This window comes from Labrenzia sp. OB1, assembly GCF_001624695.1.
Taxonomy (GTDB): Bacteria; Pseudomonadota; Alphaproteobacteria; order Rhizobiales; family Stappiaceae; genus Roseibium.
The window spans coordinates 1-230,686 of record NZ_JSEP01000006.1 but is presented as its reverse complement, the minus strand read 5'-3'; the positions used below and the strand labels follow the sequence as shown (position 1 = coordinate 230,686).

At 59.9% G+C, this 230,686-nt stretch carries 191 protein-coding genes; 91 read left to right on the top strand and 100 right to left on the bottom strand.

Going from position 1 to position 230,686, the window contains the following annotated elements:
• Positions 1-132: 132 nt before the first annotated feature.
• From OA90_RS10500 to OA90_RS10490, 3 genes are all read left to right on the top strand, one after another.
• The gene (locus OA90_RS10500) at positions 133-579 is read left to right on the top strand and encodes an EF-hand domain-containing protein (RefSeq protein ID WP_068410715.1); all 447 of its coding nucleotides are present in this window, start codon (positions 133-135) and stop codon (positions 577-579) included.
• Positions 580-701: 122 nt separating this feature from the next.
• A complete protein-coding gene (locus OA90_RS10495) occupies positions 702-2,798 on the top strand; it encodes a molybdopterin oxidoreductase family protein (RefSeq protein WP_068410409.1) in 2,097 nt (698 codons plus the stop codon).
• A gap of 191 nt (positions 2,799-2,989) precedes the next feature.
• A complete protein-coding gene (locus OA90_RS10490; protein WP_068410407.1) occupies positions 2,990-6,370 on the top strand; it encodes a hypothetical protein in 3,381 nt (1,126 codons plus the stop codon).
• A gap of 87 nt (positions 6,371-6,457) precedes the next feature.
• On the opposite strand, the gene OA90_RS10485 is transcribed toward OA90_RS10490, so the two are convergent.
• The gene (locus OA90_RS10485; RefSeq protein WP_208986073.1) at positions 6,458-6,745 is read right to left on the bottom strand and encodes a hypothetical protein; all 288 of its coding nucleotides are present in this window, start codon (positions 6,743-6,745) and stop codon (positions 6,458-6,460) included.
• A 135-nt stretch (positions 6,746-6,880) separates the two neighbouring features.
• Between OA90_RS10485 and OA90_RS10480 the strand changes: the two genes are divergently transcribed.
• A complete protein-coding gene (locus OA90_RS10480) occupies positions 6,881-7,519 on the top strand; it encodes a 5-formyltetrahydrofolate cyclo-ligase (RefSeq protein WP_068410713.1) in 639 nt (212 codons plus the stop codon).
• A gap of 59 nt (positions 7,520-7,578) precedes the next feature.
• Here the strand turns inward: OA90_RS10480 and OA90_RS10475 are convergent, their stop codons facing one another.
• Positions 7,579-8,652 (bottom strand): tartrate dehydrogenase, encoded by a 1,074-nt coding sequence (locus OA90_RS10475; protein ID WP_068410709.1) that lies wholly within the window; start codon positions 8,650-8,652, stop codon positions 7,579-7,581.
• A 317-nt stretch (positions 8,653-8,969) separates the two neighbouring features.
• Between OA90_RS10475 and OA90_RS28515 the strand changes: the two genes are divergently transcribed.
• The 9 genes from OA90_RS28515 to OA90_RS10435 all read left to right on the top strand — a co-directional run bounded on the left by OA90_RS28515 (position 8,970) and on the right by OA90_RS10435 (position 17,943).
• A complete protein-coding gene (locus OA90_RS28515) occupies positions 8,970-9,185 on the top strand; it encodes a hypothetical protein (protein WP_156510452.1) in 216 nt (71 codons plus the stop codon).
• 17 nt (positions 9,186-9,202) lie between these two features.
• On the top strand, positions 9,203-11,398 hold the full coding sequence (locus OA90_RS10470) for an ABC transporter ATP-binding protein/permease (protein ID WP_068410401.1): 2,196 nt from the start codon (positions 9,203-9,205) through the stop codon (positions 11,396-11,398).
• Positions 11,395-12,006, top strand: a complete 612-nt coding sequence (locus tag OA90_RS10465) for a histidine phosphatase family protein (RefSeq protein ID WP_082836964.1) — start codon at positions 11,395-11,397, stop codon at positions 12,004-12,006. The genes OA90_RS10470 and OA90_RS10465 overlap by 4 nt, the downstream gene beginning before the upstream one ends.
• Positions 12,007-12,131: 125 nt before the next feature.
• On the top strand, positions 12,132-12,917 hold the full coding sequence (locus OA90_RS10460) for a hypothetical protein (protein WP_068410395.1): 786 nt from the start codon (positions 12,132-12,134) through the stop codon (positions 12,915-12,917).
• A 195-nt stretch (positions 12,918-13,112) separates the two neighbouring features.
• Complete coding sequence (locus OA90_RS10455) at positions 13,113-14,285, top strand: radical SAM protein (RefSeq protein WP_068410392.1); 1,173 nt, start codon at positions 13,113-13,115, stop codon at positions 14,283-14,285.
• Entirely contained in the window at positions 14,285-15,286 is a 1,002-nt protein-coding gene (locus OA90_RS10450) for an agmatinase family protein (protein ID WP_068410389.1), read from the top strand. The genes OA90_RS10455 and OA90_RS10450 overlap by 1 nt, the downstream gene beginning before the upstream one ends.
• A complete protein-coding gene (locus tag OA90_RS10445) occupies positions 15,279-16,256 on the top strand; it encodes an aminoglycoside phosphotransferase family protein (RefSeq protein ID WP_068410386.1) in 978 nt (325 codons plus the stop codon). The genes OA90_RS10450 and OA90_RS10445 overlap by 8 nt, the downstream gene beginning before the upstream one ends.
• The gene (locus tag OA90_RS10440) at positions 16,253-17,356 is read left to right on the top strand and encodes a hypothetical protein (protein WP_068410383.1); all 1,104 of its coding nucleotides are present in this window, start codon (positions 16,253-16,255) and stop codon (positions 17,354-17,356) included. The genes OA90_RS10445 and OA90_RS10440 overlap by 4 nt, the downstream gene beginning before the upstream one ends.
• A gap of 188 nt (positions 17,357-17,544) precedes the next feature.
• A complete protein-coding gene (locus OA90_RS10435; RefSeq protein ID WP_199823662.1) occupies positions 17,545-17,943 on the top strand; it encodes a hypothetical protein in 399 nt (132 codons plus the stop codon).
• A gap of 123 nt (positions 17,944-18,066) precedes the next feature.
• On the opposite strand, the gene purN is transcribed toward OA90_RS10435, so the two are convergent.
• Both purN and purM read right to left on the bottom strand, forming a co-directional pair.
• Complete coding sequence (gene purN, locus OA90_RS10430) at positions 18,067-18,714, bottom strand: phosphoribosylglycinamide formyltransferase (RefSeq protein WP_068410377.1); 648 nt, start codon at positions 18,712-18,714, stop codon at positions 18,067-18,069.
• Positions 18,711-19,802 (bottom strand): phosphoribosylformylglycinamidine cyclo-ligase, encoded by a 1,092-nt coding sequence (purM, locus tag OA90_RS10425; protein ID WP_068410374.1) that lies wholly within the window; start codon positions 19,800-19,802, stop codon positions 18,711-18,713. Before purM ends, purN begins: the two co-directional genes overlap by 4 nt.
• A 221-nt stretch (positions 19,803-20,023) precedes the next feature.
• Between purM and OA90_RS10420 the strand changes: the two genes are divergently transcribed.
• The 4 genes from OA90_RS10420 (at position 20,024) to OA90_RS10405 (ending at position 25,655) form a co-directional block, all read left to right on the top strand.
• Complete coding sequence (locus tag OA90_RS10420) at positions 20,024-21,121, top strand: AI-2E family transporter (RefSeq protein WP_068410371.1); 1,098 nt, start codon at positions 20,024-20,026, stop codon at positions 21,119-21,121.
• An 11-nt stretch (positions 21,122-21,132) separates the two neighbouring features.
• Positions 21,133-21,813: a DnaA/Hda family protein gene (locus OA90_RS10415; RefSeq protein WP_068410368.1), complete on the top strand. Its 681-nt coding sequence runs from the start codon at positions 21,133-21,135 to the stop codon at positions 21,811-21,813.
• Between the two features lie 85 nt (positions 21,814-21,898).
• Positions 21,899-24,133 carry an RNA degradosome polyphosphate kinase gene (locus tag OA90_RS10410; protein ID WP_082836962.1) on the top strand — a complete coding sequence of 745 codons (2,235 nt, stop codon included), beginning with the start codon at positions 21,899-21,901 and terminating at the stop codon, positions 24,131-24,133.
• Between the two features lies 1 nt (position 24,134).
• Complete coding sequence (locus tag OA90_RS10405) at positions 24,135-25,655, top strand: Ppx/GppA phosphatase family protein (RefSeq protein WP_068410365.1); 1,521 nt, start codon at positions 24,135-24,137, stop codon at positions 25,653-25,655.
• 189 nt (positions 25,656-25,844) lie between these two features.
• Here the strand turns inward: OA90_RS10405 and rnd are convergent, their stop codons facing one another.
• Positions 25,845-27,029, bottom strand: coding sequence for a ribonuclease D (gene rnd / locus OA90_RS10400; protein ID WP_068410362.1), 1,185 nt, complete (start codon positions 27,027-27,029; stop codon positions 25,845-25,847).
• Between the two features lie 146 nt (positions 27,030-27,175).
• On the opposite strand from rnd, the gene OA90_RS10395 reads away from it, so the two are divergent.
• The 3 genes from OA90_RS10395 to OA90_RS10385 all read left to right on the top strand — a co-directional run bounded on the left by OA90_RS10395 (position 27,176) and on the right by OA90_RS10385 (position 31,859).
• Positions 27,176-27,802: a ParA family protein gene (locus OA90_RS10395; RefSeq protein WP_068410359.1), complete on the top strand. Its 627-nt coding sequence runs from the start codon at positions 27,176-27,178 to the stop codon at positions 27,800-27,802.
• A gap of 211 nt (positions 27,803-28,013) precedes the next feature.
• Entirely contained in the window at positions 28,014-29,795 is a 1,782-nt protein-coding gene (gene aspS / locus OA90_RS10390) for an aspartate--tRNA ligase (protein WP_068410355.1), read from the top strand.
• Positions 29,796-30,071: 276 nt separating this feature from the next.
• Positions 30,072-31,859, top strand: coding sequence for an ABC transporter ATP-binding protein (locus OA90_RS10385; RefSeq protein ID WP_068410352.1), 1,788 nt, complete (start codon positions 30,072-30,074; stop codon positions 31,857-31,859).
• Between the two features lie 83 nt (positions 31,860-31,942).
• On the opposite strand, the gene OA90_RS10380 is transcribed toward OA90_RS10385, so the two are convergent.
• Positions 31,943-33,112 carry a hypothetical protein gene (locus OA90_RS10380; RefSeq protein WP_208986072.1) on the bottom strand — a complete coding sequence of 390 codons (1,170 nt, stop codon included), beginning with the start codon at positions 33,110-33,112 and terminating at the stop codon, positions 31,943-31,945.
• Between the two features lie 138 nt (positions 33,113-33,250).
• Entirely contained in the window at positions 33,251-34,150 is a 900-nt protein-coding gene (locus OA90_RS10375; protein ID WP_068410349.1) for a sugar kinase, read from the bottom strand.
• 233 nt (positions 34,151-34,383) lie between these two features.
• Between OA90_RS10375 and OA90_RS10370 the strand changes: the two genes are divergently transcribed.
• From OA90_RS10370 to OA90_RS10355, 4 genes are all read left to right on the top strand, one after another.
• The gene (locus tag OA90_RS10370) at positions 34,384-35,991 is read left to right on the top strand and encodes an EAL domain-containing protein (protein WP_208986071.1); all 1,608 of its coding nucleotides are present in this window, start codon (positions 34,384-34,386) and stop codon (positions 35,989-35,991) included.
• 164 nt (positions 35,992-36,155) lie between these two features.
• Positions 36,156-36,725, top strand: coding sequence for a TetR/AcrR family transcriptional regulator (locus OA90_RS10365; RefSeq protein ID WP_068410342.1), 570 nt, complete (start codon positions 36,156-36,158; stop codon positions 36,723-36,725).
• A 7-nt stretch (positions 36,726-36,732) separates the two neighbouring features.
• On the top strand, positions 36,733-37,827 hold the full coding sequence (locus tag OA90_RS10360; protein ID WP_068410339.1) for an efflux RND transporter periplasmic adaptor subunit: 1,095 nt from the start codon (positions 36,733-36,735) through the stop codon (positions 37,825-37,827).
• A gap of 33 nt (positions 37,828-37,860) precedes the next feature.
• Positions 37,861-40,974, top strand: coding sequence for an efflux RND transporter permease subunit (locus OA90_RS10355; protein ID WP_068410336.1), 3,114 nt, complete (start codon positions 37,861-37,863; stop codon positions 40,972-40,974).
• Positions 40,975-41,180: 206 nt separating this feature from the next.
• Here the strand turns inward: OA90_RS10355 and OA90_RS10350 are convergent, their stop codons facing one another.
• The 3 genes from OA90_RS10350 to OA90_RS10340 all read right to left on the bottom strand — a co-directional run bounded on the left by OA90_RS10350 (position 41,181) and on the right by OA90_RS10340 (position 43,949).
• Positions 41,181-41,678, bottom strand: a complete 498-nt coding sequence (locus tag OA90_RS10350) for an ureidoglycolate lyase (RefSeq protein WP_068410332.1) — start codon at positions 41,676-41,678, stop codon at positions 41,181-41,183.
• Positions 41,679-41,682: 4 nt separating this feature from the next.
• A complete protein-coding gene (locus tag OA90_RS10345; protein ID WP_068410329.1) occupies positions 41,683-42,504 on the bottom strand; it encodes a bifunctional allantoicase/(S)-ureidoglycine aminohydrolase in 822 nt (273 codons plus the stop codon).
• Between the two features lie 236 nt (positions 42,505-42,740).
• Complete coding sequence (locus OA90_RS10340; RefSeq protein WP_068410700.1) at positions 42,741-43,949, bottom strand: NADH:flavin oxidoreductase/NADH oxidase family protein; 1,209 nt, start codon at positions 43,947-43,949, stop codon at positions 42,741-42,743.
• Between the two features lie 146 nt (positions 43,950-44,095).
• Between OA90_RS10340 and denD the strand changes: the two genes are divergently transcribed.
• Both denD and OA90_RS10330 read left to right on the top strand, forming a co-directional pair.
• Complete coding sequence (gene denD / locus OA90_RS10335) at positions 44,096-45,082, top strand: D-erythronate dehydrogenase (protein WP_068410326.1); 987 nt, start codon at positions 44,096-44,098, stop codon at positions 45,080-45,082.
• Positions 45,079-45,855, top strand: a complete 777-nt coding sequence (locus OA90_RS10330; RefSeq protein ID WP_068410322.1) for an SDR family oxidoreductase — start codon at positions 45,079-45,081, stop codon at positions 45,853-45,855. Before denD ends, OA90_RS10330 begins: the two co-directional genes overlap by 4 nt.
• Positions 45,856-45,982: 127 nt before the next feature.
• Here the strand turns inward: OA90_RS10330 and OA90_RS10325 are convergent, their stop codons facing one another.
• A complete protein-coding gene (locus OA90_RS10325) occupies positions 45,983-46,444 on the bottom strand; it encodes a hypothetical protein (RefSeq protein WP_068410318.1) in 462 nt (153 codons plus the stop codon).
• A 76-nt stretch (positions 46,445-46,520) separates the two neighbouring features.
• The gene (locus OA90_RS27980) at positions 46,521-47,387 is read right to left on the bottom strand and encodes a tyrosinase family protein (RefSeq protein ID WP_082836960.1); all 867 of its coding nucleotides are present in this window, start codon (positions 47,385-47,387) and stop codon (positions 46,521-46,523) included.
• 364 nt (positions 47,388-47,751) lie between these two features.
• Between OA90_RS27980 and OA90_RS10315 the strand changes: the two genes are divergently transcribed.
• Together OA90_RS10315 and OA90_RS10310 are read left to right on the top strand one after the other, a co-directional pair.
• Positions 47,752-48,078 (top strand): antibiotic biosynthesis monooxygenase, encoded by a 327-nt coding sequence (locus OA90_RS10315; RefSeq protein WP_068410313.1) that lies wholly within the window; start codon positions 47,752-47,754, stop codon positions 48,076-48,078.
• Between the two features lie 313 nt (positions 48,079-48,391).
• Positions 48,392-49,285 (top strand): GNAT family N-acetyltransferase, encoded by an 894-nt coding sequence (locus tag OA90_RS10310; RefSeq protein WP_068410310.1) that lies wholly within the window; start codon positions 48,392-48,394, stop codon positions 49,283-49,285.
• Here the strand turns inward: OA90_RS10310 and OA90_RS10305 are convergent.
• The 3 genes from OA90_RS10305 to OA90_RS10295 all read right to left on the bottom strand — a co-directional run bounded on the left by OA90_RS10305 (position 49,269) and on the right by OA90_RS10295 (position 51,964).
• A complete protein-coding gene (locus OA90_RS10305; protein WP_068410307.1) occupies positions 49,269-50,588 on the bottom strand; it encodes a GNAT family N-acetyltransferase in 1,320 nt (439 codons plus the stop codon). The genes OA90_RS10310 and OA90_RS10305 overlap by 17 nt on opposite strands.
• An 85-nt stretch (positions 50,589-50,673) precedes the next feature.
• Positions 50,674-51,447 (bottom strand): glycerophosphodiester phosphodiesterase family protein, encoded by a 774-nt coding sequence (locus tag OA90_RS10300; protein WP_068410303.1) that lies wholly within the window; start codon positions 51,445-51,447, stop codon positions 50,674-50,676.
• Positions 51,448-51,499: 52 nt separating this feature from the next.
• Positions 51,500-51,964, bottom strand: coding sequence for a RidA family protein (locus OA90_RS10295; protein ID WP_068410300.1), 465 nt, complete (start codon positions 51,962-51,964; stop codon positions 51,500-51,502).
• Positions 51,965-52,280: 316 nt separating this feature from the next.
• Here OA90_RS10295 and OA90_RS10290 point away from each other — a divergent pair, with 316 nt between their 5' ends.
• On the top strand, positions 52,281-53,159 hold the full coding sequence (locus tag OA90_RS10290; RefSeq protein ID WP_068410298.1) for a cell envelope integrity EipB family protein: 879 nt from the start codon (positions 52,281-52,283) through the stop codon (positions 53,157-53,159).
• A gap of 47 nt (positions 53,160-53,206) precedes the next feature.
• Here the strand turns inward: OA90_RS10290 and OA90_RS10285 are convergent, their stop codons facing one another.
• From OA90_RS10285 to OA90_RS10275, 3 genes are read right to left on the bottom strand one after another with little or no spacing between them, the layout of a single operon-like run.
• Positions 53,207-54,553, bottom strand: a complete 1,347-nt coding sequence (locus OA90_RS10285; RefSeq protein ID WP_208986069.1) for a DNA polymerase IV — start codon at positions 54,551-54,553, stop codon at positions 53,207-53,209.
• Positions 54,553-55,221, bottom strand: coding sequence for a hypothetical protein (locus OA90_RS10280; RefSeq protein ID WP_068410295.1), 669 nt, complete (start codon positions 55,219-55,221; stop codon positions 54,553-54,555). The genes OA90_RS10285 and OA90_RS10280 overlap by 1 nt, the downstream gene beginning before the upstream one ends.
• Positions 55,214-55,513 (bottom strand): DUF3572 domain-containing protein, encoded by a 300-nt coding sequence (locus tag OA90_RS10275; RefSeq protein ID WP_068410292.1) that lies wholly within the window; start codon positions 55,511-55,513, stop codon positions 55,214-55,216. Before OA90_RS10275 ends, OA90_RS10280 begins: the two co-directional genes overlap by 8 nt.
• Before the next feature lie 139 nt (positions 55,514-55,652).
• On the opposite strand from OA90_RS10275, the gene OA90_RS10270 reads away from it, so the two are divergent.
• A complete protein-coding gene (locus OA90_RS10270; protein ID WP_068410288.1) occupies positions 55,653-56,024 on the top strand; it encodes a response regulator in 372 nt (123 codons plus the stop codon).
• A 559-nt stretch (positions 56,025-56,583) separates the two neighbouring features.
• Here the strand turns inward: OA90_RS10270 and rpmG are convergent.
• The 13 genes from rpmG to OA90_RS10205 all read right to left on the bottom strand — a co-directional run bounded on the left by rpmG (position 56,584) and on the right by OA90_RS10205 (position 72,334).
• Entirely contained in the window at positions 56,584-56,751 is a 168-nt protein-coding gene (rpmG, locus tag OA90_RS10265; RefSeq protein ID WP_068410285.1) for a 50S ribosomal protein L33, read from the bottom strand.
• A 220-nt stretch (positions 56,752-56,971) separates the two neighbouring features.
• A complete protein-coding gene (locus tag OA90_RS10260) occupies positions 56,972-57,373 on the bottom strand; it encodes a RidA family protein (protein WP_068410282.1) in 402 nt (133 codons plus the stop codon).
• A 104-nt stretch (positions 57,374-57,477) separates the two neighbouring features.
• The gene (locus OA90_RS10255) at positions 57,478-58,224 is read right to left on the bottom strand and encodes an NUDIX domain-containing protein (protein WP_068410279.1); all 747 of its coding nucleotides are present in this window, start codon (positions 58,222-58,224) and stop codon (positions 57,478-57,480) included.
• The gene (locus tag OA90_RS10250; protein ID WP_279625810.1) at positions 58,221-58,658 is read right to left on the bottom strand and encodes a DUF983 domain-containing protein; all 438 of its coding nucleotides are present in this window, start codon (positions 58,656-58,658) and stop codon (positions 58,221-58,223) included. The genes OA90_RS10255 and OA90_RS10250 overlap by 4 nt, the downstream gene beginning before the upstream one ends.
• A gap of 41 nt (positions 58,659-58,699) precedes the next feature.
• Positions 58,700-60,952 carry a ribonuclease R gene (gene rnr / locus OA90_RS10245; protein WP_082836959.1) on the bottom strand — a complete coding sequence of 751 codons (2,253 nt, stop codon included), beginning with the start codon at positions 60,950-60,952 and terminating at the stop codon, positions 58,700-58,702.
• Between the two features lie 62 nt (positions 60,953-61,014).
• Positions 61,015-63,711 (bottom strand): type I DNA topoisomerase, encoded by a 2,697-nt coding sequence (gene topA / locus OA90_RS10240; RefSeq protein ID WP_068410273.1) that lies wholly within the window; start codon positions 63,709-63,711, stop codon positions 61,015-61,017.
• A gap of 176 nt (positions 63,712-63,887) precedes the next feature.
• Positions 63,888-65,024, bottom strand: coding sequence for a DNA-processing protein DprA (gene dprA, locus OA90_RS10235; protein ID WP_068410270.1), 1,137 nt, complete (start codon positions 65,022-65,024; stop codon positions 63,888-63,890).
• On the bottom strand, positions 65,021-65,686 hold the full coding sequence (gene plsY / locus OA90_RS10230; protein ID WP_068410267.1) for a glycerol-3-phosphate 1-O-acyltransferase PlsY: 666 nt from the start codon (positions 65,684-65,686) through the stop codon (positions 65,021-65,023). Before plsY ends, dprA begins: the two co-directional genes overlap by 4 nt.
• A gap of 159 nt (positions 65,687-65,845) precedes the next feature.
• A complete protein-coding gene (locus OA90_RS10225; RefSeq protein WP_068410264.1) occupies positions 65,846-67,150 on the bottom strand; it encodes a dihydroorotase in 1,305 nt (434 codons plus the stop codon).
• 12 nt (positions 67,151-67,162) lie between these two features.
• Positions 67,163-68,128 (bottom strand): aspartate carbamoyltransferase catalytic subunit, encoded by a 966-nt coding sequence (locus OA90_RS10220; RefSeq protein WP_199823661.1) that lies wholly within the window; start codon positions 68,126-68,128, stop codon positions 67,163-67,165.
• Between the two features lie 124 nt (positions 68,129-68,252).
• A complete protein-coding gene (locus OA90_RS10215; RefSeq protein ID WP_068410261.1) occupies positions 68,253-69,179 on the bottom strand; it encodes an AEC family transporter in 927 nt (308 codons plus the stop codon).
• A gap of 37 nt (positions 69,180-69,216) precedes the next feature.
• Positions 69,217-69,702 carry a Holliday junction resolvase RuvX gene (gene ruvX, locus OA90_RS10210; RefSeq protein WP_068410258.1) on the bottom strand — a complete coding sequence of 162 codons (486 nt, stop codon included), beginning with the start codon at positions 69,700-69,702 and terminating at the stop codon, positions 69,217-69,219.
• Positions 69,703-69,928: 226 nt separating this feature from the next.
• Positions 69,929-72,334 (bottom strand): EAL domain-containing protein, encoded by a 2,406-nt coding sequence (locus OA90_RS10205; protein ID WP_068410255.1) that lies wholly within the window; start codon positions 72,332-72,334, stop codon positions 69,929-69,931.
• Positions 72,335-72,575: 241 nt separating this feature from the next.
• Between OA90_RS10205 and OA90_RS10200 the strand changes: the two genes are divergently transcribed.
• Both OA90_RS10200 and OA90_RS10195 read left to right on the top strand, forming a co-directional pair.
• On the top strand, positions 72,576-73,280 hold the full coding sequence (locus OA90_RS10200; RefSeq protein ID WP_068410251.1) for a metal-dependent hydrolase: 705 nt from the start codon (positions 72,576-72,578) through the stop codon (positions 73,278-73,280).
• Positions 73,277-73,891, top strand: a complete 615-nt coding sequence (locus OA90_RS10195; protein ID WP_208986067.1) for a cupin domain-containing protein — start codon at positions 73,277-73,279, stop codon at positions 73,889-73,891. The genes OA90_RS10200 and OA90_RS10195 overlap by 4 nt, the downstream gene beginning before the upstream one ends.
• Positions 73,892-74,004: 113 nt before the next feature.
• Here the strand turns inward: OA90_RS10195 and OA90_RS10190 are convergent, their stop codons facing one another.
• Positions 74,005-75,201: a lytic murein transglycosylase gene (locus tag OA90_RS10190; protein ID WP_068410686.1), complete on the bottom strand. Its 1,197-nt coding sequence runs from the start codon at positions 75,199-75,201 to the stop codon at positions 74,005-74,007.
• Between the two features lie 229 nt (positions 75,202-75,430).
• On the opposite strand from OA90_RS10190, the gene OA90_RS10185 reads away from it, so the two are divergent.
• A complete protein-coding gene (locus OA90_RS10185) occupies positions 75,431-76,612 on the top strand; it encodes a phytanoyl-CoA dioxygenase family protein (protein WP_068410248.1) in 1,182 nt (393 codons plus the stop codon).
• A gap of 82 nt (positions 76,613-76,694) precedes the next feature.
• Here the strand turns inward: OA90_RS10185 and OA90_RS10180 are convergent, their stop codons facing one another.
• On the bottom strand, positions 76,695-77,174 hold the full coding sequence (locus OA90_RS10180) for a hypothetical protein (RefSeq protein ID WP_208986066.1): 480 nt from the start codon (positions 77,172-77,174) through the stop codon (positions 76,695-76,697).
• Positions 77,175-77,342: 168 nt separating this feature from the next.
• The gene (locus tag OA90_RS10175) at positions 77,343-78,551 is read right to left on the bottom strand and encodes an SH3 domain-containing protein (RefSeq protein ID WP_068410245.1); all 1,209 of its coding nucleotides are present in this window, start codon (positions 78,549-78,551) and stop codon (positions 77,343-77,345) included.
• Between the two features lie 332 nt (positions 78,552-78,883).
• Between OA90_RS10175 and OA90_RS10170 the strand changes: the two genes are divergently transcribed.
• The 6 genes from OA90_RS10170 (at position 78,884) to amt (ending at position 88,814) form a co-directional block, all read left to right on the top strand.
• On the top strand, positions 78,884-80,071 hold the full coding sequence (locus OA90_RS10170; protein WP_068410242.1) for an ABC transporter substrate-binding protein: 1,188 nt from the start codon (positions 78,884-78,886) through the stop codon (positions 80,069-80,071).
• 114 nt (positions 80,072-80,185) lie between these two features.
• Positions 80,186-80,773 carry a TetR/AcrR family transcriptional regulator gene (locus tag OA90_RS10165; protein WP_208986065.1) on the top strand — a complete coding sequence of 196 codons (588 nt, stop codon included), beginning with the start codon at positions 80,186-80,188 and terminating at the stop codon, positions 80,771-80,773.
• A 100-nt stretch (positions 80,774-80,873) separates the two neighbouring features.
• The gene (locus tag OA90_RS10160; RefSeq protein ID WP_068410236.1) at positions 80,874-81,980 is read left to right on the top strand and encodes an alkene reductase; all 1,107 of its coding nucleotides are present in this window, start codon (positions 80,874-80,876) and stop codon (positions 81,978-81,980) included.
• A 300-nt stretch (positions 81,981-82,280) separates the two neighbouring features.
• Positions 82,281-84,125 carry a dihydroxy-acid dehydratase gene (ilvD, locus tag OA90_RS10155; RefSeq protein WP_068410680.1) on the top strand — a complete coding sequence of 615 codons (1,845 nt, stop codon included), beginning with the start codon at positions 82,281-82,283 and terminating at the stop codon, positions 84,123-84,125.
• A 112-nt stretch (positions 84,126-84,237) separates the two neighbouring features.
• On the top strand, positions 84,238-85,338 hold the full coding sequence (locus tag OA90_RS10150) for a metal-dependent hydrolase (protein ID WP_068410232.1): 1,101 nt from the start codon (positions 84,238-84,240) through the stop codon (positions 85,336-85,338).
• A gap of 278 nt (positions 85,339-85,616) precedes the next feature.
• A complete protein-coding gene (amt, locus tag OA90_RS10145; protein WP_082836957.1) occupies positions 85,617-88,814 on the top strand; it encodes an ammonium transporter in 3,198 nt (1,065 codons plus the stop codon).
• A 55-nt stretch (positions 88,815-88,869) separates the two neighbouring features.
• Here the strand turns inward: amt and OA90_RS10140 are convergent, their stop codons facing one another.
• Together OA90_RS10140 and OA90_RS10135 are read right to left on the bottom strand one after the other, a co-directional pair.
• Positions 88,870-89,808, bottom strand: coding sequence for a hypothetical protein (locus tag OA90_RS10140; protein ID WP_208986064.1), 939 nt, complete (start codon positions 89,806-89,808; stop codon positions 88,870-88,872).
• Between the two features lie 549 nt (positions 89,809-90,357).
• Positions 90,358-92,538, bottom strand: a complete 2,181-nt coding sequence (locus OA90_RS10135) for an anthranilate synthase (RefSeq protein ID WP_068410229.1) — start codon at positions 92,536-92,538, stop codon at positions 90,358-90,360.
• Between the two features lie 425 nt (positions 92,539-92,963).
• On the opposite strand from OA90_RS10135, the gene sthA reads away from it, so the two are divergent.
• A complete protein-coding gene (sthA, locus tag OA90_RS10130) occupies positions 92,964-94,364 on the top strand; it encodes a Si-specific NAD(P)(+) transhydrogenase (protein ID WP_068410225.1) in 1,401 nt (466 codons plus the stop codon).
• 214 nt (positions 94,365-94,578) lie between these two features.
• Positions 94,579-96,000 carry an 8-oxoguanine deaminase gene (locus OA90_RS10125; RefSeq protein ID WP_068410222.1) on the top strand — a complete coding sequence of 474 codons (1,422 nt, stop codon included), beginning with the start codon at positions 94,579-94,581 and terminating at the stop codon, positions 95,998-96,000.
• 31 nt (positions 96,001-96,031) lie between these two features.
• On the opposite strand, the gene OA90_RS10120 is transcribed toward OA90_RS10125, so the two are convergent.
• Both OA90_RS10120 and OA90_RS10115 read right to left on the bottom strand, forming a co-directional pair.
• Positions 96,032-96,796 carry an FKBP-type peptidyl-prolyl cis-trans isomerase gene (locus OA90_RS10120; RefSeq protein WP_068410218.1) on the bottom strand — a complete coding sequence of 255 codons (765 nt, stop codon included), beginning with the start codon at positions 96,794-96,796 and terminating at the stop codon, positions 96,032-96,034.
• A gap of 88 nt (positions 96,797-96,884) precedes the next feature.
• Positions 96,885-97,460 (bottom strand): MarR family transcriptional regulator, encoded by a 576-nt coding sequence (locus OA90_RS10115; RefSeq protein WP_156510451.1) that lies wholly within the window; start codon positions 97,458-97,460, stop codon positions 96,885-96,887.
• 229 nt (positions 97,461-97,689) lie between these two features.
• On the opposite strand from OA90_RS10115, the gene OA90_RS10110 reads away from it, so the two are divergent.
• Positions 97,690-98,667 carry a DMT family transporter gene (locus OA90_RS10110; protein WP_082836956.1) on the top strand — a complete coding sequence of 326 codons (978 nt, stop codon included), beginning with the start codon at positions 97,690-97,692 and terminating at the stop codon, positions 98,665-98,667.
• A gap of 18 nt (positions 98,668-98,685) precedes the next feature.
• On the opposite strand, the gene OA90_RS10105 is transcribed toward OA90_RS10110, so the two are convergent.
• Positions 98,686-99,579 (bottom strand): ROK family protein, encoded by an 894-nt coding sequence (locus tag OA90_RS10105; protein WP_068410215.1) that lies wholly within the window; start codon positions 99,577-99,579, stop codon positions 98,686-98,688.
• Between the two features lie 162 nt (positions 99,580-99,741).
• Between OA90_RS10105 and OA90_RS10100 the strand changes: the two genes are divergently transcribed.
• The gene (locus OA90_RS10100; protein ID WP_068410212.1) at positions 99,742-100,698 is read left to right on the top strand and encodes a DUF6030 family protein; all 957 of its coding nucleotides are present in this window, start codon (positions 99,742-99,744) and stop codon (positions 100,696-100,698) included.
• The gene (locus OA90_RS10095) at positions 100,673-102,403 is read left to right on the top strand and encodes an alkaline phosphatase family protein (protein ID WP_156510450.1); all 1,731 of its coding nucleotides are present in this window, start codon (positions 100,673-100,675) and stop codon (positions 102,401-102,403) included. The genes OA90_RS10100 and OA90_RS10095 overlap by 26 nt, the downstream gene beginning before the upstream one ends.
• 72 nt (positions 102,404-102,475) lie before the next feature.
• Here OA90_RS10095 and OA90_RS10090 read toward each other — a convergent pair whose 3' ends face one another.
• Positions 102,476-103,402, bottom strand: coding sequence for a pirin family protein (locus tag OA90_RS10090; RefSeq protein WP_068410206.1), 927 nt, complete (start codon positions 103,400-103,402; stop codon positions 102,476-102,478).
• A 148-nt stretch (positions 103,403-103,550) separates the two neighbouring features.
• Here OA90_RS10090 and OA90_RS10085 point away from each other — a divergent pair, with 148 nt between their 5' ends.
• Both OA90_RS10085 and OA90_RS10080 read left to right on the top strand, forming a co-directional pair.
• Positions 103,551-104,093 (top strand): AAA family ATPase, encoded by a 543-nt coding sequence (locus OA90_RS10085; protein ID WP_068410204.1) that lies wholly within the window; start codon positions 103,551-103,553, stop codon positions 104,091-104,093.
• Between the two features lie 64 nt (positions 104,094-104,157).
• Entirely contained in the window at positions 104,158-104,763 is a 606-nt protein-coding gene (locus tag OA90_RS10080; RefSeq protein ID WP_068410201.1) for a thiamine phosphate synthase, read from the top strand.
• Between the two features lie 45 nt (positions 104,764-104,808).
• On the opposite strand, the gene OA90_RS10075 is transcribed toward OA90_RS10080, so the two are convergent.
• Positions 104,809-105,690, bottom strand: coding sequence for a LysR family transcriptional regulator (locus OA90_RS10075; RefSeq protein WP_068410666.1), 882 nt, complete (start codon positions 105,688-105,690; stop codon positions 104,809-104,811).
• 298 nt (positions 105,691-105,988) lie between these two features.
• Between OA90_RS10075 and OA90_RS10070 the strand changes: the two genes are divergently transcribed.
• The 6 genes from OA90_RS10070 (at position 105,989) to cydX (ending at position 114,359) form a co-directional block, all read left to right on the top strand.
• On the top strand, positions 105,989-107,488 hold the full coding sequence (locus tag OA90_RS10070) for a CoA-acylating methylmalonate-semialdehyde dehydrogenase (RefSeq protein WP_068410197.1): 1,500 nt from the start codon (positions 105,989-105,991) through the stop codon (positions 107,486-107,488).
• Between the two features lie 269 nt (positions 107,489-107,757).
• On the top strand, positions 107,758-109,527 hold the full coding sequence (cydD, locus tag OA90_RS10065) for a thiol reductant ABC exporter subunit CydD (RefSeq protein ID WP_068410194.1): 1,770 nt from the start codon (positions 107,758-107,760) through the stop codon (positions 109,525-109,527).
• Positions 109,524-111,194: an ATP-binding cassette domain-containing protein gene (locus OA90_RS10060; RefSeq protein WP_068410191.1), complete on the top strand. Its 1,671-nt coding sequence runs from the start codon at positions 109,524-109,526 to the stop codon at positions 111,192-111,194. The genes cydD and OA90_RS10060 overlap by 4 nt, the downstream gene beginning before the upstream one ends.
• A 265-nt stretch (positions 111,195-111,459) precedes the next feature.
• Entirely contained in the window at positions 111,460-113,064 is a 1,605-nt protein-coding gene (locus OA90_RS10055) for a cytochrome ubiquinol oxidase subunit I (protein WP_068410663.1), read from the top strand.
• Between the two features lie 5 nt (positions 113,065-113,069).
• Positions 113,070-114,227: a cytochrome d ubiquinol oxidase subunit II gene (cydB, locus tag OA90_RS10050; RefSeq protein ID WP_068410188.1), complete on the top strand. Its 1,158-nt coding sequence runs from the start codon at positions 113,070-113,072 to the stop codon at positions 114,225-114,227.
• 12 nt (positions 114,228-114,239) lie between these two features.
• Positions 114,240-114,359, top strand: coding sequence for a cytochrome bd-I oxidase subunit CydX (gene cydX / locus OA90_RS10045; protein ID WP_068410185.1), 120 nt, complete (start codon positions 114,240-114,242; stop codon positions 114,357-114,359).
• Between the two features lie 139 nt (positions 114,360-114,498).
• Here the strand turns inward: cydX and OA90_RS10040 are convergent, their stop codons facing one another.
• A complete protein-coding gene (locus OA90_RS10040) occupies positions 114,499-115,041 on the bottom strand; it encodes a peroxiredoxin (RefSeq protein WP_068410182.1) in 543 nt (180 codons plus the stop codon).
• A 437-nt stretch (positions 115,042-115,478) separates the two neighbouring features.
• Between OA90_RS10040 and OA90_RS10035 the strand changes: the two genes are divergently transcribed.
• The 3 genes from OA90_RS10035 to OA90_RS10025 are packed head-to-tail and all read left to right on the top strand — an operon-like array spanning position 115,479 to position 118,592.
• The gene (locus OA90_RS10035) at positions 115,479-115,955 is read left to right on the top strand and encodes a TRAP transporter small permease subunit (protein ID WP_208986063.1); all 477 of its coding nucleotides are present in this window, start codon (positions 115,479-115,481) and stop codon (positions 115,953-115,955) included.
• Entirely contained in the window at positions 115,952-117,508 is a 1,557-nt protein-coding gene (locus OA90_RS10030) for a TRAP transporter large permease subunit (protein WP_068410180.1), read from the top strand. The genes OA90_RS10035 and OA90_RS10030 overlap by 4 nt, the downstream gene beginning before the upstream one ends.
• Before the next feature lie 19 nt (positions 117,509-117,527).
• On the top strand, positions 117,528-118,592 hold the full coding sequence (locus OA90_RS10025; RefSeq protein WP_068410177.1) for a substrate-binding domain-containing protein: 1,065 nt from the start codon (positions 117,528-117,530) through the stop codon (positions 118,590-118,592).
• Positions 118,593-118,649: 57 nt separating this feature from the next.
• Here the strand turns inward: OA90_RS10025 and OA90_RS10020 are convergent, their stop codons facing one another.
• Complete coding sequence (locus OA90_RS10020; RefSeq protein WP_199823660.1) at positions 118,650-119,711, bottom strand: AbrB family transcriptional regulator; 1,062 nt, start codon at positions 119,709-119,711, stop codon at positions 118,650-118,652.
• 402 nt (positions 119,712-120,113) lie between these two features.
• Here OA90_RS10020 and OA90_RS10015 point away from each other — a divergent pair, with 402 nt between their 5' ends.
• The 9 genes from OA90_RS10015 (at position 120,114) to OA90_RS09975 (ending at position 129,849) form a co-directional block, all read left to right on the top strand.
• Positions 120,114-120,563, top strand: coding sequence for a tripartite tricarboxylate transporter TctB family protein (locus OA90_RS10015; RefSeq protein ID WP_068410175.1), 450 nt, complete (start codon positions 120,114-120,116; stop codon positions 120,561-120,563).
• Entirely contained in the window at positions 120,563-122,110 is a 1,548-nt protein-coding gene (locus tag OA90_RS10010) for a tripartite tricarboxylate transporter permease (protein ID WP_068410655.1), read from the top strand. Before OA90_RS10015 ends, OA90_RS10010 begins: the two co-directional genes overlap by 1 nt.
• 18 nt (positions 122,111-122,128) lie before the next feature.
• A complete protein-coding gene (locus OA90_RS10005; RefSeq protein WP_068410171.1) occupies positions 122,129-123,079 on the top strand; it encodes a tripartite tricarboxylate transporter substrate binding protein in 951 nt (316 codons plus the stop codon).
• Between the two features lie 54 nt (positions 123,080-123,133).
• Positions 123,134-124,096 carry a D-2-hydroxyacid dehydrogenase family protein gene (locus OA90_RS10000; RefSeq protein ID WP_068410168.1) on the top strand — a complete coding sequence of 321 codons (963 nt, stop codon included), beginning with the start codon at positions 123,134-123,136 and terminating at the stop codon, positions 124,094-124,096.
• Positions 124,097-124,185: 89 nt separating this feature from the next.
• Complete coding sequence (locus OA90_RS09995) at positions 124,186-125,001, top strand: alpha/beta hydrolase (RefSeq protein WP_199823659.1); 816 nt, start codon at positions 124,186-124,188, stop codon at positions 124,999-125,001.
• Positions 125,002-125,098: 97 nt separating this feature from the next.
• The gene (locus OA90_RS09990) at positions 125,099-127,129 is read left to right on the top strand and encodes a 3-hydroxyacyl-CoA dehydrogenase NAD-binding domain-containing protein (protein ID WP_068410652.1); all 2,031 of its coding nucleotides are present in this window, start codon (positions 125,099-125,101) and stop codon (positions 127,127-127,129) included.
• A 3-nt stretch (positions 127,130-127,132) separates the two neighbouring features.
• Positions 127,133-128,335, top strand: a complete 1,203-nt coding sequence (pcaF, locus tag OA90_RS09985; protein ID WP_068410161.1) for a 3-oxoadipyl-CoA thiolase — start codon at positions 127,133-127,135, stop codon at positions 128,333-128,335.
• A gap of 1 nt (position 128,336) precedes the next feature.
• Positions 128,337-128,996 (top strand): glutathione S-transferase N-terminal domain-containing protein, encoded by a 660-nt coding sequence (locus tag OA90_RS09980; RefSeq protein ID WP_244274585.1) that lies wholly within the window; start codon positions 128,337-128,339, stop codon positions 128,994-128,996.
• A 100-nt stretch (positions 128,997-129,096) separates the two neighbouring features.
• The gene (locus tag OA90_RS09975; RefSeq protein WP_068410157.1) at positions 129,097-129,849 is read left to right on the top strand and encodes a GntR family transcriptional regulator; all 753 of its coding nucleotides are present in this window, start codon (positions 129,097-129,099) and stop codon (positions 129,847-129,849) included.
• Between the two features lie 25 nt (positions 129,850-129,874).
• Here OA90_RS09975 and OA90_RS09970 read toward each other — a convergent pair whose 3' ends face one another.
• From OA90_RS09970 to OA90_RS09910, 13 genes are all read right to left on the bottom strand, one after another.
• On the bottom strand, positions 129,875-130,642 hold the full coding sequence (locus tag OA90_RS09970) for an enoyl-CoA hydratase/isomerase family protein (RefSeq protein WP_068410154.1): 768 nt from the start codon (positions 130,640-130,642) through the stop codon (positions 129,875-129,877).
• A 30-nt stretch (positions 130,643-130,672) separates the two neighbouring features.
• Complete coding sequence (locus OA90_RS09965; protein ID WP_068410150.1) at positions 130,673-131,284, bottom strand: flavin reductase family protein; 612 nt, start codon at positions 131,282-131,284, stop codon at positions 130,673-130,675.
• A gap of 22 nt (positions 131,285-131,306) precedes the next feature.
• Positions 131,307-131,930 (bottom strand): carboxymuconolactone decarboxylase family protein, encoded by a 624-nt coding sequence (locus OA90_RS09960; protein WP_068410147.1) that lies wholly within the window; start codon positions 131,928-131,930, stop codon positions 131,307-131,309.
• A complete protein-coding gene (locus OA90_RS09955; protein ID WP_068410143.1) occupies positions 131,930-133,120 on the bottom strand; it encodes a CaiB/BaiF CoA-transferase family protein in 1,191 nt (396 codons plus the stop codon). The genes OA90_RS09960 and OA90_RS09955 overlap by 1 nt, the downstream gene beginning before the upstream one ends.
• Positions 133,120-133,944 (bottom strand): alpha/beta hydrolase, encoded by an 825-nt coding sequence (locus tag OA90_RS09950; protein ID WP_068410140.1) that lies wholly within the window; start codon positions 133,942-133,944, stop codon positions 133,120-133,122. The genes OA90_RS09955 and OA90_RS09950 overlap by 1 nt, the downstream gene beginning before the upstream one ends.
• Positions 133,945-134,130: 186 nt before the next feature.
• Positions 134,131-135,285: an acyl-CoA dehydrogenase family protein gene (locus tag OA90_RS09945; RefSeq protein ID WP_156510449.1), complete on the bottom strand. Its 1,155-nt coding sequence runs from the start codon at positions 135,283-135,285 to the stop codon at positions 134,131-134,133.
• Positions 135,282-136,346 (bottom strand): acyl-CoA dehydrogenase family protein, encoded by a 1,065-nt coding sequence (locus tag OA90_RS09940; RefSeq protein ID WP_068410136.1) that lies wholly within the window; start codon positions 136,344-136,346, stop codon positions 135,282-135,284. The genes OA90_RS09945 and OA90_RS09940 overlap by 4 nt, the downstream gene beginning before the upstream one ends.
• An 8-nt stretch (positions 136,347-136,354) precedes the next feature.
• Complete coding sequence (locus tag OA90_RS09935; RefSeq protein ID WP_068410132.1) at positions 136,355-137,578, bottom strand: CaiB/BaiF CoA-transferase family protein; 1,224 nt, start codon at positions 137,576-137,578, stop codon at positions 136,355-136,357.
• A gap of 246 nt (positions 137,579-137,824) precedes the next feature.
• Positions 137,825-139,372, bottom strand: coding sequence for a tripartite tricarboxylate transporter permease (locus OA90_RS09930; RefSeq protein WP_068410128.1), 1,548 nt, complete (start codon positions 139,370-139,372; stop codon positions 137,825-137,827).
• Positions 139,373-139,377: 5 nt separating this feature from the next.
• Positions 139,378-139,830 carry a tripartite tricarboxylate transporter TctB family protein gene (locus OA90_RS09925; protein ID WP_068410124.1) on the bottom strand — a complete coding sequence of 151 codons (453 nt, stop codon included), beginning with the start codon at positions 139,828-139,830 and terminating at the stop codon, positions 139,378-139,380.
• Between the two features lie 63 nt (positions 139,831-139,893).
• Positions 139,894-140,889 carry a tripartite tricarboxylate transporter substrate binding protein gene (locus OA90_RS09920; RefSeq protein ID WP_068410112.1) on the bottom strand — a complete coding sequence of 332 codons (996 nt, stop codon included), beginning with the start codon at positions 140,887-140,889 and terminating at the stop codon, positions 139,894-139,896.
• 224 nt (positions 140,890-141,113) lie between these two features.
• Positions 141,114-141,746, bottom strand: a complete 633-nt coding sequence (locus OA90_RS09915; protein ID WP_068410109.1) for a fumarate hydratase C-terminal domain-containing protein — start codon at positions 141,744-141,746, stop codon at positions 141,114-141,116.
• The gene (locus OA90_RS09910) at positions 141,743-142,612 is read right to left on the bottom strand and encodes a fumarate hydratase (RefSeq protein ID WP_068410106.1); all 870 of its coding nucleotides are present in this window, start codon (positions 142,610-142,612) and stop codon (positions 141,743-141,745) included. The genes OA90_RS09915 and OA90_RS09910 overlap by 4 nt, the downstream gene beginning before the upstream one ends.
• A 305-nt stretch (positions 142,613-142,917) precedes the next feature.
• Between OA90_RS09910 and OA90_RS09905 the strand changes: the two genes are divergently transcribed.
• Positions 142,918-143,379 (top strand): MaoC family dehydratase, encoded by a 462-nt coding sequence (locus OA90_RS09905; protein WP_068410103.1) that lies wholly within the window; start codon positions 142,918-142,920, stop codon positions 143,377-143,379.
• A 264-nt stretch (positions 143,380-143,643) separates the two neighbouring features.
• On the opposite strand, the gene OA90_RS09900 is transcribed toward OA90_RS09905, so the two are convergent.
• From OA90_RS09900 to OA90_RS09875, 6 genes are all read right to left on the bottom strand, one after another.
• Positions 143,644-144,003 carry a RidA family protein gene (locus OA90_RS09900; protein WP_068410640.1) on the bottom strand — a complete coding sequence of 120 codons (360 nt, stop codon included), beginning with the start codon at positions 144,001-144,003 and terminating at the stop codon, positions 143,644-143,646.
• Between the two features lie 14 nt (positions 144,004-144,017).
• Complete coding sequence (locus tag OA90_RS09895; protein ID WP_082836951.1) at positions 144,018-144,737, bottom strand: DUF3726 domain-containing protein; 720 nt, start codon at positions 144,735-144,737, stop codon at positions 144,018-144,020.
• Positions 144,734-146,410, bottom strand: coding sequence for a hypothetical protein (locus tag OA90_RS09890; RefSeq protein ID WP_068410101.1), 1,677 nt, complete (start codon positions 146,408-146,410; stop codon positions 144,734-144,736). Before OA90_RS09890 ends, OA90_RS09895 begins: the two co-directional genes overlap by 4 nt.
• A 66-nt stretch (positions 146,411-146,476) precedes the next feature.
• Positions 146,477-148,036: a BCCT family transporter gene (locus OA90_RS09885; RefSeq protein ID WP_068410098.1), complete on the bottom strand. Its 1,560-nt coding sequence runs from the start codon at positions 148,034-148,036 to the stop codon at positions 146,477-146,479.
• A 34-nt stretch (positions 148,037-148,070) separates the two neighbouring features.
• Positions 148,071-149,084 carry a membrane dipeptidase gene (locus OA90_RS09880; RefSeq protein ID WP_068410094.1) on the bottom strand — a complete coding sequence of 338 codons (1,014 nt, stop codon included), beginning with the start codon at positions 149,082-149,084 and terminating at the stop codon, positions 148,071-148,073.
• On the bottom strand, positions 149,081-150,532 hold the full coding sequence (locus tag OA90_RS09875) for an aldehyde dehydrogenase family protein (RefSeq protein ID WP_068410091.1): 1,452 nt from the start codon (positions 150,530-150,532) through the stop codon (positions 149,081-149,083). The genes OA90_RS09880 and OA90_RS09875 overlap by 4 nt, the downstream gene beginning before the upstream one ends.
• Positions 150,533-150,622: 90 nt before the next feature.
• Between OA90_RS09875 and OA90_RS09870 the strand changes: the two genes are divergently transcribed.
• From OA90_RS09870 to dusA, 3 genes are all read left to right on the top strand, one after another.
• Positions 150,623-151,495: a LysR family transcriptional regulator gene (locus OA90_RS09870; protein WP_068410088.1), complete on the top strand. Its 873-nt coding sequence runs from the start codon at positions 150,623-150,625 to the stop codon at positions 151,493-151,495.
• A gap of 244 nt (positions 151,496-151,739) precedes the next feature.
• Complete coding sequence (locus tag OA90_RS09865) at positions 151,740-152,876, top strand: iron-containing alcohol dehydrogenase (protein WP_068410085.1); 1,137 nt, start codon at positions 151,740-151,742, stop codon at positions 152,874-152,876.
• A gap of 671 nt (positions 152,877-153,547) precedes the next feature.
• Positions 153,548-154,558: a tRNA dihydrouridine(20/20a) synthase DusA gene (gene dusA / locus OA90_RS09860; protein ID WP_068410082.1), complete on the top strand. Its 1,011-nt coding sequence runs from the start codon at positions 153,548-153,550 to the stop codon at positions 154,556-154,558.
• A gap of 26 nt (positions 154,559-154,584) precedes the next feature.
• On the opposite strand, the gene OA90_RS09855 is transcribed toward dusA, so the two are convergent.
• The 4 genes from OA90_RS09855 to OA90_RS09840 form a co-directional block, all read right to left on the bottom strand.
• Positions 154,585-155,298 (bottom strand): TIGR02281 family clan AA aspartic protease, encoded by a 714-nt coding sequence (locus OA90_RS09855; protein ID WP_068410079.1) that lies wholly within the window; start codon positions 155,296-155,298, stop codon positions 154,585-154,587.
• Complete coding sequence (locus OA90_RS09850) at positions 155,295-155,483, bottom strand: DUF1289 domain-containing protein (RefSeq protein ID WP_068410076.1); 189 nt, start codon at positions 155,481-155,483, stop codon at positions 155,295-155,297. Before OA90_RS09850 ends, OA90_RS09855 begins: the two co-directional genes overlap by 4 nt.
• 182 nt (positions 155,484-155,665) lie before the next feature.
• Complete coding sequence (locus OA90_RS09845) at positions 155,666-156,853, bottom strand: alpha/beta hydrolase (protein WP_068410073.1); 1,188 nt, start codon at positions 156,851-156,853, stop codon at positions 155,666-155,668.
• A 34-nt stretch (positions 156,854-156,887) separates the two neighbouring features.
• Positions 156,888-157,760 (bottom strand): adenosylcobinamide-GDP ribazoletransferase, encoded by an 873-nt coding sequence (locus OA90_RS09840; protein ID WP_082836950.1) that lies wholly within the window; start codon positions 157,758-157,760, stop codon positions 156,888-156,890.
• A gap of 132 nt (positions 157,761-157,892) precedes the next feature.
• Between OA90_RS09840 and cobT the strand changes: the two genes are divergently transcribed.
• Positions 157,893-158,918 (top strand): nicotinate-nucleotide--dimethylbenzimidazole phosphoribosyltransferase, encoded by a 1,026-nt coding sequence (gene cobT, locus OA90_RS09835; RefSeq protein WP_068410070.1) that lies wholly within the window; start codon positions 157,893-157,895, stop codon positions 158,916-158,918.
• Positions 158,919-158,974: 56 nt separating this feature from the next.
• On the opposite strand, the gene OA90_RS09830 is transcribed toward cobT, so the two are convergent.
• Positions 158,975-160,531, bottom strand: a complete 1,557-nt coding sequence (locus OA90_RS09830) for a HAMP domain-containing sensor histidine kinase (RefSeq protein WP_068410067.1) — start codon at positions 160,529-160,531, stop codon at positions 158,975-158,977.
• Positions 160,532-160,695: 164 nt separating this feature from the next.
• Here OA90_RS09830 and OA90_RS09825 point away from each other — a divergent pair, with 164 nt between their 5' ends.
• Both OA90_RS09825 and OA90_RS09820 read left to right on the top strand, forming a co-directional pair.
• Positions 160,696-161,301 (top strand): uracil-DNA glycosylase family protein, encoded by a 606-nt coding sequence (locus tag OA90_RS09825; RefSeq protein ID WP_244274591.1) that lies wholly within the window; start codon positions 160,696-160,698, stop codon positions 161,299-161,301.
• A 171-nt stretch (positions 161,302-161,472) separates the two neighbouring features.
• Positions 161,473-161,958 carry an Lrp/AsnC family transcriptional regulator gene (locus tag OA90_RS09820; protein WP_068410061.1) on the top strand — a complete coding sequence of 162 codons (486 nt, stop codon included), beginning with the start codon at positions 161,473-161,475 and terminating at the stop codon, positions 161,956-161,958.
• Between the two features lie 45 nt (positions 161,959-162,003).
• On the opposite strand, the gene OA90_RS09815 is transcribed toward OA90_RS09820, so the two are convergent.
• On the bottom strand, positions 162,004-162,672 hold the full coding sequence (locus OA90_RS09815; protein WP_068410634.1) for a TetR/AcrR family transcriptional regulator: 669 nt from the start codon (positions 162,670-162,672) through the stop codon (positions 162,004-162,006).
• A 170-nt stretch (positions 162,673-162,842) separates the two neighbouring features.
• On the opposite strand from OA90_RS09815, the gene OA90_RS09810 reads away from it, so the two are divergent.
• The 4 genes from OA90_RS09810 (at position 162,843) to OA90_RS09795 (ending at position 167,973) form a co-directional block, all read left to right on the top strand.
• Positions 162,843-164,879, top strand: a complete 2,037-nt coding sequence (locus tag OA90_RS09810; RefSeq protein ID WP_068410058.1) for an NADH:flavin oxidoreductase — start codon at positions 162,843-162,845, stop codon at positions 164,877-164,879.
• A gap of 145 nt (positions 164,880-165,024) precedes the next feature.
• A complete protein-coding gene (locus OA90_RS09805) occupies positions 165,025-166,260 on the top strand; it encodes an aromatic ring-hydroxylating dioxygenase subunit alpha (protein WP_068410055.1) in 1,236 nt (411 codons plus the stop codon).
• Positions 166,261-166,264: 4 nt separating this feature from the next.
• Entirely contained in the window at positions 166,265-167,338 is a 1,074-nt protein-coding gene (locus OA90_RS09800) for a hybrid-cluster NAD(P)-dependent oxidoreductase (protein ID WP_068410052.1), read from the top strand.
• Between the two features lie 134 nt (positions 167,339-167,472).
• The gene (locus OA90_RS09795) at positions 167,473-167,973 is read left to right on the top strand and encodes a DUF302 domain-containing protein (protein ID WP_082836949.1); all 501 of its coding nucleotides are present in this window, start codon (positions 167,473-167,475) and stop codon (positions 167,971-167,973) included.
• 39 nt (positions 167,974-168,012) lie between these two features.
• On the opposite strand, the gene OA90_RS09790 is transcribed toward OA90_RS09795, so the two are convergent.
• Positions 168,013-168,894: an NAD(P)-dependent oxidoreductase gene (locus OA90_RS09790; protein ID WP_068410049.1), complete on the bottom strand. Its 882-nt coding sequence runs from the start codon at positions 168,892-168,894 to the stop codon at positions 168,013-168,015.
• 116 nt (positions 168,895-169,010) lie between these two features.
• Complete coding sequence (locus OA90_RS28510; protein ID WP_156510447.1) at positions 169,011-169,178, bottom strand: hypothetical protein; 168 nt, start codon at positions 169,176-169,178, stop codon at positions 169,011-169,013.
• Positions 169,179-169,277: 99 nt separating this feature from the next.
• On the opposite strand from OA90_RS28510, the gene OA90_RS09785 reads away from it, so the two are divergent.
• Positions 169,278-170,168 (top strand): LysR substrate-binding domain-containing protein, encoded by an 891-nt coding sequence (locus OA90_RS09785; protein ID WP_068410046.1) that lies wholly within the window; start codon positions 169,278-169,280, stop codon positions 170,166-170,168.
• A gap of 7 nt (positions 170,169-170,175) precedes the next feature.
• Here the strand turns inward: OA90_RS09785 and OA90_RS09780 are convergent, their stop codons facing one another.
• The 4 genes from OA90_RS09780 to OA90_RS09765 all read right to left on the bottom strand — a co-directional run bounded on the left by OA90_RS09780 (position 170,176) and on the right by OA90_RS09765 (position 173,839).
• Positions 170,176-171,342 carry an aminotransferase class V-fold PLP-dependent enzyme gene (locus OA90_RS09780; protein ID WP_068410043.1) on the bottom strand — a complete coding sequence of 389 codons (1,167 nt, stop codon included), beginning with the start codon at positions 171,340-171,342 and terminating at the stop codon, positions 170,176-170,178.
• A gap of 49 nt (positions 171,343-171,391) precedes the next feature.
• A complete protein-coding gene (locus tag OA90_RS09775) occupies positions 171,392-172,219 on the bottom strand; it encodes an ABC transporter permease (RefSeq protein ID WP_068410040.1) in 828 nt (275 codons plus the stop codon).
• Complete coding sequence (locus OA90_RS09770) at positions 172,216-172,929, bottom strand: ABC transporter permease (RefSeq protein ID WP_068410037.1); 714 nt, start codon at positions 172,927-172,929, stop codon at positions 172,216-172,218. The genes OA90_RS09775 and OA90_RS09770 overlap by 4 nt, the downstream gene beginning before the upstream one ends.
• Positions 172,930-173,062: 133 nt before the next feature.
• Positions 173,063-173,839: an ABC transporter substrate-binding protein gene (locus OA90_RS09765; protein WP_068410033.1), complete on the bottom strand. Its 777-nt coding sequence runs from the start codon at positions 173,837-173,839 to the stop codon at positions 173,063-173,065.
• A 478-nt stretch (positions 173,840-174,317) separates the two neighbouring features.
• Here OA90_RS09765 and OA90_RS09760 point away from each other — a divergent pair, with 478 nt between their 5' ends.
• On the top strand, positions 174,318-174,965 hold the full coding sequence (locus OA90_RS09760; protein WP_068410030.1) for a glutathione S-transferase family protein: 648 nt from the start codon (positions 174,318-174,320) through the stop codon (positions 174,963-174,965).
• A gap of 38 nt (positions 174,966-175,003) precedes the next feature.
• On the opposite strand, the gene glp is transcribed toward OA90_RS09760, so the two are convergent.
• From glp to OA90_RS09725, 7 genes are all read right to left on the bottom strand, one after another.
• On the bottom strand, positions 175,004-176,281 hold the full coding sequence (glp, locus tag OA90_RS09755) for a gephyrin-like molybdotransferase Glp (protein WP_068410027.1): 1,278 nt from the start codon (positions 176,279-176,281) through the stop codon (positions 175,004-175,006).
• Positions 176,278-176,799: a molybdopterin-guanine dinucleotide biosynthesis protein B gene (gene mobB / locus OA90_RS09750; protein ID WP_068410024.1), complete on the bottom strand. Its 522-nt coding sequence runs from the start codon at positions 176,797-176,799 to the stop codon at positions 176,278-176,280. The genes glp and mobB overlap by 4 nt, the downstream gene beginning before the upstream one ends.
• Positions 176,800-176,801: 2 nt before the next feature.
• Complete coding sequence (mobA, locus tag OA90_RS09745) at positions 176,802-177,449, bottom strand: molybdenum cofactor guanylyltransferase MobA (RefSeq protein ID WP_068410020.1); 648 nt, start codon at positions 177,447-177,449, stop codon at positions 176,802-176,804.
• A gap of 141 nt (positions 177,450-177,590) precedes the next feature.
• Positions 177,591-178,760, bottom strand: a complete 1,170-nt coding sequence (locus tag OA90_RS09740) for a benzoate/H(+) symporter BenE family transporter (protein ID WP_068410017.1) — start codon at positions 178,758-178,760, stop codon at positions 177,591-177,593.
• Positions 178,761-178,908: 148 nt separating this feature from the next.
• On the bottom strand, positions 178,909-179,367 hold the full coding sequence (locus tag OA90_RS09735) for a BLUF domain-containing protein (RefSeq protein WP_068410014.1): 459 nt from the start codon (positions 179,365-179,367) through the stop codon (positions 178,909-178,911).
• A 204-nt stretch (positions 179,368-179,571) separates the two neighbouring features.
• Positions 179,572-180,162 (bottom strand): GNAT family protein, encoded by a 591-nt coding sequence (locus tag OA90_RS09730; protein WP_068410011.1) that lies wholly within the window; start codon positions 180,160-180,162, stop codon positions 179,572-179,574.
• 38 nt (positions 180,163-180,200) lie between these two features.
• On the bottom strand, positions 180,201-180,881 hold the full coding sequence (locus OA90_RS09725; RefSeq protein WP_068410007.1) for an SDR family NAD(P)-dependent oxidoreductase: 681 nt from the start codon (positions 180,879-180,881) through the stop codon (positions 180,201-180,203).
• Positions 180,882-181,244: 363 nt separating this feature from the next.
• Between OA90_RS09725 and apbC the strand changes: the two genes are divergently transcribed.
• Positions 181,245-182,417, top strand: a complete 1,173-nt coding sequence (gene apbC, locus OA90_RS09720; RefSeq protein ID WP_068410003.1) for an iron-sulfur cluster carrier protein ApbC — start codon at positions 181,245-181,247, stop codon at positions 182,415-182,417.
• Between the two features lie 363 nt (positions 182,418-182,780).
• Entirely contained in the window at positions 182,781-184,019 is a 1,239-nt protein-coding gene (locus OA90_RS09715; RefSeq protein WP_068409999.1) for a multidrug effflux MFS transporter, read from the top strand.
• Between the two features lie 48 nt (positions 184,020-184,067).
• On the opposite strand, the gene moaA is transcribed toward OA90_RS09715, so the two are convergent.
• On the bottom strand, positions 184,068-185,057 hold the full coding sequence (gene moaA / locus OA90_RS09710; RefSeq protein ID WP_068410627.1) for a GTP 3',8-cyclase MoaA: 990 nt from the start codon (positions 185,055-185,057) through the stop codon (positions 184,068-184,070).
• A 292-nt stretch (positions 185,058-185,349) separates the two neighbouring features.
• Here moaA and OA90_RS09705 point away from each other — a divergent pair, with 292 nt between their 5' ends.
• Both OA90_RS09705 and OA90_RS09700 read left to right on the top strand, forming a co-directional pair.
• Complete coding sequence (locus tag OA90_RS09705; protein WP_068409997.1) at positions 185,350-186,786, top strand: deoxyribodipyrimidine photo-lyase; 1,437 nt, start codon at positions 185,350-185,352, stop codon at positions 186,784-186,786.
• A gap of 174 nt (positions 186,787-186,960) precedes the next feature.
• A complete protein-coding gene (locus OA90_RS09700; protein WP_068409995.1) occupies positions 186,961-187,329 on the top strand; it encodes a DUF971 domain-containing protein in 369 nt (122 codons plus the stop codon).
• Between the two features lie 80 nt (positions 187,330-187,409).
• On the opposite strand, the gene OA90_RS09695 is transcribed toward OA90_RS09700, so the two are convergent.
• The 5 genes from OA90_RS09695 to OA90_RS09675 all read right to left on the bottom strand — a co-directional run bounded on the left by OA90_RS09695 (position 187,410) and on the right by OA90_RS09675 (position 192,025).
• The gene (locus OA90_RS09695) at positions 187,410-188,003 is read right to left on the bottom strand and encodes a L,D-transpeptidase (RefSeq protein WP_068409992.1); all 594 of its coding nucleotides are present in this window, start codon (positions 188,001-188,003) and stop codon (positions 187,410-187,412) included.
• Between the two features lie 372 nt (positions 188,004-188,375).
• Positions 188,376-190,013, bottom strand: coding sequence for a fumarate hydratase (locus tag OA90_RS09690; protein ID WP_068409990.1), 1,638 nt, complete (start codon positions 190,011-190,013; stop codon positions 188,376-188,378).
• Between the two features lie 188 nt (positions 190,014-190,201).
• Positions 190,202-190,759: a YceI family protein gene (locus tag OA90_RS09685; RefSeq protein WP_068409987.1), complete on the bottom strand. Its 558-nt coding sequence runs from the start codon at positions 190,757-190,759 to the stop codon at positions 190,202-190,204.
• A gap of 24 nt (positions 190,760-190,783) precedes the next feature.
• Positions 190,784-191,368, bottom strand: coding sequence for a cytochrome b (locus OA90_RS09680; protein WP_068410623.1), 585 nt, complete (start codon positions 191,366-191,368; stop codon positions 190,784-190,786).
• Positions 191,369-191,440: 72 nt separating this feature from the next.
• Positions 191,441-192,025 carry a YceI family protein gene (locus OA90_RS09675; protein ID WP_068409985.1) on the bottom strand — a complete coding sequence of 195 codons (585 nt, stop codon included), beginning with the start codon at positions 192,023-192,025 and terminating at the stop codon, positions 191,441-191,443.
• A 436-nt stretch (positions 192,026-192,461) separates the two neighbouring features.
• Here OA90_RS09675 and OA90_RS09670 point away from each other — a divergent pair, with 436 nt between their 5' ends.
• Positions 192,462-193,181, top strand: a complete 720-nt coding sequence (locus OA90_RS09670) for a glycerophosphodiester phosphodiesterase family protein (RefSeq protein WP_082836948.1) — start codon at positions 192,462-192,464, stop codon at positions 193,179-193,181.
• Between the two features lie 88 nt (positions 193,182-193,269).
• Here OA90_RS09670 and OA90_RS09665 read toward each other — a convergent pair whose 3' ends face one another.
• Both OA90_RS09665 and OA90_RS09660 read right to left on the bottom strand, forming a co-directional pair.
• Positions 193,270-194,727 (bottom strand): NAD-dependent succinate-semialdehyde dehydrogenase, encoded by a 1,458-nt coding sequence (locus tag OA90_RS09665; RefSeq protein ID WP_068409974.1) that lies wholly within the window; start codon positions 194,725-194,727, stop codon positions 193,270-193,272.
• A gap of 214 nt (positions 194,728-194,941) precedes the next feature.
• Positions 194,942-195,349, bottom strand: a complete 408-nt coding sequence (locus OA90_RS09660; RefSeq protein ID WP_082836947.1) for a helix-turn-helix domain-containing protein — start codon at positions 195,347-195,349, stop codon at positions 194,942-194,944.
• A gap of 70 nt (positions 195,350-195,419) precedes the next feature.
• On the opposite strand from OA90_RS09660, the gene OA90_RS09655 reads away from it, so the two are divergent.
• Positions 195,420-196,220, top strand: coding sequence for an NAD(P)H-binding protein (locus OA90_RS09655; protein ID WP_068409970.1), 801 nt, complete (start codon positions 195,420-195,422; stop codon positions 196,218-196,220).
• Positions 196,221-196,566: 346 nt separating this feature from the next.
• On the opposite strand, the gene OA90_RS09645 is transcribed toward OA90_RS09655, so the two are convergent.
• The 5 genes from OA90_RS09645 to OA90_RS09625 all read right to left on the bottom strand — a co-directional run bounded on the left by OA90_RS09645 (position 196,567) and on the right by OA90_RS09625 (position 205,983).
• Entirely contained in the window at positions 196,567-196,920 is a 354-nt protein-coding gene (locus OA90_RS09645; RefSeq protein WP_068409965.1) for a helix-turn-helix domain-containing protein, read from the bottom strand.
• Positions 196,921-197,139: 219 nt separating this feature from the next.
• Positions 197,140-201,486: a translocation/assembly module TamB domain-containing protein gene (locus tag OA90_RS09640; protein WP_068409958.1), complete on the bottom strand. Its 4,347-nt coding sequence runs from the start codon at positions 201,484-201,486 to the stop codon at positions 197,140-197,142.
• 5 nt (positions 201,487-201,491) lie between these two features.
• Positions 201,492-203,414: an autotransporter assembly complex family protein gene (locus OA90_RS09635; protein WP_068410613.1), complete on the bottom strand. Its 1,923-nt coding sequence runs from the start codon at positions 203,412-203,414 to the stop codon at positions 201,492-201,494.
• Positions 203,415-203,739: 325 nt separating this feature from the next.
• Complete coding sequence (gene folD / locus OA90_RS09630) at positions 203,740-204,651, bottom strand: bifunctional methylenetetrahydrofolate dehydrogenase/methenyltetrahydrofolate cyclohydrolase FolD (RefSeq protein WP_068409955.1); 912 nt, start codon at positions 204,649-204,651, stop codon at positions 203,740-203,742.
• Positions 204,652-204,798: 147 nt separating this feature from the next.
• Entirely contained in the window at positions 204,799-205,983 is a 1,185-nt protein-coding gene (locus tag OA90_RS09625) for an AGE family epimerase/isomerase (protein ID WP_068409950.1), read from the bottom strand.
• Between the two features lie 224 nt (positions 205,984-206,207).
• Between OA90_RS09625 and OA90_RS09620 the strand changes: the two genes are divergently transcribed.
• The 5 genes from OA90_RS09620 (at position 206,208) to OA90_RS09600 (ending at position 212,691) form a co-directional block, all read left to right on the top strand.
• Positions 206,208-207,338 (top strand): polysaccharide biosynthesis/export family protein, encoded by a 1,131-nt coding sequence (locus tag OA90_RS09620; RefSeq protein WP_068409947.1) that lies wholly within the window; start codon positions 206,208-206,210, stop codon positions 207,336-207,338.
• Between the two features lie 75 nt (positions 207,339-207,413).
• Entirely contained in the window at positions 207,414-208,763 is a 1,350-nt protein-coding gene (locus OA90_RS09615) for a capsular biosynthesis protein (RefSeq protein ID WP_208986061.1), read from the top strand.
• Positions 208,747-210,069 carry a capsular biosynthesis protein gene (locus OA90_RS09610; protein ID WP_068409943.1) on the top strand — a complete coding sequence of 441 codons (1,323 nt, stop codon included), beginning with the start codon at positions 208,747-208,749 and terminating at the stop codon, positions 210,067-210,069. Before OA90_RS09615 ends, OA90_RS09610 begins: the two co-directional genes overlap by 17 nt.
• Positions 210,066-211,811, top strand: a complete 1,746-nt coding sequence (locus OA90_RS09605; protein ID WP_068409932.1) for a hypothetical protein — start codon at positions 210,066-210,068, stop codon at positions 211,809-211,811. Before OA90_RS09610 ends, OA90_RS09605 begins: the two co-directional genes overlap by 4 nt.
• Before the next feature lie 67 nt (positions 211,812-211,878).
• Positions 211,879-212,691 (top strand): SDR family NAD(P)-dependent oxidoreductase, encoded by an 813-nt coding sequence (locus tag OA90_RS09600; RefSeq protein ID WP_068410610.1) that lies wholly within the window; start codon positions 211,879-211,881, stop codon positions 212,689-212,691.
• Positions 212,692-212,723: 32 nt separating this feature from the next.
• Here the strand turns inward: OA90_RS09600 and OA90_RS09595 are convergent, their stop codons facing one another.
• From OA90_RS09595 to OA90_RS09585, 3 genes are all read right to left on the bottom strand, one after another.
• The gene (locus OA90_RS09595) at positions 212,724-214,082 is read right to left on the bottom strand and encodes an aminotransferase class I/II-fold pyridoxal phosphate-dependent enzyme (RefSeq protein WP_068409929.1); all 1,359 of its coding nucleotides are present in this window, start codon (positions 214,080-214,082) and stop codon (positions 212,724-212,726) included.
• Positions 214,083-214,121: 39 nt separating this feature from the next.
• A complete protein-coding gene (locus OA90_RS09590; protein ID WP_068409923.1) occupies positions 214,122-221,747 on the bottom strand; it encodes a type I polyketide synthase in 7,626 nt (2,541 codons plus the stop codon).
• 469 nt (positions 221,748-222,216) lie between these two features.
• Positions 222,217-223,755 (bottom strand): trimethylamine methyltransferase family protein, encoded by a 1,539-nt coding sequence (locus OA90_RS09585; RefSeq protein WP_068409921.1) that lies wholly within the window; start codon positions 223,753-223,755, stop codon positions 222,217-222,219.
• Positions 223,756-224,224: 469 nt separating this feature from the next.
• On the opposite strand from OA90_RS09585, the gene OA90_RS09580 reads away from it, so the two are divergent.
• Both OA90_RS09580 and bmt read left to right on the top strand, forming a co-directional pair.
• Complete coding sequence (locus tag OA90_RS09580; protein WP_068409920.1) at positions 224,225-226,786, top strand: FAD-dependent oxidoreductase; 2,562 nt, start codon at positions 224,225-224,227, stop codon at positions 226,784-226,786.
• Positions 226,787-226,879: 93 nt separating this feature from the next.
• Positions 226,880-227,905: a betaine--homocysteine S-methyltransferase gene (gene bmt, locus OA90_RS09575; protein WP_068409917.1), complete on the top strand. Its 1,026-nt coding sequence runs from the start codon at positions 226,880-226,882 to the stop codon at positions 227,903-227,905.
• A gap of 63 nt (positions 227,906-227,968) precedes the next feature.
• Here the strand turns inward: bmt and OA90_RS09570 are convergent, their stop codons facing one another.
• Positions 227,969-228,472, bottom strand: a complete 504-nt coding sequence (locus tag OA90_RS09570; RefSeq protein WP_208986060.1) for a hypothetical protein — start codon at positions 228,470-228,472, stop codon at positions 227,969-227,971.
• 187 nt (positions 228,473-228,659) lie between these two features.
• Between OA90_RS09570 and OA90_RS09565 the strand changes: the two genes are divergently transcribed.
• Positions 228,660-229,085, top strand: coding sequence for a PaaI family thioesterase (locus OA90_RS09565; RefSeq protein WP_068409915.1), 426 nt, complete (start codon positions 228,660-228,662; stop codon positions 229,083-229,085).
• Positions 229,086-229,154: 69 nt separating this feature from the next.
• On the opposite strand, the gene OA90_RS09560 is transcribed toward OA90_RS09565, so the two are convergent.
• On the bottom strand, positions 229,155-230,327 hold the full coding sequence (locus OA90_RS09560; RefSeq protein WP_068409912.1) for a GGDEF domain-containing protein: 1,173 nt from the start codon (positions 230,325-230,327) through the stop codon (positions 229,155-229,157).
• Positions 230,328-230,405: 78 nt separating this feature from the next.
• A partial coding sequence (locus OA90_RS09555; RefSeq protein ID WP_156510446.1) for a transposase occupies positions 230,406-230,686 on the bottom strand: 281 nt, incomplete at its 5' end.

Below are 230,686 nucleotides of genomic sequence, written 5' to 3'. Positions count from 1 at the left end.
GGGAAATGGAACGGGAGAAGGACCATGCGCTCGGGCAACGCTGCCTGCCTGGCGGTGAATGGTCCCGCCTCAACGTCCCTTTTTTTGGACATAATATTCATACTTTCGAATCTTGTAAATAAAGGTGATGCCATGAAAACCTCTGTACTCGCGATAGCCGCGCTGATGACACTGACGGCAGTTCCCACGGTACTGGCCGGGGACCGTCCGGGAGCGCATTTCATCGAGAACTGGGATCTGAACAGCGATGGCGAGGTGACAGCGGAAGAGGCGCGGGAGCGGCGGAGCGATGTTTTCGCAAGTTTCGATGCCAATGAGGACGGCTATCTGGATGCGGAGGAATACGAGTTGTTCGACGAAGCCCGCGCCCAGGACATGGCTGACAACGAGCCGGCTCGTATGGGACGCGGAGCGCGCAATCCGGCAAATGGCATGCGTCTTGAGGTCAACGACATTGACGGCGACGGCAAGGTCTCCGAGGAGGAGTTTCTGGACAACGCGCCTGACTGGATCGCGAGGATCGACCGGAATGGCGATGGCGTGGTGTCGCTGGTAGACTTCGGACCCCGCGGAAAGTGACGGGTTTTCCGGTCAGATCCGCCGCAAGGCCAGTTGATCCGGAAGGGCTCTGCGGTGTGTCTCCGGACTTGACAGGCGCCTGAAGGGCAGGGAACTTGCCCGCTCACTCCGATTGGACCGAGATGACCCAGCAGCCGCCAGAAACCGCCTTTTCCGCCTGTCCGCATGACTGTCCGTCGACGTGCGCTCTCGATGTGCATCTCGATCCTGACGGCAAGATCAAACGCCTGAACGGGGCTAGGGACAACACCTACACGGCCGGAGTCATCTGTGCCAAGGTCGCCCGCTACGCGGAGCGGCTCTATCATCCGGACCGCCTGCTGAAGCCGCTGCGCCGGTTGGGCGCCAAGGGCGAGGGCAGGTTCGAGGAGATCTCCTGGGACAGCGCTCTCGACCTGATCGCCGAGAAGTTTCTCTCAGCCGAGGCCGAATTCGGCGCGGAGAGCGTTTGGCCCTACCACTATGCGGGAACCATGGGGCTGGTCCAGCGCGACAGCATTCACCGGCTGCGCCACGCCAAGGGCTATTCGCGCCAGTTTGACAGCATCTGCACCAACATCGCCTGGACCGGATATGTCGCCGGCACGGGAAGGCTTGCCGGGCCCGACCCGCGCGAGATGGCGGTCTCCGACCAGATCGTCATCTGGGGCACCAATCCGGTTGCCACCCAGGTCAACGTCATGACGCATGCGATCTCGGCGCGCAAGAAACGCGGAGCCCGGATCATCGTCGTCGATGTCTATCGGACAGAGACGATGAAACAGGCCGATATTGGCCTTATCGTCAAACCCGGTACCGACGCTGCTCTCGCCTGCGCGATCATGCATGTTCTCTTCCGCGATGGTTTCGCCGACCGGGACTATCTCGAAAAATACACCGATTGCCCGGATGACCTGCAAGCCCACCTTCAGTCCCGGTCGCCGGAATGGGCCGCCGCGATCACCGGGCTTGAGGCTTCTCAGATCGAGGACGCGGCGCGGCTGATCGGCGAAGTGAAAAAGACCTATTTCCGGCTCGGCTACGGCTTTACCCGGTCGCGCAACGGCGTGGTTGCGATGCATGCCGCCAGTTCTATCGCCGCTGTCACCGGCGCATGGCAATACGAGGGCGGCGGCGCCTTTCACAACAACGGCGCCATCTATGAACTCGACAAGGAGATGATCGAGGCCGGATCGCTGAAAGATCCTGCCGTGCGGGCCCTCGATCAATGCCTGATCGGCCGGATACTGACCGGCGACGAAACAGCCTTGCTCGGCGGTCCTCCGGTCAAGGCCATGCTGATCCAGAACACCAATCCGGTGTCGGTTGCCCCGGAACAGGACCTGGTCAAACAGGGCTTTGCCCGCGAAGATCTGTTCACCGTGGTCCACGAACAGTTCATGACCGAAACGGCGAAAATGGCCGACGTCGTCCTGCCGGCCACGCAGTTTTTGGAGCATGACGACATCTACAAGGGCGGCGGGCACCAGTACCTGATACTGGGGCCCCGGGCGGTGGAGCCGCCGGAGGGTCCGCGCGAAAACATATTTGTTATCAACGAGATCGCTGGCCGTGTTGATTCAAGACCTCACCCGGGGTTCGATATGGACGCGCGCGACCAGATCGCCTGGATGCTGGAAAATTCCGGTTACGGAACACTTGAGGATCTGGAGGCGGGCAAATGGATCGACCTGCAGCCGGATTTCGAGACCGCGCATTACCTGAAAGGCTTCGGCCACGTCGACGGCAGGTTTCACTTCAGACCGGGCTGGGGCCACTCCGTCTCGCCCAACAGACCGGAAGGCGGCCCTCTCGGCCCCTGGACCGGCATGCCCGAACTGCCCGATCAATGGGACAGCATCGAAGTCGCCGACGAACAGCACCCGTTCCGCCTTGTGACGGCTCCGGCACGTTCTTTCCTAAACTCGACCTTCAACGAGACGGACAGTTCGCGGAAAAAGGAAGGCCGGCCAGAAGTCTGGCTGCGCCCGCAGGACGCGTCCCGCTTCGGCATCTCCGACGGTGCGAAAGTGAAAATGGGCAGCCGGCGCGGTGTGGTTACGTTGCACGCCCGTCTCGTCGAAACGCTTGCCCCTGGCACAGCCATCTCCGAAGGCATCTGGCCCAACGAGGCCTTCGAGGACGGCAAGGGTATCAACACGCTCACCGGCGCCGACCCGGTGGCGCCCTATGGCGGCGCTGCGTTCCATGACACGGCCGTGTGGGTGAGGGCGGTTTAGGGAACGGACGCAATGGTCCCGCGGCGCATTGCCCAGGTTCATGAAACAACCTAAGATTTAAGGGGGATTGGAGCTTGGCCCGCCTATTGAATCGGCGGGTGTCGTTGCACGTCAACGATGGGTTCTCCCTGTCGGGACATCGATGAACAGATGTCGCCAAGTCGCAGCAATGTGACGCCTGGGAGAGGCCGATGAAAACACTCGTTTCTGCCATTGTGATGGTCGGTTTCGCATTTTCCGCACAAGCCGAGATCTGGTGCGACGCCACTCCGCCGAGCCCCTACAACACGGTGTCCGGGCTTATGCCGACGGAAGGGACGTTCGAGGGCACGACATGCGCGGAACTTGAAGCGCGGCTGAAGACCCCGGGCGCAACACAGCCGTCCGGCGAAAAGTCGGCGCCTGAAGTCTACGAAAACCTGGTCAGCCTGTTCTTCATAAACATGTGCCACCGCCGTCTGGCGCCCATCGAGGCTGGAAAACCCGCTGATGAGGGCTGGTATCGCGACAAACATGTACGCCAGTTGGGACCGGAGATGGCAACCGGTGTGACCTTCGGCACATCTGGATCCGGTACCTGGCAAACCCATCAAAGCGCGTTTCATTCACCTGCGGTGATCTGGTACAACCAGATCGCGTTTGACTGGATCTCCACGTTCAGGACCGGGGAAGAAACGGGCTACAGTTTGCCGGACCACCCGATGCCCGATGGCGCGATCATCGTGAAGGAAATGTATTCCGCGCCCGCCAGCGTGTGCCAGGATCGCGATCCCATGACGCTTTTCCCCCAAAGCGGCATTGCATTCATGGTGCGCGATGCCGAGGCAACGCAGGACGGCTGGTACTGGGGCTATTACGGCTTCGCCCTTGGCGACACCAAGGCCGAGGCGCAGAACAACTTCGCAACGCAAACCACGAAATTCAGCCCCGGGGCGACCACGCAGAACGTTTCCGCCAACGATTGGCCGGCGATTAATCGCGGTCCGCCGGCGATGGGCTTTGGACAGTATTGCCTGAATTGCCACGCTTCCGCCGTCGACAATTCGACCTTCTCCAGCATGCACAACCTGCAACTCGGCAAAGGCAAGCCGAAGAGCTATCTGACCAACGCCTGGTTCGACGTTCAGGTGATCAGTGACCCGGCCTCCCTGACGCCTTCCAAAACGGCCCGCTCGTCAGAGACTGACGGTATTGAGAACGGCCATAAACTGCGCGCTTTCCTGTCCACTCTCGAAGGATCGCAGACTGCAGGCGAGACAGCAGCGGCAGGCCCGGTCTCCACGTATCTGTACAACAAGACCGCGGTTCCCGAGAATGCGGACGATGTCAGCATGGTCAGTGCGACCTACGACACGGCGGCAGTCTTTTCCGGTGAACTGACCGATGCCAGCGAATACCTGACATCGGATCAATGCGGTGGCTGCCATGATGCTGGCGGCACGGGCATGCAGTTTGACATGACCCAGCCGCTGAGCGTGGCGGAGCACACGCGATTGCAGGAAAACGCGGGCAAGGACGCGTCCGTGCCGTATCTTTACAATTATTCGCCCTATGCCACCTGGCGCACCTCTCCGATGGGTCTGGCCGGACGCGACCCGATCTTCTTCGCGCAACTGGCCTCCGAGACGAAAACCTTTCACCCAGGCACCTATGACAACGGCAAGAAGAGCGTGCCGGACTTCATCGAAAACACCTGTCTGGGGTGTCACGGAATTTCAGGCCAGCGTCAGTTCCAGATCGACACCTATGATGCATCGACCGGCACCTGCGAAGAGTTCACCCGCGATGACGTGGACGTCATTCCAGCGGAATTCGACGATATGGCTGCACGCCACGCGGGCCTCGCCAGGGACGGGATCAACTGCACGTCCTGTCACAGGATGGATTTTTCCGACGCAACCGTTGCCGGTCATGGCGATGACGACGGTGGATCGAAGGCAATCGAGACACGCAACGCCTGTGTGGAGCAGCGCCAGAAGACGTTCAGCCAGAACGGCGACGGCAAACCTGCCAACACCAACTTCGCGGCCACCTTCACCGGCAGCTTCAAGGTTGGTCCGGCCACGGAAATCAACGGCCCGTTTGGTGGACCTGACGATCCGGCTGGAGAGATCAAACCCGTGCCGATGCAGAACGCTCTCGGGATCACGCCGAAGTATCACGAAGGATTCAAGGATTCTGTCGTCTGCGGCTCCTGCCACACGGTGCATTTGCCCGTCCTGGGCGAGACGAACCCCGACGCGGAGAACCTGAATATTCTCGGCCATGTCTACGAACAGACAACCTATCCCGAATGGGCCTTCAGCGATTACCGGTCCGGCAAGTTGCTGGGAGTGGATCTGCTGGGCAAGGACGACCGGGGCAGCAGGTCCGAGGAGTGCCAAGGCTGTCATTTGCCGAGCAAGACCCCGGATGGCCAGGACTTCGTCAGCAAGATCGCCAGCATCCAGGAACGTACGAATTTCCCGGTTTCCGATTATGTCGAACCGGCAGAGGATGTCGATCTGCCCTACCGCAAGGGCTTCGCCAAACATTCGCTGGTCGGGCTGAACATGTTCCTTGTGGAGATGGCGGACAAATTCCCGAATGTGCTCGGTCTTCCCTCCTTGAGCTCGATGCTCGTGAACAAGGGCCTGAATCCGGCCGATCTGACGAAGCTTGCAATGCTCGACAATGCGAGGAACGCTACGGCGGCCGTCGAGGTTACACAGAAGGTGTCCGCACCCGTCAACCCCTCGACGGGAGACCCCTATGGCAACGCCTATGAGGTGACGGTGACCAACCTGACCGGACATAAATTTCCGTCCGGGGTCGGCTTCCGGCGCGCCTTCATCGAGTTTTCCGCCTACGACGAGGCCGGCAAAGTGCTGTGGCAATCGGGGGCTGTGAACCCGGCCGGGCAAATCGTCAATGCGCAGAAAGACCCGGTTGCCGGGGAGGTCTGGTGGACCAGGCAGTGTGAACGCCCCGACAACTGGAAAGATCGGCCGCATCAGCCGCACTATCAGCTGATCACTGAGCAGGATCAGGCGCAGGTCTACCAGGAACTGGTCAGCACGCCGCCGGAAAATGCCACACCGGCAAGCTGCGGCCATGACGCCACGCCGGCCGGTACGCTGACAACCAGCTTTTTGTCGATCTGTGCGGAGGTCAAGGACAACCGGCTTTATCCGTCCGGTTTTCTGCCGCTGGCGCACCGGATCGAGATCGCGAAGGCCCTTGGAGCGCAATCGGACCTTGCGGAAGACACGACGGCGCTGGGCGTGACCGACGCCGGAGGCGTCATCGATCCTGACTATGACGCCGAGGGGCCGCAGAAGATCGCCGGCGCGGACAGCCTGACTTATGCCTTCGATCTGCCCGGCGCGGCTGTTACCAGGGTCACCGCACGGCTGCTGTATCAGGCAACGCCGCCCTTCTACCTGCAGGACCGCTTCTGCACCGGGAAGGACAGCAAGGATACGAACCGGCTGCTGTATCTGGCGGAGAACCTTGTGGGCGACGACACGCCCGAGATCAGGGATTGGGTCCTGCAGGTCGGCTCTACGGCAGAGTACAGCACCGCGCAGTAGGGTCGGGGTGGCCATGCACACATTGCGCAAGAGCTCCTACGTTCGTGGTGTCCGGCGACGAGGTTCTGCTGGTCGCCGTCACTGCAGCTATCTCCGGTCCATCACCTCAACCGAAAGCGCCGTCGGCAAATGCCGGGCTATTTCCTGCCAGCTGTCGCCCTCGTAGAGGCTCGCGAAGACCGAGCCGGAGTTTGTGCCGAAATAGAACCCGGCCGGGTCGCGCGTATCGCCCGCCATTGCCTGGTAAAGCACGGTGAAGAAACAGGCTTCCTGGGGCAGCCCCTGGCGTTTTGCTTGCCAGGTCTTTCCACCGTCCGCCGACGATACCGTCTCAGTTGCGGCCGCCATCGGCCGAGTGCCAGACTCCCGCGCCATGCGGTCCTCCACACACTTTCGACCAATTTTATCACGAAATGGGCGGATGGCACGCCTTCACTTTTGGGGGCTTGCAGCAAAATTGCGCGCCTGACAGCATGTGAAAATCGGTTGTGCAAGAACCCGGAAAAGCAGATGAGCGAAGAGGAAGACCGTCCCGGAGATCCCGTCTGCTACGCCTGCAAGATCGTCGCCGGACACATCGTCGATCCGCAGACCTTCAGGGATGTCAGCCGTTTCCGCAAATCCGAACGCACCCGCCTCATGGAAAGGCGGCGGCGGATGGACAGCGCCGAACGACGGGAGAAGACCGACGCGCTGATCGCCAACCTGCACCGGTTTCTCGAAAACAGAACCTTCGGGAAAATCGCTGTCTACTGGCCCATTCGCGGCGAACCGGACCTGCGGCCCCTGATGACGGATCTCTGTGATGCGGGCCGGACCGTCTTTCTTCCCGTTGTGATCGCGAAGGAAGCTCCGCTGCAATTTCTGCCCTGGCGCCCGGGGTGTGAGATGACGCGCGGGATCTGGAATATCCCTGTCCCCGCCACGGGCGAGGCCGAGACGCCGGATATCATCCTTTCGCCGCTGGTCGGCGTCGATGACGACAATTTCCGCCTTGGTAACGGGGGCGGATACTACGACCGCACCCTTGCAGACTTCGACAGGAAACCCCTGATGCTTGGCGTAGGCTTTGAATTCTGCCGCATGCCGACGGTTTTCCCCTTGCCCTGGGACATCGCAATGGATGGTGTCGTGACCGAAGCGGGATGATCCTCAGGGACGGCCCGCAATGATCGTGAAGAGTGCCGGGAAACCGGTCGTCTCCACGCTCAGATGTTTTCGCTGCGAATGGCCTCGCACACTGCGTCGGTCACCTCCTGCGTCGTCGCGTTGCCGCCGACATCGGGCGTCAGAATGCCGTCTTCGCAGACCTTTTCCACCGCACGCATCAGCCGCTCCGCGGCGTTCGTTTCGCCAAGATGGTCCAGCATCTGCGAAGCGGTCCAGAACGTGGCGACCGGATTGGCGATGCCATTGCCCGTGATGTCGAAGGCCGATCCGTGAATGGGTTCGAACATTGAGGGAAAGCGCCGCTCCGGGTCGATATTCGCGGTTGGGGCGACGCCGAGGCTTCCGGCCAGCGCCCCTGCCAGGTCCGAAAGGATATCGGCATGCAGGTTGGTGGCGACGATTGTGTCGAGGCTCTTGGGGTCCTTGACCATGCGGACGGTCATCGCGTCGACCAGCATCTTGTCCCAGGTCACATCGGGAAATTCCTGCGAGACCTCGGCTGCGATCTCGTCCCACATGACCATTCCGTGCCGCTGCGCGTTCGACTTGGTGACCACAGTCAGGAACTTGCGGGGACGTGACTGCGCGAGGCGGAAGGCATAACGCATGATCCGCGCGATGCCGGCCCTTGTGAAGATCGCGACTTCCGTACCGACTTCTTCGGGCAGCCCCCTATGGGCGCGCCCGCCATGCCCTGAGTACTCGCCTTCCGAGTTTTCGCGCACGATCACCCAGTCGAGATCACCAATGCCGACCCCCTCAAGCGGAGACGATATTCCGGGAAGGATTCTCGTCGGGCGCACATTCGCATATTGGTCGAAACCCTGGCAGATGGGCAGGCGCAGCCCCCAGAGGGTGACATGATCCGGAACGTCAGGTGCTCCGACCGCACCGAAAAAGATCGCGTCGAAGGCCTTCAACTGTTGCGTGCCGTCCTCCGGCATCAAGGTGCCGGTGCGCTTGTAACGCTCCGAGCCCCAGTCGAAAGGAGTCACATCCAGCGAGAAGCCGCCGTCCCGGCGCGACAGGGCCTCAAGGGCCTGCAGGCCGGCTGCGATGACCTCGGGGCCGATACCATCAGCAGGAATGGCCGCGATCTTGTAGTGCTTCATGGGTTGTGTCCGTTCATTCATCGCCGTTTTTGTGTCTGGCGTGCCGATGATACTGACAGTTTTGACATGTCGCACCCTCTTTCCTGAAAACACTCATCCGGCAATGCAAGCCTGTGAAAAGGCGGGACTGATGAAAGAATCTCTTCTGGTCGGCTGGTCCTTCTGCCCCCTTTTTGAGGAGACGTTGGTAGCCAAAGCTCATTCAAAATACCCGGAAAAAGGGCATTTCCGGAGACTGTAAATCAATTGTTGTGCAACTATGAGGCGACTGATACAGTGATAATCATGTCAATACATGTGTTCGATGGAGTGAAAGTATGGTTCCTTTCTGGGCATTCATTGCAGGTGCTGGTGCAGCCATAATATTCCAGTCACAATTTAAGAAGTCAGGAAAAACAATATTACGAAGCGCCGCAAGGGCAACAAATTCGGCGGCAAAGAAATTCAGTGAGATGCGCGAAGATTTCGATGATGTCCTTGCGGAAGAAAGCGTTGAAAACGTAAAAACGTCGCGATCGAAAAAACAAACCTGATACGACCGGGGTAACAAATGTCGCACCGAGTCGAAGCCGCGATCGAAGATATCGAAATTGTCTTTAGCATCGCGGGGCGCACCCGGCTGTCCGTTCCGTGGATTGAGGGCGATGCCAGGTTGGCATCGCAAATTGTGGCTGAGCTCGAGGCAATTCCCGCGATATTTGATGTCAAGGCAAGTACGCTCACCGCGCGCATTCTCATTTTGCATGACGAGATGGTCTCTGCCGAGGACGTAAGGCAGCTGTTGCCGGTTCCGGACATTTTCAAAAAAAACGACCACGCAACCACTGCGGATTGGGTGACCTCCGTAGGCGTCGGCGCTGTAGGGATCGTAGGGCTTGCAAGTCTGACGGCCAGTCCGATTTGGTTGACGGCGGCCGGGATTGCATCGCTTGTCTGGACCGCTCAGCTGGTCAGACAACAGATTGAGGATGCCTTTCAGACCGAACCCGGCAACGACGAAGACGGCAATTTCCTGATGCAACTGACAGGGGAGCTGTCTTCGCATCGGAGTGACCTTTCGGTTGCCGCACTTTGCGGCGCGGGAGCCGTTGCGCTTTCTCTGGCGCGCTTCGGTGTCGTTGCGCTCTCGATCAACAAGGCAACCCTGGGTCTCGTGGGAGGCGGATCTGCCGGCGCGCTCGTTTTCGTCCACTACGGACTGCTGACCATGGGGCTGACGGCCCTGCAGAGCGCATTGGAGTACGCAGGCCAGCGGCGATGGCGAAAGGCCTCGCAGGACATGCAGCGAAGGTTGAAAATCCAATGCTATGCGCGGATCCAGGGAGCTCCGCTCGAATATGTCGACAAGAAGGGGTCCGGCGAACTGGTCGCGACGCTGACGAGCGACATCAACGCCATCGAGGATTTTTTCGAAGCGGGCTGGGAAGGCTACCAGATCGTCATCAACGGCGCTGCTATCTTTGCCATCTTTTTCACCACGGTTCCGGTGATGGGCTGGCTTTCTTGCATGGGCGTGCCCTTTGTCTTGTGGAGCATGACAAGTCTTCAGAAAAAGGCGGTTCCCAGATACGAGAAAGTCCGGGCGAGTGCCGGCACGCTGGCGACGGCGGTCGAGACGAATTTGAACCGGCTCGAGACAATAAAGAGCTTTGTCGCCGAAAAGGATCAGACCGACAGAATTTCGGTTATGGCAGAAGAGGGCTGGCAGGCTGGAATAGATACCTCGAAGGTTTCGTCGGCTTTTGTTCCCGCACTGGAATTCAGCGTCATTACGGGCATCTCGCTGGCGATGGCGGGGGGAGGCGTCGTCACCGGGAGCACCATGTCGATTGGTGCCTATTCGACAAGTATCATGATGAACCGCCAACTGCTCTGGCCGATCACGCAGTTCGGTAGGTTGATGTCGACAGCCAATCGGTCGACCGCCTCTCTGCGGCGCATTTTCAGACACCTCTACGGTCCGGTAGAGCGTCTGGAACGCGGTGAACAATTGCGGCGCGCAGCCATAGCTGGTGACCTTCGTTATGATGAAATCACCTTTGGTTATGAAGAAGGCCGCCCGGTGTTCGACGGACTGTCGATCGATATCCCGGCCGGTCAGACAACTGCCATCGTCGGACCGACAGGTGCCGGGAAGAGCAGTCTCGTAAGGCTTCTGCTGCGCTTCAACATGCCCGAGACCGGGGACGTCCTGTTCGACGGCAAGCCGGTAACCTCACTTCAGTTGAAAGATCTGCGTGGCGCCATCGCGGTCGTCAGTCAGGACACTTCGTTGCTGACCATGTCCGTGAAGGACAACATCAGCTTGGGAGCGGCCCGCGACCAACCTCTCGAGAACATCGTCAGGGCTGCCAAACTCGCTTGCGCCCACGATTTCATTCAAAGGCTGCCCAGCGGATACGAAACAATCCTGGAAGCTGGCGGCAAGCTCCTTTCCGGCGGGGAACGCCAGCGGGTCGCAATCGCGCGGGCAATCCTGAAGGACGCACCGGTCCTCGTTCTGGATGAAGCAACATCTAGCCTGGACGGGAAAACTGAAGCGGAGGTTTTTGCCAATCTTTCAGAGTGTTACGCTCAGCGAACGGTCATGATGATTGCCCATCGCCTGAGCTCGGTAATGCATGCCGACCAAGTCTACGTTCTGGACAGGAGCGGGATCTGTGAATATGGCAAGCCCTCGGAACTCCTTGCAAGCAAGGGGATGTTCGAGGCGCTGTGGCGTATTCAGTCCCGAGCAGCGGGATGAGTGAGATGGGTATCCGGGTCCTCAGGTGTATTCGCCACGGACGCTCGGCCGCGAACTATGCGCACGGCCGGTTTCTCGGGACCGACCGCATGAACGCAGCCCTGGACAGTTATGATGAAGCCGGAATCGCCAGGCCGGAAAGAGTTCTGGTGCCGATAGCGGCTGACGCATCGGTGATCAGTTCGGACGCGCCGCGGGCTGTCGAAACTGCCGCGGCCGTGACAGGGCGGCCATCGGAAACAATCCACAAGGTGCCGCTCTTCCGCGAAGTCCCCTTGCCGAGATTCAAGAGCCGGTTTTTGTACCTGCCGCCGGGCGCATTCCTCGCCCTGGGGCGGGCGGGATGGGCGCTCGGCTGTCTGGAAGCTTCGGAAACCAGTTCCGAAACAAAAGCAAGAGTCAGGCAGGCTATTGCGTATCTGGATCGCAAATTCACCACCCATGTCGAAATCGTCCTTTTCTCGCACTGCTTCTTCATGCGCTGTCTTCAGTGGCAATTGAGCAAGCGGGGATGGTCGAGCGCTTCACTGCGTCCGTTCGGGTTTTTCGAGGAACGCACGATCAGATCGGATGGCGCGAAGATGGTCAGCAGGAAGGTAGCGTCATGAACTCAATTGTATCGGGAGCGCAGCAATCCTCCGGATGGGTTTGGGACTCCACGGTCGACTTCGGCACGACCTCCTTTCAGAACTCTTGGAGGCCATCGCCCAGCCCCAGATGGCAGAAGATTGCGATGGTGCGCGGCATCCCGGTGCAGGTGACCGACACTTTCCTGCTTGCTTCCCAGGACGAGGTGTCCCAGCCCGCATGGTTTGTTGCCGCCGAAGCCGATACGCCGGAGAGAGAAATTCTCAGGCGCGCGCGAGAACGCTACCAGTACGACCAGACCACCTATCAAATGAAGTTCATCTCCGCGTTCGGACAGGATGACTCCGGCGCCTTGATCCCCATTGGATGCGGCGGCGGGCGTCCCTGGATTACCCGGCATTATGAAAGCCGGTACTGGATGGCTGTCGGACGAATTCTTCTCATGCCGGAGCTCCGGGGAACCGGGCTGGCAGCGCATTTCATGATTCTCTTCCTTGAAGCCACTCAGGCATTGTTCGAGCCACTCAGGCTCGGATTCATTCACGAAACCAGGTCCCGGCACGTGCCGCATCTTTTGGCCTATGCCGAAAAATCCGGGCACCTCGCTTCGATCCGGCTTGGCCGCCGCCGGCGGCCGGCGGACGCTGATATCACCTTTATTTCGTTTTTTCCGAACATGCGGGAATGGGCGGCTGTTCAAACTTCGGTCGATCTCGGCGATGCCGAAATCTCTGCCGTCTCCGCCGACTTCATCGACACCGTACAGGATTTCTGGAGCGGGAATTGCGATGAGAAAGCCTGCTCAGGTCTGGCCGAGTTTTACGCGAAGCATGAAAATACAATCAAAGAAGATTTAGAAGATAGGGAAGTGCTGAAAATCTACTTTGATTTCATGGAAATGTTGAAGCACTGGGGCGTGCTTGAAGTTTAGATCCAGGGAGATTTCCAAATGCATATATTATTTCATATCGTACAACTCCCTTTTCCATCATGCGCTGAACCTCATCCTAAAGTCAGAGAGTATTACGAAGATTACAGTCGCCTCTTCCAGGTTTTTTTAAAGGATTACTTTATTCCCGAAGACGCGCTCTGGGAATTACCGCTCTGGGCGGCGCATCTTGCGGGAATGGTCCGCAAGGTCGGCGGGACACCGGTTCTGGACGATCTGAGTGGGTGCCCCGCGGACTTGGAAGTCTGCGTCAGGGAACTTGAGGACCGGACCCAGCGGGGTGACATACTTTTGTTGTCCCCCCTTGCACAGAATTACGACCTGACCCTGGAAATATCCCGGCGCATGATGGCCGGGGGGCGTTGCACCGTTATCGGCGGAAACATGGCGCCTTTGGTAAAATCATCGGATGCGACCGTCGTGCATCATGGACAGGCCACACCGGAGAGTTTGCGCAGAGCGCTATCCGGCGTGGCATCCGAAGTTGAAAATCACATGGATCGCCGGGATACGGCGGGGTGGATCCCCGATTACAATCTTCTGCGCGAATATGACCAAAAAGTGCCTCTTCTTCGGCTGAACGCCAGTCACGGGTGCCTGTTCAGGTGCGAGTTCTGCGGTGATGCGTGGTCGCGAAAACTGGTGCTGGTGGAGCCTTCGGCCCTCGAAGCGGAAGTTCAACAGTTCGAAGACTACTTTCCCGATACGCGGCTTATCTACATAGGCGACAAGACGTTCGGCCAATCACCCGACGCGGTCGAACTCCTGTTGAAGGTCTTCGCCAACCGGCCGCAGTACCGTTTTATCGTCCAGACTCACTTTCTGGCGCTAAAGGACGACCTGATCGAGCAGATGCGGGCACTTGGGGTCGTTGCCGTCGAAATCGGGTTTGAATCCGCCTCTGCTGAACTTTTGCTGCAAAACCGGAAGGTCATGAAAGACGTCAGGGAACTTCGCGACCGTCTGCGGCGCCTTAACGACTGCGGCATCAAGGTGGTACTCAATGTATTGAACGGTCTCCCGCAGGAGGACGGGGAAGCACATCGAAAGACGCTGGATTTCATGCACCAGTCTTCGGCGGAAGTGTCGCTTTTCAATCTTTACAATTTTGTGCCCTATCCGTTGACGCCGCTTTACCCGCAGTTGAAGTCACGCATAGTCGACTGGAATTTCAGGAATTGGCGTGAAGACGGCCTCGCGGTCTTCGAACTCGATAAAATTTCCCGCGAGGAAAGTTTCTCGTTCTTCCTTGAAAAGGTGGATGTTGCACGGGAGATCGTCCGCAATCATCTGGCGCTCGCATCGTCTCCCGCCGAGAACTATGAAGCCGTCGTGGCGGGAGGCGTTTAGTGGATTTCGCCGCATTGGTTGAAGCAACCGACATATCCGAATTCTCCGGGCTGCCTTTACCCGGCTGGGGCGGGCCGGCGTTGCTGTTCGGGACGACCCCGGGCGGCGAGGGTGAAAAGCAATATATCGCGGCTGGAGTTCCGTTCGATGGAACCGCCAGTTCCCGGCCGGGGTCCGCGGAAGGCCCGAATGCCATTCGGCGCGCAAGCACCGTATTCTCCAGCTATCTGAACAGCCTGGGCGAACACGAAATGCTGGATCTGCGGAACGGCGAGACATTCAGATACAGATCGGTCGCCGTCGGCGATGTCGGGGATCTGCATGTTTTCCAGACGGACACGCTGCGTACGTTCCGGGCGGTTGCTGCGGAAACTGCCGAGCTCGCCAGGTATCCTGCGAAGCTTCTTTTGCTCGGTGGCGATCATTCCATCTCGTTCCCGACCTTCTGCGGCTGGCAAAAGGCAATGCGGGACCATCACGGCATCGAAGATGTCGGTTATGTTCAGGTTGATCACCATTTCGACTTCGGAGACACCAGCGTATTGCACGGACCTTTGTATCACGGGTCCAACTCGCGGCGGATCAGCGAGCTTCCCGGGATGAGTCTCGACCGTATGGCGTTTGTCGGGGTCGGCGCGGTGACGCGGCTCGATCAGTTCCGGCATCTGCGGAACGCAGGGGCGCAGATTGTGACGCGCAATGAGATCCGCAAGGAAGGAACGGGAGCGTTGGAAGCTGCACTCGACCATCTCGGGCATCGCTGTTCCGCAATTTATCTGTCGATCGATATAGATGTGCTGGATGCCGCTTATGCACCCGGCACCGGCCATGTAACGGTTGGGGGATTGGATACCGGAGAATTGTTTGACGTGGTCGCCGCGCTGCATTCCCTGAATGTACGTGCAATGGACATAGTTGAAGTCTCCCCCAGATACGATCCTACAGGACGAACCGCCCAGATTGCCGCAAACCTTCTGTTCGAAACGGTCTCCCATGCATAGCGTTCAGGATATCTCGCCGGTGGCGCGGTGCGTATGGCTGGAAAAGTCGGTCGCTCACCATTTCTCCGGGCGGCGCATTGCTGTGGAACCCTTCAGGGAAGGGGTCGATTGCTGGGTCGATCTGGTGGTCGACCAGACCCGTCCCGTTGCGGTGGTCCGCACTGCCAGGAGCGAGATTCTGCACACCAGCTATGAAGGGGTTGTCGACTTCCGCGACACGGTCGAGAAGGAGGTCGGGGTTGCTTCACTCTTGCGCGAGGTGTCCATTCCAACACCTGAGGTCCTGGCCTGGAACCTGCGTTCTGACGAAGACCCGCGCGATCGCTCCTGGGTCGTCTACGAGTATGTTCCGCACATACCTTGTTCCGAAGTTCCGGAATCTGTTCATGAGCAACTCGGGTTCATTGCGTCTCGCATTCATGCCATCAGGCCCGGCGCGGACGAAACCGTGGCAGTAAAGAGCTGCGGTGGTTGGGAAAGCCATGTCATCGACCGGATACTTCAGCGGTTGAGCGCGGCACGCCGGTACATGGAATTGCCACCGCTTGAGGAGATCCGTTCGGCCCTGACGGAAATCATCGCCGGACGTGAATCCTCTGCCGGCTCATTGCTGCATCTTGACCTTCGGGCGCCGAACCTGGCGATTGTCGATGGCCGGATCGCGGCCATATTGGATTTATCGAACGCCATGGTCGGCGATCCCGTTCTCGAGCTGTCCCGCTTGAGAGCATGCGGATTGCTGAGCGAGCGGTTCTGGCGAGGCTACGCCTGGCAGGAGAAAGACCGGCTTTCTGTTCATGAGCTTCTTGATGCCTATGAACTGGACATCTCGGCTTTGCTGGTTGTCGTCAGCCGTGAAGAATTCAGCGATCCCGTACTGCACGAGAATATGAAGGCAAGAACCAGAGAATTGCTCGAGCGGCTGAAACTGTGGCCCCGGGCGATGTCAGGCAAGGAGGAAGGATCATGACCGGGACCGGAAACGACAATTGGACGCCCGCTGCGCCGGCGGTATGTTTGGTCGAATGGTCCGACGCATTGTCGGAAAGTGCGGCGAATGAGATGTGCGAACGTGCGGCGGCCGCTCTGATCGGCGGCGACATCCTGCAGTTGAGGCTCAATAACGCCGAGGACACCAAGGAAATCGTTTTCGAAAAGCTCTCGATACGGCTCGAAGCAATTATCTCGCGCATGAAAAACACGTTCAAATTGCCATCGGAAACCTATGTCGAGTTCGATCAGGAAAGCTGCGGAACGCCGGTTGCCACGTTTCACAAGCGCCGTTTCCTGCTGCCGCATAGTGATGGCGGACATCAGAGCTATCTGACGCCCAGCCGCCGCCATCGTCCCGGTTTCGACGCCAGGGACCGGCTCTTCTCCAACAAATGGTACTTCAAACGTGCTTCACACAAGATGTATCAGGGCTTCATCATCACAAACACCGGACAGCCTCCCGGTACAACCTACTACTACAGCCTGTTTGCGGCCCTTGAACTGGCATATCGTCACCAGACCGGCGATTCAGATGCCGGGCTCGGTGAATTAGCCGGGTTCTGCGAACGGAATATACGCAATGCTCTGGATTTGCGCAGCACGCATCGTTCGCGATATCCGACGATCGCGGCTATCCTTGGCGCAAGGGATCCGGAGTTTCATGTCCTGACAAGCGGACCGCGAGCCGAAAGCGAACTCTGGCCCGAGCAATATGCCAGCATGCCGAAACTGTGCGAAATGGCGGATGCGTGTCCGTGCGGGACCTGTGACGGCCCTGGAATGCGCCTCTTCTGCCACCAGTGTTTCGAATGCACAGGACTCTCGTGGCCCGAATTCCGTGACCGGCTGGAAGTCTCCGCCGTGGCCGATCGATACGATTTGCTCATGGGCAACAACCTGACCCTTCTTCATGCCGCGGACTCCGCGACCGAGCGCACCATCCTTCCTGTCTGTTTCGTCATAGACCAGCCGGAGACTATTGATTACGAGAACTGGCTGGCGAGCCAGTGGGAGAGGTCGTTCGGCCACCTTTCGGCAGGCGACGACGGGAAATTTGCGGAAAGGCTGTGTTCATGAAACGGGCTCCGCAAGACCGCGAAACACTGGCGCGCCGCGAGGCAGCTCATCTTCTCGTTGCTGTCCACTCGCAGCTATTCACACCTACGCGGACGATCTGGCACCAGCTTTCCAGATACGAAATCCTGCATACCGATGTCCAGAATTCACAGACCCTGGAATGGGAAGACCCGGCTAGCCGGAATGCCTTGATCGCGGACCGCACAGCCCTGGCGCTGTCAGGCGGAGCGGCGGTCTGGCCCCGGGGGCAGCCTTGCTCCGGCATCGAGGAAATTTTCGAGGCGACAGGTAAGACCGATTTCGAGTTGGCGCACGAATGGCTGGCGTTGCAGCGCTACGATCCGTCACAGGCTCAGATAGAATCTGAGATAAGGACTATTTTTCAGAAGCTTGTCAATATTTTCTCATCCGAGAGCGCAGAGGGAAAATTGGCATCCATACAGGCGAGAATTCTGAAATGGCTGAGCAGAGCGGAAAAGGCGGATTTGAAAAATCTTGAATCGAATAGTGAAGGTCTGATTGCGGATACTCCCGCTGACCTGGACATGTCCTTTGAATTGCATTTCACGCTCAGGCAGGCGTCGTGATTCCCTTGTGGCTATTGTCAAGCCGCAGGATACGTTCGGGTGGGCTTTGCGGTATACGGCTCATCATCCGGGCAAGGTCAGCACCCCGGTGAGTTTCAAATAGTCTCTGGGTGTGAGTGTGGGTCAGGGCCACACCAGGTCTGCGGGCTCGGCATCGCATTCGCCGCCCGTTACGCGGGTACCCGCGACCCTGGCCTTGCCGGCGGCAACCAGCGCCAGCGCCTTCGGATAGATCTTGTGCTCCACTTCCAGCACACGTGCGGCAAGCGTGTCCGGGGTGTCGGTGTCGAGTACCGGCACAGCTCCCTGGATGATGATCGGACCGTCGTCCATTTCCGCCGAGACGAAATGCACAGTCGCGCCGTGAAGTTTTACGCCTTCCTCCAAAGCGCGCTCATGCGTGGCAAGGCCCTTGAAGGAGGGCAGGAGGGCCGGATGAATGTTGATCATCCGGTTTGACCAGGCGCCCACCAGAAACGGCGTCAGAATGCGCATGAAGCCGGCGAGGGCGACGAATTCGATGCGGTGGTCCTTCAGGACCGCGTCCACCTGGCGCTCGAAGGCCTGCCGGTCGCCGGAGAACTCCTTGTGATCGACCACAGCGGTCGCGATCCCGAGATCGGCGGCCCGCTCAAGTCCCGGTGCGTCCGGCCGGTTGGAAAGCACCAGGGCGATTTCCGCCGGATACTCCGGCTGCATTGCCGCCGAAATCAGCGCACCCATGTTTGAACCACGCCCGGAGATCAGAATGGCGGTCTTCCGGCGGGTCATTTTGAAACGCCTGCCGAAATAGTCAGGCTGTTGTCGAAAAGCACGGGAGCAGCGCCCGCCGCCTCGATGCGGCCGATCGCCGTCACCGTCTCGCCTGCGTCCCTCAGAACACTGGCGACCGATTCCGCTTCGTCTTCGCAAACCACCGCCACCATGCCGATACCGCAGTTGAAGGTGCGCAGCAGCTCGGTCTGCGCGACACCGCCGGTTTCCGAGAGCCATCCGAAGACGGCGGGGACGTCTATGTCCGCCAGATCGATCCGCGCCGAGCAGCTGTCCGGCAGGACACGCGGCAGGTTTTCCGTCAGGCCGCCGCCAGTGATATGGGCAAGCGCCTTGATGCCGGAGGTTTTCCTGAGCGCGGCCAGAAGCGGTTTGACGTAGATCCGTGTCGGCACCATCAGGGCTTCGCCCAGCGATCTGTCGCTGTCGAAGGGGGCGGCATCGGACCAAGTGAGGCCGGAAAACTCGACGATCTTGCGGACCATGGAATAGCCGTTGGAATGAACGCCGGAGGAGGCGAGGCCGAGCAGCACATCGCCTTCGGCCACATCCTTGCGCGGCAGGATAGCACCGCGTTCGACCGCACCGACGGAAAAGCCCGCAAGGTCGTAATCGCCTTGCACATACATGCCGGGCATTTCGGCGGTCTCGCCGCCAATCAGTGCGGCACCTGCCTGCTTGCAGCCATCGGCGATACCCGCGACCACATCCGTCGCGGTATCGACGTCCAGAGCGCCGGTGGCGAAATAGTCCAGGAAGAACAGCGGTTCGGCGCCCTGAACCACGAGGTCGTTGACGCACATGGCCACGAGATCGATTCCCACCGTGCGGTGCTGGCCGGTTTCGATGGCAATTTTCAGCTTGGTGCCCACACCGTCGTTGGCGGCGACCAGGACCGGATCGGTAAACCCTGCGCCCTTGAGATCGAACAGACCGCCGAACCCGCCGATGTCGCTGTCCGCGCCCGGTCGGGAAGTCGCCTTGACCAGCGGTTTGATGCGGTTCACCAGTTCGTTGCCGGCGTCGATATCAACACCGGCATCCGCGTAGGTCAGGCCATTGCTGGGCGGGGTGGTCTGGCTCATTGGGCGCTCCGGAATTTCGTGCGTTTGGCTGTGCCACGCGGCTTACAGTCTGGTGCCTCGGAAAACAAGTGTGCAGTCGGCGACTCGTCGCCCCGGGCGGCGGCCGGAAACGGTCTTCGCACCCGAACCAAAACCGGCCGACGGGCTTGACCGGCACACGGGTTTGATCCCATGTGCACGTAAGGACAAACCTTTCCGCCCCATTTTACAAGGAGCCATTTATGACCCTTCGCCGTCAGGTCCAATTCTGGTTGCTGTCCCTGGCTGTGTTCTGCGCCTTTCTGTATGTGTTTTCCGGCGTGCTTCTGCCATTCGTTGCCGGAATGGCGGTCGCCTATCTGCTCGACCCGGTCTGCGACCGGCTGGAAAGGGTCGGCATAGGGCGGATGTGGGCGACACTCACCATCCTTTTAGGCTTTATCTTCATCCTGGTTCTGTTTTTCATCCTCCTGTTGCCGGTGCTCGGTGATCAACTGGCCAAGTTCCTTGAGAATTTTCCAGATCTCGTCCGTCAGCTTCAGGGGTTGCTGTCGAAGAACTTCGGGTCCGGTCTCGCTGCTGCCGCCGGCATCAATGCGGAGGATCTGCAGGCGACGATGAGCAACCTGATCGGGCAGGGGGCGTCCTTCGTGGGCAAGCTGGCCCAATCTTTGTGGAGCGGCGGTCAGGCGCTGCTGTCGATCCTCTCCCTGTTCGTCATCACGCCGGTGGTTGCATTCTACCTGCTGTTGGACTGGGACCGCATGGTCGAGCGTATCGACAGCTGGCTGCCGCGCGACCATCAGGCACAGATCCGCGAACTTGCCGCTGAAATGGATGCGGCTGTCGCCGGCTTCGTGCGTGGCCAGGTGTCCGTCTGCCTGATACTGGGAACATTCTACGCGGTTTCTCTGGCGGTGATCGGGCTCAATTTTGGCCTTCTCATCGGCATGGGAGCCGGACTGGTCAGTTTCATTCCGTTTGTAGGCGCAGGTCTGGGCCTCGTGCTTTCCGTCGGTGTGGCGCTGGTGCAGTTCTGGCCCGAATGGCCATGGATTATCGCCGTTGCGTCGATTTTCGCCGTCGGTCAGTTCCTGGAAGGCAACATTCTGCAGCCGAAGCTTGTCGGGGACAGCACCGGCCTTCATCCGGTGACGTTGATGTTCGCCCTCTTCGCCTTTGGATATCTCTTTGGATTTGTGGGGATGTTGATCGCTGTTCCGGCCGCTGCGATGATCGGCGTGCTTGCGCGCTTCGCCCTTAGGCAGTACCTAGCAAGCCCCGTGTACAGGGGAACCGGCCGACCGGCAGCGGTGCCGGAAGACAGTGTAGAAGAGTAAGTGTCAGATCCATGGCGGAACCACCGCGCCAACTGCCGTTAGAGCTGCCGCACGAGGCCGCTCTCAGCCGTGAGGATTACCTCGTTGGCAGCTCGAACCGGGCGGCGTTCGAACTTCTTGAGCGCTGGCCCGACTGGCCATCTCCGGTGGCGGTGCTGGCTGGGCCCGTCGGGTCCGGCAAGACGCATCTTGTCAGGGCTTTTCAGGAAGATACCGGCGCGGTCGTCATCGCCGCGAAGGATCTGCGCGAAGCCGTCGTCGAAACCCTGGCAGCAGCCCCGGCAGCCGTTGTCGAGGATGCTCATCGCGGTGTCGATGACACGGCACTGTTCCACCTGCTGAACGCTTCCAAACAGGCGGGCCGAACCGTTCTGATCACCAGCCGCACCTGGCCGGCAAGCTGGAATATCGCGCTTCCCGATCTCATGTCGCGCCTACGCGCGGCCACGCCCGTGGAAATTCAGGAACCCGATGACGATCTGTTGCGCCGGGTTCTGGTCAAACTCTTCGCCGACCGTCAGATTTCCGTGGATATCGGTGTTGTGGATTATCTCGTCGTACGTATGGAACGGTCGCTGGAGGTCGCCATGCGCGCGGTGGAGGCGATCGACCGGGAAGCACTGGCCGGGCGCGTGGGGATTACCAAGCCGCTGGTCGGCCGTGTTCTTGAAAAAGTGCATAAGGGCGCATGATCGTTCAAATTGCAAAAGGACTGTCATTTGCCTGCTCAGGGGTTCATGCTAGTGAGCGCTCCGGACCGGTAGAAGGAATGATGCGATGAATCAAACTCCTGATGTTTCTGACATTCTGCCTTCCTCCACAAGTCCCGCAGCCGATATGACCAAGCGTCAGGCATCCGACCGCGGTGAAGACGATGGCAGTGGTCTGGCGACGTCTCCGGGCCGCTTCATGAACCGGGAACTCTCCTGGCTGCAGTTCAATCGCCGCGTCCTCGAAGAGGCGATGAACGAGAGCCACCCGCTGCTGGAGCGCATCCGGTTCCTGTCGATCTCCGCCAACAATCTCGACGAATTCTTCATGGTGCGCGTCGCCGGCCTGCGCGGCCAGCATCGCGCAGAAGTCATGAACCTGTCCGATGACGGACTGACACCGTCCGAACAGTTGCAGAAAATCAGTGAGGCTGTGCGGGAGCTGCAGGCTTCCCAGCAGGAAATCTGGGGCGAGCTGCGCCGTGAGACCGTCGACAAGGGCATAGAGATCCTCAAGGGGGATACGCTGGACGACGCTGACCGGGCCTGGCTTAAGGACTATTTCCTGGCCTATGTATTCCCGGTTCTGACACCGCTTGCCATCGACCCGGCGCATCCATTCCCGTTCATTCCCAATCTCGGTTTTTCCATCGTTTTCGAGCTGGTTCCGACCTCCGGCGGACGTGGCATGATCGCATTGCTGAGGATTCCAAACCAGGTCGACAGGTTTGTGCAATTGCCGGTCAGAGGCGGCAGCACCGCCCGCTTTATCGCGATTGAAAAGGTTGTCAGCCTTTTCATCGGACGGCTGTTTCCCGGCTACCAGATCCGCGGCAAGGGCGCGTTCCGGGTCATCCGCGACAGCGATCTTGAAATCGAGGAAGAAGCGGAAGATCTGGTTCGCCTTTTCGAAAGCGCGCTGAAACGCCGCCGCCGCGGATCTGTGATCCGTCTGGAAATTCAGGACACGACACCACCTGCCTTGCGCGAGTTCGTGGCGGAAGCCCTTCAGGTAAGCGAGAACGAGATCTTCCTGGCAAATGGCCTGCTGGCGCTGAACAATCTGTCCCAGATTGTCGATCTGGAGCGGCCGGATCTGAAATTCGAGCCTTACACGGCCAGGTTTCCGGAGCGTATCCGCGAGCATGGCGGCGATTGTCTTGCCGCGATTCACCAGAAGGACATCGTCGTCCACCACCCTTACGAATCCTTCGACGTGGTCGTGCAGTATCTGCGTCAGGCCGCGCGCGATCCCGATGTCGTCGCGATCAAGCAGACGCTCTACCGGACGTCCAACAACAGCCCGATCGTCAAGGCTCTGGCCGAGGCGGCCGAGGCCGGAAAATCGGTCACCGCGCTGGTGGAGCTGAAGGCGCGCTTCGACGAAGAGGCCAATATTAAATGGGCGCGCGACCTGGAGCGCGCAGGTGTGCAGGTGGTGTTCGGCTTCATCGAGCTGAAGACCCACTCCAAACTGTCCATGGTCATCAAGCGCGAGCAGGGGCAGTTGAAGACATATTGCCATATCGGCACAGGCAACTATCACCCGATCACCGCGCGGATCTACGAGGATCTGTCCTTCTTCACCGACGATCCGGGCATCGCGGAAGACGCGGCGCGGGTCTTCAACTACATCACCGGATATGCGGAGCCGGCAGAACTCAACAATCTCGTCGTTTCGCCGGTCAATCTGCGCAGGCGCATGCTGGAACTGACCGAAGCGGAGATCACGCATGCGAAGGACGGCAGGCCGGCGCAGATCTGGATGAAGATGAATTCACTTGTCGATCCGGAAATCATTGACGCGCTTTACCGGGCCAGTCAGGCCGGGGTGCAGGTCGATCTGATCATTCGCGGTATCTGCTGCCTGCGGCCGGGCATCGACGGACTGTCGGAAAACATCCGGGTCAAGTCCATCGTCGGACGCTTTCTGGAACATTCGCGCATCTACTGTTTCGGCAATGGTCACGGCCTGCCTTCGCCGAAAGCGCATGTCTATATCGGCTCGGCTGATCTCATGCCTCGCAACATCGACCGTCGTGTCGAGGTTCTGGCGCCACTGCTGACGCCGACCGTTCACGAACAGGTTCTCGACCAGATCATGGTCGCCAATCTCAAGGACAATCAGCAAAGCTGGCGCATCCTTGCCGATGGAAGTCATGAGCGGATACTGCCGGGAGCAAATGAGGAAGCCTTCAATGCGCATCGCTATTTCATGACCAATCCATCCTTGTCGGGGCGTGGCAAGTCCCTGAAGAGCGATCGGCCAAAGCCGTTCCTGAAGCGGCAAAAACGAGGTTAGCATGACACGCGCATTCAAGCCGGCCCGAGGTCGTCTCAACGGATCGGGACCGGTGGCAGTCGTGGACATCGGCTCAAATTCGGTGCGCCTGGTGATCTATGAACGCCTTGCCCGCACGCCAACCATGCTCTTTAACGAAAAGCTGCTTGCCGGCCTTGGCCGCGGCGTCGCGGCGACCGGACGCATGGCGGAGGATTCGGTCAACCTGGCGCTTGGGGAGCTGGCGCGGTTCAAGGCGCTGATCGAGCATATCGGCTGCAAGGAGCTCTATATCGTAGCCACCGCCGCAGCACGGGATTCCGAAAACGGGCCGGCATTCGTGCGTCAGGTGGAAGCGTTTCTCGATGCGCCGGTGCGCATTCTCAACGGAGGCGAGGAAGCCTACTATTCCGCGCTCGGGGTGATCGCCGGGTTTTGGCAACCGCGCGGCATTGTCGGAGACATGGGCGGCGGCAGCCTTGAACTCGTGGAAATCTCGAAGGGCGTGCCGGGTGTGGGCGCGACATTCCCGCTGGGCGGCCTGCGACTGTCCGAAGAAGCGGATGGCAAGCTCGCCAAGGCTGGAAAGATCGCCGAGGATGCGCTCAAGGGGTATGAATGGCCCGATCTTGCACCAGGAGAGCGGACATTCTACGCGGTCGGCGGGACCTGGCGTTCCCTTGGCCGCCTGCATCTCATCCAGAACAAGTATCCCTTGCACGTGATGCATAACTACGAAATCAGCGCCGAGGAAGCCATCGAGTTCTGCCGGAAGATCGCCGTGCCCAATCTCGAAGGCGTCGACCAGTCGGACGTGGTCTCCAAGCAGCGGCGTCCTCTGGTTCCCATCGGCGCTGTCGTGCTGGAGCAGGTGCTGATTGCAATGAAGGCCGAGCGGCTGATGTTTTCCGCAACCGGTGTTCGTGAGGGGTTGCTGCATGAAAAGCTGCCGCAGGACATGCAGGCCCATGATGCTGTCATCGAAGCCGCCCGCGAACTCTGCATCCTGCGAGCCCGTTCGCCGGACCACGCAGAAGAGCTGATCGCGTGGACGGATACTCTCTTCAAGGAACTGCAGATCGAGGAAACCGCTAACGAAACCCGGCTGCGGCATGCCGCCTGTCTGCTGTCGGACATCGGCTGGCGGGCGCATCCGGATTACCGGGGAGAGCAGAGCCTCAACATTATCTCCAATGCTTCGTTCGTCGGACTGGATCATGCCAGCCGAGCCTATCTGGCTGCGGCCGTGTTCTACCGGCACGACGGCCTGCGGGAAGGGGCGTTGTCGCCGGTCATCCAGCATCTGTTCACCGATCGGCTTCGCATTCGGGCCAAGGTGCTGGGCGCTACCTTGCGCGTCGCATCGCTCTTGAGCGCGTCGATGTCGGGCCTGCTTCCGAAGGTCGGGATTTCGAAGACGCAAGACGGCCTGACGCTGGAGCTCGGCAAGGATCTCGCCACGCTCGACGGCGAACGTCTGCGCAAGCGCGTCAACCAGCTCGGCAAGGCGATCGAAACGACAGTCACTGTGCGGGCAGGCTAGGGTCTGGACTCATTCAGTCCAGAGAAGTGTACTGTTCCCGAACAGTCGCTTGTCACAATGGCAGCCGACCTGACGGGCTGGTGCCAAGGCCAGAACGAGCGCCGAAAATCAACGGCTCTCTGGACGTGTCTTGATACGATCTTGGCTTCCGCACTTCGGGTGAAAGGGCGTTCGCTTGCCTACTGATGACTATTCCGCCGCCTCTGTTTCCAGATCCTCTTGCGGCGGTTGATCGAGCGCCACGATCTGCCGGTTCCGGAAGGCGAGGGCGACTTCGCCGTGCTTGAGCTTCAGCGCGGTTTCTCCGAAGAGTTCCCGGCGCCAGCCTTTCAGGGCGGCAACGTCGGCGTCATCGTCGGCGGCGATCTTTTCAAGATCGTCGACAGTGGCGATCACCTTGGCAGCAACACCGTTGGCTTCGCTCACAAGTTTCAACAGAACTTTCAGCAGATCGACTGCCGCAGCCGAGCCGTCGGGCGCCTGTCGTCCCTTCGGCAGTCTGGGCAGCTTGTCCCTGGGAAGCTCCAGCGCCCGTTTGACGGCCTTCAGGATGTCGTCGGCGGTCTTGGAGCGTTCGAAGCCGCGCGGGATTGTTCGCAGCCGTGCGAGCGTTTCCGTATCCTGGGGCTGCTGCGCTGCCAGCTCATAGATCGCGTCGTCCTTGATGACCCTGCTTCTGGGTACGTTGCGCGCCTGCGCCTCCGTCTCCCGCCAGGCGGCGACTTCCATCATGACGGCAAGCTCGATCGGCTTGCGCACTCTGAGCTTCAGCCGTTTCCAGGCCTGTTCGGGATCCGTGCGGTAGGTGGCGACCGAGGTCAGCACCTTCATCTCGTCCTGCACCCAATGGCTGCGGTTCTGCTCCGCCAGATTGGCGTTCAGGAACTGATAGGCATCGCGCAGATGGGTGACATCGGCGAGTGCGTAATCGAGCTGCTTGGTGGTAAGAGGCCGCCGTGCCCAGTCGGTGAAGCGGGACGACTTGTCGATCTGGGCGCCGGTCACCTTGTAGACCAGTTGATCGTAGGAAATGGAATCGCCGAAACCGCAGACCATGGCTGCGACCTGCGTGTCGAACAACGGCGCCGGGATGAGCCCGCCCAGATGATAAACGATCTCGATGTCCTGCCGTGCCGCGTGGAACACCTTTGTCACGCTATCGTCGCGCATCAGCTCGAAAAAGGGTTCCAGGTCAAGCCCTTCGGACAGAGCGTCGACGATGAAGGCCAACTCCGGCCCGGCCATCTGAATCACACAGAGCTTGGGCCAGAAGGTGGTTTCACGGAGAAACTCCGTGTCCACTGTCACATAGTCGTTGGCTGCAAGGCGCTGACAGGCAGCGGCGAGGTCTTTTGTTTTTGTAATCACATGCATGGTGGTGGAAAGCTATACCTGAGTTCTGCCGCTTTGTCGCCACGAAATGGCAAAAAATACATCATGAAACGCTTGAAAAAGCGCAATAAGTGCGCCTATGTTGGGCGGTACATACGCGGCGGATAAAATGGAAACGGGGAGATCAGATGCGCAGGATTTTGGTGGTGAACTCGAAGGGCGGATGCGGCAAGACCACAATCGCAACGAATCTTGCGGTGGCTCTCGCGGTCCGCGGCGATGACGTTGCGCTGGCGGATGCGGATCGGCAGAAATCCAGTCTGTCCTGGGTCAAACGCCGTCCGGAAAATCTTGCAAGGATCGAGAGTCTCAACTGGAGCAAGGAAGAAGCGATTGGTGACAAGGACAAGAAGCTGGATGCCATCGTGATAGATGGACCGGGCGGGTTGCGTTCTGAACTTGCCAAAAACCTCATAGCAGAGGCCTCCGATATCGTCGTGCCGGTGCTCGCCTCCGCCTTCGACTGGGATGCGACCCTGAAGTTCCTGGACGGGATTTCCGACATCAAGCGCGTCCGCAAGGGCAAGGCCGAGATCTATGTGGTCGCCAATCGGATCAACCGCCGCTCGACACAGGTCGCCGATCTGGAAAAGACCTTCGCGGCGAAAGGCTTTCCGCTTCTTGCCCGCATTTCCGACAGGGTGCTTTATGCGCGCCATGCGGCGGCAGGCTCAGGCGTTTTCGATTTTTCCGACGGGCGCTCGCACGAGATCCGCGGTCAATGGCACCCGTTGCTGCAAGCGGTGGATGCCTGAGCAGGGCATTCGCCGGCCACTCGCGGCAAATGGGGCCAGTCCCAAGCAGTGCAGGGGGCCAGTCGCACGCAGCGCAAGGGGATAGGCAAGCATCGCACAAGCCTCTCCCTTGACTTTCGCCGCTCAACATGGCTTTTGCAGCCGGACACGGCCTGCCTCTGGCGGGCCGTATTGGTTTTCCATACAAAATATGAACTGTCGAGGAACGAGAATGCACCCCTACCGTAGTCACACTTGCGGTGATCTCCGTCTGTCCGATGAGGGAGAGACCATCCGTCTTTCCGGCTGGGTCCACAGGGTCCGCGATCATGGCGGGGTGCTGTTTATCGATCTGCGCGACCATTACGGTGTGACCCAATGTGTGGTCGATCCGGATTCGGCCGCCTTCAATCTGGCGGAAACAGTGCGCTCGGAATGGTGCATCCGCATCGACGGCCACGTGAAGAAGCGCTCCGACGAGACCGTCAATCCGGACCTGCCGACTGGCGGGATCGAGGTGTTCATCCGCGAACTGGAAGTTCTCGGCGCCGCAAAGGAACTGCCGCTGCCGGTCTTTGGCGACCAGGATTATCCCGAAGAAGTGCGCCTGAAATACAGGTTCCTCGACCTGCGGCGCGAGAAGCTGCATGAAAACATGATCCTGCGCTCCAACGTGGTACGCGATCTGCGCGACCGCATGTGGGCCATCGGTTTCAACGAATTCCAGACACCGATCATCACGGCGTCCTCGCCGGAAGGCGCCCGTGACTTTCTGGTGCCGTCGCGGTTGCATCCGGGCAAGTTCTACGCGCTTCCGCAGGCTCCGCAGCAGTTCAAGCAGTTGCTGATGGTCTCCGGCTTTGACAAGTATTTCCAGATCGCGCCGTGTTTCCGGGATGAAGACCCGCGCGCCGACCGTTCGCCGACCGATTTCTACCAGCTCGACATGGAAATGTCCTTCGTCACCCAGCAGGATGTTTTCGACACGATCGAACCGGTGATTGCCGGTTGTTTCGAGAAATTCGGCAAGGGCCGCGCGGTCAATCGCAACTGGCCGCAGATCTCCTACAAGGATTCCGCACTGTGGTACGGCAACGACAAGCCGGATCTCAGGAACCCGATCAAGATGCAGATCGTCTCCGAGCATTTCGCCGGTTCCGGTTTTGCCATTTTCGCAAATCTTCTGGAGCAGCCGGGCACGGAAATTCGCGCAATCCCGGCGCCGAAGGGCGGCAGCCGCAAGTTCTGTGACCGGATGAACAAGTTCGCCCAGGGCGAGGGCTTGCCAGGCATGGGCTATATCTTCTGGCGTAAGGCGGAAGACGGTTCCATGGAAGCGGCTGGTCCGCTGGCCAAGAACATCGGTCCGGAGCGCACCGAGGCGATTCGGGTGCAACTCGGTCTCGAAATCGGCGACGCGGCCTTTTTTCTCGCCGGCAAGCCGAAGCAGTTCGAGCCGGTCGCGGCCAAGGCCCGCGTCATCATCGGGGATGAACTCGGCCACACCGACAAGGACAAATTCGAATTCGCCTGGATCGTCGATTTCCCGATCTATGAACGTGACGAGGAAACCGGCGAGATCGATTTCTCGCACAACCCGTTCTCCATGCCGCAGGGCGGAATGGAAGCGCTGGAAGGCGACCCGCTCGAGGTTCTCGGTTTTCAGTACGACCTGGCCTGCAACGGTCACGAGTTGCTCTCCGGCGCGATCCGGAACCACAAGCCGGAAATCATGTACAAGGCTTTCGAGATTGCCGGCTATCCGGCGGAAGAGGTCGACAAGCGCTTCGGCGGCATGGTCAATGCCTTCCAGTACGGCGCCCCTCCGCATGGCGGCTCCGCGACCGGCATCGACCGTGTGGTCATGCTGCTGGCGGATGAGGCCAATATCCGCGAGGTCATGCTTTTCCCGATGAACCAGAAAGCGGAAGATCTGATGATGGGGGCTCCTGGCGACGTCACGCCCGCCCAGCTTCGCGATCTGCACCTGCGTCTGAACCTGCCTGAGGACTGATATGGCGTCCTTGGACACTCGGGTCACGGCGCGGGTCTGAAAATCCGGCGCAAATTGATCATTTCGGCGGCGCAATGTCCTCAAAGGGGATTTCCCTTCCTGTGATGTTGCGTCTTGAATCGAGCGATTTGCATCCGGATCCCCGTCGTTCACGGACCTCGAGCCCACTTGCGGCCAGGCATCAAATGGGAGTACCTCTCTAGAAGAGGGCTTCGAGGCTGGCTCAGTCGGCCTCCCGCATGTCGGGTCCGGCAACTTACCGAAAGGCATTGCCTCGTGTTCAATCCTGCGAAATGGCAGGTCTGGGAAGATCCGGATGGCACCGTCCAACTGATCAAACGTCTGCTCAGCGAGAATATCCGGACCTATATCCCGCGCTACGTCCTTGCTTTCGTCTTCATGGGGGTCGTTGCCGCAACGACCGCGGCCAGCGCCTGGATCATGAAAGATGTCATCAACGAGGTGTTCATCAACCGCGACAAGATGATGATCTACACGATTGCTGGCGCGGTCATCTTCATCTTCACCCTCAAGGGGTTTTCGACTTATGGCCAGATGGTCGTCCTGTCCCGTGTCGGCAATGCCATTGTCGCCGATCTGCAGAACCGGCTTTTCAAGCGCCTGACCGAGCAGGATCAGTCCTATTTCGATCGCATGTCTCTGCCGGAACTGACGATCCGCGTGAATACCGGCGCCGGTAGCGCGCGTTCGGTTATCGAGATGCTCGTCCTGACACTCGGCCGGGATGTCCTGACGCTGATCGGTCTCGTGGGAGTAATGGTCGTACAGGACCCGCTCATGAGTCTTCTGGCTCTGCTGATCATGCCGCCTGCGGTAATTGGCGTCAGCATTCTGGTCAAACGGGTCAAGACCTATGCCAAGCGGCAGGTGGTCTCCAACGCCAAGATCGGCGCGACCATGCAGGAAACGGTTCTCGGCATCCGCATCGTCAAGGCTTTCGGCATGGAACCGGCGATGCACCGGCGGATGGATGCCTCCGTGTCCGAAGTGCAGCATCAGTCCAACAAGATCGCTTCGCTGACCGCGCGCACCTCACCCTTGATGGAAACCCTTGGCGGTTTCGCCATCGCGCTGGTTATCTTCTACGGCGGGTATTCGGTCGTCGAACTCAACAAGGATCCGGGAGCGTTTTTCGCCTTTATCACGGCATTGCTGCTTGCTTATGATCCGGCGCGGCGTCTCGCGCGCCTGAATGTCAACCTGAACAAGGCGATTGTCGGCGTTCGGCTGATGTATGAGCTGATCGACGAGGAACAGGACCTCAAGCAGGCCGACAACGCGGTGGATCTGAAGGTGACGGAGGGTGAGGTGGCTCTCGGGGACGTTCATTTCTCCTATGGCGAAGGTGCCGCGCTGCGCGGGCTTTCCCTCACCGCCGAGGGCGGCAAAACCACCGCGCTGGTTGGTGCTTCCGGCGCTGGAAAATCGACGGTCTTTGCCCTGATTGAACGCTTCTACGATCCGCAGAACGGCGAGATTGTCATCGACGGGCAGGGACTCAAGGATGTTTCGCTGGCGTCGCTGCGTCGGAATATCGCTTACGTCGGTCAGGAATCCTATCTCTTCAACATGAGCATTCGCGACAACATTGCAGTCGGCAAGCCGGGTGCCAGCCACGATGAGATTGAGGCTGCGGCACGGGCGGCCAATGCCCATGATTTCATTCTGGAGTTGCCGAACGGATATGACACGGCGGCCGGGGAAGGCGGTGGACGTCTGTCCGGCGGCCAGCGCCAGCGTGTTGCAATCGCGCGGGCGATGCTGCGCGATGCGCCCATCCTGCTTCTGGACGAGGCGACGTCCGCACTGGATGCGGAATCGGAATCCAAGATCCAGTCGGCGCTGGAAACCCTGATGGCGGACCGGACCACGCTCGTCATCGCGCACCGGCTGAGCACGGTGCGCCACGCCCACAAGATCCACGTGCTCGACAAGGGGCGGGCGATTGAAAGCGGAACGCACAACGAGCTGTTCGAGCATGACGGCATCTACAGGCGTCTGTGCGAACTGCAGTTTCAGAATCGCAGCGAAGCGGCCGAATAAGCGCCTTTCCTGATCGGAAATGAAAAATGCCCGGATGGTTTCATCCGGGCATTTTGACTCAGAACCGCCGTTACCGGCCGGGCCTATTCGTTTGCAGCTATGCTGATCGACAGGATTTGCGGGATCATGTGCGGCGCGAACATTGCGGTTCCCATGATCTGCGCCACAGGTACAGGAACGCCCGGCGCCGCATTGATCTCCAGAGAGTCCGGCGTGGTCAGAAACTGTGTGACCGCTTGCTCAACCTTATCCTGCAACTCCTTGTTCTGCAGCAGTCCGAGCATAAGCGGCAGGCTGCCGGTCAGGCGTTCGACATAGACAGGTGTTTCGAGACCGGCCTTCTGGGCCTCGACATCCAGGATGCGGCCCGTCAGCGAATCGTCGTCCAGCCGGATGCCCAGTTTCTGCACCGTGACGGCCTGCAGGGCAGTCATTGCCTCCTTAGGGTCGCCGGAGCTCTGGTTGAGCTGCATGACCACGTCGCGGGTGACGCCACCCAGGGAAAACGACAGTGACAGGCTGGCAGCCTGCTGGGCGTTGATCTTCAGCTCAGGAACGCTGATCGTTGCCGTCTCGGGATCCCATTTGCCGGACCCGGAGAGATCGACCGTCAGCATTTTGTAGCCCAGTTCGCTAAGCGATTTGGATTCACTGGTTTCGATCTCGTCGACGTCGATTTTGGCACCGGATACGGTAAAACTCCCGGCCGTCGGCAGGTCCCCGTCCATCGCGTCTATCGAGGAGGTGATTTTTTCGACGTCGGCGATCTGTCCGTCTTCATCGCGGATCGCAATGCCATTGATCTCAAGCGTGCTGTAGCTCGGATTGACCGGAGCCTTGTCCGCTTTCACTTCTGCGGCCGATGGCAGAAGCAGACCGGTTGCTTTCAGGTTTTTCAAGGACATTCCGCCGTCGTCAGCGGCAAGCTCGAGATTTTCCAGGTCGAGGCTGGAGAGTTTGAGGCGGCCGTTGTCCTGAAGGGCGCCGCCCGTCAGCGTCGTGGAGCCGATGGTCACCCTGGCGTCGGCGTTTTCGTCATTGGTAATGACGAGATCCTTGATCGATACGGCGTCGGTGGCAGTGGTGACGGCACCGTAGCTCTCGACGGTTCCCTCTTCTGAATCCAGCAGTTCCAGAAAGGCGTCTGCAACATCGTTTCCGCTCGGGTCGAAAGCGAGTGCCGGCAGGCCCTGAAGGGTGATCAGGCTGGCTGCGAGACCGGCGGCAAACCGGTGGGATCGGAAAGGCATCATGAAATCTCCAGAATACGGATGGGACACGCCGTGTCGGGCAACCCTGCATAATCTATGTGGGTATGGCCCAAGTTCCAGTGCGGAGCAAGACGAAAGCCGGAGACGGAAGGGGCAGGTCTTCCCACCGGTAGCCTTTGGTCACACAGCTGCCTTTTCACCGAATGTGGCATTGGCCCGCTCGACATCTTGCATGTCTGGCAAGCTCGCTTCATTGCCGAGATACTGAATTGCATGGGAGGAGGCTCCGCGGGCAAACCTGAAATGCCTGTCCCAGCTGTTCTCCGGCCAGTGCAGGTAAGACGCGATATAGGCCCCATGGAAAACGTCGCCCGCACCATTGGAATCCACCACCCTGTCAGCGGGGACCGAAAGCGCGGGCATGACCTTGTCCGGTCCGCCGGCTTCGTACCAGACCATGCCGTGTTCACCGAGTGTCACGGCACCGACAGGACAGTTCTTCGAACGCAGGTAGCTCAGCGTTTCCCCCGTCGATTTGCCGAGTTGCTGACAGAAGCGCTCGGAGACCACCGCGATGTCGATATGGTTCAACAGTTCGTCCGTGTTCTCGCGGACCGCGCCGCCGTCCAGCGATGTCAGGATACCAAGGTTTCTGCAGGTTTCCGCGTAGTGCTGCGCGGCGTCCGGCATGTGCCCGTCAAGATGAAGTGCTTTCATGCCGGCGATCGTCAGTGGCGGGAAGGGATGCAGAAAGTCATTGTCACGGCAACGTACGATCGCCCGCTTGCCTTCCTTCGGCATGATGAAGGACAGGGAGGATTCCCGCACTTTGCGCCCATGGACGGAGATGCCGTAGGTCGCCGCCATGTCCAGGAACATGCGCGCCAGCCAGTCGTCCGCCAGCGAACACAGAAGTTCCGGTTTGCCACCGAGTTTGGCGCAGCAGAAGGCCGCTGTTACCGCGTTTCCGCCAAAGCTGATGGCATAGTCCTGGGCAATCGTCTTCTCATCGCCAGTCGGGAGACGGTCGGTCAGAAAGGTTACGTCGATATAGGCCTGGCCGATAAACAATGCCTGCATGGAGGTCTCCCTGGATCAACCCGCGTTCATCCTCGTTGATGAGTTCGCGTCGTCGTGATGTTTTTTACACCGCCGCAATCCTAATCGGAATGCGCGGGAGGCGGCTTTGATCTGGATGAAACACCAGCATATTCAGTCCTTGTTTACCCAGATCGGCGATGCTCGGAAAGAGATTGTTCACTTTACAGGCACGCGTTTTGTCCCTCCGCTATGTTGGCTTCGCAAAGACGGTCATGGTTGCCCTTGTGCTGGCGACCACGCCCCTGTTTGCAATCAACATAATCCTGAACCAATACGCGGAGCGGCGCGCGGTCACCGAAATGAAGGCCATGGGCAACGTTTCGATCCACCGGGCGGAAGAGGCCATCAGCACAACCGTGTCGCTGTTGCAGCGGCTCGACAGGGACAATGTTCAGACCTGCAGCGCCGAAGACCGGGTGATTTTCGAAAAGCAGATCGTCGAGCACGGCATGATTGACGCCATCGGCCTTGCCGATGCTTCCGGTCAGCGCATGTGCATCATTCCTGATCGCGAACTGGCCGGACAGGTCATTCTTCCGCCGCTGCGTGTGGATGGTCCGCTGGTGGGTATCGGCATGCTTGAGCGCAGCTTCCTCGGCGCCCATGCCGCCGTGATCAGCTGGGACCTGAAAAACCAGTCTCGCCTGTTCGCGGAAGTTACGCCCGCGGTGATCGCCATGGACCCGGGGCCGGAGTATCTGCGTTCCTACCGGCGAACGGAGCTTCGTCTCGGAGACAATCTGCTCTGGTACAATGTTGGCGGCTATAATTCCATTGGCTCCGATCCGGGAGAAATGCTGAATGTGGAGGTCACCTCCGAGCTTTATCCGCTCGTGGCTACGATCACAGCACCGGCTTCATCGGCAAGGCAGGCCGTTCAGGACCTCAAGGTGCTGGCCGCAGCTGCTTGCGTGGGAATTGCCATCCTGTTTGTCGCCATCGGGGTGTGGTTCTCCTGGCGGCCAGAGAGCGAGGCGAACGACGAGTTCATCGCGGCTATCCGCAATGGCGAGTTCGTTCCCTATTATCAGCCCGTCATGGACATCGAGAGCCACCGCATGCGCGGTTGCGAGGTGCTGATGCGCTGGAAGCGGCCGAACGGAACGATTGTCTCACCCGGTCAGTTCATGGCCTATGCGGAGAACAACGGCCATATCTTCGACATGACCCGTCATATAATGCGTGTCGCCACGGAGGAGGTGGGAACGCTTTACGGCGATAATCCTGACCTCAAACTGTCGATAAATCTCTTTGCGGGGCACTTCCTCGACCGCCAGATCGTGACCGATATCAAGACCATTTTCGAAAAATCCGACATCTCCTTTCAGCAGATCGTCGTTGAGGTGACGGAACGCCATCCGCTGGAGGACATGGAATTCGCCCGCAAGATCATTGCCGAACTTCAGGCGCTTGGGGTTCGCGTGGCGCTCGACGACGTGGGAACCGGCCACGGCGGTATGGCGTATCTGCAGAAACTCGGCGTCGACATCATCAAGATCGACAAGATGTTCATCGACACAATCAGTTCCGACGACAACTCCACGACAATCGTCGATTCCATGGTCGAACTGGCAGATAATCTGGGCATGGGCATCATTGCCGAAGGTGTCGAGATGGAAGAGCAGATCGAACGGCTCCTTGAGCTTGGCGTGACCGCCGCGCAGGGATATTTCTTTGCCGTTCCGATGCCTGCCGGCGAATTCATCGAATTCGCCCAACGTACGGAAAGCGAAGCGCTTGAGCGCGAGCGGAAGGCGGCGGAAGCTGCTGCGGCGGCAAAAGCAGCGTCGGAATCCGCAATGAAGGGCGCCGCGGCCTGATCCCTCCGCCAGGCGGAGCTTTCTCCAACTGTGAATTTTTTCCTCCGGCCGGCTGAACAAGCCATGCGCGGGAAAATCTGCTGCATTGCAATAAATGCTACTAGTCTGTACCGGCTGGACGGTTTATATCCATCGCGGATGTGTACTGACTGGACGGTATAGATATGGCTGTGCGGAACGTAAAAAAATCGCAGGATTCGAAGTCGGAAATACTCAAGGCCGCCCTGGAGGTCGTCAAGCGATCCGGTGCGCCGAGCCTGACGATCGATGCGGTTGCCGAGGAAAGCGGCTTTTCCAAGGGCGGCGTCCTCTATAATTTTCCGACAAAGGACGCGCTGATCACCGGAATGGTCGAATATCTCGCCGGACAGTTCGAAGGCGAGGTCGCCAGCGCGCGTGAAAATCATCTTACGTCGCAATGTCCGACACTCAGCGCCATGATCGACGTGACCGAGGTCTGGCTGCGCACGCATAGGGACGTCGCGCAGGCCATGCTTGCAACGAAGGTTGACCGGCCAGAGCTCAGCAAGCCCTTCATAGAAGTCAAGAAGCGGTTGAAAGCGGCGATTGCGGAAGAAACAACCGAATTCGGCAAGGCTTGCGCCATTTGGGCCAGTCTGGAGGGCCTGCATTTCTCCGAGGCCCATTGTGTAACGATTTTCTCTGAGCAAGAGCGGCTGGAAGTCTTCAAGGAGCTTCGCATGTGCCTGCAGAGAAACAAGAATCAGGATTGATCACGAGATGACCGCAATTCGCAAAACCTCCATCGTCCGCCTTGTGGCGCTCCTGCTCGCCGCCGGATTTCTGTCGGCCTGCCAGGACGATGTTATCGATCCGGTGGCACAGGCCGAGGCGCAGTTGCACGCAGCACCGCGGCCGGCGAAGATTTTCACAGTCACGGACGAGGTCGGACTGCTGGAGCGCCGCTTTGCCGGCCGCGTGGCGGCCGTCCAGACGGTTGATCTGTCCTTTCAGGTCTCCGGAAAACTGCTCGAACTGCCGGTGCGCGAAAGTCAGCGGGTCCAGAAAGGCGATCTGATCGCCAAACTGGATCCCACAGACTACGAGCGCGCCCTTCGCGAGGCCCGTATCAACGAGGAGCAGGCAAAACGGGAACTCGCCCGTCTTGAGACTCTCGTTCAGCGGAATGTGATTTCGCAGGCTTCCTACGATGAACAGAAAGACGAACACGATCTGGCCATAGAAGCCCTGGCAGAAGCCAGACGGAATCTGGAATACACTACGCTGACAGCACCATTCGAAGGTCTGGTGTCGGTCCGGCTTGCCGAGAATTTCACGACGGTGAGCGTTGGGGCACCCATCGTCAAGGTCCAGGACATTTCCGAAGTTCAGGTGGATATCAACGTCGCAGAGGCTCTGTTCGGAAGGGTTCGCGAAGAGCAGGTCGTCTCGATGGAAGCTACCTTCCCGGCCTATGGAGACAAGGTCTTCCCGCTGGAATATCGTGAGCATTCATCGCAAGTCGATGAAGTCACCCAGACCTACCGGATTACACTTGGCATGTCCCGGGAAGGGCAGGAACAGCTTTTCCCCGGAATGACGGCGTCTGTGCGAGTTAAGTTTCTGCCGGAAGGTTTTGCGCTCGGTGATCAGTTTCTTGTGCCGACCAGCTCCATTGCGATCAATGGCGAAGGCGATGCTTTTGTCTGGAAGTACGATGAAACGGACAGTCAGGTATCCAGGAACCCCGTCGAAGTCGGCACGATCCTTGGTGATTACATACCGGTTATGTCCGGCCTGGACGCTGGCGATAAAATCGTCTCTGCGGGCGTTGCCTATCTGAGCGACGGCCAGACCGTCCGAAGCCTGAATTGAGTCCTGCCCTTCAAGAAACAAGGTTCACGCCACGTGGATATTGCGCGCTATTCGATCCAGAAACCTGTTAACACCTGGATGATTGTCCTGATGGCTCTGCTTGGCGGGCTCTGGGGACTGAGTACGGTTGGGAGGCTGGAAGACCCGTCTTTCACCATCAAGGAAGCCCAGGTCATTACCGCGTATCCGGGAGCGACCGCAGAGGAAGTCGAGAATGAAGTTACTGAGCGGCTTGAAACGGCCATTCAGCAAATGCCTCAGCTCAAAAAGATCACATCGGTCTCAGAGCCGGGCCTCTCGCGGATCGGCGTCGAGATAAAATCGACCTATGACGGCACCGAATTGCCTCAGGTCTGGGATGAGCTCAGACGGAAGGTCACCGACGAGGTGAGGGATCTTCCATCGGGTGTCCAGACGCCGCTGGTGTACGATGATTTTGGCGATGTCTATGGGCTCTTTTATGCTTTCACCGCTGACGGTTATACAAATTGGGACATTCGCCAGGCTGTCAAAAGGATACGCCGCGAACTCCTGACCGTCGAAGGTGTCGGCAAGGTGGAGGTTGCCGGCGAACCGGACGACGTCATTTACCTGGATATCGACAACGACAAGATGGTCGGGCTTGGAATATCCATGACCGATATCACCGGTGTCCTTGATGCTGAGAATGCGATTCAAACAAATGGCTCTGCAATTTCCGGAGACAAGCGGATCCGTCTGATGACGGCCTCGGCCTTCGAAAATTACAGCGGAATTCAGGACCTTGTGGTTGGTCGACCAGGCTCGACCGCAATGATCCGCCTCTCCGACATCGCAACGCTGACACTTGGCGAGCCGGAGCGGCCGGATAGGTTGATCCGTCACGACGGTCACCGGGCTGTGACCATCGGAGTTTCCCAGATCGAAGGCACGAACATCGTTGATGTGGGTGAGCTTGTTATCGAAAAACTTTCGGAAATCGAGAGCCGATTGCCGGTCGGGATGGAACTTCATCCGATCTACGAGCAGAACATTGTCGTCGATGAGTCCGTCAACGGGTTCATTCTGAATCTTGTCGCCTCTGTTTTGATCGTGATTGCCGTTCTCGCTATTTTCATGGGGTGGCGGGCCGCGCTGGTGGTTGGGGCGGTGCTTCTGCTCACAGTCATGGCGACTGTCCTTTTCATGCGCCTTTTCGGGATCGAGATGGAGCGTATTTCCCTCGGGGCATTGATCATTGCCATGGGTATGCTGGTGGACAATGCCATCGTGGTCGCCGAAGGCATGATGATCAACATGCAGCGCGGCATGAAAGCGATCGAAGCGGCGAGCAAGGTCGTCAGGCAAACCATGTGGCCGCTGCTGGGCGCAACTGTCATCGGCATCATGGCTTTCTCGGGGATCGGGCTTTCACCGGATGCGACGGGGGAGTTCCTGTTTTCGCTGTTCGCCGTCATCGGCATATCGCTGTTGCTGTCCTGGGTGTTCGCAGTGACCGTTACGCCGCTGTTTGGGAAGTATTTCTTCCGCACCAATGAGAATGCACAGGACGACCACGATCCTTACAAGGGGATTCTATATGCAATTTATCGCGGTTTCCTGGTCGGGACGCTCCATGCGCGGCTTCTGACAGTTGTTGCTCTCATAGGCATTACGGCGGCCTGCATAGTTGCCTTCGGCAATGCCAAACAGGCATTCTTTCCCGATAGCAACACTCCCATTTTTTACGTCCACTACTGGAAGCCGCAGGGAACGGATATCCGTTCCGTGGCCGCGGATCTGAAAGAAATGGAGAAAGATCTCCTGCAAGACGAACGAGTCGATACGGTGACCAGTTTTGCCGGCGGCGGAGCAACGCGTTTCATGCTGACTTATGCGCCCGAAGATGCAAATCCGTCTTACGGCCACATGATAATTCGGACCACAAGCCAGGACGTTATCGATGAGTTGGCAGTCGAACTCCGCCGTGATTTCGGAGAGAAGTTTCCAGACGCCCAGGTCATAACCAAACGCCTTGTATTCGGTCCGGGAGGCGGCCCTAAACTGGAAGCACGCTTCTCCGGTCCGGACGCCAATGTGCTGCGCGAACTGGGCGATGAAGCAAAATCGATTTTCCTCGATCCGGAAAACAGACTGGCTGATATCAACACGGACTGGCGTCAGCGTGAGTTGATTGTCCGGTCTGTTTTCGACGAAGATCGCGCTCGTATTTCGGGTGTGACCCGGGATGAACTCTCGATCGCCCTGCAGTTTGCAACGGAAGGCGTTCAGGTAGGTTTCTATCGGGATAATGACGAGAGTATCCCGATCCTGGCGCGAAAAGGTGACCAGGAAGAGATGTCCGTCAACGAGAGCATTGCGGATTCCCTTGTCTACAGCACGACACAGCGTGTCTACGTGCCAGTGGATCAGATCGTCGCGAAGTTCATGATGGAACCACAGGACACGATGATCCATCGCCGCGATCGGGTCAGGACACTCACCGTCGCTGCGGAGCCAACCGGCGGGGAAACCGCGACCTCGGCTCTGGCGCGTGTTCGGCCGCAAATCGAGGCGATCGAGTTGCCGGAAGGGTACCATCTCGAATGGGGCGGGGAGTATGAAAGCACCAACGACGCTCAAGCCTCGCTCGGAGCCCAGTTGCCGCTCGGCTTTCTGGTCATGCTGATCATCTCGATCCTTCTCTTCGGGTCCGTTCGTCAGCCGCTGATCATCTGGCTGATGGTGCCCATGTCTATCAATGGCGTTGCCATCGCGCTCTTGGCAACCGACACGGCCTTCGGCTTCATGTCGCTCCTTGGAATGCTGTCGCTGTCGGGAATGCTGATCAAGAACGCGATCGTGCTGCTGGAAGAGATCGATCTTCTGATCGAGGAAGGCACGGAGAAATACAAGGCAATTGTCGACGCGAGCGTTTCGCGTATGCGTCCGGTCATGTTGGCGGCAGTCACGACAATTCTGGGCATGGCGCCGCTGATTTCAGACGCATTCTTCCGCGGCATGGCGGTCACGATCATGGGAGGCCTGGCCTTCGCCACCGTCCTGACCCTGATCGCGGCGCCGGTGCTCTACGCCCTGTTCTTCCGGGTCCGCCCGCCAAAGAAGACCGGGGCATCGGCAGACACCGGCAGCCCCGCGCCTGCGGGACTGCCAGCACCGGCTGAATGACGGCTTCCTTTGGAAGCTGCGGCGTCTCGTTGTCTGCTCGGCACACACCCGTCTCCCCCTTGTGGGGGAGATGGACGCAAGCGGCCATGCCTGAAACACGCTCCCACGTCCTGTATGATCAGGCAGAAGCGGGCTGAGCCGGATGGGAAGTTATTTGGTCTAATATTTTAAAACAGTGACTTACCCGAAAATCCGGACTCAATCTGTCAACTCTCCCGCACTACCTCATAGGGGTCCTCGAACCGGAACTCCTCCAGATTGTCGCCGTCACCGATCCGGTCGACGACCGAAAAGAGACCCGGGTCGCTCAACGGAGTCAGCACGCCGTGCCAGGTGTTGCGGAAAAAATTGATGCCCTGGCCCGGCTGGGTGATGAAGGCCCTTGGCAGGCCCGGTTTGCCGTTGTCGTCCGGGCAGACAATCACCAGGAAGGCAGCCTGCGTCATCGGCAAAAAGGCCTGGCTGCCGAGCGGGTGCCGTTCGACCAGTTCCAGAAGGTAGGGCAGGGAGCGTTTTTCCGACAGGAACAGGCTGATGCCCGCGCGAGCGTTCTTGCCGGTCATGTCGAGCGCCGCCAGATCGTGGTAGCGGCCGCATTTGCCCTGGTTGATGATCTTGGTCGGCGCGCCGCTGGTGTCGATCACATCGCCGAACGGTGCGAAGGCGTCGCGTGTCAGTGGCTCGGTCACAATTCTGCGCGTCATGGGGTCACAAGAGCTTCATGTGGCGGTTGACGTCCTTGTAGAGCAGATAACGGAACCTGCCGGGGCCGCCCGCATAGCAGGCTTGAGGACAGAAGGCGCGCAGCCACATGTAGTCACCAGCCTCCACCTCCACCCAGTCCTGGTTCAGGCGGTAGACGGCCTTGCCCTCCAGCACGTAGAGGCCATGCTCCATCACATGGGTCTCGGCAAACGGAATGACGGCGCCCGGTTCCAGCGTGACAATGTTGACATGCATGTCGTGGCGCAGGTCATGCGGTTCGACGAACCGCGTCGTCGCCCATTTGCCGTCCGTTCCCGGCATCGGGTTGGGCGCGACGTCCTTTTCGTTCCGCACAAAAGCCTCAGGCCTTTCAAGGCCGTCGACCGCCTCATAGGCCTTGCGGACCCAGTGAAACCGCACTTCCGCGCTGCTTTCGTTCTTCAGGGTCCAGTTGCAGCCGGCAGGCAGATAGGCGTAGCCGCCTTCTTCCAGAAGATGAAGATTGCCCTCGATGACGACACTCATGCTGCCTTCCACGACAAACAGAACACCTTGCGCCCGCGCGTCTGTTTCCGGCTTTGTGCTGCCGCCGCCGGGCTGAACTTCCATGATGTACTGCGAGAAGGTTTCGGCGAAGCCGGACAGCGGCCGCGACAGCACCCAGAGCCGGGTCTTGTCCCAGAACGGCAGAAAGCTGGTGACGATGTCGCGCATCGTGCCCTTGGGGATCACCGCATAGGCCTCGGTGAAGACCGCGCGGTCGGTCAAAAGCTGGGTTTGCGGCGGATGCCCGCCGCTCGGGGCGTAGTAGGAATTGGAAGTCATTGAGCGTTCCTGATGGCGCCTGAAAGGTTTGCCGAGTTTAAGAACTGTGCTCCCGGTAAAGCAATGGAAAAAGCAAGAGAATCAGACTGTCTGCAGCCTGATTTTGTCATCAACTCTGTGTTGCGAGATCGTCCCTGAGCCTCGCGTTTTGGATGACAATGATCTTGCGCATAAGGGTGACTAAGGCAACGATAGGTTTCTTTCCGTCCGGGATGGTGGCAGCTCCGGTATCTTTCTCACGCATCTTGCCTGGCAATGCCGCCGAAGTGGCGCAACCAGATGTCCGTTCGCACCCGGTCGCGTGCCTCATAGGTCCGGATGGCCTCTCCAAGATCCGATCCGGCCGTCGTTTCCACACCCGAGCCGATGCCGGTCAGCCGCATCGTGTACCACGCGGTAATGCCGCCTTCCGGGGCTCCGGAAAATCTGGGAAACTCCGGCTCTGGCATCTGACCGGCTTTCCAATGCTCGGCGAGGGAAGGCACAAGGGCGAGCGCGCGCGCCAGACCGACGACATCGGTCGCGCCTTCGCTCACTGCGTCCTCGGCCTGGGCGCGCGTCTTGAACCCGCCGGTCAACATCAGCGGCTTTGATGTGACAGTGCGGGCACGCTTTGCGAATTCGATAAAATAGGGGCCGCGTCCGGCTCCGTCGGAGGCGGCTTTCGCGCCGGGGAAATAAGTTCCGCCACTGATGTCGATCAGATCGACCGAGGTGTTCTCCAGCGCTGCCACCACTTCCAGCGCCTCGTCCTCATTCAGCCCGCCTTCCAACTGGTCCGAGGAATTGAGTTTCACGCCGATCGGAAACTCCGGCCCGGCGGCAGCGCGCGCGGCCTCAATTGCCTCCAGCAGCAGCCGCATGCGGTTGGCGACCGGTCCGCCATAGGCATCGCTCCGCCGGTTGAACAGCGGCGACAGGAACTGGCTGAGCAGAAACCCGTGTGCCGCGTGGATCTGCACACCGCCAAAACCGGCCTGCCGCGCCAGTCTGGTCGTCCGCGCGATCTCCTGTGGAAAGTGCCGGATCTCGTCCGCTGTCATCTGAGCACAGCACAGCCCCTGCAGATCGAGGGCACTCGGCCCCCTGGGGGCGCTGGTCGGTGCGTAGGCAAGCGCCCCGGCATGGCCGAGCTGCAGCCAGAGCTGTGTCCCGTTCTCGCTGCCCTGTCGGGCCAGCTCTTTGAAATGCTCCAGATCTGACGCAGCGTCGAGCACCAGATTTCCGGGTTTCTCGGCGTGGCCGGCAGATCCCTGCACCTCACCGATGATGGCAAGCGCCGTCCCGCCTTCGGCCCAGCGCCGATACAGCCGGACCTGTTCCGCCGTCGGGTGGCCGGTTCCATCCCCCAGGGAATCCGACATCGCCGACTTTGCGATCCGGTTTTTCAGGATGACGCCGCAGGGCAGTGTCAAGGGTGAGAACAGACCTTCGTGGTGTTGCATTTCCATTTCCATGACCTGATTGTGCAGCTCCTGTTTTACATTTCCGAAAATGCACCGTAGCGCAATGCCGGAAAATTCTTCTGCGTCTGATTGGGTGCGGAAAAACCATGATCTGAAAATCGACAGGCATGAGGGGAGGGGTGAAAATGCATGTGCTCGTGATTGGCGCCGCCGGGATGGTGGGCCGCAAGCTGGTGGAGAAGCTGGCGGCGGATCCGTCCGTCTTCGGCTTCGAGGTCAGCCGTCTGACGCTTGCCGATGCGTTCGCGCCGCATGTACCGCCGTCCCTTCAGGCCATCACCACGGCGCTCACTCTGGATCTTGCAGTGCCGGGGGAGCCGGAAAAGCTGATAGAAGGACGGCCGGACGTGATCTTTCATCTCGCCGCCGTCGTCTCAGGGGAGGCGGAGGCAGATTTCGGCAAGGGCTATGCGGTCAATCTGGACGGCAGCCGGATGCTTTTCGAGGCCATCCGTCTTGAGGGCGCACGCACGCCTTATCTCCCGCGCGTCATCTTCGCCTCGTCGATTGCCGTCTTCGGCCAGCCGTTTCCGGACAAGATCGGCGACGAGTTCCTGTTGGCGCCGCTGACGAGCTACGGCACCCAGAAGGCGATCACCGAACTCCTCCTTGCCGACTATACCCGCAAGGGCATTTTCGACGGCATCGGCCTGCGCCTTCCGACCATCTGCGTGCGGCCAGGCACGCCGAACAAGGCGGCCTCCGGGTTCTTTTCCAACATCCTGCGCGAACCGCTCTCCGGCAAGGAGGCCATTCTGCCGGTCGGGGAAGACGTGCGCCACTGGTATGCCAGCCCGCGCGCCGCAATCGGTTTCTTCACCCATGCAGCCCGCATCGACACCGCGTTGATTGGGCCGCGCCGCAGCCTGTCCATGCCGGGTCTTTCGGCAACGGTCGGCGAACAGATCGAGGCGCTGCGCCGCGTCGCCGGTGAAAAGGCCGTGCGTCTCATCCGCCGCGAGCCGGATGCGGGCATCGCCAGGATCGTTGCCGGATGGCCGACCGATTTCGATGCCCGGCGGGCAAGCGAACTGGGCTTTCAGGCCGAAACATGCTTTGACGACATCATTCGAATACATCTTGAAGACGAGCTGGGAGGCACGCACGCATGACACAGAACGGTTTCGACGTGAAAGGCAGGATCGCCCTTGTGACCGGCGGCGGTACCGGCATCGGCCGGGCCATGGCGAAGGACCTGAGCAAGGAAGGCTGGCGCGTGGTGATTTCCGGCCGCCGCAAGGACGTGCTTGAAAAGACTGCCGCTGAACTCTCGGCGGAAACCGGCGGCGAAGTGACCTGGAGCGCCGCCGATGTCGGCGATTCCGCCTCCGTGCGCGCGCTTTTTGACGATATCCGCGAAAGATTCGGCCGCATCGACCTGGTGGTCAACAACGCCGGCATTTCCAATTCCTCCGTTCCGCTGGAGGATATCAGCTTCGAGGAATGGAACCGGGTCGTCGCCGCCAATCTGACCGGCGTCTTCCTGTGTACCCAGGAGGCCTTCCGCCTGATGAAGGCGCAGGAACCGCGCGGCGGCAGGATCATCAACAACGGCTCCATTTCGGCAACGGCGCCACGCCCGAATTCCGCCCCCTACACCTCCACCAAACACGCCGTCACCGGCCTGACCAAATCCGCCGCCCTCGACGGCCGCCCGTTCGACATCGCCTGCGGCCAGATCGACATCGGCAACGCCGCCAGCGACATGACCGCCCGCATGAGCGGCGGCGTCCTGCAGGCCAACGGCGAAATGATGAGCGAACCCACCATCGACCCGGCCCACATCGCCCAGGCCGTAGTCTACATGGCCAGCCTGCCGCTGGACGCCAACGTGCTGAGCCTGACGGTCATGGCAACGAAGATGCCGTTTGTCGGGAGGGGGTAAGGGAATTGGTCTGGCGTGGTGGGGCTGCTGCGTAGGTCGCGAGCCGTCTTTCGCTGCGTTTGCTCCAATGGCTGCTGTCGTTCAGCAGATCATATGAGCCCACGCCGAAGCGCATATTCTGATTTGTCTAACTGTATGTGCGCAGCGACACGCGGCGGCACTTTAGCAGGCCGGACATCGGCTTGCGTTTCTTGCGTAGCGGCGCCTGCAGAACAGTGACCAGGGTCACTGTATGCAAGCCCTTGGAATAGCGGCGCATCACGCGGTCCAAGGCCGGGGTCACGGTCAGAATCCGCTTCATCGGCGCTGTTGGGTGCTGCAGTACAGGCATCGCGGGCGCGTCCAAACGCACATCCATCTTGCTTGCTGAGGAACAATGCCCCTCGGACCCCAGGCAATCTCCATGCCCAAAGATAGTCAGCCGCCCGGCATAGCCATTCTTGGCTGTCCGCTTTGTCTTGGCAGTGGCTTTTTTGTTGTTGAAGAAGACCCGCAACGCATAGCTTGAGCCAATCGTCGACAGATCCTCAAAGACAAGATCGGCCCGGGTGATCGTCTCCCAGTCTTCGATATCGAGATCGAACTTCATGGAGATATGCTCAACCCCCTTTGCCGGAGAGGACTTCTCAGAAATTGTGTTATCGTATCCAATCATTGCCCAATACCTATGCCACAGCCGCCACGGCGTATTCATAGCCCATGCGATCAATGTCCAAAACCTGGGCTACTGTCAGCGGAAAAGGTGCCAAGACCGTGTCCATCAAGTCAGGGGGAGGGTTCATCGCGTTCGAGCTGTTCTGCCAGATATGCCACAAGCGGTCGATCATGCAGTGATGGGACCAAAAGATCGGGTCATAGGCCGAGGTCGGTACCGATGACATCGCCCCGCCGACCCAGACATGTACGTCGTCATGCATCTGTTCAACGCTTGTTGTGAAGTCGGTGAATGTACCCATGTTCATCAACACGTTGCGGATTGTGCTCTGACGCGGGAGTTCGTCCGGATCGTCCGGGTCCCGAAGCGTCATCGGCGGGTCCGTATCTGTGATCAGTCCCGCAAGCTGCGGATTGGTGCGGACTATGTTGACCAATAGGTCTGACCACACACCCGACACGAGCTGCGAGCTGGAATGACCAATCTCGGAGCTGGCCATCGGATTGGGCTCTCCGCCAACTTGTGCCACCGCATAGCTTTGAGGCAGTCCAACAGTGTGTGAATGGTCCGACGCCCAATCCCACCAAGGCAAGCCGACATCGGCAAATTCGGGCCGAGCCGGAGCCACCTCGGTAAAGCGCGGACCCAGCCGGGTTTGCAGGGCCAGCTCGAAGTAATACAGGAACGCGCGATGCCAAGGTAGAAAGAGGGGCGAGCCGTGCGGGCACCAAATCGGCGTCGGCGCACCATGGGTCGCGGCAAACCAGTCAAACCCGCGCTCATCCGTAATGGATTTGAAGTTTGCATAAGCTGCGCGCAGGACCTCAACGGACGGGCTACTTTGTTCTAATGAACGAATGCTAAGTCGAATTGCCATGTTAAATCTTGGGTTGTTTCAAATTTATGGCTCTACCTTAACAGAATGTGACTAAAGGTCCAAACGGCGCGTTTTTTTGATACTCCAAGGGGCGTGCCTGTTCAGCAAAAGACTCAAGAAGGGCCGAGTTGTTGGTCAGTTGCAAGGACGACAAGGTCAGTGTAAGACCTTGCATATCGTTTATACAGTCAAGCTTTAGACTCGGACAATCCGATATTGTGCAGCAACTGGCACTTTGGGCCGGAAGCGGCACTGTCTTGATTGTGCGCAGCGCGATATGCGCTTCCACCTGCTTCTCTCTTCAATAATCCGCATATTGCCCACCCCCGCAAAACGTGCCAGCCTTCCGGGGAGGAGGAGAGCCATGCCTGAGATATCCAGTGACCGGGATTGCCAGACCGTCATCACCACCTTCGAAATGACGCCGGGGACCTGTTTCGACCTTCTGGACGAGTTGAAGGACGCCTACGAGAATTTCATCCGCCATCAGCCGGGGTTTATCGGTGCGGGGCTTCATGTCAACGACGCGCAGACGCGCATCGCCAACTATTCGCAGTGGCGGCGGCGGGAGGATTTTCTGGCGATGTTGAGGTCATCGGAAATGCGCGCGCGCAACCGCCGCATCAGCGGGCTGTGCAAGAGCTTCGAACCGGTCATGTATGACGTTGCGGAGAGCTTCGAGCGGATTTGAAAAGGTCGTCTTTGTGGAACGGGCCCGGCAAGGAGCATTGCCGCGCGCGAGCGTCATGCGTGAAAGACATTCTGTCTCCGTCCTGCAATGGCTATGGCATGGCATCCATGCTGCCCCCTTTGCCCCCGGTCCAAATCTGATCTTTGAAGATGCCTCGGATTGGATTGCAGGGGGCGGATCCCGCAATGAGCAGGCAAATGCGATGGATTTGCAGTTTCCGGAAGGGCGAGGCGCCAGGCAGGGTTGATGACTGGAAAACCTGTGGCCAGTATAGGCTGACTTGACTGGAAACCGGAACTGAAGACGTCCTGGAATGAACTATCGGATTACGGATTGCCGGGCCCATGGTCCTCAGGAACTCGCCGACGCGATGAACGAGGCGTTCTCCGACTATGTGACACCCTTGCGGATGACCGAGGCGAAGTTCGTCGATTTTCAGCGCCAGCGCGGGTTCTCCGGTCGGCATTCCTTTGTTGCCCTGCATGAGGGAAAGATCGCCGCCTTCTGGTTTTCCGGACAGGCGGACCCGAATTTCGGCAACAGGGCCTATACGCTGTCAGTCGGAACCGAACCGGAACACCGCCGCCGCGGGTTGTCTCGCCGCTTGCTGCAGGCTGTGATCAAGGCCCAGCAGGCAAGGCAAGCAGGGCAGGCAGGGCAGGCGAGCGGCCTGCAACTGGAAGTGATCACCACCAACGACAGGGCCGTCAACGCTTATGAAGAATTCGGATTCCTCCGCCAGCGCACCCTGCGTGTCTGCAATCTGACGAAAGAAAACCTGGAGGCGGCGGAGCCGGGCCGGTGGATTGCCGAGGGGCTGCGGCTTGACGCGCTGCCTGCGGACGAGGACGACTACTTCGAAACACGGCCGACGCCGCAGAATGCCCGCACGGCGCTCCTCGGCCTGAGCCCGGATGTCCATCTGACGGGCGTGCGGGAAGGCGGGGAGCTGCTGGGCTGGGGCGCCGCCTACAAGGATGGCGCGGTCGCCCAGATCGCCGTTCACAAGGCTCACCGCAGGCGCGGCATCGGACAGGCACTTTTGCGGGAATTGCGCGAGCGGACCGGGGCGGATCAACTGGTCTTCGTGAATGTCGACGAAGAGGCCGCAGGTTTGAATAGGTTCCTGGACAGGTTCGGCGCCGAGGAGACACTGCGGCAATACGAAATGTGGCTGGAGCTGCCGGCGTTCAGCCGTCTTTCCTGAAAGGGGCATGCTCGGCGAGCGCGGCATTTTCGTGCTCTACCGCCGCGCGCTCGTGTTCCAGGAAATCGGCGATCGCGTCATGCAGGCCCTCATGGGCGATCCAGTGGGCGGAATAGGTCGTGGCAGGCAGGTAGCCGCGCGCCAGCTTGTGCGCGCCCTGCGCCCCGGCCTCAACGCGTTTCAGGCCCTGGGCGATGGCGAAATCGATGGCCTGATAGTAGCAGAGCTCGAAATGCAGGAACGGATGGTGTTCCGTGCAGCCCCAGTTGCGGCCGAACAGCGTGTCGGAACCGATGAAATTGAGCGCGCCGGCCACATATCGACCGTCGCGTTTGGCCAGCACCAGAAGCGTGCGGTCGGCCAGCCGTTCGTTGATCAGCGAAAAGAATTCGCGGTTGAGATAGGGCCGGCCCCACTTGCGGCTGCCTGTATCCAGGTAGAAGGAGTAGAACGCATCCCAATGGGCCTCGGTCAGGTCGGAGCCGGTGGCCCATTCCACCTCCAGGCCCTCGGCGCTCAGCGCCTCGCGGCGTTCCTTGCGAATGGCCTTGCGCTTGCGCGAGGCGAGATCCGCCAGGAAGTCTTCGAAATTGTCGTAGCCGTTGTTTTCCCAGTGAAACTGCTGGTCGGTGCGCTGCAGGTAACCGAGTTCGCCGAGATGGTCCCATTCCCCTCTGGTCAGGAAGGTAGCGTGGACGGAGGACGCGCCGGTCCGCTGGCAGACCTGAACCAGCCCGGCCGCCAGCGCCTGCATTCCGGCTTCCCTGTTGACGCCGGGTCCGGTCAGGAACCGTCTGCCCGTGGCGGGGGTAAAGGGCACGGAGACCTGCAGTTTAGGGTAATATGCGCCGCCCGCCCGGTGAAACGCCTCTGCCCAGCCGTGGTCGAAGACATATTCCCCCTGCGAGTGGCCCTTCAGATAGGCGGGCAGGGCGCCCAAAACCGCACCGGCATCGTCTTCCAGAAGCATGTGCCGGGGAAGCCAGCCGGTTTCCGCCGTGGCGCATCCCGAAGCTTCCAGAGCCTCCAGGAACGCATGCGACAGAAACGGGTTGAAGGCGGTCTCTTCCGGCAACGGCCCTGCATCGTCAGCCAGAACGGCTGCGAGATCGTCCATGCCGGCACATTGAGCGTCGTCTTTTTGCAGGACACCGCCATCCGTCATCCGCCAGCCGGGATTGGCGACGCTATCCCACGCCTCGCGGGAGACATCCTTCAGCGACGATAGGATGCGCAGGGTCACGGTCTGTTCCGCGCCTGCCGGCGCCGGAGCCTTGCCGTCCTTGGAGGGGGATGAGGTCATGCGTCAGAAAGAACCATGATTTGAAACCATGACCGAAATGTAGCGCCGCCATTTTGCAGCGCAAGAGGCGCGGGCGCGTCTTGGGTCAAATCGTGAATTTTATGTCCGGATCGAAGCCTTCGAAAACGATCTGGTCGGCATATTCGGCCGCTTTCTCGCGCTGCTCGCGGGTGCGCACCGTCCAGCACATGATCGGAAGTTTCCACAGAGAGCGCAGCAGGCTGGGTCCGGTCTTGGGCAGGTCCTTGATGCCGTAGGAGATGAAATGCGGCCGCGTGCGCGGCGCGTGCAGGATATGGCGCAGGATGAACCGGTCCATGCGGCCATGAAGGCCGTATGTGGGGCCGGGTTCGGCCCCGTCCGCCACAATGCCGCGCAGGACCGACGGGTTGTGGCCCCGGGCGATGGACAGCATGTCCGGATCGAAGGTCTTGATCGCCGCCGGTCCTTTGTAAGCCGCGACCTGATCGGTCACCCGGCGCACGAAGGCCCCCTGGGCATCCCGGCGCAGGAGAGACTTGATCTCGATGACCAGCGGAACCCTGCCGTCGACAAGGTCGAACAGGTCCCGCAGCAACCACAGACTATTCGATCCGGTCTTCATGTGGATCTGAACCAGATCGCGCGAGGTCTGATCGATGACCTTGCCCGTACCTTCCGTCAGCCGGTCGAGCGTGTAATCGTGGAACACCAGCGCCTCGCCGTCGGCGGTCTCCTGAACATCCACCTCGATGGCGAAATCCTTCTCCACCGCGGCAGCGATGGCGGCAGGGGTGTTCTCTATGATGCCGTTGTCCGCATCGTGATAGCCGCGATGCGCGATCGGGCGGGCGAATATGGCCTTGAGGTCCGGGGTCATGGCTTGGGTCTTCATTGTGTGGGCAGCGCTGAAAAAAGTTTGGGGCCGTACCTTAGTCCGCGATTTCGAAAATCGCGTCGATCTCCACGGCCGCGCCGAGGGGAAGGGAAGCCGCGCTGACGGCGGAGCGGGCGTGCCGGCCCTTGTCTCCCATGGCCTCCACCATGAAATCGGAAGCGCCGTTGATCACCTGCGGCTGCTCGGTGAAATCGGCGGTCGAATTGACGAAGCCGACGATCTTGACGAGACGCGCGACTTTTTCGAGATCTCCGAGGGCGGCCTTTGCCTGCGCCAGAAGGTTGATGGCGCAGAGCTTTGCCGCCGCCTTGCCGTCATCGACGCTGACATCGGCACCAAGCTTGCCGGTGACCTGGATCTTTCCGTCTCGCATCGGCAATTGACCGGAGATGAAAAGCTGGTTGCCGGTTCTGAGGAAGGGAACGTAATTGGCTACGGGCGCTGCGGCCTCCGGCAGGGTGATCCCGAGGCCGGAAAGGCGGGCTTCTATGGTGCTCATAAGGGGTCTCCGCGCGGGTGTGTCTCGTTGAATTCTGCTGTCCGCAGGCCTATGTGAGGTTGCCCGGTGTCTTGGCGTAATTCGCCGGACCTGACAAGGCTAAAATCTTCGTCCTCGCGGCAAGGAAGCTGTGGAGGAGGGGGCTTTTGTCTGCCGGGAAATACCTCTTCCGGTATTCTCGTGTGAGATATACCCTGCACTTGAAGTTTTCACGGGCGGCTGTTCATTCGCTCTGGCGAAACGAGCGGTTTGCCGCATAATGTCCGGCACGGGCCTCGCGGCTCTTAAATGTCCGGGCGAAAAAGAGGTTTGATTGATGCAGTGCGTTCCCAAGTCCGTATCCCTGACATTCCGGAGTGTGCTGCTGGCGCTTGCCGCTTCGTCCGTCGCGGCAAGCGGGGCTTTTGCCGGCAACATGGGATCGGCCGCGGCGTATAAACTGGTGCCCCACCGGGCCGTCTACGACATGAAGCTCGGCGATATGGAAGAGCAGTCCGGCATCGCGGGTCTGAACGGCCGGATGGTGTATGACTTTTCCGGCAGCGCCTGCGAAGGCTACAGCGTCAATTTCCGCTTCGTGACCGAGTTCCAGGATGCCAACGGCGGCTCGCAGATCACCGATCTTCAGACCACCTCCTTCGAGGAGCCGAAAGCGGCAAGCTATCAGTTCCTGTCGAAGACCTTTGTCGACCAGGAACTGGTCGAGGCAACGCGCGGCACGGCGCGCGCTGGCGCAGGCGCGAAGACGGTCGAGCTGAAGGAACCTTCGGAAAAGTCGCTGGAGATCGGCCGCGAGGTGCTCTTTCCGACGGAGCATCTTCTCACCGTTCTGAAATCGGCCGACGAGGGCGTGCATTTCCTGGCGGCCAACATCTATGACGGAGCGGAAACCGGCGAGAAGGTCTATGCCACAACAACAGTGATCGGCGCCAGAACGCTCAGCCCGGTCAAAGCCGGGGCGCAGGGCCCGGAAGCGCCGCTTTCCGGGCTGCATTACTGGCCGGTGACCGTCGCTTATTTCGATCCGGCCGAAGAGAACGCGAGCGGTGAACTGCTGCCCGTTTATCAGCTGTCCTTCTGGCTCTATGAGAATGGCATCAGCGGCAAGCTGAAACTCGACTATGGCGACTTCACCATCCAGGGCCAGATGGCCGCGCTGGAACTCTATGACGAGGTGGAGTGCCCCCGGCAGTAAAGCCCCTCCGGTAAGGGCTCCGGCAAGAGGCCGGCCCGGCGGCAAAGTCAGGTCTTCCTTGATTTTTCCGCCATCTTGGCCGCATGGGTCAGGCCGAGCTCGACGGCCGATTTTCCGAATTTGTCCCGCAGCCGGTCCACGGCCAGTTCGGCGTTCTTGCGCCTCTCGGCAGACTGATCGAGAAGATCCTTCGGGTCGGCGCGCTCGGCAGGTTCCAGATCGCTGACGCCGATGCCGATCAGCCGGAACTTCCGGCCGTCGGTCTCGACTTCAAGCAGTGCCTCGCCGGCGGCGTAAATCCTGTCGGCAAGCTGTGTCGGGTCGGCCAGATGCCGCGCGCGCGTGGTGGTCTTGAAGTCGGCCGTCTTGAGCTTCAGCGTTATTCCGCGCCCGCACAGCTCCGATTTCTTCAACCGGGCGGAAACCTTTTCCGACAGGCTGCGCAGGATTGGCCGCAGGGTATCCAGACTGGAGATATCCGTCCGGAATGTCGTTTCCGAAGAGACACTCTTCGCGCCCCGTCCCGGTTCGACGCTGCGCGTGTCCTCACCGTTGGAAAGCCTGGCGAGACGCAGTCCGATCGAGCCGTAGCGGCGCGCAAGGTCCACGGAGTCCATGGTCTGCAACTGGCCGATGGTGCGGATCCCGTCTCTTTCCAGTTTTTTCTGAAACACCTTGCCGACACCCCAGATACGGCCGACGGGCATCGCCGCGAGCACGGCTTTTGCTTCCCCCGCGCCGATCACCGAAAAGCCGCGCGGTTTGTCAAGTTCCGACGCCAGCTTCGCCAGGAACTTGTTCGGTGCCAGGCCGACGGAGGTGCTGATGCCGATATCCCGTTCGACATCGCGAACGAACCTGGAGAGCGTTTCGGCCGGTGTTGCATGGTGCAGGCGCTGTGTTCCTGTCAGGTCGAGAAACGCCTCGTCGATGGAAAGAGGCTCCACCAGCGGCGTCAGCGCGCGCATGCGTTCTCGAATTTCCTTGCCCACACGGGCGTATTTTTCCATGTCCGGCTTGATGACCACGGCATCGGGACAGGCTTCCAGCGCCTTGAACATCGGCATGGCGGAGCGCACGCCGTAGATGCGGGCGATGTAGCAGCAGGTCGAGACGACGCCGCGCTGGCCGCCGCCGACGATCACCGGCTGGTCGCTAAGCTCCGGATTGTCGCGTTTCTCAATCGCGGCGTAAAAGGCGTCGCAGTCGATATGGGCAATCGACAGCAGGTCCAGTTCCGCATGCCGCACAAGCCGGGGGCTACCGCAGGACGGACACCGGGGGGATGCCGACTTGACGCGGTTGCCGCAGTCCCGGCACAGGGCTCGATTTTCCGGAACCATATGAATCACAACAGGGGCTGGCGCGGAGACTGTCTGCTCCGCGCGTGTCATTATCGTTCCAGAATACCGCCTATGAAGGCCGCCGTCTCCTGCCAATCGCCCGTCACGAGATCAATATGGTTTTCCTTCTGCAGCGATCCCCTGAACCGGGCATCGGCGACAAACTGGATCTGGGTGGCCACCGGCAGCGAGGCGCTCACCGAACTGTGGTTGGTCGGGCTGTCGTCGATGAAGACGAAGGGGCCGGGACGTCCGGCGGCAAGTGCGGCAACCGCGCCGCCTTTGGGGCCGGAATTGGCAAGCACCGGATAGGGAATGCCCATTCCTGACAGCAGCCTTTCACGCTGCGGCTTGTTGTGGCCGCCGGGCAGATTGGTCAGCAGCACGATTTCCCAGTCCCGTGAAAGGTCACGCAGGGCGGCATCCGCGCCCGCAACCATGTCCTGGCGATGGCTGGTTTCATCGAAAAAGGTCAGCAGGTGCCGGCGCACATCGTCCGCCGGGAGCGTCGTTCCATCGGCCTTGTGGCCGATATTTCCCGTCAGCCGATACTCGTGTTTCAGAAAGACGAGATCGCGTGCGTCCAGATAGGTTTCCAGATGGGTGATGAAATGAAGAATCACCTCGTCGACGTCGCAGATGATCAGCGGTCTGTCCGCAACAGGAAGGGCCCGGATCTGTTCCAGAACCTCCGGCAGAACCGGCGTCGGTTCAGGCATGGTCTTCCTGTCCTCCGGCAAGGGCATAGCGTGCGGCGGCCATCATGGTCGGCCTGACCCCGGCATTTTCGCAAAATGCCAGCAGGAGCGCTTCATCCATCATGTAGAATTCAAGCACTCCGGCCAGAAATCCCGGTTCTTCCGCGGCTTCCCTGATCACTTCCGGCCCGATCCCGGACATGGCGAGAAAACGACCGATTTGTTCCGGGTCCCGGCTGAGCTGCAGAAGTGCTTCCGTGGCGATCCCTTGTGCTTCTTCAACGGACAATGACTTCGCCTGTAGATTTTTCATTGTGTTTTTTTGCCTTTCTGAAACGATTCCGGGTTAGAACAAACTTAATGTAGGCCGCACGAAGGTTCTACCGCGGACAATAAAACGCCGCGAAAATGATAATTGGGACCGGCTTTCAGCCGGATAAAGGGCCGGAAATATGGCAAAAACCGTGTTGATCGTAGAAGACAACGAGCTGAACATGAAGTTGTTTCATGATCTGCTCGAAGCACACGGTTACAATACCTTGCAGACCCGTACCGGGATTGAAGCGCTGCAACTGGCCCGTGAAAACCACCCGGATCTGATTCTGATGGACATCCAGTTGCCTGAAGTCTCCGGTCTGGAGGTCACCAAGTGGATCAAGGAAGACGAGAATATCGCATCGATCCCCGTCATTGCTGTGACGGCCTTCGCCATGAAGGGCGATGAAGAACGGATACGCCAGGGCGGCTGTGAAGCTTACATTTCCAAACCTATTTCTGTGGCGAAGTTTCTGGAAACGGTGCGCGCCTACCTGGGTGAAGCTTGACGCGGGATTAGGCGAGGCATTGTTCCGGCTAAAGAGTTTCGCAAGGTTTCCCAAGAACGAAGGTATCTGGTTTCCGTCCGAAATACAGGGAATTCATACTGTCTCGAATCATGCAGTCACCATATTAAGGTTACGAATTTACTAAGATTACATTGTTCCTGTGCAAATTTTTTGGAAAGTGTTGCATTCAGGTTGCAATAGGGTAGTGTGACCGCAGATTGGGTATAACCCTGATGGTTTATTTGGCGAGGGCACAACTGCCATCGTGACTATCCAGACATAAAAATACCCCTCGGAGTGCTCAGGTCCGCCGCATCTCCTGGGTCCGTGGGGCAGGTCGGCAGGGAACCGGCCGAAGAGTGGCCTCCTCGAATGCCGTGTTCCCGCCGACCACTATTTTTTCGCCATATCCGTCCGAATTGAGCCTGGGGGCCCGGCCTCCGGGCCGCCAGGTTGTATTCTTCGAACGCATCTTGTGGGGGGCGTCATGCCGGGCGGCGGGGAAACGAAAAACCCGCCGGAAAGGCGGGTTCTTGCAAAAACAGTCTGAAAGCCGGATCTACTTGATCTTGGCTTCCTTGAACTCGACATGCTTCTTGGCAATCGGGTCGTATTTCTTCTTGACCATTTTGTCGGTCATCGTGCGGGAGTTCTTCTTGGTGACATAGAAGAATCCGGTGTCCGCCGTGGAGAGCAGCTTGATTTTGATTGTTGTCGCCTTGGCCATGGCCTTGGATCCTGTTCCTTGTTGTAGAGCATAGGGTTCTTGCGGCCAGATGGCTGGCGGTGAATCTGCCCCGATGTCTGAAATCAGCGCGAAACCTACTCATCGGTGCGCGAAAGTCAAGCGCTCCCTGCCGTTGGCGGCATGATTTGATGGATTGAGAGGAAAAAACACCTGGGCGGAGCGGGGCATGAGGTCCCTCATCCTTCCACCGGGTTTTTCCTCACGCCAGCCTGGGGGACCGGCAGGCAACCGCCTTGATCTCCACGATAGCACCTTCCTGGACAAATCCGTTGACTTCTATTGCCGTCCAGGCCGGATAGGGCTCTTCGATGAATTCCGCCCGGATCGCCTTGAACGTCTCGAGATGAGACCGCAGACCGACGTGATAGCTCGTCATCTCGACAAGCGCGCCATAGCTGAGGCCGTCTTTCGCCAGGACCAGTCCAACCTTTCGAAACGCGTTGCGGATCTGCGTATCAGGGTCCTTCGGAAGGTCTCCATTTGGCTCCGCGCCGGTGAAACCGGTCAGGAATATAAAGTCGCCGCAGGCAAGGCCCGGAGACATCTTCCAGTCCGTGTAGTAGGGCTTCAGTTCTTCGGGGACGACCGCGTGCATTTTCATGAGAAAAGCTCCTGATTTTCCGGATTCAACGCATCACGCGTCAGTATGGAAGACCGGGCGGTGAAAGTTGCGTGGTTTCAGAAGAATACCTTGGGAGCGGTAGCCTAGATAAGCGTCCGCTTGAAGCCGCCCTGGCGAAAGAAATAGTAGGGGACAGGTGTCTTGGGCGACAGGTCAGGGTCCGCTTCCAGACGCTCTTCCAGGTCGGCGAGGATCCTGGTGGTGATCATCGGCAGTTCCTTGCCGCGCGCCTCGTCCAGGGTGAGCCAGGCACAGTCCTCAAGTTCCCCGGAAGGGCCCTTGCCGTCCGGAAGCCGGTCGGCGACAGCGTCGGCCCAAACGGCCAGAAAACGCGTGTCGAAGCGGCGCGGACGCTGTGGCGGCGTGATGGCCCGGGCGATCATGCGCATGCCACCGAGATCGGGCTGGATACCCCGTTCCGCGAAGGCTTCGAAGCCGCTGCCCAGGTGGACCGCCGCACCGGTCGACTTTTTCCCGATGAACAGTCCGGCTTCCTCGTATGTCTCGCGGATCGCGGCCAGGGCGAGGGCACGGACGCGGGCCGCCGATTTGACGTTTTTCAGGTCCTCGGAGAGCTTCGCCTCGACGTCCGGATGATAGGGGACCACATTCGTGATCCGGGAATCGGACGGATCGACACGCCCGCCGGGAAAAACGAACTTGCCCGGCATGAAGGTATGGCGCATGTGCCGCCGCCCCATCAGCAGACGGACGTCGCCGTCGTCTTTACGGTCGAGAATGAGCAGCGTTGCGGCGTCGCGCGGCCGGATATAGGGGTAATTACCGGCCTGTTCGTCTTTCGCCAGCTGCTTCTCGAACGATCCGCTCATGAGAGCCTTTCAACGATGGCGGGCGAGGAAGCCGGCACGACCGGCAGATCGTCTTCGGAATCCGGATCGAAGCCATGCATGTAAAGCGCCCATTGCAGCCCGATCAGCGCGCCTTTGATCGGACGCATGAGGACGAGGGCGAGAATGATGGTCAGCGGCAGCCACAGGCTCATGTGAATCCATATGGCCGGGTGCCAAAGGACTTCCACCGCAAGCAGCGCCGGAATGATGATGTGCCCGACGATGGTGATCGTGAAGTACGGCGGCGCGTCGTCGGCACGATGATGGTGGAACTCCTGCCCACAATGGGAACAGGCATGGGCGTTCTTCAGGAACCCCTTGAACACCTTTCCCTGGCCGCAACTCATGCATTTGTTGGCCGCACCGCGCAGCATCGCGGCCAACACAGGGCGGTGCGCCTTGCGGCTGGTCAGTGCCGCCGCGCCCGGATTGGCATTTGTCTCATAGTGAACTGTCACGAAGACCTCCTTCGTCTGTGTTTTGCTGGCGAGGTCTTTGTGCGCCCGCCTTTTGGCGGTCCGCGCCGGGCCTTGGGGTCCGCTTTCCGGATTTGCTTGCCGCCAATGCGGCCGTGACTGATCAGTTCGAATGTAAGCGATCCGGCAAACGGTGCGGCATCCACGAGCCTGACCTCTACCTGATCGCCAAGTTGGTAGGTCTCGCCGGTTTTGTCACCTATCAGCGCGTGCGACCCTTCGTCATAGCGGTAGTAGTCGAGACCGATGGTCGAGGCCGGCACGAAGCCGTCCGCACCGGTGTCCTGCAGGCGTACGAAAAGGCCGGATTTCACCACTCCGGCGACCCGGCCCTGGAAGGTGGCGCCGATCTGGTCGCTCATCCAAAGGGCGATCAGGCGGTCTATCGTGTCCCTTTCGGCCAGCATGGCGCGGCGTTCGGCCGCGGATATCTCCGCTCCGATCACGTCGAGTTTGCTTTCGATGCCGTCCGGCAGGCCGTCCTTGCCCAATCCGAGGGCTGAAATCAGGCCACGGTGGACGAGCAGGTCAGCATAGCGGCGGATCGGCGAGGTGAAATGCGCATAGCGGCGCAGGTTCAGTCCGAAATGGCCGATGTTCTGGGGCGCATATTCCGCCTGCGCCTGACTGCGCAGCACCACCTCGTTGACGAGATGCGCATGCGGAGTGTCCTTGACCCTGGACAGAATGGTGTTGAAGGCGGACGGACGCAGGCCGCCGGAGGAGGGCAGCTTCATGTTCAGCGTGCCGAGGAAGTCCTTGAGGGCTTCCAGTTTCTCGGGCGTGGACGCATCGTGAACCCGGTAGAGCAGGGCGGTTTTCTGCTTTTCCAGCGTTTCCGCAGCGGAAACGTTGGCCTGGATCATGAACTCCTCGATCAGCTTGTGCGCATCCAGGCGGTCGGGCACATAGACGTGATCGACTGTGCCGTCTTCCTTCAGCTTGATCTTTCGCTCGGGCAGATCGAGATCCAGCGGTTCCCGGTCCTGCCGGCCCCTCTTAAGCACTTCATAGGCTGCCCAGAGCGGCTTCAGGACACCCTCCACAAGCGGTTCGGCTTTCTCGTCGGCAACGCCGTCCATGGCCTTCTGAGCCTGTATATAGGACAGCTTCGCGGCCGAGCGCATCAGGACCCGGTGAAAGGTATGGCTGATCTTGCGGCCAGACTTGTCGAACACCATGCGCACCGCAAGCGCCGGCTTGTCTTCCTTTTCCCTGAGCGAGCAGAGCTGGTTGGAAATCCGCTCCGGTAACATCGGGATCACCCGGTCGGGAAAATAGACCGAGTTGCCGCGCAGGCTGGCTTCCCGGTCCATCGGCGAACCGGGTGTAACGTAATACGCGACATCTGCGATCGCGACATAGGCGATATGGCCGCCTTTGTTCTGAGGGTCTTCATCCGGTTCCGCGAAAACCGCGTCGTCGTGATCCTTGGCATCGGGTGGATCGATCGTGATGAGCGGTATTTTGCGCCAGTCCTCTCGCTTGCCGAGCTTTTCGACCGGCACGGCTGCCTCTGCCTGGGCCTCGACGCTCGCTGGAAACACATGAGGAATGTTGTGAGACTGAAGAGCGATTTCCGAGATCGCCTTTTCCGACTTCATCGCGCCGAAGCGTTCGACGATCGCGGCCAGCGGATGACCGTAGCGTCCGGACCGTGTCACCTGGACGCTGACGAGGTCTCCGTCATCGGCTTCCTTGAGATCGCCTGGATCGACATCAAGCTCACGCTGCTTGCGGTCAATCGGTTCCAGATAGGGAGGGCGGTCCCCGTCGCGTTTCCTGAGAATGCCGAGGATCGCTCCCTGGCGCTTCTCCAGCACCTTGATGACACGGGCGGCGTGGGTCGCTTCCTCACCGGTTTCCGCTTCGCTCAGGCGGATCAGCGCCCTGTCGCCGACACCCGGCTGCGTCGCCTTTGTCTTGCCGGTCAGGATAAGGATTTTCGGTGGGTCTCCCGCTTCCGCGTCCCAGTCCACGGGAACGCCCAGCAGCTCACCGTCCCGATCTCTGGCCACCAGACTGGCGACGAACACCGGCGGCATGTCGCCGGGCCGGATCATTTTCTTGTTGCGCTTTTCAAGAAATCCCTCTTCGGAGAGGTCCTTGAGCATTTTCTTCAGGTGAATGCGGGCGCCGCCGATGATGCCGAAATGGCGGGCGATCTCGCGTTTTCCCGCACGCCCCGGGTTGTCCGCGACAAAGGCGAGAATGTCCTCGCGCGAGGGCATCTCCCCGGGGACCTTTGCGTGTTTTCGACTTGTGTGCTTTCGCGGGTTAACTCGTTTTGCGCTCAAGACGCATCATCCCAGGGGACCTCACCGGACGAAGCATCGACAGGGGCCTTGGCTGTCTTTTTCGCCCCGGTTTTTTTGGCTGCCGTCTTGGTGGTCGCCGCTTTCTTGGTTGCGGTTTTCTTGGCTGCCGGCTTTTTCGCGGCCGTTTTCTTGGCGGCGGTCTTGCCTTTGCCGCCCTTCGAGGCCTTGGCCGCGATCAGTTCGAGCGCCTGTTCCAGCGTCACCGCCGTGGGGTCACTGTCCTTGGGCAGCGTCGCGTTGATCTTGCCGTGTTTGACATAAGGCCCGTAACGCCCGTCATAAACATTGATCGGCCCGCCGTCCGGATGCTCGCCGAGCTCCTTCAGCGGCGTTGCGGCGGACCGGCCACCGGTCTTGGCGCGTTTTTCAGCCAGGGCATCGACCGCGCGGTTGATGCCGACGGAAAACACCTCGTCCGGCGACGAAAGATTGGCGTAGGTGCCCTCATGCAGGACGAACGGACCGTATCGGCCGATCCCGGCGCTGATCATCTTGCCGTCTTCGGGATGCGGTCCGACCTCGCGGGGCAGCGACAGCAGTTGCAGCGCCTTTTCCAGATCGAGATCCGCCGCCGACCAGCCCTTGGGCAGGGAGGCGCGTTTGGGTTTGGCTTCCTCGCCGAGCTGCACATAAGGGCCGAAGCGTCCGGTACGAAGCGATACATCCACCCCGGTTTCCGGATCCTGACCGAGGACTTTCGGGCCCTCGTCGCCTTCTCCGTCTTCACCGTTCGGCTTGCCCAGCTGGCGCGTGAAGCTGCATTCCGGGTAGTTGGAGCAGCCGATGAAGGCGCCCCAGCGGCTGACTTTCAGGGACAGCTGTCCGGTGTCGCAGGTGGGACACTTGCGCGGGTCGGAGCCGTCTTCCTTGGCCGGGAAGATATGCGGACCGAGCAGTTCGTTCAGGGAATCGATGACCTGGGAAACGCGCAGATCCTTGATGTCGTCGACCGCGCCCGAAAAGCCCTTCCAGAAGTCGCGCAGGACCTCCACCCAGGAGAGCTCGCCGGCGGAGATCTTGTCGAGCTGTTCCTCAAGGCTCGCGGTGAAGTCGAATTCCACATAACGCTGGAAAAAGCTTTCCAGGAAGGCGGTGACGATGCGGCCCTTGTCCAGCGGAATGAGCTGCTTCTTCTCCAGTTCGACATAATCCCTGTCGCGCAGGGTCTGCAGCGTGGAAGCATAGGTGGAGGGCCGGCCGATGCCGAGTTCCTCCATCTTCTTCACCAGACTTGCTTCCGTGTAGCGCGGCGGCGGCGTGGTGAAGTGCTGGGAGGCTTCGATCGCCTTGGCTTTTCCGTCCACGGAGGCTGCGCTCAGCGCGGCGCCTTCGTCCACGGCGGGCAGGCGTTTGGAGCTTTCGTCCTCATCGTCGTCGCGCCCTTCCTGATAGAGCGCCAGAAATCCGTCAAACCTGACAACCGAGCCGCTTGCGCGCAGGTTGGCGCGTTTGCCGGATCCGTCCGCGAGGATCTCGATGGTGGTGCGTTCCAGAACGGCAGATTCCATCTGCGACGCCATGGTCCGTTTCCAGATCAGTTCGTAAAGCTTGGCCTGGTCCGGATCGAGGAAGCGGGCAACGTCCTTGGGGCGGCGGGACAGATCGGTCGGCCGGATCGCTTCGTGGGCTTCCTGGGCGTTTTTCGCCTTGGTGGAATAAATGCGCGGTTTTTCGGGAACGTATTTGTCGCCGAAATCCTGACCGATGACGGAGCGGGCGGCATCGATGGCCTCGGCCGCGATCTGAACGCCGTCGGTACGCATATAGGTGATGAGACCGGAGGTCTCGCCGCCGATGGACACACCTTCATAGAGTTTCTGCGCCACTTGCATGGCACGCGAAGCGGCAAAGCCGAGTTTGCGCGACGCTTCCTGCTGAAGCGTGGAGGTGGTGAACGGGGCCGCCGGATTGCGCCTGGCCGGTTTCGAGGCCACGCTGTCGACCTTGAAGCTGGCGTTTTCCAGCATGGTCCTGATTGTGGTGGCATCCGCCTCGTTGGTGATGTCGAGGCGGCCGATCTTCTTGCCGTCGAAACCGGTGACACCGGCCTGGAACATGTCGCCGGCCGGGGTTTTCATGTTGGCGAGGATCGACCAGTATTCCTGCGGACGGAAGACCTCGATCTCCATTTCCCGGTCACAGATCAGCCTCAGGGCGACCGACTGCACGCGGCCCGCCGAGCGCGCGCCCGGCAGCTTGCGCCACAGCACCGGTGACAGGGTGAACCCGACCAGATAATCGAGGGCGCGGCGCGCCAGATAGGCATCGACCAGCGGCACATCGAGTTCGCGCGGGTTGGCCATGGCTTCCAGAATCGCCTTTTTGGTGATCGCGTTGAACACCACCCGTTCGATCTGCTTGCCCTTCAGCACTCTCTTTTTCTGCAGCACTTCAAGAACGTGCCACGAAATGGCTTCCCCTTCGCGGTCGGGGTCGGTCGCGAGAATAAGGCGGTCGGCATCCTTCACCGCGGCGGCGATTTCCGAAAGACGCTTCTGGGACTTGCCGTCGACTTGCCAGGTCATGGAGAAATCTTCGTCCGGCTTCACGGATCCGTCTTTCGGCGGCAGATCGCGCACATGACCGTAGGAAGCCAGAACCGTGTAATCGGACCCGAGATATTTGTTGATCGTCTTGGCTTTCGCCGGAGATTCCACGATGACGACGTTCATTACTACCCAAATTATTTTTGCCGGAAGCGGGACGTCCGCCCGGTGGAGAACATTATTATTATGGCGAGACGATCACGGATCACACGCCGTGTGTCAAATGGACCTTTGAACCTTTCCGGTCAACCCGTCCGGTCTCTATACCGGTTATCCACCGGGATTCAGGCTGAATTCGCTCCTTAAAGCAGGGCGGAGATCTTGTTGCCGCGATGGCGCTCGATCTTGCCCGCAAGCTCAAGCTCCAGCAAAATGATATGGATCGACCTGGTATCTGCGCCCAGGAAGCGGATCAGTTCATCGAGATCGACCGGTGCCGGACCCAGGGCGGAAAGTACTTTGTGCCGCAAATCGTCATCCGGATCGGAGGGCGGCAAAGGAGCGGCCCGCTCATCTTCCAGAAGCCGTTGCTGAAGAGGCAAGGCGGGTTCGAGCCGCCCGGAGAGACTTTCCAGAACGTCTCCAGCCGAAGTCACCAGCGTCGCTCCCTGACGAATCAGGCCATTCGCGCCTTCCGAACGCGGGTCGAGGGGAGAACCCGGAACGGCGAATATCTCCCGGTTCTGCTCAAGGGCGTAGCGGGCGGTATGCAGCGACCCGGACGCCTTGGCCGCCTCGATCACGATGACGCCCAGAGAGATACCGGAAATCAGCCTGTTGCGTCTGGGGAAATCCCGGCCGCGCGGTTTCCATCCCAGAGGCATCTCGCTGATTACCGTACCGCCGCTGTCGAGGATCGCCGCTAGCAGACGGTTATGTTCGGGCGGATAAAGAATATCGATGCCCCCGGCGAATACCGCCACGGTGCCGGTTGCAAGAGCCGCCTCGTGGGCGGCGCCGTCGATGCCGCGGGCCAGCCCGGAAACGATGGCAAATTCCTGCTGACCGAGTTCCTGTGCGAACCGTGCCGCCAGTTTTCTCCCTGAAAGCGAGGCATTGCGCGCGCCCACGATCCCGAGCGCTTTCGGGTGCGCCAGGATCGGGCCGCCCTGAACAGAAAGAACCGGAGGCGGGCCGTCGATATGCCTGAGATGTGGCGGGTAGCCGTCTTCACCGAACGCGATGAGCTCCGCGCCCCGTGTGCGGTGGGCGGACAACTCGGCTTCCGCGTCCTCCAGGGAACACAGCCGGTAACTTTTCTTGCCGCCGCGCCTGGAAAGTTCCGGCAGGAGGTCCAGTGCGCGTTCAGCGGAACCGGCATGGTCAAGCAGCTCGAAGAAAGTCGCCGGTCCGATATTTTCCGACCGTATCAGGCGCAACCACGCAAGACGCTGGGCGTCGGAGAGGCGGTGCGCCTTATACCGGGAAGGAGTGTTCACCTGTCCTGACCATCCGGAGCGGAAACGGCGTCTGGCGCGGGTTTGGAGGTGGAACCGATCCTGCTTTCCCGGCCGCGCAGCAGCCGGCCGATATTCTCATGATGTTTCGCCCAAAGGAGAACACCCAGCAGCACGAACATTTCCGCCAACTGGAACTGGTGGAAAGCGAAATACAGCAGGATCGGGGTGGCGAGACACGCCGTGAGCGCGGAGAGCGAGGAATAGCGGAAGAGAAACGCCATGGCGATCCAGATCGCGGCGGCCAGCAGGAACATGGGCCAATAGAGCCCGAGCAGGACGCCAAGATATGTCGCGAAGCCCTTGCCGCCCTTGAACTTGAGCCAGACCGGAAACAGATGGCCCAGAAAAGCTCCGAGACCCGCGATCAGGGCCATCTCCTGGCCGTACAATTGCCCGACGATCAGAACCGCAGCGGTCCCCTTCAGGCCATCGCCCAGCAGCGTTGCCGCGGCCAAGGACTTTCGGCCCGTGCGCAAAACGTTGGTGGTGCCGATATTGCCCGAGCCGATCTTGCGAATATCGCCAAGACCGGCCATTCGGGTGAATATCAATCCGAACGGGATGGATCCGAGCAGATAGCCGAAAGCAAGGGCTGCCAGATAATAGGGCCAGGCAAATGCCCAGCTGATCGGATCAGGCACGCGGTTTCCCCCTTGAAGGCACATTGTTTCGACGTCACGCCATGGAACGCCCGGCATCCATGCCGTGTGGTTGTGCCGTGTGCAATTGTTGTCTGGCGCAATGTAACGGCATGAATTGACGGATCAAGTCCGGCAAACATGAAACCGCAACGCTTCGGCCTAATGGGCGTGATCGTAGACAGTTTTCCCGGCAACCACCGTGCGGAGCACCCGGCCCGAAAAACGGGCATCCACGAATGGGGAGTTCTTTGAGCGGGAGCGGATCGCGTTTTTCTCAAGAACCCATGGACGGTCGAGATCGAAGACGGTGATATCGGCAGGAGCTCCCTTGGCGAGACGGCCGGTTTCCAGTCCGAGCCGGTCCGCCGGGTTGCTGGTCATGGTGCCAAGTAGGGTGATCAGGTCGACCTCATCGGAATGATGCAGCCGCAGCGCGGCGGCCAGCAGGGTTTCCAGGCCGATGGCCCCGTCTTCGGCTTCCGCCCAAGGGTGGCGTTTGGTTTCCACGTCCTGCGGGTCGTGGTTGGAGCAGATGATGTCGATGGTCCCGTCTGCGACGGCCGCGATCATCGCCAGCCGGTCGTCCTCGTCGCGCAGCGGAGGAGACATCTTGAAGAAGGTACGGTAGGCGCCAATGTCGTTTTCGTTGTGGGTCAGATGATTGATCGAGACCCCGGCGGTGATATCCAGACCCCGGCTCTTGCCTGTACGGATGACGTCGGCGCTGTCGGAGGTGGAGATCAGGTTCGCGTGGTATTTGCCTCTGGACATGCCGACAAGGCGCAGATCGCGTTCCAGCATGATGATTTCGGCTTCACGCGAGACCCCGGAGAGCCCCTTCCAGCTAGCGTTCAGGCCGGCATTCATGACGCCGCCGGCAAGGTCGGGATCCTCGGTATGATGAATGACCAGCGCATCGAAGTCGCGGGCATAGGTCATCATGCGGCGCATGACCTGGGCGTTCTTGACCGACTTGTGGCCGTTTGTGAAGGCGACGGCTCCAGCTTCCTGAAGAAGACCGATTTCGGCCATTTCCTCGCCTTTGAGCCCCTTGGTGAGGGCCGCCAGGGGCAGAATGTTGACGCTTGCCGTATCGCGTGCCCGTCGCAGGATGAAATCCACCAGCGCCGGGTCATCGATCACCGGATCGGTGTCCGGCATGATGCAGATGGTGGTGACGCCCCCCGCGGCCGCGGCCTGGGAGGCGCTTGCCAGGGTTTCCCGGTGTTCCGCGCCCGGTTCTCCGACCGAGACGCACATGTCGATCAGGCCCGGACAGGCGATGGCGCCCTTGCAGTCGATGATGTCCGAGCCATAGGGAGCGCCCTGATTGGCCGCTTCCGGTCCGGCGGCGAGGATCGTGCGGTCGGCGACAATGATCGAGCCGGGCGCATCCAGTCCGCGCGCCGGATCGATCACCCTGGCGTTTGAGAGAACCAGAGGTTTGGGTGCATCGAGAGCCACTGTTGCAATCCTCTAGTTATTCGGCAGGTTGGCGGCGAGCGCTTCCAGCACGGCCATGCGCACCGCCACGCCCATTTCAACCTGCTCGCGGATCAGGCTCTGTGCGCCGTCCGCAATTGATGCGTCGATTTCCACACCCCGGTTCATCGGGCCTGGATGCATCACCAGCGCGTCTTCCTTGGCATAGGCGAGTTTTTCCGCGTCAAGACCGTAGTAGCGGTAGTACTCGCGCACCGACGGCACGAATGCGCCGTTCATGCGTTCGCGCTGCAGCCGCAACATCATGACGATATCCGCGCCCTCCAGCCCCTTGCGCATGGAATTGAAGACCTCCACGCCCATTTTGGCGATGCCGGAGGGAAGCAGAGTGGAAGGCGCGATCGCGCGTACCCGGGCTCCGAGCGCGTTCAGCAGAATGATGTTGGAACGGGCGACCCTGGAATGCGCGATGTCGCCGCAGATCGCCACCGTCAGCCGGGCGATCTTGCCCTTGTGGCGGCGGATTGTCAGGGCGTCCAGCAATGCCTGGGTCGGGTGTTCATGCGGCCCGTCGCCTGCATTGACAACCGAACAGCCGACCTTGCGGGCCAGCAGATGCACCGCGCCGGCCGCGTGATGGCGCACCACCAGCAAATCGGGGTGCATGGCGTTCAGCGTCGCCGCCGTGTCGATCAGCGTCTCGCCCTTTTTGACCGAGGACTGGGACACCGCCATGTTCATCACATCCGCACCGAGCCGTTTGCCGGCCAGCTCAAACGAGCTTTGGGTGCGAGTGGAGTTTTCGAAGAAGAGATTGATCTGGGTGCGCCCCTGCAGGACCAGCCTGCGCTTGTGGATCTGGCGGGAAACCTCGACGGCTTCTTCGGCCCGGTCCAGAAGGCCCAGAATTTCGTGCGGGTGAAGGCCCTCTATGCCCAGCAGATGGCGATGGGGGTAGGGGGTGTCTCGATGGGTGTCTTTTGCGGTCATCGAGATCATGCCTATAGGTGGAATCGCCCCTGTGCACAAGACATGACATCCGCTCGTGCCTCAGCTTTTACCCACTGTCCACACGCTTGCTAAATATTTGAACGGGTGGACAAAAATACAGGCCTCTCGCGAGTCAGGTGAACACAAGCAGGGCCAGGGGAATGCTTACGGTCGCGACAAGGGTTTGCAGCGTGATGATTTCGGCCATCAATTTCGCGTCGCCGCCCATCTGCCGTGCCAAAAGATAGGAGTTGCTGGCGCAGGGAACGCAGCTGGCAATGATGACGACCGCGAGCGCTGGGCCTGTCACGCCGAACAGGGTCGCGAAACCGAAGGCCAGCAGGGGCATAAAAAGTGGCCGCAGGAAGGTGCCAAGTGTCAGTGCCGGTCCCGGGCGGCGCAGCGAGCGGAGATCGAGGCCGGCTCCGACGCATATGATGCCGATCGGCAGGGCGGCCCGCGAGAAAATCTCCAGCGTGTCCTCGATCACGAACGGCAGGGCGATCCCGCTGAAATTGAGGACGAGTCCCGCCCCGATGGAGACTATGAACGGGTTGGTATAGAGGTCTCTCAGGATCCTGGCACCGCTGGGCGTTGTGCCGCTGGCGTAGTGCGACAGGACCAGGATGGAAGCGATATTCAGGACCGGGATCATGAACACCATGGCGACGGCAAGCATTGCGAGGCCGGTATCGCCGGCGATGTTGTCGGCAACCGCCAGGGCGATCATGGCGTTCCAGCGCAAGGTGCCCTGAAAGATCGACGTGAACCGTTCCGGAGCGATGCCCCAGATACGTTCGATGGGCCTGCGGACGGCCAGAAGGACAAAAGCCATCAGCAGGATCGCCGCCAGCAGGCTGCCACCCATGTTGAGTGTGGGAAAACTGTTGAAATCGGCTCCGGAGATTGTCCGGAACAGCACGGCCGGAAACAGCACGAAATAGGCGAGCTTTTCAACGCCGCGCCATTGGTCTCCGGTGATCAGGCCCGTGCGGGCTATCAGATAGCCGCAAGCGATCACGAGAATAACCGGAGCCAGGGCGGCAAGTGTTGTCAGCATGGAAAACTATTCAGCTAAGCTGGGAGGGTAGCAATATTCAGGTTTCTAGGCCCATGAAACCGAGTCGGTCAAGGAAACCTTGCAGGATATAGGCGGCGGCCATCTTGTCGACGACTTCGGCCCGTCTGGCGCGGCTTGAATCGGCTTCCAGAAGGGTCCGCGTCACGGCAGCGGTCGACAGGCGCTCATCCCAATATGTGATCGGCAGGTTGGTTTTCTGGGCCATGTTGCGCGCAAAGGCACGGGTTGCCTGGGCGCGCGGCCCCTCGCTGCCGTCCATGTTGAGCGGCATGCCAAGAACCATTCCGCCGATTTCATGTTTCGCGCAAATCTGCAGCAGTTGTTCCGCGTCCTGCGTGAATTTCTTCCGCCGGATCGTCTCAAGGGGCGACGCAATTCCGCGTCCCAGGTCGGACAGGGCCAGACCGATGGTTTTCGTGCCGAGATCAAGGCCGATCAGCCGAGTGTTGTTCGGAATAGCGGCGAGGAAGCCTTCTAACGAAAGTGCGGAGTCGTTTGCCATGCCGAGGCTTTATCAGGACGGCCGCGTTTGTTCCAGCGCGAATATAGCCGCATGCGGGAGCCAATCTTCTAGGGCGTAAACTCCCAAATGGAGACGAAATGGCATGGGAAATGGCGCCCCCCGTCAGGAAGCGTGCCCTGAGCGGGTTTCCTGCCCGGCACGCACGCTGACGACACGGGGTGAAGCCTTTTTCATGCCATTTCGTCTTCGTTTGGGAGTTTACGCCCTAGACCGTTTCGGGTTCCGGTCTCAGATACGCATGACCCGAACTGCTGTCCTGAAGGTCCAGCCAGGACATCAGCTCCCGGACCGGCAGCGCGCCGGAGAAGTAACGTCCCTGGAGAGCGTTCGCTCCCAGATGTGTTGCGAATTCGGCCTGCTCCCGGGTTTCGATACCTTCCGCAACGGTCTTGCATCCCAGCTTCTGCGCCATGTCGATCGTCGAGGCAAGGATTGTCCGGATGCGTGGATCTCCGCTTGCCCCGGCGATCAGCGAGTGGTCAAGCTTGAGATAGCCGACCGGAAGGCCCGCTAGCCGGGTGATGTTCGAATAGCCTGTGCCGAAATCGTCGATCGACACCTTGTATCCCAGTTCGTGAAGCCGCGTGAAAGTCGAGAGAGCGCGCTGTTCCGATGCAAACAGGGCGTCCTCGGTCACTTCGATCTCCAGTTGTGCGCTGTCGAATCCCAGTTCTGAACGGATCGACTCGAGCGTGTCGATGAAATCGGGTGAAATAAAATGGTTGGAGCCGATGTTGATCGACATCCAAAGGTCGTGGCCCTGCTCCAGGAGCAGCGTATGGTCTTTCATCGCCTGACCGATGACCCATTCTCCAAGACGGTTCATCGCGTTCGATGCCCCGAGCATGGGGATCCAGTATTCAGGCGAAAGGTAGCCCAGTTCGAGATGCTCCCAGCGAACGAGCGCCTCGACGCTGACCACTTTGCGCCGGGTCGTGCAGATTTTGGGCTGGTACTCCAGAAACAACCGGTCGTCTTTGATCGCCGATATGAGGTCACGCCGGATTTCCGCCGCCGATTGCCTGTCGATCTCCGGCGAGAAGACATGCATCCGGTTCTTGCCCGCGCGTTTGGCGTGATACATGGCGACGTCGGCGCGCTTTGTAAGGTCTTCAAGCGTCTGGCCATGCTCGGGAAACCGGGCGCATCCGATACTTGCGCTCGGCGGAATGCTGAGTTCGGGGTTCGAGGCGGCGAGTGCCGCAAGAACTCGCTCCAGAAAGGATTGTATGCGCGTGTCGGACACCAGCCCCTGTATCAGCATGATGAACTCGTCGCCGCCGATGCGGGCGACGAGGGGCGGTGCAAACGCACTGCCGGGTACCGAACGCTCTAGATCCAGGCTGTCCGCCATTTCCAGAAGCGTGTGTGCGCAGGTCTTGAGATGCAGGTCGCCTGCATGATGGCCGTGCAGATCGTTGATTTCCTTGAAGTTGTCCAGATCGATCAGAACGACGATCCCGCCCCGATCAGGGACGCGAGCTTCCCTAAGGATCGGTTCGGCGACGGACTGCAGATGGTCACGGTTCGGCAGCCCGGTGACGTTATCGCTATAGGCAAGCTTTTCAATCTGCTCGCCGGCCCGTGTCATCCGGGCGACCATCGTATTGTAACTGTCGCAGAAGTCGGCGATTTCCCTGAAGCGGAGCCCTCCGCAGCGCGGTTTGACCGGAGCCAGTTTCTGGTGCTGGCCACTGATGTGCGTTGCCCTTGCGAGGTCCTCGAGCGGCCTTGACAGGGACCGTGCAAGGAACAGCCCGATGGCAATCGTGGCCAGAACGGCGCCGCCGATAATGAGCAGAAGAGAGGATTGGTTTTTCGCGACCTTTTCATAGATTTCGGAAACCGGTTGCGCGACCATCACGCCCCATCCCGGGCCCGGGACCGACGTGAAACCGGCGATCATCTCCTTGTCGACCGCGGGGGAGAAGAATTCCGCGATGCCGGTTTCGCCGATCATCATGCGTGCAACTATCGGGATCTGTGAGATGTTTTTCCGGGTGTCGACCCATTCCTGCCTGGGGTGGGCGATCACCGTGCCTGATCGGTCGACAATGGCGGCATGGCCCTTTTCGCCAAAAATGATGCTCTGACTGAGTTTTGTGAAATAGGCCGACGAGATCTCGGCGATTGCATAGTGGTCATCAAGTTCCCGGACCACAAAGACGTAATTGCGATTGTCCTTCGAAGCCTTGACATTGGAGTAGACCGGCATGTCCTTGCGGGCGATCATTTTCAAGTCGGCGAACTGATCCGGAGGTACCTGTTGAATGATTTCGGTTCCGGACGCCCAGATGCCGCCGTCTATCCTGCCGTCGGCCTTGTCTGCGAGAAAAACACAGCACATGTCGAACTGGGCCAGAAGGCCGGAAAGTTCGCTTGGACTTTGGCCCCGGACCAGGCTCGATGTCACCGTGTTGAAGGTGGTCGCAAGATTGCGCTGATAGCGATCCAGTGCGAAGCCTGTTTTGCGGGCTAGAAGCAGATGCCTGTCCTCGACCTCGGCAAATTCGCGAGACACCGCATCGTGATAGGACCAGATGCTGAAAATGAGGGTCGGCAGCAATGTTGCTATGAGCAAGAAGAAGACGAGATAGCTCCGGATCTTCATTCCGATATTCTCTCCCCCAGCCTACTCGGATACAGAAGTTGCCATCTTGCAATTTCGGGCGGTGTGTCTTCTATTTTATAAATACTCCTGCATGCATTCCGCAAGGGCAAGTATCTGGTGCCGCTTCATGCAACCGTATCAAAAAACGTATAAAAGAGAACATAGGTAAAATTATCAGTGTCGTTCTTGAGGTTAAAGCCGACCCGGGGTCTGCCTGGTCTGAACTGAGGTAGCGTGGAAAATGAAACTCACATGGTATGGCCATTCCGCATTCAAGATCGAAATCGACGGTGCTTGCATCCTGATGGATCCGTTCCTGACAGGGAATCCGTCGTTTCCGGACAGCTTGAGCGTCGACCGGGTTGCCGATGGCGTAACCCATCTTGTGCTGACACATGGACATGACGATCACATTGGCGATGCCATTGAGATCCTGAAGACAACCGGTGCGCAGCTGACGTCGAATTTTGAAATCTGCATGTGGGCGAACCGCCAGGGCGTCGAGAATATCAATCCGATGAATTCAGGCGGCAAGGTGGACGCGGGACCTTTCAAGATCGCGTTGACGCGGGCGGATCATTCTTCCTCCAAACAGACGGACGGAGAGGCCATCTATCTGGGCAATCCGCATGGAGTGGTCATCGAAGCGCCCGGTGAAAAGGTCCTCTATCACATGGGTGACACCGACATCTTTTCCGACATGGCGCTGATCGACGAGATCTACCGGCCGCGGATCGGCCTGGTTCCCATCGGTGACCGTTTCACAATGGGCGCACGAACGGCGGCGATGGCCTGCAACCGGTATTTCGAGTTCGAGACGATCGTGCCTTGCCACTACGGCACATTCGCGGTCCTCGACCAGACGCCGGATGCTTTTGCCCGGGAGCTCGGAGGAACCTCCGGCGCGCTGAAGACAATTGCGCCCGGTGACAGTATCGACGTATGACAGTGAAAGGCCGGGAAGACACGCGCGTCTTCCCGGCCGACACGTTTTCGGAAGAGATCATCATGTCCTGGACCACATTTCCCATCTGTCTTGGTTTCGCCCTGCTGCTGGCAGCAACACCTGCATCGGCGGCTGACAAGTCGATCACCCCAGACGGCAAACCGGCCCCATCGCAACCCGCCGCGAAACCCGGTTCCAAGGCTGCGATGGAGGCGGAAAGCACGGCGAAACCGCCATATTCAAAGGTGGATGAGGTGTTTTCCGGCGATGAGACGGTTGCCGGAGAAAAAGTTGTGTTTCCGCAGGACAACCCGTCGATCAAGGCGCTGGTCGTGACAATGGCGCCGGGCGAGCAGACCGATTGGCACCAGCACCACGCGCCACTCTTCGCCTATATCCTGGAAGGCGAAATCACGGTGACCTATGAAGAACTCGGCAAGAAGGTCTACCGCCAGGGCGAGGGCCTGCTGGAAGCAATGGATCTAACCCACCGGGGTGAAAATACCGGCACCGGACCGGCGCGCATTCTGGCCGTGTTCCTGCTCGGCGACGGCGGGAAGCCGACCGTGATCGAGGCGGCTCCCGGAGACGACAAGGCCAGGGTAGAGTAGGCGGAGGCTGCCGGGTCGCACAGCCGCCATCTCCGATTGATGCCGGCCGGATCTTTTCCGGCTGACTGCCGCCAGACCCCGCTCTGTATCAGACCGTCAGCGCAGACGCAGGCCTAAAGCCTGTTCAGCAATGCCGGTGTCGGCCATGCGTCCGCGGGCATGCCGAGCTTCTGCTGGACATCCTGAACGGCTGCGCGGGTGCCCGAACCCAGAATGCCGTCGATCTTGCCGACATCGTAGCCCTGGTTCCTGAGTTTGGTCTGAAGCTGCTTCATCTGCGCATCGTTCAGGCCCGGATCCGGATTTCCCGCGTTGTAGACCGGCGCCCCGGCCAGCCGCGTCGCAAAATAGGCGGCCGTGGTCGTGTAGATGAAAGACTGGTTCCATTCCAGATAGATGTTGTAGTTCGGATAGGCGAGGAAGGCGGGTCCCTTGCGCCCCTGCGGCAGCAGCAGGGAGGCAGGGAGATTGGCGGATATTTGTCCCCAGCGCGGCTGAACGCCGAGAGATGCCCACTGGGCGCCGGCTCGGGTCTTGCCGAGCCCGGTGGCGGCCCAGTCGAGGTTCTGCGGCACGGTCACTTCCTGAAGCCAGGGCTCTCCCTTGCGCCAGCCGAGATGGTGAATGAACGCCCCGGCGGTCAGGATCGCGTCGGAAGCGCTTTCCTTCAGCTTCACATGGCCGTCTCCGTCACCATCCTTGCCGAACTTGATGATATCCTCGGGCAGCATCTGGACCATGCCGATTTCACCGGCCCAGGCTCCGGTGGTGTTGCGGGGATCGAGATCCCCATGCTGGACCATTTCGATCGCCGCGATGAGCTGAGGACGGAAGAGGTGCGGGCGGCGGCAGTCATGGGCGAGGGTCGCCAGAGCGTTGACGGTGTTGAAGTCCCCCTGAACGGCGCCAAAATCGGTCTCAAGCGCCCAGAAGGCGGTAATGACGGGAGCCGGCACGCCGTATTCCTGCTGGGTGCGCTGGAAGATGCCGGCATGTTTTTTCATGTTCGCGGCGCCGTTTTTCATCCGGTAACCGGAGATGACCCGTTTGGAAAAATCCAGAAAGGTCAGTTTGAACACACCTTGCGCCCGGTCTCGGGAAAGCACCTTTCTGTCGATTTGCGCCCCTGCGAGCGTCTGATCTGCCGCACGCGCCGAAAGACCCTTGGCGACAGCTTCCTGTTTGACGCCCGCCAGAAACTGTCTGAAATCGCCACCGCATTGCTGGGCGATGGCAGGGGAACCGGCAAGGCAGAGGGCTGCCAGAGCGGCAGCGGCAAGGCGGGGAGGAAAAAGCGCACGGCGGGTCATGAAAAATCCTGTCGTCATTGAAACCTGTAGAAAGGCAGTGCCTTCCCGAAATCGGCCACAGTTGACTGCGCTTCGCGCTTCAGGTCAACCGCTCAAAGCATCCTTGAACCGGTCTTCCTCGGTGCGGGTGCCTGCCGGCGCAAACCGAATTTTCCCCAGGGGCAGCGCGTTGTGCTTCCTGTGTGGCCAACTGTTCAATATTCTGGGTGTGAACAAGGGAGAAAGCGCCATGAAAGATACTGTCGAAAGGGCCGCCGCCTATTACGACCCGGACGCCTGTGACTTGCGGGCGTTTTCCGCGATCATTGCCCAGACCGCGCGCGCCGAAGACGTGCCTCATGCCGCCGGCATTGAAAAGAACATTCCCGTCTATGACATGGCGGACCTGCGCCCCGCTCTTGAAGGGCATGGAACCCGCAGGCAGCTTCTTGCGGAATGGGCGCGTGTTCTGCGTACCGGTGCCGGGGTTGTGGCGCTCAAGAATACCTATGCAGACACGACGGTGCTGGATGATGCCACCCGCATCTATGAGCGCATCATCGCGGAAGAAAAGCAGCGCAGCGGCAGCGGCGGCGATCACTTTGCGGCCTCAGGTGCCAACGATAGGATCTGGAACGCGCTGCAAAAGCTTTGCGAAGCCGCGCCGGGGGTCTTTCTGGACTATTTTGCCAATCCCGCCATTGCTGCGATATGCGAAGCATGGCTGGGGCCAAACTACCAGATGACGGCGCAGGTAAACCTCGTGTATCCCGGCGGTGCCGCGCAACAGGCGCACCGCGACTATCATCTGGGCTTCCAGTCGGCCGAAGTCAGCACATCCTATCCCGCGCATGTCCACGAAGTCTCGTCCACGCTCACGCTGCAGGGGGCCGTCGCCCATTGCGACATGCCGGTGGAAAGCGGCCCCACAAAACTGCTGCCTTTCTCGCAAGCCTACCTTCCGGGGTATGCCGCATGGCGCCGCGAAGACTTCCGGGCGCTTTTTGAAGAGCGCTACGTGCAATTGCCTCTGGCGAAGGGAGATACTGTCTTTTTCAATCCTGCGCTGTTCCATGCGGCCGGTGCCAACAAGAGCGACGATGTTCAACGGTTTGCCAACCTGTTGCAGGTATCCTCCGCATTCGGCCGCGCCATGGAGACAGTCGACAGGGACAAGATGTGCAGACTGCTTTTTCCTCACGCCGTGCGCGCCAAGGCTGAAAACAGATTGAGCGCCGCCGAACTTTCCGCGGCCATCGCCGCAACCGCCGAAGGCTATCCCTTTCCGACGAACCTGGATCTGGATCCTCCTACAAATGGACTGGCCCCGGAAACGCAGGCAGCGTTTTTCCTGCGCGCCTTGTCTGAAGGCCTCAGCGAAGACGATTTCGAAAAGCGACTGGAGCTTATGAGAAGCGCAAGATCTGCGTAAGTCCGGGATCGTTCTGAACGGCCCCTTCGCCGCCTGCGTGAGGCGATTTATTGAAACGCCGTCATACGCAGGGACGAAACACTTAGCGGCAGTCGTTGAAGCCCGATCCTGCCGTGATGCTGCCGTCGGGTGTTTTTCTCAAGGGCGCGTTCACGCTGGCGGAAGACCGGCAGTCCGGCGATGGCGCACCCAGGTTCGGTGCCGGATAGAGCGGGGCGGCGTTAACGTCCGAGGTCTGCTGAAGGCACATCTGGTAGGCCGTGTCGTAGAGTGCCTGCCACCCGCCGGGCATGGAGCCGAGATTGTCCAGCACGCCGAGCGCCGCACCCGCCCGCGCACCGCGGCGTGCGCCGGAAGGGCCTTGCCACGCACCGCCTGCGACAGCCCCCGCCATACCTCCGTCGACCGCATCCCCGACAACATCACCGCTGCCCATGTGAGCATTGGCGTAGTCGGTGGCATAGGTCACGCAGTCGGTTCCACCCGCGAGGGCGGGGAGGGAGCATGTGAGCTGAGCCACGAGCGCCATACCGGCGAAGCGGGCAGATCTGGGGGGCAACATGGTCCGTCTCCTGCAATCGGCCCGGGAAACTTCGTCAAGCACTTCGCGAAGGACTGCTTCGAGCATAAAAGGCCGGGCGCTCATTCCGCCATCATGGGGCGGGTATCACGATAAGAAGCCCATAGTGCCGGACGCAGCTTAACAAGCCTCTACCCGGTCCGGTCGAATTCAATCGACCTGCGCGGATTTTTCCAGAAACTTCTGGCCGACGAAACCGGCTTGTCCCTCATAGACAATGCTGCACCACCATGTCCCGCAATCGCCGAACCGGACGTTCGAGCCCGCCGGAACAACGGCCAGAATTTCAGCGTTCTTGTCCGCCGATTGCCGCAGGTTCACGGCAGCGGCAATTTTGCCCGCGTTGGGAAAGGACGGATCGGCACTTTGTGTGTCCTGCGCCGCCGCTGTACCCGTATTCCCTTCTGCTTTCGAAACTTCATTGGCCGATTGGGTTTCTGCGGCGATGGCGGTCGGTCCGGTTTCACCGTTCGCTGTCTGCGCGGGACTTGCCGAACCGTCATTTACCGGGGGAGTAAGTCCCGGAAGGTCATTAACGGCACTCTGGGATGGTGCGGCCGGTGCGGATATCTGGCGGACGACCAGTCGCGCCTGGATCTTGCTGTCCTGGGATCCGGCAGCGCCGGCGACGGTTGCGGTGGGCTGATTGAGCGGCGGCGCGTCGGAAAGACCGTGTGCCGCCAAAGCTTCGCGCAGCTTGTCCTTCGCCCTGGCAATCTGAAGGCCGTCGGCATCGGCAGCTCCTGCACCGTCCACGAGAGCCGGTTCGGGCGTGGAAACTCCCGGTTCCGGGTCCTCTGTTCCAATCAGGCGTTCAAGTGTCGTTTCCGCCGCTGCGAGCTGGGGGGCGGTCTCCAGAGTGCTGGTTTCGCTGTTTCCCGGCAGACCGGTCATTGAGAGCGTAAGCGCACCGCCGCCACAGGCGATGACAACAAGTGCGCTGGCGATCAGGACCTTGAAGCCGGGTCCACGGCGAAGCGGCTCGGCTGAGGCCTGACTGCTTTGGTCCCAAAGGACTGTCTTCCGGTTAGGCTCAAGGGGAACGCCATCTTCAAGCTTCTTCCGAATGCCTTTCAGTATCTCGTGAGAGACTTCTTCCGTGGAGACGACCGGTTTCGGCCGGTCGGTCAGTTCGGAGACAGGTTCGGCTTCGGGAACCTCCGCATTTGCATGCATCTGCAGGATTTTCCCCGCGATGTCTGGAGGCGAGGCGCTTTCATCGGCCTTGGGGCTGTCCTGCGCCGGTTTGCGGATCTCGACCAGCCGCAAATCGCTTTTGGTCGCCGGCAGATTGGCGTTGTCCTGGGTGCCGTCGGCAAACGGATCGCAAGCGATGGCTGGAGCGGAAAAGGAATACATGTGGCCCTCCTGCTGAAACTGCGGTTTTTGGGCGTACGGGGCGCGGCGTCTCTTCGATCAGACCATTAATCCTCTTCAATGCGCCGGGAGACGGGCCGCTTTGCGGCAGCTCCAAGGAGTTTTCGCGGGAATGTGACGCGGATGTGATTGTTTTTTCTCTGTTGGCAAAAGCCTAACCAGTCTTCTCCATACTTGAGAAGAATCGGTTGCTGACGGACCATAGAGGTGGCGGCGGAGCCATCCGGCGTTTATCTGAACGCACATACGATACTTCGGCGAAAACAGTTCGCACTGTTGCCGGCGCATCACCTGGACAGAACGGGCAAGACACCATGAAACGCTGGATCTTCCGAATTTTCACACGAACAGGCAGCTTTGCGGCTGGTCTGCTGCTGGTGTGCCAGATGGCGGTGTCGCAGGAAGTTCAGGGATTGAAGATCGGTCTGATGGCAACCCTGTCAGGTCCCGCGGCGATTTACGGCGAACACATGCGCGACGGCTTCATGCTTGCCGTCAAGCAATCCAACGGCGCGCTGGGCGGCCTGCCGACCAATGTGCTGGTCGTTGATGACAAGCTCGATCCTGCCTATGCCCTTGAGCAGGCGACCAAGCTGATCGACGAAAACGGTATCGACATTCTCGTCGGCGTGAACTTTTCCAAAGTCATGCTCGCAGTCCATGACCCGGTTGTACGGTCGAAAACTCTCTTTATCGGAACCCACTCCGGACCTGCTCCCATTGCCGGCCGCAGTTGCAACCGCTACTTCTTTTCCATGGCCTCGCAGGATGACCAGGTGCACGAGACCATGGGACGCTACGCGAGTTTGAAAGGCTACCAGCAGGTCGTCACGATCGCCCCGGATTATGAAGCGGCCCGGGATGCGATGGTCGCGTTCCGGCGCCATTTCAAGGGACAGATCGCCCGGGAAATATTCACAAAGCTCGGGACGACGGACTTTTCGGAAGAATTTGAGCAGATCGCCGAGATTGAGCCGGACGCGATATACGCTTTCATGCCGGGAGGCATGGGGGTGGAACTCGTCAGGCAGTTTCACGTATCGGGTTTGAAAGGCATTGTTCCTTTCCTGTCCTCCCAGACTATCAACGCAGTGACCTTGCCGTATACCAGCGAGATGGCCGAGGGGCTGTTTTCCGCCTCTCATTGGGCGCCCAACCTTGACAATCCGATGAACAAGCGTTTCGTGCGCGACTTCGGCAGGGAGTATGAATACCAGCCCTCGGTGTTCGCCGCGCAAGGATACGACGCAGCCAGGCTCATTCATTTCGCGCTTGAACTGACCGGAGGCATCAAGGAGCAGGAAGCGTTGCTGTCTGTCATCAGTTCCGCGCCTTTCGAAAGCGTGCGCGGTGATTTTCGCTTCAATTCCAACCAATTTCCGATCCAGGATTTTTATCTGGTCGAAGGTGTGCGGCGCACCAGCAAGCTATATGAAATGGAAGCCGTTGCGCGGGTTTTCGACGATGTCGGCGACGCCTATGCCGGCTCTTGCCGCATGTGATCCCGGCAGGTCCGAGTCTGGCGGGATGGGAAATTGAAACGATCGGTCCAGATTGGGCCTTGCCGCTCTTGTATTCCGGACTGCACGGTCCATATCAGGTTCATGTCACACTCGATGCCTGCAAAACATCTGCCTGGAAACAAGGCGCCTGGACCGGGACGGCCGCGCAACTTCGATGAAGCAGCGGCACTTCAGGTTGCTATGGGCGTCTTCTGGCAAAATGGCTTCGAAGCGACCTCCCTTGAAGATCTGACCGGCGCCATGGGGATCAGCCGGTCAAGCTTCTATGGGGCCTTCGGTGACAAGCAGACCCTCTTTCTGAGAGCGGTTGAGCAATATTCGAAAAACGGTATCCGCAATCTCAAGGAGATCGCGGAGGCCACAGATGGCGACGCTGTCGAGGCGATGATGGAGGCTCTTTCGGACCCCCATGGCGGGTCGAGAGGGTGCCTTCTGGTGAACTGCATCACGGAACTCGCACCCCATGACGCGAAGGTCGCGGAACTCGGCCGCCGCCATCTGGAAAGTATCGAGGAGATTTTCGCAAAAGCGATTGATCCTCAAGATCCCGACGCCGTCCGCGACAGGGCGCGCGCCTATACCTCACTTGCAATCGGAACCCTTGCCCTGCGCAAGGCCGGTATTCCGGCTGACCGCATAGCAGACACCTTGAAGCAGGCCAAAACGGTGCTCTCTCCCTAGAAACCGTCTCCGGTTTGTTTCGTCACTCCGTAGCTGAAGATGCCTAATTTTGGACCAATCGTTCCATAATCTGGCACATGAAACTCGAAGGAACTCGTTCATGTCAGAATCGAAATTGTTTTCTCCGGCAAAAGCAGGCGCAATCGACCTGAAAAACCGCGTTGTCATGGCGCCGCTGACCCGCAACCGGGCACGCGCCGAAGACGACACGCCCCACGATCTGCATGTTGAATATTATCGCCAGCGGGCCGGTGCGGGGCTCATCGTTACCGAAGGTTCCCAGATTTCTCCACAAGGCAAGGGCTACGCCTGGACGCCTGGCATCTATTCCGATGCCCAGGTGGAGGGCTGGAAAAAAGTGACCGATGCAGTCCATGCCGAAGGCGGCAAGATCGTCATCCAGATCTGGCACGTCGGGCGGATATCGCATTCAGTTCTCCAGCCCGGGGGCGTTGACCCGGTCGCACCTTCCGCGATTGCCGCGAATTCCAAAACCTTCGATGGTACTCAGTTCATTGACACGCCAATGCCGCGGGCACTGGAGGAAAACGAGATCCCGGCTATCGCGGAAGATTTCGCCAGGGCAACGCGGAACGCTCGCAAAGCCGGCTTCGATGGTGTCGAGGTGCATGGTGCGAACGGTTATCTGATCGATCAGTTCCTGAAGGACGGTGCCAACAAGCGGGATGATGCCTATGGCGGATCGGTTGAAAAGCGGATGCGTTTTCTCAAGGAAGTGATGGATGCAGTGACCGGTGCCTGGAGCGCGGATCGTGTCGGGATCAGGTTGAGTCCATTCTCCAACGCCAATGACATCACCGACAGCAATCCGCAGGAAACATTCTCTCATGCGATCCGGCTGCTGAACACCTACGGGCTGGCTTATCTCCATCTTGTCGAGGGGCAGACCGGCGGTCCCCGCGATATTCCCGAAGGCGGCGATCTTGCCGCGCTCTACACGCTTTTCGACGGCGCCAGAATGGGCAACAACGGCTATGACCGCGCTTCCGCGGTCGAGGCCGTTGAAAGCGGAGCGCTGGATCTTGTCGCATTCGGCCGTGCGTTCATTTCCAATCCGGATCTTGTCGACCGGCTGAAAAAGAAGGCCCCCCTGAACGAGCCCGACAGTGACACATTCTATGGAGGCGGCGAGAAGGGGTATACGGACTATCCCACTCTGGCGGAAAACTCCGTCGCGGCCCAATAAGCCGCTCCGGTTCAGGCCGCCTGACATCCACCCCTCTCCGGGTGGCCTGAAGGAAAGCCGGTGCGGACTTCGGTCCGCCCCGGCTTTCTTTGTTTCATTGTTCCCGGCGGCATCAGGGAATTGGGGCGAATTTCAACCGTACCGCAGCGTACACTTTTTGCGTATTCAGGCCTTTCGCTTCGGGCAAAAACCTGTCAAACCCGGTATCAGACTGACATCGGGCGCGGATACATGCTCAGCTTCGGCCGGAATTTGACCGCCGAAGCGGGCGGTATGCCTGCAAATGGAGGGAGACCCAAAATGCCCCCGTATCGTTCCAGAACATCCACCCATGGCCGCAACATGGCCGGTGCGCGCGGCCTGTGGCGCGCCACGGGCATGAAGGACGACGATTTCGGCAAGCCGATCATCGCAATTTCCAACTCCTTCACCCAGTTCGTGCCCGGTCACGTGCATCTGAAGGATCTCGGTCAGCTTGTCGCCAGGGAAGTGGAAAAGGCCGGAGGGGTCGCCAAGGAATTCAACACCATCGCGGTCGACGACGGCATCGCCATGGGCCATGACGGCATGCTTTATTCGCTGCCGTCCCGCGAAGTGATCTCGGACGCCGTGGAATACATGGTCAACGGTCACTGCGCCGATGCGCTGGTGTGTATTTCCAACTGCGACAAGATCACGCCCGGCATGCTGAACGCCGCCATGCGGCTGAATATTCCGGTGGTCTTCGTTTCCGGTGGCCCGATGGAAGCCGGCAAGGTGGTGCTTGAGAACGGCGTCGAGAAATCGGTCGATCTGGTCGATGCGATGGTTGCGGCCGCCGACGACCGCATGTCCGACGCCGATGTCCTGGCCCTGGAACAAAATGCCTGCCCGACATGCGGCTCTTGCTCCGGCATGTTCACCGCAAACTCCATGAACTGCCTGACGGAGGCACTTGGCCTGTCGTTGCCGGGCAACGGCTCGACACTGGCCACTCACGCCGACCGCGAACGCCTGTTCGTGGAAGCGGGCCACCTGATCGTCGATCTGGCGAAGCGCTACTACGAACAGGATGACGAAAGTGTCCTGCCGCGCAACATTGCCAGCTTCAAGGCCTTCGAGAACGCCATGAGCCTCGACATCTCCATGGGCGGTTCGACCAACACCATCCTGCATCTGCTGGCGGCCTCCCATGAAGGTGAGATAGGCTTCACCATCGACGATATCGACCGTCTGTCCAAAAGCGTCCCGGTGCTGTGCAAGGTCGCTCCCGCAATCGAAAACATCCATATGGAGGATGTCCACCGCGCCGGCGGCATCATGTCGATCCTCGGCGAACTCGATCGCGCGGGACTGCTGCACACCGATGTGCCGACGGTCCATTCCGCATCCATGAAGGAGGCGCTGGCCCGCTGGGACATCTGCCAGACAAATTCCGAAAGCGTGCATTCCTTCTTCCGGGCAGCGCCCGGCGGTGTGCCGACCCAGGTGGCTTTCAGCCAGCAGCGGCGCTGGGAAGATCTCGACATGGACCGGAAAGCCGGCGTCATTCGGCAACTGGACCATGCCTACAGCAAGGATGGCGGCCTTGCCGTGCTCTACGGCAACATCGCCGAGGACGGCTGCGTCGTCAAAACGGCCGGGGTCGATGAAAGCATCCTGAAATTCTCCGGCCCGGCCCGGATCTTCGAAAGCCAGGACACGGCGGTTTCCGCGATCCTGACCAACAAGGTCAAGGAAGGCGATGTGGTGCTGATCCGTTATGAAGGTCCGCGCGGCGGTCCGGGCATGCAGGAAATGCTCTATCCGACCAGCTATCTGAAGTCCAAGGGACTGGGCAAAGCCTGCGCGCTGGTCACGGACGGACGCTTTTCGGGCGGCTCTTCCGGTCTGTCCATCGGTCATATTTCGCCTGAAGCCGCCGAAGGGGGGGCGGTTGGTCTGGTTGAGGAAGGCGATCTGATCGTCATCGACATTCCGAACCGTGTGCTGAAGGTGGACCTGACCGACGAGGAACTGGCACAGCGCCGTGCCGCCATGGATGCCAGGGGCGACAAGGCCTGGAAGCCGATCGAGAAGCGTACACGCAAGGTGACCAAGGCCCTTCGCGCCTATGCGGCGATGACCACAAGCGCCTCCAAGGGCGCTGTCCGCGAAGTCGACTGAGGCGACACCGTGCCGTAAGCGGATCAGGCGGGCTTTCGGGCCCGTCTTTTTTGCCGCCACCGGCCTGTCGGCGGCTTCTCCCCCAGAGCATCAAAGATGATAGGCTGACCGGATGGATTCTCTCACTCAATTCGTTCTTGGCGCCGCCGTTTCCACCGCGCTGCTCGGCAGTAAAATCGGACCGCGCAAGGCGGCCCTGCTTGGCGGTGCGCTCGGCACCTTGCCGGATCTCGATGTGCTCATCCCGTTTGACGATCCGGTGGACAGTTTCGTCTATCACCGGGGCTGGACCCATTCCGTTTTCGTGCATGCGCTTGCCACACCCGTTCTGGCGGAAGGGCTTCTGCGGCTCTTCAAGGGGCTGAGGGATCATCGCTGGCGGGTCTGGGCAGCCGTTTTCCTGTGCCTGTCGACCCATGCCGCAATCGATGCGATGACGGTTTACGGCACACGGATCTTCTGGCCGTTCTATCCCGACCCGGTCGGTGTCGGCTCCGTGTTCATCATGGATCCGATCTACACCCTGCCGCTGTTGGTGGCTGTGGTCTGGGCCCTGTGCAGGAAAACCTGGACATCTCGTCTTCGAAACGTCGTTGCGGCCGCACTTGTCCTGTCCACCGGTTACCTCGCTCTGAGTGTGGTGATTCAGCAGGTCGTCAAGGGCAGGGCGCACCATGTCTTCCTGGAGAACGGCGTTCCGCCGGACAAGGTCTACGCGCTCGCGACGCCGCTCAATATCCTTGTCTGGAAAGTGATCGGATTGCGCCAGAACAGTTACGACAACATGTATCTGTCGCTTCTCGACGGGCTTGGGCAGGCGGAAATCTATTCCCACCCGCGCCATCTCGAACTGGTGAGCTGTCTGGAAGGGAGCGAAGCTTTCCGTAAACTGGACTGGTTCAGCAGAGGGTTCTACCGGGCCGAACTGATCGACGGGGACGTCGTGCTGTCCGATCTGCGCATGGGCCTGACACCGGGCTATGCGTTCCGCTTCGTGATCGGAGAAACCCGCGATACCGGAATTGAGCCATCAGGACCGGAACGTCTGCTGGATACGGTCCGGGTGGAAGAAGGCGACTGGGACTGGCTCGGGGCACGGTTGCGAGGCAGGCCTGCCGTGCGGCGGGCTGAAGCGGATATGTCCCCAATGCCACAAGAGTCGCGGTATGTTGCGGCGCTGGAGTGTTCGCGAGGGGCTGCCGGGGCAGGGTGATGCCGGCAAATCACGCGGACCGGGGAACCGGGATATGGCGTAATTTTAGGCTCGCCGTAAGAGGCTCTGCGCCGCCCGGCCGGGATAGTGCGCCGGGGTGGGCAAAATAAGTTATTGTTTTTCAGATGGTTGAATTGCCGCTTTGATCGATAAGGTGCGAAGCCGGGTGATGAAGAATTATGCAGGAATTGTCCGGTCAAAACCTCAGTAAAAATAGCAATTAAGAATTAACCAATCCGGGAAATCATGCCTCTGCTTTCGAACAATGGGGCAGATAAATGAATAAATGGAGGGTCGGTTCCACAGCCGGTCTGTGCATCGCAGCCCTGGTCACTTCGACCGCGACAGGCGCCACCGAGTTCGCTGGGGCAAGCCCCACCCGGCAGAGTCTCGATATGGTTTGGGTTCTGTTTGCTGCAGGTCTGGTCCTGCTGATGCAGGTCGGTTTCATGCTGTTGGAAGCTGGACTGGTCCGGTCAAAGAACTCCATCAACGTTGCGCAGAAGAACCTGCTTGATCTTGCCGTCTCGGTGTTGATTTTCGCGATCTTCGGCTTCTCGCTGGCCTTCGGCGCGGGGGGGAACTGGTTTGCCGGGTTCGATCCGCGCCTGTTTGCGCTTTCCGGCCTCGATCCCTGGGGGCTGACCGTTTTCGCCTTTCAGGTCATGTTCTGCGGTACAGCGGCAACGATCATATCCGGCGCGGTCGCCGAGCGCATGCGCCTGTCCGCCTACATCTGGTGTTCTGTCCTCACCGCGGGGCTTATCTATCCGGTTTTCGCCCATTGGGCCTGGGGCGGGGCACTCTTCGCGGACGCCACCGCGTTTCTGGCCGCCGCCGGGTTCGTCGATTTCGCAGGATCGACCGTGGTGCATGGGACGGGGGCCTGGATCGCGCTTGCCGCCTGCACGATCCTGGGCGCGCGAACCGGACGTTTCGGCCCGGATGGGCAGTCGTTCCGGATCCAGGGCCACAGTTCCGTTCTGGCCACTTCCGGTGCGCTGATCCTGTTCGTGGGCTGGCTTGGTTTCAACGGTGGCTCGACGCTGGCGGCATCCTGGGACGTGCCGATGATCCTGACCAACACTGTGCTGGCAGCCGCCGCCGGAACCGGGGCAGGCTATATGATGGGCCGGTTCAAGGACCGGGTCATCCTGCCGGAAAACTCTATTTCGGGATTGCTTGGCGGTCTGGTCGCCGTCACGGCCGGGTGTCATGTCCTGACGCCACCAGGGGCACTTGCCATTGGCGCGATAGGGGGCGTGACCGCCGTTCTGGGAGCGATGTTTCTTGAACGCTGCCTGAAGATCGATGATCCGGTCGGCGCCATTGGCGTGCATGGTTTCGCCGGGGCGGCCGGTACGCTGGGGCTTGCCTTGCTGGCGCCGGTGGAGCATCTGCCGCTGGGCGCGCGTCTGCCGCAATTGCTGGTTCAGGCCGGGGGGGTCCTGGCCTGCTTCATCTGGTGTTTCGGCGCGGGCTGGGGTGTTCTGACGCTTCTGAACCGCTGGTACCCGCTGCGTCTGGATTCGGCCAGCGAGGAGCTTGGCCTCAACGAGGCCGAGCACGGAACACGTCTGGGCATCGGCCATGTCGAGGATGCGCTCGACCGGCTGATCGCCGGCAAGGCGGATCTTTCCATGCGGCTTGATGTTTCCAAGGGAGATGATTCAGAGCGCCTGACACGCTTGTTCAATGCGCTTATGGACACGGTGCAGACCGAGGAGCAGGCGCAGAGCCGCATGGCGGATGCGAAGCGGAGCCGAGAGGAGGCCGAGCGGCTTTCAGCGCTTGCCAACGCCACTTTCGACGCCATCGTGATCTCGGTCGACGGACGCATACTCGATGGGAACAAGACCTTCGAGGATCTTATCGGATACGGCATCGATGAACTCGAAATGCGAGGCCTTTACGAGTTCGTCGACAATGAACTGGCAGGCACTCTTGAAGAGCATCTGATCCGGGCCGAAAAAGAGCCGAGGGAAGTGACCCTGATCAACAGGAACGGCGAGCATGTTCCCGTTGAAATCCGCACAAGAGTGATCTCCTACCGGGGTATCCCGACGCGGGTGTCCGCGCTCGTGGATCTGCGCGAACGCAAGAAGGCGGAGGCGCAGATCCTCCACCTGGCGCAACACGACCCGCTTACCGATCTGCCGAACCGGGCCGTCTTCAACGCCGAACTGAAACACGTGATGGATAAATGCGAGCGCAGCGGCCACAAAGCGGCACTGCTGCTTGTGGATCTCGACAAGTTCAAGGACATCAACGATCTGCATGGCCACCCGGTCGGCGATACCGTCATCCGGGTCACCGCTGATCGTCTGAGAAAATACTCCCGCAGCAGCGATACGGTGTCCCGGCTGGGCGGTGACGAATTCGCGATCATTCAGAACAGCATTCAATTCGCCAATCAGGCGGAAGACATGGCCTTGCGGCTTGTGCAGGCGCTGTCCGAACCGGTTGACTGCGGTCAGGGACTTGTTCTCAAGCCGACCTCCAGCATTGGCGTCGCCTTGCTGAAGAGAGGCGACGACGCGGATCAGGCTGTCTCGAATGCCGATATCGCCCTCTACAATGCCAAGAACAACGGGCGCAATACCTATAGCATGTTCCAGTCCGGCATGGGCGACGAGGTCCGGCAGCGACGAGCGCTGGAAAAGGACTTGAATGCGGCACTCTCCCAGGATCAGTTCGAACTGTATTTCCAGCCGCGCATGAACCTTTCCACCTGCAGGATCGAGAGTTATGAAGCGCTCATCCGCTGGCATCATCCCGAACAGGGCCTGATTAGTCCGGCCGAATTCATTCCTGTTGCGGAATCATCCGGCCAGATCGTTGCCATTGGCAAATTCGTTCTGGCGGAAGCCTTGCGCGTCGCCTCGACATCAATCCAGTCGTCAAATATCAGTCTCAATGTCAGTCCGGTTCAGTTCCGCGACAGGGACTTTGTCGATGACGTTCAAAGTGCCATCGCAATGTCCGGCATTCCGGCGGAACGGATCGAAATCGAGATCACCGAGACCACGCTGATTGAAGACGATGCCAGAGCCCTTTCCATCCTGACGCTGCTGAAGGAAATCGGAGTGAAGATCGCGCTGGACGATTTCGGCGTCGGTTATTCCTCTCTGAGTTATCTGAGCCGGTTTCCGTTCGATTGCATCAAGATCGACCGGTCCTTCGTTCAGGAGGCGAGGCGGAATTACGGGTCGCTGGCAATCATTGAAACCGTGGTGCGTCTCGGCAAGGCGCTTAACATGCGCGTCGTTGCCGAGGGCGTGGAAGATGCCGAAAATCTGCTGCTGCTGGCGCAGCATGGATGCCATGAAGTCCAGGGCTATCTGATCGGCCGACCGGCGCCGGCCGGCAAGGTCGTTCGCTCGGTGCCGGTCGAGGTGCAGGAAGCTCTGGACTTGCAGAAATTCGGCGGATCGCAGACCCTCGAAACGAAGGCTGCAAGGGACTTGGCAAGCTGACGCGTTCCGCGTGCGTTTATCCTGACAGCTCTCTGCTGAAGAACCGTCCGGGACCTCAGTTTACCTGCGATTCCGATACGGGAATCAGCATTGTGCGGTTGAGCAACGCGTCCGGATCCTGAATTTCCGGAACCTGGTTGCAGTCCATGCTGTCCTGCGTTTCCTTCGATACGGTTTCCTTTAACACGGCGCAAATCGGGATCGCGGCCTGGCGTGTCCCGTTCACTGCGGCGCTAATGACATCAAGCAGAGATCCGTCTGTCTCCAGCAGCGCCAGCGCGAGGTGCTTGGCGAAAAGCGAGATTGTCCTGTCGGCGGAATAGTTCGCAACCTGGCCGGTGCCGGAGGAGGAGACAAGAGCTTCGGGCCGGTCCTTGAAGTCGACCGAATGCCGGTCCAGCAGATGCACATTGACCGCGTAAGAATTGTTCGTATCGAGAATCAGAACGACTTCGGCGGCAGGGATCGTATGGATCATCGCGGCAAAGGCAGACGCGGAGATCCAGATACCCTCGCTGATCGCCTGGCCGGCTGATTCCGGTTTCTGCTCGGCCCAAAGCTCGAGAACATATCCGGACTGCTCCGCCGCCGGGTCCGTATCGTCCTTGCCGAGCGGCAGGTTGGCGTAAATGATGAGCCGGTCTTGCGGCCCCAGGCGGTTTGAAAGTTCCGTCGCCTTGCGCTTGAGAGCGGCCGCGCTTGCGCCTTCATTGATGAGGAGATGTGTATGGTCAGGTCCCGCATCGATCCTCGGCGCCATAGAGGTCACCACTTTTTCCAGGCTGTTCTGGCAAATTTCCAGGGACTGCGGATTCCACACAGGGCAATTGCCAATTCCCAGAACGTGGTTCTCAAGACGGGGGCTTTCCTGGGCTGGCGCGGGAAAAGACCAAAGCGTCGCGGCAAGCGCCAGCACTGCGAGAGGCAAAGCCCGGACCCGGTATCCGTGCCGCAGCGCAAATCCTGTGCGGGTCGATTGCACCTTTCCGCTCATCCTGTCTCCCAAGGGGTTGATCTTTAAAGACGTGTCCAGCTTGCAGAACCCATCGACATTATTATTTGTCCACTGAGGTCCGGTTAAATGAAGCAGACAGATTCCATGGAACTATGTGGTGAATTGTTAATCAACAATATTTTCCATGAACATGGTTTTGTGATGTTGAACAGATAATTGATGTGCTGGAAAAGTCTCGAACTCTGCAACTGATCTGCAAGATGATTGCCGCAAGTGGCCGCCGCCCCTGAATTCGAACAGCCAGATCTGTTCGAGGAGCCAATCGCACGCCGGATGCTAAGCTTTGGTTGTTCAAGATGCGAAGTACATTGGCGGATCATGGGCGGCCTGTATCGCCGCCAACGAGAAGACCGCGCCTTGAGGCGCGGCCAGTCTATGGGGAACTCAGGTATCGTCTGCGTCTATTTCGGCTGATTGCTCGGCTCTTTACCGCTCAGGCCGCCGTAGACGTTTTTCGTGCCGTCAGCAGGCAGGTCATCGGCACTGTCGTCCCGGATGCCGGTTCATGCTCACGCACACAGGCGTACCTCAGATCGCTTCCGCCATCCGATTGGCCGAAACCAGACGGGAAACGACATTCTCGATGATCTTGTGACCGGCTTCCTTGTCGAGGGACATGATCGACTCCGGATGAAACTGCACGGCCGCGATCGCTTCCTTCTGGTGTTCGATCGCCATCACCACGCCGTCTTCGGTTTCAGCTGTCACGCGAAGGTCCGCAGGCAGTGTGTCGCGCTTTGCAAAAAGCGAATGGTAGCGTCCGACCACCACAGGCGCTTGCAGTCCCTCGAAAAGAACAGAGTTGCCGGTGAGGCTGATGGGCGAGGGTTTCCCGTGAACCGGTATGTCGAGCTGGCCGAGTTCGGCGCCGAAATACTCCGAGAGAGCCTGCAGGCCGAGGCAGACGCCGAAGATCGGCAATGCGCGGGAGCGGGCCCTGCCGATGGTTGCCGCGCAATCGAAGTCCTTCGGGTTGCCCGGTCCGGGCGACAGCACCACCAGATCCGGATTGACGTCGTGGAAGACATGATCGGCCACCGGGGTACGGTAGGTGACCACCTCCGCACCGGTCTGCCGGAAATAGTTGGCGAGCGTGTGCACGAAACTGTCTTCATGATCGACCAGAAGGATCTTCATGCCCTTGCCGGGTTTGCGCTCCACCTGTTTTTCAAGCGCTTTGGTGGCCAGGCCGGCTTCCCGCACCGCTGCCCGCATGGCCTCGGCCTTGAGTTCGGTTTCCGCTTCCTCGTCTTCCGGGATACTGTCGTAGAGCAGCGTCGCTCCGGCGCGGATCTGCGCCGTGCCGTTCTTGATGCGCACAGTTCTGAGGGTCAGGCCGGTATTCATGTCGCCGTTGAACAGAACGGCGCCGATTGCGCCGCCGTACCAGGCGCGGGGGGATTTTTCATGATCCTCTATAAACTGCATCGCCCAGCGTTTCGGCGCGCCGGTGACCGTCACCGCCCATGTGTGCGACAGGAACGCGTCAAGCGCATCCATGTCCTCGCGCAGGATGCCCTCGATGTGGTCCACTGTGTGGATCAGCCGCGAATACATCTCGATCTGCCGGCGGCCGATGACCCTGACCGAGCCCGGCACGCACACCCGGCTCTTGTCGTTGCGGTCGACGTCCGAGCACATGGTCAGTTCCGCCTCGTCCTTGGCCGAATTCAGGAGCTTGCGGATCTGCGCCTCGTCCTCGATGGCATTCTTGCCGCGGCGGATGGTGCCGGAAATCGGGCAGGTTTCCACCCGGCGCCCGCCGGTCACCCGCACGTACATTTCCGGTGACGCACCGACAAGATACTCGCTGTTGCCGAGATTGAAGAAGAACGAATAGGGGGAGGGGTTGATCTGCGCCAGGCGCCGGCAGACCGCCGAAGGCGGATTGGCGCAGGGCTCGTGGAATGTCTGGCCCGGCACGGTTTCAAACAGATCGCCGCGGCGGAAATAGTCCTTGGCTTTCTCGACCAGCTTTGCATATTCCCCCGGCTCATGGTCGCCCCGGCCCGGGTCGATATTGGCCGGCGCATAGGGGTGGTTTTCACCCGTCCGGTCCAGCCCTCTCGTGGTCTTGCCGTTGACGACGAAATCATATTCAAGCACATACGCGCGCTTGCCGTGGTGGTCGACGATCAGGATCTCGTCCGGCAGAAACAGCACCACATCACGCTGATCGTCAGGCCGCTGCAGTTTCAGATCGATCTGTTCGAACTGAAAGGCGACGTCGTAACCGAACGTGCCGTAGAGCCCGAGTTGATCGTCGCCACAGGCAAACAGCTCCTTGAGCGCCCGCACGATGGAGAAGGTCGAGGGTTGGCGGGAGCGTTCTTCCTCGTTGAAGAGCCGGTCCGGCTTCTTGACCGTCAGATCGATCCGCGTTTGCGATGCCTCGAAGGTCTCGACGTCTTCGTGCGATTTCAGTGCTGCGACGATGGCAGGCAGAAGGATCTTGCCGCGGTCGTTCAGCGCGCGGATCTCCACCCGCCGGTCGGCGGCTTCCAGAACCAGCGGCGGATTGACGATGGCCATGTCCCAGCGTGTGTAGCGTCCTGGATATTCATAAGATGAGGCCAGCACCGCGCCGAGTTCCCCGTCCAATCGGTCGATCCAGTCGGAGGTTCCAGTCTCGTAGTCTGAAGGACGTGACGTGCGCAGGATTGTGATCCCGCCATTGGTTTCGAAGGTCTGGTCAGCCAGCGCCGGCATGGTTCTTCTGGTCCCGTTCTGGTGGCTGCCCGGAAATGCTGGCGGCCTTATAAAGCACCAAGGCCGCCAGCGGTATCCCGCGGCGGCCTTTGGTTTGATCTATGATCTGTTCAGAGCATGACTGATCGCTGGCCGCCTATTTCGCGCCGCGCCACCACCATGCTGCTTTCAGGCATGCTGCTTTCAGGATCGTGTTCATGAAAAAAAGGGATATCGGAAGGAGAAGGGGATGGCAATGGGCATCTGCCGGCAAAATGCAGGCAAACATCCGCTTTCAGCGCCTGAATCCTGTTCTCTTGACGTATTTACGGAGGTTTGGCGGCAATCTCACGGTCCTTCCACTTCAATTTGCCGCCGCCGCCTTGACCCTCGCGTCTTGATGCTGTTTTTGCGATCAACGACTGAGAGACGGCAGTGAGGGGCACATGGATAAATACGATCTTATTGTGATCGGCAGCGGCCCGGCGGGCAGGCGAGCGGCCATCCAGGCGGCAAAATTCGGCCGCAACGTGCTTGTGGTCGAAAAAGGCGGCCGCGTCGGCGGCGTTTCAGTCCACACCGGCACCATTCCTTCAAAGACCCTGCGCGAAACGGTGCTGAACCTCACGGGATGGCGCGAGAGAGGCTTTTACGGCCGCTCCTACCGGGTGAAGGACGATATCACTGCCTCCGATCTCAGAGCACGAATGCATATAACGCTCGACCATGAAGTGGAGGTGCTGGAACACCAGTTCGCCCGCAACAAGGTCGATACCATGCGCGGACAGGCCAGATTCACGGACCCGCACACCATCGAGGTGGAGGGCGAGATCGGCGAAGTGCTGAAATTCACCGCCGACAAGTTCATCGTTGCCGTCGGCACCAAACCTTTCCGGCCGGACTATGTGCCCTTCGACGGCGAGTATGTTCTCGACAGCGACGATATTCTCGACCTGGCCGATCTGCCTCGGTCCATAGCCATCATCGGAGCCGGCGTGATCGGTGTCGAATACGCGTCGATCTTCTCCGCGCTCGACGTCCATGTCACCTTGATCGAACCGCGCGATACCATGCTCGACTTTCTCGACAAGGAACTTATCGCCGATTTTACCCACCAGTTGCGCGACCGGGGCATGGCCCTGCGCTTTGGGGCCAAGGTGGAAAAGATCGAAAAGCATGGCCCCGGTAGTTGCGAGATCACGCTCGAGGGCGGGCGCTCCATTCGCTCCAACGTCATCCTGTTCGCCGCCGGCCGGATGGGGGCGACACCCTCCCTCAATCTGGAAGCCTGCGGACTGGAAGTCGATCACCGGGGACGGCTCAAGGTCGAGCCGATGACCTTCCAGACCGACGTGCCGCATATCTTCGCCGCAGGCGACGTGATCGGGTTCCCGAGCCTTGCCTCCACATCCATGGAACAGGGCCGTATCGCAGCCTGTCACGCGCTCGGTGAAACGGCCTATGATCCGCCGGAATATTTTCCCTATGGCATTTACGCGGTCCCGGAAATTTCCACGATCGGCATGACCGAAGAAGAGATCAAGGAACGCGGCATTCCCTATGAATGCGGGGTCGCCCGCTTCCGGGAGACCTCGCGTGGCCACATCATGGGTCTCGACAGTGGCATGCTGAAAATGATCTTTTCGCTCAAGACCCGGCGCCTGCTCGGCTGTCATATTGTCGGGGAGGGGGCAACCGAACTTGTCCACATCGGTCAGGCGGTGCTGAACCTGCGCGGCACGCTGGAATATTTCGTCGAGAACACTTTCAATTATCCGACCCTCGCCGAGGCCTACAAGATCGCCGCCCTCGACGCCTGGAACCGCATGCCGCCGCTGGAAGAGTGAAGGCGTTTCGACACCAGCCGCCGTCATTCCGGACACGTGAGACGCAAGTCGACCGCCGATCCGGATCAACGCGCATCTGTGCGGCCCTTGTCCGCAACGACGGTGGATGGCATTTTGACAATTCCGCATCAGCCGCCTCTGATTTTCCCAAAATGGCGTCGAAGCGCCTGGCCGGTTAGCCTGCCCTGAAATTCATCTCTGCCAAGGACCGCCCATGCCGCAGACCCTGCTTCTGAAGAATGCCGATATCCTTGTCACCATGGACGGCGAGCGGCGGGAGATTACCGGTGGCGGACTTTTCGCAGAGGACGGCATCATCCGGCAGGTCGGCCCGTCCGGCGAACTGCCGCAAACCGCCGACAGGGTGATCGATGCCGCCGGGCAGATCGTTTTGCCCGGCTTCGTCAACACCCATCACCATCTCAACCAGACGCTGACCCGCAATCTGCCTGCGGCGCAAAACAACAATCTGTTCCCCTGGCTGCAGGCGCACTATCGGGTCTGGGCGAAAACCCATCCGGAGGCCTCGCGCGCCAGCACCCTGATCGGCCTGGCGGAACTGGCGCTGTCCGGCTGCACCACCATCTTCGATCACACCTATCTTTTCCAGAGCGGAAACAAGGTCGACTACCAGATCGAGGCGGCCCGCGATCTCGGTGTGAGATTTCACGCAAGCCGCGGGTCCATGTCTCTTGGCGAGAGCAAAGGCGGCCTCCCACCGGATGTTTGCGTGGAAGACGAGGAGCATATCCTCAACGACAGCATTCGCGTGATCGACCGCTATCACGACGCATCGCATGGCGCGATGACACGTATCGTCCTGGCGCCCTGTTCGCCATTTTCCGTTTCGGAAAACCTGCTCCGCGATAGCGCGCTTCTGGCACGCGACAAGGGGGTGATGCTTCATACCCATCTGTGTGAAACGCTGGACGAGGAGCGCTACACGATGGAGCGTTTCGGCAAGCGTCCGGTGGAATGGATGCAGGAACTCGGCTGGACCGGGCCGGATGTCTGGTTCGCCCATGCCATCCACGTGGATGACGACGAGATCCGCCTTTTTGCCGCAACCGGCTGCGGCGCCGCCCATTGCCCGTGCTCGAACATGCGCCTGGCTTCCGGCATCGCGCCGGTGAAGAAATACATAGCCGCCGGGGTGAAGGTTGGCCTCGGTGTCGATGGCTCCGCCAGCAACGACGGTTCCAACATGCTGATGGAAGTCCGTCAGGCGATGCTTCTGGCGCGGCTCAATCTGGGCCTTAAGCCGGTGGTGGACCCGCAAGGCAACGCGCTTCCTCCACTCTCGCACCCGTCGCGGGCAGAGGAATGGATGACCGCCCGCGAAGCCCTTGAACTGGCAACGCTCGGCGGTGCGGCTGTTCTGGGCAGAAGTGACGTAGGGTCATTAGAAACAGGCAAGTGCGCGGATTTCTTCACGCTTGACCTTAACACGATCCATTTCGCGGGAGCCATGCACGATCCGGTGGCGGCCGTGGTCTTCTGCGCTCCTCAGACGGCGAAAACCACAGTCGTCAACGGGCGGGTGATCGTGGAAAATGGCCGCATCGTCACCATGGATATGGCGCCGGTGATCAGGGACCATAACCGCATGAGCCTGGAGCTGGCGGCGGGGACTTGAGGCCTCGCGAGAACCGATTTCTTTCAGGCTATCAGCAAAGCCAGCAGTTTTCCGGCAGCTGTGCTGCGCTCACATCGCCGCCGTCACTCATCCAGGACACGATACCCTTCTCGACATTGGCGACATTCGTGAAACCCGCCTGACCGGCGAGATATTCCGACAGCGCCTGACTTCTGCGGCCTGTCCGGCAGATGAAGACGACCTCGTCGGCAGGCCCTGAGATCAGTTTTTGCAGCTCCGTCCCGAACTGCGGATTGACGTTGCCGCCCTGGTCGAAAAACGTCAGCAGATGGCTGCCCGGGATCACCCCGGTCTGTTTCCATTCTTCCGGTCGGCGGATGTCGATGACGGTGGTGCCTGCGGCCAGTTTCGCCTTCAGCTCGTCGTTGCCGATATCGGAGAATTTCTTCGCCTTCACGTCGAGCAGCTCGATCTCGAATTTCAAGGTGGCATCGGGTGGAATGACGCCGCCCGCGCCTTGAGAGCCGTACGCCATTTCCGGCGGAATGATCAGCTCGCGCTTGCCGCCGACCTGCATGCCTTCAACGCCCTTTTCCCAGCCCGGAATGACCCGCCGCTCGCCAAGGGTGAAGGAGAAGGGCGTGCCCCGATCGACGCTTGAATCGAACTTCGTGCCGTCCATCAGCCAGCCGGTGTAATGCACCACCACCGTTTCGCCGACATTGGCCTCTTCGCCGGTCCCTTTTTCGATGTCCCGGATCTGAAGCTCTTCCTGCGCGGAGGCGGACCCCAGGAGCATGAGAGACAAGGCTATTGTTGCAAGATATCTGAGCATGGCGTTCCTTTCAGGTCAGCCATAGAGCGGCTGTCTTGGCGCCAAATTGGGTCACCAAAGCCTCGAACGCAAGTCAAACCAGAGTGATTCAAGGGGTCTTTTTTTCTGCTGCCGAGCGGATCAGTTTTTCGAGAAGGCGTGCGAGTTCGGACTGCTCGTCGTTTGTGAGGCCGTCCACCGCCGCATGCAGCGTCTCTACATAGCCGGGTACCTTTCCCTTGATCAGCCCGAGGCCCTTCGCGGTCAGGCAAACGGAGAGGGCGCGCCGGTCTTCCGGATGCGGGCAGCGCTCAATGAAACCTGCCTTTTCGAGCCTGTCGAGGCGTGCGGTCATGCCACCCGAACTCATCATGGTGGTGCGGTAGAGTTCTGTCGGCGTCAGCTTGTAGGGCGGACCGGAGCGCACGAGTGTTGCCAGCACGTCGAATTCGCCGGTTTTCAGGCCGATGTCGGCATAGGCGGGGGCCTGATAATCCCGGCTCATCACATGGGCAGCCTCGTTCAGCCGGCCGATCAGCACCATCGGCAACAGCTTGCCGGCAAGTTCCGGCATTTCCTCCTCCCACTGCCGGCGGGCACGCTCTGCCCGGTCCAGCAACAGGTCCGCAGGGTCTCCGAAGAGGTGAGGGGCAGGCTTCCGGGGCTCTCCGGATTTGATCGTCATGTTCTGGTTCCCGAAAGATCCTGGCTGCGCGCGAGAAGGTGACCTGTTCAAGCCCCGGAAAAATTTCGCCATTCCGGTGACCGTGACGAGGTGATGCTGCCCCTCTTTACAAAGAAATTCAGTCAGACTCAAGAATCTTGATATAAAGTATCTTGAAACAAAGATAAAAGTTGCTATCTCTTCCCCAAGGCAGATGCAGGCCGAGAACTGAAGAGAAAGGAACATCCAAATGGCGGATACCACCGGACCCGGGCAGCAGCACGAAACCGTAAGCCCAGGGTCTTTGCATGCCGGCATCACCGCAGCGCGGTTGTTTGACCAGCCGCTTGCCCTTTTGCTCGTCGTCGGAGGCTTTCTGGCGCTCTCCACGATCATCGCCAAGGCCGCGCCCGGCCTGGGGTGGCATCCTCTGGCGCTGCTGCAATGGGCCATATTGGGCGGTGCGGCGGGTCTTTTTGCCCTCAGCCGGATGTCCGGCCGCAAGGTTGAGCGGACCAGCGAGCCGGTGGGTCGACGGCAGCTTGTTCTCTATCTCGGTTTCAGCGGACTTCTTTTCGTCGTGCCCAACATGATCGCCGTGGTCGCCGCTTCAAAGGTCGGCGTGGGTTTCGTGTCGCTCAGTTATGCCTTTCCCCTGGTCCTGACCTACGCCTTTGCCGTTCTCCTGCGGCTGGAGCGCCTTCAGCTTATGCGCGGGGCAGGGGTTCTGGCTGGTCTTGGCGGCGCGGTTCTGCTGGCCGGTTCCGGGTCGAAGTTATCCCTGGAAGCATCGTGGTGGTCGCTCTTCGCGCTCACCATTCCGGTATTTCTGGCTGTCGGGAACATCTACCGGACACTGAAATGGCCCAAAGGCGTCGGCCCGGTCGATCTGGCCGTGGGCATGATGGCAACCGGGTTTGTCGGGCTTGCCGCCTTCAATGCGGCCATGGGCACGCCTGTTGCGCCTGTTTCCTGGACTACCGGGGCCATCGTGCTGCTTGCCGCGCAGATCGCGATCTTCACACTTCAGTACGGTCTGTATTTCCGTCTGCAGAAAACGGCCGGTCCGGTCTATCTGAGCCAGATCGGATCCGTCGCGGCGGTCACGGGGCTCGGGTTGGGATACCTGGTGTTCGCGGAAGTTCCCGACATCGCAAAACTGGCGGCAGTTGCCAGCGTCGGAGTAGGGATCGTGCTGGTGACCCTGGGTCGACCGCGAACGCCCTGATCCCTTCGCCGAGGCCCGTCAGCCCCAGAGCCAGGCAGCTCCGCGCACACCGGAGCTGTCGCCGTGAACGGCCTTGCGGATCGGCGTCTCGAAGGTGTCGGAAAAGATGTAGGGCAGCATGGCCGGTTCAAGGTCCTCATAGAGCTCGTCGATATTCGACATGCCACCGCCGAGCACGAAGACATCCGGGTCCAGCAGATTGGCGCTCATGGCGAGCGCCCGTGCAAGACGGCTCACATAGGCGTCATAAACCGCATTGGCCACTGGATCGCCGGAGCGTTTAAGCGCGATGATCTCGTGGCCTTTGAGAAGGGAGCCGGTCTTGTCCTTATAGTCGAGCTGAAAACCGGTGCCGGAGCACCAGCGGTCGATCACGCCCTTGTGGCCGATCCAGCTGTCCGGTCCGGGAAATTCCTCAGGTTTCAGCCAGGGAACGGTGATGGCGCCCCATTCGCCGCCAATACCGTTCGCGCCCAGATGGGCCTTTCCGTCGATAGCGATGCCCGATCCGCAGCCGGTGCCGACGATAATCGCGTGCACCACATGCGCACCGGCTCCCGCGCCGTCTGTCGCCTCGGAGACAGCCAGGCAGTTCGCATCGTTCTGAATGCGCACGGGACGGCCGAGAACGTCTTCAAGATCCCGGTCCAGCGGCTTCCCGTTCATCCAGGTCGAATTGGCGTTCTTGACCAGCCCGGTTTTGGGCGAGAGGGATCCGGGAATGCCGAGGCCTAGCGTGCCGGTCTGCCCGGTCGCCTGTTCGGCGGCACCGACAAGCGTCTTCACGGCCGCAAGGCAGCCGTCATAGTCACCCTTGGGCGTGTCCACACGCTGCCGGAAGAGCTCTTTTCCCGCGTCCGAAAGCGCGATGATTTCGATTTTCGTGCCGCCCCAGTCAATTCCCAACCGCATGTCATTCCATCCGTTTCGGCAGCTCCAAAGCCGCTGCCTGCCCGTCTTCCAACTCGTCCGCCACCGCCTAATTGACAGAGGTCGGGTTGCGTTTTCAAGACTTTGGTTTGATATATCCCGAACCTTGCCCCGGCAACAGGCGGCGCGGTGGAAACGGACCGAATGGCAGGTTGGAACGACAGGCTAAGGCATTGGTTTTCTGGGGCGGCGGCGCGGGACCGCAACCCGGAGGATGCGCAGCGGCCTGTCCGCAGATCCGGCTCCGGGTCCAAGGCCCCGCATTGGGCAGTGGAAGAGAGCGATCCGACAGCCGCGCCCGGCACGTCCACAAGAGCGGACGGAAAGAGTGATCCAGGCCGAGAAACGCCCTTTGTCACCCACTACTATGTCTGGGGCACGCTGGCGATTTTGCTGTTGGCGGCTGCCACGGGAGGGATTATCTGGCAACTGCAGCAAGGCACGGACGCCCGGGTGGCCGGACCGCGCTTCAGTGACCCGCTTTTGCCCCTGGGTGAGCGTGAGAGGAACGAACTGCTCAATCCTTCTCCCGAACTCAGCGCGGAACTGAAACGCGGTTTTCATGGCAAACCTTCGGCGCTCTGCATGGAGCTCCACGATCTCGGGCTGGAGAATCACGGCTGGAAGAGGGCTCTCTTCCAGCAAGACCGCTGGCAATGCGCTTCCGACCTGGTGCAACTGACCACACCTAGCGTCGATTACGGGTCCACGACGCTGTTTTTCCTGCTGCGCGGGCCTTCGCAAGACAAGATCGACTATCTGCGCCTGAAGCTGGTTGTCGAGGACCCGAAGCAGAAACAGATCGGGCTGGATGCCGTCTGGCTGGTGATCGACGCCCTGACCGCCCGCTACGGCTGGACGGTGCCTGACCCTTTCCGGCAAGCCATATCCGGATTTGAAAAGCTTGAGACCATCCACCGGGGCGTCAGGCTTTCGGTGGCTCCCGAGGATCCCAATCTGACCGGCGATCCGCTGGCCGGCCAGCGGCTCAACATCATCCTGAATTTCGGCGAACCGGATCTGATCCGGCCCGCGGACCGTTTCGAAAAAGCGCCGCCGCTGGAAAGCGGCTGGAGTGTCGAACAGCCTGAGACCCGGTGACGCCTTCGAGGGCGCACGTTTATGCATAAGTCTCTTCCAACCCGCAGCTCTTCGCGCTTCCGACGACGATAACGAGAACCGCGCCGCACATTTGGATGCTACCAAAAATTGCAGTAAAGTATTTTTCAATGAAAAATTGAAGGGGGGGGGTGAAATGTCACGCGGCACAACCGGTCCAATTGAAAATATAATCGTTGTAATGCTTGAGAACCGGTCCTACGACAACGTTCTTGGCTGGCTGTACAACAAGTCCATTCAGCCGCCCTACGATCAGGCACCGCCCGGTCAGGCCGATCTCGTGGGTTTGACGGGAAACGAGAGTAATCCCGACCCGGCGCACGGAAATGCGATCAGGGTTGCCCCGGCTACCGCGACGACGATCAACGGCGTGGCGACCCCCGCAACCGCCGCGCCGGGCAACGACCCGGGCGAGATTTTCGGTGACATGGCCCAGCAGTTCCTGGGGTTGGGTGCTGTGCCTGAAACGAACCCCTATGCGGATTGGCCAGCTTCCGAAGCCTTTTCATACATGCAGGGCTTTACAGCCAATTACGCAAAGGTCTTGGGCTCCTCGACCTCGAGCTTCATCCCCGACATCATGACCTACCTGACCCCGGCCGATCTGCCGGTGACCGCATTCCTCGCCAACAAGTTCGCGGTTTGCGACCAGTGGCATGCCTCGGTGCCGACGCAAACCTTCACCAATCGCGCGTTCAGCCAAACAGCGGCGCCAGGTGTCATCAAACACCTTATCGACGGAAAACCCGATTTCAGCCTGATTGACGACTGTGTCTACGTCACTGAAGCGGATTTATTGTACGACATGCCGTCGGTTTTCGAGATGCTGGATACTGTCTATCCGGAGGCCACGACCCCAAACTGGAAAGTCTATTTCCACGACTATTCGATCAGTATGATGACCGTTCCCTTTGTAAGAGACAAAGCGCGCAGCTCTTCGAATGAGAATGTCGCGACTTATGACAAAAGCGATTGGGGCGACAAGACGCCCGATCCCCATGATCCCGTTCTTCGCCACAAGCTCGGTGCGGTTCCGCCTACGTTCAAGGAGGATATCGCGCGGGGAACGCTCCCCAAATTCAGCTTCATTGAGCCACGATATTCAAACAATTCTGCTTGTCACCACAATCCGCCCAACTCCAATCATCCGGGCAGTTCCAAGTTCGGATCGCAGACGATTAGTTCGAGCCATCCGCCAATCGACACAGCGAATGGCGAAGTTTTTCTGGCCGATATATACAACACCCTGGTGAAAAGCGCATATTGGGACAAAACGCTCCTGATCATCACCTACGACGAGCCTGGCGGGATCTACGATAGCGTGCCGCTGCCCAGGCAGCCTGTGCCGGCGCCCGGACAATCGACGCCGCCAGGCGGCGGCAGCCCTGTGATCATTCCTCCGCCCAAGGAGAAATCCGATCCGGCAGCCGACGGGTTTGGGTTCAATGTCCTGGGTGGGCGGGTGCCGACGATCGTCGTCTCACCCTATATTGCCGCCGGTTCGACCATCAGGCCCCCGGGCGGCCAACCTTTCGACCACACATCGATCGTGCGCACGGTTTGGGACTGCTTGGACCTTGGTCGGAACGGGCAGACCTCGTTGACAAATCGCGACGCGACCGCCCCCAGCTTGATGCTCTTTGTCGGTTCCACAGCGTCCAACAACCCAGGCAATGCGCCCGGTTGATCGCCTCGCCAAGTCTGCTCGTTCTGCTCATGCCAATCTCATCAAATAGGTTCTAATTCATTGATGTGGGTATCAGCGGTCCGGCAGGGGAATGAACTCTTCCGCGTCGCCCGGTACCGTGTCGAAACGCCCGAGCCGCCAGTCTTCCTTCGCTTGTTCGATCCGCTCCTTGGAAGACGAGACGAAGTTCCACCAGATGTAACGCCGTCCGTCCATCGGTTCGCCGCCGAGGAGGACGAAACGCGCCGGTTCCAGCGCGTTGTTCTCGACCACCAGATGATCGCCCGGCTTGAAGACCAGCAACCGGGCAGGTTCGAAGCTCTGACCGGCGATGCTGATCTGGCCGGAGACCGTATAAAGGCCGCGCTCTTGCCAGCCCGCGTCAAGCGGAATTTTGGCTCCGGGCTCCAGGGAAACATCGGCATAAAACATATCCGACGCCGTCTGCACCGGAGCCTTGTGCCCGTAAAGCGCGCCGGCGATCAGTTTCACGGAAGCTCCCTTGTCGGAAAACTCCGGTTGCTCGTCCGTGCCGAAATGCTGAAAGGCCGGTGCGCCTTCCTCCAGATGCTTCGGCAGTGCGACCCAGCTTTGCAGGCCGAACAGGGGCCGCTTTTCAAGCCGCCGTTCCGCCCGTTCGCGCTCGGAGTGGACAATGCCCTTGCCCGCGCTCATCCAGTTCAGCGCACCGGGCGTGATGGCAATCTCGGTGCCGAGGCTGTCGCGGTGATACATTTCCCCCTCGAACAGATAGGTGACCGTCGCCAGACCGATATGCGGATGCGGACGCACATCGATGCCGCCGCCGACAAGCAGCTCGGCCGGTCCCACCTGATCGAAGAATATAAACGGGCCGACCATCCGGCGCCGCGCGGAGGGCAGGGCCCGGCGAACCGAAAAACCGCCGAGGTCTGAGGTCCGCGGGACGACGATGGTTTCAACCGGATCGCAGCTTGCGGCGTTCCCGGCAATCGGGTCGGGGGTATTCAACCAGCTCATCTGCCTCTCCCGGAATATGAATGCGCGTCTGAAGATCAGATATGATCCTCTCCTCGAAAATGTCCATTGAACAGTGCGTTTCCGTCTTTCCATTCTTGCAAGGGTCGGTATAAAGGCCAGCCTTTCGTGCATTTTTGGATAGGTTTTCATGAAACGCGTCATGATCGTCGGTGCCCCCGGATCCGGCAAAAGCACGCTCGCGCGTGCGCTTGGCAAGAAAACCGGCCTGCCGGTTCATCACATGGACAAGATCCACTACGGGCCAGGTTGGGTCGCACGCTCGGAAGCGGAAAAGGACAGGCTCACCCATGAAGTGCATGCCCAGGACCGCTGGATATTCGAAGGTGGACATTCGAACACCTACACGGAGCGGGTCGCCCGCGCCGACACCTTCATCTGGCTTGATATGCCCGTTGGCCGGCGTCTGGTCCGCGTATTGCGCCGATCCTTGAAATATTATGGCCAAAGCCGCCCGGACCTCCCGGACGGCTGTCTGGAACAATTCAACCTGCAGACCCTCGAGTTCCTTTATTTCATCTGGCGGAGCCGCCACAGTGCCCGGCGCAAGTTGGAGGCCATTTTTCGTGCGCCGCCGGCTCATCTGACGGTCCACCGGCTGGAAACGTTCGCCGACGTCCGGCAATTCCTCGACGGCCTCGCAGACGCCACTGAACCCGCGCGCCTGGCTTGACAGCGGGCGTGCCGGGCGACATGGCAGGTCCGGCAACATCTTTTATCGGCAGGGCGGTGCAAGCATGAAACTCGATCCCTTCTATCCCATAGTCGACAGCTCCGACTGGATCGCGCGGCTGGTGCCGCTTGGCGTCAAGCTGGTTCAGCTGCGCATCAAGGACATGCCGCAAGACAGGCTGCGCCGTGAAATCGCAGCGTCGAAAGCGGTCTGCGATGATCATGGTTGCCGGCTGATCGTCAACGACCACTGGCGGCTCGCCATCTATGAAGGCTGCGATTTCGTTCATCTGGGTCAGGAGGATCTGGCCGACGCGGACGTCAAGGCCATCCGCAAGGCCGGTCTTCGTCTCGGCGTGTCCACCCATGACGGCGACGAACTGGAAACGGCGCTGTCCGTCGATCCCGATTATGTCGCGCTCGGACCGGTCTATCCGACTGGGTCCAAGGAACTGAAATGGGCACCTCAGGGGCTGGAAAGGATCGGCGGCTGGAAACGCCAGATCGGCGGACTGCCTCTGGTGGCCATTGGTGGCCTGACGTTGGAACGGGTATCGGGCGTTTTCGAAAACGGCGCCGACGTGGCAGCCGTCATTTCCGATGTCACCGGCAACCGGGATCCGGAGGCCCGGACACGTGAGTGGCTTTCGCTGACGGCTCGGTGGCGGTGAACGCTGAGCCGCTCATTCCATTCGTGCGTAAGCACTGAGCGCCCGTCAGGCAAACATCGCCTTATCGTGTGCGACCTGATCGCGCAGAAACTCCTGGACGGCGGCCACGTGGCGCAGCGGACGGGAGCTTTCATGGGTCACCATCCAGTAGGCGCGCTGGATCTTGATTTCCGGCAGGACCGCAACAAGGCCGGGGTCGCCGCGGGCGATAAAGTCGTGCAGGATGCCGATACCCGCGCCTGCGCGCACTGCCTCGGTCTGACCGAGAGCGGAGGCAATTTCGAACCGGGCCGACCAGTCGCGCGTTATTTCCGTGCCGTAGCTGAGCGAGGGCGAATAGAGAATGTCCTCAACGTAGCCGATCAGATCGTGCGCGCTAAAATCGCTCGCCGCTTCGGGGGCGTCGCGCCGGTCGAGATAGGTTCTGGAGGCATAAAGACCGAGCGCGTAATCCACCAGTTTGCCTGCAACGAGGCGCCCGGTTTCCGGCCGGTCGACCGTCACCGCAATGTCGGCTTCGCGCCGTGACAGCGAGAAGGAGCGGGGCATTGGAACGAGCTGGATCGTCAGCCCGGGATGTTTTTCGGTGAGTTTTCCAAGGCGCGGCGCAAGATAGGCGACGCCGAACCCGTCCGGCGCTCCGATGCGCACGGTGCCGGTAATGCCGGGCGTGTCGCCGTCAAGGTCGGCCTGCGCGGCAACCGCCTCCGCTTCCATCCGCTCTGCCCGTTCAAAGAAGCGGTCACCGCTTTCGGTCAGCACGCATCCGGACGTGGACCGGTCAAACAGCCGTGTGCCCAGGCTCTCCTCCAGGGCTGTCAGCCTTCGGGCGGCGGTGGCGTGATTGACGCCGAGTCGCCGTGCAGCCGCCAGGATTTGCCCTGTGCGGGCGATCGCCAGAAAGATGCGGATATCATCCCAGTTCATGATCAGCTGATCCTGTTGCGGCTTGGGTTCGTCATCACCAGGCTTGACCCGGTGATCCAGGAAGTTTTCTCTCCAGGGGAAGGCATTCCCAAAGGGCGAGGCCAAGGCTTGGGTTGCAGGATGAAAGCCCGGCAAAATCGAAAACAAATCAGGCGCTTTTATACCGTAACTATGAAATATGCACAACAGATACGGAAAACTGCAGCTTGTTTATTGCAAAAATAAAAGTCAAAAAGACTGAGAATTAAGATGCAGAAACAGGGTCTGCGCGCGGCAGAGCTTACGGGAGAAACGCAAGATGCAGAAAATCGGTCACTTTATTGGCGGCAAGCATGTGGATGGCACATCCGGCCGTTTCGCGGATGTCTACAATCCGGCCACCGGCGAAGTTCAGGCTCAGGTCGCGCTCGCCAGTCAGGCGGAAATGGATGCGGCCATTGCCAATGCCGCCGCCGCGCAGCCGGCCTGGGCGGCAACCAATCCGCAGCGCCGTGCCCGCGTGATGATGAAATTCGTCGACCTGCTCAACCGCGACATGGACAAGCTGGCCGAAGCGCTTTCGCGTGAACACGGCAAGACGCTCCCGGACGCCAAGGGCGATGTGATCCGCGGCCTGGAAGTGGCGGAATTCTGCATCGGTGCTCCGCATCTCCTCAAGGGGGAATTCTCCGAGGGGGCCGGTCCGGGCATCGACATGTATTCCATGCGCCAGCCGCTGGGCGTTGTTGCCGGCATCACGCCGTTCAACTTTCCGGCGATGATCCCGATGTGGAAGTTCTGCCCGGCGATTGCCTCTGGCAACAGCTTCATCCTGAAACCGTCCGAGCGCGATCCCTCCGTGCCGATCATGCTTGCCGAACTGATGATCGAAGCCGGTCTGCCCGCGGGCATCCTCAATGTCGTCAACGGTGACAAGAGTGCCGTGGATGCCATTCTGGACGACGAAACCATTCAGGCGGTCGGCTTCGTCGGTTCCACGCCGATCGCGCAATATGTCTACTCGCGCGCAACGGCCTCCGGCAAACGGGCGCAGTGCTTCGGCGGCGCGAAGAACCACATGATCATCATGCCGGATGCCGACATGGATCAGGCCGCCGACGCGTTGATCGGCGCGGGTTACGGCGCCGCCGGTGAACGCTGCATGGCGGTTTCCGTCGCGGTTCCGGTCGGAGAAAGCACGGCCGACGCATTGATCGAAAAGCTGACCCCGAAGATCGAAGCCCTGAAGATCGGACCCTACACGGCCGGCAACGATGTCGATTTCGGGCCGCTGGTTACCAGGGAAGCCCTGGGGCGCGTCAAGGGACTCGTCGAGCAGGGTGTCAAGGAGGGCGCGAAACTCGTGGTCGACGGCCGCGGTTTCTCCATGCAGGGCTATGAAGACGGCTTCTTCATGGGCGGCTGCCTGTTCGACAATGTCACCAAGGACATGGAGATCTACAAGACCGAAATCTTCGGCCCGGTTCTTTCCGTTGTCCGCGCAAGGGATTACGAGGAAGCGCTCGACCTGCCGATGAGCCACGAATACGGCAACGGCACGGCGATCTTCACCCGGGACGGCGACACGGCGCGCGATTTCGCCTCGCGCATCAATATCGGCATGGTCGGCATCAATGTGCCGATCCCCGTGCCGCTCGCCTATCACACCTTCGGCGGCTGGAAGAAGTCCGGCTTCGGCGATCTGAACCAGCATGGTTCCGATGGGTTCAAGTTCTACACCCGCACCAAGACCGTCACCTCCCGCTGGCCCTCCGGCCTCAAGGATGGCGCCGAGTTCTCCATTCCCACGATGAAGTAAGATCGGACCAATCTGTTTTCTGCTGATGGCAGGAACGCTCAAAAATTTTGAGAGGGCGGCGCAATCGCGTCGCCCTTTTTGTTTTTCCGCAGGTCTTTCTGCACCTGTGACCTGACCCGTTTCCTGGTGGAACTCGAAAACCGGGCGCGCTAAGACGGGAGGCTGGGGATACCGTGGCAATGTGCCGCTTGAAATCACGGGGGGAGCGCGACATCACATTTCCGATGTTACAGAGATTGACTTCAGATCCGGCAGGAGCGGGAGAACCGGTGCAGCGGCAGGCACATGCCGCCATCGGTCAGCCGCTCGAAGGGGAGGGGCATGGCCTGCGCCGGACCGGCTATCTGCTCGGTGTGTCCGATCTGTTGTGGATCCCGCAAGCCGGGCTGATCTCTATTGCTCTTGGTGAAATGCTTGCGGGTCTTTCCGGCGCCGGAGCGGCCGGCCCTCATTCGGCATCGGTTTCCGGCCAGTTGTTCCTCATTGTTGCGGCCATGGTCTGCCTCGCGTTGCTCAGGGCGTTCCTGCAAAACCGGGCATTGAACGGTGCCCGCCGCATTGCGCGCAAGATCCAGAGCCGGGCGAGGGAGCACATTCTACAGGTGGCGGTGGAACGGTCCCCCTGCGCGGATTTCCCGGCGTCGGGCGCCTTCGCGGCGCGGATCACCGAGCAGGTGGATCTTCTGGGACCCTATTACCGCAATTATCTTCCCCAGGTCATGCGCCTGAAACTGGTGCCGCTTGCGATCGTTCTTGTCACCGCCTGGTTCAGCTGGCTGGCTGCGCTGATACTCCTGATTTGTGGTCCGTTGATCCCCGTATTCATGGCCCTGATAGGGATGCGGGCCAAAGCAGCAAGCGCGGCGCAGCAGGAAGAACTGACCCGGTTGAGCGGCATGCTTCTGGACCGGATACGCGGATTGGAAACGCTGATCCTGTTCGGCGCGGCAGATCGCACCGAAGACGATATCCGCACCGCCGGAGAGCGGTTCCGGCTGGGAACCATGCGGGTTCTCAAGATCGCCTTCCTGTCCTCCACCGTCCTGGAGCTGTTTTCCGCACTCGGCATCGCGTTTTGCGCTGTCTATGTCGGGTTTTCTCTGCTGGGCGACATTGAATTCGGCACCTGGGGTGCTCCGCTGACCTATTCGGCCGGGTTGTTTGTCCTGCTGCTGGCACCGGATTTTTTTGCGCCGCTCAGGGCCTATGCCGCAGCCTATCACGACCGCGCCGCCGGTCTCGCAGCGCTGGAAAAACTGGCCGCACTGGTTGAGGAAATCGGACCGGGCAGTCCGCAGCAGCCTGAGTGCGTCTTCCGGGACAACCCGGCCACGGTCGCCAGCAAAGTTCTCTCCTCGCCGCCATCGATCCGCTTTTCGGATGTGACGCTCTGTCTGGCGGGACGGCGGATTTTCGCGAATATGGATCTTGAAGTCGCGCCGGAAGAAACGGTTTTCCTCGCGGGACCGAGCGGCAGCGGCAAGACGACCCTGCTGGATTGCCTGCTCGGGTTTCATATGCCCTCTGACGGGGAAGTCCGGATCGGCGGACAGAGCGTACGGCGGGTTGCCGCTCCCTTGCGCCGAAATGTAATCTGGATCAGCCAGTCGCCGCGTCTCTTCCATGGCAGCCTGAAAGCCAATCTGCTCAAGGGAGTGGAGAGCGGTGCGCCAGCAAGCGAAGACGACCTTTGGCAGGCATTGCGTCTGGCCGGCGCGGAGGATCTTGTCAGGCGTCTTCCGCTCGGGCTTGCCACGCCGTTGGGAGAGGACGGGTTCGGCCTGTCTGTCGGCGAAATCCGCCGCGTGGCGCTGGCGCGTGCCGCAATGCGCCGTAACGCAACACTGGTCCTTGCCGACGAACCGACTGCGGGTCTCGACGACGACACGGCCGCGGACGTCATCCGGGGCCTGAAGACCCTCACGGCCGGGCGCACCTCCCTGATCGCGTCCCATGATCCGTCTGTCCTCGAAATGCCGGGCCGGACCATTGATCTTGCGGATCTGGTGTCCGGGGTAAGGGAAGGGGCGATTCCATGAAAGCCGTCTGGCAGATCGTTTCCTCCCAGTATCGTCATGACCGGTTCCACTTCTGGATTGGCATTCTCACCGCCATCCTGCCCGCTGTTGCCGGTATCCTGCTGCTCGGGGTCTCCGGATGGTTCATCACAGCTGCGGCGCTGGCGGGTCTGAGCGGGGCGTTCCTGAACATATTCGCGCCGAGTGCGCTCATTCGCGCGCTCGCCATCATCAGAACCGCGGGAAGATACGGCGAACGGGTGGTAACGCACGACGCCACATTCCGGTTCCTCACCGCGTTGCGCAATCAGCTCTTCGCCGCCTTCGTGGCAAGCAGGGACCGCCACCGCCGTTCGGCTGTTCTCCTCAACCGCCTGACTCTGGACATCACCGCGCTGGACACGGTCTATCTGCGGATCGTTGTGCCGGTCCTTCTGTGTGTTTTCACCGCCGCCGGTCTCCTGTGCGTCTGGCTTGTCATTTCCCCACCGGTGTTCCTGACCGGGGCCGTGTTTCTGTGCGCCTGGGCCGGTCTCGCCTGGGTGTCGGTTGCCCGGGCGGACGGAAAGGTCGCGCGGCGGGCGGACGCCGCCTCGGACGCTATCAGGCTGCGGGCCGCCGATCTGGTCGCGGGCCGCCGCGACCTTGCCATCTACGGCGGTCTCGACGCCGCAGCAGCGCCGATCCTGTCCGCCGATAACCGGTTGACGGTGGCCGAGGATGTGGAGGAGCGCCGGGCAACCCGGTTGATCTGTCTGTCGGGCCTTGTCGGCCAGACCTTTCTTGCCGTCTCCCTCGCGGTGGCTATCGTGGGAGTGGCGCAAGCCGCGTTCAGCCCCGCACTTGCGGTCGGACTGGTTCTGGTCGTCGTGGCATTGCCTGAACTGTTTTCCATGGCCCTGCCGGGCCTGGCCAGACTTCCGCGAACAGCATTGGCGGCCAAAAGGGTCTCGGCTCTTCAATCCGTTCCTGCCGCGCAGCCGTGCGGTGCGCAACCGCCCGCGGTCTGGCGGCCGGGCGACACGCCTCCGGTACTTGGCTTCGAGGCAGTGACTTTCCGGTATCCGGGAGCAGCGCGGAATGTTCTCGAGACGCTGTCCTTTGACATCGGCAAGGCGGAAGTGGTCGCGATTGCCGGCCGCAGCGGGTGCGGCAAAAGCACCGTTGCGGCCATTGCCTCGCGCATGCTGGAGCCACGCACCGGTCACGTCTTTCTGGCCGGGCAGGACCTTCACGCATACGAAGAAGAGGCGCTTCGCCGGTCGATCACGGTACTCGGTCAACGGGCATATCTGTTCAATGACACAGTCACGGCCAATCTGCGCATCGCAAATGCGGAGGCGACCGAGGCTGACCTTTGGGCCGCGCTGGAGCATGCTGCGCTGGCCGACAGGATTGCGGAAAGCCCGCTGGGCCTTGGCACGGTTCTGGGCGAGGGCGGGCTCGGCCTTTCAGGCGGCGAACAGCGGCGGCTGGCGCTCGCACGGGCCTTTTTGACCCGGCCGCAACTTTTTATTCTCGATGAGATGACCGAAGGGCTCGACAGCGAAACGTCCTGCGACGTCCTGTCCCGGTTTCTGAAATTCAGAGGCAGCGCATCCGTTCTGATGATCGCTCACAAGCGGCTTGAACTCGAGGCGGCAGGCCGGGTCCTGCATCTGCCTGAACCCGGACAGGAAGGCCGGTGAGCAAGGACAGCTTCGCGCGGGTTCCTGGGTTGGACACCATCTGTCGCATTGACCTTGCCCGGTCACTGGGTCACGATCCCGGGCGTGGAGAGCGATAGTACAAGGTCCTGACTTTACCCGGTTAATTTCTTTGGCCAACCTGGACACACTGGTCTGGAGACTGGTTCGACCGTACACTTCAAACCTGCATCGTATATGAGCCTTCACGCCTTGGATGCAAATGCATCGCACTCAGGTCGATTATGACTTGAAAAGGGGAAAAATGATGGAATTCGACGTTGTCGACCTGTCCCGGCTGCAATTTGCCATGACGGCGCTTTACCATTTCCTGTTCGTGCCGCTGACCATCGGGCTTTCCATTCTGCTGGCGATCATGGAAACGGTCTATGTGATGACCGGCCGAGAGATCTGGAAGCGCATGGTCAAGTTCTGGGGCACGCTCTTCGGGATCAATTTCGTCCTGGGTGTCGCCACAGGCCTCACCATGGAGTTCCAGTTCGGAATGAACTGGGCCTACTTCAGCCAGTATGTCGGCGACGTCTTCGGCGCCCCGCTTGCGATTGAAGGCCTGATGGCGTTTTTCATGGAGGCGACCTTCGTCGGCCTGTTCTTCTTCGGATGGGACAAGCTCTCCAGACGCCAGCATCTTGCCGTGACCTGGGCTGTTGCAATCGCGACAAACTTCTCCGCGCTGTGGATCCTGATCGCCAACGGCTGGATGCAGCATCCGGTTGGCTCCATCTTCAATCCGGACACGATGCGCATGGAAGTCTCCAGTTTCTATGACGTCCTGTTCAATCCTGTTGCGCAGGCCAAATTCGTCCACACCGTCTCCGCGGGCTACATCACGGCTGCCATGTTCATGCTGGGTATATCCGCCTGGTACATGTTGCAGGGTCGGCATCTTCGGATCGCCAAGCGCTCCATGGCGATTGCCTCCGCCTTTGGCTTCGCTTCGGCTCTGTCCGTCGTCGTTCTTGGCGATGAAAGCGGCTATGAAGCCAACCTGAACCAGCAGATGAAACTCGCCACCATCGAGGCGATGTGGGAGACCGAACCCGCTCCGGCGGCGTTCAACGTCGTTGCCTGGCCGGACATGGAAGGGCGCGACAATCTCTTCGCGATCGAGGTCCCGTATGTGATGGGTCTGATTGCCACCCGCTCTCTCGACACGGTGATCCCCGGCATCAAGGATCTTGTAGAGCGCTCGAAGGATCGCATCAGGCAAGGAGCCATCGCCTGGGACGCCTTGCAGACAATCCGCAATGACCCGCAAGGCGTCGGAGAGGATGTGCGCGCGACCTTCGCCAGGAATTCGGACTCTCTCGGCTATGGCTATCTTCTGTTGCCCTACACCGACAATCCGATGGAAGCGACCGCCGAGCAGATCGATGCCGCGGCATGGTCGACGGTGCCGAATGTCCTGCCGATGTTCTACGCATTCCGGATCATGGTCGCTTGTGGCTTCTTCTTCATCCTGATCACGGCGGTCTTCTTCTATTACTCCTCCTCTGGGCAGCTCGATAAGCTTCGGGAAAAGCGCCGCTGGCTGCTGCACATTGCGGTCTGGTCGATCCCGCTTCCCTGGATCGCCTGCGAGATGGGCTGGTTCGTCGCCGAATACGGTCGCCAACCTTGGATCATCGAGAGCATGCTGCCGACGGCCGTCGGGGTATCGAGCCTCAGCGTGACGGAGGTCCTGCTGACGCTGGCCGGGTTCGTGGCGCTCTACAGCGTCCTTCTGGTGATCGAGATCACCCTGATGATCAAATACATCGGAATCGGCCCGGATGAAGACGAGACGGCGGACGATGCGCGGGAAACGTCCGCGCGTCCGCTCGCCGGCCCAGCCCCAGTTCCAGCGGAGTAAGACACATGGTTCTTTACGAATTGATCGACTACTCGACGCTAAAGATGATCTGGTGGCTGCTTCTGGGTGTGCTGCTGATCGGATTTGCGGTCACCGACGGTTTCGACATGGGGGTTGGAACCCTTCTGCCCTTCATTGCCGGAACCGACATAGAACGGCGTGTCGTCATCAACACCATCGGCGCCACCTGGGAAGGCAATCAGGTTTGGTTCATCCTTGCCGGCGGAGCCATCTTCGCCGCCTGGCCGCCGCTTTACGCAATCAGCTTTTCCGGATTTTACCTCGCCATGTTCGTGGTGCTTGCAGCCATGATCCTGCGGCCGGTGGCCTTCAAATACAGATCCAAGCGACCGGACCCTGCCTGGCGCAATGCCTGGGACTGGGCTCTCTTCACCGGATCCTTCGTCCCGGCGCTGGTCTTCGGCGTCGCGGTGGGCAATGTCCTGTTGGGTGTGCCCTACAAACTCGATACCGACCTGCGCATGACCTATGACGGCTCGTTCTTCGGTTTGTTTTCGCTCTTCTCCCTGCTGTGCGGTTTGCTGTCCGTGTCGATGCTGGTCATGCATGGCTCGGTCTGGCTGGTCATGCGGGCGAGCGGCGATATCGCCCGCCGGGCGCGCCGCGCCGGCACGGTCGCCGCCGGTTTTGGCATCCTGCTCTTCGCGCTTGGCGGATATCTGGTCTCTACCGGGTTTGTCGAGGGCTTCCGCATCACGTCCGAGGTCAACCCCAACATGGTTGCCAACCCGCTTGCCAAACAGGTGGTGACCGAAGGCGGTGCCTGGATGCGCAACTACGCGGCACACCCGATCCTCTGGCTGGCGCCGGGAATCGGCTTCCTCGGCCTTGTCGGCACGCTGCTGCTGCTGCAGACGCGCCTGGAAATGCTGGTCTTCGCGTTCTCCAAATCGGCGGTCTTCGGGATCATCGCCACCGTCGGCGTCTCCATGTTCCCCTTCATCCTGCCATCCTCGATTCAGCCGGAGGCCAGCCTGACGGTGTGGGACGCGTCCTCCACCCACCGGACCCTGTTCAACATGCTGGTGGCGACGGCGATCTTCCTGCCGATCATCCTTGTCTACACCGCGTGGGTCTACAAGGTGCTCTGGGGCAAGGTCGATGAGGAAACCATCGAACGCGACAATCATACAGCTTACTGAGGAGACGAACGAATGTGGTATTTTGCCTGGGCGCTCGGCATGCCTCTTGCGTGCTCTATGGCGATCATGAACGCCATGTGGCTGGAAATGCGTTCCGATGACGCCCGGAGACGAAATGAGAGCGATCTCTGAACGCATTACCCGATAACAACGATACGTCCGGTTACGCATAAAGGAAGCCCCGAACAAATTGTCCGGGGCTTCTTTTTTCCGCGGTATGTGAAGCGACAGCGAGGAAGCTTCTCTTCCGCAAGGCCTGCGGAAAGCCTTGTCAGGCGGCCACGATCTTTGCAGCGCGCAGCTTTTCAAGGATGTTCTGCGGTGAAGAAACGCCATAGGGGTCGCTTTCGCAGTTGTCCGAGAATCCTTCTTCTTCAAACCACTGCTCGACGAGGCCGTCATTGACGACAGCACCGTAGCGCCAGGAGCGCATCCCGAAACCGAGATTGTCCTTCGCGACCAGCATGCCCATCTTGCGGGTAAACTCGCCGGAACCGTCCGGGATCACCTTGACGTTCTCGATGCCCTGGGCCTTAGACCAAGCGTTCATGACGAAAGCGTCATTCACCGAAATACAGTAGATCTCGTCGACACCTTCCGACCGGAACTCCTCATGAAGCTTTTCGAAATCCGGAAGCTGAAAGTTGGAGCAGGTCGGTGTGAAGGCGCCGGGCAGCGAAAAGAGCACGACCTTCTTGCCCTTGAAATAGTCGTCCGAGGTCTGGTCTTCCCAGCGGAACGGGTTCGGACCTTCAATGGCATCGTCGCGAACGCGCGTGCGGAAGGTAACGAAGGGGACTTTTTTGCCAAGCATTCGGAAACTCCTTGGAGAGGAAAGATGAAAAGGACATTCAGGACGCTTGAACGCGCCTTTGCCGCGGGAGGAACAGCGGGTCGGGCCCTGGCACCCTGAAGCCCAAAAGCAGTTTTTCGCCTACCGTATTTGTTGCAGTGCCGCAATCCATTTTGCGATGCAATCGAACAATATCGACAGGCAACGGTCGCGGTTGTCCGGACCTGGCCGGCCACACCGGCGGAGATCTGTCCGCTCCGCTTTTCAGGAACGCTGCGCCGGTGAAGACAGGAAATCCGATTGTCCCGCGTGCATTCCGGTGAAACCCCGCATGAATTCGGGCAAATCATTGTATACACGCGTGATTCTGGCGACTAAGTTGAACAGCTTCCGGGCTGGTGTCACGTGATCTGGCCTCGGGATCGAAGGGCCGGAATTTTGCGCGAGACAGGTTTTTTATGCGGAATGTGATTGTGATCGTGCGGTCGATTTGCATGGGGCTGGCCGTCATCGTCTTTCTCGGGCAACTGGCCATGGTGCTGATGCGCTATCTACTGGGTGTCGGTTTTCTGGAAATCCAGGATGCGGTCAACTACGCGTTCGCGGCGCTCGTTGCCTTGTCCGTCGCCGTCACCTTCGATGCGGACAGGCATGTGCGTGTGGATGTCCTGCGCCAGAGATGGAGCACGCTCACCAACCGGCGGGTCGACTGGCTTGGCGATCTCCTGCTTGCGCTTCCGGTTTTCGCTATCATGGCGTGGTCGGCATTCCCTCTGGTGCGCAGTTCCTGGACCATTCTCGAAGGCTCGCCGGAAACCGGGGGGCTGCCGGGGCTGTTCATCGTCAAGACCTGTCTTCTGATCCTGCCGTTGCTGATTGTCCTGATCGTTTTTCTCCGCTTTGCCGGTCTCATGCGGCGGACTGCTGCAAGATGAACCCGGATCTTCTCTGGCTCGCAATCCTGGCTTTTGCCGTCTTCGGCGCGATTCTCACAGGTGTTCCGGTCCTTCTGGCGATCGCCGGGGCGCCGACGCTGGTTGCGCTGCTTGCGGCCTCGGCGGGACATTTCGATCTGGTCTTCTTTCAGGCGGTGCCTCAGCGGGTCTACGGGGTGATGACCAACCCGCTGTTGCTTGCCGTACCGCTTTTCGTGCTCATGGGCCTGCTGCTGGAGAAATCCGGCCAGGCCGAGCGCATGTTGAAGAGCCTGACGGCTGCCCTCGGTGGCAACCAGTCGGCGCTGGCGCTGTCCGTGGTGCTCGTCAGTGCGCTGATTGCCGCCTCTACCGGCATCATCGGCGCGACAATCGTCATGCTGGGCACCATCATGCTGCCGGCGCTTTTGTCGGCAGGCGTGAACAAGCACATGAGCAGCGGACTGATCTGCGCCAGCGGCACGCTCGGGCAGATCATTCCCCCGTCGATCGTGCTGATCCTTCTCGGAGATCAGGTTTCCAACGCCTATTTCGAAGCGCAGCAGGAAGCCGGGAACTTCGCGCCGGATCCGGTGACCGTCGGCGACCTGTTCGCAGGAGCGCTTGTTCCCGGAATGCTGCTGGTGGCCTTCTATGCGGCCTATGTGGTCCTGAAGCTGCGGACCTCGTCCTCGCGTGGCCGGCCGGCTCCAGTCCGCACCAAAATTACCGCCGCTCGACTGGCTATGAACATCGCCCCGACGCTTGGGCTTATCGTGGCCGTGCTCGGCAGTATCCTGCTGGGTATCGCAACACCGACAGAGGCCGCCAGCGTCGGTGTGGCAGGGGCCATCCTGATCGCGGCTGCGGTCCGGGGCCGTTCCGGTCTGCGCATCGCTGCAGCCTGCGCGGCGCTCGCCGTTGTGCTTCTGGGACTGCGTCAGGCCGGAGTGTTCGGGTTGGAATTTTCCGGTGGAAGCATCAACTGGTCGCTTATGACAGTCTTTTCTGTTTCGCTGACGGCATGTGCCTTCGCGCTGCTGCTCGGCGCAATAGGGTCGCTTCTGCGCGGCGGTGTGCTTCTGCCGGCGCTGCGCGAAACCGTCACGATCACCGGCATGATCTTCGGCATCGTGATCGCCGCCGGTATCCTGTCGCTGGTCTTCCGCGGTTTCGACGGCGACGAGCATGTCGCCGAACTGCTGCAATCGCTGCCCGGCGGGGCCTACGGCATGCTGTTGCTGACGATGCTGGTGATCTTCCTGCTCGGGTTCATCCTGGAGTTCGTGGAGATCATTTTCATTGTCGTTCCCATCGTCGGGCCGATCATCCTGCAAACGGATATCAGCCCAGTCTGGTTCGCGGTGCTGATCGCGCTCAATCTGCAAACATCGTTCTTGACACCACCGTTCGGTTTCGCGCTCTTCTATTACAGGTCTGTAGCGCCTGCGGAAATCAGGACGTCGGACATCTATGTCGCGGTCATTCCGTTTGTCGCAATTCAACTGCTGGCACTGGCACTTGTCGCCGCTTTTCCGGCGCTTTCAACCTGGTTGCCCGCCATTCTGTTCTGATCAATCTGGGAGAGAATCCATGAAAAGACGTGATTTCCTGAAGGCGGGGGCCGTTGCCGCACCCGCAACCATGCTTGCGGCGCCTGCAATCGCCCAGGGCAAGGTCGAATGGAAGCTGCCGACGTCCTTTCCGGCAAAAGCGCCGGGTGTCGGCACCAACGTCACAGCCTTCGCCGACCGGGTGGCCGCCATGTCCGATGGCCAGCTGACCTTCAAGGTCTATTCGGGCGGCGAACTCGTTCCTCCGTTCGGCGTGGAGGATGCGGTAGAGCAGGGGACGGCGGAAATAGGCCACTCCACGCCCTATTACGCTGCGTCGAAAAACTCGGCACTGCATTTCTTTTCCGCCGTCCCCTTCGGCATGACCGCCGAAGAAACCACCGCCTGGCTGCGGTATGGCGGAGGTCAGGACCTCTGGAACAGCATCTACGCCGAACGCGGTCTGGTACCCTTCTACTCCGGCAACTCCGGTGTTCAGGCGGCCGGCTGGTTCAAGAAGCCGATTGAAAGCCTGAACGATCTTGCCGGGCTGAACATGCGCATCGCCGGTCTTGGCGGGGAGGCGATGCGCAAGCTGGGCGTTAACGCCGTGCTGCTGCCGCCTCCGGAAATCTTCCCGGCGTTCCAGTCCGGCGCCATCGATGCGGCCGAGTGGGTCGGACCGATGCTGGATCAGGCTTTCGGCCTGCAGAAGGTCGCCGAATATTGCTACGTCCCGGCCTTCCACGAGCCTTCGGCGGGTCTTGAGATCGTCGTCAACAAGGATGCGTATGACAGCCTGGCGCCGCATCTTCAGGCGATTATCGCCAACGCCGCCGAGGCCGCATCGGTGGAAACGACGGCCCAGTTCGATTATTACAACGCAGTCGCCATGCGGAAGCTGAAATCGGAAGGCACCACCTTTGCGGCCTTCCCGGAAGACGTGACGGCAGCGCTCAAGACTGCCGTTTCCGAGGTCATGGCGGAGAATGCCGCCGCCAATCCGTCATTCGCCGAAGTTCAGAAAAGCTACGATGCGTTTCTCGATCTTTCCAGGGACTATGCGGTTCTTATGAAAGCGGCAACCTACACCCAGCGGGTCTAGCGAAGCGAGTGAAGTTCACCGGCTCAGGCCTTTGTTGGCCTGAGCCGCGTGCCACTCTCATTCGCCGGCCTCCGGTTGCTTTATGGGGGGCTTCCGGCGGTGGGTCAGACGGGTGATCCAGCCGAGATTGGGCATGATCAGAAAGATGCGGGTCAACTGCATGGCGGTGACCATCGCCACGTCCTGTCCGAGAACCCCGGCCGTCAGCGCCATCTCGGTCACGCCGCCGGGAGCGATCCCCATCAGCACCGTGGCGAAAGGCGCCCCGAAAAGCCAGGACAGGGCCTTCGCGCCGAGGATACAGGCGACCAGTAGCAGCGTCGATGACAGCAGGATCTGCCCGATAAGCCGGTTGCGCTGCTCCAGCAGTTCGGGGCGAAAACTCGACCCGAGCCAGGTGCCCAGGACAATCTGCGCGGCGGCAAGCAGAGGCGCGGGAATATCGTAGGCAGGAAAGTCCAGCGCCGAAAGCGCGGCGATCAGGAAAAGCGGACCCAGAAAAAACGGATTGGCGAATTTCAGGACACGGAAGATCACCGGTCCGAGAAGTGCCCCCGCGAGGGTAACTGCGATCCCGGCCAGGCCGTCCCGCCTGGGGAGAACCTCTGACAACACGCCCTGTTCGTCGCTGCCAAGGTGAAGCAGGAACGGAATAACCGCGACGACCAGCGCGATACGGGCCGTCTGAGCCAGAACGATCGGACCATGAGGGACGCCAAAACGTTCGGCCAGAACGCTGGCCTCCACCGGGGAGGTCGGGACGACCGCAAGGAGCGCCGAGACCGGATCGGTGCCGTAGATCCGTCTCTGGATCTGCGCCACGAGCATCGCTGCAAGCAGCACAAAGAGGCCGACGGAGATCAGCAGGGGAGCGGTGCGAAGCAGTGAGTGCAGCGCTTCGGGCGTGAAATGCGACCCGACGAAGGTCGCGACAACGATCTGTCCGAAGGGGCGGGTGCGGGTCGAGACCCGGACTGTCGACAGGCCCGTCGCCGTCAGAACGGCCGTCGCGAACAGTGGGCCGATCATCCAGGGCAGCGGTGCGTTGATCTGGGAAAACAGAAAACCGGCGCAAGTGGCGAGGAGATAGAGCATCGGTAGCGCCAGTTTGGAGCCCATGTCGATAGTCCCTTGTTGCGCGGCGCTCGGGCAGCGAAAGCAGTTCAAATGATAGCTGAATTTCATCTACAGTATAATATGCTATAAAAATGATTCAATTGATCATGTGAAGATCTGCATCTGCCGGATTGTCCTTCCTGGTGAGATGACCTTTCCACTAAGGTTTTCGGTTAAGACTTAGCTGAATCAATCAACAAAACAGTTGCTTGAGAAGTTGACCTTGCCTTGAAATACGAGCCATCGGTGTATCCGCAAAGAGCGGTTTGAACTCATATTTGACAATAAGCTATATTTGTATTCTTTTAGTGGCGGAGCGGCGCCCGGAGATGGGGGGAGGACCTCTTTTACCGATGTCGCGCAGACCGAAGGGCTGCAAGCAGCCGTACCGGGATGGGAGGACAGATGTACAGATTCGACTATACCGACCTGGCAGGGGGCATGCTGCTTTTCCTGATCGGCGCAGGTGTCAGCCTCGTCTCGGTCGGGAATTATCCGTTGGGCACCTTGCAGAGGATGGGGCCGGGCATGTTTCCCGTAATTCTGGGGGTGGTGCTCGCCGCTTTGGGGGTGTCGCTGGCGGTCCAGGCGCTTCGCCGAACGGGCAATCGGCCGGATGTCCGCTTCTTCTCGCCGCTGTTCGTGCTCGGCGGCGTCATGGCGTTTGCGCTGACGATTGTTCCCTTCGGGCTGATCCCGGCCATCGTCTCCATCGTGGTGATCTCGTCACTTGCCGAACTGCGCATCCGTCCCGTCAGCCTTGTTCTGCTCTGCATTGCGCTCAGCCTTATGGCCCCGCTGGTCTTTGTCGTCGGTCTCGGACTTCCCATTCCGCTTGTACGGTGGCCTTTCTGATGGAATTTCTGGGTAATATCGGGCTTGGCTTCAGTGTCGCGCTGAGCTTCACAAATATTTTCTACTGCTTTCTGGGCGCATTGCTGGGCACGCTGGTTGGCGTGATACCGGGGCTGGGCGTTCTGGCCGCGATCTCGATGTTGTTTCCGCTGACCTTTCACCTGGAGCCCACCACCGCGCTGATCATGCTGGCCGGCATCTGGTACGGCACCACCTATGGCGGATCCACCGCCTCGATCCTGCTTAATTTGCCGGGCACACCGGCCAACGCGGTGACCTGTCTCGACGGCTTTCCGATGGCCAGACAGGGCCGTGGCGGCGTTGCGCTGTTCATGACGACGGTGGCGTCGTTCTTCGGCGCGTCCTTCGGGATCATCCTTCTGACCCTGTTCACACCGGTCATTGCCGAATACGCGCTGCGCTTCGGCTCGGCCGAATATTTCGCACTGATGCTGATGGGGTTGGTCGCGGCGTCGACGATTTCCGAAGGTTCGGCGATCAAGGGGCTGGCAATGATGGTTCTGGGGATCATCATCGGGCTTGTCGGAATGGACTCACAGACCGCCACGGCCCGTTTCACCTTCGGATCGCTTGGTTTGCTCGAGGGCGTCAGCCTGATCGCGCTGGCGATGGGGGTCTTCGGTGTGGCCGAGATCATCATGTCCGTCCGGCGCGTGAAGGCGACCGACATCGACCCGGACAGCGTCAGGCTGAAGGCCATCAAACCGACACGGGACGATGTGCGGCGGTCCTGGATGCCGATGCTGCGCGGCTCGACCATGGGATCATTCTTCGGCACCTTGCCGGGCACAGGGCCGTCCATCGCGGCCTTCCTGTCCTATGCCGTCGAAAAGCGCCTGTCCAAAACGCCGGAACGGTTCGGCAAAGGCGCGATCGAGGGTATCATGGCTCCCGAAGCCGCCAACAACTCCGCCGATCAGACCGCCTTTATTCCTACCTTGTCCCTGGGCGTTCCAGGTAGCGCCACCATGGCCCTGATGCTGGGCGCATTGATGATCCACGGCATCGCGCCGGGGCCGACGCTCATTTCCGACGAGCCGGAGCTGTTCTGGGGGCTCATCATGAGTTTCTGGGTCGGAAATGTCATCCTGCTCATTTTGAACATCCCGTTGATCGGCGTCTGGGTGCGGATGCTGACCATCCCGTACAACCTGCTTTATCCGTCGGTTCTGATGTTCATCTGCATCGGTGCCTATACCGCCAGCTTTTCTCCGCTGAACGTGTGGATGGTCTTCGCATTCGGTGCCCTGGGCTATGCAATGCGGATCTTCCGCTTTCCCGGCGCGCCGCTTTTGCTTGGCTTTGTGCTGGGCCCGTTGATGGAAGAGCATTTCCGCCGGGCCATGTTGTTGGGCCGCGGCGATTTCATGACTTTTTTCGACCGTCCGATCAGTGCCGTGATCATGGCGTTGACCGGTTTGATCCTGTTGTGGAGCGTCTGGGGTTCGGAGGGCGTGCGGCAGCGCCGGACGGACCGCGCGTCTTCGGCAAGAGCTGACCAAGATCCAACCAAAAAGAGCATCTGAAACGTGAGGAGGAATACCATGAAGAAATTTATCACCGCAGCAGTGGCGGCACTGGGCTTCGCCCTGCCGGCAATGGCCGCCGACTACCCGTCCGGGCCCGTGACCATCGTCATTCCCTATTCCCCGTCAGGCAACACCGATGTCTTCGCCCGCCATCTTGCACCCTATCTGGAGGAAAAATGGGGGCAGGCGGTTGTGGTCGACAACAAGCCCGGCGGCGGATCGATGATCGGCACCGCCTATGTGTCGCAAGCGAAGCCGGATGGGCAGACCTTGCTGATGACCTCATCGGCATTCGTAACCGCACCCGCGATCCAGAAGGAGCTGCCGTTTGACTCACGAACCGATCTGGTCCCGATTGTAAATGTGGGACATGTCTCCTTCGTTCTGATCGTCAACGGGGAGTCTCCTTACCAAACGCTGGAAGAATTCGTGGCTGCCAGCAAGGAAAGCCCGAAGTTCGCTGCAACGGCTGGCCTGGGCACCACGACCCATTTCGCGATGGAAAAATTCATCGTCGACAGTGGCGCCGACGTTGAAGTCGTGCACTTCAAAGGCGGTGGTCCTGCTGTTGTGTCGATCCTGAGCAATGAAACGGATATCTACGGGTCGAGTATCAGTTCGGCCGGCAAGAACATCGAAGCCGGAAAGGTTCGCCCCCTGATGGTGCTGGGCAATGAACGCATCGACGTCATTCCGGACGTGCCTTCGGCGGGAGAACTGGGCTATCCGGATCTTGAGATCAAGCAATGGCTCGGCGTTTTTGCGCCAAAAGGCACGGATCCGGAGATCCTTGCGAAAATCAACGCGGACGTCAACGAGGCCCTCGCCAATCAGGAATTCATCGACACGGTTACGCCGCTGGATTGGACCTTGAACGGCGGCACCTCGGAGGCCTTCGTCACCCAGGTCGATGAGGAACTGACCAAGTGGCAAGCCCTCGCCGACGCCGCCGGTATCAAGAAGTAACATAACCTCGGCCCGGTCGCCGACCGCGGTCGGGCCTTTTACGGAAAACGCCAGATGACAGACAGACCGATTTGCGCCGTCCTCGACGACTACCAGGACGTCGCACTGACGTCGGCGGACTGGTCAAGCCTGAAAGACAGGGTTGAAATCCGCCGGTTCGACAAACATCTTGGCGACGAAAACAGCGTCGCTGCTGATCTTGCCGACTGTACAATGATCGTCGCCATGCGCGAACGCACCGGGTTTCCTGAAAGCCTGCTGAAACGGCTGCCAAAGCTGCGGCTTCTGGTCACGACCGGCATGAGAAATCGCAGCATCGACCTTGCTGCGGCAAAGAAACTGAACATCACCGTCAGCGGCACCGGCGCCGCCGGAAACCCCGCTGCGGAGTTGGCCTGGGCCGGGCTTCTCGCGTATATGCGCAAGCTGCCGGAAGAGGTCGCCAATTTCCGTGCAGGCGGTCCCTGGCAGACAGGTCTCGGCCGTTCGCTGCAGGGGCGGAAACTGGGCGTCGTCGGACTGGGAAAACTCGGCCGCCGGGTGGTGGGCTTCGGCCAGGCCTTCGGCATGGAAGTCTGCGCCTGGACACGAACGGATCTGGCCTCCCGCGCCGAGGCGCTGAACATCGAACCGGTGACCTTGCTGGAACTTTTCCGCAGCAGCGACGTGATCACCGTTCAGCTCTCGCTAGTACCGGAGACCGAGGGGTTGATTTCCGCGGACCTGCTGGGGGCGATGAAAAGCGACGCGGTTTTCGTAAACACCTCTCGCGGGCCGATCGCGGATGAGGAAACCCTGATCGCCGCGCTGCAGGACAAGCGCATCGGCGGCGCCGTGCTCGACGTTTTCGGGCAGGAACCGCTGCCGGACGATCATCCCTATCGCCGTCTGCCCAACGTGCTGGCGACGCCGCATATCGGCTACGTCACCGAGGAGAATTATCGCGTCTACTACTCCGATGCGGTCGAAAACATTCTCGCATGGCTTGATGGCACGCCGCTGCGCGAACTCACATGAGCGACACCGCCACGCCCACTGCCGCTGCACAATTCAAAAGCGCTCCCGGGCGCTGTCTCCAATACGCGTGAAACATGAAGGAGGGGCCAATGAGCACCGCTTTGTCCGGCGAAGTCAGGTTTGTGGAAAACGGTGCCGCCAGCATCGCCTATACGGTGAGCGGTCCCGGCGGCGATGAGGCGCCGACACTCTGCCTTGTTGCTTCCACCGGGCGCGGGCCGGAGGATTTCGCCCATCTGGCTGAAAAGCTGACCGAAGCCGGTTTGCGTGTGGTGCTGCCGTGGCCGCGCGGCACGGGCCAGAGCGAGGGACCGTTGCACGAGATCGACTTTCACGACCTCGCGGCGGATGCCGCTGCAGCGCTGGACGCTGAAGCAGGTCGGGGTGGCGCTGTGATTGTCGGCCATGCCTATGGCTGTTGGATCGCGAGAACCGTGGCCCATGACCGGCCCGATCTCGTGAAGGGCATTGTTCTGCTTGCGGCAGGCGGTGGAAAATGGGCGCCGGAATTGTCGCGCGGAATCGATATTGCGATGGATCCGGATGCCCCTGAAGCGGAAAGGCTTGCGGCTCTGCGGCTGTGCTTCTTTGCAGAAGGCCATGACCCGCGTCCCTGGCTCAAGGGCTGGTCGGGGGAACTGGTTAAGGCACAGCGTGCCGCACGCGCCAGGACCGACCGGGACAGCTGGTGGTCTTCCGGGACATCTCCCATCCTCGATATCGTCGGGCTGCAGGACCCGTTTCGTCCGGCGGATGGGCGCGACTTCTACGTCAGGGAATTCGCTCCGCGCGTCGACCTTGTGACCGTCGACGGTGCCAGCCATGCCTTGCCCGACGAAAAGCCGGACGAGGTTGCCGCGATGATGGTCCCGTGGATCCGGGCACTGCCGGGCATCGCAAGCTGATCAGGCACGCAAATCAAGAAACGAAAGTGCGAGAGACGTGAATAAAATCGTTACGGAAAAAACGCCTCACCAGTCCCCCGGGCAGGTGAAATTCGCCATGCAAGGTGAAATCGCCGTTCTGACCATCGACAATCCGCCGGTGAATACCGGATCTCATTCAGTGCGCAAGGGCATTGTCGAAGGGATTCAGGCCGCTCAAGCTGCCGGAGCGAGCGGTGCGGTGCTCATCGGAGCAGGCCGTTGCTTCGTCGCAGGATCGGATCTGCGCGAATTCGGCAAGCCGCTGGTCTGGCCGGAACTCCCCAATGTGATCGCCGCGCTGGAGCAAGCACCTTTCCCGGTGGTGGCTGCGCTGCACGGTGTGGCCCTTGGCGGCGGGCTGGAGCTCTCGCTGGGCTGCGATTATCGCATCGCCGCGCCTGCCACCGAAGTGGGTCTGCCGGAGGTAAGTCTGGGGTTCGTTCCCGGCGCGGGAGGCACCCAGCGTCTGCCGCGTCTTGTGGGCCGTGCCCTGGCAATCGACCTTATTTGTCGCGCCGCGCGTATTCCGGCAACCAGGGCGCATGACATCGGGCTGGTCGATGCCCTCGCTGAGGGCGATCTGCTGGAAGCTGCAATGGCATTCCTTCAGGAACAGCGTCCCAAGCGGATCGCCAGGAACCTGACCCCGCCGGAGGAACCGGACGAGGTCATCGAGGCTGCAGCTGTGGCGGCGCTCAGGCGTGGCAAGGGACGGCCCAACGTCGACGAAGCGATACGGCTGGTGAAAGCCTCCGCCGGAAACGCGGAGGCAGCGCTTGCCGATGAACGTGCCGTCTTTCAGGAGCTGCGATTGAGCGCGGATGCCGTCGCATTGCGATACCTGTTTTTCGCCGAACGCAAGGCCGCCGCCGTAGACGGGCTCGACATGTCGGCTGCCCGTGCCGTGACGAGCGTCGCCGTGATCGGCGGCGGCACGATGGGGCAGGGCATCGTCCGGGCGTTTCTTGCTGCCGGACTTCCCGTTGTCCTGATCGAACGCGACGAGGCCGCGCTGGCAGCGTCGATGGAAAAGATTGCCGCCAACCTTGAGGATCAAGTCCGCAAGGGGCGGCTGGATGCCGAGACAGCAGATGCCCGCAAGGTGGCGCTGAGCGGCGCAGTGGACTATTCCGCCTTGAGCGGTTGCGATCTCGTCATCGAAGCGGTGTTTGAGGACATGCAGGTCAAGAAGGACGTTCTGAGACGCCTTCAAGCGGTTCTTTCGCCCGAGGCGATTATCGCCACGAATACGTCCTATCTCGATATCGATGACATGGTGGCGGAGCTGGCGCGGCCCGAACGGGTGCTTGGTCTGCATTTCTTCAGTCCAGCCGATATCATGAAGCTGCTGGAGGTCGTGCGCACTGATGCGACTTCCGATGCCGTTCTGGCAACCGGGCTGAAACTGGCGCGCAAGCTGGGCAAGCAACCCGTCGTTGCCCGCGTTGAAGAAGGCTTCATCGGCAACCGCATCTATGCCGCCTATCGCCGCCGGGCCGAGCTTCTGGTGCTGGATGGTGCGTCCCCGCAAGCGGTCGATGCGGCCGTGACATCTTTCGGCTTCGCCATGGGGCCGTTCGCGGTCTCCGACATGTCGGGCCTCGACATCGCCTGGGCCATGCGCAAGCGGCAGGCCGCAACGCGGAACCCGCAAGCCCGTTATGTCACCATTCCCGACCGGCTGTGCGAAGCCGGCCGGCTGGGACGCAAGACCGGCAAGGGCTGGTACGACTATACGTCGGGCAAGGCGCAGCCGGACCCGGAAGTCGCGAACCTGATCGAGGCCGCAAGGACTGAGGCCGGTGTAACGGCGCGCGGCTTCGATGCACAGACCATCCAGCGCCAGCTTTTGGCCGCCATCGTGAACGAGGCGGCCTGTCTTCTGGACGAGGGCATCGCGCAGCGTGCGTCCGATGTCGATGTGGCGCTGGCGAACGGTTACGGCTTTCCTCGCTGGCTGGGCGGACCGCTTTACTGGGCATGCCAGCAGGACCCGGCGGCGCTATGCGCCGATCTCGATGCCCTGGCCGAGGCCGTCGGGCCAGGGCATCGAAGCGGGCCGGTGGACAGAATTCTTGACCAGATTGAAATCCCACAGGAGAGCTGAGCGATGCAGGCCGTCTATATCTGCGACTACATCCGCACCCTGATCGGCCGCTACGGCGGCAGCCTGTCGTCTATCCGCACCGACGATCTGGCAGCACTGCCGCTGAAGGCCCTTCGCGATCGCCATATGGATCTCGACTGGGATGCCATCGTCGACGTCATCTATGGCTGTGCCAACCAGGCCGGCGAGGACAACCGCAGCGTCGCGCGCATGGCGTTGCTGCTGGCCGGTCTGCCGGAGACCGTATCCGGTACTACGATCAACCGCCTCTGCGGCTCGGGAATGGATGCCGTCTTGTCCGCATGGCGGCGGTTGGCGGTCGGCGAGGGCGAGTTGGCCATCGCCGGCGGTGTTGAAAGCATGAGCCGCGCGCCCTTCGTCGTGCCCAAGGCCACCAGCGCATTTTCCCGTCAGAGCGCGATGGAAGACACGACCATCGGCTGGCGCTTCATCAACCCGGAAATGGACCGGGTTTACGGTACGGATTCAATGCCCGAAACGGCGGAGAACGTGGCGGAGGAGTTCGGTGTCTCGCGCGAGGATCAGGACGCCTTTGCGCTCAGGTCGCAGAACCGGGCTGCTGCGGCGATAGCCTCCGGCGTGCTGAGCGAAGAGATCGTTCCGGTTGCCGTTCCCCAGCGCAGGGGAGAACCGGTCATCTTCGACACGGATGAGCACCCGCGTGCGACCACCGCGGAAAAGCTGGCCGCGCTTTCAGCGCCTTTCCGACAAGGCGGCTCGGTGACGGCGGGCAATGCGTCCGGCGTGAATGACGGCGCGGCGGCGCTGATCCTGGCGACTGCGGAAGGGGCGAAACGCCACGGATTGACGCCGCTTGCCCGCATTACGGGCGGGGCGACGGCCGGTGTGGCGCCGCGGATCATGGGGATCGGCCCGGCACCGGCGACGGAGAAGCTCTGCGGCCGGCTCGGCCTGTCGCCCGGTGATTTCGATGTAATCGAACTGAACGAAGCCTTCGCCAGTCAGGCGCTGGCGGTCCTGCGCCGTCTCGGGGTGCCGGACGATGCGGATCATGTGAACCCGCGCGGCGGAGCAATCGCGCTTGGCCATCCGCTTGGCATGTCCGGTGCACGGATCACCGGAACGGCCGCACGCGCGCTCGCTCGCGGTGAAGGTAAAACAGCGCTCGCCACCATGTGTATCGGTGTGGGGCAGGGCATAGCGATATCGCTGGAGGCGGTGTGAAATGATGAAACTGCATTGGTCCCCCCGCTCGCCTTTCGTCCGCAAGGTGATGATTGCGCTGCATGAAACCGGACTGCTCGACGAGGTGGAATGCACGCGATCCGTGGTGGCGGTTCATCTGCCGCCCAACGAGCAGGTGATGCCCGACAATCCGCTCGGCAAGATCCCGGTGCTGGTGACGGAAGACGGCAAGAGCGTCTTCGACAGCCGGGTGATCTGCGAATATCTCGACATGAGGTCGGGAACCGGCCTTTTCCCCGCCGATCCGCTGGCGCGGCTCGACCAGCTCCGCTGGCAGGCGCTGGCCGACGGGCTGACAGATATTCTGCTGATCTGGCGCACGGAACTGTCACGCGAGAGTGGCCCGTGGCAGGCGGTCACCGACGGTTGGCTGACCAAGGCCCGCGCCGCGATGGCCCGGCTTGAAAAGGAAGCGCCCTTGCTGGAGGCTGCCCCCTTCGGCATAGGCCATATCGCGCTTATCTCAGCCCTCGGGCAACTTGATTTCCGTTGGCCCGATTGCCAGTGGCGCGATCATTTTCCGGCGCTGTCGGCACTGGAAGCCCGCATGGCGAAGCGCTCTTCGGTTGTTGCCACAGCGGTTGTGGACGATCAGGACAGCGGCGCCGGTGACCTGACCAGGGGACATCTGACCTTTTGAACGTCTGCCGACACCAGTAAAAAGTATTAAAACTAGATTTTATGATTGATAGCGCCTGCCGGTCCCTTTACCCTGAAGGGGAACGAAATGAGGGAGCCTTATGGCAGACGTGAAGTCAAACAACGCGACCGTGCAGGCGTTGCAGAAGAGCAATGTCTCGCGCTACATCCAGCTCGCCAGCCTGTTCCGCCAGCGGATCGAGAGCGGCGAGTGGGATGTCGGCAGCCAGATCCCCACGGTGAAGGAACTCGCCGATCAGTGCGGCGTCGCGACAATGACAATCCGCCAGTCGCTCGACATCCTCGAAAAGGAAGGCCTGATCGAGCGCTATCGCGCCAAGGGCACCTTTGTCGTGGAGCGCCCCAAGCGTGACCTGTGGTGCGAGGTCAAGACCGACTGGACCGGCATGCTGATCGCGCGCGACAACGCGACGATCGAGATCCTGGGCGTGGAGTCCGGCGCACATCTTCCGCGTCATGAAGGTGACATGGGCAATGCGGCGCCGTCCTACCGCCATTTGCAGCGCAAGCATACCCGGAACGGACAGGCCTTCCTGCTGGCCGATGTCTTTGTCGACGAGCGGATCTGTGAACATATCCCGGAAGAAAATTATACCAGGGTCACCGCCATGCGGCTGGTGGCGGATATCCCCGGTCAGACGGTGACGAACGCCAACCAGATCGTGACCATCGGCTCAGCCGACCTGGAAACCGCAACGCATCTCAACATGTCCATCGGCGACCCGATAGCGCGCGTTCAGCGCATTGCGGTGAACCAGAACGGCGACATCATCCTTCTCGCCAACGGTATCTATCGCGGCGACATGATGAAGATCGAGGTCAAGCTGCGTTAGAGCACCGCCACGGGTCTTGTCGACCTCAGGTCTTGAACACGGGGGCACGCTTTTCGCGGAAGGCTGCCATTGCCTCGGCTGTGTCTTCGGAGGTGGAGAGCGCCTTGGTCTGGCCCTGTTCGAACCGGTAGCCGTCGTAGATCGACATTTCTTCCGTCACCTGGAACGATTTTTTCGCCGCGCGCACGGCTGAAGGACTGGCTTTGGCAATGTCAGCGGCGATGCCCCGGGCGGTCTCCATCAGCGCTTCCGGCGCCACGCAGGCCGAGGCGGCGTTCATGCGCACAAGCTCGCTGCCGTAGACCCTGCGGGCTGTGTAGATCATCATCCGGGCGTCGCTTTCGCCCAGGTGCCGACGCACATGGGCGACACCTCCGGCGAGACCGACCATCACCTCGGTCATCTGCAGAAAGCCCTTTTCCGAAACAATGAGGATGTCGCAGCAGAGGGCGGTCACGCAGCCCGCGCCTATGGCAGCCCCGTTGACGGCCGCGATGATCGGCTTGGGACACTCCAGAAGGCAGTCGAAACTGGCCCTGACCCGGCGGTTATGCGCTGTGTAATGCCCCGGCTCCTGCGTGGGACGTTCGGAAAGATCGGCACCGGCCGAAAAAGCCTTTCCTTCGCCGGTGAGCACAATGGCGCGCACGTCCTTCCGGTCACCGAGCGCATCGATCACTTCGACCAGTTCCTCGCGGAAACGGTTGTTCTGCGCATTCACCGGCGGGCGGCTGATGGTGATCGTGGCGATGAAGTCGTTTACGTCCAGCGTAAGGGTTTCGTAGCTGCTCATGGGCGTGTCTCCTGCCTGTGGGCGCGTGGATCAGTGTTCGGACGGTACCGGGCGCGGCATTTCGAAGGAACGGCTGGTGACGCTGTAGTCACGATACCCCAGCCGCGCGAGCGGTTGCATGAGGTCTATGTCCACCTTGCCGTCGCGCAGCACGCTCTCGTCAATATGAATTCCCACCACCTCGCCGAAAACCACCCGGTTGTTGCAGGAGGCTCCTGTCGACGGGGACAGGTCGACGATCTGCGACAGCCGGCATTCTATCGAAACTGGCGCGGCGGCCACCCGAAGGCAGGGAATGTTGGTGCAGGGTTCCGACGCAACTTCGGCAGCCGCGAACTCGTCCACTTCGGCCGGGAAGGGGGCGGAGGACTGGTTCATCTTCTCACGCAAGGCGTAACTGACAATGTTGACACAGAAACAGCCGGTCGCCTCGGCATTGGCGATGCTGTGCTTCTGGCCATCGGAGGAGAACATGACGAAGGGCGGATTGGAGGCGACGGTGTTGAAGGCGCTGTAAGGCGCGAGATTAGGCCTGCCGTCCTTCGCCGCGGTGGAGATCCAGGCAATCGGCCGCGGCACGATCAGGGCCATCCACGGATTGTGCGACAGCCCGTGATCCTCGCTTCGAGGGTCGTAAAACATGAGGTGTGCTCCGCTTTGAGCCTCAGGCGCCGGTGCCCGGGATCTCGGCCAGCTTGCCGGGGTCCACGGGCAGCGAGGAGGTCATGCCCTCCGGCAAGGGAATGCGGTGGACGTTCAGCGTCATCGCCACCATGGAGTAATAACCGATGACCGCTGTCAGTTCGACCGCGCCGACTTCACCCCAACGGGAAACGATCCCGGCATAGGTGCCTGGCTCCACGTCGCCCTTCTGCACCAGCTGTCCGGCGAAGGCATAGACCTCGCTGCCTTCCGCATCCGCTCCGAAGTCGGGCACCTCTCCCAGACGGATGGAGTCGATGATATCGGCGTCCAGTCCGGCACGGGTGGCGTCGGAGGCATGGATCGTCCATTCCAGCCCGCTGTTCCAGCGCCGCGCGGTCACGAGGATGGCCAACTCCGACAGGCGCGTGGGCAGGGATGTTTCGAACCGCAGCACCTGCCCGAGCCGCTGCCAGCGGTCGGCCAGCTCCGGGTTATGCAGCGCCGCGCGCAAGGGGCCGACAAGTGTCCGGCGCGGACCGGACACGATCTGCTCATAGACCACGCGCTGCGCTTCGGTCATGGTTTCGGGGGTCGGAAAGCTGATCCGTCCGCCGCCGACAGGTGTGCCATGGCCATTCTTCATTACTGCGTCTCTCCCAGTCCGAGTGCCGAAAGCACTTCTTCGGTATGTTCCCCCAGCAACGGCGGCGCCTTGTCGAAGGCGAGCGGCGCGTTGCGGAAATTGAGCGGGCTGACCACCTGTTTGACGGTGCCGGACAGCGGGTGCGGAATGTCGCGCAGCATCTTGCGGTGCTGTATCTGCGGTTCCTCGAACACACGGTCGATGGTGTTGATCGGTCCGGAGGGCACGCCTGCTGCTGCGAAGGCTTCGCACCACTGGGCGATTGTCCGGCCAGCCAGCGCCTTGATCAGCAGGCCTTCAAGCTCTTCCAGGTTCTCGACCCGGGCGGCGTTGGTGGCGAATTTCGGCTCGTCTGCCAGATCGGGATGGCCGATGACCTCGGCGAACTTGCGAAACTGCCCGTCGTTGCCAACCGCAAGCACGATAAAGCCGTCGGCGACCGGATAAACGTTCTGCGGCTGGATATTCGGGTGACGGTTCCCGCGGCGGACCGGCTTCTGGCCGGAGACCAGGAAGTTCATCGCCTGGTTCGCTAGCATGGCCGCCGATACGTCGAGCATCGCAAGGTCTATATGCTCGCCCTTGCCGGTCTTGTCGCGGTTCGAAAGAGCCGCCAGCACGCCGATTGCGGCATACATGCCGGTCATGATGTCGACAATCGGCACGCCGACCTTCTGCGGACCGCCGCCCGGTTCGTCATCAGGTCCGCCGGTGACACTCATCAGTCCGCCCATGCCCTGGATCATGAAATCATAGGCTGCGTCCTGGGCCTGGGGACCTGTCAGGCCGAAGCCTGTGACGGAACAATAAACGAGGCCCGGATTGACCTCTTTCAAGTCCTCGTAGCCGAGGCCCATCCGCTCCAGAGTGCCTGTCTTGAAGTTTTCCAGCAGGATGTCGCTATTTGCCGCCAGCGCACGCACCGCGTCACGCCCCTCCTGGCTTTTCAGGTCGAGTTCCACCGAGCGTTTGCCCCGGTTCACCGACAGGTAATAGCCGGCTTCCTGCGTGGGGTTTCCTTCACTGTCCTTCAGGAAGGGCGGCCCCCAGCGCCGGGTGTCGTCCCCCGCGCCGAGGCGTTCAACCTTGATGACGTCTGCCCCCAGGTCCGCGAGGATCTGGCCGCACCACGGCCCTGCCATGATGCGGCTGAGGTCGAGGACACGTACATGCGAAAGCGGGCCGGGCATCAACGGGGCTCCTTGGATTTGTCGGCCGCAGCGTGCACGTCGAGAAACGCAAGCAGCGCGGCATTGAAAGCATCGGGATCCTGGAAATTGGGCACATGGCCCGCACCGGGGATCTCCGCGAATTGCGCGTTCGGCACAGGGGCGAACTGCGCACGGATGGTTTCGGGCATAGCCCCGTCCTTCTCGCCTGCAATCCCGAGAAACGGGCATGTGAGAGAGGGCAGGACCGCGCTGTAGTCGTAACTCTGCAGAGCCTGGGTGGCGGCGGCGTAGCCCTCCACGGGCGTCGCGGCGATCATGACGGAAAGGACCTGTGCATTCTGCGCTTCCGCATCGACGCCGGGGAGCCAGCGGACGACTGTGTCGGAGGCGATTCTCGACATTCCCTCGGAGCGGGCGGTTGCACGCCGCTCCGTCCAGAATGCTTCGCGTCCCGACCCGCTCCGCGCAACCCCGTCAACCACCACGAAAGCGCCGAACAATTCGGGCCGCGCTGTGAGGGCGGCAAGGCCGGTGGGGGCACCCATGGACAATCCCACGAATGTGCAAGTGGTGACGTTACAGGCCTCCAGAAGCGCCAGAAGGTCGGCGCCGTAATCGTCGAAGCTCATGAGGCCCCGGGAAACGCTTGACGCGCCGTGGCCGCGCTGGTCGTAGCACAGCACGCGGTACCGGTCCGAAAGCGCTGCGACCTGGTTCTTCCAGATGGAAAGGTCGGTCGCGACCGAGTTGGAGAACACCACCAGGGGCGCGTCCTGCGGCCCGTCGATCCGGGCGTTGATCTGGCCGCCACCGGGCAATGGAACGGTCATTTGTCCGGTCATTCGTAACCTTTCACGCCTGCCGCGAAGGCAGATCTGTTGAGGGAAACCATTCTCATCACCTCTGCCAGGGCGGGAAGCCCGGCAAGGTCAGACGTTGCATGGGCACCCGGGATTGCCTGTAACCGTAGTGATAAAACACAAAAAGTCAATCTTATAACTTATACAGGGTTTCGGCAGTCTGCGAAGCTAGCTCGGCAGGTCGAGAACCGCCTTTGCCAGCACGTTGCGCATGATCTCGGTTGAGCCACCGAAAATCGTTGTGGGCCGGGCTGAAAGATAGGTGGCGGCGGCGTGAAGCTGCCTGTCGCCTTCGGGTGGATGGCGCAGGCCGGAGTCCTCCTCCGCGACCTCCATCATCAGCTCGGAAATGCGCTGGTAGAGCTCGCTCTGGAAGATCTTCAGCATCGCCACGTCCGCGCCGATGTCCTCACCGCCGCGCAGCTTGTCGACGTAGATTTCGAAGAGGTCTGTCAGGTCCAGGACATCGCATTGCAGGGCGACGTAACGGTCACGGAAAACCGGATCGTCCCAGACCCCGGCCCGCAGCGCGATCCGATTCAGCCGCGACATCGCGCTGGCGGAAAGGCGCGGTGCGCCGATGAACACCCGCTCATGACCCAGGAGCGCCTTGGCGGCGGTCCAACCCTGATTGACTTCACCCAGGATGTGATCGGCGGGAACCCGGACATCGTCGAAGAAAACTTCGCAGAATTCCGCTTCCAGTTCCAGGTTCTCGATGTTGCGGATGGTCACGCCGGGCGCATCCATCGGCACGAGCAGAAAGCTGATCCCTGCCTGTTTCCGGACGGTCTTGTCGGTGCGGACAAGGATGAAGATCCAGTTGGCGTCCATGCCCAGCGTGGTCCAGGTCTTCTGGCCGTTGATCACCCAGTCACGGCCGTCCAGGACGGCCTCGCAGCGCACCGCCGCCAGGTCCGATCCGGCACCCGGCTCGCTGTAACCCTGCGCCCAGATGTGTTCGCCCGAAAGGATCCTCGGCAGGAAAAACGCCTTCTGCGCTTGCGTGCCGTATTTCAGCAAAAGCGGCCCCAGCATGACCGGACCGATATCATTGACCCGGGCGCAGCCGTAGCGTTCGAATTCCTCGATCAGGATCAGGTGCTTGCCGGCGGTCAAACCCATGCCGCCGTGCTCGCGCTGCCAGGTGGGGCAGATCCAGCCATGCTTCGACAGGATCAGGTACCAGGGCTTGACATCTTCCCAGTGCAGGCGGCTGAGGGTGTGGCGCGGGATATCAGGATAATTCTCCTCCACGAAGCTGCGCACCGTCTGGCGGAAGTCGGCGTCGCTCATGGCGTTGTAATCGGGCAGGGAAATCATGCCGCCTCCTCCTGATCGAGCAGGGCGGCCAGGCTCGCGCGCTGCTGCCGTGGACCGCCGAACAGGTTGGCCTCGCTTATCGCCTTGCGCACGAACAAGCCGATGTCGGCCTCGTCGGTAATCCCCATGGCGCCATGCATCTGCACCGCCTCGCGCGCGACCAGCATCGCCAGCTCGCCGGCGCGCAGCTTGCAGCGGGCCGCGTCCCGGGAGCGGGTCCGCTCGTCGGCACCCGTATCGAAACGGCGCGCGGTGGCGGAAATCGCCGCGCGGGCCAGCTCCAGGCGTATCTTCATTTCGGTTGCCCGGTGCTGCAGCGACTGGAAGCTGCCGATCGGCTTGTCGAACTGTTTGCGCACCCGCAGGTAATCCAGCGTGATTGTAAGTGCGCGCTCGGATAAACCCAGCAGATAGGCGGAATGGGCAAGCCGGGCATCCTGAAGAACCTGCTCGACCCGCTCGCAGGGGAGAAACTCCGCTTCGACGCCGTCGAAGGTCAAGAGACCGGTTCGGCCGCCGTCCAGCGTTTCCTCGCTGGTTACGGTCAACCCCTCCGCGCCGCGTGGAACCACGGCGACGCCGCCGCCGGTGACAACCGCGAAGAAATCCGCGTCCGCGGCGCCCGGAACATTGTATTTCCGTCCCAGCAGCCGGCCGCCGGACGCGCCGCCGCGCCAGTCTTGCGCGCCGACCTTGTCCTGCCAGGCGGTCACGATCACCGCCTCTCCGGTCAGGACAGCCTCGGGCAGCCTTTCCTGCAGCACGGCCGCCGCCATGAGGGAAGACAGGACCGGCTCGGGCACCAGCCCGCCGCCAAGAACTTCCATCAACGCGCAGGTCTCGCGCATGCCAAGGCCCAGTCCGCCCGCGTCTTCCTCCACCCGCATCAGCATCCAGCCGAGGTCTGCGGCCTGGCGCATCACCTCCCGGTCAAACCCGGAACCGTGAAACCGGGCCTTGCGCACACGGCTGAGGGAGCCGTCCGCCGGGACGATAGCGCGGGCGCTGTCGACGATCATCCGCGCGTTTTCCTGCCAGTCTTCTGTGTCCGATTCGCTCATGAATGCCTCTATTTCACGATGCCGGCGTCGCGCAGAGCTGCGATCCGCAAGGCGTCGAAGCCGAGCCCGGCCAGGATTTCGTCTGTATGTTCGGCGAAGCGGGGAGGGGGCACCGCATTGGCGGCATTCGACCCGGAAAACCTGACCGGGTTGGCGACGTAGCGCACACGCCCGGCCGCTTCATGCTGCATTTCCTGCAACAGGCCGCGTGCCTCGACCTGCTCCATCCGGAAGACGTCGTCGAAGGTGTTGAGTGGGCCGGCGGGAATGCCGATGGCTTCCAGCTCCGCATAACAGGTGTCCGCCTGCTTCCCTGAGAGCTTTTCGGCGATCATCGGCACCAGGATATCGGCATTCTGGACGCGGGCGAGATTGGTGGAAAACCGCGTGTCCCCGGCAATGCCTTCAAGGCCCAGATAAGCCGCGAAACGGGCGAATTGCGGGTCGTTTCCGATGGCGATCATGATCGGACGATCAGCGCAGTCGAAAACCTGCCAGGGGCAGGTGATCTGCGAGGCGGTGCCGTTGCGGCGCGGCAGCGTGCCCGAGGACAGGTAGTTCATCGCCATGTGCGATGCGGCGTGGATCTGCGTATCCAGAAGGGCGATGTCGATGAACTGCCCTTCACCGGACACCGCGTCGCGGTGGGTCAATGCCGCGAGTATGGCCGAGACCGCGTATTGCCCGGCGGTGATGTCGGAGATCGAATAGCCGACAAGGGCAGGGCCCGCGCCGGGCTCACCGTCGCCCGCGCCGGTCATGCTGAGCAATCCGCTCATCGCCTGGAATATCGGATCGTAGCCCGGCAAGTGTTTCATCGGTCCAGTCTGTCCGAACCCCGTGATCGAGCAATAGACCAGCTTCGGATTGAGCTTGGCGACGGTTTCGAAATCCAGTCCGAAACGCGCAAGCGTGCCGGTCTTGAAGTTTTCGATCAGAACATCCGCATCGGCGATCAGCCGGCGGGCGATCTCCTGGCCTTCGGGCTTGGAAAGATCCAGAGCGAGGGACCGCTTGCCCCGGTTCATGGCCAGGAAGGAAGACGTTTCACCCGTGGGTTCACCGTCGGCGCCAAGATGCGGCACACCCATGCGGCGCACGTCGTCTCCGCCCTTCACATGCTCCACCTTGACGACATCGGCCCCGAAGTCCGCCAGCATCTGGGCCGCCCACGGGCCGGCGAAAACACGGCTCAAATCCAGAACCCGGATATGACTGAGTGTTCCGGCCATCACGTTCCTCCTCGCCGATCGCTGTCTTCAGGGTAGCTGCCGCAGGGCGGCTTGCTCAAGATAAAAATCATAATTATAACTTATCAATTTTATTTTTAGTTGTCCGATATGTAGATGAAGAGTGCTCTAAGCCTTATGAGATGGGCCCGCTGGATTTGGCTCCTCGGGCCGGGGAGGGGTGCGTTGCCCGGACTGGCCGGCCTTCTGCAGGAAGCGCCATGCTGTTTGGTGCAGCCCGTCAGCCCGTCAACCCGGCGGAAGGGGCCAGCACCTTAGCCCTCGCCTATGGCGGAACACCCGGCCCTTCCGGCGCGCCGCGATCAGACTTCTGATCCCGCCAAACACGGCCCAGACCAGCATCAGTGCTGAAATGGCCAGTAGAGATCCGGTCAGCGGATCGGAGATCAGCCGCATCGGATCCCCTCGCGCCATGAGCATCGCACGGCGCAGGTTTTCCTCCAGCATCGGGCCAAGGACGAAGCCGAGAATGAGCGGTGCCGGAGAATAGCCCGTTCTCTGAAACAGGTAGCCCAGAGCGCCGAAAATCACCACCAGACTGACATCGAAAACGCTGGTGCGCATCGAAAAGACGCCGATGCATATCAGCGCGATAACCACCGGGTAAATGTATTTGTAGGGGAACTGCAGAACGCGTACCCAAAGGCCGATCAGCGGAATATTGAGGACCAGCAGAAACAGGTTGCCGATCCAGAAACTGGCAATCAAACCCCAGAACACGGTCGGATGATCGGAAATCAGCAGCGGGCCGGGCGAGATGCCGTGGATCATCAGCGCACCCAGCATGATCGACATGGTGGCGCTGCCTGGAATGCCGATTGTCAGCGTAGGGATGAAGGCAGTCTGGGCGGCGGCGTTGTTGGCGGATTCAGGGGCGGCGATGCCTTCGATGGCGCCTTTGCCGAAACGCGTCTTGTCTTTTGCGAGACGGATTTCCGTCGCATAGGCCATGAATGCCGCGATTACCGTTCCCGCTCCCGGAAGCGCGCCCAGGAACCCGCCGATGGTACTGCCGCGGGCCATCGGTCCGAAGATTTTACGGAGGTCCTGGCGGGTCGGCATCATGCTGCGCGCGGTGACCTTTTCCGAGATCTTCCGGGTTTTCGAGCCTGTGATCGAGCTGATGACTTCCGAGACACCGAAGACACCCATCGCCATGGCGACCAGGCTGACCCCGTCGCGCAGCTCCAGAAAGTCGAATGTGTAGCGGAAATCGCCGGTTGTAACGTCGGTGCCGACCGTGCCGAGCAGCAGGCCCAGCACAACCATGATGAGGCCCTTGATCACGGAACCGCCGCCGACTGTCACGGCGGCCACGAGCCCCAGCAGCATGAGCGCGAAATAATCGGCTGGGCTGAAGCCAAGGCCCAGCCTGGCGATGGACGGACCAAATCCCATGAGCGCCACGATGCCGACAGAGCCGCCGACGAAGGATGCGATCGCAGTGATGAACAGCGCGACCCCGGCACGGCCCTGCTTGGCCATCGGATTGCCGTCGAGACAGGTCACCGCGGCCGACGGGGTGCCCGGCAGGTTCAGGAGGATCGAGGCGATGGAGCCGCCATACTCGCCGCCGTAATAGATCCCGCCCAGCATGATCAGGGCTGTTGTCGGCTCCAGATAGAACGTCAACGGCAGCAGCATCGAGATCGCGGCGAGAGAGCCCAGTCCGGGCAGGACGCCGATGAAGGTGCCGAGAAAGACACCGAGAAAGCAGTAGGCCAGATTTTCAGGCGTGAACGCGGTGGCGAAACCCAGGAGAATGTTCTCAATCATATCGGCTAAAATCCCAGGCGAAAGAGCGGCAGGGTCATTCCCAGAAGCTGCGAGAACAGCAACCAGGCCCCGATACAGGTGATGATCGCGAGGATCGCAGCCGGTTTCCAGCCATAACGGGGCTCCGAAAGGGTCGCGAGACCGATGACCACGAAGAATGCCGGGATCAGGCCGAACAGCGCGATTGTGACCGCAAATCCCGCGACCGCACCCAGGATGGCCAGCAACGGCCGCCAATCGATTTTGGAAGAAGAGCTTTCGGGGGCACGCTTCATGAAAGCGGTCACCCCTTCTGCCACGGCAAGCAGAACAAGGACGGCGGACAAAACGACTGGAAAGTAACCGGGACCCATTCTGCGGGCCGAGCCGATGTCATAGGTCGATGCGATGACGAGGGCAGTCAGGCCGATTCCGGCCAGAAGTACGGCAACGATGAGCCGAAGCGAAATGGTTTTCATGGCGATCTCTGAATTCAGGTGTGCGGAGCGCGGTGGAAAAGGCCGCCGCGCTCCACTTTATTCCTATTTTTTCGGAACACCCGCAGTTTCGATCACACCTTTCCATTTCGCTCGTTCATCGACGAGGAACTGAGTTGCCTCTTCCGGGGTGGTGATCGTCGGTGCCAGGCCTTTCGTGGCGAATTCACCGACAACGCGGACATCCTTCATTGCACCATTCAGCGCATCCGACAGTTTCGCCTGAACATCGGCAGGTGTGCCTTTCGGCGCGACCAGCAGGTTCCAGAGCGTCGCGGTGTAGCCTTCGAAGCCGCCTTCGATCACCGTCGGCACATCGGGCATGAGAGAAGACCGCTCGGGCGAGGAGACGGCGAAGGGCTGAATGTTTTCGGCGCGAACGTGCTCGGCCGCTCCTGGCGTCGTCAGCATGGCGATATCGACATGGCCGCCCACGACGTCATTCAACAGCGGCGTGTTACCCTTGTAGGGAATGTGCAGCATCTCCACGCCGGCGAGGCTCTTCAGATATTCCATCGCCAGATGACCCGGTGTTCCAACTCCGGAACTGCCATAGGTCAGGTCTTCCGGATTTGCCTTGGCGAATTCCATCAGTTCCGGCAGCGTTTGCGCCTCAAGTCCGTTGCGGCCCGCGATAACGAGGCCGAGGGTCCCCATGACGCCGATCACGTCAAGGTCGTTGTCGATGTCATAGCCAGAATCGCGGCCCAGGGCATCGATCAGGATCGATGCGCCGACGCCGCTGACACCCAGCGTATAGCCATCGGGATCAGAATTGGCGACGTGCGAAATGCCGACTGTTCCACCCGCGCCCGGCCGGTTTTCGACCAGAACAGGCTGTCCCAGGCTCGTGGACATGTGCCCGGCAAGGATACGCGCGACAACGTCGGTCGATCCCCCCGGTGGGAAGCCGACAACCAGCGTGATCGGCTGGGTCGGGTAATCCTCGGCGATGGCGGTCCCTGCGGAAACGACCGCAAGCCCCCCGATGACACTCGCGGCAAGCGAGCGGCGGATGTTGTTCCAGTGAAATCTCGGCATATGGTAAACCTCCCAGTTCAAGCCCGATAATAGCCTCTCAATTCCAGAGCGACTTCATAAAGCTAGTAATATAGTTTTTAACTCTTTTCAGGGGCGGCGCAAGTTTTTTCTTACCCGGAGCTCATGTGTGGGGCGGCGGCGATCTCCAGGGCGCGAGCACTGAACGCACCTTTCGTCACGTTTTGCACGGGCTTCCCAGCGGCAGGTACTGCATGGCAGCCCCTTCAGGCCTCGAAGCTGTCGCGCTCGGCGCGCATCCCCTCCAGTATCGCCGCCCGCTTTTCGAGCGATGCTTTTGAAGTCCGGTCGTAAATGCTGTTGCCTCGTGCATCGATCCCGACGGTCAGGGGGCCGAGGCGTTCGACCTCGATCCGGGCGATCCGGTAATGCGAAATCATTTCCGGCCAGCCGATCCCGGTGACCTTGCGGATCCCCGCCGTGATGATCGGTGCGCCGCCGCCGAGGAATGACAGATAGACGCAGCCGCTCTCAGCCATGGCGCGCGCGCATGTTGCGTCCAGCCCGCCCTTGCCGCCGGTTGCGCGCAGGCCAAGCCCTGGGATGAGGCGGGGCATATGTGCGTTGAAGCGGGTGCTCGTCGTCGGGTTCATGTAGACAATGCTGAGCGTGCCGTCCTCGGCTTCCTCATTCAGGCTGCCAAGATGAAAGAGCGCGCTCCCGCTCATGTCGAACGGCAAGGGTTCGGCGCCCTCCAGGCACTTCAGCAGCCGGTCATGGGTCGGAAGGCCCGCGGTGGCGAAGATTTCCCCCGTCAGATAGACGAAGTCGCCCAGCTTCAGCTTTTGCGCCGCCTCCTGGCTGAGGGGCAGGGTCAGGTCATGCTCCGTCACGCTCATTCCGACCACTCCATGCGTCCGTCTCCCCAGATCCGCACGCGGGCGCGGCGGTTGATCCAGCAGTTGAAGCACACGGCGACGGGGGTAAAACCGTGTCCGCTCGAAAAATCCACATGCACGCCCAGGACTGTTGTGTCGCCGCCAGTGCCCATCGGCCCGAAGCCAAGCCCGTTGATCGCCTTCGTCAGCCTGGCCTCCATCTCCGCCAGCACCGGGTCCGGGTTCTTCTCGCCGATTGGCCGCAGGGTCTGTTTCTTGGCAAGGCCCGCGCAATGGTCGAAGGTTCCGCCGATGCCGACGCCCATGAGGACAGGCGGGCAATGCTGAGCCCCGGCCTTGATCGCGACATCCAGGATGTAGGTCTCGATCTGTTCGAGAGTGGGAAAGGTGAAGAGTTCCAATGCCGCCCAGCGGCCAGACCCGAGCGCCTTGGGTGAGCACACCATCTCGACATAATCGGCGCCGCTCTCGAAATCATAGGAAACGATCGGCATGTCCTTGCCGTGATACCCGCGTTCCAGGGTAATCGGGTTGGTGACATGTTTCAGCAGAGGCGGCTCGATGGTCTCCACGAGGACTTCATAGCCCTTCCGGATCGAGGCCTTGAAGTCGCATGCAAGCTCCGCCTTGCTGCCCACCTTGACGAAATAGACCGGCACGCCGCTGTCTGAGCACACGAATGTATCCTTGTTTTCGGACATTTCGGCGCTTTTGAGCTGAAGCTTGAGGGTCTGCCGCGCGGTTTCGTTCGATTCCGTCTCCATGGCGGCGGCCAGGGCTGCCTTCGCATCTTCGGGAACTTTTCTGAGCGACCGGGAATAAAGTTCCCCGGTAGCTTCGATGATCATGTCGTCGGTTATTGGCATGGCGGCGGGCTGGCCTCGGCTGGAAACGCGGCGATTGCGCGTTCGGGCGGTGAACGGCGTGGCGCCTGGTCGGGCGCCAGGGCGGTTCCAAGGCTAAGCGGCGGAATTATAAAAGTCAATTATATGACTTTATATTGATTTTACTTTTGCGCGTCGCTGGTCGGCAAAGCGGAAATCGCGACCCGTCTCGTTGCAGGTGTTGTCTTTCGAAGCCGGGTCGATTGCCTGCGGCTCATAAAAAATATAATTATGATTCAATGATTTTAATGGCCGTGCACACTTTGGGCCAAAGGGAGTAGATCGCTATGCTGGAGCTGTCCGAACCATTGGACTTCGCGCGTCACGCAGGGGCTGACCTCGGTGTGACGGACTGGGTGGAGATCACGCAGCAGCAGATCGATGGCTATGCCGAGTTGACCGGCGACGACCACTGGATCCATGTCGACGTGGCACGCGCCCTGCGCGAGCAACCGGATGGCCGCACGATCGCGCACGGGCTCTTCCTGCTGGGATTGATCCCCCGTCTGCAGCGCCAGCTTTTCCGCATCAAAAGGCGCGGCGCAGGCCTGAACTACGGTTACGAGACCATCCGTTTCACCGCACCGGTGCCCGTCGGCTCGAACATTCGCTTGCGCCAGCAGGTCATCGGCGCCACCGAGAAAGGAACCGGAGCCCGCATTGAACTGCGCTCGACCATCGAACTTCAGGCCAGCGAGAAACCGGCGCTTGTGGCCCATGGAATCCTGCTGATCGCGCGGCAGGCCTGACCCGGATACCCTTGCGCAGCCATGATTTCAGCGCACTTTCCCGATACGCGGTGGAGGACCGTGTGTAAACGTTTCGCTCTCGCCAAGTGCTGCAACCTGGCGAGAAATACGAAACGCTGGGCGCACCAAAACCGGAACAAGGCATTCGCGTTGGTGTTGGAACCAGAAACATACGATATCCGCAAGCGTCCGCTCTTCTCCGTCGCCCCATGATGGAGGAGCTGGTTCACAAGGCTCCAAGACTGTCATTCCGCATTGAAAAGTTCAGACGGATTTTGGCATCGCGACGACCGCAATCATTTCTACCCGCATTCCCGGCCGGGCCAAGGCGACGCCGCCGGTTGCGCGGGCGGGTGGGGCATGACGGTCGACCCACTTGTCCCAGACGTCGTTCATGCCCTGGAAGTCCGCCATGTCGGCAAGCCAGACTTGAACAGACGCAATGTCAGCCTTGTCGGCACCCAACTCTTTGATGACAGCGTCCATTTTGGTCAGAACCTGCTCGGTTTGCTCTGTAATGTCAGCTCCGAGATCATCAGGGACCTGTCCTGCAAGAAAAGCGATGTCACCAATGCAAACAGCTTGGCTCATGCGGGGGCCGGGGTTCAGGCGCTTCAAGGGCATCATTGCGTCCTTTTTCAATCGTTGTCGGTTGTTGTTGATCCAGCTCCCGCACGGGAGCTTTCGGATGAGGGAACTGTTGTGCGCATCGCCAGAGAATTGAGCGCTGCGATGGTCTCCGCCGAGATGCTGAGAGCCTTGCCGCCTTTCGCGGCCTGTGGTTTGCCGAACCGTGCGGTCAGCTTGATGGGCACCCGCTGTCCGCCAAGCACGGATACGGCTTGCATGAGTGCCTCGTGTCCACCTTCAAGACTTGCCGTTCCACCTGCCCACTCGATGTCAAACAGGATATCGTTTGATACGGCAATTCCTGCGAGAAACGGGATCAGGAGAACGGGGTGATCCACCGTGCCGATCTTCAGCGATGATCCGACCTTGATCCCTTCGGGCAGTCCTGCGTAGTCGCAAAGCGTCGCCCCAAGAGCGATTGGACAAAGTGCGTAGCCCGCCGGTGCCCGCCACTCTCCCGGTGTCACCGTCGGGCACAGATCGCACCATGCACGGCCCTGCGCCTGGTCGAGATGGGCATAGAGATGACTGGGCCCGTCGATGCCATGGTGAACCAGCCATTCCGCAGCGAAGCCAGCCTCTTCGGCCAGTCCCCAACTCAGTCCGGCGCCGCGCGCGGCCTTCATGCAAAGGGATGCGACTTCGTTGCGCGAAAGGGACGCCGACTGACCGAATTCAATGAACTGCGCGGAATCCCCGCGCGTTTGATCGTGTGGTGCGATCGTCATTGCATACCTTCCAGACCGATTTCATCAGGGAACGGTGTGCCTTGGAACAAATTGATGCGGACCCAGCGGTCTGATCTCGGATCAAACCGTGTCGCACCGAAGAATGACAACTTGCAGCGCAGCAGATCGATGGGCAACATCGCTGCGGCAATCAGGTTGTCCTGAACTTCCGCATAGGGATGGTTCTGCGCGATTTGAACCCGCCTTATCACATAGCGATGTTCGGGGTGAGCAAGCAGGATAGCGGCGACAGCTTCGTCGCCGTCACGGTCCCGCAAGGTGTCGTCCAACTCGGCGGCGAGGCGGGCGATGCACAATGGCTGTTCCAGTGTCGCCCCGTCTTCGGTTGCTCTTTCGCCCAGCCGCGGCTCAAGCTTTTCTTCTGATACGTACCAGAAGCGCGCAATATTTTCGGGTGTCGTAAAGTCGATCGAAAGCGCCCACCCGTAGTGTTGTTCCAGGATCGCGCGCAACTCACTCACGCGCATCGCGCCATTGATGCAAAAAGATGGTGCCTCATCCGCACCCATGCAGTCGGCGAGGTCGTCCACCAGATCGCCGTGGGGTTCCAGCATCACCGACAGAAGCGCTTCCTGTCCCTCGCATGACAAGGCATCTTGCCCCCAGCGCCAGAGCGCATCCCATGGGTGCGGTTGATCGAAATCCCAAGCCTTGACCGTATCGGACAACAGGCGCACATCAGTGCGCAGGTCTGCGAGTTTTGGCACTTGCACGGGATGTCTGGATGTCCAGCAGGCGGCGTTTTGGATGGTGGTATCAAGGGCCACTCGCAGTCCGGCGATGGTTGATTGTGTCGCTCCTGCCTGTGCACGCACGCGTGCCAAAGCTTCCTCACGGGCCATCATCCAATTGTTCAGCAAAACGGGATGGCGCACAATAAAAGGTGCCATTCCCAGGCCTGTCGAATTGCCGACACCAAGGGTGCGGCGCAGGTTGCGATCAAGGCTAATGGCGCGATTGCCTCCTTTGACCATCGCCATGTGTTCCGCAATATCGACGGTAAAGGCACGTATCAGCCAGACAGTCAGCATTTCGACCTGAAAAGGGGCCGCCAATTCAGGGCGGTCAGCAATGTCAGAGCGGTCCGCAGCCCCGAATTTCCCTGAACCGTAAACGGCGGTCGTGCGCATCAGATATCCGATGTCCGCGATTTCGGCTGGGTCAGGCTGACGGCCTTGGGACAGAGCGTCAACCACATGGTGAAACAGGCGAACGGACCGGTTGGCGCGTGCCAGCGTCAGTTCACGCGTGCTGATCCGGCCAGCTTCTTGAATTGGGACGTTGTCGCGCAGGCGGGCGATATCGGCAAGTGTCGGTTCACCGTCAAACAGGGTAAAGGTCGCATCCCAGGCGGTGGCAATCACCCGGTCAGAACGCATGTCGTCGGGCAGGTCATGAGCAAAAGCCACGAGGCTGTATGTGCGGCCGCCGCATCGGGTGCGGTAAACGGCATGGCCGCTGCCTGTATCATCGACGTCCCAAACGGGGCGGTCCACTGTCCAGTTTTCACGATGCAACCGGCGCAACATTGTGCGCAGGAAAGACAGGCGGGTGGGGTGACTGCATCCCATCCGTTCAAGCTGCATGACCTGGGACGCGGGGCGGCGGAACGGCGCTGTTGGTGAGGTCGCGTTATGAGCAGATTGGAACATCCGCGGTACTCCGGTCGGTCAAAGTTGCAAAGGCGTGGCGGACAGATGACCCGCCACGCCGTATCGTCAGGCCGTTGCTGTCTTTGCCTCGCGTCCGAGCATCAAAGTGATGCGCAGCGCATCCCAAAGCGAAGGCAGCAGGATCAGCGAGACCGGCACCGCTGTAACAACGATAAAGCTCTGCAATTTGCCTATGCCCCCTGCGCCTGTCGAGATCAGGATCAGCGCCATGACACCCATTGCAACACCCCAGAAGGCGCGCAGGCTTGCCGAAGGTTCGCCTTCAGACATTGTCGAAGCGATGACATAGCTCATCGAGTCGCTGGTGGTGGCAACGAAACACATGGTCAGTGCCAGAAACAGGACCGACAGGATCAGACCCATGGGCATCGCCTGTGTGATCGCCAGCAGGCCGGCGGGCAGGTTGAACCCCTCGAACGGTCCGGAGATGATACCGGGCTGTGCAATCTCGAAGAAAATGCCGGAGCCGCCGATGATCGTGAACCAGAAGTTGGTGATCACCGGTGCGGCGATAGACAACATGATGATGATCTGACGGATCGAGCGCCCCCGGCTGATGCGCGCGATAAAGATCGCCATCAGCGGCCCGTAGCCCATGAACCATCCCCAGAAGAACACCGTCCACCAGCCCAACCAGCCGGGATCGCCGAACACGCCTGCATTTCCGCGGTAGAGCGTCATATCAAAGAAATGCGTCAGATAGATCTGCATACCACCAAGGAAACCCGAGAAAATCTCTGTGGTGGGGCCTGCGACAAGCATGAACACCAGCAATGCAATGGCAAGGATCACGTTGATCCGTGACAATAGCTGAATGCCCTTGGCCAAGCCCGTGATTGCCGAGATTGTATAGACCGCGACAAGCGCCATGATGGCGACGGCCTGAGTTGCAAAGTTATCTGGAATGCCTGTGAGTGCATTCAGCCCGTACGACAACTGCAGTCCCAGAAAGCCGATCGGCCCCACGGTGCCCGCTACCACCGCGATCACGCAGGACGCATCTGCAATCAGACCAATCGGACCATGAAGCGCACGTTCCCCGAACACTGGATACAGCAAGGTGCGCGGTGCCAGCGGCAGACCTTTGTCATAGTGGTAGTGCATCAGCATCACGGTTGTCAGGGATCCGAGGATTGCCCAGGCCAGAAAGCCCCAGTGCAGGAAACTCTGCGCGAGGGCCGCATTCGCGCGCGCAGCCGTATCATCCGACAGATCGCCAAAGACCGGCGGAGTGGACAGGAAATGCGCGATAGGCTCACCTGCTGCCCAAAACACGCCCCCTCCGGCAAGCAGGGTGCACATGATCATGGAACCCCAGCTGAACATTTTGAATTCCGGCACATCCAGCCCGCCCATCACGGTTCTGCTGCCGGGAAGAACGCATAGCAGCAGACCGATCAGGAATGTTGCGAGCAGAAGAAGCTGCCAATACAGCCCGAAATAGCGGGCAGAAAAACCAAAACCGGCATCGACAAGCGCGGACAGCCCGTCAATATCGAACAGCGCATAGGCGCAGAAGAGCGCTATAAATCCCCCGGTGACTGCAAAAAGCGCTTTGTCTATCGCGCCAGATCCCGGCTTGGTTTGTGTGGTCGTCGTGGTCACTTTCGTTCCTCCCTGAACTTATGTGCCCCGCGCCTTACTCGGCGGCGCGGTCTAGTGTGACGGGGCGTGCGGTTTGCGCCCCGAAGCTGCTCTCGAAAAAAGCGTGCCAGTTGTTGCCCATCACGCCGTCTATTGTGGTCTCGTCCAGACCGGCGGCGCGCAAACCCGTGCGGAGCCCAGCCAGATCGCGGTTGTCGTGAAACCAGTCGGGCATTGCCGGAAAACCTGCGTTCGCCGCGCTGCCTTCGCCGTAGTCAATTGCCTTGGTCCAGCGCCCGACACGCATCCATTCAACAATGCTGTCGGGCTGATCCTGGCAAAGGTCCGTACCGATCCCGACGCCCGTCGGGCCTACCAGATCAACCGCGAGGGCGGCCATGTCGCACCAGGATTGCAGCGTGCAGGCGCTGCCGCCGTCAAGGTGATGTGGATAGGTCGATAGCCCCAGAAACCCGCCGCATTCCCCGAGCGCTCGCAGCAGATCGTCGGATTTGTTGCGCAAGGCCATGTGCCAGCTGGACGGGTTGGCGTGGGTGACAGCAATGGGGCGTGTCGAGTGTTCGATGGCCTGAAGCGTGGAGCGTTCTCCGGAATGGCTCATGTCGACCACCATGCCGACGCGATTCATCTCCGAGACCACAGCGCGGCCCATGCGGGTCAGGCCTGTGTCTTCATCCTCGTAACAACCCGACGCGAGCAAGGACTGGTTGTTGTAGGTCAGTTGCATAAAGCGCAGACCCAGTGTGTGCATGACCTCGACCAGGCCGATGTCATCCTCGATGCATGACGGGTTTTGCGAGCCGAAGAAAATTGCCGTGCGGCCGGTGTCGCGGGCCAGTTGAACATCAGCAGCAGTGCGGCCCTGAAAGATCAGGTCCGGATGCTTTTCAAACCAGCGGTTCCATTGCTCGATGATCAGAACCGTTTCGCGAAAGGTCTCATGATAGGTGATCGTCACGTGAACTGCGTCCACGCCGCCCTCGCGCATTTGGCGGAAGATCTTTTCCGACCAGTTGGCATATTGCAGGCCGTCAATCAGAAAGCTCATTCGGGCTCTCCCGCGGACACATAAGCGGTTTTGACGGATGTGTAGAATTCAGCCGCATAGGACCCCTGTTCGCGGGGACCGTAGCTGGAGGCGCCTCGGCCGCCGAAAGGCACATGGTAATCCGTACCGGCCGTCGGCAGATTCACCATGACGCAGCCGGCACGCATGTTCGCGCGAAAGTGGATGGCCCGCGAAAGGGACCGCGTCATGATGCCTGCCGTCAGGCCGAATTGCGTGTCATTGGCAATCGCCAGCGCCTCGGCGTAGCTGTCTGCTTTTTGCACACAGGTAATGGGGGCAAACATCTCCTCGCGGTTGATCTGCATGTCGTTGCGGGTGTTCGCAAAAACGGCGGGGGCCATGTAGTGGCCGTCGGTCGCCCGTTCCAATCGCTCACCGCCGCAGAGCAGCTCTGCGCCCTCGGATTTGCCCGTTCCGACATACGCGAGATTCTGGGTCAACTGACTTTCGCTGACGACAGGACCGATCTGGGTCCCATCCTCAAGCGCGTGACCAACTTTCAGCGCCTTTGCCGCAGCAACCAACTTTTCCACAAACGCATCATGGACAGAGGCATGCACGATCAGGCGGCTGGCAGCGGTGCACTTCTGGCCCGTTCCGCCAAAAGCCGACCCGGCGGCATGAACAACGGCCAGTTCAAGATCCGCATCGTCCATCACGATCAGCGGGTTTTTTGATCCCATTTCCATTTGAACTTTGGTCATGTTCGCGATTGCGGCAGCCGCGATGCCGCGCCCGACAGGAACAGACCCTGTGAAACTGATCGCATCGACCTGACTGCTCTCAACAAGGCGTTGCCCCACATTTCGGCCCGGACCGGACACCAGATTGAACAGGCCTTTTGGGATGTCCTGACGGGCGATGATCTCGGTCAACGCCACGGCGCTGGCAGGTGTCACATTCGCGGGCTTCCAAACGACCGAGTTGCCAAAGGCCAGCGCGGGCGCGATTTTCCAGGCGGGGGTCGCGACGGGAAAGTTCCACGGGCTGATGATGGCGACGACGCCAACAGGTTCGCGGCGCACGTCGATCTCAATGCCCGGGCGCACGCTTTCTGCCAGATCACCGTGCTGGCGCAGGACCTCGGCCGCGAAATACGTAAAGAACTGGCCTGCGCGGTAAACTTCGCCCTTGCCCTCGGCAAGCGGCTTGCCTTCTTCGCGTGACAAAAGACGGCCAATTTCTTCAGCGCGAGCCATTAATTCTGTGCCGACGGCCATCAGAACATCGTGGCGCTTTTGAATGCCGGTGGCCCACCAGATCGGTTGCGCACGCCGCGCCGCCGCAAGGGCTGCGTCCAGGTGGGATTCATCCGCCTGCGCGAAAAGCCCGATCAGATCAGACGTGTCTGACGGATTGCGGTTCTCGACGATTGACGCGCCGTCCGTCCAGGTGCCGTCGATATAAATTTGAGTGCGCGCGGTCATGGTCGTCTCCTGATTGCCTTTGCACCAACTGGACTTATTTTTTTGTTTCAGTCATTCTGGAAATTCTTAAGAAAATTACAGGTTTTCTGAATGTCGATAAAACTGGAGATGCTGCGTGTCTTTCGAACGGTCGCAGAGGCAGGGACGCTGACCGCTGCTGCACGTGAATTGAATCGAACGCCCTCGGCGATATCCATGACACTTGCGCAACTTGTCGACGACGTCGGTGCGCCCCTTTTTCAGACGGATCGCAAGAACCGCCTTACACCGCTGGGTCAGTTGGTGCTGGAGGAGAGCCGCCGGGCCACAGATGTCTTCGACCAGAGCTCTCAGGCTATCCGGCGTCATGCCATCTCGACGGCAGGTATCGTGCGCATTGCCGCGGTTCCTTCGGCAACAGTGTCTTTGCTACCGGATGTGATTGAAATTTTTCGGAAAACACATCCTGATGTTCGCATTGAGATCAGCGATGTTGACACCCCCGCAGTGCGCCGGCGTGTGCAGCGAGATGATGCGGACATCGGGATCGTGTCGGCCCGTCCTGACGAAACGTCGGAGGGGGATCTGATATTGTGCGACGATCTGGGTATAGTTTGCGCGGAAGGTGGGCCGATCCACAGAGCGCATTTGGCTGCAGGCGGCTCTTCAGGCTGGGACTTGCTCACGCAAGAGCCGCTAATCGTCAACCCGCTGTGCCGCCTCATCGACGACCCTCTGGTCGACAGACTAATGGCGAACAGCACCCTGGAGGCACGCAATACGACAGCCATCCTGTCTTTCGTCCGCCAAGGTTTCGGGGTCAGCATCCTGCCGTTTGAAGCAGTGAAAAGCCAACCCGACGGTGTCGAATTCTTTGTTCCATCACGCCCGATCAGTCGTCGCGAGCTCAGAAAGATAAGGCAGGAAAACGATTACCGAAGCAGTGCTGTTGAGGCATTCTGGGAGCTGCTTAGCGATAGTTGAGCCACTTAATCCTGTCGAAGACAGCGCCCGAAAACAGATCAGGCGCAACAGAAGAGGCTTTCTCTCCAGAGGAAATGGCTTTGCAGTAAGCGTCAATTCCCTTCTCGTTATATCCAAATTGAAAGAGAGTGGATTTACAGGTCACATTTAGAGTTTATCTTGCGGCCAATCGGAAAATATTCGCCCAATGGTTTAATTTCTATTCGGATCAGTTTCCATTGGGCATATCAGCAAAGTGAGCGACATGCCTCTGATCAATTACGTAACCCGAATTCAGTTTGGTTTTGGCGAACTTGTCACGTTGAAGGAAGAACTGACGCTCGCCGGAATTTCGCGCCCGCTCGTAGTGACAGACAAGGGCGTCCGTAATCTCGGGTTTCTCGACAAGATTGAAGCCGTCCTTGGCGAGGCGCCGGCAGGCATTTACGACGAGACCCCCGGCAACCCGAACGAGGCGGCCGTCCGTGTCGCGGCGGATTTGTTCAAAGAGGTCGAAGCCGACGGGGTTATCGCCATTGGCGGCGGATCAGCCATCGATCTTGCAAAGGCAGTTGTCATCCTCGCCGCACATGGCGGGACCCTGAAGACCTATGCGGTCATCGAGGGCGGCCTGCAAAAAATCACGGCCAGGACATGGCCGACCATCGCTATTCCGACAACGTCAGGCACCGGTAGCGAAGTTGGGCGCGGGGCGATTGTTATACTGGATGACGGCCGGAAAGTCGGATTGCTGTCTCCATTCCTCATCCCGAAAGCTGCCATTGTCGATCCGGAATTGACCATGACGCTGCCACCCGTATTGACTGCAGCCACCGGAATGGACGCTATCTCGCACTGCATCGAGACGTATCTTGCCCCGTCCTTTAATCCGCCGGCAGACGGCATCGCGCTTGAAGGACTGCGCCGCGCCTGGGCGAATATCCGCAAGGCTACGGAAATACCGGACGACAAGGACGCCCGCGCCAACATGGCAATTGCCGCAACCATGGGCGCGATGGCCTTCCAAAAGGGCCTGGGCTGTGTACACAGCCTCAGTCATGCGCTCGGCGGGCTCAATCCGAAACTGCACCACGGCACCTTGAACGCGGTGTTCATGCCTGCGGTTCTGGAATTCAACAAGCCGGCTCCGGCGTCCGTCAGCGAAGACAAGTATGCCCGGCTGGCCGACGCCATGGGTCTGGCTGCCGGAACGGATATCGGAGCGGCCATCAAAGAGATGACGGCGGCCATCGGGTTGCCGGTCAGTCTGTCGGAGCTGGGTGTTTCGGAAAATATCTTCGACCGCATCATTTCCGGTGCATTGGCCGACCACAGCCACAAGACCAACCACATTGACGCAACCGCTGACGACTATCTCAGGATGCTGCAAGCCTCTTTCTGACAGCCGATGAACGGACCAATTCCGGGACACCTTTGAGCGCTCTCCGGACCACGGCACTGCCCGGAACCGCTGCGCCGGTATTTGTGGAATCTGCCGCGGTCTGGAAAGCGCGGCCAAGACGGACGTTCGCTGGATCTCGGCCCAACCTCCAAAGCGGCCATTCGTTGTGATGCTGCGTTGGTTGATATGGCCCGGGAAGTTAAAGTGAACCAGTTCAGTGCGAATGTCCGCCAGTGAAACTTGTATGTTCGCAAGCCGCCATTCCACTCTCACAGGCAAGTTCAAGGACGGCAAACACACAGGGTTTTCAACGCAATTGGCTCAAACCGGACAATAGCTGCGCCGGACATGGAGAACCGGTTTTGGCACTGACTTCGAGTTGCACGTGGGGCGGCCGATGGAAAGGCAAGGCGAAGCGAAATGTTGCATGGAAATGTCGGTGATTGGCGTGAACATAACGGCCCTTGGCGAGTAAGCGTCTCTGCCGGGAATTTTGAAAGTCCATTACCGTGTGGCCCTTGCGGTAGAGCAGGGGTCCTGGATCACTGCCGCAACCAAACACCGCCGTTTGCCTGTCTTTACCCTCGAGGGGCTAGACTGCCCTAATTCGTGTGCAGTATGTGTGCAACATGGTTCCAAAAACCGGATCGCGGACCATCGGAGAATTAGGAATGCCCGATAACGCAGCCGCTGCGGCAGCGAGATTTTCCATTGCGCCCATGATGGAGTGGACGGATCGGCATTGCCGTGCGTTTCACAGGCATCTGACCCGGCATGCGCTGCTGTATACGGAGATGGTCACGACAGGGGCTGTGATCCATGGCGATCGGGAGCATCTGCTCGGGTTTTCAGGCCTTGAGCACCCGCTTGCCTGTCAACTCGGCGGATCGGATCCGGCGGAGATGGCGGAGGCGGCGCGGATCGTTGCGGATTTCGGCTACGACGAGGTCAACATCAATGTCGGCTGTCCGTCAGACCGGGTCCAGTCCGGCCGCTTCGGAGCCTGCCTCATGCACGAGCCGGAGCTGGTGGCGGCCTGTGTCGCGGCGATGAAGGCGGCGGTGGATATTTCGGTGACGGTCAAATGCCGCATCGGTGTCGATGACCAGGACCCGGAAGAGGCGCTGGACCGGATGGCCGATGCTGTCTTTGACGCCGGCGCCGACGCGCTGTGGGTGCATGCGAGAAAGGCCTGGCTTCAGGGGCTGAGCCCGAAACAGAACCGCGATGTTCCGCCACTGGACTACGAGAGGGTGCAGCGGCTGAAGGCGCGGTTCCCGGATCGGTTCATCGGCCTGAACGGCGGCCTGCAGAGCCTCGATCAGGCGGAGCCGTTTCTGGAGACCGTCGATGGCGTCATGTTCGGCCGCGCCGCCTATCACACACCGCGGATCCTGGGGGAGGTCGACCGGAGGCTTTACGACGGCAACCTGCCGGATGTTTCGCCTTTCGAGGCTGTGCGGGCGTATACGGCCTACATGGAAGAGCAACTGAGCCGGGGCGTGAAACTTTCCCATATGACACGGCATATGCTGGGGCTGTTCCACTGCCAGCCGGGAGCACGCTCCTGGCGGCGCATCCTCACCGTCGAGGCGATCCGGCCCGGTGCCGGGCTTGAAGTTGTCGAAAAGGCACTTGCGGCTGTCAGCCCTGCTGATGTGACGGCCGAGGCGGCGGAATAACCGCGCTTTGTCTCGAAACACCGGCGTCAGGGTGTGATGATCAGTTTGTCGCCCTCGATCCGCCAGCTTTGCAGCCGGTCGAGTGCGGTCATGCCCAGAAGACTTCCGTCCAGAGTGCCCTGACGGGCGACAAAGCCGCGGATATCGCGCAATGTGTGGTCACCGATGGTGATCGTGTCGATCTTCACCGGCGCAACGAGTGTACGGCCGTTTGCGGTGGAGACCGGCACGGTGAAGGACAGGTCCTCGGCCCTGTATCCGGCGCGGAGCGCGTCCTCGAAGGTCAGCACGACGGCGCTTGCTCCCGTATCGAGCAGGAACTGCGTTCCCGTGCCGTTGGCGCGCCCGTCGACGACGAAATGGCCAGTCGCATCGCGGACAATCAGGATCGAGCCGTCCGGCTGCGAGACCGCCATTCCCGGCGCGAGGGCTCCCAGCACGCGGTAGCCGACCTGAACCAGGTCGGCGCGGTATGTGTAGCCGACGACCAGCACAAGGCCGAGGCCGCCCCAGAACACGGTGCCATGAATGATTTCGCGCACTTTCGGCTGTCCGAACAGGAAACTTGCGATGAACACGAAGGCGAGGGCGGACAGGGCCACGATCCGGGGGCCGCTGCTGTCGAAGTTGACGTTTTCCGGATCTGTCGGATCGCCGAAGAAGAAGTAGAATGCGGCCGCGGCCATGACGATCACCAGAACGGCGGTCACCAGACCGCGAAACTGCTTCGGCTGCCTCATGCGCGCGCGTCCGTGCCTGTGTCCCGGCTGTCACGGCGCCTGTCGATATCCGCCAGGATTTCCAAACGTTCGTTCTCGCTGAAGCCCGCCCAGCCGGCGATCTCGTCGAGCGTGCGATGACAGCCGGTGCAAAGGCCGTTTTCCCGGTCAATCTGGCAGATTTTAATACAAGGTGACTGCATCATGCCGATATGGCGGTTGAATGTGGCTTTGCCAAGACAAAAGATGGCTCAAACTTGTGCCGGAGCATGTCGCGTTGAATTGCCTTCAGGAGGTCGCCCGATCTCATTTTCAATGCAAACTCAGCCTCGGGCGGCTTCCTGAATTCATGAATCCGTTTAACCAAGACATGCCTTGAAAAGCAGTGTCACAGACTGCCACCCGTGGCTAGGACGACCGGGGCCGCGATGATCCGGATGGGCAGGGTGACCGCAGCTTGCGCGGTGTTTCCGACGAAAGTGCCCAGGTCCCCGCCGAAGGTGCGTGTCCCGTCGATACTGGATTCGCTCGTCAGGCTTCCGTTCGCGAAGGCACGCTGAAGTTCGGGAGCGAACTCGGCCAGGATCGCGAATTTGGAATGATGAGCGGAATCCTCCGCCTCAAGGTCGGTCACGTCGATGACGATGGCGCCAAGTTTGGTCAGCTCCTCGTCGTCGGAGAAGGCTCCGAGGCGGTCCACACCGCCGGAAAGGGCACGCGACAGCCGCAAGGCCCGGTCATCGGCGGAAACGATAACGACAAAAGGCTTGTCGACCTTGCCGAGCCTGCGCAGGTGCGACTTGAACAGGTCGATATCGATATCCGGCGCCGCCAGAACCACGTAGTGGATCTTTTTCTGGATCTTGTGCCGAACGGACGGCGGCATCTGGCGGATGGTTTCCATCAGGAGGTAGTTGCCCATGGAATGGGCGAGGATACTGATTTCGTCGGCGTCGCTGTTCGCCAGCTCGACCAAGGTCTTTTCCAGCGCGTCGCGGGCGATGGCGGCGCTGTTCAGGTCGTAAAGATAATCCCTGAGCTTACCGCGCGAGGCCCAGGTGAAGAGCACCGGGACCGCACCGTTGTTCGAATCATGGACGAACTGGGTGAGGCGATAGAGGCTCTCGGCGAACATTGTGTTGTAGCCGTGAATGAACAGGAAGACTTCCTTCTCGCCGCGCGGCCGGGTTGCAAGTTCCTGATTGATCCGGGACTTGAAAGCCTGGGCAGAGGGCAGGTAGCCCGCGCTTCGGGCGACGAAATCGGTGTCCGGATCACCCGGAAGGCTGGCTGGCCACTCGATGAGGCCGGGCTTGTGTGCCGGCGGAACGGAGATCCGCGCTTCAGCGTAGTTGACCTCGACAGACCGCTCGCCGCTGAAATAGGTGTCCGGCCGGTCATCCCGCGCCCGGGTGGTGACGATGAAGATATCATGAGCCCTGGCGCCTTCCGCAGGAACCGAATTGAGCGCCAGCGCACCGAATTCGGGCCGGCTGGAACAGCCGCCGAGCAATGCGGCGCAGGCCGTCAGCACGATCAGGACGCGCATCATTGGAAGCCGGTAAATCGATACCATCGGCAGGTTCCGCCTCGAAAAGGGATCAGGTGGCCTATGGAACCATCAGCACTCCCAGCAGGAAACCAAGCCCGGCGAGTTGTTGCATGGCTCCGAGGACATCCCCGGTGACGCCGCCGATCTTGGCGCGCGCCAGACGACCGGTAGCATAGCTCGCAGCGGCTGCAAACACACAGGCGAGAGAAAATGCCGCAAGGGAAATCAACAGCACTGCCGGGATCAGCAGAGGGATCGTCACCAGAGCCGCCAGATGGACCGTTTTTTCCGTCGGCTTGCCGAACCTTGCCGCCAGCCCTTCCGGACGCGCCAGCGGCAGGATCTGCCATTGCCAGACAAGCAGCGTGCGGCTGAGCGCTTCACCGCACAAAAACAGGAGAGCAGCTTCGGCAGGGCCGAACCGCTGCCAGAGCGCCGCCAGAAGCGCGATACGCAGGACAGTGGAAAGCACCAGCGCCAGGGCTCCGAACGCACCGATGCGGCTGTCCTTCATGATGTCCAGGCGCCTCTCGCGGGTTGCTCCACCGAAAAACCCGTCTGCGACATCGCTCAGCCCGTCTTCATGCAGCGCGCCGGTGGTGATCGCCAGAAGCGCGGCGACAATGGCGGCCACGGCGAGGCCGGGAAGATGCGTATAGCCCAGCAGCAGGCCGCATCCGGCGGCGGGAAGGGCGATGACGAAACCGGCCAGAGGAGCGGCCCGGGCGATACGGGTAAAATCCGGCGCGGTCCCCGGATCGTCCAGAGCGTTGATCCGCGGTACAGGCAGGCGGGAGAAGAATCGCACGCAGGCGGCGGTGTCCGCTGCGAATTCCGGCAGGCCCTTCAGCCGGTCTCGGGCTTGATCCCAAGTTTTGTCCGCGCCGGATTTGGCCTCACTATCAGGCATTTGGTCGGTTTCACGGTTCATCGGGCCGGTCCTGCGCTTGAGTTTTCGCAAAGCCGCATTATAGATCGGCGGCTTAGCGAGACCAATGGCCGGCAGGGTGCCGGACCGTACAGGCTCTAACACTTTAAGATCCAGACCGGGAACCTGAAATCCATGTCTCTTTCCGACACCGCGCTTCCTTTCGAAGATATCCGCAACCTGGTCAAGTCGATGCCGGGTCCGGATGACGAAGCGGTGGGAAAGGTAAAGGCGCGCGATGCACAGCTGACGAAGCCTGCCGGTTCCCTTGGGCGTCTTGAGGACATCGCCGAGTGGCTGGCGGCATGGTCGGGGAACGCCCCGCCAAAGATCACCCGGCCGATGGTCGCGATTTTCGCGACCGCCCACGGGGTCGCGGAGGAAGGCGTCTCGGCGTTTCCAAGTTCGGTCAATCGCCAGATGGTGGAGAATTTCGCCGCCGGTGGCGCGGCCATCAACCAGATCTGCCGGGCCTACGATGTGGGTCTGAAGGTGTTCGACCTTGCCGTCGACATGCCCACACCCAGCATCACGCGCGAAGATGCCCTGGACGAGGCCAATTGCGCCGCAACCATGGCCTACGGCATGGAAGCTCTCGCCGGCGGTATAGACCTGATCTGCCTGGGGGAAATGGGGATCGGCAACACGACCGTCGCCGCAGCCGTCCTCAACGGCCTGTTCGGTGGCCGCTCCGAGGACTGGATCGGCCGTGGAACCGGCGTGGACGATGAAGGCCTGACCCGCAAGCGAGACGCGGTGGAGGAAGCCGTCGCCCGGCTGAACGGCGAGAAGGATCCGCTGGAGATCCTGCGCAGAACCGGAGGGCGGGAAATCGCCGCGATGGCCGGTCTTATCATTGCCGCGCGGCTGCAGCGCGTGCCGGTGATCGTCGACGGATTTGTGACCACCGCCGCCGCGGCCGTGGTTTATGCGATGGACCCGTCGGGACTGGACCACTGCCTGTTCGCCCATGTCTCCGCGGAACAGGCCCATGCGAAGGCCCTGGAGCATATGGGCAAGCAGGCCCTGTTCGATTTCGGAATGCGTCTTGGAGAGGGAACCGGCGCAGCTCTTGCGGCAGGCCTTGCCAAGGCCGCTGCCGAAGTGCACTCCGGCATGGCGACATTCGCCGACGCTGGCGTTTCCGGGAAAGCGGACTGACAGGAACGGGCCGGACTGCCCTCAAGCCGGCGCCATGTACTTGAACGGCTGCCCGTTCAGGCTGAACGGCTTGTCTTGTCGCCAAAGCTTGGCTTCTTATCGTCGGGATCGACCCAGTCGACATCCGGCGCGTAATTCATCACCCGGGCTCGGGGCAGCGTGACGATTACCTCCGTGCCGACACCGGGCTTGGACTTCAGGTTGAAATTGCCGTCATGCATGGCGATGAGGGCCTGGACGATGGACAGTCCGAGGCCGGTTCCGGGCTCCGCGCTTTTGATCGCGTGCGTCCCCTGGCCGAAAGCTTCCAGAACGGTCGGAATTTCTTCCTCCGGAATACCCGGGCCGGTATCCTGGATGGAGACATACTGCCCGCCGTCGGAAGTCAGGCCGATCCTGATGCGCACCTTGCCGCCGACCGGCGTGAATTTCACCGCATTCGACATGAGGTTCAGAACCACCTGCCGCAAGGCGCGTTCGTCGGCCCAGACCTTTGGCAGGTCCGGCTCATGGGTGTGATGCAGCACAATGGATTTCGCATCCGCGCGCACCTTCATCATGCTTCCGCATTCGTCGACGATATCATCCAGGAACAGCGGTTCTTCATGCAGTTCATGCCGCCCGGCCTCGATCCGCGACAGATCGAGGATTTCGTTGATCAGGTTGAGAAGGTGCTGGCCGGAACCGTGAATGTCCTCCGCGTAGGAGCGGTAGTTCTTGTTGTGCATCGCGCCAAGGACTTCATTCTTCATGATCTCGGAAAAGCCGAGTATGGCGTTCAGTGGCGTGCGCAACTCGTGGCTCATGGTCGCCAGAAAGCGGGACTTGGCAATATTGGCGGCTTCTGCCCGCCGCCGGGCTTCGTCCGACATCGCGTTGGCGGTTTCCAGCTCTGCGATGAGATGATCCTTCTCGGCCCGGTACTCCAGCATCGTGTTGGCATTTTTCAGAAGCTGGTTGCCGAGAATGAAGAAAAAACCCTGGGCGCCGATGGCCATCGCCGCGAGCGTGTAGTGGATCGGATCCACCTGCTTCAGAAAACTGAACGTCACCAGAAGCGTCATCGGAATGGTGCTGGCCAGAAGGCATTTCGGTAAGGTCGCCGATTGCATCGTGTTCATTGCAACGACAATCAGCAGCGTCGCGAAATGAAAGATGACAAACCCATCTCCGGATCCGGCCGTCTGTGGTAAAAGAAAGAAAGACGCCCAGCTGCAGCCGTAGATGAAATCGCCCATCGTGAAGCGTTTGCGCCAGTAGACCCGCGCCTTCTGGTCGGAAGGGGCTTTTTCGTAGGCGTGACTGGTAACCACCATCGCGATGTGGGTGCACAGTGTCACCGCGAACCAGGCGCCGATGTAAAGAGGATTGATCCACAGAACGGAAATGGCCGCGACGATCAGCGACAGAAGCGGAACCGCATAGGCCGCGTTGATCCGCGTGTCGGCGAAAAGATGCTGGCGTTCGAGATCGAAAGTGGTGTGGCGGTATTCCGAAGCGCCGAGACGGCTGCGCACGTTCTTCAAGCCACGCGCCATCTCCCGGCGCCGCATGGCGCGCTGCTCGTTGATGGCGAATTTGTTTTCGCCGCTCTCTGACGAAAGAGATTCCATTAGCCGCCCGGAAGTATCGAAATCATTATTATGTTACTGCCTGTTTATTCACTCTGACTCACCATTCCTTAAGATCGTCCTCAGGATCGTGGTAAGCGAAAGGTTAAACTGTCCGTTAAAGGTGTAACTATTTGTCCAGGAAGAAGAATTCGAAAGATCTGGAGATTCTTGCCCGACAGGTGCGCGCCTGCCGAGTGTGTGTCGAAAATCCGCTGAAGACGCAGCTGCCGCATGAACCCCGTCCTGTGCTGCAGGTGTCTTCCTCAGCCCGGATCTGCATATGCGGACAGGCCCCCGGGACACGGGTGCATCGCAGCGGCCAGCCTTTTACCGATCCCTCGGGCGATCGTCTCCGAGGTTGGATGGGGGTTGGTGAAGATGTCTTTTACGATGCAGCGCGTGTCGCCATCGTCCCTATGGGATTCTGCTTTCCCGGGCTGGATACGAAAGGCGGCGATCTGCCGCCAAGGCCCGAATGCCGGAAAACCTGGCATGACGGGCTGTTTGCCGCCATGCCGCAAATCGAGCTCGTCCTGACGATCGGGCAATATGCCCAGGCCTACCATCTGGGAGCGGCGCGGCGGAAAACGCTGACACAAACTGTGGCCTGCTGGCGGGAGTATTTCGAGGCGGAACCGGAGGACGGCAAACCAGCGGTGCTGCCGCTGCCCCATCCGTCCTGGCGCAACAATTCCTGGCTGAAAAAGCACCCCTGGTTCGAGACCGAACTGCTTCCGGTCCTGAGAGCGGAAGTTACCCGACTGATTTGAACCGGCTACCTGAGGTGACGGGTCCGGTTTCGAATAAAATTCTCAAATCTTCGCGAATTGACAAGCCTATTGAAATTCCGTTACGTGTTTTTCGGTAAATGAGGAACCATTTCCCAAGCACCGTAACCAGAGTAACTCGCCAACTGTGCTGCCAAACGCAGGATACAGCTCATGATCGACCGCATCGACCGCCGCATAATGTCCATCCTGCAGGAGGACTGCACTGTTCCAGTCGCCGAAATCGGCAGACGGGTTGGCCTGTCCACGACGCCTTGCTGGCGCCGTATCCAGAAGATGGAAGAGGATGGCGTGATCACCGGCCGGGTCGCATTGCTCGATCCCGCGAAGATCAATGCCAAGGTCACGGCCTTCGTTGCGATCACCACCAACCAGCATTCCGAGGACTGGCTGAAGAAATTCGCCGATGTCATCAAGGAATTTCCCGAAGTGATGGAATTCTATCGCATGGCCGGGCAGGTCGACTATCTGTTGCGGGTCGCCGTGCCGGACATTGAAGCCTATGATACCTTCTACAAGAAGCTGATCGCGAAGATCGATATTTCCGACGTCTCCACGACATTCGCGATGGAGCAGATCAAGAACACTACAGCGCTGCCGCTCGCCTATGTGGCGACGGAAAAAACCAAGCCTGAATGACAGACCGGCCGGGTATCCACGAGGACATTTCCCGGGGGAGAAAATTTATGGGTCCACACCCTGGCTTCCGGTCATCTTCGGCAACGGATGGCGGGCAAGAAACCGGGCGATTTCGGCCTCCGTTGCCTTCTGGCCGGTAAAGATCTCCGCATAATAGGGCATGCGCCTCAACCTTGGCGCCAACGGTTCGTCGGGTCCGTCCTTTTTCATCGAGATATAGCCGATCTGCGTCTGATAGATCGTGCTGGCACGGATGTTGGCATAATTCGGGTCATAGGCGAAACGCTCGAACATCGCCTGTAACGCCTCGATCCGCACCCTGTCGGCTTCTTCCAGCATGCCGGCAAGGCTTTCGTCGGTATGGGCCCAGTTGCGCACGGCGAATTCAAGCCGCGAGTCGAACAGGTCCGGCCTTAGCCAGAGGTCGAAGAGATTCAGGACCGCCTCGCTGATCGTTTCCGCGTAATCCTCGGTGCGCCGGACGAGATTGCCGGTGTTGCGCGCTTGCCAGTGCGTGACCAGGGCATTCAACAGTTCCTTGCGGTCGGAAAAATGGCCGTAGAAGCTGGTGCGCGAGAGGCCGAGCCGATCCGCCAGAGGCATCACCTTGACCGCATCGATACCGTTTTCCAGCAGCGCTTCATACGCCGCCCGGATCCATATTTCCCGCGTTCCGCGCCATCCGGATGTCTTGTCGATCAAAGCGTCAGTCATGCCTTCGTCTTTACCAACCTCATGGAGCGCCTGCAAACAAAAATGACACATGTGTTTTCAAAAACGACATGAATGGCGTTTTTGCGTCTTTTCACGAGACCGGCGGACAAACTATTCTCTTCGAAACTCCGGCCCGGGAAATGTGAGAGGCCACGTCCAGAGGAAATCGCATGTCGAAAGATCCGTTGCTGCAGCCGTACAAGCTGAAATCCCTGACATTGAAAAACCGGATCATGATCACCTCTCATGAACCGGCCTATCCGGAAGACGGCATGCCCAAGGACCGTTACCGCGCCTACCACGAGATACGGGCGAAAGCAGGGGTGGCGCTGACGATGACCGCCGGATCCGCCGCCATATCCCGAGACTCGCCGCCGGTGTTCAACAATATCCTGGCCTACAAGGACGAGGTGGTTCCCTGGCTCACCAGATTGACGGATGCCTGCCATGAGCATGGCTGCGCGGTGATGATCCAGCTCACCCATCTTGGCCGGCGCACCAACTGGAACAAGGCGGACTGGCTGCCGGCGGTCTCCTCCAGTCACGAGCGCGAAGCTTCCCACAGGGCGTTTCCGAAAAAACTGGAAGACTGGGATATCAGCCGGATTATAGAAGACTATGCGAGTGCGGCCGAACGGATGAAGGCCGGCGGCATGGACGGCATCGAACTGCAGGCCTATGGCCACCTGATGGACCAGTTCTGGTCACCGCTGACCAATACACTGGACGGTCCCTACAACGGGTCGCTGGAAAACCGGATGCGGTTTTCGCTGGAGGTGATCGACGCCATTCGCGAGCGCGTCGGCAAGGACTTCATTCTCGGTGTTCGCTTCACCGCGGACGAGGATCTGGACGGCGGGATCTCGCCGGAGGACGGGCTGGAGATCGCCAGGCGCCTCAAGGCCACCGGCCAGATCGATTTCCTGAATGTCATCCGTGGCCATATCGATACCGATCCCGGGCTGACGGATGTCATTCCGGTGCAGGGCATGCGGAACGCGCCGCATCTGGATTTTGCCGGGCGTATCCGCAAGGAGATCGGCATGCCGACCTTCCATGCCGCGAAGATCCCCGATGTCGCGACCGCTCGCCATGCAATTGCAGAAGGCCTTCTGGATATGGTCGGCATGACACGTGCCCACATTGCGGATCCGTTCATCGTCAGGAAGATCGAGGAAAAGCGGGAAGCGGAGATACGGCCTTGTGTCGGAGCGACCTATTGCCTCGACAGGATCTATCAGGGTGGCGAGGCGCTTTGCATCCACAACGCGGCAACGGGCCGCGAACTGACCATGCCTCATGAGAGCGGACCGGCGGAGGTCGGCAAACGCGTTGTTGTCGTCGGCGCCGGGCCGGCGGGTCTGGAGGCGGCCCGTGTGGCGGCGGAGCGCGGTCACAAGGTCACGGTCCTGGAAGCCGCGCCGGATGCCGGTGGCCAGATCCGTCTGACGGCCCAGTCGGAACGCCGCCGCGAGATGATTTCAATCATCGACTGGCGCATGGAGCAGTGTCTTGCGCGCGATGTCGCCTTCCGCTTCAACGTCTTCGCGGAGGCGGAAGACGTCCTTTTGGAAAATCCGGATGTGGTTATCGTTGCGACGGGCGGACTGCCGCACACCGAAGTGCTTTCGCAAGGTAACGATCTCGTCGTGTCTTCATGGGATGTCATTGCCGGGGATGTGAAGCCTGGAAACCGCGTGCTCATCTACGACGATGCCGGCGATCATCCGGCGCTTCAGGCCGCCGAACTCATCGCGGCGAGCGGAGCCCATGTCGAGGTCATGACGCCGGACCGGTCCTTCGCTCCCGAAATCATGGCCATGAACCTGGTCCCCTATATGCGCGCCCTGCAGGAAAAGGATGTCAGGTTCACCGTCACATACCGCCTGAAGGCGGTGCGGCGCTCGGGCAACCTCCTGACCGCCGTGATCGGTACGGATTATTCAACCCATACGGAAGAACGGGACTTTGACCAGATTGTCGTCAACCATGGCACAGTGCCGATGGACGAACTCTATTTCGATCTGAAACCACGTTCGAAAAATCTCGGTTCCGTCGATCAGGACGCGCTGCTCTCAGGGAGGCCGCAGCCTCTGGAGGCCAATCCGGACGGGGCATTCGCGCTTTACCGCATCGGTGACGCGGTTTCCGCGCGCAATACCCATGCGGCGATTTACGATGCCCTGCGGCTGGTCAAGGACATCTAGAAATGCTGCATCGCACGCAAATTTCGCCGCTCGCGTCCAACCTGCATAAGCCGATGCCGTTTTTGGCTATGGCGGAGGAAACGGGAGCGCCTAACTTCCGGTCTTGAACTGGGCCGCGAGAGTCGGCTGGATAGGATGTGTCACAATGCTGAGCGATGCGGATGTTCTTTCCCTCCTGATGGGACGCCGGGCAGGGTATTCCCTGCCGCAGGCGTTTTATACCGACGCGGATGTCTTTCAAACGGACATGAAAAACATCTGGCAAAGCGAATGGATCTTCGCAGCGCCTTCGGCCGAGCTTCCCAAATCCGGGGCCTACATCACGCTGCAGATAGGCGCCTGTTCGGTGATCATCGTCCGGGGGGCGGATGGCACCATCCGTGCCTTCCACAATTCCTGCCGACATCGGGGCAGCCGCATTTGCTCGGCCGCCAAGGGCTCAGCGCCAAAACTTGTCTGCCCGTATCACCAGTGGACATACGAGCTTGACGGCAAACTGCTTTTCGCGCGCGAGATGGGACCGGATTTCAAACCGGATGAGCATGGACTGAAACCTGTCCACTGCAAAAACCTCTCCGGTATGATCTTTATCTGCCTTGCCGATGTGGCGCCCGATACGGCCGGGTTGGAGACACAGGCAGCCCGCTATTTCGGCCCGCATGACCTGTCCGGCCTGAAAGTCGCCCATAGTTCGACCATCATCGAGAAAGCCAACTGGAAGCTGGTGATGGAGAACAACCGGGAATGCTATCATTGCTCCGGATCCCATCCGTCCCTGTGCCGTACCTTCCCCGATGACCCGTTCCTGGTTGGCGGAGACGACGCGTCATCGTCCAACGTCGGCAAGGCGCATGTGGACCGTTGCGAAAAAGCCGGTCTGCCGGCGAAATTCGTGATTTCTCCGTCCGAACAATGGCGTTTCGTGCGCATTCCGTTCCTCGGAAATGCGGTCAGCTACACCATGGATGGCACGGCGGCGGTCTCAAGGCGTGTCGGTTCCGTTCCGTTCGACAATGCCGGCTCCTGCCTGTTCTTCCACTTCCCCAACACCTGGAACCACTTCCTCTCCGACCAGGTGCTGACATTCCGTATGCTGCCCGTCGGGCCGATGGAGACCGAGGTCACCACCACCTGGCTGGTGCACAAGGATGCGGAGGAGGGAACCGATTACGATCTGGAGCGCCTGACCGAGGTTTGGGTGCACACGAACGACGAGGATCGGCGCATTGTTGAGGAAAACCAGATCGGCATCAATTCGCCCGCTTATGAGCCGGGGCCTTATTCCAGGACCCAGGAAAGCGGTGTCATTCAGTTCATCGACTGGTATGCGCGGGCGCTTGAAAACAGACTGATCGGCCGCTTCCGCGTGGCGGCGGAGTAGAGCCATGATCCCGATGCCCGGGCGCGAAACGCCTGTCTGGACCGACAGCGAAATTCTGGAGTGCGTCAACGTGCTGCCGGAAGCGCCCGATGTGAAGACCTTCACCTTTCGTCCGCCCTCCGGCGCGACCTTCCTCTACAAGGCCGGCCAGTTCATTACACTGGACCTGCCTGTTCCCGGCACCAATGTGCAGCGCACCTATACGATTTCCTCCTCGCCGGTTACGAACGCCTATATCTCCGTGACGGTGAAGGCCCATGAGGGAAGCATCGGCACAAGATGGATGCTGGAAAATCTGGCTCCAGGCATGCGCATCAGGGCTTACGGGCCGGCCGGGCTCTTCCATCTGCCGGCCAACCCGGACGGTAAATATCTTTTTGTCTCGGCGGGTTCAGGCGTCACGCCGATGATGTCCATGGCAACCACGCTGTTTGAACGCGGTGAAGACCCCGATATCTGTTTCATTCAGTGCGCCAACCGCCCGGCCGATCTCATCTTCCGCAAGAAGCTGGAATATATGGCGAGCCGGGTGAGCGGCCTTCAACTGCATTTCGTCGTCAGCAAGAGCGATCCTTACGAGGTCTGGACCGGGTATCGCGGCCGCTTCAACCAGTTGATGCTGGGCCTCATGTGCGCGGACTATCTGGAGCGCGAGGTCTATTGTTGCGGTCCGGACGGCTTCATGGATGCGGTGCGCGAGATCCTGAACGCGCTTGGCTACGACATGGACCGCTATCATCAGGAGAGTTTCCATGCTCCGGCGGAAACAAATGCCGAACTGACCGAGTTCGACGATGTCGTTCCGCAGGAGGACGTCAAGGCGCAGATCGTTTTTGCCGGTTCGAAGGTTTCCGCATCGTGCTCTGAAACGGACACCGTCCTGGCGGTGGCCAAGGGCGCGGGCCTCAACATTCCCTCCGGATGCACTTTCGGCGTCTGCGGCACCTGCAAGGTCAGGAAACTGTCCGGCGACGTGCATATGGTCCATTCCGGCGGCATCAGCGAAGACGATGTCGAAGCCGGATACATCCTGGCCTGCTGCTCCAACCCGATCGGAACCATCGAGGTCGACGTCTAGATTTCCCGCGCGCCTTCTGGCAAGGGGAGGGGTGAAGACGCCGTCGGTTCGGAAATATTCAAAAAATGCGATATATCAATTACTCCCGGCTGCAAGAAGCGTATTCTTGCAGTCGCATTTAGGGAGGATATCGTATGTTGGAAAAAATCGTAAAGAGTGCTCAGGCATTGCTTCTGGGCACCGCTTTGATGACAGGCGCAACATCTGTTTCGACGGCACAAAACGTTCCGGAAGGGGTGACCGCCTATGAAATCGAGGGCGCCTTCGACGATATCCGCTTCGATCTGGAAAACGCCATCGTCAACCGGGGTCTGGTGATCGACTATGTTTCGCATATAGGTGACATGCTGGCCCGGACCGGGGAGGATGTCGGTGGCAAGAAGGAGATTTTCTCCAACGCCCAGGCAATACTGTTCTGTTCGGCCAACCTGTCGAGAAAGGCCATGGAAGCGGACGCGGCGAATATCGCCTATTGCCCCTACACCCTGTTTGTCTATGAAACCCCGGAGACCGCGGGCAATGTCACGGTCGGCTTCCGCCAGCTATCGGCCTCCGGGTCAGAGGAATCGCGGGCCACGATCGCCAATGTCAACGCGCTGCTCGATGAGATCGCCAGGGAAGCTTCCGGGCAGTGATCATGAAACGGCGACGAATGGGCGAGGCGGCCCGTAGGACTATTTTCTTTCGGCGTTTTCCAGCCGGGCAATCAGGCTGGAAGTGTCCCAGCGCTTGCCGCCCATCGCCTGCACTTCGGCATAAAACTGGTCGACCAGGGCCGTGACAGGCAGACGGGCGCCGGTATCATTTGCCGTTTTCAGGCAGATGCCGAGGTCCTTGCGCATCCAGTCGACGGCAAAACCGAAGTCGAACTTGCCCTCGTTCATTGTTTCCCAACGGTTTTCCATCTGCCAGGACTGTGCCGCGCCACCGCGGATCGCCGAAATGACCTGCTCCACATCCAGATCTGCCTTCTTGGCGAAATGAATGGCTTCGGAAAGCCCTTGAAGAAGGCCGGCGATGCAGATCTGGTTGACCATCTTGGTCAATTGTCCCGCGCCGCAGTCGCCCATCAATCCGGCGAATTTGGCAAAACTCTCGATAATCGGCTTCGCCTTTTCGAATGCGTCCTTGTCGCCGCCGCACATGACGGTCAGCGCGCCGTTCTCCGCACCAGCCTGTCCGCCGGAAACCGGGGCATCGATGAAACCGCATCCCTTGTCTTTGGCGGCCGCGTGGAGTTCCCGCGCGACTTCGGCAGACGCAGTGGTGTTGTCGATAAAAACGGCGCCTTGCTTGAGGCCGTGAAATGCCCCGTCCGCACCGGTGGTGACGGTGCGCAGGTCGTCGTCATTGCCCACGCAGGAGAAAACGAAGTCGCAGCCTTCCGCGGCTTCCCTGGGTGTTTTGGCAAACTTGCCGCCGAATTCCTTCGCCCATTTTTCCGCCTTGGCGGTGGTGCGGTTGTAAACAGTAACGTCGTGGCCTCCCTTGTTTTTCAGGTGGCCGGCCATCGGATATCCCATGACTCCCAAACCGATGAATGCAACCTTTGCCATGATGACGCTCCCTTTTCAGAAAAAGACCCGGTGAATACCGGGCCGTTGGACAAGTTCTTCATCTTGGTTCTATGACATTCGTTGCTGTCTGTCAGCCTGGGGAGTGTCAATCGGGATCAGTCCTTCAGGGCAAGAAGCCGGGCGAGCCTGCGCAACCAGTTGAATAAGGAGACATTTCCACTGGCGGATACTGTTTCAATGTAGCGCTGGGTGACCGGGTCGGGACGGGTACTTGCGGAAAAGCGGGTTGCTTCCTGAAAGCTGCGTGCGTAGATATTCAACATAGCCTTACATTCCTTTCCGGTGTGTGTGATATGAATGTGGCTGTATCCCGGCTTCAAGTCCAGTCAGGAAAATTTTCAACATGTAAAGAGAAGTTACATATGGATTGGCGTTCACTGCCGTCACTCAACAGTCTGAAAACCTTTACCGCTGTCGCGGAGACCAAAAGTCTTTCTGCCGCGGGGCGAGAGCTGAATGTCACGCATGCAGCCGTCAGTCAGCAGGTGAAGAGCCTGGAGAACTTTCTCGGGCTTCAGCTTGTCGTCCGGGAAGGGCGTGGCATTGTCCTGTCGCCGGAAGGAGAACAGCTCTTCGAGGGGCTGAGCCGCGGATTCGAGGCGATCCTGGAAACGCTGGATGAACTCTTGCGGGAGGACATTGCCCGTCCGCTGAACATCACGGTGACGCCGTCCTTTGCCGTCAGCTGGCTGATGCCGCGTATCAACGATTTCCGCCTCAAGCATCCGGATATCGAACTCATGCTCAACCCGACCGCTGAAGTGGTCGAGTTGAAACCCGGCGGTGTCGATCTTGCGATCCGCTTCGGCAAGGGGGACTGGCCGGGCTTTGACTCCGAGCTTTTCATCTGCACCAATTTCGCCGTTGTCGGTGCAAGCTGCCTGATTGGCGACAAGCGCATCGAGAAGCCGGAAGACATCCTCGAGTTTCCATGGCTTTCCGAATACGGCACAAACGAACTGACGATCTGGATGGAGAGTCAGGGCGTGGTTCCAACCGGCAAACTCAACATCACCCACCTTCCGGGCTACATGGTGCTCGAAGGGGTGCGCAGGGGCGAGGGCATTTCAGCGACCGCGAAAATGTTTCTCGAAGCCGATATCGCCACCGGCAATCTGAAAGTTCTGTTCGAAGAGGGCGTCTATCCGGGAACCGGCTATCATCTGGTGACACGGCCCGGCGTCAAACGTCCGCCCCTGAAGGCGTTCATGAGCTGGTTGCGAACCTTGCGACCGGATCTGGAGGACTGCTGACAGGCATTCAGATTTCCGACAGCGCCTGGTCGAAGTCGGAAATCTGATCGTCGATATGTTCGATCCCGACGGAAATCCGCAAGAGGTTCTCCGGAATGCCGGAGCTTTCTCCTTCGATCGTGAAGCGGTGTTCGACAAGGCTCTCCGTGCCGCCGAGCGAGGTTGCCCGCTGGAACAGGTCGAGCGCGCCCGCGACCTTCAGGGCTTCCTCCTTGCGGCCCTTGACCAGCACCGAAAGCAGCGATCCGAAGCCGCCGGTCATCATGGACTCGGCAAGATCGTGCTGCGGATGGCTGGAAAGTCCCGGATAAAGAACGGTCTCGACCTTCGGGTGCGCGTGCAGAAATTCCGCCAGCGCACGGGTGTTGGCGTTCATGCGCTCGACACGCAGTGACAATGTCCTGAGGCCGCGCAGCAGAAGCCAGGTCTCGAAGGATCCGAGGACAGCCCCCGCCAGCTTGCGTTCTTCGCGAATGAATGCCCATGCTTCGCTGTCCGCATCGGCGGTGGTCACGACCCCGCCGAGAAGATCTGAATGGCCGTTGAGCGTCTTGGTGGCCGAATGCATCACCATGTCCGCGCCAAGGCTCAGCGGTTTCAGGATCAGCGGCGTCGCTGCGGTGGCATCGACGCATAAAACCGCGCCCATTTCCTTGCAGCGCGTGGCTATGTTGCGGATATCGGCGACTTCCAAAAACGGATTGCTTGGCACCTCCAGCCAGACAAGATCCGGCTTTGTTACCGAAATCTCGTCAAGGAAGACCTGAAGATCGCCGGCTTCCGCCTCGATCAGCGCGACGTTGTTGCGTGCGCAGAGCTTGCGCAGGAACAGCGTGGTGCCCCAGTAAATTCTGGACTGGACAAGCAGCGTGCCACCGGGTTTGACAGTACGGGCAACCGCGGCAATCGCCGCCATCCCGGAGGCGAACAGGCGGCTCTCGGTACCGCCCTCAAGCTCCGCGATCAGTTTTTCGGTCTTGAGGAAAAGGGCGTTGTCGTCACGGCTGTAGAGGTGACCGGGATCGCGAAGTTCGTAGGCTTCGTCGCGCACGAAGGTTGTCGCTGTGGGAATCGGCGGCACGACAGCGCCGGTTGCCCGATCATAACCGCCGCCGCCATGGGCAAGCAGACTGTCGACATGAAGACCGGGCGCGGACGGGGATGTCTTGGACATGACGGATGATCCGTTTGTAAGGAGAGGGAAGGCGGAAAACGGTGAAAGACTACCGTTTCAGGTGACGGGTAAGACGCAGCTCTATCTTGTCCCAGACGCGGCGGAGAATTTCCACGATGATGAGATACAGCACCGCGGCCCAGATATAGGCCTGAAAGTCATAGGACCTGGAATAGGCACGTCTGGTTTCGCCCATAAGATCGTAGATTGTGACGATGGACGCAATGGCAGAGCCTTTGATCATCAGGATGATTTCATTGCCGTAAGGCCTGAGCGCCACCATCATCGCCTGCGGCAGGATCACCTTGAAGAATGTGACCGGTCTGGACAGCCCGAGAGCTTCCGCACCCTCCCATTGACCTTTCGGCACATTCTGGATTGCGCCGCGCAGGATTTCCGCCTGATAGGCGGACGTGTTGAGCGCAAAGGCAAAAATCACGCAGTACCAGGCTTCCCGGAAGAAAAACCACAGGCCAACGGATTCCAATTCTTCTCGGAACGAGCCCGCGCCGTAATAGATCAGGAATGTCTGCGCCAAAAGCGGTGTGCCGCGGAAGAAATAGACGTAGCCGTAGACGGGAGCGGAAAAGATGATCCACCTGGAGGACCGGGCAGCCGCGATGGGAAGACTAAGCAGAGCTCCGATCAGCAGCGAAAGACTGACGATCTGCAGCGTCACCAGAAAACCGTCGATGTAGTTCGGCCAGTACTTCAGGACAAACGGGCTGGCGACGTTGGAACCAAGATAATAGACCAGCGACGCACCGGAAACGATCCACAGCGCCATCAGGACGTGGCCGAGTATCCGGGCGTTGGTCCAGCGGCGCGGTGGGGCCGGGGGGCGTTTGAGTTCGGCTGCAGGATTGGCTGCAATCATCTCGCGGCTTCTCCCCGTTTGGCCCAGCGTTCAACCCGGGAAAGACCCGCGGAGGAGATCATTGCCAGCACCAGGTAGACCAGGCAGGCAATCCCGAAGAACAGGAAGGGCTCCTTCGTCACGCGGGCGGCAATTCCCGATTCGCGCACCAGATCGGCCAGGCCGATCACGGAGACGAGGGATGTTTCCTTGAGCAGGATCAGCCAGAGGTTCCCGAGGGCTGGCAGGGCAAGGCGGATCAGCTGCGGCAGAACGATGAATCTCATCGTCTTGAAACGCGACATGCCGAGCGCTTTCCCGCCTTCGTACTGGCCGTCAGGGATGCCGCGGAAGGCTGACAGGAAAGCTTCGGAGGCATAGGACGAAAAGACAAACGCCAGGGCGACCATGCCCGCGACAAAGGAGTTCACCTCGACGTAGGTTTCGACGCCGATCATGGTCAGGCCGTACTGAATGCCGATCTGAACCCCGAAATACACCAGAAAGAGTGTCAGGAGTTCCGGCAGGCCCCGGAAGATTGTGGTGTAGATATTGGCGGCGAGCCTGAGACTTGGCTCTGACGAATTCTTTGCAAGTGCGATCACAAAGCCAAGGAACAGGCCGAATGGCAGAGTTGCGATTGCCAGAGACACGGTCACCAGAATGCCGAATGCAATGGTGTCGCCCCAGCCGCCTTCGCCAAAAGACAGCAGCGTCAAAGCTTCATTCATAAGCCGGCGCTTCTTTCTTGCTTATCGTTGTTGGTTCAACCACCCCATCGGCCGAACTGCGGAAGGCTTTCTTGCGGCCAGGGCACGGCGCGATTCACGCGCCGTGCCCGAGACTTGAAAAACAGCGGGCCGATCAGCCGCCGTAGACGTCGAACGTGAAGTACTTGTCGCTGATTTCCTGGTACTTGCCGTTCGCCAGGATGCCTTCGATCGCCGTGTTGAACATCTCCTTGAGCTCGCCGTCGTCCTTGCGGATGGCGATACCTGCGCCTTCACCGTTGATGACCGGATCCGGGGTGAGTGTGCCAAGCAGCTTGCAGCAGGCACCGTCATCGGTCGCCAGCCAGTCGGACAGCACCACCACGTCGTCGATCACACCATCGATACGACCGCTGGCAACGTCCAGCTTGTACTCGTCAGGCGTCGGATAAAGCTTCAGGTCCGCGGAAGGCAGCTTCTCTTCGGCATAGTTGGAGTGGGTCGTGGAGGACTGGGCGCCAAGGGTAATGCCTTTGAGGTCGGCATCGGACGTGCTGGCGATCTTGGAGTCCTTCGGCACGGCGATTGCCGGCGGCGTGTTATAGTATTTGTTGGTGAAGTCGACCTTCTGCTTGCGCTCTTCGGTGATCGACATGGACGCGATCACGGCGTCGAACTTGCCGGCCTGAAGAGCCGGGATCATGCCGTCCCAATCCTGGGTGACGAATTCGCACTCGACCTTCATCTCTTCACACAGTGCCTTGGCGATGTCGATGTCGAAGCCGACCAGCTCGCCATCTGCAGTGAGAGAGTTGAACGGAGGATAGGCGCCTTCGGTGCCGATGCGCACCTTGGACCAGTCCTTCGCCTCGGCGCCGCTAACGACAGCCAGAACTGCAACAGCGGCAGCAGCCATACGCAATACACGCATATTTGGTTCCCCTAATTACTTTTCTTCGCGGCGCAGGCGGGTTTCTCCCGCCTTGTAGCCCGATTGTCATATTCCATACACTTCGGCTTGAATTTCAAGCATGCCCAGTAAAAAAACACAGCGTAGATGTGTAATTTTCGCGCGTTACACGTGCGTGTCCAAGGGGAAGGCATCGGCAAGCTGTGAAAATCCGCAGCAATGCGCGGATTGACGTAGGGGGCAATGACGGGGCCCCGCAGCGGGCGTGCACTCCGGCATGCCGGAGAGTTTTCAAACACCAGAGTATTTTACATGGGCTCAGCCCCCGGAAGTATCCGGTGTAAACGGCGTCGAGGCCGGCGCATTCATCAAGATTATTCCTGATATTCATGAAGTTATTGAATTTGTAGCAACGCGCAGAACGCCATAGGATTTCTATCTGAACGCGCCCGTCCTTCGGGAATAAAGCGCGCCGATTTCCCGTTTACAGAGGCATGAAATGGCAGCATTTGAACTGTTCATCGGAAACAAGAACTATTCTTCCTGGTCGTTCCGACCCTGGATCGCGCTGAAACAGAAGGGGATTCCATTCAGAGAGCATCTGGTGCCCTTCGATTTCGCGCACGGTAACCCCAAATTCGCAGCTTTCTCGCCGAGCATGAAAGTTCCGGTGTTGAAGGACGGCGAACTGACTGTCTGGGACAGTATGGCAATTCTGGAATATGCCTCCGAGATCTATCCGGAAAAGGGTTTGTGGCCGGAAAAACTGACGTCCCGGGCCAAGGCAAAGTCTGTTTCGGCGGAAATGCATTCCGGGTTTGGAGCCCTGCGCGGCGCCTGCCCGATGAACATGCGGCGTCCGGCGGAGGAAATCGAGGTCAACGAAGGTGTCAGGGCGGATGTTGCCCGGGTGATGCAAATCTGGGGCGAATGCCTTGAGGAGTCGGGTGGACCTTTCCTGTTCGGCGATTTCACGATCGCCGATGCCATGTTCGCTCCTGTTGTCAGCCGCTTCACAACCTATCGTCTTTCAGATGATCCCGTTTTCAATCGCTACAGCGCCACGATGACATCCACGCCGGCCTGGCAGGCCTGGGAAGAAGACGCCCTGAAGGAAAGCTGGGTGGTGGATCTGGACGAGATCTGATTGCACATGCGGAAGGCCGCTTACAAAGCGACAGGTCTTTAGCGAATACCGAACCCGGAAAAGGGCAGGAAGGTCACCGGATCGCCCTTTTTGACGCTCCGGGTCTCTTCGCGGATTTCGATCAGGCCATCCGCCTCGCGCAATCCGGTGATCAGGCCCGACCCGTCTGGTCCGTACTTCCGGAGGCCGGGACGGCCGTTGCCGTCGTACTCCAGATAACCGCGATAGAACTCTCGCCTGTCCGGCTTCTTGTTCACGACTTCGAAGTCCGCCGGGATCTGAAAACGCTGCGGTTCCAGAAACGCACCGCCCGCCATCACACTGATGACGGGACGGGCGTAAAGCAGGAAGCTGACCATGGCCGCAACCGGATTTCCCGGAAGGCCGAGAAAAGTGCAGGCGCCAATCTGACCGAACATCATGGGCCGGCCGGGCTTGACCGCAAGCCGCCACATGTGCCGTGTTCCCAGCCGGTCCAGGGCCTTGTGGATATGATCTTCCTCTCCACGGCTCGCTCCGCCGGTTGTCAAAACGACATCGAACCGTTCAGAGGCTTCGCTCAGAGCGGTTTCAACAAGAGAAGCGTCGTCTCTGATGATCCCCAGGTCCTCTGCATCGACAGGAAGTCCGGCGCACAGGCCCTGCAGCAGAAAATGGTTTGCATCGTACACGTCTCCGAGTGAGATCAGGTCCCCCGGCCGGCGCAACTCGTCGCCGGTGGAGACCAGACCCACCCTCAGCCTGCCGAAGACGCTGACATCGGCCAGGCCGGTCGAGGCAACAGCTGCCAGGTCCTGCGGGCGCAGCCGGTGACCGGCTTTCAGGATCGTGGTTCCCGAAGGGACATCTTCACCTGCCTTGCGGCAATTGGCGCCTTTCCTCAATCCCTGCGGCACGATCACGAAATCCTGCCCGTCCTGCCGGTGCGGCTCGCAATCCTCCTGCATGGCAACCGTATCGGCACCCGGCGGGATGACCGCTCCGGTGAAAATCCGCGCCGCGGACCACGGCGCCAGTAGGGCATCACTGGCATGACCGGCGGCGATCCTTTGCCGCAGCCGGAAAAACCCCCCGGTTTCGTCGAAATCGGAGTGGCGGAAGGCGTATCCGTCGACGGCGGAATTGTCGGCCAGCGGCACATCGCGTGGTGCCGTGATGTCTGCGGCGAGAATGCGCTCCAGGGTCTTTGCAAGCGGCAGGCTCTCCGGGACGGTAACCGCTGAAATCCGCTCCCTGAGGATTGCCAGCGCTTCATGATGAAGAAGCATGTCCTTGCTGTGCGCGAAACAGTCGTCGACAAGTCGTGTGCCGGTCATGGGGCAGGTCTTTCCAGATCGAGGCGCGCCTGGATGAAATCCGCAATTTGCCCCACATCGTCGAGATGGAAGACCGGCAGGGTTTCCTCAGGCAGGCCATGATCGGCTGCAATTGCGACGATGTTCGGATCGGACACCGAAAGCGGCTCCCGGTCACCCGATGCGCTGCGCCTGGTTTCTATCTTCGCATGGGATTCGCGTTTGTATCCTTCGATCAGGATGAGATCGCATGGAGCGATGCGGGCTAGAATGTCTTCCAGCGGCGGCTCCTCGTCCTCCCTGAGTTCATGCATCAGGGCCCAGCGGCGGCCTGAAACAAGGGCAACTTCATGCGCGCCTGCTTCCCGGTGCCGGTAGCTGTCGGCGCTTGGCCTGTCGATATCGAAATCATGGTGGGCATGCTTGACGGTTGAAACCTTGAGGCCCCGGCGGGTGAATTCTGCCACCAGTCGGGTCACAAGCCCGGTTTTGCCGGAGTTTTTCCAGCCTGTAATACCGAAAACGGGTGTGTCGTTCATCGTCAACTGTGGCTCATTGCTTCCTGGACCTTCGCAAGGTCCTCAGGTCTGTTTGCATTGAAAAAGGGATCCATGCCGGTCACCGGGTCTGTGCTGAAAGAAACCTCAACACTGTCATGACGGTCGACAAAGGCGAGCACCTTGCCGCTCTGGCCGCTTGTCAGCCAGTCGTGCAGATCCTCGTAGAGAGCAACCGGCCACAGGCCGAATACGGGATGAAGCCGGTCGGAAGAAGAGGCGAGGGCGATAACCGGTTCCCGCAAAGGGGTGACCGAACACAGTTGCTTCACCAGCGTGAACGGGAAAAACGGCGTATCTCCGGCAACCGATGCAACGTGAGTGACATCCGGTCGCTTGTCCCTGGCATAGGTCAGCCCGGCCAGTATTCCGGCGAGAGGTCCGGCAAATTCGCCGACAGGATCGGCAACGACCGGCAGATTGAAAGGCGAGAAGCGGTCCGGGTCGCCATTGGCATTCAGGATGACCTCCGGGACCTGCTGTTTGAACCGCTCGACAACCATGTCCAGCATTGTCTTGCCGCCAAGGTCCATCAGGCTCTTTTCGCCCCCGCCCATGCGGCGGGACTGTCCGCCGGCAAGAATGCAACCGAGGACCCGGTCCGCACTCAACACTCCGCGCTCCGTCTTCATGCCGCCGATAGTCTCCTTGCGCACCTTGCAGTTCAGACACGTTCCCAGTCTGCAGATGTCAGCCTAGAGTGATTTGCAATCGAACTGAACCGTTTGATGGCAATTCGTTCCTGTGGAGTTCATAGCCCGAAAACCAGGGTGTCAGCTGTCCGAACGGGCTTTTGTCAGCGCCATGAAGGCGCCTCCGGCAAGAAGGCCCCAGAACGCCCCGGAGACACCGAAGAAACTGACACCGGAGGCCGTGACGGCGAAGGTTATGATCGCGCTGTCCCTTGTGCCCGCCGCTTTTGTGGCCTCTCCGATGGAAAACGCGAAGGCACTCAAAAGGGCGAGGCCCGCGACCGCCTCGATGAGGATTGAAGGTGTCGCGGCGACAAAGGTCATCACCAGCCCCGCGAACAGGCCGAACAGGATATAGACGGCTCCCGCTGACGCGGCCGCCCAGTAGCGCTGGCCAGGGTCCTTGTGCGCGTCGTCTCCGGCGCACATGGCCGCCGTTATCGCGGCCAGATTGACCGCATGCCCGCCAAAAGGCGCGGACAGGAGGCTGAAGACACCGGACAGGGTGAAAAGCGCGCCACTGTTCGGTTGATAGCCATAGGCCCTCAGAACCGCTATCCCGGGTATGTTCTGCGACGCCATGGTCACGATGAAGAGCGGAAGGGCGATGCTGACCATCGCTTCGATTGAAAACACCGGCGTGATCAGGATCGGTGAACTGATCAGTTCAGCCGATGAAAGATCGATGGGGCCGCTGATATAAAGGGCTATCGCGAAGGTCATGATCATTGCCAGCGGCACGGCGTAAAGCCGGGCGAAGCGGAAGGCGATCGCCCAGGTCGCGATGATCGCCAGGCCGCTCACGGGAAGTTCCGCGACGGCCCGCACGGGGGCGAGACACAGTCCGAACAGCACGCCGGCCAACATGGCATTGGCAAGTGGCGACGGAATGGCGGCCACCGCTCTGCCGAACGGGCGGATCAGCCCGGCAAGCACAATCAGCACGGCACAAACGATAAAGGCGCCAACGGCGGCAGCGAAACCGCCTTCAGGTGCGCCCGCGGACGCCAGAAGTGCCACTCCCGGTGTGGACCAGGCAATGCTTACGGGAATGCGCGTGTGCAGGGAAGCAACGATGGCGCAAAGTCCCATCGATATGGACAGCGCCATCAACCCGCTGGTCGCTTCCGCCGCATTGGCGCCGGATGCGGCCAGCCCCTGGATCACGATGGCGAATGAACTCGCGAAACCGACGATGGCGGCAAGCAGACCGGCAGACAGCGACTGGATGGCGGGGGGCCGAAATGACATGTGTGCTTCCTTTGAAAACGGGCACACAATATCCGCGTTGTCGGCAATCGGAACAGGTAATCAAATCCGGAAATCGGCTTGACCGGACCTTTTCCGGCAATTTTCTTGTAACCTGGTCATTCTCGACCCGGTTTGCATTCGATGCCGGTCAGATCATCAGCATGTCGTTGGTCATGCGGCCTTCCATCAGTTCCGTGGCGAAATGGCCGAACGCCAGATAGGCTTCATCGCGGGTCACATCGCCGGGATGATCCAGAAGCGGACGAAGCACCGCATGCTGCGAGGCGGCGATACCGTCGGTCAGGTCGCGGAAGAACATCAGGGAGTTCGGAAAAAGCCTGAAATCGGCCGGTTCGTGAACGATGCCTTCGATCTCGTGAAGACGTGGATCGTTCATGACACAATAGACCGTGTCGAGCACCTGACCCGGCCGGCCTTCCAGAACCTGGATGACGTGCTGGTCGACAAGCAGCAAAGCGCCGGTGACGCCGGCCTTGCGGTTGATGCGGCGGATACGCAACAGCGTCTTGTCGATCTCGTCAGGCAGGGGCAAACGCATTTTGTCCCATCTGATCTTGCTTCGGTAGCAGGCGCGGTAGAGTTCCATGGCATGTCCATCCTTGAGCCGATGTATCAAGCCTGCGCGCCAATTCCTCACATTTGCTTAAAATTGAAATCAATTTGGAAGCATTTCCGTCCAGTGAACACGGATGCTTATTGAATCTTGGAAAACCTGTGCTTTATCGTCCTGAGATTGTTAAAATAAACCTGTGCAAAACTACGAATACTCTTTGCCTGTTCGAGGAACCGTTCAGCGGTTTTCTGCCAGCCTGAAATCCAGCCCGGCTTTCACGGCCGGCCATTCGTGCGGAAGAATCGAGTAAACGGCGGTGTCCCTGAGCGCGCCGTCTGCGGTGCGCTGGTGCGAACGCAGCACGCCGTCGAGTTTCGCACCGAGCCGTTCGATTGCCGCGCGGCTCTGACGATTCATGAAATGCGTGCGGAATTCGACGGCGATGCAATCGAGGTCTTCAAAGGCATGGGCCAGCAGCATGCGTTTGCATTCTGTGTTCACCCGCGTGCGCTGAACCGCCTTGCGGTACCATGTGGAGCCGATCTCCACGCGTTTATGCACCGGGTCGATATTCATGTAGGTCGTCATGCCGACGGCCTTGCCGTTCGGGGTCAGCACCGCGAAGGCAAGCATGGAGCCCTTTTCCTGAAGGTCGAGACGGCGGCTGATTTCCGCCGGTACCGCGCCCGGCTCGGGAATGGAGGTGTACCAGGTCTTCCAAAGGTCCCTCTCCGCGGCGGCTTCCGCCAGATCCGGGCCATGCGCCGTGGATAGCGGCGCGAGGATCGCGTTGGTTCCGGTCAGGGTGACGGGAAGGGGCCAGCTCATGCGTTTTCTCCAAAGGTAATCATCTGGACCGATGTGTTTTAGAAGGGCCGTTCTTCGCCTGTCCACTTGAAGAATTTCCCTGTGCCGGAAAGGGTCAGGACTTCGGCTATCTTCATGACACCGCCCGCCACATCGGCCGGAGCCGTGTCTGCGGACGGTCCGCCCATGTCGGTCTGCACCCAGCCAGGGTCGACCAGCGCCACGGGTATGCCTTCCGGTTCAAGCGCGGTGGCAAGGCCCTGCATGACCTTGTTCACCGCAGCTTTCGAGGCCCGATAGGCAAGAGTATCGGGCTTGCGGTACCCCATCCAGGCCATCTGGCTCGATATTGTCAGGATTTTGCCTGCATCGGATAGTTTCAAATGGGGCAGAAAAGCTTGTGACACAGCAAGCGGCGCAAGCGTGTTGACGGCAAGAGTTTCGGCAAATCCGTCGAAATCCATGTCGGTCGGGGTCTGGCGCTCGGGTCCGATCACTCCGGCATTATTGATCAGGAGCTCCAGGCTTCCGCTCAGAGTGGCCGCGGCTTCCGCAACAGCCTTGTGGTCCCTGACATCGAAGATCAGCGGAGTGTAGCCTGTACCGAGTTTGCCGGCTGTTTCCCGCGCCGCTTCCGGGGAGCGTACGGACCCGATGACCGTCCAGCCGCTGTCGAGCGCCGCGCGCGCCAGTTCAAATCCGATCCCGCGGTTCGTCGCGGTGATAAGGCAAGTGGGCATGCCGAAGTCCTTGTCAGGGAAATATCCCGGCGCTGCCGGTAGGTGAGCTTGGCCTTTGAAGATAACCGGCGAAAACCAGCGCGCAAGACAAACATTGTCTCTGTATCAATGCGTGACAATGTGATTGAAATGGCAACCTGGCCGAACCGGGCGGCGCCAATACAAGCCTCTCACCGACGCGGCGAGAAAGACTTGCCTTCCCGAATTGTGTGTCGGAAATACCGGGAAGGTTCAACAGGGCGGGCAGGAATGCGTTTGCCTGCTGCCTTTTGGCAGATCGTATGACGGGCGATGTCGGTATATGCCGGGTAGCCGGATCAGGGGGCTTGACCGCGCAAGCCGGTGAATTCAACGGGATGAAATATGAGCGACAGCATAAAAACCGCAGTCCTTGAACGCCTCGCACAGATAAAGGGACCCGACCTGGAAGGGGATATCGTTTCTCTGGGCCTGGTGTCTGATGTCTTTGTTTCAGACGGCCGCGTGGCGTTCTCGATAACCGTTCCGGCGGAACGGGCGCACGAACTGGAACCTTTGCGGCAGGCTGCGGAAAAAGTCGTCCGGGAAGTCGATGGTGTGGAAAACGCGATGGTTGCGCTGACGGCGGAACGGGCTCCCGGAAGTGCCCCCGGAAAAGGGTCCGGAAAGCCCTCAGCTTCAGCGAAGGCTCCGGCCCCGCGTGCCGCCCGGCCGCAACCGGCTTCGGAGGAAAAAGCAACGGCCAAACCCGGCGTGCCGGGAATCCGGCACATCATTGCTGTCGCTTCGGGAAAGGGCGGTGTGGGCAAATCGACGACCACCGCGAACCTGGCGCTGGCAATGGCGGCAAACGGCCAGAAGGTCGGTGTTCTGGACGCCGACATCTATGGTCCGTCCGTGCCGCGTCTTTTCAAGGTGTCTGGCCGTCCGGAACAGGTCTCCGGCAGGCTGATGAAGCCGCTGGAAAATTACGGCATCAAGGTCATGTCCATGGGCTTCCTCGTGGAAGAGGAAACGCCGATGATCTGGCGCGGCCCGATGGTCATCTCCGCCCTGACGCAGATGTTGCGGGAGGTCGCCTGGGGCGAACTGGACGTTCTCGTGGTGGATATGCCTCCCGGCACCGGGGATGCCCAGCTGACAATGGCCCAGCAGGTTCCGCTTGCCGGTGCGGTGATCGTTTCGACGCCCCAGGATCTTGCGCTGATAGACGCCCGCAAGGGCCTGAACATGTTCAAGCGTGTCGATGTGCCTGTTCTCGGGATCATCGAGAACATGAGTTATTTTCTCTGCCCGGATTGCGGCGGACGGCATGACATCTTCGGCCACGGCGGCGCACGCGCGGAAGCGGAAAGGCTCGGAGTGCCTTTCCTTGGTGAAATCCCGCTGACCATGAAAATCCGCGAGACATCCGACGCCGGCACACCGGTCGTCGTTTCCGATTCGCAAAGCGAAGTCGCTTCGGTCTACAGGGAGATCGGCGCAAAGGTATTCGAGGCGATTGAGCAGGCCGCGGCCACGCCGGACCGGGCTGCCCCGCAGATTGTATTCGATTAAAACAGGTTTCATCCGGGCTGACGGCAGGTGGCAACAGGGCAACGCCGGTTTTTACCTGCCGCATCAACCTGGATTCAGACCCCGGTCAGGGGCGATGCGCAAACGCCCGTCTCGAATATCCCGACACATCACGTGTCAGAACAACGCGGTGTCATCATACTGATTCCGTTACGTGACATGTTGGGAGTATCCCTTCGTGGTTTCTCGATCCGGGAAAAGTTGAATTGTTTCTTTTTCCGTGAAATCCCATGAGCCATTGAGATAATTACGGTTTTTCACGGCCAGATCACGCACGGTACTTATATTTCCGCGCACACTGGCTGCACTCCGGTGCCTAAAAATAATAAAAGGTTCCTTCCGGGCATGAGTACCCGAGCGTCCCCGACTGGTGGGGCTGAAGCAAAGCCCTCTTTGGCAACTTTGATTGCAATCACCGCCGTCACTCCTTTGGCCATGTTGATATATCTGCCATCGCTTGCGGGGATGATGATCGTGTTCTCCGCGACGGCCGGAGAAATACAGCTTTCGATGTCGGCATTCTTCATAGCCGTTGCAGTCTCGCAGCTTTTCTGGGGACCTTTGTCCGACCAATACGGCCGCCGGCCGATCATCATCATCGGGATGGTCTTGTTCGTGATTGGCAGCGTCATGTGTCTGCTTGCCCCTTCAATCGAGGCATTGATTGCAGCCCGCATCATACAGGCAGCGGGCAGTTGCGCCGGAATGGTGCTGGGCCGGGCGGTCGTGAGGGATATCTACGGTCCCCGGCAGGCCGCCAGCATGATCGGTTTTGTTACCATGGGCATGGCCATCATACCGACCATCGCTCCAGCTATCGGCGGTGTCCTTGACCAGTTTTACGGTTGGAAGGGCGGATTTGTACTGATGCTGATCTTCGGCGTGGGTGTCCTGGGGCTGAGCATCTTCGCGCTGCCCGAGACACACAAGGAGCGGACGGCGGTCGGCGCGAGGCAGATTCTCAGGTCGTACGGGATCATTTTCCGGGAACCGCTTTACTGGAGCTATGGACTGACCGCGGCCTTCAATGCGCTGACCTATTTTGCCTATCTCGGCGGAGCGCCCTACATCGCTTCCGAAATTCTGTCCCTGAGCGCTGCGGAGATGGGGATCTATTTCATGGTCGTGGCCATTGGTTACATGGCCGGGAATTTTCTCTCCGGCAAGTTTGCCGAACGGGTCGGCATCTTTCCGATGGTGCTCACCGGCACGATCATAGCCGCGCTTTCAGTCGCGATTGTTGCCGGTATCACCGCGTTTGGCACACTCACGCCACCGGGGCTTTTCCTGCCTATGTTCCTGCTTGGGCTCGGCAATGGGGTCTGCTTGCCCAGTGCGCTGGCGGGCGCCATCAGCGTCCGTCCGGAACTCACCGGGTCCGCAGCCGGATTGACGGCGTCGCTCCAGGTTGGAACAGGCGCCATCGCCGGGTCGCTCGTTGCGTGGCTGTATGCGCACAGCTTCATGGCAGGGACCGCCTGGGGCATGATCCTGATCATGGGGCTGGGGTGCAGCCTCAGTCTGGCTGCAGCCTTGTCCATTCGTGCCATTTCCGCCCGCCAGGGCTTTGTGCCAGCGGAATGACAGCTACCGAGATTTAAGGGATTATCAGCGCGCAGGCCATTCGGTTTTTCAGCCTCCGGTAACGCTCATGTGGCGTGATACCGCGGGTTGCCGACCGGTGCGGTCGATAATGAAATCATGACCCTTGGGTTTGCGCCCGATGGCTTCGTCAATCGCCGCGTTCAGCAGATCGTTTCCTTCCGACGCCCGAAGCGGGTCGCGTAGATCGGCCATATCGTCCTGTCCGAGGCACATATAGAGCTGGCCCGTGCAGGTGACGCGCACCCGATTGCAGCTTTCGCAGAAATTATGGGTCATCGGCGTGATGAACCCGAGCCGTCCACCGGTCTCCTCGACCGTGACATACCGGGCGGGGCCGCCGGTCTTGTAGGGAATGTCCGTCAGTGTGAACATTTCTGCCAGCCGCTCGCGGACGGTTGACAGCGGTAGATACTGATCGGTCCGGTCGCCGTCGATTTCGCCCAGCGGCATTGTCTCGATAAGGGTGAGATCGTGGCCATGATCGTGGCACCACTTCAGCATCGCTACAATTTCATGCTCGTTCACATCCTTGAGCGCGACCATGTTGATCTTGATCTTCAGTCCGGCCTCTGTCGCCGCCCGGATACCGTCCATGACCTTGCCGAGGTCACCCCAGCGGGTGACGGCCTTGAACTTCTGCGGATCGAGCGTATCGACGGAAACGTTGATCCTGCGAACGCCGCAGTTATAAAGCTCACCGGCAAAGCGGGAAAGCTGCGAGCCGTTGGTGGTGAGGGTCAATTCTTCGAGAGCGCCGCTGTCCAGATGGCGTCCGAGCCCGCGGATCAGGTTCATGATGCCTTTTCGCACCAGCGGCTCTCCGCCGGTGAGGCGAAGTTTGCGCACGCCTTTTTCAATGAAGGCGGTGCACAGCCGGTCCAGCTCTTCAAGGCTCAGGACCTCGCGCTTGGGCAGAAACGTCATGTCTTCCGCCATGCAGTAGACGCAACGGAAATCGCAGCGATCGGTCACGGAGACGCGCAAATAGGTTACAGCCCGTCCGAACGGATCGATCATCGGGCGGAAGGCGCCGTGTCCACTGGTTTCCACCGGCCTCGCAATTTCTCCGTCCTTCACGTTTTACTCTCCCTCAAACGCTCCGTTTCATCGATCATATGATGGCGCGGCCGGAAATATCAAATTAATCCGGACCAAGGCTCTCCAGTTTATGTCGCATATGAACCTGTGGGGTTACTGCTGTCAGTTCCGTGTGCGTGGAAAGCGCGTGCTTCAAAGGATGTTTGTCAACTCGAATTGATCCGCGCGCTGCCTGCGGCGTATGCCTTTCACAGAACAAAAAAGAGGTAGCATGACCACACTTGTCTGGTTCCGGCAGGACCTGCGCACCATAGATAACCCGGCGCTTTACGAAGCGGCGAAAAAGGGGCTGGTTCTTCCCGTTTTCATACTTGAAGATCCGGATCAGACCGGAGAGGATCACCCTCTCGGCGGCGCAAGCCGCTGGTGGCTGCATCACAGTCTCGCCGCGCTGAAGCGAAAATTGCCCGGGCTGGTATTTCTGCGCGGCGATGCCCGACACCTCATTCCGCAACTCGCCGGACAGGCCGGTGTCGGCGCGGTTCACTGGAACCGCTGCTACGAACCGCACGCGATTGGCCGCGACCGGGATATCAAGAGCGCCCTGAAAGACGACGGCTATGATGTGAAAAGCTTCAAGGCGGCACTGCTCTATGAACCCTGGGAGCTTGAAACCAAAGCGGGCGGGCCTTTCAAGGTGTACTCCCCATTCTGGAAGACGGCGCGGCAACACGAGATAGATCCGCCTCTGCCGGCTCCCGAGAAGGTTGAATTCCTTGCGTTGGATGAAGGCGAGGCGCTTGAAAGCCTCAAGCTCCTGCCACAGACGCCGAACTGGGCAGCCGGTTGGGACGACTTGTGGCAACCGGGGGAGAAAGGTGCTGAAGAGCGGCTGAAATCCTTCCTGAATGACGGTCTCGACGGATATGGCGAGCTGCGCAACCGCCCCGACAGGCCGAATACATCGCGGCTTTCCCCTCATCTGCATTTCGGAGACATATCTCCGCGCACCGTCTGGTTCGAAACCCGGCGGCGCATGAACGAAGAGGGCGCGCCGGCGGGAGACGGGATGAAGTTTCTCTCCGAACTTGCCTGGCGCGAATTTTCCTATCATCTGCTTTATCATTTCCCGCATCTGCCGAGCGAAAACTGGCGGCCTGTCTTCGACGCCTACCCCTGGCGCGAGGCAGGAGACGAACTGGCGCGCTGGCAAGAGGGGCGGACCGGTTACCCCATCGTTGACGCAGGCATGCGCGAACTTTGGCAGACCGGCTACATGCACAACAGGGTTCGCATGGTCGCCGCGAGCTTTCTCATCAAGCATCTGCGCCTTGACTGGCGCCATGGTGAGACCTGGTTCCGTGATACGCTGGTGGATGCCGACCTTGCCAACAATTCCGCAAGCTGGCAGTGGGTGGCCGGTTCAGGAGCGGACGCCGCGCCTTATTTCCGGATCTTCAACCCGATCACGCAGGGGCAGAAATTCGATCCGGACGGGGTCTATATACGCCGCTGGGTTCCCGAGCTTGAAAAGCTTGGCAACGCTCACCTCTTCGCGCCGTTTGATGCTCCACCGGAAGCTCTTGAGCGGGCAGGGGTGACGCTAGGTGAAACCTATCCGCATCCGCTTGTCGATCATGCGAGCGCTCGTCAGGCGGCGCTCAAAGGCTATGAGGCCGTGAAGCAGGCGGGACAAATCGCGTCTTGACGGAAGAGGCAGAGCATGGTGAGGCAGTCTGTAGCGTGATGCGTTTAGCGGTTCCATGGATTTAGGAAGACGCGCGAGGCAGCGTTTGCATCGCAAATGCGTTCGGGCGGTTCTCTGGATTCAATTTAACGCGCCACGCTTTAAGGCGCTCCGCGAGATCACAAGGACCCGATCATGACCGACAAAACCGCCCCCTGGCCGACGGAACTGCGTGTTTCGGCCGACAGAAAGACGCTCGCTGTGGCGTTCGACACAGGTGAGCGGCATGAACTGGCGGCGGAATATCTGCGTGTCTGTTCACCATCGGCGGAAGTCCAGGGGCACGGTCCTTCGCAGAAGCGGACGGTTCCGGGCAAGCGTCAGGTCGGTATCATGAAGATCGAGCCGGTGGGAAACTACGCCGTCCGGATCCATTTCGATGACATGCACCACTCCGGAATATTCACCTGGACCTATCTGCTCGAACTGGGGCAGGAGCGCGAGAAACACTGGGGTGGCTACCTGCAGGAACTTGAGGAAAAAGGCCTGAGCCGGGGAGACTGAATTCCCGACAGGATGGTTTCTGCAATAAAAAAGCCGGGCTTCGCAGCCCGGCTTTTCTGATACGTCGGTTTGAAAGCTGCTCAGCGCTTGACGATGACCCGCGAACCGACCTTGACGTTGTTGTAAAGGTGGATCACGTCTTCGTTGGCAAGACGGATGCAGCCGGAAGATACAGCCGAGCCGATCGTCCAGGGCTCTGTCGTTCCATGAATGCGGTAGAGGGTCGAACCGATATAGAGCGCACGGGCACCCATCGGGTTGTTCGGACCGCCCGGCATATGTGCCGGCAGGATGCGGCCCTTGCGGCGTTCACGCACACGCATCTGCGGCGGCGGTGTCCAGCCCGGCCATTCCGCCTTGCGGGTAATGTTGTGCGTACCGGCCCACTGGAAACCTTCCTTGCCGACTCCGACGCCGTATTTCATCGCCTTGCCGCCCGGCAGCACGTGATAGAGCCGCCGCTCGGACGTGTCGATAACGATGGTGCCCGGCTTGTAGGGGCCGTCATACTTGACACGCTTGCGCTTGACCGGAGAAGGGCCGCCCGGATGGTATTTCGGGGTAACCCAGGTGTTCGTGCTGTGATCGAAAAAGCCGTAACGCGGTGCTGCATGTGCGGTCAGCGCAAATGCGCCCGCAATCACCGCGACCATTACAAATAAAAGTCTATTCATATTAATCCCCCATGAGCACCGGCCCACGCCTGAATGATGCTGTCTACAGAAAGTGACATTAAAAAATTTACCTTGCCGCTCGGTTAATAATCATGGCCCAAAAAGGTCCAAAAAGACATCTCACGTTGATGTGAGCGCCGGAAAGCAGGCGCGAATGTGCCGTAATTGCAACGATTTTCGCGTTGGGGGCGCGTTTGGAGCGGTGGATCCCGTTACAGTTGTCGTGTTTTGCAATTTCATTGTCTGCAGGGGTGGCGTTTGAGAATCATCCGTAGGGGAAACCAAATACAGATACTCTTTCGACAGGCCTGACCCGGACAGGTGTTGCAGATAGGTCCGCGCAACGTCCTGCACCGGGTGCATTCCCTTTTGTCACCCCAGGTTCAGTTCCTTGAAGAAGTCGTTGCCCTTGTCGTCGATCACGATGAAGGCGGGAAAATCCTCGACCTCAATCTTCCAGATGGCTTCCATGCCGAGTTCCTCGAACTCGACCACTTCCACCTTCTTGATGCAGTCCTGGGCAAGGCGTGCCGCGGGCCCGCCGATGGAGCCGAGATAAAAACCGCCATGAGCCTGGCAGGCGCGGCGGACCTGGGCGGAGCGATTGCCCTTGGCCAGCATCACCATGGAGCCCCCGGCAGCCTGGAACTGGTCGACGTAGGCGTCCATCCGCCCGGCGGTGGTCGGCCCGAAGGAGCCTGAGGGCATACCTTCCGGGGTCTTGGCGGGACCGGCATAGTAGATCGGGTGGTTCTTGAAATAGTCGGGCAGCGGTTCGCCCGCTTCCAGACGATCGCGCAGTTTGGAATGCGCCAGATCGCGGGCCACGATCAGAGGTCCGCTCAGCGACAGTCGGGTCTTTATGGGATGTCTGGACAGCTCACCGAGGATTTCCGACATGGGCCTGGTGAGATCGATCTTGACCACGTTGTCCGACAGGTGATCGTCGGTGACCTCCGGGAGATATTTTTCCGGATGCATCTCAAGCTGCTCGAGATAAATTCCGTCCCGTGTGATCTTGCCGACAGCCTGGCGGTCCGCCGAGCAGGAGACCGCCAGTCCGATCGGCAGCGAAGCGCCGTGGCGCGGCAGACGGATCACACGCACGTCGTGACAGAAATATTTGCCGCCGAACTGCGCGCCGACGCCCGTAGCCTGTGTGAGCTTGAGGATCTCTTCTTCCATTTCATGGTCACGGAAGGCATGGCCGAGTTCGGACCCCTGCTCGGGCAGAGCGTCCAGATACCGCGCCGATGCAAGCTTGGCCGTCTTGAGGTTCATCTCAGCGGACGTTCCGCCGATGACGATCGCCAGGTGATAGGGCGGGCAGGCGGCTGTGCCGAGCGTCAGGATCTTCTCTTTTAGGAACTCGATCATACGGTCATGGGTGAGCAGCGACGGTGTGCCCTGGAACAGGAAGGTCTTGTTGGCGGAGCCGCCGCCTTTCGCCATGAACAGGAACTTGTAGGCGTCATCGCCGTCCGCATAGAGCTCTATCTGCGCGGGCATGTTGCTGCTGGTGTTCTTTTCCTCGAACATGGAAATCGGCGCGAGCTGGGAATAGCGCAGGTTTTTCTTGAAATAGGCGTCTCTGGAGCCTTCGCCGAGCGCGGCTTCGTCCGTACCGTCGGTCCAGACCCGGCGCCCCTTCTTGCCCATGATGATGGCGGTGCCGGTGTCCTGGCACATCGGCAGAACGCCATGTGATGCGATATTGGCGTTCTTCAGCAGGTCGAAGGCGACGAACTTGTCGTTCTCCGTTGCTTCCGGATCATCGAGGATTTTCCGCAGCTGTTCCAGGTGGCCCGGCCGCAGGTAGTGGTTGATGTCCTTGAAGGCTTCCTCCGCCAGCAGGCGCAGGCCTTCGGGCTCCACCATCAGAACCTCTTCGCCGTTGAATTCCGCTGTCCTGACGAAATTCGAGGTCAGTTTCCGGTAGGGCGTCTTATCCTCGCCCTGCGGGAAAAGCGAGCTGTGATGATAGGCGGGAGGCGTGATAGGAGCGTTCATCGGACGGTTTTCCTGATCTGGCTGTTTCCGGTCCGCTGGGGCAGCCGGAGGCGCTGGAACATAGTGTGCCGTTCTCATACGGCAAAAAGGCCCTGCACGCCAAGTGCCAGGGCCTTCTCAGTTCGTCGGATTATCCTGCCTGCTCCCGCAGGAGAGGCGCTTCGTGGGCCTGGTCTGGATGGCCGGTCTTACCGGACTGCGGTGAGATCGAGTGTCACCGTGACGATATCGCCGACCGCGTCTGTGCCGACACCGGCTCCAAGCTTGTAGTCGAGGCGGTTGACGGTCGCGGTCCCTTTTGCGATGGCCGTGTCGCCGTTGATATCCAGGGTGAATTCCAGGTCCACCGGCTGTGCGGCCCCCTTGATTGTCAGCAGGCCGTCGGCGCGATAGCTGTTGCCTTCGAGATGGCTGACATTTTGCGACGTGAATTCAGCGGTCGGAAAGTCGTTGATGTCGAACCATTCCTTGCCCGGCAAGGTGCCGTCAAACTGCGGGTTGCCGGTGGAGGCGCTCATCGGTTTGATCTCGGCGGAGATCCTGGCCTGCTCCGGCGCGTCCGGATCGAACTCGATGTCGGCTTCCCAGGTGGCGAAAAAGCCCTTCAGGGTATCTGTGCCTTGCTTGACCTCAAAGCCGAGCCTGCTTCTCTCCGGATCCACGTTCCATGTTTCCGACAGGGCGGGGGTCGAAAATGCCGAAGCGGCGATGATCGAAAGAGTGTAAGCGTTTTTTCTCAGTGACATGCAAGATTTTCCTAAAGCTGGAAATCAACTATCGGTTTTGGCGGGCGCGGAGGAAATCATCCGGGTCAGTGTGTCGTCCCGGGATATGAAATGATGCTTGAGAGCCGCGGCGACATGCACCGTGATCAGCGCGATCAGCAGGTAGGCACCGTACTCATGCAGCAGCTTGAAAAAGCTCTCGGCCTGTTCCTGGCTGCCCAGGGATGCCGGTACGTGCAGATGCGGGACGGGCAGAACGTTGAACAGGATGGTCGGAATGCCCCATGGGGATGCAGAAACCATGAACCAGCCGGTCACGGGAATGGCGAATATAAGCGCATAAAGCCCTGCATGACCGAGATGCGCCGCGATCTTTTCAAGAGGGGGCATGCCGTCGGGCAGCCGCGGTGAAGGATTGACCAGCCGCCAGAAAAGACGGAGCACGGCAAGGGCCAGCACAACGAAGCCGATGGACTTATGCAGTTGAAACAGCTGGAATGTGAACGGCTCGGTCTGCGGTAACTGACGCATGTACAGTCCGAGCGCGAGCATGCCGATAATCAGCAGGGCCATCGTCCAGTGAAAACCGATGGCGATCCATCCGTAGCCCGATTTCGAATTGCGCAGCATGACACGCTCCATGGAATGCAGGGACCGGAGTGCCGGTCCCTGCCTGTAGCAGATCAGACGATTGCCTGCCTATCAGTTGGTTGTGTCACTCTTGAGTGATTCCGCATGGAACGTCACGGTCACTTCGTCGCCGACATAGGGCACATACATGTCCATGCCGAAATCGGATCGCTTCAGAACGGTCGAGACAGCGAAACCGGCGGCAGCCTTTTTCGCCATCGGGTGCTCACCGAAAGAGGTGACGTCAACGATCAGCGTTGCCGGCTTGGTGATGTCCTTGATGGTCAGGTCGCCGGTGACTTCCAACTGGTTGTCTCCGGTTTTTTCGACCTTGGTGCTCTTGAAGGTTGCCTGCGGATATTTCTCCGCATCGAAGAAATCGGCGCTGAGCAAATGTGCGTCGCGGTCGGGAAAGAACGTGTCGAGGCTGGAGACGTCGATGGTGAACTCAACTGAAGAGTTGGACGGCGTTTCCTCGTCGATCAGCAAAGTGCCATCCCAGTCGCCGAAACGGCCTTCGGTGGTGGAATAGCCGAGATGGTTGTAGGAGATGGCAAGGTTTGCGTGCGACTTGTCGAAGTCGTAGGCGACTGGCTCTGCGGTGGCGGTGCCGGCCAGAAGAGACAGGGCAAGGGCAGTAGCAGCAAAACGGATCATTATCGAACCTCAATAGCGTTGTCTGGAGCGTTCACTCCCGAACGCCGTCCCGTCTAGATAGGCAAAATTCGCCAGAGTGCTATTTGACTGACTGTTCGCTGTGATTGAACAATGGCAGTAAGACTGACCAAGCCCAATAAGTCAGGTCATCGGTAGAAATTTCAAGGCCTGGATGGTGTCATGTTATTCGGATCAATGAACGAATCCCGATTCGGCAAACGCCTGCCGGGTAGTGGATTGGTTGGAACACACCTCATGACCATGAGTCGATAGTCAGGAGGTGCGCATTAAGTAAGTGAAATCATGAGCAAAGTTTCGGTGTCATCAATTCATCAAGAAATTCAGGCACATGATCTGCCAACTTCCTTCCTCACGGGCTGGCCGGCAGCCGTGGCAAGCTCCGGACGTCCGGTCCGGGGACACAGGAGAATTAAACGTGAAACAAGCGGTCATAGTGTGTCATCGGGGTGCCAGCCTGATGGCTCCGGAGAACACCATTGCCTCTCTTGAGAAGGCGATAGACATCGGGGCTGACGTGGTTGAATTCGACGTGCGTCCATCCAGGGACGGCATTCTCTACGTGCTCCACGATGCGGAAGTGGACAGAACAACCAGCGGAACCGGAAGGATCGCCGACATGAATTCGGCGGACATCGATGCGCTGGATGCGGGAAGCTGGTTCGGACCCGAGTTTGCCGGCGAGCGGGTTCCGCGCCTGGACGCCTTTCTGGATACCTGCAAAGGACGGATCGCGACCTATGTCGAGATCAAGGAAGGCGATCCGGCCGAAATCCGGGACATGCTCGCCGTCCGGGGCATGCTCGAAGATGCCTGGACATTCTCGTTCGATCAGGCAATCCGCGCCGAGGCCCGTGCCAAGGTGCCCGACCTGAAACGCATGGTCCTCTACATGCATGTCGGATCGGTTGACCGTGCCGTCGCCCAGGATGCGCAAATCCTCGAGTTCCACCACGACAATGTGGAGGAGGACCTGGTGGCCAGAGCCAAAGAGGCCGGCCTCATTACCCAGATGTTTTATGCCGGCGACGACCGGGCCGTCTTTGAAAAAGCGGTGCGCTGCGGTGTCGAACAGATGAACATCGATCACGTCGATGTCTTCCGGTCCGTGGAACGGGAGTTGATGACCCCGGTCTGACACCGGATACCCGTCTGGATCAATATCCCGCGTTTCTCGGAAAGCGGGGTTTAACCGCTTTCCGACAACGAGGACGTCAAAGGCCGGCCTATTTGCCCAGACCGCCGATGCAGCTGTATTTGACGTTCAGATAATCGTCGAGACCGTATTTGGATCCCTCGTTTCCGACGCCGCTGTCCTTGAAACCGCCGAAAGGGGCGACCTCGGTGGTGATCACGCCTTCATTGACACCAACAAGGCCGTATTGCAGCGCTTCCATCACCCGGAAACTGCGGCCGAGGTCCTTGGTGTAGAAGTAGCAGGCGAGGCCGAATTCCGTGTCGTTCGCGAGCGCGATGGCTTCTTCCTCGGTGTCGAAGCTGAAGAGCGCCGCGAGAGGGCCGAAGGTCTCTTCACGGGCGACCTTCATGTCCTTGCTGGCGCGGGTGATCAGTGTCGGTTCGAAGAACGTTCCAGGGCCGTTCGAGGGGTGTCCGCCGGTCATCAGAACGCCGCCCTTGGCGAGTGCGTCCTGAACATGCACGGCAACTTTTTCAACGGCCGCCTCGTTGATCAACGGACCTTGCGTAACGCCGTTCTCCAGACCGTTTCCGACTTTCAACTGCTCCACCATTGCCGTTTTCAGTTTCACGGCGAATGCATCGTAGACGCCCGCCTGAACATAAATCCGGTTGGCGCAGACGCAGGTCTGGCCGGAGTTCCGGAACTTGCTGGCAATCGCTCCTTCAACCGCACGGTCGAGATCCGCATCGTCGAAGACGATGAAAGGGGCGTTGCCACCCAGTTCCATCGAAATCTTCTTCATGTTCTTGCCGGCATTGCCGGCCAGCAATTTGCCGACCCGGGTGGACCCGGTGAAGGTGATTTTCCGCAAGGCCGGGTTCTCGCACATCTCCTCGCCGATGGCCGGGGCATCGCCGGTGATGATATTGATGACACCCTTGGGCAGTCCCGATTTCTCTGCCATCACACCGTAGACCAGCGCGGAATAGGGTGTGAACTCGGCCGGTTTCATCACCATGGTGCATCCGGCGGCGAGCGCCGCACCAAGCTTGCGGGCGATCATCGAATTGGGAAAGTTCCACGGTGTGATGGAGCCTGCGACGCCCACCGGCTCCTTGGTGACCAGAATACGCCGGTCGGCCCAGGGCGAAGGAATTGTATCGCCGTAGACGCGTTTGCCTTCCTCGGCAAGGAAACGGATATATTTGACGCCCAGCGCGATCTCGCCCTTTGCCTCGGCAAGCGGCTTGCCCATCTCTGTCGTCAGAAGAACTGCGAGATCGTCAATCTGGTCCATGATGGCGTCACACAGATTGTGCATGTGTCCGGCGCGCGCTTCCGCGGTCAAAGCCTTCCAGCCCGGCAGCGCGGCGTCCGCAGCGGCGATAGCGCGAGCGGTTTCCGCCCGTCCGCACATGGGTATGGTTCCGATCTTTTGACCGGTCGCAGGATTGGTCACTTCGATCGTTTCGCCGCTATCGGCATCCAGCCAGGTACCGTCGATAAAAACCTGTTGTTTCAACAGCGAAGTATTCAATGACATGGAAGGCTCCCCGAAGATTGGGATGAGGTGGAGGCAGATTTCTGATCTGAATAGATGCGTTAGAGATAGAGGGCGAGCGTGGGCTCTTGCAAGTGCTTTCTAGTTGAAAGAGGGCGCGCCGAGATCGTAGCAAAGGCAATTTGCAGGAAGCGGGAATGCGAGGTAGGGGAGCGCCATCCGTAGTCGCCTGATTTGAAGCAGAAGACCTTCTCCGTCAAGTTGTTGGCCGGCCGTCGAAGCGTGCCTGAGCCGTCTCTATTTCGTCCTTGCGCCGCCTGCTCCATATGACCAGTGAAGCTACTTGCTCCGCGAAGGAACGGCCGAGCTCCGTCAGTTCGTAAGTGACACTCGGCGGAACGGTCGGCTCGACATGACGCAGAACGTGTCCGTCGCGTTCCAGGCGGCGTAGCGTCAAGGTCATCATTCTCTGCGAGACGCCGACCAGCGCACGCTCCATCTCCCGATACCGCCGCGGGCCTGCGGATAGTTCAGCAAGCGCCATTACCGTCCACTGTTCGCCCAGCCGATCAAGCGCAAGGCGTATTCCGCAGTCCTCGTGATCCGGCGAGCCGCAAGGTTCTATCGCGGCTTTCCCGCGAACATCGGTGTGCGTAGCGGACAAGATTGTGCCTCCTTATGTGTCTGATCGAAACGTCCTAAACCATGCCGGAACCTAAAGGAAAGGGACGTCCATGATTTTGATAACCGGCGCATCGGGCCAGCTTGCATCACTTGTAGCACAAAGAACGAAGGAGGCCGGACTTCCGGTTGAAACAGCCAGCCGCTCGCGAGTTGCTGACCGACTGATGGATTTCGATCACAGGGAGACGCTGGACTTCTCAGGCATCTCAACTGTGTTCCTTCTCTCCGCCGGCTATGCAGAAGATGACATTGTCATGCGGAGGCACGGAGCCGTATTAAAAGAGGCACGCCGCCAAGGCGTTACACATGTTGTTTACACAAGCCTGTCGGCGGCCAGCGATCATCTGGGTTTTGCGCTCGCACATCGCTGGACTGAGCGCGCCTTGATCGAAAGCGGTCTCGGGTGGACGATCCTTCGGAACGGGCTTTATGCGGAGTTGATCGGTACGCTTGCCGCGCCGCGCCAAGGGCGGATCACGGTGCCATTCGGCACCGCTGCGATATCCGCAGTAGCGAGAGCCGATCTGGCCGACGCGGCGTTCGAAGTCCTTCAAAATCCGAAGGCACACGCGGGGCTCACCTATGAACTTTCCGGCGTCACGCCATTTTCCGTATCCCATCTGGCACAACGGCTTGCAGTTGCCTATGAACCGACAAGTCTTGCGGCCGAGCGTGAGCGGCTATCCACCGTGCCTCTCTTGCCCTTTCAGGCCCCGATGCTGTTATCGATCTCGTCGGCCGCGATGGCCGGCTTCCTGAAGTCTGACGTTAGCGATCTTCTGAAGCTCGTGCCGCAACCACGCGACGCTCTGACGGTCGCCTACGACAAGGCACGGGTGGCAAACGGATGACGGGGAGCGGTGTTGGCGCGTTCCGGCCTTCGGAGTTCAATTCCGATTTGTTATTTTCCGGCCAGGGCGCGAACAGCTCATCGCTTACGGATCTTCAGCAGCAGCAGAGACGGCAACAAAGAGTGACACCAACTGTTTCAATTGCCGAAACTGAAGGTCTGGCAGCCAAGGTGCTGGTCGCCGCCAAGGTTTCCCGGCAGCCGCAGGCTGGAAGCGCGCGAGACTGCTGTCCGTGAAGGGGTGAGGATGCCTGAGGAAATTCTGCAGGATCTCCTCAGGTTTGCAGGGGAGGGGGAACAGACCTGAGCCGGAAGGCGATAAAGACCGATCAGTCGGCGTTTGCGAGTTATTCCCCGTTTATCCGGTCCTGCAGCACCCCGATTTCATCGGCAAGCGTCTGGGCCTGCTTTTGAATTCGATCAAGGGCGACCCGCATACTGTCCAGATCCGCTCCCGGAGCGTCTTCCGAAATCGGGGGGGTGCCGCGGCCGACGAGCAGCCAGGTCGGGCTGACATTCAGGACGCCGGCAAGCAGAACGAGCTTGTTGGAACGGGGCTCGGAACGGTCGCTTTCCCAGCTTTGCATCGTCGCCGTCTTAATGCCGAGCCGGCGTGCCAACTGGGCGGTGGACAGGCCCGAGGCGTCCCGCGCCTTGCAGATCCGTTCCCCCAAAGTGTAGTCGCTACTGTTGTTCGACATGGTCGCACTCCCGTCACTGACGATCGTTTCCGCCGCCAGATGTACGGTCCCCGCCGGTCCCGACGGAGAATTCTTCCTGAATATGTGGTTCATGGCCCGCAACCTCGCACGGCAGGCCGGTGCATCGCAACAGCTGGACCGGACTTTGTCGGATTGAGATCGCTGAACGGCGGAAATCTGCGATGTCCCTGATAGGAATGTCAGGGTTCGGATATGGTCTCAGTATTCTTTCTCGAAGAAAATACCGGCTTTCGATGACCCGTCCGCTCCAACTTCACCGCGCACTTTCAGTCCGCGGTCGAGATCGATGTCGACCTGGACGCGGCTTGAATCTGTCCCGGTTCCCTGTTCGACGCCAAGGTAGATGTTGTCGTTTATATACTTGCCGACCGAGACCGACGGACCGTTTTCACCAGTGGTGTTGACGTCTATCTCATCAAGCCCGAGCGACTTGCGGATGGAGGCAAGGGGACTGTTGTCATTTCCACCCGTCAGGGTCGCGATGGCGGCAGCCAGCCGTGCGACCTGGGTTGGCGAAAGATTGCCGACACTCTTGCCGAAGAGCAGGAGAGCGAGCACCTCGTCCTGTGGAAGTTCAGGAGAGGACGTGAATGCGATTTGCGGGTCGTCTGCCTCACCACTGACACTCACGGTAATCGTCGTATCGCTGACTGTCGTCGTGGCGGCGAAATCGATGACCGGTGTCAGAGATCCTTCGAATGTGGCGGTACCATGCGAGAACAGAAGCCGCCGTGTCAGGATATTGAGTTGACCGCGCCGGAGGCTGAAGGCACCGATTGCTTGCGGATCGGTCGTCGTTCCAACGATTTTCAGTTCACCCTGCAGTTCGGCATCGAGTCCGCGGCCACGAACGAAGATCTGGCCGGGCGCGGAGAGCAGGATGTCGAGGCGTGGCGGGAAGCTTCTCTCCTGGGTTTCGCTCTGCTGCGATCCGCCACTGAGTTCCGCTGCCTGCAACTGAACCGCCTTCGAAGCGTTCACATGGCGCACATCGACAGGAGGAATGGCGCCGGGCAGACTTTCGGGAATGGAAATGTCGGCCTTGTTGATCTTGACCGTTCCATTGATCAATGCCGAACCTGTCGGGGACGCGAGTGGCCCGGAAACTTTCAGATCGGCATTGATAACCGCCGTCACCAGGCCGGGGTCGACGTAACGGCCGTTGTTCAGCTTGAGAGCGATTTCTGCAGCCAGTCCGTCTTTCATGCCCACCGTTCCCCCGGCAGAGAAATTTCCGCCGGTGGCAAGATCTCCCACAATGCCGTTCAACACCGCCCGGTCCTGGGAAATCGAAATGGTGCCGCCGATGTTCTGTGCGGTCAGGCCGGTGGTCAGACTGGTTATCTTGAGGCCGGCCGGAGTTGCCGTCATCTGGTAGGCAGGATTCGCAGCGCTGCCCGAAACCGTGCCTTGCACGGAAATTGTCCCTTCGCCTCTCAGTCCGGAATCCAGCAAGGGACGCCGCAACGCGGCAAGGGGAACCGTCCCGTCAAGCGAGATGGACAGAGCATTCGGTCTGGAAAGTCCGATGGCGCCGTTGGCGGTCAGGTTCAATCCGTTCGGATCGCTGACGCGGGTGGTCTGTGTGATCTGATCGGACTTCAGCGAACCGGAGGACGTGAGGTCAAGAGCCGACAGCCCGTTGCTCTTGAGGTCGCTGGACGTGAGCGAAGAGCCGGTTATCGTCCATTCCGCCTCGGGAGACGAGGCACTGCCCGTGGCTTTCACATTGCCCGACAAAGTGCCTCCAAGACCCAGTGACGGCAGGAACGCGTTTGCGAGGCTCAGGGGCACCGACTTCAAATCGGCGGCGATGTCCAGGGACTGTCCGGCTTTGCCGGCAACCGACAGAGATCCGTCGCCAAGCTTGAGTTCCAGGGGTGCGATTGTCGCTTCGCCGCCACTATAGGAAATGGTTGTCGGCTGCCTGAGCGCGCTGGAAAGACCCTGATAGCGCAGGGCGAGTTCCTGAAGGGCCAGCACATATGCACCGGTATCGGGTTCGTTGACGCGGGCCTTGAGGGTCAGTCCGTCGCGCTCTTTTTCGTCCATGGCAACTTGTGCCGAGATCGCCGTGCCATCCCCATCCGGTGTTGCGCTGATGGAGGCGCTGTGAATGGGGGTTGCATTCGTCAGCAGGCCGGAGAGCTGAATATCCGCAGTGACGTTCTCCGGGGAATAGGGCGCCGCCAGGTTGGCCTTCAGCGTCAGGGTGCCGATACTGACTGACGGAATGCCGATATCGTTGCCGGTGACATCAACCGCCAGCGTCCGGTTGTCCGGATTGGCGGACAATGTCCCTTGCAGATGGCCACTGATCTCCGTCAGCAGCAGTGGGGAGAGGGAAGCAAGATCGGGAGCGTCAATCGTCAGATCGCCTCTCAGCGTCTCGACGGGCTCGTCCACATTCGCGATGGACAGAGCCCCCGTCACGGTGTTTCCGGCAAGGCGGATCGACAGGGGAGAGACGTCCGCGCCGCCGTCCTTGCTGGTCAGCACCACATCGACGGAGATCGGCTGACCGTTGAGTGATGCCGTGCCTTTGACGGCTGCTGTTGGTGCGGCCGGATCCGCCGTCGCATCCGCGGAAAAACTCAGGTCGTCGAGGGGCGTTCCCGCAAGCAGGATCTGCTGAGAGGTGGCGTTCGCCTCAACCTCAAGAGCGCTTATCGGACCGGAGGAACGAACGTCCAGCACAAGATCGCCCGCGAGCTGAGGATCTACTCTGGACAGATCCTCAAGGCTGACTGTCAGATCGGAGGTGAGGGCGGTCTTCTGGTAGTGCGCATTGCCGCGAACCTCCAGGGCATTGTTTTTCAGCGCCAGGCTTTTGACGGTTATGTCGTCCTGTCCTGCAAGAGCCAGCGTCAGATCGAGGTTGCTTTCTCCCGACAGCAGCATGTCCGCTTGGGAAACGCCGGTTTTGAGCTCACGCAGCACCAGCGCGCTGGTTGCCGATCCGGTGAGCGTGGCCGGGTCCAGGTCGGCGGAAAAGCTTCCCGAAACACTGCCCCCGAGATCGCGTCCGGCGAGACCGGATAATTTTGCCAGATCCGTGAGCGACAGGCGGCCACGAGCGTCGACCTTGTCTTCGGAAATCTCCGTATCCGACAGCGTGACGCGACCGGCCGAAGTGTTGACGGCAAGATCCGTGATCCGCAGCGAATTGTTCCTGCCATCGGCTGTCCCCTTTCCCTGCATGGACAACGGGCCTGACAGCGGGGCAGTTTCCTGTGTCAGTCCTTCAAGTTCAGCAATCGCGAGGGACAAGTCGAATGGCGAATTCATGACCGAAGGTGTGAGATCGGCGCCGGAGCCCGAGGTCTTCAGGTCCAGTTCACCCGTCCGGACTTCCGCCGTTTGAAAGGACGCAATGTTCACATCGCCAGACCAGTCGGCGGATGACCGCTGCCCGGAAACGGTAAAGTCGGCCTTCAGCGGACCGAATGCAATTCGCCGGTCAGCCAGTTCAACGGCAATAAGGGCGCCTTCACCCGCGCTCACCGAAAGCTGGGCCGAAGCGTCAATTTTGGAGCTGGTGAGGTCTGCGCTGGCATCAAGGGAAACTGTTCGGGTCTTGAGGGCAAGCAGCGCCGATTGCGGTGTGAAATCATCGGAGAACCGGGCCTCTCCCGAAGCGTTTGTGGTGCCGAGCAAGAACGCCTGGACCTCGGGAGGCGCCAGGGGAGCGAGATCGCCGTCAAGATCGAAGGAAAGGTGCCGTCCGCCGGCGGTATCTTCAATCCTTGCGGAACCTGTCACGGTTGACCGTCCGTCCAGATCCAGACCGAGTTTGGCCGCCCAATTGGTCAAGGGACCGTCGCCTTTGAGCTCCAGGCGCAGGGCCGGAAGCTCTGGGACTTCGAGAAGACGTGCGGCCAAACCGCCGCGAGGTTCCGAGATCGTGATGTCGAAGGCAAGCTTTTCGGCGGCCGGTTCGAATTCGGCAGTGGCAAGCAGGCTGGCGTCGATTCCGTCGGTGCGCTTGACGTCCAGTTGGGCCGTGAGAAGGGCAGGGTCGGCTGCGAACGTTCCCGACCCCGAGGCGCTCAGGGAGACGGGAGTTCCAAGCAAGGCTTGTCCCAGGTTCACTTCGCCGAGACGGAAACTCTCCAGAGTGACGTCGACCGGCAAAGAGAAACCCGTAGAGTCATCGCTGCCGGGCGCTTTGCCGGTGGTTTCGTCCTGCGGGATTGAAGGTTGTCTTTCCAGGTTGATCTGGGCGGCGGTCACGCTGGCGATTTCCAGTTCGCCGGAAAGGAGCATCAGCGGATTCCAGCCAAGTGTGAACTGTTCGGCGTCAAGCCAAACACCCGTCTCATCGGCAACGGTCAGGCGCTCAAGCCCGCCGTTGAGATTGAAGTCGAGATGAAGGCCTTCGATGCGCACGATCCGTCCGTCAGCGGATGCAAGGTTACTGACGACACCGGAAACAAACGCCCGGCCGGCCGACACCTGCATCGCGGCGATGGCGAGAATCGGAATGGCGATCGCAAGCGCGATCAGGAATCCGAAGACCCGTAATGAAAGCTTTAGAAAACGCATATGCGCTAAAACGCCTGGCTCAAACCGACATAAAGGGCGAAATCCGGGTCACCCGGTCCCGGGTCCAGCGGTATAGCCGCATCGATACGAAGCGGCCCTATGGGTGTAAAGTAGCGCAGCCCGGCGCCAACGCCCACCTTCAGGCCCTCAGAAAAGTCGGGAAAACTGTTCTCATACGCGTTTCCCGCATCCACAAATCCCACGACACCGATCGTTTCTGTCATCTGGACACGGATTTCACCGGACAATTCGATGAGAGACCGGCCTCCCGTCACTTCGCCATTCACCCGCGGACCGACATTCCGGTAGGCATATCCGCGGATAGAGCCTCCACCGCCGGCAATGTAACGCCGGCTCGCCGGAACTGCTTCGACGGAGGGCGCGAAAATGGAGCCGGCGGTGACTTTGCCGGCAAGGATGAAGCGTTTGGCTTCATCCAGCGCGTAGTAGCTCGAAACGGTGCCTTTCACGAATCCCATCGCATTGGAATTCAGCGTGTCATAGGCAGGTTCCGCGAAAAGCGCGGCAAAGACCCCTTTGGAAGGGTTCAAGAGATTGTCCCTGTTGTCGAAGGTCAGATCGGCCGGCAAGCCGACGAGCAGGTAGTCACTCTCCCCGAAGGCATCTTCTTCGTCGGCATAGAAAATCTCGGCCCCCGCACGGCCCTTGAGCTGATCCGTGAACTCACGATTCAGATAGGCATCATAGGTGATTGTGCGGCTGAGATAGGCATCAGGGTTTTCCTGCCGGGCGCCCAGGCTCGTCGAGAAACTGGTCAGCGGACCGAAAACACCGGGTTTTTCGAAGGCAATGCGTGCCGAATATTCGAGTTTTTCAAGGCTTTCGTTCGCGATCCGGCCGATGGAACCTTCCACCGACAGCAGTTCCCCGCGGCCGAAGAGATTTCTGCGCCGCCAATAGGATTCAACTCCGAAGCCTTCCGTACTGGACCAGGACGCGCCGGCGCCGATCACATGACGCTTGCGCTCGGTCACCTCGATGGTGATCGGCATTGTCCCCTCGGGACCGGCGATGTCACCTTCAATCAGCCGGACGGAAGAAAAGATGCCGAGATCGTTCAGGCGTTTGCGGGCCCTTGCGAGGTCTGCCGGAGAATAGAGCGCGCCTTGTGGAAGCATGGCCTGCTGAAGGACGAATGCCGGATCGGTAACCTTTGTCCCACTGACGGAAACGGCGCCGAAATGGGCCTTAGGACCTGCATCGGCTACCAGCGTAACCGCGAGACGGTTGGTGCTGTGATCGGCTGTAATCCTCCGCTCGGCAATCTTCGCCTTCGGATAGCCGCGGCCGCGCAGGACAGTGACCATCCGCCCTTCCGCCGCCAGGATCTCGTCCGAAGCCGCCACCTCGCCGGGAGAGAGGTCCCAGAAAGCGGGGTCGGAGGAAAGGTCCGCTCCGCGCGAGGAGATCGAAATGTCCCCGAAGGTGAAAACAGGGCCCGGATTCACCATGATGGTGACGTTGACCGGACGGGCTGAGGGAAGATCCGACTGCTCCAGGGCGGTCTCAAGCGGGATGCCCGCGAGCAGTATGTCGACAGTGCCGCCGTAGCGGCCGATCGAGTAGAGCTTTGCGACCAGCCGTTCGCGATCGGAAAGTGCGCGGGCCAGCAGTCCGGCTTCACCGGACGGCGGCTGTTTCTGCTTCTGCATCAGGATCGAGGTGCTGCTTAGCTCCGTCGAAAGATGCTCATTGTCGCTCGAGAGGGTGATCTCGGGTTTGTAGGAAATGGGATCCGGAACCGCCTCGGGATTTTCCTCCGAAGACCCGAAGGGCTTCCAGCCGAAAAGTTCAAAGGAATGGGCGGATTGTGATGCCGTTGTCAGTGCGGTGAATATCAGTCCGGCCTGAAGAACGCGTCTGGCAGCACAAAGCACACCGCTAGCCGGCAAGCCGGCCGATGCCATAAATGCGTAACCACGCGCACCCGATGCAAAGCCGGGTTTGCAGGACGGTAGACCCATCACTAACTGCCGCCTGACGGTTTGGCATGGCCGAATTGCCTCAGTGTATCCTGTCACAATCAAGCCAAACTGCGTACGCAGTCCCTACGTTTTTTACGTTAGGTCAACCACGGTTAATGGACTCTCAATACGATAGATCATGGCGGCGCAAACAGCGCAAGTGCATTGGCGCGACAACGACTTGAAACAAACGACGCAGCCGGTGCCGGAACTCTATGATCTCATCTTCGAGCAGCATTGCCATGGTCTGTGCAAGAAGATGGAGACCTTAAAACAACGGCTCTTCTTCAGGGAGATGGAGCAGGCGCCGTGCGGCGGTCAGCGTGTTGACCATGAGCATGGCGATGGTCATCGGTCCGACCCCACCTGGAACCGGCGTAATTGCGCCCGCGCGCTCAAGCGCTTCCTCGAATGCGACGTCGCCGACAAGCCGGCTCTTGCCTTCGCCGCGTTCAGGGGCGGGGATGCGGTTGATACCCACGTCGATGACCGTTGCTCCTTGCCCGATCCAGTCCCCCTTTATAATTTGCGGGCGGCCGACGGCGGCGATGACAATATCGGACGCGCGCACGACATCCGGCAGATTTTGGGTCCGGCTGTGTGCAATCGTGACGGTGCAGCTTTCCTGAAGCAGAAGGCTGGCCATCGGTTTGCCGACGATGTTGGATCGCCCGACCACGACGGCATTCTTCCCGGCCAGCGTGTCCCCGAGAGTTCGTTTCAGGAGAACCAGACATCCCGCAGGGGTACAGGGAACCAGCGCGCTTGCCCGTTCTCCGGCTGTAAGAAGGCCGACATTGACGGGATGGAAGCCGTCGACATCCTTCTCAGGCCGGATGAGGCGAAGCACCTTGCTCTCGTCGATATGTCCGGGCAAAGGCAACTGCACAAGAATGCCGTGAATGTCCGGATCGTTGTTGAGGCTTTCAACAAGCGAGAGAACATCGGCTTCGCCGGTCTCCGCAGGAAGCGTATGCTTGACGGAATGAAACCCGCAGGCTTCCGCAGCCCGGTCCTTGTTGCGTACATAGACTTGGCTTGCCGGATCTTCCCCGACCAGCACGACCGCCAGACCCGGACGCACGCCGCTGGCTTCAAGCAGCGTTGCTGCCCGGCGGGTGATTTCATCGCGAACCGACTCTGCGATCGCCTTGCCGTCAATGATCTGTGCCTCGGGCATTCCGCGTCCTTGTTTCTGTGTTCGTGAGCTGAAATCCGGATTCGGCGACAAGCTATAGAATGTCGCCGGTAAATGAAAAAGGCGGATTACGTCTTTTCCTGCTCCCGATTCGTCATGAGGCCCTTGAATGCAGGCGGCCGCAATTCCTCATAGTGATTTCGCGAATGCGTTCAATTCGGAAATTGCGCAGACGATATGATAGAGCGAGCTGGCCGGGGCCGGCTCATCGACAAAATCCCCCTCCGGCGTAAGCTTGTCGTGCCAAAGGCCCGCCGGCACGTCCTTGAAGTAGATCTGCAATGCCTGCACTGCATTGGGAATGTCGCCGAGATAGGCCTCTCTTTCGGCTCCCGTCGAGATCTTCGCCATGGCGACCGCCGCCTTGATCCATTCGGTTTGTCCCCAAAGTCGGGCAACCGGGTCGCGAACGGTGAAGTCGTCGTTCAGCGCCATGAAGGCCACGCCCCGGCTTTCATCGATGCCGTAGGTCCAGCCGATGTCATAAAGACGACGAGCGGCGACAAGGGCGCCGGCATCGCCGCGCGATTGTCCCCATCCTGCCAGCAGCCAGGCCCATTCGAATTGATGGCCAGGCTCCATCACACGGCCCTTGTCGCTCGGGGCAGGCGTCCAGTCGAGATCGAAAAATTCCCGCAAACCGCCGTTGACCGGATCGATGAACCGGGTCAGCGCAAGCTCTGCGATTTCATCGGAAAGGTCAGTCCAGACAGGATCTTCGGAGATTGCTTCCCATGCACGGCAAGCCTCGAACAGGTGCATGTGCGGATTGGAGCAAAGCGGTGCCCTGTCCGGGTTGGCCTCCCGGAACCCGGCTTTCGAATGTCGATAGTTTTCGAACAGAAAGCTCAGGAGTTTGTCGGCGTGCGCGGTCGCGGCGGCCCTACGGTCTGGAACCGTTGAAGCTATGCAGGCGAAACCGAACAGGGCGAAAGCCTGATTGTAAAGGTCAAACGAAGAATCGGTGATCCGGTTTTCCATGTCTGCGGCGCTGGCGTAATACCCCGCGTCCGTCACAAACGTCTTCACGTGCCAATCGGAAAGTTTGATCGCAAGTTCGGCGGCAGGACCCGGCCAGCCAAGTTTTGCACCTTCCAGAAAGGAATAGATTTGCCTGGGGACAATGCGTGCCCGGCGCGGGACAGGAAGGGCCCGCCTCGTTTCCAGGTCAATTGCTTCGAAACACTCTCCCGCTGTAAGGTTTGCGCCTTCCGTGCACCAGACAGGAAGAGCTTTTTCCGTAAGCCAACCTGTCAAATCTTCCGAGGATTTCCTGATTGTTTCAACGATCAAGGTCAGGTCGTTCGCGGTCATTGATGTCCTCGTCAGGCGCGGGTAAACCTCGCGACGCATGTGCCTCATTTGTGCCGATCTTAAGACGATAAATCGGAAATTAATCAATTCACTAGGAAAAAGAAGTGTACTGTTACAGCAAAGTCACAGGTGAAAATTTCTCCTGGGAATAAGGACGTTGTGTCTTGGACATAATGGCCAGAGGGTGCTACCAGACGGACAACAAACGGGTGGAATGGGGTCTAATGCGAATTTTGTCAGTACTGGTGGTTGCGGGGGCGTTGTTCGGATGTTCCGCTCTACCCGGAGACGGGCCGGCCGCAATCAATATTACCTCGCAGGATGTCGAGGACAGCGCCAAGGCTGGCGACTACACTGTCGTGGTGCTCGAGCCGACAAACATCGATCTCGTCAAGACCTACCGTCCCCTGGCATTTGCAAATCAGTTCCACGGCGTTGGCAGCGGCGGTTCGTCGACTTTGCTCGGGGTCGGGGACACTCTGGTGGTCACGATCTGGGAAGCGTCTCCTGACGGACTGTTTTCCAGCGGCGGTGGCGGCTCCAGCCAGATACCCTCCGTGGTGGATGAAAACGGTTATATTTTCATCCCATATGCAGGACGCGTCCGTGCGGCGGGTTTGAGCATCGAGGGGCTGCGCCAGTCAATTCAGAAAAAGCTGATAGGCAAGGCAGTCGAGCCGCAGGTTCTTGTTTCTTTGCAGGACAAACTCAGCACGACCGCTGTCGTTGTCGGCGATGTGGCGAAGCCGGGCGTTTATCCTTTGCCCCTGCGCAACACGCGTCTGCTTGACCTCGTGGCCCAGGCGGGTGGATCCCGTGAGGCCACCTACGAGACGGTCGTTACGCTGAAACGGGGACGCCGTGCCGGAACGACGCGGCTGGAAGACCTGATCGACTATCCGGAAAACAACGTTCTTGTCTCGCCAGGCGACAATATTCTTCTATCGCATCGTCCCCGCACCTATTCAGCTTTCGGTGCTGTGAAGGCCAACCAGCTCGTTCCGTTCAAGACCAAGACGGTGACGATGGCCGAGGCCATGGCAACCGTGGGCGGGTTGCGTGATGATCGTGCCGATGCCAACGGGGTGTTTCTGTTCCGTTACGAAGACGCGGCACTTGTCCGCAAGTTGAAGCCTCTTCTCGACAGCAAGCTTGCGGGTCAGACGACTGTTCCCATGGTTTACAAACTGAGTCTCAGAGATCCCCAGGGCTTCTTCCTGGCGCAGAATTTCGAGATGCGGGACAAGGACATTCTCTACGTCTCGAACCATCCGACCGCGGAACTCGGAAAATTCCTCCAGATTATCGCACCGCTCATCAGCAATTACTCGACGGTCCAGCGAATTTACGATTAAAGATTGCCGGTCGAAACTTTCAGCGGTTTGAACCGGCAGTTTTAACCGTCCAAGCCAGCAGGTTGGCGTAATGCAATGAGACCAGTCAGCTCCATGGTGGTGCTTTTTCTGCAAGGTCCGCCCGGGGTCTTTGCGCGCACGATCGCGGACAGTCTGGAAAAACGGGGGGTGCGAACCCTGCGGGTGAATCTGTCGGCGGGGGACTGGCTCGGCTGGCATGACCGCAGATGCACTTCCTACCGCGGCAGGCTTGATAACTGGCCGGAATGGTTGCGTAACTATTGCGGGCAGAACAAAGTTACCCACATTGTCTATTACGCCGACCGCGTCCCTTACCATGTCGCCGCGGCTGAGGTCGGTGCGGATCTGGGGCTGGTGTGCCTGGCCTTCGAGAACGGATATTTGCGGCCCGACTGGATCACTCTGGAACATCGCGGTATGTCCGCTCACTCCCTTTTTCCAGAGGACGCGGATCTCATACGTCGAAGCGGCGAGACGCTTCCGGAAATTGATCGTCAGCCGCTATACAAATATCCGTTCATCAACGAAGCTGTGAATGAAGTCAGCTATAATATGGCCAACGTGATTTTCGCGTGGGCCTTTCCCGGTTATGTGCGTGACAAGCTGTATCATCCGTTCATCGACTATCTCAGCAACATTCCCCGGTTTGCGATGGCCAGGCGCCGCAATCGCCACGCCCATCATGTCATTGACGACATAATCGCCACCGGGCTTCCCTATTACGTTTTCCCCCTGCAGCTTCAAAGCGATTACCAGCTTCGCTACAATTCCCAGTACGGTCATATCGCTGACGCGGCCGAGGAGGTCATTCGGTCCTTCGCACTCCATGCCCCGTCGTCGGCCCGTCTGGTCTTCAAGATACATCCGCTCGACAACGGCATGGAACCATGGTCGCGCATCCTGCGCACAATCGCCAAAAAACACGGCGTGAAAAAACGTGTTCTGCTCGTGGACGGTGGAAACCTGAACAGGCTTCTCGGTCACGCGGCAGGATCCCTGACCATAAACAGTACGACCGGATTGCACGCGTTGCGGGCGGACTGTCCGACGAAAGTTCTCGGAATCGCGCTCTATGACATCGAGGGCCTGACCTGTCAGAAACCGCTGGACGAATTCTGGCGCGCGGGCACCGCACCTGATCAGGATCTTCTGGAAGCGCTGGAGCGGTTGCTGGCCGCTTCGATACAGGTCAAAGGCTGTTTCTTCACTGAGGAAGGCCGCGAAGCGGCGGCGGAACTTATGGCAGAACGCATCATTGCCGGGGCCGTCAATCTGCCGGATGCGCTTTGCGAGACACCTCCAAGGCTGGAAAAGGCCCGATCGCGGGGCATCGCAACGACATTTTCCGAGCAACTGAAGACGCGCGGCAAGATGGAGCGGTGGACTCATGTCTGGCCAGGCTGACCCCCGCAAGGAAGAGCCGGGGATCGACTGTTCCGGGCGGCGGGTTCTCTTTCTGCAGGGGCCGCTGTCGCCCCTTTTCAGGCTGACGGGAAATCATCTCGGGAAATTGGGCTGTCAGGTTTTCCGGATCAATTTCTGCGCCGGAGACTGGCTGCACTGGCATGGCGCGGGGTGCACCAGCTTCAAGGGCGCGCCGCAAGACTGGCCTGATTTCATCGAGGCCTTTTTGTCCACGCATGAAATTACAGATCTGGTGCTGCACGGAGATCAGCGGCTCTACCACAGGATTGCCATAGAAAAAGCGCTTCCGCTTGGGATTCAGATTGCCGTGACCGAACTCGGGGCCCTGCGACCGGGCTGGATGACACTGGAAAGAAACGGGCTGTCGACACTGAGTCGTTTTCCGCAGGAGCCCGATGCCGTTCGGACGGTTGCGGGCAAGGCAGGAGACGTGAGCCTGGAGCCGCGGTTTCCATCCTCCTTCTGGCTTCAAACGGCTCCAGACGTCGTCTACAATCTGACGAACGTGTTCTTGAAGCCGCTATATCCGAACTATGTTCGCCATACGATCTACCCGCCGATTGAGGAATATCTGCGCGGCGCGGCGCGGCTCCTTCGGGAAAAAAAACGGAATGCAAAAGCAGAGCGTGATTTGCGGGCACTTCGGAATACGGGCGCCAGCTATTTTGTTTTGCCGATCCAGCTTGAAGGTGACTTCCAGCTTCGCAGGCATTCTCCGTATGAAAGCTTCTCGCAGGTTCTGGACATCGTTTTCCGGTCTTTTGCCGAGACAGCACCGGATGGTGCGCATCTGGTGTTGAAAAGCCATCCACTCGATGTCGGATTTGAGAACTGGTCGGAGGTATCGAACGCATTGGCGCGCCAGCATGGCCTGAGTGACCGGATGCATTATCTCGACGGCGGAGGTCTGTCAAAACCCCTTGAGGCCGCCGCAGGTTTGGTAACGCTCAACTCGACCGCCGGCCTGGAAGCCTTGCAGGCGCAGGTTCCGGTCAAACCCCTGGTACCGGCCCACTATGACATTGAAGGACTGACACACCAGGGTGACCTCGCCGGTTTCTGGAACGACCCGCAACGTCCTGACCCATCGCTCCTGAGCGCTTATATACGCGCGCTGGCGGCGACCACCCAAATTCGCGGCTCGATCCATAACCGTGAGGGTGTGTCCGTTGCCGCCCGCAATATCGCGGATCGCATCGCAAAACGTGAGCTCAATCCGCTCGGAGCCTTTGTTGAGCCGCCGCCCAGGCTCGAAAAAGCGCGCAAACTCGGGGTGCCGCTGTGAATCTGCGCACCAAAAGCCCGAAAATTCTCTTCGCTGCAGCCCCGTCGCTGGTCAGGTGGAAGGCGCGTATCAAGGCAGCTTTTGAAGAGCGAGGGGCGAAAGGGGAGATTCAGGGGCATTTGTATGTCGCCGCCGGACCGGAACATCTGCCTGCGGCCGTTGACCTGGCGACGCGAAAAGCAGCGGGCCTTCTTCTCGTGCTGCCTGGGCCGACACCAATTGACGCCAAACGTATTCCTGCAAGTGTCATTCTTCTGCCGCTGGACAAGCCCGGCGATGAGGACTTGAGCAACCCCTGGCTGGTGCTCGCAAGGATCTCCGTAGACGCGGCCACGACCGGTGTGCAGGTTGACCGATCCGAACCGCAATTTGTCGGCACCTGGCGCAGCCTTGATCTTTCATGCGCAGCGGTTGGAGAACCTGAACCTTCACAGCGCGGCGGCGAGGACCTGGAAGGTCTGCTCTTGAACCGTAAGCACACAGGGGAAACGAGTGAGGCCGGGCAAGCAATTGACGAGATTTCCCGAAAACGTAGCATAGCACCAGAGACTGTGCTGGACTCCATACTGACCCAAAACTCGGTCTGGTTCTCACCTTATACCGGACAGCCGGTCGACTGGCCTGAAGCCCTGCAAGTCTTTCACACGGTCCAGTCGAACTGGCAGGAAAATCACCGCGCGAGCCACTGTTATGGAGCCCAGTACTGGAACCACCCTTCAATCCGGGCAACTTTCTCAGGCAGGGGCGGGGATGTCACATTTCACGAAACCCGGGAAGAAACGATCGCTGCAGCAAGGCAAAGCGGTGGTCAGATCCTGTCCTGGGCAGGACGGACGGATGCGGCGTTTGAAGAAGCTTGCTCGGTCGCAGAAATTCCGCTCTTGCGGATCGAGGACGGGTTCCTGCGGTCCGTGGGCCTGGGGGCAGGCCTTGCCCGTGGCGCGATGCTTGCCGTGGACGACCTCGGTATCTACTACGACCCGTCCCGGCCTAGCCGCCTGGAAGTGCTTCTGAAGGACCAAGAGCTCTCCGAGGCGGAAAAGCATCGCGGCAAACATCTGGTTGAACTGATCGGTGCTGCCCGCGTGTCGAAATATAATTTCGGCAAGTCTCGCAAATTTTCCTTTCCTGCCGGAAAAACAACGGTCCTGGTCCCGGGACAGGTTGCGGATGATGCGGCAATCCGCAAGTCGATGTCTGGGACAATCGACTGTGCCAATACACCGAATGTGAATCTGGATCTGTTGAAACTGGTGCGCGCCAGGTATCCGGACGCCTATCTGGTTTTCAAGCCGCACCCGGATGTGGAAACGGGATTGCGCAAGGGCAAGGTCGACCGGCAAACGGCTTTGAAATACGCTGATGAAATTGCCGAGGATGCCAACATCATTGATCTGATCGAAGCGGTCGACAGTGTCGAAACCTTCTCGTCACTTTCCGGGTTCGAGGCGATCCTTCGCGGAAAGAAGGTGACTGTGCATGGGTCGCCGTTTTATGCTGGCTGGGGATTGTGCGAGGATCTGACGGATATTCCGGGCAGGGGACGCGCCCGCAGCCTGCCGGAACTGGTTTATCTGGCGTTGGTCAAATACGCCCGCACGGTCGACCCGGTCTCCTTGCTGCCCTGCACACCGGAATTCCTTGTGGCGAGGTTGAGTGAACAGCGCGGAGACAGGAGGCACCTTCTTGTCACGGCGCTGAAGCGTCATTCATCCTGGCTCGGACGCAAATTGGGCATTTGAAGTCTCATGCCACTCGCAATTCATAGAATCCGCGTGAAATCCGGGCGACCCGGAAGAAGGAATGGCCATGACGAACCGATATGACAGGGTCATCGTGCTGACAGGGGCCAGTGGTGGCATTGGCCAGGCACTGGCCAGGGAGTTTGCCTGCCCGGGAACCTTTCTGGCGCTGATCGGGCGTGATGAGGCGCGGCTGGGACCGGTCCTGACAGACATACGCGCACTTGGCGCGGAAGGAGAAGCCGCGGCGATCGACATCCGCGACCGTGAAAAGCTTCACGCCTACCTTCGGGAGCTCGATGCGCGCAATCCCGTCGATCTCGTCATCGCCAACGCCGGGGTCACTGCCGGTCTCGGACCTGACCGGACCCGTGAAAGCGACGCGGACAGTGACCGGCAGATCGACGTGAATTATCGGGGCGTGGTCAATACCGTTTCCGGCGCGGTCGATGCTCTGCAAACGCGCGGCCGGGGACAGATCGTTCTGATTTCATCGCTCGCGGGAATGCGGGCTCTTCCGGATATGCCGAGTTACAGCGCGACCAAGGCTGCGATCATCGCCTACGGCCACTCCCTGCGTGGCTGGCTAAAAGCCTACGGTGTCTCGGTGACGATCATTTGTCCGGGCTTCGTGACGACACCGATGTCCGCCAGGCACAAGGGTTCAAAACCTTTTGAAATGTCCGCCGAGAAGGCAGCAGGATTGATGCGGCGCGCGATAGAACGCCGGCGCGCCTTCTATGCCTTTCCGTTTTTGCTGGCATTCGGTATCCGGCTGCAGAACCTGTTGCCACCTGTCCTTGGCGATCTGTTCCTTGGCGGGTTTTCAGCGGAAATCGAGCATGATCCGCGTTACCGCGAACCATCCTCTGACACATAACGGAAAAACCGGCTGCTCCAAGGGCCACCGGGTTACCTGGCAGCCTTGATCAGCCGGTCGACTGCCGTCCCGTCGTCACGCATGGCATCAAGCTCTGCCGCAGTTGTTTCTACGGCCCGGACAATCTGCTCTTCCGTGTGCTCGCTCGTTATGAAGAAACGGATGCGTGCGGATTTTTCCGGAACGGCCGGAAAAATGATCGGCAGGGCATTGATGCCTTTTGCAAGCAAGCGATTGGAGAGCGTTGCCGCACCGGCGGAGTCACCCACGATGACCGGAATGACAGCATATCCCGTGCTTGGCCCGGTGTTCAGGCCAGCCTCTTTCGCCAGTTTGAGAAACAGTGAGCCGTTTTTCTGCAGGCGCGTGACCCGCTCCGGTTCCTGTTCCAGAATTTCCGCCGAAGCAATCGCGGACCCGGCAAGGGCGGCGGACAGGCCAACGGAAAACACAAAGCCCGGAGCCGAGACCTTCAGATAGTCACACAGAACTTTTGAACCGGCGATATAGCCGCCGCAGGACGAAAAGGTCTTGCTGAGCGTTCCCATCCAGATCTCGACTTCGGTCGGATCAATCCCGAAATGTTCGGAGATGCCATGGCCGGTCTCGCCGAGAACACCGATCGAGTGCGCTTCATCAACCATCAGCCAGGCGTCATAGGACTGCTTGAGTTTCACGATCCTCTTGAGATCGGGAAAATCGCCGTCCATCGAATAAAGACCTTCGACGGCAATCAGGACTCTCTCGAATTTGTGCCGGTGGTCGGCCAGCATTTTTTCCAGTGCATCGAGATCGTCATGCGGAAAATTCATGCGCGTTGCGCCGGACAGCCTGACACCTTCGGCAATCGAGTTGTGCACATAGGAATCGGTCAGAACCAGATCCCCCTTGTGCATCAAATGTCCGATGGTTGTGACATTGGTGGCATGGCCCGAGACCATGACAATGGCGGCTTCAACCCCGTGAATGCGGGCAAGAGCTGCTTCCAGTTCGCCATGAAATGGCCGTTCTCCGGCAACGATCCGGCTGGCGGAGACACTGGTGCCGAAACGTTCGATTGCTTCCTTCGCCGCCGCGTTCACCTTCGGATGCCCGTTCAGCCCGAGGTAATTGTAAGACGCGAAATTGTCGTAGTTGTTTCCGCCGATAAAACTGGTTCCAGCCGCCAACCCGTCATGCGGCCTGAAAAAAGGATTTTCGATCCCCATCATGTCCGCAGCCGCTCGATGCATCTGCAACTGCTTGACCTGGGGCAACTCCTTGAAGTCGAAAACCCTGCGTTTGGGAGATGTTGCCTGAGCGCGGTCGGGCGCTGACGCCGAGCGTCCGCGCGCGGACCGCCGATTGGCTTTCAAGCTGTCCATAAGCTTGGCCCGATCATCTGAGCCCATATTTGTTATTCCTTGTTATATCCGGCCTGTTGCTTCCGATCAGAGGAACGAACCGAGTTCACGGCTCTTGCTCTCGACTTCGGCAGCAACATCCGAAAGATCTTCCGTCTCGGAGCGCTCGTCATCCACATGCAAGCTGGCGAGTTGTTGGCTCTCGTCCGACATGCCGGATGCGTTTTCTTCTCCAAGAACACGATTGGCCACCCGGGTGGACAAGTCAATCAGTGTTGCCCCATTGGCCAGCGACATGAGCGGAATGTCGATACCGAGTTGGCGTTCCGCGCTCATGCGCAGTTCCAGAGCCATGAGCGAATCCATGCCTATATCAGAGAGCGGCTTATGCGAATCGATCTCCTCTGGCGCGATACGAAGGATCTTGCCGATCTCCGCCGCCAGAAGTTTCGCTACTGTCTGTGCCGCAGTGACCTGATCCATGCCCTGAAGCATGGCCGCAAGATCGATCGCGCCATCCGAACCGGTCTCATCTTCGTCGCCAAGGCCAAGCAGAGAGACAAACGGTGTTCCTACAAGAGCAAGATCCTTGCGCGCTGCCTGCCAGTCGATCCTGGCATAGCCGAGCGCAGCAAGGCTCACATCCTTCGATTGTTCCGGCAACGCCAGCAGGGCCATAAGACCGTCCAGGGCTTCCTTGGCCGTCAGTGCATGCCGGCCAAGCTTGCGGGACAGCATTTCGTTCACGTCTTCGTTGCGGGCCAGATAGCCGGCATCGGAGATGGCGCCCCAGGCGACAGCAAGCGCGGGTTTGCCGTCGGCACGGCGCCTGCGGGCCAGCCCCTCCAGGTAACCGTTTGCAGCCACATAGTTGGCCTGGCCGGGATTGCCCACAAGGGTGGTGGCCGAGGAATAGAGAACGAAATGATCCAGGGGATCGTCCGCTGTCAGACGGTCGAGCAGTTCCGCGCCGCGGACCTTGGGCGCGAGCACCCGAGTCAGTCCGTCGTGATCCATGTTGGCGATCAGGACATCGTTCAACACCATGGCAGTGTGGAACACGCCCTTTATCGGCTTGCCGAGCGCGCGAATGTCCGAAAGCGCAGCCTTCACCGCATTCTCATCCGTAATATCGCAGGCATGACCCTTGATGTGCACGCCGCGCTCCGTCAACTGACCGAGCACGGATTGCGCCTCTTCGCTTGCATCGCCTCTGCGGCTCAGCACGGCAAGGTTCCGTGCGCCGTGGTCGGCAAGCCGGTTCAAAAGAGCGGCACCGAACCCGCCGAAGCCACCTGCGATCACATAGACAGCATCGCTGTCGAACGCGATGTCGGTTGCCGCAGGCACCGACGCAGGCACCTGGGGCGGACGAATGACTATCTTGCCGATATGACCGGCTTGCTGCATCAGGCGGAAAGCATCCACAACGTCGTCAGCCTCGAATACCCGATGCGGCAGAGGCCGCAGCGTGCCGTCCTCGAACAGTTCGACAAGCTTGACGAAAAGGTCGACGGCCAGTTTCGGCTGACGGGTCAGCAACTGATCGGCGTCGATTCCGAAATAGGTGAGGTTCTGGCGGAAAGGACGCAGACCGATGCGGGTGTTGCCGTAGTAATCCCGTTTGCCAAGCTCCAGGAAACGCCCGAACGGTTTCAGCACCTCGATGCTGCGCTCCATTGCTTCGCCGAACAGCGAGTTCAGAACCACATCGACGCCATCGCCGCGGGTTTCTTCAAGAACGGCATCGACGAACGCGAGGCTGCGGGAGTCCAGAACGACATCGGCCCCGAGGAGTTTCAGCGTGTTGCGCTTGTCTTCGGATCCGGCCGTCGCGATGATCTTCGCGCCACGCCATTTTGCGATCTGGAGGGCCGCCAGTCCAACGCCGCCTGCGCCGCCATGGATCAGCACGGTTTCACCTTCGGCCAGATCGGCCAGATGAACCAGCGCATAAAAGGCGGTCAGGAACGTCACCGGAATGGTTGCCGCTTCCTCTGCCGACACCGTCGAGGGCATCGGCGCGCATCCGCTTTCGTCGACCGTGACATGAGACGCGAAACAGGCGGGTGCGAAGGTGATGACCTTGTCGCCGGTTTTGAACCGGGTGACATCGGGACCGCAGGCGACCACGTGACCGCAGCATTCCATGCCAAGGGTAGGGCCGGCGAAACCATCTTCCAGGGCCTCTTCCGGCAACAGGCCGAGGGCCCACATGACATCGCGGAAGTTGAGACCGCTGGCTTCAACCGCGATTTCGATATCCTTGCCGGCAAGCTCCTGACGTTCAACCGCTTTCCAGGTCAGTTGGTCAAGCGACCCCTGGCGGGTAATGTCGAGCTGCATGGCAGGGCGCGCGCCTTCCGGGAGGGCTGAATCCGACAGCACTCCGCCCTTGAGGAGGCGCAGGCCGGATCGCGTTTCGCTGTCGAGAACGATTTCCCGTTCGCAATTCGCGATAAGGATTTCCTCCGCGACACGTGCAGCGGCAATGCCAGGTTCAAGATCGGGAGAGACGTCGATCAGCTTGAGATTCGCATCCGGGTATTCGTTCATCACGACCCGCCCAAAAGCCCAGATGCCTGCCTGATCGGGGGCGGGCGCCTTGCCGCCGGCGATGTCCTGAGCACCGGCTGGTGCAAGGAGAGTGAATTCACCCTCTTCAGCCCCGAGCGCTTTCAACAGCATCATCATGCTGTAGGCGCGGTCGTCTACGGAATTCAGCGCGTCACCCGGTTTGGCGTAGGCGCCGCGCAGGTGTACCAACCGGCCACCATGAGCTGCCAGAAGTTTCGAAAGAGCCTCATCCCGGAGCTCCTCATCGGGGGCCTGATCCGGATGCAACTCCAGCGCGGCGCTCCAGATGCCTTCGCCAAGCTGCTCGGTCACTTCACCCGGAACAAGAAGTGTTGCCGCGTGGCCATGCCGTTCCATGCAGGACTTCAGGCCCTCCGCCAGACGATGTGCCGGGCCTTCCGCATCGGTCAGAAGCAAGAAAGCCTTTGTTTCCGGAGCCGTTTCAGCAGCGTCTTCACTTTCAGCCGCTTCGGCCGCATCCGCTTCTGCGGAAACGCGTGCACAGATCAGATCGGCTTCGATCAACGTGCTTTTTAGCGGAATGGTGTCGATGTTTCGGAGGCCGGCGGATTCAAGGACTTTCGTCCAGTCGCTCTGTTGACTGGAGATCGGTTCATCGGCGCTTGATTGCTCATCCCACCAGTTCGACCCGACACCCATGATCAGGTCCGAAAGAGGGTGTGGCAGCGGTTCGGCCGCTAGCACCACGCCACCTGGGGTGATGGACCTGACGAAGCGCTTCAGCGTATCGGCATCGATATCGGCGAGCGAGGTATCGAAGAGCACGAGGTCGAAATAGTTCGAAACATCGAATTCCGCTTCCGCCGGCTCAAGGAAGGTTGTGGCGGAGCTTCCCTGCCAGAGACGCTCCCCGCGGCCGACAGCAGCGGATGTCGCATCCGTAACCGTCAGGGCCATGTGGGTCAGATCGAGGTCCTTGTCGAGGTTCGCGGCAAGGCTGCCACTGGCACCCACAATAAGCACGCGGAAAGCCTGATCCTTGGACCAGGTCTCGAGAATCGACCGGGCACTGTTTTGCAGAGCCGCGGACAATGCCCGTTTGCCGGGAGAGGAGGACCGGTAGGCGTCAAAAAGGCTGGAGGCGTAGACCTTGGCGGGTGTTTCTTCCAGTCCTGACGTCAATATGTCCGTAAGACCCGTCCAAAGACGGGACAGAAGAGCGGCCTCCGCGATATGTTCGCCGCCGCCATCCGTGAGAGCCTGGAGAAGATCGTGCGCCGCGGGATGTTCCGCAGGATCCTCAAGCCTGAATCCCTCGTCCGTTTCTTCGCAAAGACCGCTTTCCGAAAGCCAGGCCAGCATGCTGGCGGAAAGCGGCGCCGCTGTTTCGTGCAATTCGCCCGCAGAAACCAGTTCGGAGAGACGGATAGGACTGTCACCGTATTTGCCGAACAGCGTGTGGTGACAAATTGCCCTGCCGAGAGCTTCGATCAGAACCCGGCTGTCATCCGGCTCCTGCTCTTCGGAACCGGCCAGATCCAGTCTTTTCGCGAGATTCACGATGCCTTCAAAGGACTTCTCCAGGGGAGAAATCCGTTCCGGATAGGGAAGAACAGTCGCAATCTGCCGGTAAATCAGGTCATCAGGCCGTGTGTCCTGGCCGAGCGTGACCGCCTTGAAGCGAGCCTTGTTCAGGCGCGCGACAGTCTGTCCGTCCGCGTCCAGGAATTCGAAACTTGCCTCGATCGAACGCGGCGAGGCCTTCGTGACTTCGATGCTGACCGAGGCCGGGTGCGTTTCTGGCGCCAGAAGGCGCAACGTTCCCAGTCGGATGGGCAGAAACGAAGTGTTTTGTGGAACACCCTTGACGCCGTCGAGAAGGGCAAAGAGCCCGTGAAAACCAGCGTCGACCAACGTCGGGCACAGCGCGAAGGGCAGCTTTTCAACGCTGCCGTCCTGGCCCATAAGGTCCACCGTGGCGGTCGTGTCGGAGTGTTTGACAACGCGATGGGCGCGCCGGAAGGCCTGGCCGTAGTTCAGGCCGAAACTTTCCGTGACCTTGTAAAGCGTTTCATGATCCAGAACGGAAACCGTCTCTGTGCCGGCCTTGATCCAGGGTTTTCTGGAAGTGGTCGAGGGAGTGAGGAAGGTTCCACGGGCATTCAACGACCAGTCGTTATCCGACAGCCGTGGACGGGACAGAATTTCGATCACATTGTCGTCGGAAGAAATCCGGACCTGCGTTTCCCAGACTTCGTCGCCGTCAATCACCAGCGGGCGTACGATGTCGAAATCGCGCAGTTCGATCTGATCGCCACGGGTCCAGCGCAAGGCCGCCCGGAGGCACATTTCGATGTAACCGGCCGCCGGAAAGACCACGCTTTCTTCGACCTTGTGATCATTCAGGAACGGCAGGGAACCGCTGTCGATGTGATTGAACCACTCGGCGGTGTCCTTGCGCAGCCGATACCCCAGCAGCGGCCAGGTCTGGCCGAACATGAAGTCGACCTGTTCCGGGCTGCTTTCCGGGCGATATTCCGTATTCTGCCAGGGATAAGAGGGCAGACCGCTCCGCTGGGCAGGCTTCGGTCCGACGTATTTCTCCAGATCCGTTTTGCCGCCATGGGCAAGGATCGAGGCGGCGATCCGGTCGAGCGGGTTGCCTGCGGGCGCTGCCGATTTTTTGGAAGGTTCCTTGAGCGTTTCAAGAAACTTGGCTTTCTTTCCCTTGGCCCTCAGAACGTCGTTGACATAGGTCCCCAGCACCGGTTTCGGACCGATTTCCACCAGAACGCTGAAATCGTCGGCGGTCATGTTCTCAATGGCGGCAGCGAAGAGCACCGGCTGGCGCACGTTCTTCCACCAGTAGTCATTGGAAACGCTGACGCTTTTTTCGTCCGGCGTCACGGTCGAATAGAATGGCAGCTTGGCTTCGCCTGGAGCAAGCCCATCCAGAGCCGCCAAAAGCGGCTCCTTGATCGGGTCCACGAGCGCGCTGTGGAATGGATAGGCGAGGTTAAGGCGGCGCATCGCCCATTTTTTCTTGCGGGCGAATTTGGAAAAGGCGTCCAGGCTGTCACTGTCACCGGAAATTGTCACACTGCGCGGGCTGTTGTCGGCCGCAAGCTCAAGGCGCGGCAGACCGCTTTCCTTGATGGCGGCGACCGCCTGATCCGCAGACAGCAACAGGGCGCCCATGGACCCGAGGTCCCGGACGACTTCCTGCTCACTGGACCGGGCCCGGATGACACGCACGGCCTGTTCAAGATCAAGTGCGCCGGAGCACCATGCGGCTGCGACTTCGCCAACGGAATGCCCGGTTGTGCCCGAAGGGGTGATGCCGCGTTCGCGGAGCGATTCCACAATGCCGATCTGAATCGCGAACAGCAGTGGCTGGGCGATTTCCGAGCGTTCCAGATCGCTTTCAAGGTCCTCGGCGAACAGGGTGGTCACCAGCGACCAGCCGCTCAGTCCCATGAAGATCCTGTCGACCTTGTCGAATGCATCCCGGAAGGCCACATCCGCCTGATAGGCTTCCTGGCCCATTCCGGCCCATTGCGAGCCGTTTCCGGAAAAGACGAAACCGACTTTGGCATTCGCCTTGATGATGCTTCCCGAAACAAGGTCGGGCAATTCTTCGCCGTTCTCGGAAAACGAGCGCAGTGCGTCGAGCTTTTCCTGCCTGGACTTGCCCAGAACGACCATACGTTCGGAAAGCAGATCGCGGCTGTGGGCGCTCGATGCGATCAGATTACCCGCGGCGTCTTCGCCTGCCTCGTCGAACCGCTTCAGATAGCGTCCGGCAAGGTCCTGCAGAGCTTCCCTGGAGCGGGCGCTGAGAACGAGCGGCGCGTCTACGGGAGCGCTTGTTTCGCTCACCGCAACCGGGTCCGGATCGCCAATCACGGCATGTGCGTTGGTACCGCCGAAGCCGAAGGAGTTGACACCGGCAAACCGGCGTTCCTTCGAAGGCTGAAGGTCAATTGCCTCGCCGGCGACCTTGAGATTGAGTTCTTCGAACGGAATGTCCGGGTTGGGCGTCTCGAAATGGAGTGATTTCGGAAACAAATCCTCCTTGAGGGCCATCACGGATTTCAGGAAGCCGACAAGTCCGGACACGGGTTCCAGGTGACCAACATTGGTTTTGACCGACCCGATCGGCAGGACGTCGCTTCGCTTCTGTCCGATTACCTTGCCAAGAGCATCGGCTTCAGCGGGATCGCCGACACGTGTTCCGGTGCCATGCGCCTCGACGAACGCCAGTTTGGAGGGGTCGATACCGAGCCCTTCGTAGATCTCGCGCAGCAAATCGGCCTGCGCGTAGGGGGAGGGCAGGGAGAGACCGACGGTGCGCCCGTCGGCGTTGATGCCTGTGGCCAGCAATTTGCCGTGGCTTTTGGAACTTTCAGGCAATCCGGCACGTGCGGCGCGCAGAATGACAACAGCGCCGCCCTCCGACCGCACGTAGCCGTCGCCATTGGCATCGAACGCCTGGCAAAGCCCGCTTGGAGACAACATGGTCGCGCGCGAAAAACCGACAAAGGCAAACGGGCTGAGCAGCAGGCTGACGCCGCACACGATGGCCGTGTCAATCTGGCCGCTCTCTATTGCCGATACGGCTTCATGAAGTGCGACGATCGAGGAAGAGCAGGCGGTATCGACCGTGAAGCTCGGACCTCTCAGATCATAAATATAGGAAATTCTGTTGGAGACTATCGACAGGGTATTGCCCGTCATGAACTGCATGTCCGCCATGGCCGGATCGACCAGAAAGCGGTGATGGTAATCCAGCGAAGACGCGCCGACATAGACCCCGGTTGACGTGCCCGCGAGATCGCTCGGCCGTATATTGGCATGCTCCAGAGCTTCCCAGACGAGTTGAAGCAACAGGCGCTGCTGCGGGTCCATCTGCACGGCTTCGCGTGGCGAGATTCCGAAAAAGGAAGGATCGAAACCCCAGACATCATCCATTTGCCCGGCTGCCCAGGTGTAGGTCTTGCCGGAGGTGGACTGAAGCGGATGACCGAATCGCGCCAGTGGCCAGCGGTCAGGTGAAACCGATGTGACGGCGCATTCCCCGTTTTTCAGAAGCGACCAGAATTCGTCAGAGTCTTTGGCTCCGGGAAGCCGACTGGAAAAACCTAAAATGTCTATGTTTGAGGTAAGCGACGCCACAGAACAACCTGTTTTTATTGGTTAGGGTAGGTCAAGTTATTGAGTTTTAAACAATATTATATCTATAGAATAGTCATTTCTCAGGGCTCCCTCAACGTCAGATCAGAATGCAGCTGGCCTATTCTGCATAGTGCCATGCGCAAGCTTATCCCATGCCCCAGTCTGATTCCACCGACCGTTGCCTTCTCTTTGGGGAAACCATTAGCCCAAGAGGCAAAATTGTGGAAGGCATTTAGCGCAAAAAGAGCATACGATTTGTAAGTAATGCCTAATTCACACGACAATTGCGGGAAAATTGAGGACAATGCTCGGGAAACATGCAGCCGGCACAGCACGTTGGGCGTGCAATCACGCAAGACGCTTTGGAACTTGAGGCATCTCGTATCCAGTTGAACGGGATGCCTTTGGACTGGTGAACACCATAGTTTTGAGACGCACCTGGATCCGGGTATGTCGATGGATCCGCGACCTAGACGTTGCTGTCCGGGAACGAGGCCTTGCGCTCCGTCATGAAAGCCTGCAGCGCCTCATCCGTGCCGGGATCGAGTTCCGGACCGGTGTAGGCAGCAAGCTGCTCTTTCCAGCGGGCATTCGCACGCAGGGAGGCGTCAAGCTCGCCATCTGCAATCCATTGTTCGTAGGAATTGTTGTCCGCAATGGCTGACCGGTAGAAAGCGTTTTCGAAGTTCCGCTGGGTATGCGCGGCGCCCAGGAAGTGTCCTCCCGGTCCGACCTCCTGAAGAGCGTCCATTGCAAGACTTTCTTCCGAAAGGTCTATTCCCTTCGCCAGGACATGCATCATGCCCAACTGGTCGGCGTCCAGAACGAATTTTTCGTAGGACGAACACAGTCCGCCCTCCAGCCAGCCGGCCGAATGCAGCGCGAAATTCACGCCCGACTGGACGGTTGCCAGGATAGTCTGTGAGGATTCCTGTGCCGACTGGGCATCTGGAAGTTTTGACGCGGTGAAGGAACCGCCGGACCGGAACGGCAGGTTGAGCCGCCTGGCGAGCTTGGCGGCGCCGTTGAGGAGAAGCGACCCTTCGGGGCTGCCGAAGGTCGGTGCACCCGACTGCATGGAAATGGAGCTGACGAAGGCGCCGAACACCACCGGAGCTCCCGGACGGACAAGCTGTGTCAGAGCGCAGCCTGCCATAGCTTCGGCAAGCACCTGAGACAGCGTGCCGGACACTGTCACGGGGCTCATGGCGCCGGCCAGAATGAACGGCGAGACGATGCAAGCCTGGTTGTGACGCGCATAGACCTTGAGGGCTCCGAGCATGGTCGCATCGAATACCAGCGGTGAATTGGCGTTGATCAGCTGTATCATGACGCAGTGCTGATCGACAAAGTCCTCGCCGAAAGTGATCTGCGCCATCCTGACGGAGTCTTCCGCCCGTTCCGGCGCGGTGACCGACCCCATGAACGGCTTGTCCGAATATTTGATATGGGAATAGACCATATCGAAATGGCGCTTGTTCACCGGAAGGTCCACCGGCTCGCAGACCGTCCCGCCGGAATGATGGAGCCAGGGGGACATATAGGCAAGTTTCACGAAATTACGGAAATCCTCGATCGTGCCATAGCGGCGTCCCTGGTCGAGGTCAGTAACGAATGGCGGACCATAAACCGGCGCGAAGACCAGATTGTTGCCGCCGATCTCGACATTGCGGGCCGGGTTGCGGGCATGCTGGGTAAACTGGGCCGGAGCCGTCTTGAGAATCTCGCGCAGCATCCCTTTGGGAAATCGCACACGTTCGCCGTCGACTTCCGCACCGGCGATCTTCCAGAGGTTCAGAACATCCGGGTCCTCGCGGAATTCCAGGCCGATTTCCGCAAGAATGCGATCGGTATTGGCTTCTATCAGCTCGGCGCCTTCGTCGCTGAGCACGTCATAGACCGGAATGTTTCTGGAAATATAGGGAACGGAATGGCCGCCCGGGCCGGCTTGCCGCCGTTCGCGGCGTGCATTTCTTCCTCGGCGGCCGGATGTGGCGGCGTCTGACATTCTAAGGCTCCCAAGATGGAATTTCGTCTATCGCAGTCTTTACCAGCTCATGCGGCGGTCAGGGTCCAGATGCGTCTTAACCTACTCTAATTCCGGCATCGGGGTCCCGGAGTAATTTCATTGTTCTTTTACAGGCGCCACTGCCGAGGAGTTCTGTCTGGAAGGTTCGGCCCGTTTTCGGGCTTCAAACAGACCGTGCGCGCGGCCGGATGAGGCCGCTTCAGGCAAGCAGCCTGTATTTCAAGGTGGCGGTATTTCGGTTCAGCGTGTCGTGGTGACACTGCCGCCATGACGCAATTAAGCTATTTTACCGGAGAATCTGCCGCGATACTGCCGGTCGGAAAAGGGACGTCTGGAGCCGGTCGACTGGAAACGGCATGCGGATCGGCATTTTCCGTCGCGGATTTAGGATGGCGGTAGGCGCGCGGGTGCGGCGCATCGTAGCCAATCCATTGAAAAGGAATGAAAAATGTCAGCATTTCCTGGCAAGGCAAAAGTCGTCATTGTCGGTCTCGGCGGCATTGTCGGAGCTTCGGTGGCCCATCACCTCATCGAACGCGGCTGGGACGATATCGTTGGCATCGATAAATCCGGCATTCCCACTGACATCGGCTCCACGGCGCACGCATCCGACTTCTGCTACACGACAAGTCACGATTATCTCTCGGTGTGGACCACACAGTATTCCATCGATTTCTTCGACAGGATGGGTCACTACGCCCGTGTCGGCGGCCTGGAAGTCGCGCGCACCGGCGATGACGCCTGGATGGAGGAAATCAGGCGCAAGGTGACTTCCGGCAAGGCCTTCGGCACGAATGTGCGTTTGGTTACCCCCGCCGAGATCAAGGAAAAGTTCCCGCTGATCGAGGAAGATATGGTTCAGGGCGGCATGTGGGACCCTGACGCCGGTCTGGTCATTCCGCGCTCGCAAACCGTGGCGGGAAAGCTGGTGGACGAAGCGGAAAAAACCGGCAAGCTGAAAGCTTTCGCCAACACCCCCGCCCAGTCATTGATCGTGGAAGGCGGACGCATCAGGGGGGTCGTCACCCATCGCGGCACGATCATGGCCGACCACGTCATCGTTTGCGCAGGTCTCTGGGGCCGGCTGATCGCGAATATGGTCGGCGAGGATCTGCCGGTGATGCCCGTCGATCACCCGCTCACATTCTTCGGTCCCTACAATGAATTCGAAGGCACAGGCAAGGAAATCGGCTTCCCGCTGCTGCGCGATCAGGGTAACTCCGCCTATATGCGCGACACCGGCGATCCCCGGACCGCGGAAGGCGGCCAGATTGAATGGGGCTTTTACGAGCCGGACAATCCGCGCATGTGCCACCCGCGCGATCTTCTGGAAAAGGATCAGGCGCGCCTGTCGCCCTCGCAACGCGATCTGGAGATGGAACAGGTCATGGAGCCGCTCGAACGCGCCATGGAACTGACACCGGTCCTTGGCGAGATCGGTTACAACGAGGGCCATTCCTTCAACGGTCTTTTGCAGGTTTCAGCCGGGGGCGGTCCGTCCTGCGGAGAAAGCCAGAAGGTGCGCGGCCTATGGTATTGCATTGCCATCTGGGTCAAGGACGGCCCTGGTTACGGCAAGCTGATTGCCGACTGGATCACCGATGGTCAGACCGGGATCGATCACGCGTCCATAGACTATTCGCGTTTCTATCCGCATCAGCTCACCGAGGACTTCATCGAAGGCCGTTGCTACGAGGCCGCCCAGAAAATCTATTTTCCGGCGATTCACCCGCGCGAGCCCTATACAAGTGGCCGGAACGCCAAGCGCTCTCCTTTCTATGAGCGCGAGGTGGAGCTTGGTGGTCATTTCATGGAACTCGGCGGCTGGGAGCGTGCCCATGGCTACGCCGCCAACGAGCACCTGCTCGAAAAATATGGCGACAGGATCCCGGTTCGCGAAAACGAGTGGGACAACCGCCATTTCTGGCGCGTCTCCAATGCCGAACATCTAGCACTGAGCGAGGATTGCGGCATCATCAACCTGTCGCACTTCTACATGTTCGACGTTGAAGGCCCTGACCATGTGGCGCTGATGGAGTGGCTGTGCGCCGCCAGGATCGGCAGCGACGCCAACATCGGCAAGGGGATCTACACGCATTTTCTCGATGACGCAGGCAATGTCCGGGCGGACCTGACGGTATTTCGCATGGCCGATCGCTGCCGTATCGTCGATGGCGCCGATGCCGGCCCGCGCGACTATCACTATGTGAAGCGCGTTGCCGAGGACAAGGGCTTCGACGTCACCGTGACCGATGTCAGCGAAACCTATACGACCATCGGCATCTGGGGCCCGAACGCGCGCGTGAACCTGAAGAAAGTGGTCTCTGATCCGGCTGCGCTGGATCCTGAAAACTTCCCGTTCGCTGCGATCAGGCAACTTGAAATTGCCGGAAAAGCAGTAACCGCGCTGCGCCTCTCCTATGTTGGAGAACAGGGGTGGGAACTGCACATGAAATACGAGGACGGTCTGGCCGTCTGGGATGCCCTGCGCGCCACCGGCGTCATGGCTGTCGGTGTCGAGACCTATGCCAACTCACGCCGCATGGAAAAAAGCCTGCGTCTGCAGAATGCCGATCTGCTGACCCAGTATAATCTCTACGAAGCGGATCTCGCCCGGCCCAAGGTCAAGGAGGCCGACTTCCGCGGCAAGGCCAAACATGTGGAGTTCAGGGCGCGCGAACATCAGCCCGCGATGCTCTGCACCCTTGTCATGACCGAAAACACGGATGAGAACGGGAAAAGGCGCTATCCTGTCGGCGCCATGCCGGTGATCGATCCGCAGACCGGCAGGACGCTGGTCGACAGTCTCGGGCGGATTTCCTACACGACCTCGGTGGCCTTCGGCCCGACCATCGGAAAGAACATCGCGCTTGCCTACCTGCCGCACGACTATTGCCAGGTCGGCCGCAAGCTCAGTGTTGAATATTTCTGCGAGACCTATCCGGTGGAAGTGGTCGCGGTTGGCTACCAACCTCTTTACGACCCGGAAAATCTCAAACCGAGAAGTTGATGCACGCAGATGCGCAGACCCTTAACCTGTGGTGGGCTCTGATAACAAACGCTCCAAGCGGGCGGCCAATGACAAAGTGAAAGACCAAACTTGATGTCCAAGCTGGAAGACCTTCTGGCCCGAAATGGCGCTCTCCTTGCTGACGGCGCGACTGGAACCAACCTGTTCGATATGGGGCTTGTCTCCGGCGACGCGCCGGAACTCTGGAATGTGGATGAGCCGGACAAGATCAGGGCGCTCCATCAGTCCTTTGTCGACGCCGGCTCCGATGTCATCCTGACCAACACATTCGGCTGCAACCGGCACCGGTTGAAGCTGCATAACGCGCAAGGCCGCGTGAAGGAACTGAATATCGCCGCGGTAAAGCTGGCCCGTGAGTCAGCCGACACTGTGGATCGGGAGGTCCTGATCGGCGGTTCGATCGGCCCGACCGGCGAGCTCTTCCAGCCGCTCGGCGCACTCAGCTACGAAGAGGGCGTCGCCGCGTTCAAGGAACAGATCGAAGCCTTGGTGGAAGGCGGGGCTGATATTCTCTGGGTCGAGACCATGTCGGCTGTCGAGGAGATGAAGGCCGCGGCGGAAGCCGCGGAGGGCTTTGGTCTGCCGCTGGTGATCACGGCGAGTTTCGATACCGCCGGCAAGACGATGATGGGGCTGGCACCGAAGGGGCTGGGAGACCTTCAGGCGCAATTCGCCTGTACGCCTGTCGCAATCGGTTCCAATTGCGGGGTCGGCGCGTCCGACCTTCTTGCCGCGATCATGGACATTACCGAGGCTTATCCGGAAGCGATTGTGGTCGCCAAGGCCAATTGCGGTATTCCGCAGATCCGCGGCGATGAGGTCGTCTATACCGGCACCCCCGATCTCATGGCCAGATACGCGCATATGGCACTGGATGCCGGCGCGCGGATCATCGGTGGCTGCTGCGGCACCTCGCCGGTTCATCTGGCGGCCATGCGCCAGGCGCTCGACAACCATCGGGCCGGAAAGCGGCCGGAACTGGCGGAAGTCATTTCCGAAATCGGGCCACTGGTGTCACCTCCCAACAGGGAAGCTGACGCGGCACGTGCCGAAAGCGAGGGTGGAACAGGCCGCCGCCGCGGTCGCCGGAGAGGCTGAGAGGCCAGGACGGCTGCTGGCTAATTGCACCTGAGGTGAATAGACCTTCACCAGCGGCTGAAGTCAGCAGCTTCCGGGCGTTGCCTTGTCGTAGGCTTCGCTTGTTTCCTTCAAACTCGCGGAAACGATGCCCATTGGCTGGTAGGGCGGATCCGTCTGCATGCCGAGATTGGTCATGTGGATCTTGTAGCAACCGGTAAAGACCTTGCTTGATCCCTTCGTCCGCTTTGCCGACAGCACCACGGGAACATTCCAGTAGATCTGGCCGGCCCCGGGATCGGCATTTGCATTGCCGAACTTCACCGATACGCTTTCGGTATCATCGTATCCTTTGGTCCATTTTTCAAAATCGGCAGGCGCCGTGTCCGGTTGAAAATAACCGTAGGCCTGGACGTAGAACTTGTTGTTGATCGCGTAATAATAGCTCTCGATCAGTTTTTCCGGTGTCGAACGGTCGTCCATATAATTCCAGTTGCCGGTCTGCGCTGCGGTTGGAACAACGGACGCCGCAGAGACCAGAACCACGGAAACGGCAAGGAATTTACGAAAAAGCGGGAATTGGGCCATCGGACTCTCCTGATTGAAACGCGAATGCAGCCGTATTTTTTACAAGCATGGCTGCCATTAGGTTGTCAGGAGCTTACTGAAATGGCCGAAAGCGCGAAAAAACCGTTGCCGGTTGCAATTCTCCCGATTTGACGTTTACGTAAAAGGAGCTGAAAAAAAGCCGTTAATCTTGGGAGTTGTCGTGAAAATGCAGCCGGTCATGAGTGCACAGGAAATCATGGAAATGCTGGACCGGGAGTTTCCGCAAATCCATGCCGGGGGGAGGGTCTATTCTATCGACAGCGTCTCTTCGGGACAGGTAGTTCTGCGTCTTACCGCCAATGAACTGCACCTGCGGCCAGGTGGAACGGTTTCAGGTCCGTCCATGATGGCGCTTGCCGACCTGGCAGCCTATGTTGTGATCCTCGCCCATATTGGCCCCGTGGCGCTGGCGGTTACCACCAGCTTGAACATAAATTTCCTGCGCAAGCCCGGACCGGGCGATCTGCTTTGCACCTGTCGGCTGCTCAAGCTGGGAAAGCGGCTTGCCGTTGTTGAATGCAGCCTTGCGGGGGAAGGTGAGGAAGAGCTTGTGGCGCATGCTACCGCCACCTATTCGGTCCCACCCCGCTGAGCATGGGGCGGATCCGGGGCGCTTCGGAAAGTACTCGCTTTACCTGTTCGTGCTGGTTCCCGGCGGAATTCAGGCCGATTGCCGCGGCTCTACCTGTTTGAAGAGGTCTTCCAGATCGCTTGAATATTCAACCACCTGACCGCGTCCTCTGCGTTTGGCGGCATAAACGGCGAGGTCGGCGCGGTGGAGAACGGTTTTTTGTGTGTCTCCCTCATTGGACAGATAGGCACCGACGCTGAGGCTCGGCGTATAGTTTTGGTCCTGATACCGGAAAGGTATCTTTATCCTGTCCATGAGGCGGCCGTAGAGATGCTGGAAATCGACCTCTTCGATATCGCGGCAAAGCAAGATGAATTCGTCTCCGCCGAAGCGGCCGACAATGTCCTCGGAACCTCTGACGCTTTCCCGCAGGATATCGGCGATATGCTTGAGAAGGCGGTCACCGCACACATGTCCGTACCGGTCGTTGACCTGCTTGAAGAAATCCACGTCCACGAACAGTATGCCGATACGTTGTGGTGGTTCCGGACCGTCAAAAAGCCGATCGAGGGTTTCCGAGATGGAATTGCGGTTCAGGATACCCGTCAGCTGGTCGTATTTCGTCAGTTCCAGCAGACGCTTGTCGCGGTTTCGAAGCTGCTGCGTCCTGATTACGAAAGCTGCGGCGGGGATTGCCAGGATCAAGCTGGTGGCAATGATCAGGATCCAGCTGATTTCCTGGAAGGAAGCCTCAAGCGCGTCTTCAAGCTCGCTTACGTCCATATAAACTTCGATTGATCCGATCCGCTCGCCATTGGGCAGCGTTGCAGGAAAAAAGGCTTCGACGACCGTGTCCGGGCCATCATGCTGCTCACGCTCTTCCTCTTCATTGTGATGAATTTCGAAAACCGGTTCGCCTGTAAGGTAGACTTCCAGTGCCTTTTTCCGGCTGCTCTCAAACGGGCCGGGGGTGTCCGTGCTCGAAACGAAAATGCTCTCGCCGTCTTCATTGAAAAATTCGAAATGCAGCATATCGACCATGCTGAAGGAGCTCTCCAGCCGTCTGATTTCCTCTTCGGAAAATGCGCCCTCGACGAACATTTTGCGCGCATTCGCAGTTTTGCCTAAAAACTGACTTGACCAGTCTGCGGTCTTGTTTTCCGCGTGTCTGAGAATGGAAGACCTGACCTGCCAGTCCAGAAGCGCATGCAGAGCTCCGGACATTGAAATAAACAGCGTCGCTCCAAGAAGGACGGCGATCACCGAGGGCTTACTCAGGCAATTTTTCAAGAATGACAATTGCTTGTACTACCAGGCTGTGTGAGAGTCCGATTCAAAAGTTCATGAGACAAGACAATAGGTTGCGAGCCTGCGTGTCATGACCCTGATACTAGCGATGTTGATCCATGCGGTGGAACTTTCGATTGACGCCTCCCAGTCCTTTGCCAACCGGCGGCATCTGCCCAGCCATGCGAAAGTGCGCTCCACCACCCATCTGCGGGGCAGGAGTTCGAAGCCTTCAGCAGCATCGGAGCGTTTGATGATCTCTATCGTCCAGTTGCCGTTGCCCACCAGGGCGGCGCGCAGCTTTTCACCGGCATAGCCGCCATCGGCGAAGACAT

Excerpts from the sequence above, each read along its gene's own strand:
- OA90_RS10500 (WP_068410715.1), top strand. The coding sequence starts at position 133 with ATGAAAACCTCTGTACTCGCGATAGCCGCGCTGATGACACTGACGGCA.
- OA90_RS10495 (WP_068410409.1), top strand. The coding sequence starts at position 702 with ATGACCCAGCAGCCGCCAGAAACCGCCTTTTCCGCCTGTCCGCATGAC.
- OA90_RS10490 (WP_068410407.1), top strand. The coding sequence starts at position 2,990 with ATGAAAACACTCGTTTCTGCCATTGTGATGGTCGGTTTCGCATTTTCC.
- OA90_RS10485 (WP_208986073.1), bottom strand. The coding sequence starts at position 6,745 with ATGGCGCGGGAGTCTGGCACTCGGCCGATGGCGGCCGCAACTGAGACG.
- OA90_RS10480 (WP_068410713.1), top strand. The coding sequence starts at position 6,881 with ATGAGCGAAGAGGAAGACCGTCCCGGAGATCCCGTCTGCTACGCCTGC.
- OA90_RS10475 (WP_068410709.1), bottom strand. The coding sequence starts at position 8,652 with ATGAAGCACTACAAGATCGCGGCCATTCCTGCTGATGGTATCGGCCCC.
- OA90_RS28515 (WP_156510452.1), top strand. The coding sequence starts at position 8,970 with ATGGTTCCTTTCTGGGCATTCATTGCAGGTGCTGGTGCAGCCATAATA.
- OA90_RS10470 (WP_068410401.1), top strand. The coding sequence starts at position 9,203 with ATGTCGCACCGAGTCGAAGCCGCGATCGAAGATATCGAAATTGTCTTT.
- OA90_RS10465 (WP_082836964.1), top strand. The coding sequence starts at position 11,395 with ATGAGTGAGATGGGTATCCGGGTCCTCAGGTGTATTCGCCACGGACGC.
- OA90_RS10460 (WP_068410395.1), top strand. The coding sequence starts at position 12,132 with ATGGTGCGCGGCATCCCGGTGCAGGTGACCGACACTTTCCTGCTTGCT.
- OA90_RS10455 (WP_068410392.1), top strand. The coding sequence starts at position 13,113 with ATGGTCCGCAAGGTCGGCGGGACACCGGTTCTGGACGATCTGAGTGGG.
- OA90_RS10445 (WP_068410386.1), top strand. The coding sequence starts at position 15,279 with ATGCATAGCGTTCAGGATATCTCGCCGGTGGCGCGGTGCGTATGGCTG.
- OA90_RS10440 (WP_068410383.1), top strand. The coding sequence starts at position 16,253 with ATGACCGGGACCGGAAACGACAATTGGACGCCCGCTGCGCCGGCGGTA.
- purN (WP_068410377.1), bottom strand. The coding sequence starts at position 18,714 with ATGACCCGCCGGAAGACCGCCATTCTGATCTCCGGGCGTGGTTCAAAC.
- purM (WP_068410374.1), bottom strand. The coding sequence starts at position 19,802 with ATGAGCCAGACCACCCCGCCCAGCAATGGCCTGACCTACGCGGATGCC.
- OA90_RS10420 (WP_068410371.1), top strand. The coding sequence starts at position 20,024 with ATGACCCTTCGCCGTCAGGTCCAATTCTGGTTGCTGTCCCTGGCTGTG.
- OA90_RS10415 (WP_068410368.1), top strand. The coding sequence starts at position 21,133 with ATGGCGGAACCACCGCGCCAACTGCCGTTAGAGCTGCCGCACGAGGCC.
- OA90_RS10410 (WP_082836962.1), top strand. The coding sequence starts at position 21,899 with ATGAATCAAACTCCTGATGTTTCTGACATTCTGCCTTCCTCCACAAGT.
- OA90_RS10405 (WP_068410365.1), top strand. The coding sequence starts at position 24,135 with ATGACACGCGCATTCAAGCCGGCCCGAGGTCGTCTCAACGGATCGGGA.
- rnd (WP_068410362.1), bottom strand. The coding sequence starts at position 27,029 with ATGCATGTGATTACAAAAACAAAAGACCTCGCCGCTGCCTGTCAGCGC.
- OA90_RS10395 (WP_068410359.1), top strand. The coding sequence starts at position 27,176 with ATGCGCAGGATTTTGGTGGTGAACTCGAAGGGCGGATGCGGCAAGACC.
- aspS (WP_068410355.1), top strand. The coding sequence starts at position 28,014 with ATGCACCCCTACCGTAGTCACACTTGCGGTGATCTCCGTCTGTCCGAT.
- OA90_RS10380 (WP_208986072.1), bottom strand. The coding sequence starts at position 33,112 with ATGATGCCTTTCCGATCCCACCGGTTTGCCGCCGGTCTCGCAGCCAGC.
- OA90_RS10375 (WP_068410349.1), bottom strand. The coding sequence starts at position 34,150 with ATGCAGGCATTGTTTATCGGCCAGGCCTATATCGACGTAACCTTTCTG.
- OA90_RS10370 (WP_208986071.1), top strand. The coding sequence starts at position 34,384 with ATGGTTGCCCTTGTGCTGGCGACCACGCCCCTGTTTGCAATCAACATA.
- OA90_RS10365 (WP_068410342.1), top strand. The coding sequence starts at position 36,156 with ATGGCTGTGCGGAACGTAAAAAAATCGCAGGATTCGAAGTCGGAAATA.
- OA90_RS10360 (WP_068410339.1), top strand. The coding sequence starts at position 36,733 with ATGACCGCAATTCGCAAAACCTCCATCGTCCGCCTTGTGGCGCTCCTG.
- OA90_RS10350 (WP_068410332.1), bottom strand. The coding sequence starts at position 41,678 with ATGACGCGCAGAATTGTGACCGAGCCACTGACACGCGACGCCTTCGCA.
- OA90_RS10345 (WP_068410329.1), bottom strand. The coding sequence starts at position 42,504 with ATGACTTCCAATTCCTACTACGCCCCGAGCGGCGGGCATCCGCCGCAA.
- OA90_RS10340 (WP_068410700.1), bottom strand. The coding sequence starts at position 43,949 with ATGCAACACCACGAAGGTCTGTTCTCACCCTTGACACTGCCCTGCGGC.
- denD (WP_068410326.1), top strand. The coding sequence starts at position 44,096 with ATGCATGTGCTCGTGATTGGCGCCGCCGGGATGGTGGGCCGCAAGCTG.
- OA90_RS10330 (WP_068410322.1), top strand. The coding sequence starts at position 45,079 with ATGACACAGAACGGTTTCGACGTGAAAGGCAGGATCGCCCTTGTGACC.
- OA90_RS10325 (WP_068410318.1), bottom strand. The coding sequence starts at position 46,444 with ATGAAGTTCGATCTCGATATCGAAGACTGGGAGACGATCACCCGGGCC.
- OA90_RS27980 (WP_082836960.1), bottom strand. The coding sequence starts at position 47,387 with ATGGCAATTCGACTTAGCATTCGTTCATTAGAACAAAGTAGCCCGTCC.
- OA90_RS10315 (WP_068410313.1), top strand. The coding sequence starts at position 47,752 with ATGCCTGAGATATCCAGTGACCGGGATTGCCAGACCGTCATCACCACC.
- OA90_RS10310 (WP_068410310.1), top strand. The coding sequence starts at position 48,392 with ATGAACTATCGGATTACGGATTGCCGGGCCCATGGTCCTCAGGAACTC.
- OA90_RS10305 (WP_068410307.1), bottom strand. The coding sequence starts at position 50,588 with ATGACCTCATCCCCCTCCAAGGACGGCAAGGCTCCGGCGCCGGCAGGC.
- OA90_RS10300 (WP_068410303.1), bottom strand. The coding sequence starts at position 51,447 with ATGACCCCGGACCTCAAGGCCATATTCGCCCGCCCGATCGCGCATCGC.
- OA90_RS10295 (WP_068410300.1), bottom strand. The coding sequence starts at position 51,964 with ATGAGCACCATAGAAGCCCGCCTTTCCGGCCTCGGGATCACCCTGCCG.
- OA90_RS10290 (WP_068410298.1), top strand. The coding sequence starts at position 52,281 with ATGCAGTGCGTTCCCAAGTCCGTATCCCTGACATTCCGGAGTGTGCTG.
- OA90_RS10285 (WP_208986069.1), bottom strand. The coding sequence starts at position 54,553 with ATGACACGCGCGGAGCAGACAGTCTCCGCGCCAGCCCCTGTTGTGATT.
- OA90_RS10280 (WP_068410295.1), bottom strand. The coding sequence starts at position 55,221 with ATGCCTGAACCGACGCCGGTTCTGCCGGAGGTTCTGGAACAGATCCGG.
- OA90_RS10275 (WP_068410292.1), bottom strand. The coding sequence starts at position 55,513 with ATGAAAAATCTACAGGCGAAGTCATTGTCCGTTGAAGAAGCACAAGGG.
- OA90_RS10270 (WP_068410288.1), top strand. The coding sequence starts at position 55,653 with ATGGCAAAAACCGTGTTGATCGTAGAAGACAACGAGCTGAACATGAAG.
- rpmG (WP_068410285.1), bottom strand. The coding sequence starts at position 56,751 with ATGGCCAAGGCGACAACAATCAAAATCAAGCTGCTCTCCACGGCGGAC.
- OA90_RS10260 (WP_068410282.1), bottom strand. The coding sequence starts at position 57,373 with ATGAAAATGCACGCGGTCGTCCCCGAAGAACTGAAGCCCTACTACACG.
- OA90_RS10255 (WP_068410279.1), bottom strand. The coding sequence starts at position 58,224 with ATGAGCGGATCGTTCGAGAAGCAGCTGGCGAAAGACGAACAGGCCGGT.
- rnr (WP_082836959.1), bottom strand. The coding sequence starts at position 60,952 with ATGCCCTCGCGCGAGGACATTCTCGCCTTTGTCGCGGACAACCCGGGG.
- topA (WP_068410273.1), bottom strand. The coding sequence starts at position 63,711 with ATGAACGTCGTCATCGTGGAATCTCCGGCGAAAGCCAAGACGATCAAC.
- OA90_RS10220 (WP_199823661.1), bottom strand. The coding sequence starts at position 68,128 with ATGATCTCGATGACCGCAAAAGACACCCATCGAGACACCCCCTACCCC.
- OA90_RS10215 (WP_068410261.1), bottom strand. The coding sequence starts at position 69,179 with ATGCTGACAACACTTGCCGCCCTGGCTCCGGTTATTCTCGTGATCGCT.
- ruvX (WP_068410258.1), bottom strand. The coding sequence starts at position 69,702 with ATGGCAAACGACTCCGCACTTTCGTTAGAAGGCTTCCTCGCCGCTATT.
- OA90_RS10205 (WP_068410255.1), bottom strand. The coding sequence starts at position 72,334 with ATGAAGATCCGGAGCTATCTCGTCTTCTTCTTGCTCATAGCAACATTG.
- OA90_RS10200 (WP_068410251.1), top strand. The coding sequence starts at position 72,576 with ATGAAACTCACATGGTATGGCCATTCCGCATTCAAGATCGAAATCGAC.
- OA90_RS10195 (WP_208986067.1), top strand. The coding sequence starts at position 73,277 with ATGACAGTGAAAGGCCGGGAAGACACGCGCGTCTTCCCGGCCGACACG.
- OA90_RS10190 (WP_068410686.1), bottom strand. The coding sequence starts at position 75,201 with ATGACCCGCCGTGCGCTTTTTCCTCCCCGCCTTGCCGCTGCCGCTCTG.
- OA90_RS10185 (WP_068410248.1), top strand. The coding sequence starts at position 75,431 with ATGAAAGATACTGTCGAAAGGGCCGCCGCCTATTACGACCCGGACGCC.
- OA90_RS10180 (WP_208986066.1), bottom strand. The coding sequence starts at position 77,174 with ATGTTGCCCCCCAGATCTGCCCGCTTCGCCGGTATGGCGCTCGTGGCT.
- OA90_RS10175 (WP_068410245.1), bottom strand. The coding sequence starts at position 78,551 with ATGTATTCCTTTTCCGCTCCAGCCATCGCTTGCGATCCGTTTGCCGAC.
- OA90_RS10170 (WP_068410242.1), top strand. The coding sequence starts at position 78,884 with ATGAAACGCTGGATCTTCCGAATTTTCACACGAACAGGCAGCTTTGCG.
- OA90_RS10165 (WP_208986065.1), top strand. The coding sequence starts at position 80,186 with ATGCCTGCAAAACATCTGCCTGGAAACAAGGCGCCTGGACCGGGACGG.
- OA90_RS10160 (WP_068410236.1), top strand. The coding sequence starts at position 80,874 with ATGTCAGAATCGAAATTGTTTTCTCCGGCAAAAGCAGGCGCAATCGAC.
- ilvD (WP_068410680.1), top strand. The coding sequence starts at position 82,281 with ATGCCCCCGTATCGTTCCAGAACATCCACCCATGGCCGCAACATGGCC.
- OA90_RS10150 (WP_068410232.1), top strand. The coding sequence starts at position 84,238 with ATGGATTCTCTCACTCAATTCGTTCTTGGCGCCGCCGTTTCCACCGCG.
- amt (WP_082836957.1), top strand. The coding sequence starts at position 85,617 with ATGAATAAATGGAGGGTCGGTTCCACAGCCGGTCTGTGCATCGCAGCC.
- OA90_RS10140 (WP_208986064.1), bottom strand. The coding sequence starts at position 89,808 with ATGAGCGGAAAGGTGCAATCGACCCGCACAGGATTTGCGCTGCGGCAC.
- OA90_RS10135 (WP_068410229.1), bottom strand. The coding sequence starts at position 92,538 with ATGCCGGCGCTGGCTGACCAGACCTTCGAAACCAATGGCGGGATCACA.
- sthA (WP_068410225.1), top strand. The coding sequence starts at position 92,964 with ATGGATAAATACGATCTTATTGTGATCGGCAGCGGCCCGGCGGGCAGG.
- OA90_RS10125 (WP_068410222.1), top strand. The coding sequence starts at position 94,579 with ATGCCGCAGACCCTGCTTCTGAAGAATGCCGATATCCTTGTCACCATG.
- OA90_RS10120 (WP_068410218.1), bottom strand. The coding sequence starts at position 96,796 with ATGCTCAGATATCTTGCAACAATAGCCTTGTCTCTCATGCTCCTGGGG.
- OA90_RS10115 (WP_156510451.1), bottom strand. The coding sequence starts at position 97,460 with ATGACGATCAAATCCGGAGAGCCCCGGAAGCCTGCCCCTCACCTCTTC.
- OA90_RS10110 (WP_082836956.1), top strand. The coding sequence starts at position 97,690 with ATGGCGGATACCACCGGACCCGGGCAGCAGCACGAAACCGTAAGCCCA.
- OA90_RS10105 (WP_068410215.1), bottom strand. The coding sequence starts at position 99,579 with ATGCGGTTGGGAATTGACTGGGGCGGCACGAAAATCGAAATCATCGCG.
- OA90_RS10100 (WP_068410212.1), top strand. The coding sequence starts at position 99,742 with ATGGCAGGTTGGAACGACAGGCTAAGGCATTGGTTTTCTGGGGCGGCG.
- OA90_RS10090 (WP_068410206.1), bottom strand. The coding sequence starts at position 103,402 with ATGAGCTGGTTGAATACCCCCGACCCGATTGCCGGGAACGCCGCAAGC.
- OA90_RS10085 (WP_068410204.1), top strand. The coding sequence starts at position 103,551 with ATGAAACGCGTCATGATCGTCGGTGCCCCCGGATCCGGCAAAAGCACG.
- OA90_RS10080 (WP_068410201.1), top strand. The coding sequence starts at position 104,158 with ATGAAACTCGATCCCTTCTATCCCATAGTCGACAGCTCCGACTGGATC.
- OA90_RS10075 (WP_068410666.1), bottom strand. The coding sequence starts at position 105,690 with ATGAACTGGGATGATATCCGCATCTTTCTGGCGATCGCCCGCACAGGG.
- OA90_RS10070 (WP_068410197.1), top strand. The coding sequence starts at position 105,989 with ATGCAGAAAATCGGTCACTTTATTGGCGGCAAGCATGTGGATGGCACA.
- OA90_RS10060 (WP_068410191.1), top strand. The coding sequence starts at position 109,524 with ATGAAAGCCGTCTGGCAGATCGTTTCCTCCCAGTATCGTCATGACCGG.
- OA90_RS10055 (WP_068410663.1), top strand. The coding sequence starts at position 111,460 with ATGGAATTCGACGTTGTCGACCTGTCCCGGCTGCAATTTGCCATGACG.
- cydB (WP_068410188.1), top strand. The coding sequence starts at position 113,070 with ATGGTTCTTTACGAATTGATCGACTACTCGACGCTAAAGATGATCTGG.
- cydX (WP_068410185.1), top strand. The coding sequence starts at position 114,240 with ATGTGGTATTTTGCCTGGGCGCTCGGCATGCCTCTTGCGTGCTCTATG.
- OA90_RS10040 (WP_068410182.1), bottom strand. The coding sequence starts at position 115,041 with ATGCTTGGCAAAAAAGTCCCCTTCGTTACCTTCCGCACGCGCGTTCGC.
- OA90_RS10035 (WP_208986063.1), top strand. The coding sequence starts at position 115,479 with ATGCGGAATGTGATTGTGATCGTGCGGTCGATTTGCATGGGGCTGGCC.
- OA90_RS10030 (WP_068410180.1), top strand. The coding sequence starts at position 115,952 with ATGAACCCGGATCTTCTCTGGCTCGCAATCCTGGCTTTTGCCGTCTTC.
- OA90_RS10025 (WP_068410177.1), top strand. The coding sequence starts at position 117,528 with ATGAAAAGACGTGATTTCCTGAAGGCGGGGGCCGTTGCCGCACCCGCA.
- OA90_RS10020 (WP_199823660.1), bottom strand. The coding sequence starts at position 119,711 with ATGGGCTCCAAACTGGCGCTACCGATGCTCTATCTCCTCGCCACTTGC.
- OA90_RS10015 (WP_068410175.1), top strand. The coding sequence starts at position 120,114 with ATGTACAGATTCGACTATACCGACCTGGCAGGGGGCATGCTGCTTTTC.
- OA90_RS10010 (WP_068410655.1), top strand. The coding sequence starts at position 120,563 with ATGGAATTTCTGGGTAATATCGGGCTTGGCTTCAGTGTCGCGCTGAGC.
- OA90_RS10005 (WP_068410171.1), top strand. The coding sequence starts at position 122,129 with ATGAAGAAATTTATCACCGCAGCAGTGGCGGCACTGGGCTTCGCCCTG.
- OA90_RS10000 (WP_068410168.1), top strand. The coding sequence starts at position 123,134 with ATGACAGACAGACCGATTTGCGCCGTCCTCGACGACTACCAGGACGTC.
- OA90_RS09995 (WP_199823659.1), top strand. The coding sequence starts at position 124,186 with ATGAGCACCGCTTTGTCCGGCGAAGTCAGGTTTGTGGAAAACGGTGCC.
- OA90_RS09990 (WP_068410652.1), top strand. The coding sequence starts at position 125,099 with ATGCAAGGTGAAATCGCCGTTCTGACCATCGACAATCCGCCGGTGAAT.
- pcaF (WP_068410161.1), top strand. The coding sequence starts at position 127,133 with ATGCAGGCCGTCTATATCTGCGACTACATCCGCACCCTGATCGGCCGC.
- OA90_RS09980 (WP_244274585.1), top strand. The coding sequence starts at position 128,337 with ATGATGAAACTGCATTGGTCCCCCCGCTCGCCTTTCGTCCGCAAGGTG.
- OA90_RS09975 (WP_068410157.1), top strand. The coding sequence starts at position 129,097 with ATGGCAGACGTGAAGTCAAACAACGCGACCGTGCAGGCGTTGCAGAAG.
- OA90_RS09970 (WP_068410154.1), bottom strand. The coding sequence starts at position 130,642 with ATGAGCAGCTACGAAACCCTTACGCTGGACGTAAACGACTTCATCGCC.
- OA90_RS09965 (WP_068410150.1), bottom strand. The coding sequence starts at position 131,284 with ATGTTTTACGACCCTCGAAGCGAGGATCACGGGCTGTCGCACAATCCG.
- OA90_RS09960 (WP_068410147.1), bottom strand. The coding sequence starts at position 131,930 with ATGAAGAATGGCCATGGCACACCTGTCGGCGGCGGACGGATCAGCTTT.
- OA90_RS09955 (WP_068410143.1), bottom strand. The coding sequence starts at position 133,120 with ATGCCCGGCCCGCTTTCGCATGTACGTGTCCTCGACCTCAGCCGCATC.
- OA90_RS09950 (WP_068410140.1), bottom strand. The coding sequence starts at position 133,944 with ATGACCGGACAAATGACCGTTCCATTGCCCGGTGGCGGCCAGATCAAC.
- OA90_RS09945 (WP_156510449.1), bottom strand. The coding sequence starts at position 135,285 with ATGATTTCCCTGCCCGATTACAACGCCATGAGCGACGCCGACTTCCGC.
- OA90_RS09940 (WP_068410136.1), bottom strand. The coding sequence starts at position 136,346 with ATGAGCGAATCGGACACAGAAGACTGGCAGGAAAACGCGCGGATGATC.
- OA90_RS09935 (WP_068410132.1), bottom strand. The coding sequence starts at position 137,578 with ATGGCCGGAACACTCAGTCATATCCGGGTTCTGGATTTGAGCCGTGTT.
- OA90_RS09930 (WP_068410128.1), bottom strand. The coding sequence starts at position 139,372 with ATGATTGAGAACATTCTCCTGGGTTTCGCCACCGCGTTCACGCCTGAA.
- OA90_RS09925 (WP_068410124.1), bottom strand. The coding sequence starts at position 139,830 with ATGAAAACCATTTCGCTTCGGCTCATCGTTGCCGTACTTCTGGCCGGA.
- OA90_RS09920 (WP_068410112.1), bottom strand. The coding sequence starts at position 140,889 with ATGCCGAGATTTCACTGGAACAACATCCGCCGCTCGCTTGCCGCGAGT.
- OA90_RS09915 (WP_068410109.1), bottom strand. The coding sequence starts at position 141,746 with ATGAGCGTGACGGAGCATGACCTGACCCTGCCCCTCAGCCAGGAGGCG.
- OA90_RS09910 (WP_068410106.1), bottom strand. The coding sequence starts at position 142,612 with ATGCCAATAACCGACGACATGATCATCGAAGCTACCGGGGAACTTTAT.
- OA90_RS09905 (WP_068410103.1), top strand. The coding sequence starts at position 142,918 with ATGCTGGAGCTGTCCGAACCATTGGACTTCGCGCGTCACGCAGGGGCT.
- OA90_RS09900 (WP_068410640.1), bottom strand. The coding sequence starts at position 144,003 with ATGCCCTTGAAGCGCCTGAACCCCGGCCCCCGCATGAGCCAAGCTGTT.
- OA90_RS09895 (WP_082836951.1), bottom strand. The coding sequence starts at position 144,737 with ATGACGATCGCACCACACGATCAAACGCGCGGGGATTCCGCGCAGTTC.
- OA90_RS09890 (WP_068410101.1), bottom strand. The coding sequence starts at position 146,410 with ATGTTCCAATCTGCTCATAACGCGACCTCACCAACAGCGCCGTTCCGC.
- OA90_RS09880 (WP_068410094.1), bottom strand. The coding sequence starts at position 149,084 with ATGAGCTTTCTGATTGACGGCCTGCAATATGCCAACTGGTCGGAAAAG.
- OA90_RS09875 (WP_068410091.1), bottom strand. The coding sequence starts at position 150,532 with ATGACCGCGCGCACTCAAATTTATATCGACGGCACCTGGACGGACGGC.
- OA90_RS09870 (WP_068410088.1), top strand. The coding sequence starts at position 150,623 with ATGTCGATAAAACTGGAGATGCTGCGTGTCTTTCGAACGGTCGCAGAG.
- OA90_RS09865 (WP_068410085.1), top strand. The coding sequence starts at position 151,740 with ATGCCTCTGATCAATTACGTAACCCGAATTCAGTTTGGTTTTGGCGAA.
- dusA (WP_068410082.1), top strand. The coding sequence starts at position 153,548 with ATGCCCGATAACGCAGCCGCTGCGGCAGCGAGATTTTCCATTGCGCCC.
- OA90_RS09855 (WP_068410079.1), bottom strand. The coding sequence starts at position 155,298 with ATGAGGCAGCCGAAGCAGTTTCGCGGTCTGGTGACCGCCGTTCTGGTG.
- OA90_RS09850 (WP_068410076.1), bottom strand. The coding sequence starts at position 155,483 with ATGATGCAGTCACCTTGTATTAAAATCTGCCAGATTGACCGGGAAAAC.
- OA90_RS09845 (WP_068410073.1), bottom strand. The coding sequence starts at position 156,853 with ATGGTATCGATTTACCGGCTTCCAATGATGCGCGTCCTGATCGTGCTG.
- OA90_RS09840 (WP_082836950.1), bottom strand. The coding sequence starts at position 157,760 with ATGAACCGTGAAACCGACCAAATGCCTGATAGTGAGGCCAAATCCGGC.
- cobT (WP_068410070.1), top strand. The coding sequence starts at position 157,893 with ATGTCTCTTTCCGACACCGCGCTTCCTTTCGAAGATATCCGCAACCTG.
- OA90_RS09830 (WP_068410067.1), bottom strand. The coding sequence starts at position 160,531 with ATGGAATCTCTTTCGTCAGAGAGCGGCGAAAACAAATTCGCCATCAAC.
- OA90_RS09820 (WP_068410061.1), top strand. The coding sequence starts at position 161,473 with ATGATCGACCGCATCGACCGCCGCATAATGTCCATCCTGCAGGAGGAC.
- OA90_RS09815 (WP_068410634.1), bottom strand. The coding sequence starts at position 162,672 with ATGACTGACGCTTTGATCGACAAGACATCCGGATGGCGCGGAACGCGG.
- OA90_RS09810 (WP_068410058.1), top strand. The coding sequence starts at position 162,843 with ATGTCGAAAGATCCGTTGCTGCAGCCGTACAAGCTGAAATCCCTGACA.
- OA90_RS09805 (WP_068410055.1), top strand. The coding sequence starts at position 165,025 with ATGCTGAGCGATGCGGATGTTCTTTCCCTCCTGATGGGACGCCGGGCA.
- OA90_RS09800 (WP_068410052.1), top strand. The coding sequence starts at position 166,265 with ATGATCCCGATGCCCGGGCGCGAAACGCCTGTCTGGACCGACAGCGAA.
- OA90_RS09795 (WP_082836949.1), top strand. The coding sequence starts at position 167,473 with ATGTTGGAAAAAATCGTAAAGAGTGCTCAGGCATTGCTTCTGGGCACC.
- OA90_RS09790 (WP_068410049.1), bottom strand. The coding sequence starts at position 168,894 with ATGGCAAAGGTTGCATTCATCGGTTTGGGAGTCATGGGATATCCGATG.
- OA90_RS28510 (WP_156510447.1), bottom strand. The coding sequence starts at position 169,178 with ATGTTGAATATCTACGCACGCAGCTTTCAGGAAGCAACCCGCTTTTCC.
- OA90_RS09785 (WP_068410046.1), top strand. The coding sequence starts at position 169,278 with ATGGATTGGCGTTCACTGCCGTCACTCAACAGTCTGAAAACCTTTACC.
- OA90_RS09780 (WP_068410043.1), bottom strand. The coding sequence starts at position 171,342 with ATGTCCAAGACATCCCCGTCCGCGCCCGGTCTTCATGTCGACAGTCTG.
- OA90_RS09775 (WP_068410040.1), bottom strand. The coding sequence starts at position 172,219 with ATGATTGCAGCCAATCCTGCAGCCGAACTCAAACGCCCCCCGGCCCCA.
- OA90_RS09770 (WP_068410037.1), bottom strand. The coding sequence starts at position 172,929 with ATGAATGAAGCTTTGACGCTGCTGTCTTTTGGCGAAGGCGGCTGGGGC.
- OA90_RS09765 (WP_068410033.1), bottom strand. The coding sequence starts at position 173,839 with ATGCGTGTATTGCGTATGGCTGCTGCCGCTGTTGCAGTTCTGGCTGTC.
- OA90_RS09760 (WP_068410030.1), top strand. The coding sequence starts at position 174,318 with ATGGCAGCATTTGAACTGTTCATCGGAAACAAGAACTATTCTTCCTGG.
- glp (WP_068410027.1), bottom strand. The coding sequence starts at position 176,281 with ATGACCGGCACACGACTTGTCGACGACTGTTTCGCGCACAGCAAGGAC.
- mobB (WP_068410024.1), bottom strand. The coding sequence starts at position 176,799 with ATGAACGACACACCCGTTTTCGGTATTACAGGCTGGAAAAACTCCGGC.
- mobA (WP_068410020.1), bottom strand. The coding sequence starts at position 177,449 with ATGAAGACGGAGCGCGGAGTGTTGAGTGCGGACCGGGTCCTCGGTTGC.
- OA90_RS09740 (WP_068410017.1), bottom strand. The coding sequence starts at position 178,760 with ATGTCATTTCGGCCCCCCGCCATCCAGTCGCTGTCTGCCGGTCTGCTT.
- OA90_RS09735 (WP_068410014.1), bottom strand. The coding sequence starts at position 179,367 with ATGGAACTCTACCGCGCCTGCTACCGAAGCAAGATCAGATGGGACAAA.
- OA90_RS09730 (WP_068410011.1), bottom strand. The coding sequence starts at position 180,162 with ATGAGCTGGCCCCTTCCCGTCACCCTGACCGGAACCAACGCGATCCTC.
- OA90_RS09725 (WP_068410007.1), bottom strand. The coding sequence starts at position 180,881 with ATGCCCACTTGCCTTATCACCGCGACGAACCGCGGGATCGGATTTGAA.
- apbC (WP_068410003.1), top strand. The coding sequence starts at position 181,245 with ATGAGCGACAGCATAAAAACCGCAGTCCTTGAACGCCTCGCACAGATA.
- OA90_RS09715 (WP_068409999.1), top strand. The coding sequence starts at position 182,781 with ATGAGTACCCGAGCGTCCCCGACTGGTGGGGCTGAAGCAAAGCCCTCT.
- moaA (WP_068410627.1), bottom strand. The coding sequence starts at position 185,057 with ATGATCGATCCGTTCGGACGGGCTGTAACCTATTTGCGCGTCTCCGTG.
- OA90_RS09705 (WP_068409997.1), top strand. The coding sequence starts at position 185,350 with ATGACCACACTTGTCTGGTTCCGGCAGGACCTGCGCACCATAGATAAC.
- OA90_RS09700 (WP_068409995.1), top strand. The coding sequence starts at position 186,961 with ATGACCGACAAAACCGCCCCCTGGCCGACGGAACTGCGTGTTTCGGCC.
- OA90_RS09695 (WP_068409992.1), bottom strand. The coding sequence starts at position 188,003 with ATGAATAGACTTTTATTTGTAATGGTCGCGGTGATTGCGGGCGCATTT.
- OA90_RS09690 (WP_068409990.1), bottom strand. The coding sequence starts at position 190,013 with ATGAACGCTCCTATCACGCCTCCCGCCTATCATCACAGCTCGCTTTTC.
- OA90_RS09685 (WP_068409987.1), bottom strand. The coding sequence starts at position 190,759 with ATGTCACTGAGAAAAAACGCTTACACTCTTTCGATCATCGCCGCTTCG.
- OA90_RS09680 (WP_068410623.1), bottom strand. The coding sequence starts at position 191,368 with ATGCTGCGCAATTCGAAATCGGGCTACGGATGGATCGCCATCGGTTTT.
- OA90_RS09675 (WP_068409985.1), bottom strand. The coding sequence starts at position 192,025 with ATGATCCGTTTTGCTGCTACTGCCCTTGCCCTGTCTCTTCTGGCCGGC.
- OA90_RS09665 (WP_068409974.1), bottom strand. The coding sequence starts at position 194,727 with ATGTCATTGAATACTTCGCTGTTGAAACAACAGGTTTTTATCGACGGT.
- OA90_RS09655 (WP_068409970.1), top strand. The coding sequence starts at position 195,420 with ATGATTTTGATAACCGGCGCATCGGGCCAGCTTGCATCACTTGTAGCA.
- OA90_RS09645 (WP_068409965.1), bottom strand. The coding sequence starts at position 196,920 with ATGTCGAACAACAGTAGCGACTACACTTTGGGGGAACGGATCTGCAAG.
- OA90_RS09640 (WP_068409958.1), bottom strand. The coding sequence starts at position 201,486 with ATGCGTTTTCTAAAGCTTTCATTACGGGTCTTCGGATTCCTGATCGCG.
- OA90_RS09635 (WP_068410613.1), bottom strand. The coding sequence starts at position 203,414 with ATGGCATCGGCCGGCTTGCCGGCTAGCGGTGTGCTTTGTGCTGCCAGA.
- folD (WP_068409955.1), bottom strand. The coding sequence starts at position 204,651 with ATGCCCGAGGCACAGATCATTGACGGCAAGGCGATCGCAGAGTCGGTT.
- OA90_RS09625 (WP_068409950.1), bottom strand. The coding sequence starts at position 205,983 with ATGACCGCGAACGACCTGACCTTGATCGTTGAAACAATCAGGAAATCC.
- OA90_RS09620 (WP_068409947.1), top strand. The coding sequence starts at position 206,208 with ATGCGAATTTTGTCAGTACTGGTGGTTGCGGGGGCGTTGTTCGGATGT.
- OA90_RS09615 (WP_208986061.1), top strand. The coding sequence starts at position 207,414 with ATGAGACCAGTCAGCTCCATGGTGGTGCTTTTTCTGCAAGGTCCGCCC.
- OA90_RS09610 (WP_068409943.1), top strand. The coding sequence starts at position 208,747 with ATGTCTGGCCAGGCTGACCCCCGCAAGGAAGAGCCGGGGATCGACTGT.
- OA90_RS09600 (WP_068410610.1), top strand. The coding sequence starts at position 211,879 with ATGACGAACCGATATGACAGGGTCATCGTGCTGACAGGGGCCAGTGGT.
- OA90_RS09595 (WP_068409929.1), bottom strand. The coding sequence starts at position 214,082 with ATGGGCTCAGATGATCGGGCCAAGCTTATGGACAGCTTGAAAGCCAAT.
- OA90_RS09585 (WP_068409921.1), bottom strand. The coding sequence starts at position 223,755 with ATGTCAGACGCCGCCACATCCGGCCGCCGAGGAAGAAATGCACGCCGC.
- OA90_RS09580 (WP_068409920.1), top strand. The coding sequence starts at position 224,225 with ATGTCAGCATTTCCTGGCAAGGCAAAAGTCGTCATTGTCGGTCTCGGC.
- bmt (WP_068409917.1), top strand. The coding sequence starts at position 226,880 with ATGTCCAAGCTGGAAGACCTTCTGGCCCGAAATGGCGCTCTCCTTGCT.
- OA90_RS09570 (WP_208986060.1), bottom strand. The coding sequence starts at position 228,472 with ATGGCCCAATTCCCGCTTTTTCGTAAATTCCTTGCCGTTTCCGTGGTT.
- OA90_RS09565 (WP_068409915.1), top strand. The coding sequence starts at position 228,660 with ATGCAGCCGGTCATGAGTGCACAGGAAATCATGGAAATGCTGGACCGG.